This window comes from Marinactinospora rubrisoli, assembly GCF_042664915.1.
GTDB lineage: Bacteria > Actinomycetota > Actinomycetes > Streptosporangiales > Streptosporangiaceae > Marinitenerispora > Marinitenerispora rubrisoli.
The window spans coordinates 112,543-339,187 of the sequence record NZ_JBHTBH010000004.1; the positions used below are offsets into that span (position 1 = coordinate 112,543).

The 226,645-nt window shown below is 72.3% G+C and carries 207 protein-coding genes, 2 tRNA genes, 2 pseudogenes and 2 riboswitches (1 of these 213 cut by a window edge); of the genes and pseudogenes, 109 read left to right on the top strand and 102 right to left on the bottom strand.

What is annotated here, in order from left to right:
* From ACFQRF_RS09590 to ACFQRF_RS09620, 7 genes are all read left to right on the top strand, one after another.
* Positions 1-1,505, top strand: partial view of a DNA polymerase III subunit gamma and tau gene (locus ACFQRF_RS09590; RefSeq protein WP_379870587.1) — the 3' portion only. 541 nt of this gene lie to the left of the window's left edge; only the last 1,505 of its 2,046 coding nucleotides appear in the window; its start codon lies beyond the left edge, outside the window; its stop codon occupies positions 1,503-1,505.
* A 155-nt stretch (positions 1,506-1,660) separates the two neighbouring features.
* Positions 1,661-2,002, top strand: coding sequence for a YbaB/EbfC family nucleoid-associated protein (locus tag ACFQRF_RS09595; protein ID WP_379870994.1), 342 nt, complete (start codon positions 1,661-1,663; stop codon positions 2,000-2,002).
* Between the two features lie 141 nt (positions 2,003-2,143).
* Positions 2,144-2,743: a recombination mediator RecR gene (gene recR / locus ACFQRF_RS09600; protein ID WP_379870589.1), complete on the top strand. Its 600-nt coding sequence runs from the start codon at positions 2,144-2,146 to the stop codon at positions 2,741-2,743.
* A gap of 269 nt (positions 2,744-3,012) precedes the next feature.
* Positions 3,013-4,284, top strand: coding sequence for an aspartate kinase (locus tag ACFQRF_RS09605; protein WP_379870590.1), 1,272 nt, complete (start codon positions 3,013-3,015; stop codon positions 4,282-4,284).
* Positions 4,281-5,342, top strand: coding sequence for an aspartate-semialdehyde dehydrogenase (locus ACFQRF_RS09610; RefSeq protein ID WP_379870592.1), 1,062 nt, complete (start codon positions 4,281-4,283; stop codon positions 5,340-5,342). Before ACFQRF_RS09605 ends, ACFQRF_RS09610 begins: the two co-directional genes overlap by 4 nt.
* Positions 5,343-5,761: 419 nt before the next feature.
* The gene (locus tag ACFQRF_RS09615; RefSeq protein ID WP_379870594.1) at positions 5,762-6,520 is read left to right on the top strand and encodes a TetR/AcrR family transcriptional regulator; all 759 of its coding nucleotides are present in this window, start codon (positions 5,762-5,764) and stop codon (positions 6,518-6,520) included.
* A gap of 115 nt (positions 6,521-6,635) precedes the next feature.
* On the top strand, positions 6,636-7,301 hold the full coding sequence (locus ACFQRF_RS09620) for a PadR family transcriptional regulator (RefSeq protein WP_379870596.1): 666 nt from the start codon (positions 6,636-6,638) through the stop codon (positions 7,299-7,301).
* Here ACFQRF_RS09620 and ACFQRF_RS09625 read toward each other — a convergent pair.
* Together ACFQRF_RS09625 and ACFQRF_RS09630 are read right to left on the bottom strand one after the other, a co-directional pair.
* The gene (locus ACFQRF_RS09625; protein ID WP_379870598.1) at positions 7,276-7,998 is read right to left on the bottom strand and encodes a GntR family transcriptional regulator; all 723 of its coding nucleotides are present in this window, start codon (positions 7,996-7,998) and stop codon (positions 7,276-7,278) included. The two genes, ACFQRF_RS09620 and ACFQRF_RS09625, sit on opposite strands and share 26 nt — an antisense overlap.
* A 2-nt stretch (positions 7,999-8,000) precedes the next feature.
* Positions 8,001-9,803 carry a S9 family peptidase gene (locus ACFQRF_RS09630; RefSeq protein WP_379870600.1) on the bottom strand — a complete coding sequence of 601 codons (1,803 nt, stop codon included), beginning with the start codon at positions 9,801-9,803 and terminating at the stop codon, positions 8,001-8,003.
* 144 nt (positions 9,804-9,947) lie between these two features.
* On the opposite strand from ACFQRF_RS09630, the gene ACFQRF_RS09635 reads away from it, so the two are divergent.
* On the top strand, positions 9,948-10,511 hold the full coding sequence (locus ACFQRF_RS09635; RefSeq protein ID WP_379870602.1) for an NADAR family protein: 564 nt from the start codon (positions 9,948-9,950) through the stop codon (positions 10,509-10,511).
* Positions 10,508-11,155, top strand: a complete 648-nt coding sequence (locus ACFQRF_RS09640; RefSeq protein ID WP_379870603.1) for a hypothetical protein — start codon at positions 10,508-10,510, stop codon at positions 11,153-11,155. Before ACFQRF_RS09635 ends, ACFQRF_RS09640 begins: the two co-directional genes overlap by 4 nt.
* Positions 11,156-11,890: 735 nt before the next feature.
* On the opposite strand, the gene ACFQRF_RS09645 is transcribed toward ACFQRF_RS09640, so the two are convergent.
* From ACFQRF_RS09645 to ACFQRF_RS09680, 8 genes and pseudogenes are all read right to left on the bottom strand, one after another.
* Positions 11,891-12,406, bottom strand: coding sequence for an NUDIX hydrolase (locus ACFQRF_RS09645; RefSeq protein WP_379870604.1), 516 nt, complete (start codon positions 12,404-12,406; stop codon positions 11,891-11,893).
* 131 nt (positions 12,407-12,537) lie between these two features.
* A pseudogene (locus ACFQRF_RS09650) lies at positions 12,538-12,804 on the bottom strand (ABC transporter ATP-binding protein); the annotation flags it as partial.
* A gap of 152 nt (positions 12,805-12,956) precedes the next feature.
* On the bottom strand, positions 12,957-14,120 hold the full coding sequence (locus tag ACFQRF_RS09655; RefSeq protein ID WP_379870605.1) for a phosphotransferase: 1,164 nt from the start codon (positions 14,118-14,120) through the stop codon (positions 12,957-12,959).
* A gap of 390 nt (positions 14,121-14,510) precedes the next feature.
* On the bottom strand, positions 14,511-15,128 hold the full coding sequence (locus ACFQRF_RS09660) for a GNAT family N-acetyltransferase (protein ID WP_379870606.1): 618 nt from the start codon (positions 15,126-15,128) through the stop codon (positions 14,511-14,513).
* A 197-nt stretch (positions 15,129-15,325) separates the two neighbouring features.
* The gene (locus tag ACFQRF_RS09665) at positions 15,326-16,597 is read right to left on the bottom strand and encodes a dihydrolipoamide acetyltransferase family protein (protein ID WP_379870607.1); all 1,272 of its coding nucleotides are present in this window, start codon (positions 16,595-16,597) and stop codon (positions 15,326-15,328) included.
* A 17-nt stretch (positions 16,598-16,614) separates the two neighbouring features.
* Positions 16,615-17,613, bottom strand: coding sequence for an alpha-ketoacid dehydrogenase subunit beta (locus ACFQRF_RS09670; RefSeq protein ID WP_379870609.1), 999 nt, complete (start codon positions 17,611-17,613; stop codon positions 16,615-16,617).
* A gap of 16 nt (positions 17,614-17,629) precedes the next feature.
* Positions 17,630-18,733 (bottom strand): pyruvate dehydrogenase (acetyl-transferring) E1 component subunit alpha, encoded by a 1,104-nt coding sequence (pdhA, locus tag ACFQRF_RS09675; RefSeq protein ID WP_379870610.1) that lies wholly within the window; start codon positions 18,731-18,733, stop codon positions 17,630-17,632.
* 275 nt (positions 18,734-19,008) lie between these two features.
* Positions 19,009-19,686 carry a GntR family transcriptional regulator gene (locus ACFQRF_RS09680; protein ID WP_379870612.1) on the bottom strand — a complete coding sequence of 226 codons (678 nt, stop codon included), beginning with the start codon at positions 19,684-19,686 and terminating at the stop codon, positions 19,009-19,011.
* 658 nt (positions 19,687-20,344) lie between these two features.
* Between ACFQRF_RS09680 and ACFQRF_RS09685 the strand changes: the two genes are divergently transcribed.
* Entirely contained in the window at positions 20,345-21,082 is a 738-nt protein-coding gene (locus ACFQRF_RS09685) for a phosphatase PAP2 family protein (protein ID WP_379870613.1), read from the top strand.
* 229 nt (positions 21,083-21,311) lie between these two features.
* Here ACFQRF_RS09685 and polX read toward each other — a convergent pair whose 3' ends face one another.
* Entirely contained in the window at positions 21,312-23,045 is a 1,734-nt protein-coding gene (polX, locus tag ACFQRF_RS09690; RefSeq protein ID WP_379870615.1) for a DNA polymerase/3'-5' exonuclease PolX, read from the bottom strand.
* 12 nt (positions 23,046-23,057) lie between these two features.
* On the bottom strand, positions 23,058-23,297 hold the full coding sequence (locus tag ACFQRF_RS09695; protein WP_379870616.1) for a hypothetical protein: 240 nt from the start codon (positions 23,295-23,297) through the stop codon (positions 23,058-23,060).
* Between the two features lie 378 nt (positions 23,298-23,675).
* Between ACFQRF_RS09695 and ACFQRF_RS09700 the strand changes: the two genes are divergently transcribed.
* On the top strand, positions 23,676-23,918 hold the full coding sequence (locus ACFQRF_RS09700) for a hypothetical protein (RefSeq protein WP_379870618.1): 243 nt from the start codon (positions 23,676-23,678) through the stop codon (positions 23,916-23,918).
* Positions 23,919-24,246: 328 nt separating this feature from the next.
* On the opposite strand, the gene ACFQRF_RS09705 is transcribed toward ACFQRF_RS09700, so the two are convergent.
* Complete coding sequence (locus tag ACFQRF_RS09705) at positions 24,247-24,633, bottom strand: hypothetical protein (protein ID WP_379870619.1); 387 nt, start codon at positions 24,631-24,633, stop codon at positions 24,247-24,249.
* Between ACFQRF_RS09705 and ACFQRF_RS09710 the strand changes: the two genes are divergently transcribed.
* The 8 genes from ACFQRF_RS09710 to ACFQRF_RS09745 all read left to right on the top strand — a co-directional run bounded on the left by ACFQRF_RS09710 (position 24,632) and on the right by ACFQRF_RS09745 (position 43,149).
* A complete protein-coding gene (locus ACFQRF_RS09710; RefSeq protein ID WP_379870621.1) occupies positions 24,632-33,307 on the top strand; it encodes a non-ribosomal peptide synthetase in 8,676 nt (2,891 codons plus the stop codon). The two genes, ACFQRF_RS09705 and ACFQRF_RS09710, sit on opposite strands and share 2 nt — an antisense overlap.
* A gap of 5 nt (positions 33,308-33,312) precedes the next feature.
* Positions 33,313-34,785, top strand: coding sequence for a cytochrome P450 (locus ACFQRF_RS09715; protein ID WP_379870622.1), 1,473 nt, complete (start codon positions 33,313-33,315; stop codon positions 34,783-34,785).
* A 98-nt stretch (positions 34,786-34,883) separates the two neighbouring features.
* Complete coding sequence (locus ACFQRF_RS09720; RefSeq protein ID WP_379870624.1) at positions 34,884-36,008, top strand: tryptophan dimethylallyltransferase family protein; 1,125 nt, start codon at positions 34,884-34,886, stop codon at positions 36,006-36,008.
* Between the two features lie 414 nt (positions 36,009-36,422).
* Positions 36,423-37,172 (top strand): MBL fold metallo-hydrolase, encoded by a 750-nt coding sequence (locus ACFQRF_RS09725; RefSeq protein WP_379870626.1) that lies wholly within the window; start codon positions 36,423-36,425, stop codon positions 37,170-37,172.
* 343 nt (positions 37,173-37,515) lie between these two features.
* A complete protein-coding gene (locus ACFQRF_RS09730) occupies positions 37,516-37,827 on the top strand; it encodes a hypothetical protein (RefSeq protein ID WP_379870627.1) in 312 nt (103 codons plus the stop codon).
* A 2-nt stretch (positions 37,828-37,829) separates the two neighbouring features.
* Positions 37,830-39,206 (top strand): zeta toxin family protein, encoded by a 1,377-nt coding sequence (locus ACFQRF_RS09735; RefSeq protein ID WP_379870629.1) that lies wholly within the window; start codon positions 37,830-37,832, stop codon positions 39,204-39,206.
* A 59-nt stretch (positions 39,207-39,265) separates the two neighbouring features.
* Positions 39,266-40,267, top strand: a complete 1,002-nt coding sequence (locus tag ACFQRF_RS09740; protein WP_379870630.1) for a zinc-binding dehydrogenase — start codon at positions 39,266-39,268, stop codon at positions 40,265-40,267.
* Positions 40,264-43,149, top strand: coding sequence for an FAD-binding and (Fe-S)-binding domain-containing protein (locus tag ACFQRF_RS09745; protein WP_379870631.1), 2,886 nt, complete (start codon positions 40,264-40,266; stop codon positions 43,147-43,149). Before ACFQRF_RS09740 ends, ACFQRF_RS09745 begins: the two co-directional genes overlap by 4 nt.
* 36 nt (positions 43,150-43,185) lie before the next feature.
* On the opposite strand, the gene ACFQRF_RS09750 is transcribed toward ACFQRF_RS09745, so the two are convergent.
* Entirely contained in the window at positions 43,186-43,785 is a 600-nt protein-coding gene (locus ACFQRF_RS09750) for a DUF7691 family protein (protein WP_379870632.1), read from the bottom strand.
* A gap of 173 nt (positions 43,786-43,958) precedes the next feature.
* On the opposite strand from ACFQRF_RS09750, the gene ACFQRF_RS09755 reads away from it, so the two are divergent.
* Both ACFQRF_RS09755 and ACFQRF_RS09760 read left to right on the top strand, forming a co-directional pair.
* Positions 43,959-45,275 carry an erythromycin esterase family protein gene (locus tag ACFQRF_RS09755; protein WP_379870634.1) on the top strand — a complete coding sequence of 439 codons (1,317 nt, stop codon included), beginning with the start codon at positions 43,959-43,961 and terminating at the stop codon, positions 45,273-45,275.
* A 138-nt stretch (positions 45,276-45,413) separates the two neighbouring features.
* On the top strand, positions 45,414-45,593 hold the full coding sequence (locus ACFQRF_RS09760; RefSeq protein WP_379870635.1) for a hypothetical protein: 180 nt from the start codon (positions 45,414-45,416) through the stop codon (positions 45,591-45,593).
* A gap of 109 nt (positions 45,594-45,702) precedes the next feature.
* Here ACFQRF_RS09760 and ilvA read toward each other — a convergent pair whose 3' ends face one another.
* Complete coding sequence (gene ilvA, locus ACFQRF_RS09765; RefSeq protein ID WP_379870637.1) at positions 45,703-46,983, bottom strand: threonine ammonia-lyase IlvA; 1,281 nt, start codon at positions 46,981-46,983, stop codon at positions 45,703-45,705.
* 80 nt (positions 46,984-47,063) lie between these two features.
* Between ilvA and ACFQRF_RS09770 the strand changes: the two genes are divergently transcribed.
* A complete protein-coding gene (locus ACFQRF_RS09770) occupies positions 47,064-47,873 on the top strand; it encodes an IclR family transcriptional regulator (protein WP_379870638.1) in 810 nt (269 codons plus the stop codon).
* A gap of 20 nt (positions 47,874-47,893) precedes the next feature.
* On the opposite strand, the gene ACFQRF_RS09775 is transcribed toward ACFQRF_RS09770, so the two are convergent.
* From ACFQRF_RS09775 to ACFQRF_RS09790, 4 genes are all read right to left on the bottom strand, one after another.
* Positions 47,894-48,856 carry a beta/alpha barrel domain-containing protein gene (locus tag ACFQRF_RS09775; protein WP_379870640.1) on the bottom strand — a complete coding sequence of 321 codons (963 nt, stop codon included), beginning with the start codon at positions 48,854-48,856 and terminating at the stop codon, positions 47,894-47,896.
* On the bottom strand, positions 48,853-50,103 hold the full coding sequence (locus tag ACFQRF_RS09780) for a CaiB/BaiF CoA transferase family protein (protein ID WP_379870641.1): 1,251 nt from the start codon (positions 50,101-50,103) through the stop codon (positions 48,853-48,855). Before ACFQRF_RS09780 ends, ACFQRF_RS09775 begins: the two co-directional genes overlap by 4 nt.
* Before the next feature lie 41 nt (positions 50,104-50,144).
* A complete protein-coding gene (locus ACFQRF_RS09785; RefSeq protein ID WP_379870643.1) occupies positions 50,145-51,623 on the bottom strand; it encodes a GntP family permease in 1,479 nt (492 codons plus the stop codon).
* 308 nt (positions 51,624-51,931) lie between these two features.
* Entirely contained in the window at positions 51,932-52,549 is a 618-nt protein-coding gene (locus tag ACFQRF_RS09790) for a TetR/AcrR family transcriptional regulator (protein ID WP_379870644.1), read from the bottom strand.
* Positions 52,550-52,715: 166 nt separating this feature from the next.
* Here ACFQRF_RS09790 and ACFQRF_RS09795 point away from each other — a divergent pair, with 166 nt between their 5' ends.
* Positions 52,716-53,900: a cytochrome P450 gene (locus ACFQRF_RS09795; RefSeq protein ID WP_379870646.1), complete on the top strand. Its 1,185-nt coding sequence runs from the start codon at positions 52,716-52,718 to the stop codon at positions 53,898-53,900.
* Positions 53,897-54,097, top strand: coding sequence for a ferredoxin (locus ACFQRF_RS09800; RefSeq protein WP_379870648.1), 201 nt, complete (start codon positions 53,897-53,899; stop codon positions 54,095-54,097). Before ACFQRF_RS09795 ends, ACFQRF_RS09800 begins: the two co-directional genes overlap by 4 nt.
* 157 nt (positions 54,098-54,254) lie before the next feature.
* On the opposite strand, the gene ACFQRF_RS09805 is transcribed toward ACFQRF_RS09800, so the two are convergent.
* Genes ACFQRF_RS09805 through ACFQRF_RS09815 form a run of 3 tightly spaced genes read right to left on the bottom strand, consistent with a single transcriptional unit; the run spans position 54,255 to position 55,746 of the window.
* Positions 54,255-54,728, bottom strand: coding sequence for a nuclear transport factor 2 family protein (locus tag ACFQRF_RS09805; protein ID WP_379870649.1), 474 nt, complete (start codon positions 54,726-54,728; stop codon positions 54,255-54,257).
* A 20-nt stretch (positions 54,729-54,748) separates the two neighbouring features.
* Positions 54,749-55,483 carry an SDR family oxidoreductase gene (locus ACFQRF_RS09810; RefSeq protein WP_379870650.1) on the bottom strand — a complete coding sequence of 245 codons (735 nt, stop codon included), beginning with the start codon at positions 55,481-55,483 and terminating at the stop codon, positions 54,749-54,751.
* Entirely contained in the window at positions 55,480-55,746 is a 267-nt protein-coding gene (locus ACFQRF_RS09815; RefSeq protein WP_379870651.1) for an Atu4866 domain-containing protein, read from the bottom strand. Before ACFQRF_RS09815 ends, ACFQRF_RS09810 begins: the two co-directional genes overlap by 4 nt.
* A gap of 148 nt (positions 55,747-55,894) precedes the next feature.
* Here ACFQRF_RS09815 and ACFQRF_RS09820 point away from each other — a divergent pair, with 148 nt between their 5' ends.
* Both ACFQRF_RS09820 and ACFQRF_RS09825 read left to right on the top strand, forming a co-directional pair.
* Positions 55,895-56,728 (top strand): helix-turn-helix transcriptional regulator, encoded by an 834-nt coding sequence (locus ACFQRF_RS09820; protein WP_379870652.1) that lies wholly within the window; start codon positions 55,895-55,897, stop codon positions 56,726-56,728.
* A gap of 234 nt (positions 56,729-56,962) precedes the next feature.
* Complete coding sequence (locus ACFQRF_RS09825; protein ID WP_379870654.1) at positions 56,963-57,649, top strand: cupin domain-containing protein; 687 nt, start codon at positions 56,963-56,965, stop codon at positions 57,647-57,649.
* Between the two features lie 217 nt (positions 57,650-57,866).
* Here the strand turns inward: ACFQRF_RS09825 and ACFQRF_RS09830 are convergent, their stop codons facing one another.
* The gene (locus ACFQRF_RS09830; protein WP_379870656.1) at positions 57,867-60,020 is read right to left on the bottom strand and encodes an MMPL family transporter; all 2,154 of its coding nucleotides are present in this window, start codon (positions 60,018-60,020) and stop codon (positions 57,867-57,869) included.
* An 85-nt stretch (positions 60,021-60,105) separates the two neighbouring features.
* Here ACFQRF_RS09830 and ACFQRF_RS09835 point away from each other — a divergent pair, with 85 nt between their 5' ends.
* Entirely contained in the window at positions 60,106-60,741 is a 636-nt protein-coding gene (locus ACFQRF_RS09835; RefSeq protein WP_379870657.1) for a TetR/AcrR family transcriptional regulator, read from the top strand.
* Positions 60,742-61,625: 884 nt separating this feature from the next.
* On the opposite strand, the gene ACFQRF_RS09840 is transcribed toward ACFQRF_RS09835, so the two are convergent.
* On the bottom strand, positions 61,626-62,045 hold the full coding sequence (locus ACFQRF_RS09840; protein WP_379870995.1) for a hypothetical protein: 420 nt from the start codon (positions 62,043-62,045) through the stop codon (positions 61,626-61,628).
* 598 nt (positions 62,046-62,643) lie between these two features.
* On the opposite strand from ACFQRF_RS09840, the gene ACFQRF_RS09845 reads away from it, so the two are divergent.
* The 4 genes from ACFQRF_RS09845 to ACFQRF_RS09860 all read left to right on the top strand — a co-directional run bounded on the left by ACFQRF_RS09845 (position 62,644) and on the right by ACFQRF_RS09860 (position 64,089).
* On the top strand, positions 62,644-62,781 hold the full coding sequence (locus ACFQRF_RS09845) for a hypothetical protein (protein WP_379870658.1): 138 nt from the start codon (positions 62,644-62,646) through the stop codon (positions 62,779-62,781).
* Complete coding sequence (locus ACFQRF_RS09850; RefSeq protein ID WP_379870660.1) at positions 62,778-63,065, top strand: hypothetical protein; 288 nt, start codon at positions 62,778-62,780, stop codon at positions 63,063-63,065. Before ACFQRF_RS09845 ends, ACFQRF_RS09850 begins: the two co-directional genes overlap by 4 nt.
* A 157-nt stretch (positions 63,066-63,222) precedes the next feature.
* Positions 63,223-63,690 (top strand): GntR family transcriptional regulator, encoded by a 468-nt coding sequence (locus ACFQRF_RS09855; protein WP_379870661.1) that lies wholly within the window; start codon positions 63,223-63,225, stop codon positions 63,688-63,690.
* A gap of 96 nt (positions 63,691-63,786) precedes the next feature.
* Positions 63,787-64,089, top strand: coding sequence for an HD domain-containing protein (locus ACFQRF_RS09860; protein ID WP_379870663.1), 303 nt, complete (start codon positions 63,787-63,789; stop codon positions 64,087-64,089).
* Positions 64,090-64,263: 174 nt separating this feature from the next.
* Here the strand turns inward: ACFQRF_RS09860 and ACFQRF_RS09865 are convergent, their stop codons facing one another.
* Positions 64,264-64,737, bottom strand: a complete 474-nt coding sequence (locus ACFQRF_RS09865) for an NUDIX hydrolase (RefSeq protein WP_379870664.1) — start codon at positions 64,735-64,737, stop codon at positions 64,264-64,266.
* A 10-nt stretch (positions 64,738-64,747) separates the two neighbouring features.
* Positions 64,748-65,485 (bottom strand): XRE family transcriptional regulator, encoded by a 738-nt coding sequence (locus ACFQRF_RS09870; protein ID WP_379870666.1) that lies wholly within the window; start codon positions 65,483-65,485, stop codon positions 64,748-64,750.
* A gap of 279 nt (positions 65,486-65,764) precedes the next feature.
* Here ACFQRF_RS09870 and ACFQRF_RS09875 point away from each other — a divergent pair, with 279 nt between their 5' ends.
* The 7 genes and pseudogenes from ACFQRF_RS09875 to ACFQRF_RS09905 all read left to right on the top strand — a co-directional run bounded on the left by ACFQRF_RS09875 (position 65,765) and on the right by ACFQRF_RS09905 (position 71,032).
* Positions 65,765-66,172, top strand: coding sequence for a plasmid replication, integration and excision activator (locus ACFQRF_RS09875; protein WP_379870667.1), 408 nt, complete (start codon positions 65,765-65,767; stop codon positions 66,170-66,172).
* Between the two features lie 132 nt (positions 66,173-66,304).
* The gene (locus ACFQRF_RS09880; protein ID WP_379870669.1) at positions 66,305-66,553 is read left to right on the top strand and encodes a hypothetical protein; all 249 of its coding nucleotides are present in this window, start codon (positions 66,305-66,307) and stop codon (positions 66,551-66,553) included.
* Positions 66,553-67,965 carry a cell division protein FtsK gene (locus ACFQRF_RS09885; protein WP_379870670.1) on the top strand — a complete coding sequence of 471 codons (1,413 nt, stop codon included), beginning with the start codon at positions 66,553-66,555 and terminating at the stop codon, positions 67,963-67,965. The genes ACFQRF_RS09880 and ACFQRF_RS09885 overlap by 1 nt, the downstream gene beginning before the upstream one ends.
* Complete coding sequence (locus ACFQRF_RS09890) at positions 67,965-69,635, top strand: replication initiator (RefSeq protein ID WP_379870672.1); 1,671 nt, start codon at positions 67,965-67,967, stop codon at positions 69,633-69,635. The genes ACFQRF_RS09885 and ACFQRF_RS09890 overlap by 1 nt, the downstream gene beginning before the upstream one ends.
* A gap of 63 nt (positions 69,636-69,698) precedes the next feature.
* Positions 69,699-69,836 (top strand): annotated as a pseudogene (locus ACFQRF_RS09895) (helix-turn-helix transcriptional regulator); the annotation flags it as partial.
* A gap of 96 nt (positions 69,837-69,932) precedes the next feature.
* Positions 69,933-70,700 (top strand): tyrosine-type recombinase/integrase, encoded by a 768-nt coding sequence (locus ACFQRF_RS09900; protein ID WP_379870674.1) that lies wholly within the window; start codon positions 69,933-69,935, stop codon positions 70,698-70,700.
* A complete protein-coding gene (locus ACFQRF_RS09905) occupies positions 70,697-71,032 on the top strand; it encodes a tyrosine-type recombinase/integrase (RefSeq protein ID WP_379870675.1) in 336 nt (111 codons plus the stop codon). The genes ACFQRF_RS09900 and ACFQRF_RS09905 overlap by 4 nt, the downstream gene beginning before the upstream one ends.
* A 135-nt stretch (positions 71,033-71,167) precedes the next feature.
* Here the strand turns inward: ACFQRF_RS09905 and ACFQRF_RS09910 are convergent.
* The 4 genes from ACFQRF_RS09910 to ACFQRF_RS09925 all read right to left on the bottom strand — a co-directional run bounded on the left by ACFQRF_RS09910 (position 71,168) and on the right by ACFQRF_RS09925 (position 76,248).
* A tRNA-Arg gene (locus ACFQRF_RS09910) sits at positions 71,168-71,243 on the bottom strand.
* The gene (locus ACFQRF_RS09915; RefSeq protein ID WP_379870677.1) at positions 71,234-73,681 is read right to left on the bottom strand and encodes a glycoside hydrolase family 95 protein; all 2,448 of its coding nucleotides are present in this window, start codon (positions 73,679-73,681) and stop codon (positions 71,234-71,236) included. The genes ACFQRF_RS09910 and ACFQRF_RS09915 overlap by 10 nt, the downstream gene beginning before the upstream one ends.
* A 37-nt stretch (positions 73,682-73,718) precedes the next feature.
* The gene (locus tag ACFQRF_RS09920; protein ID WP_379870678.1) at positions 73,719-74,615 is read right to left on the bottom strand and encodes an amidohydrolase family protein; all 897 of its coding nucleotides are present in this window, start codon (positions 74,613-74,615) and stop codon (positions 73,719-73,721) included.
* 1,375 nt (positions 74,616-75,990) lie between these two features.
* Positions 75,991-76,248, bottom strand: a complete 258-nt coding sequence (locus ACFQRF_RS09925) for a hypothetical protein (RefSeq protein WP_379870680.1) — start codon at positions 76,246-76,248, stop codon at positions 75,991-75,993.
* 623 nt (positions 76,249-76,871) lie between these two features.
* On the opposite strand from ACFQRF_RS09925, the gene ACFQRF_RS09930 reads away from it, so the two are divergent.
* Positions 76,872-78,212 (top strand): enolase C-terminal domain-like protein, encoded by a 1,341-nt coding sequence (locus ACFQRF_RS09930; RefSeq protein WP_379870681.1) that lies wholly within the window; start codon positions 76,872-76,874, stop codon positions 78,210-78,212.
* Positions 78,213-78,994: 782 nt separating this feature from the next.
* Here ACFQRF_RS09930 and ACFQRF_RS09935 read toward each other — a convergent pair.
* Complete coding sequence (locus ACFQRF_RS09935; RefSeq protein WP_379870683.1) at positions 78,995-79,315, bottom strand: hypothetical protein; 321 nt, start codon at positions 79,313-79,315, stop codon at positions 78,995-78,997.
* A 354-nt stretch (positions 79,316-79,669) separates the two neighbouring features.
* Here ACFQRF_RS09935 and ACFQRF_RS09940 point away from each other — a divergent pair, with 354 nt between their 5' ends.
* The 3 genes from ACFQRF_RS09940 to ACFQRF_RS09950 all read left to right on the top strand — a co-directional run bounded on the left by ACFQRF_RS09940 (position 79,670) and on the right by ACFQRF_RS09950 (position 82,631).
* Positions 79,670-80,467, top strand: coding sequence for an SDR family NAD(P)-dependent oxidoreductase (locus ACFQRF_RS09940; RefSeq protein ID WP_379870684.1), 798 nt, complete (start codon positions 79,670-79,672; stop codon positions 80,465-80,467).
* Complete coding sequence (locus tag ACFQRF_RS09945; protein ID WP_379870686.1) at positions 80,464-81,486, top strand: aldo/keto reductase; 1,023 nt, start codon at positions 80,464-80,466, stop codon at positions 81,484-81,486. The genes ACFQRF_RS09940 and ACFQRF_RS09945 overlap by 4 nt, the downstream gene beginning before the upstream one ends.
* A 305-nt stretch (positions 81,487-81,791) precedes the next feature.
* Positions 81,792-82,631 carry a PhzF family phenazine biosynthesis isomerase gene (locus tag ACFQRF_RS09950; RefSeq protein WP_379870688.1) on the top strand — a complete coding sequence of 280 codons (840 nt, stop codon included), beginning with the start codon at positions 81,792-81,794 and terminating at the stop codon, positions 82,629-82,631.
* 74 nt (positions 82,632-82,705) lie between these two features.
* Here ACFQRF_RS09950 and ACFQRF_RS09955 read toward each other — a convergent pair whose 3' ends face one another.
* A complete protein-coding gene (locus tag ACFQRF_RS09955) occupies positions 82,706-83,689 on the bottom strand; it encodes an LLM class flavin-dependent oxidoreductase (protein WP_379870690.1) in 984 nt (327 codons plus the stop codon).
* Positions 83,690-83,835: 146 nt separating this feature from the next.
* Here ACFQRF_RS09955 and ACFQRF_RS09960 point away from each other — a divergent pair, with 146 nt between their 5' ends.
* Entirely contained in the window at positions 83,836-84,408 is a 573-nt protein-coding gene (locus ACFQRF_RS09960) for a TetR/AcrR family transcriptional regulator (protein ID WP_379870691.1), read from the top strand.
* Positions 84,409-84,504: 96 nt separating this feature from the next.
* Here ACFQRF_RS09960 and ACFQRF_RS09965 read toward each other — a convergent pair whose 3' ends face one another.
* Positions 84,505-85,770, bottom strand: coding sequence for an aspartate aminotransferase family protein (locus ACFQRF_RS09965; protein WP_379870693.1), 1,266 nt, complete (start codon positions 85,768-85,770; stop codon positions 84,505-84,507).
* Positions 85,771-86,019: 249 nt separating this feature from the next.
* Between ACFQRF_RS09965 and ACFQRF_RS09970 the strand changes: the two genes are divergently transcribed.
* Entirely contained in the window at positions 86,020-87,489 is a 1,470-nt protein-coding gene (locus ACFQRF_RS09970; RefSeq protein ID WP_379870695.1) for an NAD-dependent succinate-semialdehyde dehydrogenase, read from the top strand.
* A 254-nt stretch (positions 87,490-87,743) separates the two neighbouring features.
* On the opposite strand, the gene ACFQRF_RS09975 is transcribed toward ACFQRF_RS09970, so the two are convergent.
* Positions 87,744-88,232, bottom strand: coding sequence for an SMI1/KNR4 family protein (locus tag ACFQRF_RS09975; RefSeq protein ID WP_379870697.1), 489 nt, complete (start codon positions 88,230-88,232; stop codon positions 87,744-87,746).
* Positions 88,229-90,577, bottom strand: a complete 2,349-nt coding sequence (locus tag ACFQRF_RS09980; protein ID WP_379870698.1) for a deaminase domain-containing protein — start codon at positions 90,575-90,577, stop codon at positions 88,229-88,231. Before ACFQRF_RS09980 ends, ACFQRF_RS09975 begins: the two co-directional genes overlap by 4 nt.
* Positions 90,578-90,794: 217 nt before the next feature.
* Here ACFQRF_RS09980 and ACFQRF_RS09985 point away from each other — a divergent pair, with 217 nt between their 5' ends.
* Positions 90,795-91,643: a MerR family transcriptional regulator gene (locus ACFQRF_RS09985; protein WP_379870699.1), complete on the top strand. Its 849-nt coding sequence runs from the start codon at positions 90,795-90,797 to the stop codon at positions 91,641-91,643.
* 18 nt (positions 91,644-91,661) lie between these two features.
* Here ACFQRF_RS09985 and ACFQRF_RS09990 read toward each other — a convergent pair whose 3' ends face one another.
* Positions 91,662-91,781, bottom strand: coding sequence for a DUF397 domain-containing protein (locus ACFQRF_RS09990; RefSeq protein ID WP_379870701.1), 120 nt, complete (start codon positions 91,779-91,781; stop codon positions 91,662-91,664).
* A gap of 286 nt (positions 91,782-92,067) precedes the next feature.
* Positions 92,068-92,994: a nitroreductase/quinone reductase family protein gene (locus ACFQRF_RS09995; protein WP_379870702.1), complete on the bottom strand. Its 927-nt coding sequence runs from the start codon at positions 92,992-92,994 to the stop codon at positions 92,068-92,070.
* Positions 92,995-93,523: 529 nt separating this feature from the next.
* On the opposite strand from ACFQRF_RS09995, the gene ACFQRF_RS10000 reads away from it, so the two are divergent.
* Complete coding sequence (locus tag ACFQRF_RS10000; protein ID WP_379870704.1) at positions 93,524-94,438, top strand: SDR family oxidoreductase; 915 nt, start codon at positions 93,524-93,526, stop codon at positions 94,436-94,438.
* Between the two features lie 19 nt (positions 94,439-94,457).
* Here the strand turns inward: ACFQRF_RS10000 and ACFQRF_RS10005 are convergent, their stop codons facing one another.
* Entirely contained in the window at positions 94,458-95,132 is a 675-nt protein-coding gene (locus tag ACFQRF_RS10005; RefSeq protein ID WP_379870705.1) for a FadR/GntR family transcriptional regulator, read from the bottom strand.
* Between the two features lie 22 nt (positions 95,133-95,154).
* On the opposite strand from ACFQRF_RS10005, the gene ACFQRF_RS10010 reads away from it, so the two are divergent.
* The 3 genes from ACFQRF_RS10010 (at position 95,155) to ACFQRF_RS10020 (ending at position 100,130) form a co-directional block, all read left to right on the top strand.
* Positions 95,155-96,405, top strand: a complete 1,251-nt coding sequence (locus tag ACFQRF_RS10010) for an MFS transporter (protein WP_379870707.1) — start codon at positions 95,155-95,157, stop codon at positions 96,403-96,405.
* Positions 96,406-97,075: 670 nt separating this feature from the next.
* Complete coding sequence (locus ACFQRF_RS10015; RefSeq protein ID WP_379870708.1) at positions 97,076-97,585, top strand: hypothetical protein; 510 nt, start codon at positions 97,076-97,078, stop codon at positions 97,583-97,585.
* Entirely contained in the window at positions 97,566-100,130 is a 2,565-nt protein-coding gene (locus ACFQRF_RS10020) for a M48 family metalloprotease (protein WP_379870710.1), read from the top strand. The genes ACFQRF_RS10015 and ACFQRF_RS10020 overlap by 20 nt, the downstream gene beginning before the upstream one ends.
* A gap of 37 nt (positions 100,131-100,167) precedes the next feature.
* On the opposite strand, the gene ACFQRF_RS10025 is transcribed toward ACFQRF_RS10020, so the two are convergent.
* From ACFQRF_RS10025 to ACFQRF_RS10050, 6 genes are all read right to left on the bottom strand, one after another.
* Positions 100,168-100,875 carry a GntR family transcriptional regulator gene (locus ACFQRF_RS10025; protein ID WP_379870712.1) on the bottom strand — a complete coding sequence of 236 codons (708 nt, stop codon included), beginning with the start codon at positions 100,873-100,875 and terminating at the stop codon, positions 100,168-100,170.
* A gap of 114 nt (positions 100,876-100,989) precedes the next feature.
* Positions 100,990-101,724: a maleate cis-trans isomerase family protein gene (locus tag ACFQRF_RS10030; protein WP_379870713.1), complete on the bottom strand. Its 735-nt coding sequence runs from the start codon at positions 101,722-101,724 to the stop codon at positions 100,990-100,992.
* A gap of 41 nt (positions 101,725-101,765) precedes the next feature.
* Entirely contained in the window at positions 101,766-102,566 is an 801-nt protein-coding gene (locus ACFQRF_RS10035) for a maleate cis-trans isomerase family protein (protein WP_379870996.1), read from the bottom strand.
* Between the two features lie 379 nt (positions 102,567-102,945).
* The gene (locus tag ACFQRF_RS10040; protein WP_379870715.1) at positions 102,946-103,440 is read right to left on the bottom strand and encodes a DUF3830 family protein; all 495 of its coding nucleotides are present in this window, start codon (positions 103,438-103,440) and stop codon (positions 102,946-102,948) included.
* 377 nt (positions 103,441-103,817) lie between these two features.
* Positions 103,818-104,231 carry a hypothetical protein gene (locus tag ACFQRF_RS10045; RefSeq protein WP_379870716.1) on the bottom strand — a complete coding sequence of 138 codons (414 nt, stop codon included), beginning with the start codon at positions 104,229-104,231 and terminating at the stop codon, positions 103,818-103,820.
* A gap of 22 nt (positions 104,232-104,253) precedes the next feature.
* Positions 104,254-104,649 carry a hypothetical protein gene (locus ACFQRF_RS10050; protein ID WP_379870717.1) on the bottom strand — a complete coding sequence of 132 codons (396 nt, stop codon included), beginning with the start codon at positions 104,647-104,649 and terminating at the stop codon, positions 104,254-104,256.
* Between the two features lie 269 nt (positions 104,650-104,918).
* Between ACFQRF_RS10050 and ACFQRF_RS10055 the strand changes: the two genes are divergently transcribed.
* Positions 104,919-105,938 carry a D-2-hydroxyacid dehydrogenase gene (locus ACFQRF_RS10055; RefSeq protein ID WP_379870719.1) on the top strand — a complete coding sequence of 340 codons (1,020 nt, stop codon included), beginning with the start codon at positions 104,919-104,921 and terminating at the stop codon, positions 105,936-105,938.
* A gap of 30 nt (positions 105,939-105,968) precedes the next feature.
* Positions 105,969-107,438: an amidase gene (locus tag ACFQRF_RS10060; protein ID WP_379870720.1), complete on the top strand. Its 1,470-nt coding sequence runs from the start codon at positions 105,969-105,971 to the stop codon at positions 107,436-107,438.
* A gap of 61 nt (positions 107,439-107,499) precedes the next feature.
* Here ACFQRF_RS10060 and ACFQRF_RS10065 read toward each other — a convergent pair whose 3' ends face one another.
* Positions 107,500-108,180, bottom strand: coding sequence for a DJ-1/PfpI family protein (locus tag ACFQRF_RS10065; RefSeq protein ID WP_379870722.1), 681 nt, complete (start codon positions 108,178-108,180; stop codon positions 107,500-107,502).
* Positions 108,181-108,251: 71 nt separating this feature from the next.
* Between ACFQRF_RS10065 and ACFQRF_RS10070 the strand changes: the two genes are divergently transcribed.
* The 3 genes from ACFQRF_RS10070 (at position 108,252) to ACFQRF_RS10080 (ending at position 109,881) form a co-directional block, all read left to right on the top strand.
* Entirely contained in the window at positions 108,252-108,482 is a 231-nt protein-coding gene (locus tag ACFQRF_RS10070; RefSeq protein ID WP_379870723.1) for a hypothetical protein, read from the top strand.
* A 256-nt stretch (positions 108,483-108,738) separates the two neighbouring features.
* Positions 108,739-109,401 (top strand): response regulator, encoded by a 663-nt coding sequence (locus tag ACFQRF_RS10075; protein ID WP_379870724.1) that lies wholly within the window; start codon positions 108,739-108,741, stop codon positions 109,399-109,401.
* A 72-nt stretch (positions 109,402-109,473) separates the two neighbouring features.
* Entirely contained in the window at positions 109,474-109,881 is a 408-nt protein-coding gene (locus tag ACFQRF_RS10080) for a pyridoxamine 5'-phosphate oxidase family protein (RefSeq protein WP_379870726.1), read from the top strand.
* Between the two features lie 91 nt (positions 109,882-109,972).
* On the opposite strand, the gene ACFQRF_RS10085 is transcribed toward ACFQRF_RS10080, so the two are convergent.
* Entirely contained in the window at positions 109,973-111,664 is a 1,692-nt protein-coding gene (locus tag ACFQRF_RS10085) for a sensor histidine kinase (protein ID WP_379870728.1), read from the bottom strand.
* Positions 111,665-112,350: 686 nt separating this feature from the next.
* Here ACFQRF_RS10085 and ACFQRF_RS10090 point away from each other — a divergent pair.
* Together ACFQRF_RS10090 and ACFQRF_RS10095 are read left to right on the top strand one after the other, a co-directional pair.
* The gene (locus ACFQRF_RS10090) at positions 112,351-113,169 is read left to right on the top strand and encodes a hypothetical protein (RefSeq protein WP_379870730.1); all 819 of its coding nucleotides are present in this window, start codon (positions 112,351-112,353) and stop codon (positions 113,167-113,169) included.
* A gap of 456 nt (positions 113,170-113,625) precedes the next feature.
* Positions 113,626-114,333 (top strand): hypothetical protein, encoded by a 708-nt coding sequence (locus ACFQRF_RS10095; protein ID WP_379870731.1) that lies wholly within the window; start codon positions 113,626-113,628, stop codon positions 114,331-114,333.
* 110 nt (positions 114,334-114,443) lie between these two features.
* Here ACFQRF_RS10095 and ACFQRF_RS10100 read toward each other — a convergent pair whose 3' ends face one another.
* From ACFQRF_RS10100 to ACFQRF_RS10110, 3 genes are all read right to left on the bottom strand, one after another.
* Positions 114,444-115,385 carry an ACT domain-containing protein gene (locus tag ACFQRF_RS10100; RefSeq protein WP_379870733.1) on the bottom strand — a complete coding sequence of 314 codons (942 nt, stop codon included), beginning with the start codon at positions 115,383-115,385 and terminating at the stop codon, positions 114,444-114,446.
* Between the two features lie 189 nt (positions 115,386-115,574).
* Complete coding sequence (locus ACFQRF_RS10105; protein WP_379870735.1) at positions 115,575-116,279, bottom strand: TenA family protein; 705 nt, start codon at positions 116,277-116,279, stop codon at positions 115,575-115,577.
* Positions 116,264-116,383: riboswitch (TPP riboswitch) on the bottom strand. Its footprint overlaps the gene before it by 16 nt.
* Positions 116,384-116,516: 133 nt before the next feature.
* The gene (locus ACFQRF_RS10110; RefSeq protein WP_379870736.1) at positions 116,517-117,659 is read right to left on the bottom strand and encodes an LCP family protein; all 1,143 of its coding nucleotides are present in this window, start codon (positions 117,657-117,659) and stop codon (positions 116,517-116,519) included.
* A 685-nt stretch (positions 117,660-118,344) separates the two neighbouring features.
* On the opposite strand from ACFQRF_RS10110, the gene ACFQRF_RS10115 reads away from it, so the two are divergent.
* Positions 118,345-118,626 carry a hypothetical protein gene (locus ACFQRF_RS10115; RefSeq protein WP_379870738.1) on the top strand — a complete coding sequence of 94 codons (282 nt, stop codon included), beginning with the start codon at positions 118,345-118,347 and terminating at the stop codon, positions 118,624-118,626.
* A gap of 304 nt (positions 118,627-118,930) precedes the next feature.
* Entirely contained in the window at positions 118,931-119,215 is a 285-nt protein-coding gene (locus ACFQRF_RS10120) for a hypothetical protein (RefSeq protein WP_379870740.1), read from the top strand.
* A gap of 16 nt (positions 119,216-119,231) precedes the next feature.
* Here the strand turns inward: ACFQRF_RS10120 and ACFQRF_RS10125 are convergent, their stop codons facing one another.
* Positions 119,232-119,486 (bottom strand): GlsB/YeaQ/YmgE family stress response membrane protein, encoded by a 255-nt coding sequence (locus ACFQRF_RS10125; RefSeq protein ID WP_379870741.1) that lies wholly within the window; start codon positions 119,484-119,486, stop codon positions 119,232-119,234.
* 325 nt (positions 119,487-119,811) lie between these two features.
* On the opposite strand from ACFQRF_RS10125, the gene ACFQRF_RS10130 reads away from it, so the two are divergent.
* From ACFQRF_RS10130 to ACFQRF_RS10175, 10 genes are all read left to right on the top strand, one after another.
* On the top strand, positions 119,812-121,092 hold the full coding sequence (locus ACFQRF_RS10130) for a ricin-type beta-trefoil lectin domain protein (RefSeq protein WP_379870743.1): 1,281 nt from the start codon (positions 119,812-119,814) through the stop codon (positions 121,090-121,092).
* A 242-nt stretch (positions 121,093-121,334) separates the two neighbouring features.
* On the top strand, positions 121,335-122,318 hold the full coding sequence (locus ACFQRF_RS10135; RefSeq protein ID WP_379870745.1) for a substrate-binding domain-containing protein: 984 nt from the start codon (positions 121,335-121,337) through the stop codon (positions 122,316-122,318).
* Positions 122,319-122,368: 50 nt separating this feature from the next.
* Positions 122,369-123,424 (top strand): galactitol-1-phosphate 5-dehydrogenase, encoded by a 1,056-nt coding sequence (locus tag ACFQRF_RS10140; protein WP_379870746.1) that lies wholly within the window; start codon positions 122,369-122,371, stop codon positions 123,422-123,424.
* 2 nt (positions 123,425-123,426) lie between these two features.
* Positions 123,427-124,941: an FGGY-family carbohydrate kinase gene (locus ACFQRF_RS10145; RefSeq protein ID WP_379870748.1), complete on the top strand. Its 1,515-nt coding sequence runs from the start codon at positions 123,427-123,429 to the stop codon at positions 124,939-124,941.
* Complete coding sequence (locus tag ACFQRF_RS10150; protein ID WP_379870749.1) at positions 124,938-125,912, top strand: sugar-binding transcriptional regulator; 975 nt, start codon at positions 124,938-124,940, stop codon at positions 125,910-125,912. Before ACFQRF_RS10145 ends, ACFQRF_RS10150 begins: the two co-directional genes overlap by 4 nt.
* On the top strand, positions 125,909-127,456 hold the full coding sequence (locus tag ACFQRF_RS10155) for a sugar ABC transporter ATP-binding protein (protein WP_379870751.1): 1,548 nt from the start codon (positions 125,909-125,911) through the stop codon (positions 127,454-127,456). Before ACFQRF_RS10150 ends, ACFQRF_RS10155 begins: the two co-directional genes overlap by 4 nt.
* Entirely contained in the window at positions 127,453-128,466 is a 1,014-nt protein-coding gene (locus ACFQRF_RS10160) for an ABC transporter permease (RefSeq protein ID WP_379870752.1), read from the top strand. The genes ACFQRF_RS10155 and ACFQRF_RS10160 overlap by 4 nt, the downstream gene beginning before the upstream one ends.
* Positions 128,459-129,412: a deoxyribose-phosphate aldolase gene (gene deoC, locus ACFQRF_RS10165; RefSeq protein WP_379870754.1), complete on the top strand. Its 954-nt coding sequence runs from the start codon at positions 128,459-128,461 to the stop codon at positions 129,410-129,412. Before ACFQRF_RS10160 ends, deoC begins: the two co-directional genes overlap by 8 nt.
* An 11-nt stretch (positions 129,413-129,423) precedes the next feature.
* Positions 129,424-130,866, top strand: coding sequence for an aldehyde dehydrogenase family protein (locus tag ACFQRF_RS10170; protein WP_379870756.1), 1,443 nt, complete (start codon positions 129,424-129,426; stop codon positions 130,864-130,866).
* On the top strand, positions 130,859-131,758 hold the full coding sequence (locus ACFQRF_RS10175) for an aldehyde dehydrogenase family protein (RefSeq protein WP_379870757.1): 900 nt from the start codon (positions 130,859-130,861) through the stop codon (positions 131,756-131,758). Before ACFQRF_RS10170 ends, ACFQRF_RS10175 begins: the two co-directional genes overlap by 8 nt.
* A 141-nt stretch (positions 131,759-131,899) precedes the next feature.
* On the opposite strand, the gene ACFQRF_RS10180 is transcribed toward ACFQRF_RS10175, so the two are convergent.
* Entirely contained in the window at positions 131,900-132,799 is a 900-nt protein-coding gene (locus tag ACFQRF_RS10180) for a helix-turn-helix domain-containing protein (RefSeq protein ID WP_379870759.1), read from the bottom strand.
* Positions 132,800-132,965: 166 nt separating this feature from the next.
* Here ACFQRF_RS10180 and ACFQRF_RS10185 point away from each other — a divergent pair, with 166 nt between their 5' ends.
* Complete coding sequence (locus tag ACFQRF_RS10185) at positions 132,966-133,562, top strand: short chain dehydrogenase (RefSeq protein ID WP_379870760.1); 597 nt, start codon at positions 132,966-132,968, stop codon at positions 133,560-133,562.
* A gap of 177 nt (positions 133,563-133,739) precedes the next feature.
* Here ACFQRF_RS10185 and ACFQRF_RS10190 read toward each other — a convergent pair whose 3' ends face one another.
* A complete protein-coding gene (locus ACFQRF_RS10190) occupies positions 133,740-134,360 on the bottom strand; it encodes a TetR/AcrR family transcriptional regulator (protein ID WP_379870761.1) in 621 nt (206 codons plus the stop codon).
* A 129-nt stretch (positions 134,361-134,489) separates the two neighbouring features.
* Between ACFQRF_RS10190 and ACFQRF_RS10195 the strand changes: the two genes are divergently transcribed.
* Positions 134,490-135,359, top strand: a complete 870-nt coding sequence (locus ACFQRF_RS10195; protein WP_379870762.1) for an SDR family NAD(P)-dependent oxidoreductase — start codon at positions 134,490-134,492, stop codon at positions 135,357-135,359.
* Between the two features lie 87 nt (positions 135,360-135,446).
* Here ACFQRF_RS10195 and ACFQRF_RS10200 read toward each other — a convergent pair whose 3' ends face one another.
* The 7 genes from ACFQRF_RS10200 to ACFQRF_RS10230 form a co-directional block, all read right to left on the bottom strand.
* Positions 135,447-136,103 (bottom strand): TetR/AcrR family transcriptional regulator, encoded by a 657-nt coding sequence (locus ACFQRF_RS10200; protein WP_379870763.1) that lies wholly within the window; start codon positions 136,101-136,103, stop codon positions 135,447-135,449.
* Between the two features lie 191 nt (positions 136,104-136,294).
* Positions 136,295-136,675, bottom strand: coding sequence for a hypothetical protein (locus ACFQRF_RS10205; protein ID WP_379870764.1), 381 nt, complete (start codon positions 136,673-136,675; stop codon positions 136,295-136,297).
* Entirely contained in the window at positions 136,672-137,076 is a 405-nt protein-coding gene (locus tag ACFQRF_RS10210) for a hypothetical protein (RefSeq protein ID WP_379870765.1), read from the bottom strand. The genes ACFQRF_RS10205 and ACFQRF_RS10210 overlap by 4 nt, the downstream gene beginning before the upstream one ends.
* 11 nt (positions 137,077-137,087) lie before the next feature.
* Positions 137,088-138,899: a polymorphic toxin-type HINT domain-containing protein gene (locus tag ACFQRF_RS10215; RefSeq protein ID WP_379870766.1), complete on the bottom strand. Its 1,812-nt coding sequence runs from the start codon at positions 138,897-138,899 to the stop codon at positions 137,088-137,090.
* An 87-nt stretch (positions 138,900-138,986) separates the two neighbouring features.
* Positions 138,987-139,364, bottom strand: coding sequence for a hypothetical protein (locus tag ACFQRF_RS10220; protein ID WP_379870767.1), 378 nt, complete (start codon positions 139,362-139,364; stop codon positions 138,987-138,989).
* A gap of 326 nt (positions 139,365-139,690) precedes the next feature.
* Positions 139,691-139,951 carry a GlsB/YeaQ/YmgE family stress response membrane protein gene (locus ACFQRF_RS10225; protein ID WP_379870768.1) on the bottom strand — a complete coding sequence of 87 codons (261 nt, stop codon included), beginning with the start codon at positions 139,949-139,951 and terminating at the stop codon, positions 139,691-139,693.
* 1,126 nt (positions 139,952-141,077) lie between these two features.
* A complete protein-coding gene (locus tag ACFQRF_RS10230) occupies positions 141,078-142,085 on the bottom strand; it encodes an ArsR/SmtB family transcription factor (protein WP_379870769.1) in 1,008 nt (335 codons plus the stop codon).
* Positions 142,086-142,459: 374 nt separating this feature from the next.
* Between ACFQRF_RS10230 and ACFQRF_RS10235 the strand changes: the two genes are divergently transcribed.
* The 4 genes from ACFQRF_RS10235 (at position 142,460) to ACFQRF_RS10250 (ending at position 146,044) form a co-directional block, all read left to right on the top strand.
* A complete protein-coding gene (locus ACFQRF_RS10235; protein ID WP_379870770.1) occupies positions 142,460-143,431 on the top strand; it encodes an ATP-binding cassette domain-containing protein in 972 nt (323 codons plus the stop codon).
* A gap of 91 nt (positions 143,432-143,522) precedes the next feature.
* Positions 143,523-144,287: an ABC transporter permease gene (locus ACFQRF_RS10240; RefSeq protein WP_379870771.1), complete on the top strand. Its 765-nt coding sequence runs from the start codon at positions 143,523-143,525 to the stop codon at positions 144,285-144,287.
* Between the two features lie 434 nt (positions 144,288-144,721).
* A complete protein-coding gene (locus ACFQRF_RS10245) occupies positions 144,722-145,612 on the top strand; it encodes an NAD(P)-dependent oxidoreductase (RefSeq protein WP_379870772.1) in 891 nt (296 codons plus the stop codon).
* A 42-nt stretch (positions 145,613-145,654) separates the two neighbouring features.
* Positions 145,655-146,044, top strand: coding sequence for a VOC family protein (locus tag ACFQRF_RS10250; protein ID WP_379870773.1), 390 nt, complete (start codon positions 145,655-145,657; stop codon positions 146,042-146,044).
* A gap of 78 nt (positions 146,045-146,122) precedes the next feature.
* On the opposite strand, the gene ACFQRF_RS10255 is transcribed toward ACFQRF_RS10250, so the two are convergent.
* A complete protein-coding gene (locus ACFQRF_RS10255) occupies positions 146,123-146,326 on the bottom strand; it encodes a DUF397 domain-containing protein (protein ID WP_379870774.1) in 204 nt (67 codons plus the stop codon).
* A 657-nt stretch (positions 146,327-146,983) separates the two neighbouring features.
* Between ACFQRF_RS10255 and ACFQRF_RS10260 the strand changes: the two genes are divergently transcribed.
* From ACFQRF_RS10260 to ACFQRF_RS10280, 5 genes are all read left to right on the top strand, one after another.
* Positions 146,984-147,970 carry a CPBP family intramembrane glutamic endopeptidase gene (locus tag ACFQRF_RS10260; RefSeq protein ID WP_379870775.1) on the top strand — a complete coding sequence of 329 codons (987 nt, stop codon included), beginning with the start codon at positions 146,984-146,986 and terminating at the stop codon, positions 147,968-147,970.
* A gap of 737 nt (positions 147,971-148,707) precedes the next feature.
* The gene (locus tag ACFQRF_RS10265) at positions 148,708-149,934 is read left to right on the top strand and encodes a styrene monooxygenase/indole monooxygenase family protein (protein ID WP_379870776.1); all 1,227 of its coding nucleotides are present in this window, start codon (positions 148,708-148,710) and stop codon (positions 149,932-149,934) included.
* A gap of 63 nt (positions 149,935-149,997) precedes the next feature.
* Complete coding sequence (locus ACFQRF_RS10270) at positions 149,998-150,987, top strand: hypothetical protein (protein WP_379870777.1); 990 nt, start codon at positions 149,998-150,000, stop codon at positions 150,985-150,987.
* Positions 150,988-151,179: 192 nt separating this feature from the next.
* Entirely contained in the window at positions 151,180-151,407 is a 228-nt protein-coding gene (locus ACFQRF_RS10275; RefSeq protein ID WP_379870778.1) for an SbtR family transcriptional regulator, read from the top strand.
* 117 nt (positions 151,408-151,524) lie between these two features.
* Positions 151,525-152,715 (top strand): esterase-like activity of phytase family protein, encoded by a 1,191-nt coding sequence (locus tag ACFQRF_RS10280; protein ID WP_379870779.1) that lies wholly within the window; start codon positions 151,525-151,527, stop codon positions 152,713-152,715.
* A 42-nt stretch (positions 152,716-152,757) separates the two neighbouring features.
* On the opposite strand, the gene ACFQRF_RS10285 is transcribed toward ACFQRF_RS10280, so the two are convergent.
* Positions 152,758-153,789 carry a helix-turn-helix transcriptional regulator gene (locus ACFQRF_RS10285; protein ID WP_379870780.1) on the bottom strand — a complete coding sequence of 344 codons (1,032 nt, stop codon included), beginning with the start codon at positions 153,787-153,789 and terminating at the stop codon, positions 152,758-152,760.
* A gap of 65 nt (positions 153,790-153,854) precedes the next feature.
* Between ACFQRF_RS10285 and ACFQRF_RS10290 the strand changes: the two genes are divergently transcribed.
* The 4 genes from ACFQRF_RS10290 to ACFQRF_RS10305 all read left to right on the top strand — a co-directional run bounded on the left by ACFQRF_RS10290 (position 153,855) and on the right by ACFQRF_RS10305 (position 157,557).
* Positions 153,855-155,006: an epoxide hydrolase family protein gene (locus tag ACFQRF_RS10290; protein ID WP_379870781.1), complete on the top strand. Its 1,152-nt coding sequence runs from the start codon at positions 153,855-153,857 to the stop codon at positions 155,004-155,006.
* Positions 155,007-155,083: 77 nt separating this feature from the next.
* The gene (locus ACFQRF_RS10295; protein WP_379870782.1) at positions 155,084-155,908 is read left to right on the top strand and encodes an NmrA family NAD(P)-binding protein; all 825 of its coding nucleotides are present in this window, start codon (positions 155,084-155,086) and stop codon (positions 155,906-155,908) included.
* Between the two features lie 196 nt (positions 155,909-156,104).
* A complete protein-coding gene (locus ACFQRF_RS10300; protein ID WP_379870783.1) occupies positions 156,105-156,641 on the top strand; it encodes a hypothetical protein in 537 nt (178 codons plus the stop codon).
* 79 nt (positions 156,642-156,720) lie between these two features.
* Entirely contained in the window at positions 156,721-157,557 is an 837-nt protein-coding gene (locus ACFQRF_RS10305) for a DUF4097 family beta strand repeat-containing protein (RefSeq protein WP_379870784.1), read from the top strand.
* Positions 157,558-157,735: 178 nt separating this feature from the next.
* Here ACFQRF_RS10305 and ACFQRF_RS10310 read toward each other — a convergent pair whose 3' ends face one another.
* Positions 157,736-157,957 (bottom strand): hypothetical protein, encoded by a 222-nt coding sequence (locus ACFQRF_RS10310; RefSeq protein WP_379870785.1) that lies wholly within the window; start codon positions 157,955-157,957, stop codon positions 157,736-157,738.
* A 67-nt stretch (positions 157,958-158,024) separates the two neighbouring features.
* Positions 158,025-159,218: a lycopene cyclase family protein gene (locus tag ACFQRF_RS10315; protein ID WP_379870786.1), complete on the bottom strand. Its 1,194-nt coding sequence runs from the start codon at positions 159,216-159,218 to the stop codon at positions 158,025-158,027.
* 53 nt (positions 159,219-159,271) lie between these two features.
* Between ACFQRF_RS10315 and ACFQRF_RS10320 the strand changes: the two genes are divergently transcribed.
* Together ACFQRF_RS10320 and ACFQRF_RS10325 are read left to right on the top strand one after the other, a co-directional pair.
* Entirely contained in the window at positions 159,272-160,021 is a 750-nt protein-coding gene (locus ACFQRF_RS10320; protein WP_379870997.1) for a class I SAM-dependent methyltransferase, read from the top strand.
* Complete coding sequence (locus ACFQRF_RS10325; RefSeq protein WP_379870787.1) at positions 160,018-161,592, top strand: FAD-dependent oxidoreductase; 1,575 nt, start codon at positions 160,018-160,020, stop codon at positions 161,590-161,592. Before ACFQRF_RS10320 ends, ACFQRF_RS10325 begins: the two co-directional genes overlap by 4 nt.
* Here ACFQRF_RS10325 and ACFQRF_RS10330 read toward each other — a convergent pair.
* The 7 genes from ACFQRF_RS10330 to ACFQRF_RS10360 form a co-directional block, all read right to left on the bottom strand.
* Positions 161,556-162,560 (bottom strand): DUF5914 domain-containing protein, encoded by a 1,005-nt coding sequence (locus ACFQRF_RS10330; RefSeq protein ID WP_379870788.1) that lies wholly within the window; start codon positions 162,558-162,560, stop codon positions 161,556-161,558. The two genes, ACFQRF_RS10325 and ACFQRF_RS10330, sit on opposite strands and share 37 nt — an antisense overlap.
* A 55-nt stretch (positions 162,561-162,615) precedes the next feature.
* Entirely contained in the window at positions 162,616-163,557 is a 942-nt protein-coding gene (locus ACFQRF_RS10335) for a phytoene/squalene synthase family protein (RefSeq protein WP_379870789.1), read from the bottom strand.
* Positions 163,554-165,074: a phytoene desaturase family protein gene (gene crtI, locus ACFQRF_RS10340; RefSeq protein ID WP_379870790.1), complete on the bottom strand. Its 1,521-nt coding sequence runs from the start codon at positions 165,072-165,074 to the stop codon at positions 163,554-163,556. Before crtI ends, ACFQRF_RS10335 begins: the two co-directional genes overlap by 4 nt.
* Positions 165,075-165,145: 71 nt before the next feature.
* On the bottom strand, positions 165,146-166,246 hold the full coding sequence (locus tag ACFQRF_RS10345) for a polyprenyl synthetase family protein (protein ID WP_379870791.1): 1,101 nt from the start codon (positions 166,244-166,246) through the stop codon (positions 165,146-165,148).
* Between the two features lie 486 nt (positions 166,247-166,732).
* Entirely contained in the window at positions 166,733-166,987 is a 255-nt protein-coding gene (locus ACFQRF_RS10350) for a PLDc N-terminal domain-containing protein (protein ID WP_379870792.1), read from the bottom strand.
* Positions 166,988-167,757: 770 nt separating this feature from the next.
* Positions 167,758-168,345 carry an HD domain-containing protein gene (locus tag ACFQRF_RS10355; RefSeq protein ID WP_379870793.1) on the bottom strand — a complete coding sequence of 196 codons (588 nt, stop codon included), beginning with the start codon at positions 168,343-168,345 and terminating at the stop codon, positions 167,758-167,760.
* A gap of 11 nt (positions 168,346-168,356) precedes the next feature.
* On the bottom strand, positions 168,357-169,403 hold the full coding sequence (locus ACFQRF_RS10360) for a helix-turn-helix domain-containing protein (RefSeq protein WP_379870794.1): 1,047 nt from the start codon (positions 169,401-169,403) through the stop codon (positions 168,357-168,359).
* Between the two features lie 244 nt (positions 169,404-169,647).
* On the opposite strand from ACFQRF_RS10360, the gene ACFQRF_RS10365 reads away from it, so the two are divergent.
* The 4 genes from ACFQRF_RS10365 (at position 169,648) to ACFQRF_RS10380 (ending at position 172,970) form a co-directional block, all read left to right on the top strand.
* Complete coding sequence (locus tag ACFQRF_RS10365) at positions 169,648-170,046, top strand: hypothetical protein (protein WP_379870795.1); 399 nt, start codon at positions 169,648-169,650, stop codon at positions 170,044-170,046.
* Positions 170,047-170,656: 610 nt separating this feature from the next.
* Entirely contained in the window at positions 170,657-170,815 is a 159-nt protein-coding gene (locus ACFQRF_RS10370) for a hypothetical protein (protein WP_379870796.1), read from the top strand.
* A 50-nt stretch (positions 170,816-170,865) separates the two neighbouring features.
* Positions 170,866-172,434 (top strand): asparagine synthase-related protein, encoded by a 1,569-nt coding sequence (locus ACFQRF_RS10375; RefSeq protein ID WP_379870797.1) that lies wholly within the window; start codon positions 170,866-170,868, stop codon positions 172,432-172,434.
* An 11-nt stretch (positions 172,435-172,445) separates the two neighbouring features.
* Positions 172,446-172,970, top strand: a complete 525-nt coding sequence (locus ACFQRF_RS10380; RefSeq protein ID WP_379870798.1) for a GNAT family N-acetyltransferase — start codon at positions 172,446-172,448, stop codon at positions 172,968-172,970.
* Positions 172,971-173,349: 379 nt separating this feature from the next.
* On the opposite strand, the gene ACFQRF_RS10385 is transcribed toward ACFQRF_RS10380, so the two are convergent.
* The 5 genes from ACFQRF_RS10385 to ACFQRF_RS10405 form a co-directional block, all read right to left on the bottom strand.
* Positions 173,350-173,757 carry a hypothetical protein gene (locus tag ACFQRF_RS10385; RefSeq protein WP_379870799.1) on the bottom strand — a complete coding sequence of 136 codons (408 nt, stop codon included), beginning with the start codon at positions 173,755-173,757 and terminating at the stop codon, positions 173,350-173,352.
* A 57-nt stretch (positions 173,758-173,814) separates the two neighbouring features.
* Positions 173,815-174,204 carry a hypothetical protein gene (locus tag ACFQRF_RS10390; RefSeq protein ID WP_379870800.1) on the bottom strand — a complete coding sequence of 130 codons (390 nt, stop codon included), beginning with the start codon at positions 174,202-174,204 and terminating at the stop codon, positions 173,815-173,817.
* A gap of 6 nt (positions 174,205-174,210) precedes the next feature.
* Complete coding sequence (locus ACFQRF_RS10395) at positions 174,211-174,591, bottom strand: hypothetical protein (protein WP_379870801.1); 381 nt, start codon at positions 174,589-174,591, stop codon at positions 174,211-174,213.
* 147 nt (positions 174,592-174,738) lie between these two features.
* Positions 174,739-174,996: a hypothetical protein gene (locus ACFQRF_RS10400; RefSeq protein ID WP_379870802.1), complete on the bottom strand. Its 258-nt coding sequence runs from the start codon at positions 174,994-174,996 to the stop codon at positions 174,739-174,741.
* Positions 174,997-175,063: 67 nt separating this feature from the next.
* Complete coding sequence (locus ACFQRF_RS10405; RefSeq protein ID WP_379870803.1) at positions 175,064-175,735, bottom strand: peptidoglycan recognition protein family protein; 672 nt, start codon at positions 175,733-175,735, stop codon at positions 175,064-175,066.
* A gap of 172 nt (positions 175,736-175,907) precedes the next feature.
* Here ACFQRF_RS10405 and ACFQRF_RS10410 point away from each other — a divergent pair, with 172 nt between their 5' ends.
* Positions 175,908-176,381 (top strand): hypothetical protein, encoded by a 474-nt coding sequence (locus ACFQRF_RS10410; protein ID WP_379870804.1) that lies wholly within the window; start codon positions 175,908-175,910, stop codon positions 176,379-176,381.
* Between the two features lie 129 nt (positions 176,382-176,510).
* On the opposite strand, the gene ACFQRF_RS10415 is transcribed toward ACFQRF_RS10410, so the two are convergent.
* The 6 genes from ACFQRF_RS10415 to ACFQRF_RS10440 all read right to left on the bottom strand — a co-directional run bounded on the left by ACFQRF_RS10415 (position 176,511) and on the right by ACFQRF_RS10440 (position 178,840).
* Positions 176,511-176,852: a hypothetical protein gene (locus ACFQRF_RS10415; RefSeq protein ID WP_379870805.1), complete on the bottom strand. Its 342-nt coding sequence runs from the start codon at positions 176,850-176,852 to the stop codon at positions 176,511-176,513.
* A gap of 9 nt (positions 176,853-176,861) precedes the next feature.
* Positions 176,862-176,990, bottom strand: a complete 129-nt coding sequence (locus ACFQRF_RS10420) for a hypothetical protein (protein WP_379870806.1) — start codon at positions 176,988-176,990, stop codon at positions 176,862-176,864.
* Positions 176,991-177,004: 14 nt separating this feature from the next.
* Positions 177,005-177,265, bottom strand: coding sequence for a hypothetical protein (locus ACFQRF_RS10425; protein ID WP_379870807.1), 261 nt, complete (start codon positions 177,263-177,265; stop codon positions 177,005-177,007).
* A gap of 357 nt (positions 177,266-177,622) precedes the next feature.
* The gene (locus ACFQRF_RS10430) at positions 177,623-178,030 is read right to left on the bottom strand and encodes a peptidoglycan-binding domain-containing protein (RefSeq protein WP_379870808.1); all 408 of its coding nucleotides are present in this window, start codon (positions 178,028-178,030) and stop codon (positions 177,623-177,625) included.
* 139 nt (positions 178,031-178,169) lie between these two features.
* Positions 178,170-178,258, bottom strand: a tRNA-Ser gene (locus tag ACFQRF_RS10435).
* A 63-nt stretch (positions 178,259-178,321) separates the two neighbouring features.
* On the bottom strand, positions 178,322-178,840 hold the full coding sequence (locus ACFQRF_RS10440; RefSeq protein ID WP_379870809.1) for a SigE family RNA polymerase sigma factor: 519 nt from the start codon (positions 178,838-178,840) through the stop codon (positions 178,322-178,324).
* 345 nt (positions 178,841-179,185) lie between these two features.
* Here ACFQRF_RS10440 and ACFQRF_RS10445 point away from each other — a divergent pair, with 345 nt between their 5' ends.
* Positions 179,186-180,142 carry a hypothetical protein gene (locus ACFQRF_RS10445; protein ID WP_379870810.1) on the top strand — a complete coding sequence of 319 codons (957 nt, stop codon included), beginning with the start codon at positions 179,186-179,188 and terminating at the stop codon, positions 180,140-180,142.
* Positions 180,143-180,145: 3 nt separating this feature from the next.
* Positions 180,146-181,030: a MauE/DoxX family redox-associated membrane protein gene (locus tag ACFQRF_RS10450; protein WP_379870811.1), complete on the top strand. Its 885-nt coding sequence runs from the start codon at positions 180,146-180,148 to the stop codon at positions 181,028-181,030.
* A 66-nt stretch (positions 181,031-181,096) separates the two neighbouring features.
* Here the strand turns inward: ACFQRF_RS10450 and ACFQRF_RS10455 are convergent, their stop codons facing one another.
* Positions 181,097-181,327 carry a hypothetical protein gene (locus ACFQRF_RS10455; RefSeq protein WP_379870812.1) on the bottom strand — a complete coding sequence of 77 codons (231 nt, stop codon included), beginning with the start codon at positions 181,325-181,327 and terminating at the stop codon, positions 181,097-181,099.
* A 109-nt stretch (positions 181,328-181,436) separates the two neighbouring features.
* Positions 181,437-182,156 (bottom strand): hypothetical protein, encoded by a 720-nt coding sequence (locus tag ACFQRF_RS10460; RefSeq protein WP_379870813.1) that lies wholly within the window; start codon positions 182,154-182,156, stop codon positions 181,437-181,439.
* A gap of 115 nt (positions 182,157-182,271) precedes the next feature.
* On the opposite strand from ACFQRF_RS10460, the gene hisC reads away from it, so the two are divergent.
* Positions 182,272-183,360 carry a histidinol-phosphate transaminase gene (hisC, locus tag ACFQRF_RS10465; protein ID WP_379870814.1) on the top strand — a complete coding sequence of 363 codons (1,089 nt, stop codon included), beginning with the start codon at positions 182,272-182,274 and terminating at the stop codon, positions 183,358-183,360.
* 93 nt (positions 183,361-183,453) lie between these two features.
* Here hisC and ACFQRF_RS10470 read toward each other — a convergent pair whose 3' ends face one another.
* The 13 genes from ACFQRF_RS10470 to pyrE form a co-directional block, all read right to left on the bottom strand.
* Entirely contained in the window at positions 183,454-184,719 is a 1,266-nt protein-coding gene (locus ACFQRF_RS10470; protein ID WP_379870998.1) for a transcriptional regulator, read from the bottom strand.
* 249 nt (positions 184,720-184,968) lie between these two features.
* Positions 184,969-186,270: a UDP-N-acetylglucosamine 1-carboxyvinyltransferase gene (gene murA, locus ACFQRF_RS10475; protein ID WP_379870815.1), complete on the bottom strand. Its 1,302-nt coding sequence runs from the start codon at positions 186,268-186,270 to the stop codon at positions 184,969-184,971.
* A gap of 431 nt (positions 186,271-186,701) precedes the next feature.
* Positions 186,702-187,610, bottom strand: coding sequence for a phosphoribosylaminoimidazolesuccinocarboxamide synthase (locus tag ACFQRF_RS10480; protein ID WP_379870816.1), 909 nt, complete (start codon positions 187,608-187,610; stop codon positions 186,702-186,704).
* A 91-nt stretch (positions 187,611-187,701) separates the two neighbouring features.
* Entirely contained in the window at positions 187,702-189,009 is a 1,308-nt protein-coding gene (purB, locus tag ACFQRF_RS10485; RefSeq protein ID WP_379870817.1) for an adenylosuccinate lyase, read from the bottom strand.
* Between the two features lie 123 nt (positions 189,010-189,132).
* Complete coding sequence (gene purD, locus ACFQRF_RS10490) at positions 189,133-190,377, bottom strand: phosphoribosylamine--glycine ligase (protein ID WP_379870818.1); 1,245 nt, start codon at positions 190,375-190,377, stop codon at positions 189,133-189,135.
* Positions 190,378-190,456: 79 nt separating this feature from the next.
* Positions 190,457-191,740: an adenylosuccinate synthase gene (locus tag ACFQRF_RS10495; RefSeq protein WP_379870819.1), complete on the bottom strand. Its 1,284-nt coding sequence runs from the start codon at positions 191,738-191,740 to the stop codon at positions 190,457-190,459.
* Positions 191,741-191,912: 172 nt separating this feature from the next.
* Entirely contained in the window at positions 191,913-192,329 is a 417-nt protein-coding gene (locus ACFQRF_RS10500) for a DUF3151 domain-containing protein (RefSeq protein WP_379870820.1), read from the bottom strand.
* A 91-nt stretch (positions 192,330-192,420) separates the two neighbouring features.
* The gene (locus ACFQRF_RS10505) at positions 192,421-192,888 is read right to left on the bottom strand and encodes a hypothetical protein (RefSeq protein ID WP_379870821.1); all 468 of its coding nucleotides are present in this window, start codon (positions 192,886-192,888) and stop codon (positions 192,421-192,423) included.
* Position 192,889: 1 nt separating this feature from the next.
* Positions 192,890-193,648, bottom strand: coding sequence for a hypothetical protein (locus ACFQRF_RS10510; RefSeq protein ID WP_379870822.1), 759 nt, complete (start codon positions 193,646-193,648; stop codon positions 192,890-192,892).
* 112 nt (positions 193,649-193,760) lie between these two features.
* Complete coding sequence (locus tag ACFQRF_RS10515) at positions 193,761-194,237, bottom strand: hypothetical protein (RefSeq protein ID WP_379870823.1); 477 nt, start codon at positions 194,235-194,237, stop codon at positions 193,761-193,763.
* Positions 194,238-194,322: 85 nt separating this feature from the next.
* Positions 194,323-194,850 (bottom strand): hypothetical protein, encoded by a 528-nt coding sequence (locus ACFQRF_RS10520; protein ID WP_379870824.1) that lies wholly within the window; start codon positions 194,848-194,850, stop codon positions 194,323-194,325.
* Positions 194,851-195,056: 206 nt separating this feature from the next.
* Positions 195,057-196,079 carry a class II fructose-bisphosphate aldolase gene (gene fbaA, locus ACFQRF_RS10525; RefSeq protein ID WP_379870825.1) on the bottom strand — a complete coding sequence of 341 codons (1,023 nt, stop codon included), beginning with the start codon at positions 196,077-196,079 and terminating at the stop codon, positions 195,057-195,059.
* 660 nt (positions 196,080-196,739) lie between these two features.
* Positions 196,740-197,273 carry an orotate phosphoribosyltransferase gene (gene pyrE / locus ACFQRF_RS10530; protein WP_379870826.1) on the bottom strand — a complete coding sequence of 178 codons (534 nt, stop codon included), beginning with the start codon at positions 197,271-197,273 and terminating at the stop codon, positions 196,740-196,742.
* Between the two features lie 66 nt (positions 197,274-197,339).
* Between pyrE and cutA the strand changes: the two genes are divergently transcribed.
* Both cutA and ACFQRF_RS10540 read left to right on the top strand, forming a co-directional pair.
* Complete coding sequence (gene cutA, locus ACFQRF_RS10535) at positions 197,340-197,684, top strand: divalent-cation tolerance protein CutA (RefSeq protein WP_379870827.1); 345 nt, start codon at positions 197,340-197,342, stop codon at positions 197,682-197,684.
* A complete protein-coding gene (locus tag ACFQRF_RS10540) occupies positions 197,681-198,295 on the top strand; it encodes a hypothetical protein (RefSeq protein ID WP_379870828.1) in 615 nt (204 codons plus the stop codon). The genes cutA and ACFQRF_RS10540 overlap by 4 nt, the downstream gene beginning before the upstream one ends.
* A gap of 50 nt (positions 198,296-198,345) precedes the next feature.
* Here ACFQRF_RS10540 and ACFQRF_RS10545 read toward each other — a convergent pair whose 3' ends face one another.
* On the bottom strand, positions 198,346-198,624 hold the full coding sequence (locus ACFQRF_RS10545) for a VOC family protein (RefSeq protein WP_379870829.1): 279 nt from the start codon (positions 198,622-198,624) through the stop codon (positions 198,346-198,348).
* A 114-nt stretch (positions 198,625-198,738) separates the two neighbouring features.
* Between ACFQRF_RS10545 and ACFQRF_RS10550 the strand changes: the two genes are divergently transcribed.
* Positions 198,739-199,386, top strand: a complete 648-nt coding sequence (locus tag ACFQRF_RS10550) for a PepSY domain-containing protein (RefSeq protein ID WP_379870830.1) — start codon at positions 198,739-198,741, stop codon at positions 199,384-199,386.
* Between the two features lie 1,072 nt (positions 199,387-200,458).
* Here ACFQRF_RS10550 and ACFQRF_RS10555 read toward each other — a convergent pair.
* Positions 200,459-201,220, bottom strand: a complete 762-nt coding sequence (locus ACFQRF_RS10555; protein ID WP_379870831.1) for a hypothetical protein — start codon at positions 201,218-201,220, stop codon at positions 200,459-200,461.
* A gap of 299 nt (positions 201,221-201,519) precedes the next feature.
* Between ACFQRF_RS10555 and ACFQRF_RS10560 the strand changes: the two genes are divergently transcribed.
* The 5 genes from ACFQRF_RS10560 (at position 201,520) to ACFQRF_RS10580 (ending at position 210,004) form a co-directional block, all read left to right on the top strand.
* Positions 201,520-202,884, top strand: coding sequence for a sigma-70 family RNA polymerase sigma factor (locus tag ACFQRF_RS10560; protein ID WP_379870832.1), 1,365 nt, complete (start codon positions 201,520-201,522; stop codon positions 202,882-202,884).
* 281 nt (positions 202,885-203,165) lie between these two features.
* Entirely contained in the window at positions 203,166-204,827 is a 1,662-nt protein-coding gene (locus tag ACFQRF_RS10565) for an NYN domain-containing protein (protein ID WP_379870833.1), read from the top strand.
* 35 nt (positions 204,828-204,862) lie between these two features.
* Entirely contained in the window at positions 204,863-205,417 is a 555-nt protein-coding gene (locus ACFQRF_RS10570; RefSeq protein WP_379870834.1) for a hypothetical protein, read from the top strand.
* A gap of 493 nt (positions 205,418-205,910) precedes the next feature.
* A riboswitch (cobalamin riboswitch) is annotated at positions 205,911-206,136 on the top strand.
* Positions 206,137-206,276: 140 nt separating this feature from the next.
* The gene (locus ACFQRF_RS10575; protein ID WP_379870835.1) at positions 206,277-208,805 is read left to right on the top strand and encodes a ribonucleoside-diphosphate reductase subunit alpha; all 2,529 of its coding nucleotides are present in this window, start codon (positions 206,277-206,279) and stop codon (positions 208,803-208,805) included.
* Between the two features lie 125 nt (positions 208,806-208,930).
* Complete coding sequence (locus ACFQRF_RS10580) at positions 208,931-210,004, top strand: ribonucleotide-diphosphate reductase subunit beta (protein WP_379870836.1); 1,074 nt, start codon at positions 208,931-208,933, stop codon at positions 210,002-210,004.
* 126 nt (positions 210,005-210,130) lie between these two features.
* Here the strand turns inward: ACFQRF_RS10580 and ACFQRF_RS10585 are convergent, their stop codons facing one another.
* Positions 210,131-210,778 (bottom strand): ankyrin repeat domain-containing protein, encoded by a 648-nt coding sequence (locus tag ACFQRF_RS10585; RefSeq protein ID WP_379870837.1) that lies wholly within the window; start codon positions 210,776-210,778, stop codon positions 210,131-210,133.
* 405 nt (positions 210,779-211,183) lie between these two features.
* On the opposite strand from ACFQRF_RS10585, the gene ACFQRF_RS10590 reads away from it, so the two are divergent.
* Positions 211,184-213,757, top strand: coding sequence for a hypothetical protein (locus ACFQRF_RS10590; RefSeq protein WP_379870838.1), 2,574 nt, complete (start codon positions 211,184-211,186; stop codon positions 213,755-213,757).
* A 445-nt stretch (positions 213,758-214,202) separates the two neighbouring features.
* On the opposite strand, the gene ACFQRF_RS10595 is transcribed toward ACFQRF_RS10590, so the two are convergent.
* Entirely contained in the window at positions 214,203-214,349 is a 147-nt protein-coding gene (locus ACFQRF_RS10595) for a hypothetical protein (protein WP_379870839.1), read from the bottom strand.
* A gap of 301 nt (positions 214,350-214,650) precedes the next feature.
* On the opposite strand from ACFQRF_RS10595, the gene ACFQRF_RS10600 reads away from it, so the two are divergent.
* The gene (locus ACFQRF_RS10600) at positions 214,651-217,278 is read left to right on the top strand and encodes a hypothetical protein (protein WP_379870840.1); all 2,628 of its coding nucleotides are present in this window, start codon (positions 214,651-214,653) and stop codon (positions 217,276-217,278) included.
* Positions 217,279-217,553: 275 nt separating this feature from the next.
* Positions 217,554-218,372 carry an NAD(P)H-binding protein gene (locus ACFQRF_RS10605; RefSeq protein ID WP_379870841.1) on the top strand — a complete coding sequence of 273 codons (819 nt, stop codon included), beginning with the start codon at positions 217,554-217,556 and terminating at the stop codon, positions 218,370-218,372.
* Between the two features lie 24 nt (positions 218,373-218,396).
* Here the strand turns inward: ACFQRF_RS10605 and ACFQRF_RS10610 are convergent, their stop codons facing one another.
* The gene (locus ACFQRF_RS10610; RefSeq protein WP_379870842.1) at positions 218,397-218,729 is read right to left on the bottom strand and encodes a hypothetical protein; all 333 of its coding nucleotides are present in this window, start codon (positions 218,727-218,729) and stop codon (positions 218,397-218,399) included.
* 407 nt (positions 218,730-219,136) lie between these two features.
* Here ACFQRF_RS10610 and ACFQRF_RS10615 point away from each other — a divergent pair, with 407 nt between their 5' ends.
* The 4 genes from ACFQRF_RS10615 to ACFQRF_RS10630 all read left to right on the top strand — a co-directional run bounded on the left by ACFQRF_RS10615 (position 219,137) and on the right by ACFQRF_RS10630 (position 223,797).
* Entirely contained in the window at positions 219,137-219,592 is a 456-nt protein-coding gene (locus ACFQRF_RS10615) for a pyridoxamine 5'-phosphate oxidase family protein (protein WP_379870843.1), read from the top strand.
* Positions 219,593-219,832: 240 nt separating this feature from the next.
* A complete protein-coding gene (locus tag ACFQRF_RS10620; protein ID WP_379870844.1) occupies positions 219,833-221,278 on the top strand; it encodes a hypothetical protein in 1,446 nt (481 codons plus the stop codon).
* Positions 221,279-221,332: 54 nt separating this feature from the next.
* Positions 221,333-223,225, top strand: coding sequence for an AAA family ATPase (locus ACFQRF_RS10625; RefSeq protein ID WP_379870845.1), 1,893 nt, complete (start codon positions 221,333-221,335; stop codon positions 223,223-223,225).
* A gap of 329 nt (positions 223,226-223,554) precedes the next feature.
* Positions 223,555-223,797 carry a hypothetical protein gene (locus ACFQRF_RS10630; protein ID WP_379870846.1) on the top strand — a complete coding sequence of 81 codons (243 nt, stop codon included), beginning with the start codon at positions 223,555-223,557 and terminating at the stop codon, positions 223,795-223,797.
* A gap of 367 nt (positions 223,798-224,164) precedes the next feature.
* Here the strand turns inward: ACFQRF_RS10630 and ACFQRF_RS10635 are convergent, their stop codons facing one another.
* Positions 224,165-224,935, bottom strand: a complete 771-nt coding sequence (locus ACFQRF_RS10635; RefSeq protein WP_379870847.1) for a hypothetical protein — start codon at positions 224,933-224,935, stop codon at positions 224,165-224,167.
* Between the two features lie 419 nt (positions 224,936-225,354).
* On the opposite strand from ACFQRF_RS10635, the gene ACFQRF_RS10640 reads away from it, so the two are divergent.
* The gene (locus ACFQRF_RS10640) at positions 225,355-226,224 is read left to right on the top strand and encodes an NAD(P)H-binding protein (RefSeq protein WP_379870848.1); all 870 of its coding nucleotides are present in this window, start codon (positions 225,355-225,357) and stop codon (positions 226,222-226,224) included.
* Positions 226,225-226,645: the final 421 nt, after the last annotated feature.

Sequence of the window (226,645 nt, forward strand, 5' to 3'; positions counted from 1 at the left end):
CGAGCACGCTGCGCGAACTGATGGAGCAGATCCTCACCGAGGAGAAGGTGCCCTTCGACCCCGCCGCGCTGCCGCTGGTGGTGCGGGCCGGTGCCGGTTCGGCGCGGGATTCGCTGTCCATCCTCGACCAGTTGCTCGCCGGTTCCGACGAGCACGGCATCACCCGCGAGGGGGCGGTGGCCCTGCTCGGGTACACCGACTCCGGGCTGCTCAGTGAGATGATCGACGCCCTCGGGGCCCGGGACGGTGCGGCCGTGTTCGGGCTCATCGACCGGGTGGTCGAGGGAGGTCACGACCCGCGGCGGTTCACCGCCGACCTCCTGGAGCGCACCCGCGACCTCGTGGTGCTCGCCGCGGTTCCGGACGCTTTGGACAAGGGGCTGATCAACGTTCCGCCGGACGCCGTGGAGCACATGCGCGAGCAGGCGGAACGGCTCGGCCCGGCCACGCTCACCCGGGCGGCCGACATCCTGAACTCCGGACTGACCGAAATGCGTGGTGCGACCGCGCCACGGCTGCTCCTGGAGCTGCTGTGCGCCCGGGTGCTGCTGCCCGGTACCGACACCGCTGGCGAGGGCCCGGCGATGCTGGCCCGCCTGGAGCAACTGGAACGGCGGGTCGCGGCCGGCCCCGTGGCGGCTCCGCAACCGCCTGTCCCGCGGCACGCCCCCGCGGTTCCGGCGGCCGATGTGCCACCGGCGCCCGACCCCGGTCCCCCTCCGCGCCCCGCCGACCCCGCGCCGCCTCCGGTGCGGCGGCCCGACCCCGAGCCCCGGCCCGGGCCCGCCGCCGACGACTGGCCGGACGCCGCCCGCCCGGGACAGGCCGGAGCGGGATCCGCTCCACGGCCGGAGCCGCAGCCATCGGCGCCCCAGCCGGCCGCCGCGCCCGCCGGGGGCGGCAGGGCCGAGGCCGGTGCCATCCACGCAGCCTGGCCGCAGGTGCTGGAGGCGGTCAAACGCCGCCGCCGCTTCACCTGGATGATCCTCACCGGCAACGACGTCCAGGTGGTCGGGATGGACGGCGCCACCGTCCAGCTCGGCTTCGCGCGGGCCAACGACGCCAAGGGCTTCTCCAACAGCGGCAGCGACCAGGTGGTCCAGGCCGCCATCCAGCAGGTGCTCGGCGTCGAGGTCCGGGTGGCGGCCGTCGCCCGGAACGGCGCCACGCCGCCGGCGCCGCAGCGGCCCGCTTCGCCGCCTTCCGAGCCCTCGGGGTGGGCCGAGAGCCCACGCCCGGCCGATTCCCGCTCGGCGGCCACCCGCGCCGAGCCCGCGGAACCACCGCGAGACGACTCCGGACCGCAGCGCCCCGCCGCGCCGCCCCCGCCCGCCCACGGCGATTCCCGCTCCCCCCATCCTGCTCCGCCGCCGGAGCCGGAACCCGACGTCCCGGACCCCGAGAACGACCTCGACGCCGACGACGCCCCGGCGCCATCCGGTTTCTCGCTGATCGAAAGCGAACTCGGCGGCAAGATCATCGAGGAGATCGACCACAACGGGTAGCCGCCCGTCACCCGGGTCTCCCAAAGACGGCCGGGCCCGGGCGGTCCAGGCCGTGGTGGGGGAGGTGCGCCGTGACCGACTACGCTCGACAGCACGGAGTGCCGTAGTCACCGGCAACACGGGCAAGGAGAGGCGCCATGAACCCTGGCGGTGGAATGGACATGCAGGCGATCCTGCAGCAGGCGCAGCAGATGCAGCAGCAGCTGCTCGCGGCCCAGCAGGAGCTGGACGAGACGAAGGTGACCGGTACCTCGGGCGGCGGCCTGGTCTCCGCCACGGTGAGCGGGCGCGGCCAGGTGGTCGACATCTCGATCGACGTCAAGGCCGTCGACACCGACGACCTCGCCGACAGCGTGCAGACGATCGCCGACCTGGTGCTCGCGGCCATCCGCGACGCCGAGCGCGAGGTCGAGAAGCTCCAGCAGGAGAAGATGGGCCCGCTGGCCGAGGGCCTGGGCGGCGGCCCGGGCGGACTGCCCGGCCTGCCCGGCTTCTAGACCGGCCGGGCGCCGTCGCCCCACGGTCACCGGCGCCGCCCGCAAGGGCGGGCGCCCGGCGGCGGGCGCCCGCGTGGAACCGGCCGGCGAGCCGCCTCCACTACCGTGGAGGGTGACGAGAGACACCAGAGTAGGTAGGCGATGTACGAGGGTGCGGTCCAGAACCTGATCGACGAGCTCGGGCGGCTGCCCGGCGTCGGTCCGAAGAGCGCGCAACGCATCGCCTTCCACCTGCTCGCCGCCGAGACCGCCGACGTCAAACGGCTGGTGCACGCGCTCACCGAGGTCAAGGAGCGCGTGCGGTTCTGCGCCGTCTGCGGCAACGTCGCGGAGGAGGAGCGGTGTCGTATCTGCCGCGACCCCCGGCGGGACGCGGCCGTGATCTGCGTGGTCGAGGAGTCGAAGGACGTCGTGGCCATCGAGCGGACCCGCGAGTTCCGCGGCCGTTACCACGTCCTGGGCGGCGCCATCAGCCCCATTGAGGGTGTCGGCCCCGACGACCTGCGCATCCGCGAGCTGATGACGCGGCTCTCCGACGGTCAGGTCACCGAGCTGATCCTCGCCACCGACCCCAACCTGGAGGGCGAGGCGACCGCCACCTACCTGGCCCGCCTGGTCAAACCCATGGGCCTTAAGGTCACCCGCCTGGCCAGCGGGCTGCCCGTCGGCGGCGACCTGGAGTACGCCGACGAAGTCACGCTGGGCCGCGCCTTCGAGGGCCGCCGCAGCCTGGAGTTCTGACCGCCGTCCGGACCGGCCGGGCCGTCGCGGAGCCGAGGGCCGGCCGCACACCCCTGCCCGGTTCGCCGTCCCGCCGCGGTTTCGTTCGGGCCCGCCCGCGACGTTCGGCGAGCTGACGGCCCTTTTCCGGCGGTCGTGGATAGCCGTGGCCGTCCGGGGTAAGCATCCGCTCCGGTGGCCTCCGCCGCAGGTGGCACGGCTGCCGCCGAAACCGAATCGCTACACTTCTGGTTGATTGCCTTGATCCCACATCCTCAGGAGCGCCGACCGTGGCTCTAATCGTGCAGAAGTACGGTGGGTCTTCCGTTGCCGACGCGGAAGCCATCAAGCGGGTCGCCCAACGGATCGTCGCCCAGAAAAAAGCGGGATACGACGTCGTCGTGGTCGTCTCGGCGATGGGCGACACCACGGACGAACTCCTCGACCTCGCCGAGCAGGTCACGCCGCTGCCCCCCGGCCGTGAGCTCGACATGCTGCTGACCGCGGGCGAGCGGATGTCGATGGCGCTGGTCGCGATGGCCGTCGGCAACCTCGGGTACGAGGCACGCTCGTTCACCGGCTCCCAGGCCGGGGTCATCACGACCTCCCTGCACGGCAACGCCAAGATCATCGACGTCACGCCGGGCCGCATCCGGGAGGCGCTCGACGACGGCGCCATCTGCATCGTCGCCGGCTTCCAGGGCGTTTCGCAGGACAGCAAGGACATCACCACGCTGGGACGCGGCGGCTCGGACACCACGGCCGTGGCGCTCGCCGCCGCGCTGGACGCCGACGCCTGCGAGATCTACAGCGACGTCGACGGCGTGTTCACCGCCGACCCGCGGATCGTCCCCACGGCCCGCCGCATCCCCAAGATCTCCTACGAGGAGATGCTGGAGCTGGCGGCCTGCGGCAGCAAGATCCTGCACCTGCGCTGCGTGGAGTACGCGCGGCGGTACAACATCCCGCTGCACGTCCGCTCGTCGTTCAGTCAGAAGCCCGGAACCTGGGTCGTCTCGGAAGTTGAGGAAACCGAAGGCATGGAACAACCGATCATCTCCGGGGTCGCGCATGACCGGAGCGAGGCCAAGATCACCGTGGTGGGGGTGCCGGACCAGGTCGGCGAGGCCGCGACGCTCTTCACGGTCCTCGCCGAGGCCGAGATCAACATCGACATGATCGTGCAGAACGTGTCGGCGGCCTCCACCGCGCGCACCGACATCTCCTTCACGCTGCCGGCCAACTCCGGGCAGACCGCGCTGGCCGCGCTGAAGAAGGTGCAGGAGAAGGTCGGCTTCGAGTCGCTGCGCTACGACGACCAGATCGGCAAGGTCTCCCTGGTGGGCGCCGGCATGCGCTCCTACCCGGGCGTCACCGCGCGGTTCTTCGACGCCATCGCCCGCAACGGCATCAACATCGAGATGATCTCCACCTCGGAGATCCGGCTCTCGGTCATCGTCGCGCAGGACGACGTGGACACCGCGGTCGCGGCCGCGCACAGCGAGTTCGAGCTCGATGCCGACCAGGTCGAGGCGGTCGTGTACGGAGGTACCGGACGATGAGCGAGCGACTTCCCACCCTGGCCGTCGTCGGTGCGACCGGCGCCGTGGGCACCGTGATGCTGGACATCCTGTCCACCAGAAAGAACGTGTGGGGGGAGATCCGCCTGGTGGCTTCGCCGCGATCGGCCGGGCGCCGGCTCACCGTCCGCGGTGAGGAGGTGGAGGTCCAGGCGCTGGCCCCCGAGGTCTTCGACGGCGTGGACGTCGCCATGTTCGACGTGCCCGACGAGGTCTCCAAGGAGTGGGCGCCCATCGCCGCCGCTCGCGGCGCGGTCGCCGTGGACAACTCCGGCGCGTTCCGCATGGATCCCGACGTCCCGCTGGTGGTGCCCGAGGTCAACGCCGAGAAGACCCGGGACCGGCCCCGGGGCATCATCAGCAACCCGAACTGCACCACGCTGTCGATGATCGTCGCGCTGGGCGCGCTGCACCGTGCGTACGGCCTGAGCGAGCTGGTGGTCGCCTCCTACCAGGCCGCCTCCGGTGCGGGCCAGGAGGGCATCGACACGCTCCGCGACCAGATCGAGAAGGTCGGCGGCGACCGCACGCTCGGCGAGCGGGCGGGTGACGTCCGCGCCGCCGTGGGCGAGCTGGGCCCGTTCCCCGCCCCGCTGGCCATGAACGTGGTGCCGTGGGCGGGTTCCCTCAAGGACGACGGCTGGTCCTCGGAGGAGCTCAAGGTCCGCAACGAGTCCCGTAAGATCCTCGGGCTGCCGGACCTGCGGGTCTCCGCCACCTGCGTGCGAGTGCCGGTGATCACCACGCACGCGCTCGCCGTGCACGCCACGTTCGAGCGCGAGGTCGACGCCTCGGCCGCGCGGGAACTGCTCGCCGCGGCGCCGGGCGTGGTGGTCCAGGACGACCCGGCCAACGCCGAGTTCCCGACGCCGGCCGACGTGGTGGGGACCGACCCCACGTGGGTCGGCCGGATCCGCCGTTCGATCGACGACCCGCGTTCCCTCGACCTCTTCCTGTGCGGTGACAACCTGCGCAAGGGGGCGGCGCTGAACACGGCCCAGATCGCTGAGGTGGTGGCCCAGGAGTTCACCGGGGCCTGATCTCTGCGGCAGGCCGGCGACGGCCCTTCGGCATCATCGGCGCGGTGGTCCTCCCCTTCGGGAGGACCACCGCGCCGTGTTCGGGCGGCGTCCCCGGGATCCGTCCTCCCGGGGACGCCGCAGCCGCCCGACCGCCGTGGCGGACGCAGCCGTCGCGGCGACGGACGGACAACAGGCGGCGAGCCGCCGCACGGTGGGTGCCGCCGCGGTCCGTGACTCGGGCCGCCCGGCGATCACGGGGGCCGGCCCACCGTCTCGGGGCGGGCCCGAGCCGGACGTTCGTGGGGATGTGGGCGCCGGGGCGGTACCGACTGACGTGCCGAATCCGGCTCCGCGCCCGAACTTAGTATGCCGTACGGAGTATTTCTGACACTACACCGTACGCCGTACCGGATTTTCGGCCGGGCCAGAATAGCGGTATGACGACCGAGTACAGCGGCAGCGGTGACCCGGTGCGCAGCATGGAGCTGTTGTGGGGGACCCGCGAACAGCCCAGCCGGGGCCCCAAACCGCGGCTGACCGTCGAGCGGATCGTGACGGCGGCGATCCAGGTGGCCGACACGGAGGGCATCGCCGCGCTGTCGATGCGCCGCGTCGCGCGGCGGCTCGGCGTCGGCACGATGTCGCTCTACACCTACGTGCCGGGGAAGGCGGAGCTGCTCGACATCATGCTGGACGCGGTGGCGGGGGAGTCGCCGCCGCTCGGCGAGGTCCCCGGGGACTGGCGGGCCAAGGTGGAGGCGTCGGCCCGGGAGGCGTGGGCGCGCTACCACCGCCATCCGTGGGTGCTCCAGGTCGCCACCAGCCACCCCGGTTTCGGGCCCAATGACGTGGCCCGGACGGAGTCCGCGCTTTCCGCGCTCACCGGTGTCGGGCTGACCGACCGCGAGGTCGTGGCCCTGCTCAACGCGGTCGACGGGTACGTGCGGGGGGTCGCGCGCGCCTCGATCGAGGCGGCGCAGGTGGAGAGGCGCACCGGCGTCGCCGACGAACGGTGGCTCGCCGAGCGCGCCCCGCTGCTCGACAAGCTCATCGAACCCGGTCGTTACCCGACCCTCGTCCGGTTCTGGAGCTCCGGCGTCTACGAGGAACCCGGGGACGACTTCGAGTTCGGCCTGCAGCGGATGCTGGACGGCGTCGAGGCGCTGGTGCGTTCCCGCTCCTCGGGCACCGGGTGACCCGGCCGGCCGTCCGCGACCGATGAGGCGCGCTTGAGGCGGTGTCGACCGCCCGGGATCTAGGGTCGGGATGACGGGTCCCGGCGCCCGGCGCTTCTTGTGCCGCCGGGGATCCGTGGCGGTACGGGAGGGCGTGGACAGCGGAGTAGGGGAGACGATGTCGGCGACGCGGCTGCTGGTGCTGGGTGTGGTACGCGGGCAGGGGCGGGCGCACGGGTACCTGGTGGGCCGCGAGCTGCTGTCCTGGGGCGCCGAGCACTGGGCCAACGTCAAATGGGGCTCGATCTACCACGCGCTGAAGCAGCTCACCAAGGAGGGCAAGCTGCGGGCCGGCGCCGAACCGGGCGACTCCGCGCCCGGCCGGACGGTCTACGAGCTGACGGGCGAGGGCGAAGCGGAGTTCCTTCGGCTGCTGCGCGACGCCCTCAGCAGCGCGGACCACCGGCCGGACGTCCTCGGGGCCGGTCTCGCGATGCTGCCCGCGCTGCCGCGCGCCGAGGCGATCGCACTCCTTCGGCATCGGCTCGACGAGCTGGAGGCGACGCTCGGGCGGCTGTCCGCGATGCTGGACCGCTCCCGTGCCCGGGAGACGCCGCCCCACGTGCCGGAGCTGTACGGCCTGTGGGTCGACACGGCGCGGGGCGGCGCCGAGTGGACGCGTCGGCTCATCGGCCGGCTTGAGGCGGGCGCCTACGCGATGGCCGGGGAAGAGGGCGCGGCCTTCGGCGCGGGCGCGTGGTCCGGCACGGGGTGCGCTACCGCTGGCTCCGGGACAGGCTGAGGCGGTACAGCAGCCGGCAACGGTCGACCGAGGCGACCAGGTCCGAGGTCTCGACGGGACGCTGACCGGTGAAGTGCGTTCGCTCCACCACCAGCACCGTGAGGCCGGGTGTCATCTGCAGGAGCTCGGCCTCGGGTTCGCGCAGCGGGCGGACCGAGACCTCCTCGACCACCCGGTCCACGACGACGCCCGCCCCCGCCAGCCGGTCCAGCACACTGGTGTCCGGGCGGGCGTCCTGCGGGGTGCGGGTGGTGTTGTGCGTGATCAGCGTCGGCTCCCATGAGGAGTGCACCGCGACCGGGGTGCCGTCCGTCCGGCCGACGTAGCGGGTGCGATAGAGGGGCTCGCCCTCCCGGATCAGCAGGCGGCGGGCCAGCTGCTCGCACGCGGGCATGGTCACCGTGCCGATGTACTCCTCGTCCAGCGGGCGCACGCCGGAGCCGGACGAGCGGTCGGTCCGCGGGAACCGGACGGACTCCCGGGCCCCGCGCACGTAGTATCCCGAGCCCGGCCGGCTCTCGACCAGCCCCTCGGTGACCAGCAGCCGCAGGGCGTGCCGGGACACCTGCTCGCTGACGTCGTAGTGCCGGGCGAGCTGGGCCCGCGAGGGCAGCCGGCTACCGGCCGGCAGCTCCCCGCTGAGGATGGGCTTACGCAGCAGTTCCGCCACCCACAGGTAGCGTGGTTGCCCGCCCACGGTCACGTGTGCGTGGGAGGGGACTCCTTCATCTGGACGCCGGTGTTTCTGAGCGCGAAGTCGAGCTCGGCCGCCATGTGCCGGATGCGTTCCTCCACCACGTAGGAGCCGTGCCCGGCGTCGAACCGGTACACCTCGTGCGGCTTGCCGAGTTCGGCGAGCCGGGCGACGTAGTTGTCGATCTGGCGGATGGGGCAGCGCGGATCGTTCTCGCCCGCGAGGATGAGCACCGGCGCGGCGACCTGTTCCACGTAGCTGATCGGCGACGACTGCCGGTAGCGCTCGGGCACCTCGTCGGGTGATCCGCCGAACAACGAGCGGTCGAAGGCGCGCAGCGCCTCCATCTCGTCCTGATAGGCGGCCACGTAATCGGCGACCGGGACCGCCGCGATGCCGGCGGCCCAGTCGCCCGGGTACAGCCCCAGGCCGAGCAGCGTCAGATAGCCGCCCCAGGAGCCGCCCTCCAGAACCAGACGGTCGGGGTCGGCGAGGCCGGTGTGCACCGCCCAGTCGCGGACCGCCTTGATGTCCTCCAGTTCGGTGAGCCCCACCCGGCCCTCCAGCGCGTCGCGCCAGGCGCTGCCGTAACCGGTGGACCCGCGGTAGTTCACCCGCACCACGGCGAACCCGTGATCCACCCATGCGGCGACGTCCGGGGCGAAGGAGTCGAAGTCCTGGGCCTGCGGCCCGCCGTGCACCACGAAGACCGTCGGATAGGGGGCGGCGCCCCCCTCCGGGGTGCTGACCAGCGCGTGGATGTCACCGCCGCGGCCGGGGACGGTGGCGTCGGTCACCGGCACCGATGCGGGCGCCGCCGCACCCGGCGGGGTGCGGACCACGGCGCCGGCGGTGTCACGGATGACCGGTGGCCGGGCCGAACTCGACCAGGCGTACTCCACGGTGCCGTCCGGGCGGGCCGCGGCCGCCGCCACCAGGCCGCGCGGGATCTCCAGCGAAACGAGATCGCCGGTGGCGAGGTCGTAGCGGTAGAGCTGGGACCGCGCCTGGTGGTCCTGGCAGATCAGCAGTGAACGGCCGTCGGGGTACCAGCTGGCCGACAGCTCGCCGGGCAGGTCGAGCGGGATGTCGCGTTCGGTGCCGGTGACCGGATCCCAGATGAGCGGTTCGGTCCGGCCGCGGCGTTCGTGCAGCACGAGCAGCCGGTGATCGTGGGGAGCGAAGGCGACGGGGGCCAGGCCGAGCCGGGGGCCGTCCCACAGGTCGGCCACGGTGGCACCGTCGCCGCCGGGACCGAGGCGCAGCACCCGCACGGCCATGTGGCGACTGTCACCGTGCTCGCTGTGCGCGATGGCGAACAGCGACTCGTCCCGGGAGAGGGCGGCGAGCCAGCCCTCCTGGCGGTGCTGGTAGACGGTGCGCGGCGGGGTGGCGTCCGGACCGGCGGTCGCGGCGTGCACGCTGAATCCCTCGTCGGTGGACCGGCCGACCAGCGCCCTGCCCGACGCGCCGAGCGCGAGCCCGCCCTCATAAGACGGGGGGAGGCCGGGGACGGCCTCCTCGTCGTCACCACCCCCGAAGGGCTGCCGGCGCCACACGCCGAACTCGTCGCCGTCGGTGTCGTCGAACCACCAGATCCACTCGCCGGTCGGGTCGAGGACGCCGGACATCGTGCCCTGGTGCCGCTTGGTCACCTGGCGCTGCTCACCGCTCGTCCGGTCCCAGGCGTAGATCTCCCACGTGCCGCTGGCATTGCTGCGGAACAGCGAGTGATCCGGGGCTTCCCGTGCCCACGACGGGAGACTCATCCTGGCCGCACGGAACCGATCCTGCCAACGCTCGCCCATGATCTCCAGTAAAGCAGCGGGTTCGCACCGTATGGGGTCGAACGGCGGAGTCCGCTTGGCCACTAGCGGCCGACGTCGCACGTCACCGCCGTCGTACCGGAAAACCCGTGGCCGATTGTCCCCCCGGATCATCACAATGGCCCCATGGGGGATATGCCGCCGATGACGATCGAGGAGCTGCGCGAACGGTCGGCGCGCGGCGACCGGCTGAAGTACCTCTTCTTCTGGGGGCATCGGCCCACGCGCGACGGCTCCGTCGGGGCCGGATGCCTGAGCCAGTGGTGGCCGGCGCCGTTCACCGTGGCCGGGACGGTGTACCCGACCGCCGAGCACTGGATGATGGCAGAGAAGGCCCGGCTGTTCGAAGACACCGAGACGGCCGCGCGGATCATCGCGGCCCCGCACCCGAGGGCCGCCAAGGCGCTGGGACGCCGGGTCCGCGGCTTCGACGAGGCGGTGTGGCGGGCGAGCCGGTTCGGCATCGTCGTGCGCGGATCCACCGAGAAGTTCGGCCAGCACCCCGACCTGGGCGAGTACCTGATCGGCAGCGGGAACCGGGTGCTCGTCGAGGCGAGTCCGGTGGACCGGATCTGGGGCATCGGGCTGGCGGCCGACGACGAGCGTGCCGCCGACCCGCACGCCTGGCGAGGGGAGAACCTGCTCGGTTTCGCGCTCATGCGGGCGCGGGCGGAACTGGCGCGGCGGTGACCGGCGCGACGGGCGACGGCAGCGGGGGCGCCGTCGTCCTGCGGCCGGTGATCGAGGCGGTGGTCCCGGCCGAGGACGCGCCGTGGCCCACCGCGTCCCGGCCCGCCGACGGCTTTCTCCGGCCGCGCGCCGGGATGCCGGCGGCTGAGGTGGGCCTGGCGGTGTACCGGCTGGCCGAGGGGACCGGGCCGGGGGACCCGTTCACCGCCGGACCGCGCTCCGCGGTGGTGGCGCTCCTGGAAACGGACCGGCTCGCCGTGCCCGGCGGGATCGAGGTCGTCGACCGCGTGTCCGGCGTCCGGGTCCGTCCGGGTTGCTGTTGCGGCCTGGAGGACTGGCGCGAGTGGCTGACGGTGCCCGACGGCGGCGAGCCGTGGCTGGGGCACGGCCCCGGCCCGCGGGTGGAGAGGGCCGGCGATGACGTGCGCATCTGGCCGGACGCCGGCCGCGGGGAGTCTCCGGCGGGCGGGCACGTGCGGCTGCGGTCGGCCGCGGTCCGGCGGCTGCTGCGCGCGGTGCACGCCGACCTGTGCGGATTCCGCCTGGCCGTGCGCACCTGGGCCGCCGACGTGGTTCCCGACCTGGCCGACGCGCTCACGAACCGGATCGACCGGGACCTGCGGATCGGCCCGCGGCTGCTGTGACCCCCCGGGCGCGGCCACGCCCCCTGGTCACCGCCGCCGCTATCCCGTGCGCCGCTCCCAGGGTGACCGGAGGCCACACGAACTCCGGGCCTCGGGATGGCACCAGGCGCCGCCGCGCGCTCCGGCCCCACCGGACATGGTGCGCGGCTCCTCGGTGTCGTGCCCGGCCCAGGCGGCGAACAAGCCCCAGGTCACCGTGGCGGGTACGGCGGGGAGCGGACGGCGACGGGGCATGGCCGGTCCCCGGGTTCTCGTGGTCGTTGCAGCACCCCTCTTGAAGGGGTGGGATGGACGACTTCGAGATCCGGGACCGCGGGGAGCCCCAAGGCCCGAGGAAGCCGACCCGCGAGGACTTGGCGGCGGTGGCCGCCGAGCTCAACGCACGGCCGCGAAAGGCGCTCGGCCGGGATACCCCGGCCGAGCGCCTCGCTGAGCTTCTAGCAGCGCACGGCAATGAGCAGCGGTGGTGCAACGACCCCTCGAATTCGCCGTCATGGGGGCCTTCGTGGATTCGCGCCTGGGGACGAGCCTGCCCTCGCTCCGGGTTCGGTGTCCGGGCAGCGGCCCGCACGGGGGAGGCGACGTCGTCGGTGTCCCGAGCGTACGCCCGGCCGAAGCGCGCGCTCGCGGTGGACCTGGCCCCGTGCCGTCCGTGACGTCGCCGTTCGCCGCCTCGCCGCGGGCGCGCTGCCGGAGGGCGCCGCTGGCCGTGCCCGCACGGCCAGCGGCGGCGGGTCACGGCGCTGTCGAGACGCCCTGGTAGTCCATGCGCACCCCGTCGGCGGCGAGCAGCCGTTCGATCAGCTCCGGGTCATAGTCGCCGATACCGGCGTCGTTGAGGATGCGCATGTCGGTCGGGTGCGGCAGCAGCTCGTCCGGGCGCACCTGGGCGACGTCGGAGACCTCCATCGGGTCCATGACGAAGTCCGGCGCGATGGTGGCGGGCTCCAGGGCGCGGAAGACATGCAGCCGGAACCCGTACGGCTCCCCGTCGTGTTCGCCGCGGATGTCGTAGACACCGACCGGGACGAGTTCCCCGGCCACCACGCCCGCCTCCTCGGCCGCCTCGCGGCGGGCGGCGTCCTCCGCCGTCTCGCCCGGATCGATGTGCCCGCCGGGCAGCAGCCAGTGGCCCGCGTAGGCGCCGCAGTTCTGCAGCACGAACGTCACGGTGTCCTCTGGACCGGGCACGATGGCCACGGCGGTCATGATGAGGTCCGTCTCGGTCGGTTGGTTGGCGGCGATCGTCATCGAGTCGTCTCCAGATCCGTGGTGGATTGTCGGTCGCGCGGGCCCGGCCGGTGGCTGCGGGCGGGGGGCGAGGAGGAGCCCGCGAGCGGCCGCGCCCCGCGGCGCGGCGGGCCGGCCGGTGTCCGCCCTGGTCAGGGCGCCGTGCTGAGGCCGGTGGGCCGCCCGTTCCGGTAGGCGTCCGGCTGCAGCGCGTACAGACCCGCGTAGAGCCCACCCTGTCGCATGAGCTCCTCGTGCGTGCCCTGTTCCACCACATGACCGTGGTCGAGTACGTAGATCCGGTGCGCCAGCCGGACGGACGCCAGGCGGTGCGTGATGAGCACCACGGTGCGGCCGGCCGCGTCGGCATGTGCGCGGATGGACTCGAACAGCCGGTGCTCGGCGCGCGCGTCGAGGGCTATCTATAGCCGTCAAGTGTCGGTCCGAGCTGGATGGCCTGATCGTCTCTAGGCACGTAAGGCACGTTCTGAGCTGCGTTCGACCGCTGCACCGTGCCGGGATGACGCACACGGTGCAGCGGATCGGGAATCAGCGGCCCGCTGTCTCAAGTTCAGCCCAGCCCGCAGCGATCGAGTGCAGTGCGAACGTTGTTGAGCCCCGCCACTCTCCAGTGGTCCCGGTCAGGCATCTGGTCGTCTCGGCGCCAGCGCCAGGCCGAGAACATCGCCCAGTTCAGGGCGCGGCACTGGTGAATCAGGCGGTGGTCAGCTCCCTCATAGTGCTTCGCTACTTCTTCGGGGGCATGGGCGAGGTCGAACTCGATCGGCCCGCGGCAGCACGTAGCGAGGTCTACGAAGAGCGGCCCTCTTCGCGTGTTGAGGAGGTTGCCCGAATGCGGCTCGCCATGCAACAGCTGGTCTCTGGCCTGCTCGGTGCTGATTACGGCGCTCAGTCCACTGAGCGTGTCGCTGAGGAGTTCCCGGTCAGACCCGGGCAGCTCGGGGGACTTCTCCCGGTCGTTCACCTCTACGAGTGCCACGGCGACTCGATCGGTGAAATGCGGTGCGTCCAGATCGATCCGGCGCAGGGCGGCATGGTGCCGCAGGAACGCGGCTGCGTACTCGGCCGGCGTGATCTCTGATTCCGCAGGTTCGTAGTAGGTCCAGAGCGAGATGGCGAACGCATCACGTAAAAAGACTTGCGGCCCCACCCGGGGATCGAGCTCGGCCACCGGAGCGTCGACGTCGGCAAGACGGCGAGCAACCTCTACTTCGAACTCGGAATCAGCCAGGTGCCCCAAAGGTGCAACCCGCGCCAGAACATCACAAGGGATCAGGCGCAGCGCGACGCGATCCGAGTTGTGGACGACGGCCACATCGTCGACGTGAAGTCCCAGCTCAGAAGCGGTCGCCCGTCCTGCCTCAACTGCGCGGCGGAGTTCCAGTGGCTCCATGCTGTCCTCCCTCATTTTGGCCAGTGTGGTCTTGCCCGATCCGTTCTCGCCCATGAGCGCGACGATCTCGCCGCGCCGGATGACCACCGACACGTCGTCCAGCGCCGGGACCTCCTTGCCGGGGTGGCGGAAGACGACACCCTCGACCGTGATGCGCTCGAAGGCGGGCGGCGCGGCGGACAGCGCGGCCGGTGGCAGGTGGCCGGCCGTGGAGGCGCAGAACTCCAGGTAGTCCTCGAAGCACCGGCCGGACCACGGACTTGGCCTCGTCGAATCCCCGCAGGTTCGCGCGATCCGGCGCGTCGTGGAACTCGGGGTCATCGAACGCCACCAGGTCGATCTCGACGGCGAGCCGCAGCAACCGTAGTTCGGCGATCCGCTCCACCTGCGGCGACAGCCGGGACTGCGCCCAGCCCGCTCCGGCCGACAGGGCGCCGCGCAGCAGCGCCGCCCCGCCGACCACTAGCAGGGCCTGCAGCGCGGCGCGGACACGGTCGGGCGTGGCACCGCCCGCGAACAGTTCGTCCAGCACCCCGGCGGTGGCCACCAGGCCCACGGCGGTGCACCGGTGTCCCGATCGTGCGCCCGAGGAGTGACAACCCGGGGGTGGGGAGGAGCGGGTGGAATTCCAGCTGTCCGGGACCGGCCGAACCGGCACGTGGTTTCACGTGGAACATGGCCGGTGAGCACTGCGGCACGGTCCCGGCCGGGCTACCCCTCGCGGGGCTCGCGGAGCATGCACCAGGTGACGGGGGCGCCGTCGGGCAGCCGTACCTCGGCCGTGACGGTGAATCCGAGCCGTCGGTAGAAGCGCACGTTGCGCGGCTCGGAGGTCTCCAGGAACGCCGGCCGGCCGCTCTCGTCCGCGGCGCGTAGTCCAGGTGCGATGACCCGGCCGCCGAGCCCGCGTCCCTGGACGTCGCCGCGGACGCCGACGGTCGCCAGGAACCAGCACGGCTCGGCGGGGCGGTGCGGGGCGAGCAGTTCGTCCGCCCGGGCCACGGCCGCGGCGCGATCGCCGTAGAGGCCGATGAGCTCGGGAGCGGCGAAGAGATCCGCCGGCACCTCGATGTCCGGACACGTCCATACCGCCGCCGCGGAGACGTCGTCCGTCACCCAGATCCGGCCGTGCGGCAGTCCGATGCGCTCGATGAAGTACAGCTGCATCGCGCGCAGCCGCCCGTGGTAGTCGTCCTCCGGCAGCGCCCAGCGGGTCCAGCCGTAGTCGGCGAACGCGTCCGCCAGGGCGTCGGCGATCGCGGCCGCGTCCTCCGGCACGGCGGGCCGGACCTCTTCGGCCGGGTGCGCGGGCGGCTGGTGGTCGGTCATGGGATCCCTCCTCGGGGGCGGCCGGAACGGTCGGGCCGGGCGGCGGGGCTCGGCCCGTTCCGTCCAACGATGCCGGACCCCACGGCGTGCCCGCGGCGGCGCCCTCGCACACCGGTGCGGTCGGTGCACTCCCGGAACGGCCGAACGCCCGCGGTCCGGCGTGGGCCGGGACGCGGGCGTTCAGCTGGACGAGCGGACTACAGGATGATCCGCATCGGCTCCTCCAGGACCTCCGCCAGGTCCTTGAGGAAGGCGGCACCGACCGCGCCGTCGACCGCGCGGTGGTCGACGGACAGTTCCAGCGCGATGGTATGCCGGGCGACGATCTCGCCGTCACGGACCACCGGAACCTGCCGCATCGCGCCGACGGCGAGGATGGCCGCCTCCGGCGGGTTGATGACGGCCGCGAAGCTGTCGATCCCCATCATGCCCATGTTGCTGACGCTGAACGTGCCGCCGCTCATCTCCTGCGGCTTGAGCTTGCCATCACGCGCCTTGCCGGCCAGCTCGCGGGAACGCCGCGCCAGCTCCGACAGTGGGGTCTTGTCGGCGTCGTGCACGACCGGTACCACCAGGCCGGCCTCGACCGCCACGGCGATGCCGACGTTGATCCGGTTGTGCCGGAGCAGCTTGTCGCCCACCCACGAGGAGTTGACGGCGGGGTGACGGCGCAGCACGGTGGCGGCCGCCTTGACGATCAGGTCGTTGACGCTGACCTTGCCGCCGGTGCTCGCCAGCTGCTCGTTGACCTGGACCCGGAACGCCTTCAGCGCCTCGGCGTCGATGGTGCGGCGCAGGTAGAAGTGCGGCGCCTCCTGCTTGCTCTGCACCAGCCGGCGCGCGATGACCTTGCGCACATTGCTGATCGCGACCTCTTCGGAGTCGCGGCCGTCGTCGAACTCCGGCTGCGCGGCCGGCGCCGGAGCGGCGGCGGGCGCTGCGGCGGGCGCGGCGGGCTGCGCCGGGCGCTGTTTCGCCGCCGCCTCGATGTCGGCGCGCACCACGCGGCCCTTCGGGCCCGACCCCGGGATCTGGTCGATGTCGAGACCGTACTCCTTGGCCAGCCGCCGGGCGAGCGGCGAGGTGCGGGTCCGCGGCGCACCGGCCCCGGCCGGTGCGGCCTCGGCGGGAGCGGCCGTCTCGGCGGGAGCGGGCGCCTCGCCCGCGGGAGCCTCCTCGGCGGCGGGCTCCTCGGCGGGCGCCGGACCACCGGCCTCCTCGGGGGCGGCGTCGGGGGTGGCGCCCAGGATGCCGATCACGGCGCCGATGGGCACCGTCTCACCCTCCTGGACCGACTGCTTGACGAGGAAGCCCTCCTCGTAGGCCTCGTACTCCATGACGGCCTTGTCGGTCTCGATCTCGACCAGGACGTCGCCGGGGGAGACCTTGTCGCCCACCTGCTTCTGCCAGGAGCTGATGACCCCCTCCTCCATGGTGTCGGAGAGGCGCGGCATGTGGATCTCAGTCATCGTGGTGTTCTTCCCCTTCAGCCGACCCGCCGACCGACGGCGCGGAGGGTTTCGTGGACGGCGGTGATCAGCGACTCCGGCGACGGAAGGGCCGCGGTCTCCAGCGGCTTGGCGTACGGCATGGGGACCTCGGCCATGGCGACCCGGCGCACCGGGGCGTCCAGCCAGTCGAACGCGCCCTCCTGGATGGAGGCGGCGATCTCGGCGCCGATGCCGTAGGTCAGCCAGTCGTCCTCGGCGACCACGGCGCACCCGGTCTTGCGCACCGACTCCACGATCGTCTCACGGTCCAGCGGACGGAGACTGCGCAGGTCGACGACCTCGACGCTGATCCCCTCCTCGGCGAGCTTCTCCGCCACCTGGCCGGCCACCATGGCCATCCGGGAGTAGCCGATCAGCGTGATGTCGGTGCCCTCACGGGTGACGGCGGCCCGGCCGATCTCCGCCACGGTGTCGTCGTCCTCCGGCACCTCGCCCTTGGTGTTGTACAGGCCGAGGTTCTCCAGGAACAGCACCGGGTCATCGTCGCGGATGGCCGCGCGCAGCATGGACGCGGCCTCGGCGGGGGTGCTCGGAGCGAGCACCTTCAGCCCGGGAATGAAGGAGTAGAACAGCTCGATGTTCTGCGAGTGCGTGGCGCCCAGCTGCTGGCCGCCGCCGCCGGGGGTGCGGATGACCATGGGGACACTGGTCTGACCGCCGAACATGCCGTAGATCTTCGCCGCGTGGTTGATGATCTGGTCGATGGCGATCAGGGAGAAGTTGATCGTCATGACCTCGACGACCGGGCGCAGGCCGAGCATAGCGGCGCCGACCGCCGCGCCCACGAAGCCCTCCTCGGCGATGGGGGTGTCGCGGACCCGGCGTTCGCCGAACTCCTTGAGCAGCCCCTCGGTGATCTTGTAGGAGCCCTCGAAGATCCCGATCTCCTCGCCCATGAGGAAAACGTTCTCGTCGCGGTGCATCTCCGCGCGCAGGGTGTCGCGCAGCGCCTGCCGATAGGTGATCACAGACAAGATTCCGGCTCCTTATCTAGTCGGCGAACACCGGGTCGGCGGGCATGCGGCGCGACTCGTTCGCCACGGGGGTGGCGTAGGTGTAGTCGAACAGGGTCGACACCTCGGGGTGGGGGCTGTTCTCGGCGAAGTCCGCGGCGTCGGTCACCTCGTCGCGCACGGAATCGGCGATCTCCTGCTTCAGCTCGTCGGTCAGCACGCCGGCCTCGACGAGCTGGGCCTCGAACGCGGTCACCGGGTCGTTGGCCCGCGCCTCCTCGACCTGCTCGGCGGTCCGGTACTTGGCGGGGTCGACCACCGAGTGCCCCTTGAGCCGGTAGCTCAGCGTCTCCAGCAGGAAGGGACGCTGCTCGGAACGCGCGCGTTCGACCAGGTCGCTCGCCGCGTCGCGCACCGCGAGCACGTCCTGGCCGTCGACGCGGACGCCCTCGATGCGGAAGGCGGAGCCGCGCTTGTACAGCTCGGGCTCGGCGGAGGACTTCTCCACCGTGGTGCCCATGCCGGTGTAGTTGTTGATCACCACGAAGACGATCGGCAGGTTCCACAGCGACGCGATGTTCAGCGACTCGTGCCAGGCGCCGATGTTCGTGGTGCCGTCGCCCATCTGGCACATGACGACCTCGTCACCGCCCCGGTAGGAGACGGCGAGGGCCGCTCCGGTGGCCAGCGGGAGCTGCCCGCCCACGATGCCGTAGCCCCCGAGCAGCCGGGTCTCGGTGTCGAACATGTGCATGGAGCCGCCCCAGCCCTTGGACACGCCGGTGCTGCGGCCGTACAGTTCGGCCATGACACGCCGCGGGCTGATCCCCTTGCCGATCGCGTAGCCGTGCTCGCGGTAGTTGGTGAAGAGGTAGTCGCGCTCCTGGAGCGCGGTCATGAGGCCGACGATGGTGGCCTCCTCACCCAGGTTCAGGTGACAGTAGCCTCCGATCCGGGCCTGGGTGTACGCCTGCGCGGTCCGCTCCTCGAAGCGGCGGATCAGCAGCATCTGCCGGTAGTACTCCAGCAGCGTCTTCGGCTGCTCGTCGGCGACGCTCGGCGCCGACTCCTTCCGGCTCCGCCGGCGGCCGCCCGTGCTCCTGGCGGTGCCGCCGCCCTTCGGCTTGGCCGTGTCAGCCATGCTGGTGCCTTTCTACGTGCGTGGCGGCCGGCTCCGGGCCGGTGGGCTCGAAGCAGACCGGGTCCGCGACCCCGGAGTGCCGGGTGGCCACGGACCCCGCGCCGGCGCCGGGCTCAACGGCGGGCGCGCGAGAGTGGCTGTGCGGTGTGACGTTCGTCGCGCACACTCTACGTACTGATCGATGATCGATCAATACGACTTTAGGGGAGATCCGCGACTATTCGTACGTAACGGGCGAGCTGGGAGCGGGCCGATCGGCGAGCGCGCTGGTCACGCTACCCCACCGCGTCGCGCGACTTCAGCGCCGCCTCGACGTAGTTCAGGACGTGGTCGCTGAGCATCCGCCCGACCTTGGGATCCCGGCGCCGGAACGCCTCGGTGATCTGCCGGTGGTCGGCCGCCTTGGCGTGCAGCTCCATGTGCAGCCACCGGACCGAGAGCGCCGTCCACACCTCGACGCCCAGCGATTCCCAGGTGTGCAACAGCACGCTGTTGTCGGCGGCGCGGACGATCTCGCGGTGGAACTCCACGCTGTGCCGGATCTGCCCGTCGACGTCGCCGACCGCCGTGGCCCGCCGCAGCGCCTCGACCTCGCGCTCCAGGGGGCGGATGTCCTCGGTCAGGCGGTCCGCCGCCAGTTCGGCCGCGACCAGTTCCAGCCCGGCCCGCACCGGGTAGATCTCGGCCATGTCCGCGACTCCGAAGTCGCGGACCCGTGCCCCCTTGTTCGGGACGGACTCGATCAGCCGCAGGGTCGCCAGCTCCCGTAACGCCTCCCGCACCGGAGCCTGGCTCACGTTGAGCTCCGCCGCGATCCGCCGCTCGACGATGCGCTCGCCCGGCTGCCACCGGCCGGACAGCAGCCCGTCGACGAGGACGCGGCGAATCTGCTCCCGCAGCGGATTACGGGCCAAGCGGGAGGCGTCCTCCGGACTCTCAGGGAGGTCGACCATCAACGGCCTTTCTGTTGGTGCTCGAAGCGGGCCTGGGCCCCTCAGAAGGGTGCCACACGGCCGGCACGCCGAGCGGACGCGCGGTGCGGATGTGCGTGACACACGGCATCCGGATGCCACCATGGTGAACAATCCGCCCTCGCCGCCTTACCCGCAGGCAAAGTGCGAGGTAGGACGATCGTAGTCAACAGGGCTTCGCGTGGACCGGCACTGCGGCGCGCTATGCTCTCCTGTCGGAAATGTTCTGAAAACTGGTTACCGTGGCCAGAGGACTCGTTCCCAGCGGGGCTCTCGGACCCACGGTGCGGCCCTGCGGCCCCCCGCGTCGCCGCCCCCCGGCGGCGGGCCTCACGACCGGTTCGCGGAACACCGACTGCCCGGCTGAGTGGGCGTGTCATCAGGCGCGTCCGACCGGCCATGACCCGACAACCAGATCCAGCGGCGAGCCCGTCCCCCTTACGCACGACCGTGCCGCAGGCCAGCCCACACCTCGTGAGACAGCACTGAGCACATGATGCATACATTGCGGATCCGGCCGAAGCCGCTGCATCGAGCCGGGATTCCCTCCTACCTCCAGAGAACCGCCCGTGACGAGGCGTTCGCCCGCCGAAGGCCCGTGACCGGCCGGTTCGCCGATCGGCGCCGGCCGACGCCGACGGTGACATGGCCGAGTTGGGGCGAGATCCTCTGGGGCCTGGCGTCCGACAAGATCGCCATCGGCCTGGCCGTGGCGCTGATCACCATGACGGTGCTCGCGGCCGGTCCGCTCAACCCGATCGACAACCTCATCAACACCCTTCCGCGCCCCTACTGGTCCGAGGTGCGGGTCTTCCTCATCCTCTGGCCGGACACGATCGCCTCGCGAGCCGTGGCGCTGCCGGTTCTCACGCTCGTCGCCTTCCAACTCGCCTACTGGCACCGTTCATGGCGCCCGATCATCCTCGGCGCGACCGGTGTCTTCGGCATGATCTGCCTGGTCGCCGCGATGAAGCTGCTCCTGGCGCGCAACCATCCGCGAACGCTCGACCCCTCGTTCTTCTCCGACAACGGTGGAGTGTCGTTCCCGTCGGGGCACGGAGCCAACGCCATCTGCATCTACGGCCTCGTGCTGTTCCTCATCATCCGGTACCGCGCCGCGCGCCCGCACATCATCCACCGGCTCTTCTACGCCATCGTCTCGATCGCCGTCATCCAGTCAGCCGTATCGGCTTTCCTGCACTTTCACTGGTTCACCGACCTGGTGGCCGGGATGATCGCGGGTGGCCTCGCGCTGCGGCTCATGATCCGGCTGGACCGGATGATCCCCGAAGGGCGGACCGCGACATGGTGGCCATGGCGGGGCCGCGAATTGTGGTCGGGCCGAGAGCGCGAACGCTTCCTGGCCGGAAAACGATAACACGTCCGATTCCCTGTTTTCGGGTCCAAACGGCGGTCGGCGCACTGAATTTTCGGCGCGGCGGCCGCCGTTCTCATCGCGACACCGGCGCGGCCCCTGCGGCCGGCCGCGGTGGGCGGACACCCGGCCAGAAGCCCGGGGCGGCGGGCGGAGAGATCCGCCGTAGCGCTCAACTCGTCCCGCTGCGCTGAGGGCCGCACAGAGCCCGGGCGCCGCCCGAGGGCGGGGGTCAGTCCGGCGGTCCGCTCAGGAACCGCCGCACGCGTTCCAGCGGCCAGGTGTTGAGCACGTCGTCGGCGCTGAGCCAGCCGCGTTGCGCGGTGCCGACGCCGTAACGCAGGAAGTCCAGGTGCGGGGTGGCGTGCGCGTCACTGTCGATGGTGAAGACGATCCCGTGCCGCCGGGCCAGCCGGATGTGCTCCGCCGCGAGGTCGAGCCGGTCCGGGCTCGCGTCGATCTCCACCGCGGTACCGGTGCGGGCGCAGGCCTGGAACACCGCGTCGAGGTCGGCGTCGATCGGCGGGCGGCGGCCGATGAGCCGCGCGGTGGGATGCCCGAGGATGTGCACGTGCGGATTTTCACAGGCGCGGATCAACCGGCGGGTCATGGCGTCGCGCGGCTGGGTGAAGTGAGAGTGCACCGAGGCGACGCACAGGTCGAACCCGGCAAGGAAGTCACCGGGCCAGTCCACCCCGCCCTCGGGGTCGATGTTGAGTTCGGTGCCGTGCAGCAGCCGCAGGCCCCGATACGTCCCGTCCAGCTCGCGGAGCCGGGACCGCTGGGCGAGCATCTTCTCGTCCGAGGTCCGGTGCATGTACAGGTTGGGCGCGTGGTCGGTCACCGCGTAGTAGGCGTACCCGCGGTCCGCCGCCGCGGCGGCCATCTCCTCCAGGGAGGCCAGCCCGTCGCTGAGATCGGTGTGGGTGTGCAGGTCGCCGCGGATGTCGTCCTCGGTGACCAGGTCGGGGAGTTCCCCGCGCAGCGCCGCCTCGATCTCCCCGTTGTCCTCGCGCAGCTGCGGCGGGATCCACGGCAGGCCGAGCCGCGCGTAGACCTCCTCCTCGGTACGGGAGACGATCTTGGCGCCGCTCTTGCCGCCGTCGGCGACCTCGAACAGCCCGTACTCCGACAGCTTGAGCCCGGCGCGCACCGCGATCTCGCGGGTGCGGATGTTGTGGGCCTTGGAGCCGGTGAAGTACTGGAGGGCGGCTCCCCAGTCGTCGGGCGGTACCACCCGCAGATCGACCTGGATCCCCTTGGTGGTGCGGATCGACGTCTTGGTGGGACCACTGGCGATGACCTCCTCCACCATGGGCAGTCCGGAGAACGCCGCCATCAGGTCGGCCGGGCGCGCGGAGGTGGCGAGGATGTCGACGTCGCCGATGGTGTCCCGCATGCGGCGCAGTGAACCCGCGTAGCCGCATCGCTCGCAGCCGGGAACGTCCGACAGCTCGGCCACGATCGACTCCGCAAGCTCCAGGGCGTCCCCGAGCGTGCTGCGCCGGCCGGCGGTGCGGACGAGTTCGATGCCGTGCAGCAGGTTCTCCTCGGTCTTCGGTCCGAACCCGTGCAGGTCGTGCAGCGCGCCCTCTTCGATCGCCGCCGCCAGTTGCTCCACCGAGGAGATGCCGAGCTCCTCGTACAGCAGCATCGCCCTGCGTGGCCCGAGCGTCGGAATGCGGGTCAGCCGCCGCACGCCGGCCGGGATGCGGCCGCGCATCTCCTCGACCTGGTGGATGGCCCCCGTACGCAGGTACTCCTCGATCTTGAGCGCGATCGACTTTCCCACGTTCGGGATGCCGCGCAGCCCGGCCGCATCGAGGGTGCTGATGTCCTCGGGGTGACCGGCCACCGACCGGGCGGCCTTCTCGTAGACCCGGACCTTGAACGCGTCACCGCCCGTGATGGCGATCAGGTCGGCGTACTCCTCCAGTAGCTCCGCCACCTCGTCGTTCGCGCGCATTCGTCCGCTCCGTCAGCCCGGGACGTGGTCCCGCAGGCCCTTGGCTCCCTCGGACACGGCGCACGAGACGCAGCAGAAGACCTGGTCGCCGGCCTGCACGCCGTGGCCCACGACCTGGACGCGGCAGTGCCCGCAGGACGGGGCGAGCCGGTGGATCGCGCACTCGAAGCTGTCGAACGTGTAGGAGTGTCCGTCCATGCGCACCTCGAAGGTGCGGTCGTACTGGTTGCCGCAGACGTCACAGGTGCTCATCAGAACCTCCAGCGGGAGTCCCCCGCGGTCGGCGCTTCGGCTTCCAATTACCACTGTGCGTGCCGCCCCGCCCCCCGTCGACAGTGTCAAAGGTCCCGGACGGGCCGGCCGTGCCGCCACGGGGGCACGGGCGGCCCTTGACCCGCGGAACCGGTGCCCTCCGGCCAGATTCACATTCAGTGCCAAAAGTGATCTAACGCGACACTAGCCTCTTTAGACCCCCAATAGCCGCGTACTGTTTGGATTTGGGGCAAATCGGTACAACCTGGATCCATGGCTCCGGGGATTCCGCGGACAGCGAAATCGCTGACGCGGCCCCGTCTCAGTGAGCCGGGCCTGGCACGGTGCCAGGTCCTCTGCACAGGAGGAACCGACTCTATGAAGAAGACCCTGCGTCGAATCGTGGTCGCCGGTGTCGTCGCACCGGCTCTGGCCCTTGGCGCTCCGGCTATGGCGCTGGCCGACACCTCGTTCTTCAACGCTTCGAAGACCTTCGCCGGTCCGTTCGGGGCGGGGACGTCGCACATCAACTCGTTCGCCCACACGCGGCCGTTCTTCGGTGGCTTCGGCCCCTTCGGCGGCTTCGGTGGCTTCGGCGGCTTCGGCGGCTTCGGGTTCTAGCCGTCACCACGCCATAGCCAGAACGACAGGACCGACCCTTTCGGATGCGCAAGGGGCGCCCGTCACGGTTCCGACCGTGGCGGGCGTCGTTTTGTCGCTCTGTGGATCTGTCGCCCGATCGCTCTGTCGTCATGTCCAGCCGATCCGCTCGCCGGCCGGTGGGACGGCCGGTCCGCCGCCCGGTTCTCCGGGGGCTCCGGCCGCGGTGCGACCCGGTGCCGGTGTGGCTGCCGGGTGCCGAAAAAGCGACAGTCGCTGACGAATATCGACAAGATCCCCCAGAGAACGTGAACAGTGTTCTTTCTGGTGGGGTGCTCATCGTCTCGCTTCAGCCCTGAATCGCCGCGATCCGCATCATCCCCGGTTTGTCGCGAAAAACGACGTGTACGGGCAGTCCGGTGTTTTTCTGCCACGAAATGGATGTTCTGTAGTGCTGCTCCCTGAAAAATTCCTGAATTCCATGTTTGCCGGTCAAGGGCGAGGGGGATCCAGACTCCGGTGTCCAGTGCGGCACCGCGTCTCGCCAGTGGAGACGGGCTGCCTTGAGGGGAACCGGTGTGGTCGGTTCCATTCGTTCCGGCCGCCCGTCGACGGTGAACCACGCGAAATGTAAAGCGGCGACCGGCGGTCGGTTCCGGCCGTTCTCCCGCCCGATGCCGTCCCCCCGACAGTTCGTCCGGCACCCGGAGCCAGGAATCCAGAGAAAGTCGTCCATGATAAGTGAATACGTCGATATTCGCGGTCCCCTCGACCGGAATGCGTTCGACCGCGCGCTGCGCGCCGCCACCACGGAGTTCGCCGCGGCACGGCCGGACGGTCCCGGGCGGAACGGGAGCGGCCGGCCGGCACCGCCGCGCTGGATCGACGTCAGCGGCGCCCCGGATCCGGTCGCCGCGGCCGAGGGCTGGGCCGCTCGTGCGCTCGAAGCGGCGGACCGGCGCCCCCCGGCCCCCGAGACCGCGGTGCTGCGGCTCGCCCCCGAACTGCACCGCTGGATACAACTCGCACCGGCGGGCGGGCGGCCCGGCCCGGACCGGCTCCGGCGGCGGGCCGCAGAGCTCTACACCGCCTACACCACCGGGACCGCCGTTCCTCCGGCCGGCCGGCCCGGGGTGAGGGACGGCGAATCCGGGGCCGGAGCACCGGCGGACGCCGACCGCGCGTTCTGGAACGCGCACGCCGCCGACCTCACCGCGTGCGCGGTGGTGGACGAGGACGTCGCGCACCTTCCGCCGCACCGGCACGAGCTCGCGCTGCGGTCCACGACCCCCACCGCCTGCCGGCGGACCGCCGAAGCCCTGGGAGTCCGGCCGTTCGACGTCGTGCTGGCGGCCGTCGCGCTGTTCGGCCACCGGCTGGACTCCACGCGCCCGGCCGTGCTCACGGTCGACGGCGCTGAGGACGCCTCGCCGCTGCCGCCGCTCGGCCTGCCCGTCCACGCCGGAGAGACCGCCGCGGACTTCGTCCGGCGGTGCGCGCGGACGTGGGATACGGCGCGGCGGCACGGCGGGTACCGCCTGGCCGACCTGTGTCGCGACCAGGGCCTCGATGGGCGGCGCCGGACGGCACCGGTGGTGGCGCTCGCCGACCAGCCCGCCGTGCGGTTCGCCGGTCTGACGGCGGTCACCCGCACCCGGTGCCCCGGCCCCGTGGCGGCCCTGGCCGTCGGCGTGCGGCTGGCCGACCCGGAGCCCGCGATCGAGATGTTCGCCGCCCCCGGCAGCCATGACACCGGTGACCTCGCCGACCTCGCCTGCCGCTTCGCCGGCGTCCTGGACGTCCTCGCGGCGGAACCGGACCGGCCGGTCGCCTCGATCGGCCTGCTGCTCCCCGAGGAGCGGCACCGGATCATCGAGAAGTGGAACGACACCGAACGGCCGCTCCCCGAACGCACGCTCTCCGCACTGTTCGGCGAACAGGCCCGGCGGGTGCCCGACGCGGTGGCGGTCGTCCAGGGGACGGCCCGCCTCGACTACGCGGGCCTTGAGCGGCGTGCCAACCTGCTCGCACACCGCCTCGTCGCGCTCGGTGTCCGGCGGGACGAGCCCGTCGGCATCCTGCTGGACCGCAGCCCCGACGCCGTGGTGGCGGTGCTCGGCGTGATCCGGGCCGGCGGCTGCTACGTGCCGCTCGACCCGCGGCAGCCGGGCGCGCGGCTCCGGCCGGTCATCGAGGAGACCGGGACGCGGGTGGCCATCACCGGCACCGCGGCGCCGCGCTCCACCGTGCTCGACGGGCTCACCCTCGTCGACCCCGCGACCGAGCCCGACGCCGTGGATCCCGGGCCGCCGGCCGTCGCCGGCCACCCGGACGACCTCGCCTACATCATGTACACCTCCGGCACCACCGGAACGCCGAAGGGCATCGGGGTGCCGCACCGCGCCGTCGCGGCGCTCGCCGCGGACCACCGCTGGGACGGCGGCGGCCATGAGCGGGTGCTCGCGCACTCGCCGCAGGCGTTCGACGCCGCCACCTACGAACTGTGGGTGCCGCTGCTGCGCGGCGGACGGATCGTCCTGGCCCCGCCGGGCGAACTCGACCCCGGCACGCTGGAGCGCGTGCTGCGCGAGGAGCGGGTCACCGGCCTGTTCCTCACCGCCGCGCTGTTCCACCTGGTGGCCGAAGAGCGCCCGGAGTGCCTGCGCTCGGTGCGCGAGGTGTGGGTGGGCGGGGAGCGCGTCGACCCGGCCGCCGTGCGGCGCGCGCTCGGCGCCTGCCCGGGCATCGCGGTGGTCGACGTGTACGGGCCCACCGAGACCACCACGTTCGCCACCTGCCACCCGGTGCAGCGTCCGCCCGACGGCGAGATCCCGATCGGCCGGCCGATGGACGAGACCCGCGGCTACGTGCTCGACGGCCACCTGCAGCCAACCCCGCCCGGCGTCCCCGGCGAGCTGTACCTCGCCGGCCGCGGCCTGGCGCGCGGCTACCTGGGCCGTCCCGCGGCCACCGCGGAGCGCTTCGTCGCCTGCCCCTTCGGGCCGCCCGGTTCCCGGATGTACCGCACCGGCGACCTGGTGCGCTGGACGGACGACGGCGAGCTGGAGTTCCTGGGCCGGGTGGACGACCAGGTGAAGATCCGGGGGTTCCGGATCGAGCCGCGCGAGGTCGAGCACGTGCTGGCCGGCCACCCCGGGGTGGCGGCCGCGGCGGTGACGGTGCGCGAGGACCGCCCGGGCGAGCGGCAGCTGGTCGGCTACCTGGTCGCCGCCGACCGGTCCGCGGAGGGCGGCGGCACCGCCGAGACCCAGGTACGGGAGTGGAGACAGATCTACGACTCGCTCTACGCCGGATCGGCGCCCGGGAACGCCACGGACGCCCCAGAACACCCGGACGCGGACTTCTCCGGGTGGAACAGCAGCTACGACGGCCGCCCGATCCCGCTCCCCGAGATGAGCGAGTGGCGCGCCGCCACGGTTCGGCGGATCCGGGAGCTGCGGCCGCGCCGCGTCCTGGAGATCGGCGTGGGCACCGGCCTGCTGCTCTCCGCGCTCGCGCCGGACTGCGCCGAGTACTGGGGCACCGACTTCTCCGCCCCCGTCGTCGAGCGGCTGCGCCGCACGGTCGCGTCGGACCCGCGGCTGGCCGGCCGCGTCCGGCTGCGCGTCCAGCCCGCGGTGTCGGTCGACGGACTGCCCGCCGGCCACTTCGACGCCGTCGTCGTCAACTCGGTCAGCCAGTACTTTCCGAACGGCGGCTACCTGGCCGACGTCGTCGCCGCGGCGGTGTCCCGCCTGGCCCCGGGCGGTGCCGTGTTCGTCGGTGACGTCCGCGACCTGCGCCTGTCCCGGCTGTTCCAGACCGAGGTCGTACTGCGGCGCGGAACCGGCGACCCGGCCGGCCCGGGCGCCGTGCCGGTCGCGAGCGCCGCCGAGGCCCGCGCGGCGGTCGAGCGGCACCTCGTCGCAGAGCAGGAGCTCCTGGTCGCCCCGGACTTCTTCCTCGCGTTAGGTGAGCGGCTGCCGGAAATCCGGTCGGTCGACATCCGGGTCAAGCGCGGCCGGGCGCACAACGAGATGTCGCAGTACCGCTACGACGCGGTGCTGCGGACCGCGCCGGAGCGGCCGGACGCCGACGGCGTCGAGGACGTCGAGGACATCGAGACGGTCTGGGAGGACGGCCGCACCGGCCTGCACGATGTGCGGCGCCGCCTGCTGGAGGCCGGGCCGAGCGCCCGCGTCCGGGTGCGCGGCGTGCCCAACGCCCGGGTCCAGCCCGCCGTGCGCGCGGCCCGCGCCCTCGCCGAGGACGACCTCGAAACGGCGCTGTCCCGGCTTCGCGAGGCCCCGACCGCGCCGGATCCCGAGGAACTGCACGCGCTGGGCGACGAACTCGGCTTCCGGGTCGAGATCAGCTGGTGCGCCGACGGGCCCGCCGCCGCCGACGGCGCCCTGGACGTGTGCTTCCTGCGCGGCGGCGCGACCGCCAAGGGCCTGTACGACCGGCCGGTGGCGGGCGATCCGACCCGGCACACCAACAGCCCGGCGGCCTCCCGGGAGACCGGCGCGCTCCTGGACGAGGTCCGCCGCCACCTGCGCGAACGCCTGCCCGAGTACATGGTGCCGACGCACCTGGTCGTCCTGCACCGGCTGCCGCTCACCGCCAACGGCAAACTGGACCGCCGCGCGCTTCCCGCCCCGGGGGTGGGCTCGCGCGGCGGCCGGGGGCCGCGCACGTCGCTCGAAGGCGGTCTGTGCGCGATCTTCGCGGAGGTCCTCGGCGTCTCACCGGTCTCGATCGACGACGATTTCTTCGAGCTGGGCGGGCACTCCCTGTCGGCCACCCGCCTGGTCGGCCGCATCCGCGCGGCGCTCGGGCCGGAGGTGCCCGTCCGTACCGTGTTCGAGGCCCCCACGGTGGTGGAGCTGGCCCGCCGCCTCGGCGGCAGCACCGGTTCCGTGGCCGCGCCGGCGCCGCGGGAGCGGCCAGCCGAGCTCCCGCTCTCCCCGGCGCAGCGCCGGCTCTGGTTCCTGCACACCCTTGACGGCGCGGCCGCCGGATCGGTCGCGTACAACGTCGCGCTGCGGGTGCGGCTGCGCGGGCCGCTGGACCGCGACGCGCTGCGCGCGGCGCTCGCCGACGTCGTCGAGCGGCACGAGAGCCTGCGCACCGTCTTCGCCGAGCGGGACGGTTCCCCGTACCAGCGGGTGCTGGACGGCGTCGCCCCCGACTGCCCGGTGGCCCGCTGCGATGCGGCCGAGCTGGACGCCCGCCTGCGGTCGTCGGCGGTCCGCCCCTTCGACCTGACCGCCGACATTCCGCTGCGCGCCGAACTGTTCGAGACCGGCCCCGGCGACGGCACCGATCACGTACTGCTGCTCGTGCTGCACCACATCGCGTGCGACGGCTGGTCGCTGGCACCGCTGTGGCGCGACCTCGGCGCCGCCTACACGGCCCGCACGGCGGGCCGGCCGCCGGACCTGCGGCCGCTGCCGGTCCAGTACGCCGACTTCGCACTGTGGCAGCACGACCGGCTGGACCGGCTCACCGCGGACGGCGGCGCCGACGGGCCGCAACATCCGCACCTGCGCTACTGGACCGAGACGCTGGCGGGCCTGCCGGAGCTGGTCCCCCTTCCGCTGGACCGCCCGCACCCCCCGGCGGCGACGCAGCGCGGCGGCATCGTGCGGTTCGCGGTGCCGCCCGAACTGCACGCCGCGCTCGGGAGGCTGGCCCGGGAGAACGGCGCCAGCCTGTTCATGGCGCTGCACGCCGGGCTCGCCGCGCTGCTCACCCGGGTCGGCGCCGGCGAGGACATCCCCATCGGCAGCCCCATCGCCAACCGCACCGACGGGGTGCTGGAGGACCTGGTGGGGTTCTTCGTCAACACGCTGGTGCTGCGCGCGGACGTCTCCGGCGACCCCACGTTCCGGGAGCTGCTGGGGCGGGTGCGGGAGGTGGACCTCGCGGCGTACGCGCACCAGGACGTGCCGTTCGAGTGGCTGGTCGAGAAGCTTCGCCCCGCACGGTCGCTCTCCCACCACCCGCTGTTCCAGGTCATGCTGGTGCTGCAGAACTCGCCGACCGCCGGAGCGGACCTCCCCGGACTCGCCGCCGAGGCCGAGCACCTGGACATCGGGACCTCCCGGTTCGACCTCACTTTCAGCCTCACCGAGCGGCCCGCGCGGCAGGGCGGCGCGGCGCCGGGGCTGGACGGTGTGGTCGAGTACAACGCCGACGTGTTCGACCCCGAGACCGTGGAGCTGCTCGCCGCCCGGCTGGTGCGGCTGCTGACCGCCGCGACGGCCGATCCGGACCGCCCGGTCAGTGCCCTGGGCATCCTCCATCCGGATGAACGCGAGCACGCCCTCGTGACCTGGAACGCCACCGACCGCGAGGTTCCGGTGGCCCCCGTTCCGGAGCTGTTCGAGCGGTGCGCGGCCCGCGCGGGGGAGGCGCCCGCGGTGGAGTTCGAAGGCGAGACGTGGAGCTACCGGCGGCTGAACGCCGAGGCGAACCGGCTGGCCCGCCTGCTCATCCGGCTGGGAGCCGGCCCCGAGCGGCTGGTCGCGCTCGCGCTGCCGCGTTCGCCGCGGCTCGTGGTCGCCGTGCTCGCCGTGCTCAAGTCGGGCGCCGGGTACCTGGCGCTCGACCCGGAGCACCCGGCCGGGCGGCTGGCGGGCGTCCTCCGGGACGCCACGCCCGCCCTGCTGGTGTGCACGGAGTCGGCGGGATCGGCGGTTCCCGACGTCCCCGGCCTGCCGCTCCGCCGGGTGGTCCTCGACGACCCGGTCCTGTCCGCCGACCTGGACGGGCTGGCCGCTCATGATGTCACCGACGCCGAGCGGGCCGAGCCGCTTCGCCCCGAGCATCCGGCCTACGTCGTCCACACCTCCGGTTCGACCGGACGGCCGAAGGGCGTCGTGGTCACCCACACCGGTCTGCCGGGTCTCGCCGAGGTGCAACGCGAACGCTTCGGGATGGCGCCGGACGCCTGCGGCCGGCCCCGTCGCGTCGTTCAGTTCGCCGCACCGACGTTCGACGGCGCGGTCTGGGAGATCTTCGGCGCCCTGCTCACCGGCGCGACGCTGGTGATGGCTCCCGCCCACCGGCTCGCGCCGGGACCGGAACTGACCCGTTTCCTCGCCGAGTCCGAGGTCACGCACGCGGTGCTGCCGCCGGCCGCGCTCGCGGTGCTCGACCCCGCGGACCTGCCCGGGCTGGACTGGCTCATCTCCTCGGGGGAGCGGCTTCCGGGCGAGCTGGCCGGGCGCTGGAGCACCGGCCGGCGGCTGATCAACGGATACGGACCCACCGAGGCCACGGTCTGCGCGACACTGAGCCGGCCGCTCCACGGCGAGCCGGTGCCGCCGATCGGGCGGCCGAGCGTGAACACCCGGGCCTACGTGCTCGACGGCCGGCTGGAGCCGGTCGGCCCCGGCGTGCCCGGCGAGCTCTACGTCGCCGGAGCCGGACTCGCGCGCGGGTACCTCGGCCGCCCGGGAGCGACCGCCGAGCGGTTCGTGGCCTGCCCCTTCGGGCCGCCCGGTTCCCGGATGTACCGCACCGGCGACCTCGTGCGCTGGACCCGTGACGGCGACCTGGAGTTCCTCGGCCGGGCGGACGACCAGGTGAAGCTCCGTGGTTTCCGGGTGGAGCCGGGCGAGGTCGCGGCCGTCCTCGGCGCGGATCCCGACGTCGCGCACGCCGTCGTGGTGGTGCGGGCGGACCGCCCCGGCGACGAACGGCTGGTCGGCTACGTCGTCCCGGCCGCCGGCCGGCCGCGCCCCGACCCCGCCGGGCTGCGCCGCCGCGCCGCCGAGGTGCTGCCCGCCTTCCTGGTGCCGGCGGCGGTCGTGGTGCTGGACGCCCTCCCACTGCTGCCCTCGGGCAAGGTGGACCGGCGGGCGCTTCCGGCGCCCGGCCACGACCGCCCGTCCGGCCGCCCACCGCAGACCCGCGTGCAGCGGACGCTCTGCGACGTCTTCGCCGAAGTGCTCGGGGTGCCGGAGGTCGGCATCGACGACGGGTTCTTCGAGCTGGGCGGGCACTCGCTGCTGGCGCCACGGCTGCTCAGCGAGGTGCGGCGGCGGCTCGGGGCCGACGTCTCGGTCCGCGAGCTGTTCGAGCGGCCGGACGTGGCGGGGCTCGCCGCGGCCATCGAGACCGGTGCGGTGGGCGGACCGGAGCCGGAGACGGGCCCGGCCGGGCAGGCGGACGGCGGCGCGCTGGACCTCGCCGTCACCGAGCTGGACCCGCTGCCGGAGGTCACCGGAGTCGACCCCGGCACGCTCGCCCGTAACGCCGACCCGGCGGAGGTGCTGCTCACCGGCGCCACCGGCTTCCTCGGCTCGTTCCTGCTCCGCGAACTGCTGCGCACCACCCGGGCCCGGGTGCACTGCCTGGTGCGGGCCACCGACGAGGACGCCGCCGTCGGGCGGCTGCGGCGCGCCCTGGAGAGGCACGGCCTGTGGGAACCGGACACCGCCGACCGGATCGTCCCGGTCGTCGGCGACCTCGCCCGGCCGCTGCTCGGACTGGACGAACGCCGCTTCGACGAGCTCGCCGAGCGGCTGGACGCCGTCTACCACAACGGCGCGTGGGTGAGCGCGGTGGAGACCCGGCGGCGGCTGTGGGCGACCAACGTGTCCGGCACGCGGGAGGTGCTGCGCCTGGCGGCGCGGACCCGTCCCGTCCCCGTCCACCACGTGTCGACCGCGGCCGTCGCGGTCGGTACCGCCGGCAACCCCGACGTCCTCGCCGAGGACCGGCTCGCGCCCGCCGCCTCGGTGCTGCCCAGCGGCTACGTCACCGGCAAGTGGCTGGCGGAGCGGCTGGTGTGGTCCGCCGCCGAGCGCGGGCTCCCGGTCACCGTGCACCGCCCGGGCCGGATCGGCGGCGACTCCCGCACCGGCGCCGGCGGCACCGACGACGCGCTCTGGCACCTCGTCCGGGCCATGCTGCTGCTCGGCACCGCGCCGGACGCGGTGCGCGCGCCCGAGGCGGTGGTGGAACTGACCCCGGTGGATCGCGTGGCCGGGGCGGTGGTGCACATCGCGCGCCGGCCCGAGTCCCTGGGACGGGGACACCACCTCACCTGCCCGGCACCGCTGCCGTTCGGGGTACTGCTCGACGTGCTGCACGACGCCGGCCACCCGCTGCGCACCGTCCCGACTCCGGAGTGGACGGCCGCGCTGCGCTCGCGCACCGACCTCGACCTGGCGGCGGCGCAACTGCTCAGCGACAGCGTGCCGGCCCTCCTCGGGCTCGGTGCGCTGCGGTTCGACCACCGCAACACCGGGGAGGCGCTCGCCGCGTCCGGCGTGCCCCGCCCCGACCTCGACGCCGCCCTCCTGCGCAGGTACATCGACCACCTGGCGGGGGTGGGCTTCTTCCCGCCGCCCCCGCCGGCCGGCGGAGCCACCCCGAACGACCCGGAAGCGAAGTGACCCCCGTGCCCAATCCCTTCGAGGACACCGAACAGCCGTACCTCGTCCTGGTCAACGACAGCGGACAGCACTCACTGTGGCCGGCGTTCGCGCCGGTTCCCGCCGGCTGGGCCACCGCACACGGCGCGGACAGCCGCGAGGGCTGCCTCGCCTACGTCGACACCGCCTGGACCGACATGCGCCCGGCGGAACCGGCGCACCAACGGACCGGGGGGTCCTCCGGCGACGGAGCGGGCGGGCCGGCCGGAGGGCCGGACCGGGGCCGGGCCGCACCACCGGAGCCGTACCCGTTCGGCGAGTACGACGGACTCAGGGTCGACCCGCGCTACGCCGAACTGCGCGGCCGCCCCGGACTGCTGCGGGTACGGCCGCCCTACGGGGACGACGCGTGGCTGGTCACCCGCTACCACGACGTCCGCACGGTGTTCGGCGACCCCAGGTTCAGCCGGGCCGCCACCGCACGGCACGACGAGGCGCGGCTCACCCCGGAGCCCGTCCACACCAGCATTCTCGGCACCGACCCGCCGGACCACACCCGGCTGCGGCGGCTGCTCGCGCGGGCCTTCACCGCGCGCCGGATCGAGACGATGCGGCCGCGGATCCGCGCGACCGCCGACGAGCTGATCGACGCCATGGTGCGCACGGGACCGCCCGGCGACATCGTGGAGGACTACAGCCTGCCGCTGACGGGCCTGGTCATCTGCGATTTCCTGGGCGTTCCGTTCGCCGACCGGGACCGCTTCCAGGAGTGGCTGGTGGCGTTCTCCAGCACCACCGCGCTGCCGCCCGACGAGGCGCGCGAACGCACTGCGGCCATGCACGCCTACATCGGCGAACTGATCGAGGAGCGGCGCCGCCGGCCGGACGACGCCCTGATCAGCCAGCTGATCCGGGTCCGCGACGACGACACCCAGAGCTCCCGCCACGGAGGCTCCGGCGGGCTGTCCGAGACCGAACTGGTGGAGCTCGCCACCGTCCTGCTCATCGCCGGTTACGAGACCTCCGCCGCACAGCTCATGAACTCGGTGCACGCGCTGCTGGAGCGGCCGGCGGAACTGGCGCGGCTGCGTGCCGACGGAGTCACCCCCGCAGCGGTCGACGAACTCCTCCGGTTCGTCCCGGTCGACGCGCACGTGGCGTTCGCGCGGTACGCCACGGTGGACATCGAACTGGGCGGCACCCTGGTGCGGGCCGGGGAGGCGGTGCTGCCGGTCCTGCCGTCCGCCAATCGCGATCCCGAGGTGTTCGACGAGCCCGAGACGCTCGACCTCGGCCGGGAGCGCAACCCGCACCTCGGATTCGGGCACGGGATCCATCGCTGCCTGGGCGCCGCGCTGGCCCGCATCGAACTGGAGGAGGGGCTCGGCCGGCTCGTGGCCCGTCTGCCGGACCTGCACGCGGCGGTCCCGCTGGTCGAGACGCCGTGGAAGGCCGGAATGCAGGTGCGCAGCCTGTGGCGGCTGCCGGTCGGCTGGTAGCCCGGCAGGGGCGCCGGCCCACCGGCCGGCGTCCCTGCCCGGTACCGCATCACCGCATCCCCGTGATAGAGCCCGAACCCCAGGAGAACGTGACACCGATGCAGCCCGGTCCTCCCACCACCAGTCCCGCCCCGCCCGCCCGGCCGCCGCTGCGGCCGGTGTCCCGCCGCTACCGCGCGGACCTTCCCCTCACCGAGGCGGCGCTCGACACGGTGCGCCGCTGCTGGGACGCCGCGGCGCTGCCCGCGCCGGAACGCGCCGGGGCGCTCGCCCTGCTGGAGTGGATGTGCCGCTCGTGGGGGCGAACGCCGCTGGGCGGGACGGCGTTCCGCTCCACCGTGGCGATCGACGGGTCGCCGTTCGAGCCCTCGATCGCCTGGCACGGCGACGACGTCGAACTGCGGTGCTCCATCGAGTCCCTGGGCGCGGTGCCCACCGCGGCCGCGGGGCAGACGGCCGGCTGGGAACTCACCCGGCTGCTCGGCGCCGAGTTCGGCGCGCAGGCGGGGCCCTGTCTCGCCCTGGCGGAGCTGTTCACGGTCCCCGAGCCGCGCGGACTGTTCACCATCTGGCACGGGGTCGCGTGGCGGGCGGGAGCCGCGCCGCTCTTCAAGGTGTACCTGGATCCACAGGCCGGCGGCCCGGAGCGGGCCGGACCGGTGCTGGACGAGGCCATGCGCCGCCTGGGCGTCCGGACGGCGTGGCGGAGGCTGGCCGACCACGTCGGCGGAATCGGCGGCCCGGGACGGATTCCAGTGGGGCTCGCGCTCGACCTCGCGGGAGCGGCCTCCCGCGTCAAGGTCTATCTCGGCCACGCGGGCGCGGACGCCGCGGCCATCGACCGGTACGCCGCGGTGGCGCGCGGCCACGTGCCGGGCGCGTTCACGGAGGTGCTGCGCGCGACGGCCGGAGAGGGGCCCCGCTGGCCGAAGCAGCCGGTGACGGTCTACGAGATGACCGCCGGCGCCGAAGCCCCCGCGAACGCCACTCTCTACATCCCGGTGCTCCCGGCGGCGGGGAACGACGCCGTCGCCCGCGACCGCATGAGCGCCTTCATCCGGTCGGTGGGCGGCGACCCCGCGCCGTATGCGGCGTTCCTGGAGACCGTCGCGGACCGGCCGCTGGGCGAGACGGCGCTGCACAACTTCGTCTCCTACCGGCCGGCCCCGCCCGGCGGCCGTCCCCGGTTCGCCGCCTACCTCGCCCCCGGCCTGTTCGGGTGACGGCGTGACTCGGGGGGCGATCGATGGCCGACCGCGTCCACGCCGGTGAGGTCCGCGGTCGGCTCCCAGTGCCGGGCCGCCGTCTCGGGGCCGATCGCCCGCGGCTCGGCCCCACCGCCGATCGCCGGAGGCCCCCGCGCGTCGGCGGTGGAGGGGAGGGAGGCGGGTGAGCGCGCCCATGAACACGAAGCGGTGAGCCGCCGAGCGTCTGGAGCCGTCGATGCCGATCGCCGGAGGCCCCCGCGCGTCGGCGGTGGAGGGGAGGGAGGCGGGTGAGCGCGACCATGAACACGGCGCACCCCTGACGGTCACGGATCGCATACCGTGGGCCATCGCTGCGGACGATCGCCATCCGCGGTCACCGCCCGCCGCCGCGAGGCGCGGTGGCACCTCCAAGGGAAGGACCGGACGTCTGTGCGCCAGGACGGCATCACCGAGGTCGCGACGGGGATCCACCTCGTTCATGGCAGCAACACCAACTGGGTGATCATCACCGAGGGCGACACGGTCACCCTCGTGGACACCGGCTACCCCGGTGACCGCGAGCAGGTACTGGCGTCTCTGGCGTCGGTGGGCCGGCGGCCCGAGGACGTCGCGGCGGTGCTGATCACGCACGCGCACACCGACCACATCGGGGCGGCGAGCCTGCTCGGCGGCGAGTACGGCGTGCCGGTGTACATGCACGAGAAGGAGGCGCCGCACGCCCGGTGGGAGTTCCGGACCCAGGTGACCTTGGGGGAGGTGCTGCGCAACGCCTGGCGGCCCGGCGTGCTGCCGTGGGTGCGGCACGCCGTCCGATCCGGCGGGCTCACGGACGCGCGCGTTCCCATGGCCCGGCCGTTCCCGGTCGAGGGGGCACTGGACCTGCCCGGCCACCCGGTGCCGGTGCACACACCGGGGCACACCGCCGGGCACAGCTGCTACCACCTGCCGCACGCGGGGGTGCTGATCACCGGGGACACGCTCGTGAGCGGCCACCCCACCTCCAGGCTGCGCGGGCCGCAGCTGCTGCCCCGCATGTTCGACCACGACCGCGCGGGGGCGCTGGCGTCCCTGGACGTGCTGGAGCGGATCGAAGCCGACGTGCTGCTGCCCGGGCACGGCCCCGTCCACCGCGGCCCGGCGCGCGAGGCCGCCGCCCTCGCCCGCGAACGCGCGTCCTGACCGCCCGTTCGGCGAACGGCCGGCCCCTGCCCGCCAGGAAGGCCACGGGCAGGGGCCGCGGGCTGCCGCACAGGAGGAGAAGGCAGCCGGCCGCCCGGCGGCCGAGGCCGCCACGCGACGCGCCGAACGCGTAGATCCACGGTAAACGCCTGGTCAGTGCCGTGGAAGGGGGTGGCGGGTCAAGAATCCGGCCGCCCGCGCCCTCCGGGTTTTCCACAGACCGTGGTCGTGGCGTGCGGCCGGTGACGGACGCCCGGTACGGTTCCGTCGGAGAGGCGTTCTTCCGGCGTTCGCCCGGAGTCCGCCTTGTTGTCACGGCACGTTGCACGGAGAGGTCTGCGCCATGCCCGGTGATCCCATCGTGTACGACGAGCCACCCCTGTCCGCGTTCGGCCTGCCGGACCGGGTCGATCCGTACGCCGGAGTGCCCGACACCGTCGTCCACGACGTCTTCCGTGACACCGCCGGGTTCCTGATCGCCGAGTGCGCCCGCCTCGCGCTGCTGGCCACGTCCGAACCCGAGCGGGAGCGGTGGCGGGCGCGGAGCATCGAGGTGCTCGACCAGCGGCGGTACGTGGCAGCCGACGACCGGGCCGAACTCCGCCGGCACATCGAGCGCTGGCAGGCCGAGATCGACGAGCTGCGGGAGCGGTGACCATGGCCCGGCCCGCCGCGTCCACCGAATCCCTCGACGACATCGATCCCCTCGACTTCGCGCTGTCGGAACGGGAACTGAAGCACATCTTCCGGACGGAGGTCATCCCGCGGCTGTTCGAGGGAAGGCAGACGTTCGCCGGGGCCCCGGTGCTGATCCTGGGCGGAGTGCCCGGCTCGGGGAAGAGCACGCTGTTCGCCGTGCTGCAAAGGAGCCATCCCTACGACTTCGTGGTCCTCGACCGCGACTGGTTCCGCCAGTTCCAGACCCACCCGGCGGCGAAGGAATGGATCGCGCGGGATCCGCTGGCCATGCCCTACGTCACCGAGGACGTCGCCGGAAAGCTGCTCAAGATGGCGGCCGACCACGCCATCGCGCACGGCTATCCGCTGGTCGTAGAGAACTCGCTGCGGACCGACTACCCCTTAAAGCTGGTCGACAAGGCCGCGGAGGCCGGCCGCCCGGTGCATCTCGCCACCATGGCCGTGCCGCCCTGGCGGAGCCGCCTGGACGCGCTGACCCGCTTCCTGCTCCCCGGTGTCCCGGCCGCGCGATGGACCCAGCACGACTCCCATGAGAAGTGCATCCCGGAGGTGCCCAAGACGCTGGCGAAGCTGGAGCGGCACCCGAACGTCCGCCGGATCGATCTCTCCGATCGGGCCCGATTCCGGTACCGCAATACTCGCGGCCCTGACGGCGAATGGCGGGCGGACGCCCGGGCCGTCGAGGTCTACCAGGCGACCGTGGCCCGGGAGCCCACCCCGGAAGAGGCGCCCGACTGGCTGCGCCAGTACTGGGCGAACGTCGCCCTGGCCGTCGACCGTGACAAGCTCAGCGCCACCACCCGGCCGCGGTTCGCGCTGCTGCATGCGGACGCCGACCACCTCGCGCGGTACGCCTACCGGGGAGAGCAGGAGTCCCGCGACCTGCGCCGGCATCGCGCCGCGCAGCAGGTCCTCCGCCACATCCTCGACGCCAGCGAGCAGGGGGTGCCGGGCAAACTGCTGCCGGCCTCCCCACTGATGTTCCTGTGCGGCGACGCCGACCTCGCCGGCATGCTCGCCGGCCCCGCCCACGCCCCCGCGCTGCTCGACGCCGCCATCCCGTACCTCAGGCGCGAGCAGGTGCGCCGCACCCAGATCCCCCCGGAACAGGCCGAGGTGGAGCGGCGGGTCCGCGAGGAGTCCAGGTCGCACCTGCGCACCAGCGTGCGAGGCGGCCCGGGCCTCGCGCGGGTGGACTTCCCCCGTCCCGTCTCCCCGGCCGGGACGTCGCCCGCCACGAGCCAGGCGGCCAGACGAGCCCGGCGCCGGGAGCTGCTGGGGAATGTGGCCAAAGACCGCCTGACGGTTCGCGGCGGCGCCACCCGGGCAGGCTGACGTCCGTCCGGCCCGGGGCCGGGCGCCCGGTGTAGCGTGGAACCGAGCGGAGGGACCTCATGCGGGCAGCGTTCATGCCGAGACCCGGGGCGCTGGAGGTCGGCGACTTCGACGTCCCCCGCCTCGCCTCCGGCCAGGTGCTGGTGGAGATGCGGTACGCCTCGATCTGCGGATCGGACGTCCACGTGGTCTTCGACGGATTCCACAACCCCGACCGGCTCGGCCGGCCCGGGTACCCCGGGCACGAGGGGGTCGGGGTCGTGGCCGACACCCGATCCGGCCGGTTCCCCGTCGGCACCCCGGTTCTCACCGTCCCCTCGGGCCGCACGGGCGGGTGCTTCGCGGAGTTCCAGACCGTGCCCGACACCCACCTCGTCGAGCTTCCCCCGGGGTCCGGCCTGCGGAGGTTGCTGCCGGCCCAGCAGTTGGGGACCACCCTGTTCGCCATGCGCAGATTCGTCCCCGACGGTCCCCGGCCCGAGCGGCCGCCGCGGAGCGCGGTGGTCATCGGCGCGGGCTCGGCCGGGCTGTTCTTCCTGCAGTTGCTGCTGCGGCTCGGCTGCCCGGAGATCGTGGTGAGCGACCTCCACCCGCGTCGGCTCGCGGTCGCCGAGCGGCTGGGCGCCACCCAGGTGGTGCACGCACCGATGGAGTCCGTGGTCGAGGCCGTGCTCGACCGCACCGGCGGGGCCGGCGCCGACCTCGTCGTCGAAGCCGCCGGCTACGACCGGTGCCGCCAGGACGCGGTGGCCGCCGCCCGCCACCACGGCACCGTCGGGTTCTTCGGGTACCCCGAGTCCGGCGGCAACGCGCCGTTCCCGGTGCACGAGGCGTTCCGCAGATCGCTGACCACGCAGTGGGTGAGCGGTGCCCAGAGCGAGCCGGGGCTGCGCTCCTTCCGCGAGGCCGTCGACCTCATCCGGGCCGGGGAGGTGGAGGTCGGCCACTGCCTGACCCGCATGTTCCCCCTGGAGGAGACCCCTGCGGCTCTCGCGGCGGCCCGGCGGCAGGGCGACGGCGCCGTCAAGATCGGCATCGACATCTCGGACGGGCTCCGATGAGCACCACCGGCACCGGCGAACGGCTGCGGGCGGCACTCGCGGCCCGGCTCCGCGACCGTGTGCGCGGCGAGGTCGCGGCCGACGCCCGCCGCCGCGCCGAGTACTCCAGCGACGCCTCGAACTACCGGGTGGTCCCCGAGGTCGTCGTGCTGCCCAAAGACGAGGACGATGTCCTCGCGACCCTGGAGACCGCGCGGGAGGAGAACGTCCCGCTCACCTGCCGGGGAGGCGGCACCTCCATCGCCGGTAATGCCGTCGGCCCCGGGATCGTGCTCGACTTCTCCCGGCACATGAACCGCATCCTGTCCCTCGATCCGGGCACCCGCACCGCCGTCGTCCAGCCCGGCGTCATCCTGGCGGACCTGCAGCGCGCCGCCGCCCCGCACGGCCTGCGGTTCGGCCCGGACCCCTCCACCCAGGCGCGCGCCACCATCGCCGGCATGATCGGCAACAACGCCTGCGGGCCGCACGCCGTCGCCTACGGGCGCACCGCCGACAACGTCCGCGCGCTCACCGTGGCCGACGGCACCGGCCGCCGGTTCGTTGCGGGTACCGGCCTGGACCCGGTCCCCGGACTCGACGAACTGGTGCGCGCCGATCTGGCGGTGCTGCGCACCGAACTCGGCCGCTTCCCGCGCCAGGTATCGGGGTACTCCCTGGAGCACTTGCTGCCCGAGCGCGGAAGGTCGCTGGCCCGCGCGCTCGTGGGCACCGAGGGCACCGTCGCGGTCACCCTCGACGCCACGCTGCGGCTGGTCGAGATCTCGCCCGCCCGGGTGCTCGTGGTGCTCGGCTACCCCGACATGCCCACCGCGGCCGACGCCGTGCCGCGGCTGCTCGCCCACCGGCCGCTGGCCGTCGAAGGCCTCGACGCGCGGCTGGTCGACGTGGTGCGCCGCAACCACGGGACGCAGCGCGTCCCCGGCCTGCCCCGCGGCGGCGGCTGGCTCATGGTCGAGATGGGCGGAACCGACACCGACGCCGCAAGGGAGGCGGTCCGGGCCCTGACCGCCGACTCCGGCGCCCTCGACCACGCCGTCCTGCCGGCGGGGCCCGAGGCCGCCGCGATGTGGCGCATCCGAGAGGACGGCGCGGGCCTTGCCGGTCGCTCCCCGGCCGGCCGTCCGGCGTGGCCGGGCTGGGAGGACGCGGCCGTCCCGCCCGAACGGCTGGGCGGTTACCTGCGCGCGTTCGAGGCGCTCATGGCGCGGCACGGCGTCGAGGGAATGCCCTACGGCCACTTCGGCGACGGCTGTCTGCACATCCGCATCGACCTCCCGCTGGAGAAGGACGGTTCGGCGCTGCGGGCCTTCACCCGCGACGCGGCACGGCTCGTCGCCGAGCACGGCGGCTCACTCTCCGGTGAGCACGGCGACGGCCGGGCCCGTGGCGAACTGCTGCCCCACATGTACTCCGACCGCGCCATCAAGCTCTTCGCCGCTTTCAAGGCGCTGCTCGATCCCGATGATCTCCTCAACCCGGGCGTCGTCGTCCGCCCCGACCCGGTCGACGCCCACCTGCGCCGCCCGGCCGCCCGGCCGCTGCCCGCCGCCGGCGGGTTCGCCTTCGCCGATGACGCAGGTGACATCACCCGCGCCGTGCACCGGTGCGTCGGGGTCGGCAAGTGCCGGGCCGACACCAGCGCGGCCGGGGGCTTCATGTGCCCGTCCTACCTCGCGACCCGCGACGAGAAGGACACCACCCGCGGCCGCGCCCGCGTGCTCCAGGACATGGCCAACGGCTCCCTGGTGCGGGACTGGTCCTCGCCCGAGGTCCACGAGTCCCTTGACCTGTGCCTGTCCTGCAAGGCGTGCGGCAGCGACTGCCCGGCGGGAGTGGACATGGCCCGGTACAAGTCCGAGGTCCTGTACCGCGCCTACGCCGGGCGGCGCCGGCCGGCCGCCCACTACAGCCTGGGCCGGCTGCCCACCTGGCTGGAGCTGCTGCACCGGCTGCCCGGCATTGGGCCGGCGGCGGCCAACGCCGCGTTCGCGATCCCGGCGGCACGCCGGCCGCTGCTGGCGCTGGCCGGTGTCGACCCGCGCCGGCGGGCGCCGCGGTTCCCCGCCGTGCCGTTCGGCCGGTGGTGGTGGCGCCGTGGCGGGCGGCGGAACGCGGCGCCGGCCGGTCCGGAGGTCGTCCTCTGGGTCGACTCCTTCGACGAGCACCTCACCCCCGACGTGGCACGGGACGCCGTCGCGGTGCTCACGGCCGCCGGATACCGGGTGATCGTCCCCGACCGGCGCGCCTGCTGCGGCCTCACCTGGATCAGCACCGGCCAGCTCGCCACCGCCCGCGAACGGCTGCGCGAGCTGCTGGGCGTCCTCGACCGATACGCGGTGGCCGGCACGCCCGTCGTCGGCCTGGAACCGTCCTGCACCGCCACGCTCCGGTCCGACTTGGCCGACCTGCTTCCGGACGACCCGCGGTCTCGGCGGGTCGCCGACTCCGTACGCACGCTCGCCGAACTGCTCACCGAGCGCCCCACCCCCGATCCCGCCTGGCGCCCGCCGGACCTCGGCGGGGTCACCGTGGTCGCGCAGCCGCACTGCCACCAGCACTCGGTCATGGGCTACGAGCACGACCTCGCGCTGCTGCGCCGCGCCGGCGCGGCGGTCACCGCCCTGGCGGGCTGCTGCGGACTGGCCGGCAACTTCGGCATGGAACGCGGGCACTACGACGTGTCGGTGGCGGTGGCCGAGAACGCGCTGCTGCCGGCCCTGCGCGCCGCGGCCCCGGGCACCGTGTTCCTGGCGGACGGCTTCTCCTGCCGCACCCAGGCCGACCACCTCGCCGGTGTCCACGGGGTGCATCTGGCCCAGCTGCTCGCGGGCCGTCTGCCCCCGGCCGCCGCCGTGGAGAGAGACGGGGCCGGTGGGTGACCGCGGCGCGGGCAGGTGCCCGCCCCACGTTCTCCGTCAGCTCATGAAACCGGCGACACCCCGACCGGCCGCCACCGCGTCCCGCCACCATCGGGAGCACGACTCGATCGCGCGCAGCACCTCCGCGTCCAGAACGGCGCGCTGTTCGGGAGTGGTCGCCGTCCACTGGGTCAGCGCCTCGCGGCACTCCTCGGCGCTCCACTCGCCGTAGTCGGGCAGGTCTTCGGGCCGCGGCAGCCCGGGCGGCAGGCTCCCGTAGGAGAACTCGGTGACCGCCACCGCCTTGATGCCGAGTTCGGCCAGCCCCGCGTCGACGGTCTGCAGCCAGTCGTCCCGGAAGGGGGAGAAGTCGTTGTTGAAGCACGGCCGCCCGTGGAACTCGCACACCAGCTGGTAGGCGTAGGCGTACTGGAACGCGTAGCGCTCGTCGTAGGGGCCGCCATCGATGACCGCCCGCAGCGCCTCGTACCGGGTGGAAGCGCCCCGCTCGATCTCGTGGGAGAAGTACTCGTCGTCGGCCGCCAGCTGGCGTTTGAACCGGCCGCCGATCATCCGCCGCAGCTTTTCGTCGCGCGATCCGATCGCCGACCGCGCCACTTCCAGGTCGATGACGTACGTGGTCAGTGCGTAGCTCATGCCGACACCGTAGGGGGCATCGCCGACATCGGCGCCGGGCCGGGAGACGCGGATTCCCGGAGCGGGGCGGTCAGGTAGGCTCCCGGCCATGGCGATCGGCAGCCTCTTCCTCTGACGCGCTCTCCGGGAGACGCCCGCGCTCCCGCACCGCGATCCATCCCTCTCTCCAACGCATGAATCCCAACGCACTGAATCGAGCCGTCAGCATGCCCGAGCGCGCCGCTGCCCCTGACCTCTTCGCGACCTGGCTCCGGGACCACGCCACCCGACTCTCCCACCTCGGCCCCGACGCACCGCTGGACGACCTGGAGCCGTTGCGCGACGCGGTCGCCGGGGCCCGCGTCGTCGCGGTCGGGGAGAACTCGCACTTCATCGAGGAGTTCGCCCTTCTGCGCCACCGGGTGCTGCGCTTCCTGGTGGAACGCTGCGGGTTCACCCTGTTCGCCGCCGAGTACGGCTTCAGTGAGGGGTTCCGTCTCGACGAGTGGGCCCGTGGCGCGGGCCACGATGCCGACCTGCACGCGCACACCGCCGCGGCCGTGCCGCTGGGCCTGGAGGAGCCACTGCGCCGGCTGCGCCGCCACAACCGGACGGCGGCCCGGCCGGTCGAGTTCGCCGGCGTCGACATCCCCGCGGCGGGCGGCTCCCTGCTCCCCGCCCTGGAGCCGGTGGCCGCATATCTTCGGGAGGCCGACCCCGAGGCCCTGCCGTTCGTGGAGACGGCGGCCCGGATCGCCGAGCGGTTCGCCGGCCACTCCGCGGCGGTGGGCGCACCCGCATGGGCGCGTCTGGCCCCGGCCGACCAGGACGCGCTGAGCGCCGCACTGCTCCGAGCCGTCATCCGGCTCCGCGCCGTCGAGCCCACGTGCGTCGCCCGAGCCGGCCGTCGCTCCTACGACATCGCGCTGCGCCGCCTGGAGGCGGCCTGCCACGGTGACTACGGCATGCGCGCGATGTCGGACCTGTTCGCGGGCCGTGGGCTGACCGCCGACACCTCGGCCCGGGACGCCTTCATGGCCGAGTCGGTCCGCTGGCACCTGGACCGGGCCGCGCCGGGGACCCGGATGGTGCTCGTGGCGCACAACGCCCACATCCAGCGGACTCCGGTCGTCCATGCCGGCGGCGTGACGACCCTGCCCATGGGCCGGTACCTGCACGAGACCCTGGGCGAGGAGTACTTCGCGCTCGCGCTGACCAGCACGTCCGGACACGCGGCGGAGATGCCCCTGGATCCGGACGCGAAGTTCGGTTTCACCATCGGCGAGACCGAACTGGCACCCCCCGAACCGGGCAGCGTGGAGGCCGCCTTCGCCGCCGCCGGCCTCGGCCTCGCTCTCGCCGACCTCCGCCACGCGCCCCCGGTACCGCCCGGGCACGCCCCCGACCGGATCCGCCTGCAGAGCGGCTACCTGCGCACTCCGGTCCGTACGGCGTTCGACGGCGTCCTCAACGTCCCCGTCTCCACGGTGTCGCGGCACCCCGACCTCTGACCGGAGAGGGCCGCCCGGGAGCCCCTCCCCCGCCTGCTCCCGGGCACCGCCCGTTCAGCCGCCGACCCCTGCTGTTCTGCCGCTGGGACAGGGCGCGCATCATGCGCCGCCGCTTGATCTCGATGCCCAGGCGTATCCGTGCGGGGAACCGGGCGTATCGGTCACGCCTTCACCGGCGACGCGGCCGTGTTCGCCTTCCCGGCACCGCAGTACGCGGGGGTGGCGGTAATGGTCCTGGCCATCGGGCTCCTCGCGAGCACCGTCCCGGCGGCACTGGCAATGCGTGCGCGCCCGCTGGACGCGGTACGGCGGGGGTGAATCTCCGCGGAAGCGGCCCCCCCTTTTCGCCGCCTACCGCGAGCTCATGCGGGACTGAGCCGCCGTGGCGGGAGGCCCGTGACCGGTCGTGGGCGTCCCGCCACGGATTTCATACGAGGAAGGCGAACAGCGGGCTGTCCGGTGAGATGCGTTCGACGCGGTGCGGGGCGGCGTCCATCCGCTTGAGGATGGCTTCCAGGTTCTCGGGGGCGCCGAGTTCCACGCCGACCAGGGCCGGGCCGGTCTCGCGGTTGTTGCGTTTGACGTACTCGAACAGGGTGATGTCGTCGTCCGGTCCCAGCACGTCGTCCAGGAAGCGGCGCAACGCGCCCGGTTCCTGGGGGAAGTCGACGAGGAAGTAGTGCTTGCGGCCCTCGTGGACGAGCGCGCGTTCGACGATCTCGGCGTACCGGCTGACGTCGTTGTTCCCGCCGGACAGCACGCACACCACCGTCGAGCCCTCCGGCAGGTCCAGGCCCGGGCCGAGGGCGGCGGAGGCCAGGGCTCCGGCGGGCTCGCTGATCACGCCGTCGGACTGGTACAGCTCCAGCATTTCGCCGCAGATCCGGCCCTCGGGCACCGTCACCATCCGGGGCCGTCCCGCCGCGGCGATGGCGTGGGTGAGGTCGCCGACCCTGCGCACGGCGGCGCCGTCCACGAACGGGTCGATGTGGTCCAGCTCGACCGGGTGACCGGCGTCGAGGGCGGCGGCCATGCTCGGCGCGCCCAGCGGCTCCGCGCCGATCACGTGGACCTGCGGGTGGGTCTCCCGCAGCCAGGCGAGCGTGCCCGCGAGCAGGCCGCCGCCGCCGACCGGCACGACCACCGTGTCGGGCGCGCGGCCGAGCTGTTCGACGATCTCCTTGACGACGGTGCCCTGGCCGGCGATGGTGCGAGGGTCGTCGAAGGCCGGAAGCAGCGTCATGCCGAGGGCCGCGGCGTCGGCGCGGGCGGCCGTGGCGGCGTCGTCGTAGGTCTCACCGGTCACGATGACGCGCACGCTCTCCCCGCCGAGGCGGGCCACCCGGTCGCGCTTCTGCCGCGGCGTGGTGCGCGGCAGGTACACGCGCGCCTGGATGCCCAGCGACGCGCAGGCGAACGCCACCCCCTGGCCGTGGTTGCCCGCGCTCGCGCACACCACGCCCCGCTCCCGCTGCCGTGCGTCGAGCGAACGCACGAAGTTCAGCGCCCCGCGCCCCTTGTAGGAGCGGACGGTGTTGAGGTCCTCGCGTTTCAGCCAGACGTCCAGCCCGTGCTGGGCGGAGAGGCGATCGTTGCGCTGCAGCGGGGTGGGCGGGATCACCCCGGCGAACCGGGAGGCCGCCGCGGCCACGTCGGCCGCTGTCACCGTCTCGGGTGTCGTGCCCGCGTCCGAGGCGTTCTCAGTCAACGCCGTCCTTCTTTCCGTGCGGTCGAAGAGCGCCCGCGCCACGGGCGGGGCCGCCGCTCTCCTGTCGTATGTTCAACGGTATGAGGAGCCGCGAGGAGAACGGGCGTGACCCCGGCCGTACGGGCGGAGGGTCCGGGCAGGCACCGCTGCTCGTGCTCGGGAAGATCACCGAGATCCTGAACGCCTTCACGCTGCACCGGCCGTCGCTGACCCTGCGGGAGATCCAGCAGAGCACCGGCCTGCCCGCCTCGACGGTACAGCGTCTGGTGACGAACCTGGTCGCGCACGGGTTCCTGGATCGGTCCGACGACCGCATCCGCATCGGGGCCCGCATGGCTTACTGGGCCGCGGCCGGCACGAAGGATCTCGACGTCCTGGCGGTGGTCAACCCGGTGCTCAAGGATCTGCGCGATCTGACCGGGGAGACCGCCTGCTTCTTTCGCGCGGAGGGAGAGCACCGGGTGTGCATCGCCGTCGCGGAGACCCGCCACGCACTGCGGCGGGAGATGGCGGTGGGCAGGATCGCGCCGGTGACGGTGGGCTCCTCGGGCCGGGTCATCCTGGCCTGGACGCCCGACCTCGCCGAGCGGGTGCTGCAGCGCGAACTCCCGCAGCTCACCGAGAGCACCGTCACCGACCGGGACGAGCTGCGCCGCCTCATCCGGCGAACGCAGAGCGACGGGTATGCGATCACCGTGGGAGAACGCGTCGACGGCGCCTCGGGGCTCGCGGCTCCGGCCTTCGACTCCGCCGCCGACCTCGTCGGGGCGCTGACGATTCAGGGGCCGACGCTGCGGATGCCCCACGAGAAGTGCCTGGAGTGGGTCGATGTTCTCGTGGAGCACGCCGAGCGGATCACCCGGGCGCTCGGCGGCCGGTACCCCGCCTGAGCGCCCGCGGCGGCGCTCGGTCACGCCCGCTCCGGTACCCCGACGGCCGCCGCCCACGGGAACGCGGTGGCGCTGGAGTGCGCCCCCTGGACGGCGCGGGAGCGGTTGGGCTCGTCCAGGTCGGCGAGCAGGCCGTCGGTCAGCCGCACCAGCGCCGCGAACACCTCGGGGGTGAGCCAGTCCGGCCGCAGCGCGAACAGCAGGTCCTCGGTCGCGGCGTTGCCGCTCGCCCCCGGCGCGAACGGGCAGCCGCCGAGTCCGCCCAGCGAGCCGTCGACCTCGGCGGCACCGGCGGCGACCGCCGCCAGCGAGTTCGCGACGCCGAGCCCCCACGTGTCGTGCCCGTGGTAGACGATCCGCCGGGGCGGCGTGCGCGCGGCGACCTTCTCCACCAGGCTGGTGACCTGCGCGGGGACCGCCTGCCCGAGCGTGTCGCACAGCACGATGTCCTCGGCACCGTGGGCGCGCTCGTCCGCGGCGATGGCGAGGACCCGCTCCTCGGGAACCGCCCCTTCGAACGGGCAGGTGAACGAGGTGGCGATGCACAGCTGGATGCGGCCCCCGACGGCCGCCGCGTGCGCCACGGCCTCGGGCATGGCCGCCAGGCTGGCCTCGGTGGTGCGGCCGATGTTGGCCTGGTTGTGCGCGTCGGAGGCCGACAGGCAGTACTGGAAGTTCACCGCGCCCGCCGCCGCGGCCTTCTCCACGTGCCGCGGCGTCGCGACCCAGACCCAGCAACGGGCCAGTTCCTCGGGGGTGAGCCGCTCGACCACATCAAGCGTGTTCGCCATGGACGGCACCAGGTCGGGCCGGGCGAGCGAGCCGACCTCCACCGCGGGGACGCCGAGCGCGAGCAGCTTCCGCACCACCGCCACCTTGCGGTCGGTCGGCAGCGGTTTGCCGGTGAGCTGCAGGCCGTCCCGCAGCGTCACGTCCCGCAGCGTCGCCTGCGGCCGGAACGTCAGGGGCGCCGTGGCGGTCATGCGCGTACCTCCGGGTGGGTGGTGATGTCGTCGATCTCCTCGTCGGTGCGGCCGAGCACGGTCGCCAGTACCTCGCGGGTGTGCGCGCCGAGGTCCGGGCCCACCGAGCGCACCGGCAGCGAGGTGCGGCCGATGACCGGCACGATCCCGGGGAAGCCCACCTCGACGGGTGCGCCGGCGCCGGTGTCGACCGCCAGCGGCTGGATCATGTCGCGGGCGTGGTACTGCGGGTCGCCGCAGATGTCCGCGGCCGTGTAGATCGGGCCGGCCGGCACGCCCGCCTCCTCCAGCGCGGCCAGCACCTCGTCTCGGGAGAGCGCCCGGGTCCAGTCCCCGATCACCTCGTCGAGCTCGTCCCGCCGTTCCCAGCGCTGGGCGTTGCTCGCCAGTCCGGGGTCGTCGGCGAGGTCGGGCCGGCCGACGGCCGCCATGAGGCGGCGGAAGATCGAGTCGCCGTTGCCGGCGATCACCACGCTGGCCCCGTCCGCGCACTCGTAGGCGTTGGTGGGCGCGATGCCCTCCATCCGGCCGCCGACGCGCTGCCGTTCCACGCCGTAGGCGAGGTGGTCGGGCACCAGCGACTCCATCATCGAGAAGACGGCCTCGTGCAGCGCGACGTCGACGGTCCGCTCGGCGAGCGGCCGGGACCGCCCGCCCGCCGCCGGGGCCGCCCGCCGCTCGAACAGCGCGACCATGACGCCGAACGCCGCGTACAGCCCCGCGATGGAGTCCCCGATGGACACGCCCACGCGGGAGGGCGGCCGGTCGGCCTCGCCGACCAGGTGCCGCAGCCCGCCCATGGCCTCGGCGACGGCCGCGAACCCCGGGCGGTCCGCCAGCGGACCGGTCTGCCCGAACGCGGAGATGCGCGCGAGCACGATGCCGGGGTTGACCGCCTCCAGCTCGTCGGGGCCGAGCCCCCACTTCTCCAGCGTGCCCGGACGGAAGTTCTCGATGACGACGTCGCAGTGCCGGGCGAGGTCGAGCACCGTGGAGCGGCCCAGCGGGGACCGCAGGTCGAGCGCGATGGACTTCTTGTTGCGATTGACGGTCCGGAAGAGCATGGACACGTCACCGGCGTAGAGCCGCCAGTTGCGCAGCTCGTCGCCGCGGCCCGGCCGCTCCACCTTGATCACTTCGGCGCCGAAGTCGGCGAGCATCCGCCCCGCGGTGGGACCGGCGATGTAGTTGCCGAGTTCGAGGACCCGGACGCCCTCCAGTGGCAGCCGTGTCGGCTCGTCGCGCATGCGTTCTCGTTCTCCCATCGATTCGGGGGCGTGCGGCGCCGTCACAGGAAGAGACTCAGCAGAAGGATCGGTCCCAGGGCGACCACCGACGCCACGGAGACGCCCACCGAGCAGGTCTTGAGGGTGCCGCGCGTGGTCTGGCCCAGGAGCGACTGGAGCAGCCAGAAGGTGTTGCTGGTCAGGTGGACCAGGAACAGTGAACCCGCGCCGGCCGCCAGGGCGATGAGGACCGGGTCGATGCCCAGCGACGAGGCCACCGGCGCGAGCAGACCCGCGGCCGTGATGGCCGAGATCGTCACCGAGCCGACCGCGATGTGCAGCACCGCGGCGATCGCCCACACCACGAGGAGCGGTGCCCACGAGCCGGCCGAGAGGTAGCCGCCCAGGATCTCGCCGAGCCCGACGGCCTCGATGGTGGCGGCGAGGGAGCCGCCGACCCCGCTGAGCAGCAGGATCTGGCCGCTCTGCCGCACCCCGCTCTCCAGGGACTCCTCGACCTTCGGCTGTCCCATGTACCGGCGGCCGAGCAGGCAGGTGCCGACCAGGCCGATGAGCAGCGCGACCGCGGGTGTCGACAGCAGCGCCACCACGGGGTTGTGCCATTCGACGGCCTCGGTGACGGCGCCGGTGGCCACCAGCAGCAGGGCGGCGATCAGCGGGGCGAACAGCAGGATCAGCGGGGGCTCGGTGGCGGGCGGGGCCGGTTCGGGCCGGGCGCCGGCCGCGTCGCCACCGCCGGTCGCGATCGTGGCGGAGCCTCCGGCGCCGGCGTCCGTGGACCCGCCGGCCGCGGCGGAGCGGCCGCCGCTCCCGGCGACGGCACCGGCCGCACCGGCGGTGTCGGCGGTGTCGGCCGCCACCGCCGCGGTGACCGGTTCCAGCTCGTCCAGTTCCGGCTTCCACCACCCGCGGTTGAACAGGAAGGTCATGATCGTGGTCGCGATGGCCACGGTCGGGATCACGACGATGAGCCCGTACACCAGGTAGGTGCTCAGCGGTACATCGAGCAGCCCGGCGAGGGCCAGCGCGCCGACGCCGGGGACCGTGAAGACGATCCCGCACTCCAGACCGATCGCCAGGGCCGTGGCCATACGGGCGGTGCCGTACCGCCCGAGCCGCGGGGCGACCGCCCGCGCCAGCGGCGCGGAGATCACCAGCAGCACGTCGAGGAAGATCGACTGCAGGAAGGTGGCGAGCGTCAGCCCCATGGCGTGCGGGAGCCGCTGGGGGCCGACGGTGCGCAGCAGCCCCTCGACCAGGCGGCGGATCGCCCCCATGTCGCTGAGCAGCGCGCCCATGAGCACGCCGAAGGCGATGAGCAGACCGATCTCGCCGAGGATGTTGCCGAATCCGGTGGTCACGGTCGTCAGCGTCTCCTCGACGCCGAGCCCGGCCGCGAGCCCCAGGTAGCACGACCCCACCACGAGGGCGATGATCGGATTGAGCTTGAACCGGACGATCAGCACCACGATGGCGACGACCGCCACGGCCGTGTTGATCAGTACCGCTGTGTCAGACATGGGGGGTCCTGTTCGCCGAAGATCACATCGAATCGTGCCGCGAATCACACCTTTTCTGGCAGATGGCCTAGATTATGAGCACAGAACCACGATGTGAGTCAACGGGTGGTTGTGAGGCACGTCATGACCGGTGATCAAGGGCGGCGCCGGGCGCGGTCGCCGGGATGGGGGCGTCAGCGGCTGGGGCGGCTCCGGCTCTGCGGCGCGCGCCATGGCGCATCGCGGCGGAACTCGCCCGCGGGTCGGGCCTGCCGGAAAGCGCACCGGGCCGGCCGGTGGTCACCCCGATCCGGTCGGCCCGGCGCCGCTCAGCGTGCGTTCGGCCGGTTCGCCGCCAGCCCGTGGAGCGCGATGTCGATCCCGCGGCGCATCGCCGCCCAGAGCTCCTCCTCCGGGTCGCCCCGCTCCATGCTGGTGAGCGAGGCCCCCAATGCGGCGCCCCACGTGGCGCCGACGACCGCGGCGGCGCTGACCGCGTCGAGTTCGTCCGGATAGGCCGCGAGGAGCGCCGCGGCGATGTCGCGCTGCACGTCGAACGCCACGTGCAGCGCCTTGGCCTGCAGTGCGGGGGCGCTCATCACCAGCCGGACGTAGGTCTCCATGAGCGCGCGCTCGCGCCCGTTGGCGAGGTAGTCGGCCAGCATCGCGTTGTAGGTCCGGGTCAGCAGGTCCGCGACGCTCTCGCCGGGCCGCCGGTCGGCGATCACCTCCAGCGCGAGCGCGCCGCGTTCCCCGTTGGCGGCGAAAAGTACCTCGTCCTTGCTCGAAAAGTGGTTGAAGAACGTCTTCGTGGCCACGTCGGCGGCGGCCGCGATCTGGGCGACGGTGGTCTGCTCGTACCCCTGCTCGCTGAAGAGGCGGATCGCGGTCTCCGTGAGCAGCTGCCGCGTCTGCCGCTTCTTGCGCTCCCGCCGGGACTCCTGCATGCGCCGATCTTACATTCGAATGACAGATACACGCGTTGTATTTTTACACTCAATGTAATTAAATGCGGGTGCGGCCGCGCGCGGGATCCACGGCGACCGTTCCACGGAGCTTCGACAGAGAGCACGGGTGGCCCGCGCCGCGCGGACCGCCCAGAAGGGCAAGACGATGACGAGTGAACCCCTGACGGTCCCCTTCACCCGCACCAGCCTGTTCGACCCGCCCCAGGAGATCCTGGACCTGCGCGCCGAGCGCCCGATCGCGCGGGTGCGCTTCATGGACGGCCGGGAGGGCTGGCTGGTCACCAGGCGCTCCACCATCCGCGAGGTCCTGGCCGATCCCCGGTTCAGCGCCCGGCAGGAGCTGCGCAACAGCGCGTTCGCGACCACCACCGACATCCCGCCCGCGCGGCCCGGCCAGTTCATCAGCATGGACCCGCCCGATCACACCCGCTACCGGCATCTGCTCGCCGGCCAGTTCACCGTCCGGCGGATGCGCCGGCTCGCCGCACACATCGAGGAGATCGCCGAGGAGCATCTCGACCGGATGGCCGCGGCCGAGCCGCCGGTCGACCTTGTGCTGGCGTACGCCGCGCCGATCCCCGCCTTGGTGATCAGCGACCTGCTCGGCGTCCCGCGCGACTACCGTGAGCGGTTCACCCAGGAGATCGTCGGCATGTCGCGCGTCGACGCCTCGCCGGAGGAGAAGGTGCAGGCGCAGGCGAACGTGGCCGGGTACCTCGGCGAACTGGTACGGCGCAAGCGGGCCGAGCCGGCCGACGACCTGCTCGGCGGACTGCTCTCCGACAGCGACCTCACTGACGAGGAGGTCACCAACATCGGGTTCCTCCTCCTCGGTGGCGGGTTCGACACCACCGCCAACGTGCTCGGGCTCGGCGTCCTCGCGCTGCTGCTCGACCCCGCACAGATCCCCGTGATCACCGACCCGGAGACCGTGGAGAACGCCGTGGAGGAGCTCCTGCGCTACCTGCCCATCGCCCCGGGCACGGTGCGCGCCGCGCTGGAGGACGTCGAGATCGAGGGGGTCCGGGTGCGGGCCGGCGAGAGCGTCATGGTCTCGATCCCCGAGGGCAACCGCGATCCCGGGCGGTTCGCCGACCCCGACACGCTCGACCTCACCCGGTCCGCCGCCGGACACATCTCGTTCGGCCACGGGGTGCATCAGTGCATCGGGCAGCAGCTCGCCCGGGTGGAGCTGCGGGTCGGCTTCCCCGCCCTGTTCCGGCGGTTCCCCACGCTGCGGCTGGCGGTGCCACCGGAGGAGGTCCCGTTGCGCGACGACATGGTCATCTACGGAGTCCGCGAACTCCCCGTCACCTGGTCGGCCCGATGACCCGGCTGCACGTCGACCGCGAGCGGTGCGCGGGTGCGGGCATGTGCGTCCTGACCGTGCCGGAGGTCTTCGACCAGGACGACCGCGACGGCCGGGTGGTCGTGCGGCCGGACACGGCGTCGGCGGACCCCACCGCACTGCGCGACGCGGTGATGCTCTGCCCGTCACGCGCCCTCTCGCTGCGCGACGACCCGTGACGCCCACCGCCCGCCGTGTTCCCGCCGCCGGTCGCCCCGGCGGCGGGCGCGGGCGAAGTCCAGCTGGGCATGGCCGCCTTGCTCGCGACGTGCGCGGCGCCCGCGCCGGCGCCGCGGCGCCGGACCGGGCGGTGGCCGGTCCGCCCGCGACCCCGTGTTACCCGAAGGACCCCTGTGCGTCCTCGCCGCCGGTCCACCACACGCCGAGCCGCTGCCTGGTCACGAGCCAGCCGTCCGGGCCCCGGCGGAACTCCCAGTCGTAGGGACCGCCCATGGAGTAGGGGGCGTCCGTTCTCCCCGGCGCGGTGACGGCCACGAACCACATGTAGCCGACCCCGGCCGCCCGGTCGCCCATCACCTCGAAATGCAGGTTGAGGAGGTGATGCTGCATGCTCGGGTACGGAGCCTCCGCCTCCTCCACCTTCGCCCGGATCGCCGCGCTTCCCCGGATCTCTCCCCACGGCCCGAACTCCAGCACGGCGTCCTCGGCCCAGCAGCCGATCCAGGTCCGCCAGTCCTTGCGGTCCAGCGCCCGCCACCCGCGGATCATGAGGGCGCGCAGCGCCTCCTTGTCCTCCAGGAGGCGCGGCCGGCGGGCCAGGTCGTCGTGGCCGGTGGTGGTGTCCGGCATGCCGGATCGTCCCGGAGAGCTCACTGGGCGCTCGCGGCGGGACGGACGACGATCTCGTTGACGTCGACCTGCGGCGGCTGGGCGACGGCGTAGGCGATGGCGTCCGCGATGGCGGAGGCGGGGATCGCCACGGCGCGGTAGGCCCGCATGGCCTCCCTGGCGACGGGGTCGGAGATGCCGTCGGCGAGCTCGGACTCGGTCACCCCAGGGGAGACGAGGGTGACGCGGATGTCCCCGGCGGACTCCTGGCGGAGTCCTTCGGAGATCGCCCGGACGGCGAACTTGGTGGCGCAGTAGACGGCGGCGGTGGGAACGACCTCGTACGCGCCGACGGAAGCGACGTTCACGAAGTGCCCACCGCCCTGGGCGCGCATCACGGGCAGGGCGGCGGCGATGGCGTGCAGAACTCCCCGCACGTTGACGTCGATCATGCGGTCCCACTCGTCGACTCTCAGCGCTTCCAGCGGCGAGAGCGGCATCACCCCGGCGTTGCCGACCACCACGTCCACCCGGCCGTAGCGCTCGCGGGCGGCGGCCACGAAGGACCGGACGTCCGCCGCGTCCGTCACGTCCAGCCGCTGGAAGGCCGCCGTGCCGCCCGCGGCCCCGATCTCCTCGGTGAGCGCGGCGAGCCGGTCGGTGCGCCGCGCTCCGAGGAACAGCCGGTGGCCGTCGGCGGCGAGCCGGCGCGCGGTCGCCGCTCCGATCCCGCTGCTCGCTCCGGTGATCGCCACCACTCTGGTCATGTCCGTCATGCCTGCCGTCCCTCCCGGTAGAGCACGAGGTGCTCGTGGTAGAGCACACCGTCGCGAATGTCACCTGTCGCGGTGAACCCGGTGTCATCGACGTAGTCGATGTGGTCGCCGGTCACCGTGTAGCGGCCCGTGTAGGCACTGCGCCGGCCGCCACGGGCCTCGTCGTACCGGCCGTCGGCCCGTAATTCCTGGCGGATGTGACCGTCCGCGGTCACCCACATGCCGACCACGTCGGCATCGCCCTCGTCCGTGTTGCCCGTCATGCGGACTCCCTTGTTCACCTGTTCACCGGTGCGGGATCGGTTCCCGCACCACCGAGTCTGGGCAGGCCGGGCGGCACCGGCCAGGACGCGTGCTCCCTGGGTGCGGCACACCCAGGGAGCACGCCGCCCCGCGACCTAGGCTGAGGACATGACCGACAACCATCTGGGAGAGTTCCTGCGTGCCCGCAGGGCCGGGTTGCGGCCGCAGGACGTCGGCATGGCGAGCCACGGCGTGCGCCGGGTGTCCGGCCTGCGCAGAGAGGAGGTCGCGGTCCTGGCCGGGGTGAACGTGGACTACTACACCCGCCTGGAGCAGGGGCGGGAACGTCACCCCTCGACCCAGGTCCTCGACGCGCTCGGCCGTGCGCTACGGCTGGATTCCGACGCCCACGCGCACCTGCACCACCTGGCCGGAACGGCGCCGAGCCACTGGTTCGGCCACACCACGGACCGGGTGAGTCCCGCCCTTCGGCAGCTCATGGACGGCTATCCGGGCGCCCCGGCGTTCGTCATCAACCGGACCCTGGACATTCTGGCGGCCAACGCCCTGGCCGAGGCGCTGCACTCACCCTTCGATCGCGCGGATAACCTGGCCCGCATGGCCTTCCTCGACCCGGCGGGCCGCCGGTTCTACACCCGGTGGAGTGACACGGCGCAGGCCAACGTCGGCCACCTGCGCCAGGCGGCCGGGCTCGATCCGGACGACCCGCGACTGCGGGAGCTCGTCGGCGTTCTCACCGAACACAGCGCCGACTTCGCCCGGCTGTGGGACACCCACGCCGTGCGCGGCAAGACCCAGGACGCCAAGCACCTCCTCCACCCGGACGTCGGGCCGCTGACCGTCACGTACCACGCCTTCGACGTCCGCGACGCCCCGGGCCAGCAGCTCGTCATCTACCAGGCCGAACCCGGCAGCCCGAGCGCCGAGGCGCTGAGCCTGCTCGGCTCCATCCACGCCACCTCGCACCAGGCCGCCACGTAACCGCGGCTCGACGGCCGGACGCCGCCTCAGCCGGCCGTTCCGTGCGCGAAGGTCCTTCCGGCCGCCCGTACGGTGGACCCCGGTAAAGCGAGTGCACGGCCGGTGCGCGCCTCCTTGGGACGGCCGGGACGGCGTGCGAGCATGGCCTCCGCGCCGGTGACCATCGGGGCGCGGTCGGTGAGCGGTCGGCCATCCACTCCTCGACCGAACAACGACCCAGCGGAGGACACCGCAATGCCCGACGACCGCGACCGCCGCGACACCGGAGTCCAGCCCGACATGGACGCGGGCTTCCGACACCGCCCCGCACCCAATCCCGGGGACACCACGACCGGCTCCCAGCCCGGTACCGTCGTGCCGGGCCAGCGCATGGCGCCGGACGTCGTGCACAACTTCCCGCTGTCCCGTTCCGAGGCGAGGGCCTTCGATGGCGGCCGGCTCCAGGGCGCCCACGGCGAGAACTGGCCGATCCTCGTCGACCAGCAGGCCGCCGTCTACCTCATCACGCTGGAACCGGGCGGCATCCGCGAACCGCACTGGCACCCCAGCGCCTGGGAGGTCAACTACGTCATCTCCGGCACCGTCCGCTGGACCTTTGTCGGGCCCGACCAGACCCAGGAAGCCTTCGAGGCCGGCACAGGTGACGTGGTGTTCGCTCCGCAGGGCCACTTCCACTACTTCGAGAACGCCAGCGATACCGAGGACCTCCAAGTCCTCGTGGTCTTCAACTCCTCCGCGCCCGAACCCGACGACGACATCGGGATCGTGCACTCGCTCAGCGCGATGCCACGGCACGTGCTGGCCTCGGTCTTCGGCACCGCGCCGGAGGTCTTCGACGCGATCCCGAAGCGCCTCGGGCGCGTTGTCATCTCCCGGCGCACAGGGTCGGCCGACCAGGGCCCGACGCCGGAAGGCAGGTGATCCGGAACGGGCGAGCTCGCCGGGCATGGGCCGCGTGGAACCGTCGCGTGCCGGTGCCGGTGCCGGTGCCGGTGCGGAGCGGACCGCGCGCGGTTCGTCCTGTTCGTCGCCATGGTGCACCGGTCGGGCACCGTCATGGAGCGCCGGGAACGCGTTGCCGCTGCCGTCGGCGCCATTTCGGCAACGGAGACGGTCTTATTCCGGCCGTCCTGAACCCCTAGGACTCGGCCAGACCGATGCGGGCGTGCAGGGCACGGAGCGGGCGCGGCGCCCACCAGGTCAGACTCCCGGACACGCGCATGAAGAACGGCAGGAGGAGGCCGCGCACCAGCGTGGCGTCCACCAGAACGGCCACGGCCATGCCGATCCCGAGCTGCTGCAGGAACACCACGCCACCGGTGGCGTAGACGAGGAAGGAGGCGGCGAGCGTGATCGCGGCGGCGGTGACCAGCGGTCCCGACCGGGCGATGCCGCGCGGTACGGACGCGGTGACGTCGCCGGTGGCGGCGACCTCCTCCCTGATCCGCGCCAGCAGGAAGACGGCGTAGTCCATCGACAGGCCGTAGGCGATGCAGAACATGAGGATCGGGATGCTCGGCTCGATGGAACCGGTCGGCGTGAAGCCCATCAGGGGGCTCAGCCCGCCCTCCTGGAAGCCCCAGACCAGAACCGCGACCATGACGGCCATGCTCAGCAGATTGAGCACGGTCGCCTGGAGTGGGACCACGATCGAACCCGTCATCAGGAACAGGACGGCGAAGGTCACGACCACGATCAGGCCGCCGACGAGCGGGAGCCAGGCGGTGACCCCGTCCCGGTAGTCCACGAGCTCGGCCGGGTATCCGCCCACGAGAACGTCCGCGGGGGCCGGGACATCGCGGACCGCGCCGACCAGCCCCGTCACGTCCTCGGTGAGCGCCACCGACGACGGCGTCAGCGACAGCCAGGTACCGCTGTCGCTCGCCAGCCGCTCGACCGGTGCGTCCCCGGCCCGCTCGCCGGCGGCGAAGGCCCCGATCGCCGTGTCCACGCGGAGCACTCCGTCGACCAGTGACAGTTCCTCCGCGTAGGAGGCCAGGGCGGCCTCGTCGAGCTCCGCGGGCGTGACCACCAGCAGCGCGTCGGAGTCCTGGCCGGCGAACGCCGCGCGTTCGATGTCGTACGCACCGCGCACATCCGCCGACGCGGGGAGAACCCGATCGTCGGGCAGGCCGAAACGCACTCCCAGCACGGGCGCCGCCAGTGCCAGCACCACCAGGAGGCCTGCGCCGCCCAGCAGGACCGGCCGTCGCATGACGGCCGCCGGGAGCCGGAACCACACTCGCCGTTCCACGGCCGGTTCGGGCCCGCCGCGACGCAGCACCGTCCGGCCGAGAACGGCGAGGGCCGCGGGCAGGGCCACCAGCGCGAGCAGGGCGGCGACGAGCACGACGGCGACACCGGCGTAGGCGAAGGAGCGGAGGAACGGGTAGGGGAACACGAACAGCACCGATAGCGCGGCGGCCACGGTGGCCGCTGAGAACAGCACGGTCCGGCCGGCACCGCGCGTCGTCGCGGCGATGGCGGACGGGACGTCGCGGTGCCGCGCCAGTTCTTCCCGGAAACGGAACACCACGAACAGGCCGTAGTCCACCCCGAGCCCGATTCCGAGCACCAGCACCACGTTCGAGGCGAACGTCGAGACCTCGGTGAGAGCGGTGACCGGACGCAGCAGGGCGAGGCCGCCGACCACGGCACCGACACCGAGGCCCAGGGTGAGCAGAGCGGCACGGAACCGCCGGTAGACGACCCAGAGCAGGCCGAGCACGAGCGGAAGAACGATGATCTCCGCACGGAGGAAATCGGCCCGCGCCTGCTCCGACACCTGCCGGAACACCTCGTCCGCACCGGCGACCACCACCCTCGCCGTGGCGTCGGCGCCGCCGAACTCCTCCGCGAGGCCGGGAAGCACCTCGGTCCGTACCGTGTCGGCGTCTCCGGGCACGTGCGCGAAGACCCACGCCGCCGACCCGTCCCCGGCACGCATCGTCGCGGCGTCCTCGGTCCAGTACGACCAGGCCGAGGCGACCCCCGGCCACCGTTGGAGTCGCGTGGTGAGATCGCGGCCGAGAGCCGCGGCGGACTCGTCGTCGACGTTCCCCGACGCCGGGATCACCATCAGCGCGACGTTCGGGCTCCCGGTTCCGGACATTTCCGCGAGCTGGGCGGAGGCGCGGTCCGACTCCGACCCCGGCACGGCGAACCTGCTCAGCGAGAGCCGTTCCAGCGTTCCCGCCGCCGCGGGCGCGCAGGCCGCGACGATCAGGATCGTGGCCACGAGGACCCACCACCGTCGGCGCACCAGGAGATCCGGCCACCCACCGCTACGCACACGAACCTCCTATATGAGTGATTACTCGTGAAACGCAGAGTACGAGTGATTGCTCGTAAAAACAAGGCGCACTAGGGTGGCGGACGTGAGTACGACGGGGAATGACGCGGAAACACGACGCCGACCGGTGCGGCGGCGGGCGCGCGGCCTCGCCAGGATCGAGCTGATCCTCGACGCGGCGGCCACCGAATTCGCGGCGGCCGGATACGAGCGTGCGACCACGAACAGCATCGCGGCGCGTGCCGGCATCTCCCCGGGGTCGCTCTACCAGTACTTCGCCGACAAGGAGGCCATCGCGCACGCCCTCGCGAGCCGCTACGCGGAAGACGTCATCAGCAGTCAGCGCGGCGCGGCGGCCGACGACGTCGTCTCCGCTCCGCTGCCGGCGCTCGTCGACCAGATCATCGACCCGCTCGTCGAGTTCAACGTCGAGAACCCCGCCTTCCTCGCCCTGTTCGCCCGCCCCGACGTACCCGGCGTGCTGGCCAACCCGATCGAGCCCATCGAATCGACGTTCGCCGAACGCTTGGCGGCCATCCTCACCGCCCGCAACCCCGAGGTCCCCGGCGGCGACATCGCGCTGTCGACCCAGACCCTGATCCTCATGTTCCGCGGGCTGATGCTCGGCGTATCCTCCCTGGCCCCCGACCAGCGCGCGCTGCGCGTCCGCGAGACCAAGGCCGCGATCCTCGGCTACCTGCGGCACCGGGAACTCCGCTGACCCCCGCCCCACACCTCCGGCACGGCGAACCCCGGCCGGTCGTGATGCCCACGGCAGGCCATGGCCGTTGAGCACGTTTCCCGCAGGACCCCCGGTCGCGCCGCCGGCCCGCTACGGATTCCGAACGGCAGCCGACACGAAAAAGGCGCCCTCTCCGAGGAGAGAACGCCCAGTTCAGAGCCCATCCGGCTGGCGCACCCGGGAGGATTCGAACCCCCCAACCTTCTGGTCTACCGGGTGTCCTGGGTGATCACCGCAGATCCGGGATGAGCACTTGTGACCGGGTCCGTTCGTCCTCACGGCTTCCCGCCGTTTCCGGCACTCTCCCGACGCCATGTGCATCAAATGTGCATCGGCTCCGCCGAGTCGTCGCAGCTCCTAGGCCCTGAAACGCGTCCTGCTTCTCGATGCACTGACGCGGATCCAAGACGCTCAGCCACCGCTTCCGCCGCGCATTCGCAGCTACGTTGCATCCCACCCGCAGCACCACCGCTGTGAGCGACCACGGTATCGGGGCCGCGTGGGTTCCGGCGCGGGCGGTCTGCACCATGTGCACGTCCAGTGTCGCGCCGGGTTCCACGTGGCGATCGTCCGAGGGGTCCAGGGGGCGAGTAGCCCCCTGGTACTACCAGTCCGCAACCAACAGCCGCACACCTTCGTGGGCCTCGCTTCGTGAACCAGGTTCCGTAGCGACGGCGCATGCCCGAAGCGGCCAGATGCGGACAGGCGACGGCCACCATCGCGCACCCCGGCCGACGGCCGCGCGCTCGGGACCGGGCGGCAGCCCGCAGCCCGAGCGTGCAGGCCGCACGGCCGCGACGGCGCGGAAGCGCCGTCGCCCTTGATCCCATACAGCCCAATTCGGCAATTGATCGCCGTGCGGTTCACGACCCGTGCGGAGTGGCCGCCTGCCAGGTGCGTTCGAAGCTCTGAAGGTAAAGATCAGCCATGTCGTTACCGGTCTGGCTGTCGATGTACAGGACCGGCGTCATCGAAGCCGGGGCGCCATAGATGTGCTGGTTGATCAGCAACCGGTCGTCGGCCCGGTAGATCGAGTTGTACAGGACCGTGCTGTGCAGCCGGAGTTCGATGCCGGTGACGCTGAGCAGGGGCCGGTACAAGACCAGGGCGTTCCGGATCTTGGCGGGCATCGCGTCCCCGATCTCCTCCTCTTCCCCTCGCTGCCGCACCTGTGGGCTGTCCGGGTCGCCAAGCAGGATCCGCACTGACACCCCGGCACGTGCCTTCTCTTCGAAGATCCGCAGGATGCCCGGGTCGTCGGGGAGGAACAGGCCGGCGTACACCAAGACACCGATTTCCCGTTCGGCTGAGGCGAACAGTTCGCGTTACGCCTCGTGAGGCACCGCCCAGCGGTGCGGGTGTAGCCGTGCGGGGTCCTCGGGGAACGGGGCGGCTCCGGCGCCTCGGCCTCCGGCCAGAGTCGCCGCTCCGGTACCCCCAACAGGTCAGCGACCGCCCAGCGGTGGCGCGGGTAGGGCGTCTTGCCGGCCAACCAGCGGCGGACGGTTTTCGGGTCTACGCCGACCCGTGCCGCAACGTCAGCGTCGGTGAGTCGTGATGCGGCAAGCGCCTGGCGAAGAGCGTCGTTCAGTCGTCGTCCTCCGGAGCGGGGCCTCCGACGATAACAGAAGACGTCCCAAGACGTCCCTGCAAGAAGTCCGATACGAGGTACACATGTCCGGCCGGTCCGGCGAGGGTTTCCGCAGGTAGCAAGGACCCCCGCGAGTGGCGTTAACACTCCGGGGCGGGGTCCCAACCTGAAGAAGCAAGTGGAACAGGCGGAACCCTCGCGCGGTTTCGACCGAATCCCCGTACGGCACGGCCCTGGCTTCGTTCGGCGAATCCGGCGATCGCTTTCACGATGCCGCCTCGGACTATCCGGTGCCGCCGCGAGCGGCGATGGTGCGGCCCTACATCGTGCACTTGGAGCACCAGCGACAGCAGCAGCGGACCGACCGCAGTCGGCTCGGCCTCGCCGTGCTCCTGGACCTCGCGCGGCCGGTGGGAGTCGCTGCATGACCGCCGACGCAGACGACGCCATCTTGAGGCTGCTGCAACGCGTCTACCAGGGCCAGTGGCGCATCCGACGCACGACTCATCTGTGGATCGCCACCGCAGAGGCCTACTTGGCCGAGCACGCACCCACCATCGTTGAGACGGACCTCAACACCTTCGTCCGGCAGTTGGAGAATCCGCCGCCCAGCGCGGGACGGTCGCTCCTCTCGCGTCCCGCATTCCGGGATCGCCTCGACCAGGTCAGCCCCGATGGGGTGTATCGCCAGGTGAACCCGCCGACGACCTGACAGACCCCGCGCGGCCGATGGTTCCGCCGCTTCCTTCGCCCTTCATCGGCCGCGCGGCTTCACAGCCGTGGATGAGTAGCGGGAAGCGCTGCGCAGGTACGCAGCAGACCGTGCGAAGCTGTGCGAAGTCGTTGACGAAGAATCGGAGGGAATTGGCGTGAACCCGCGCCCTACCCCGTGGGGGACGTACACGCAGATCGCGGACGTGCTGCGCCGTCGCGTCACCGATGGCGAACTCCCTGCCGGCACCCCGCTGCCCTCCGAGTCGGCCTTGGGCGAAGAGTTCCACGTGGCCCGGAGCACCATCCGCCGCGCCCTGGCCGCCCTCGAAGCGGATGGACTCATCCACACGCTTCCCGGGCGGGGCCGCGTCGTCAGCGGTCCGGATGACGAACGCGACGTCACGCCCCAGTACCGCCGGATCGCTGACGAGCTGCGCGCGTCGATCGCGAGCGGTGCCCTGTCTCCTGGTGCTCCGCTCCCGAGTGAGTCGGCCATCACCCAGCGGTACGGCGTCTCCCGAGGGACGGCGCGACAGGCGCTCTCCGAACTGGAGGGCTCCGGGCTCATCGTGGCCGTTCACGGAAAAGGGCGCTTCGTCCGGGGATCTGACACTTCCGGCTAGTTAGCCTCGGACATGCGCGACATGTACCTTGGGCGCGGGATCTCGCGCAACGTCTCCTGGCCGAACCGCTGCCCCGCAGGTGGGCACACACAAGGCGTGGCCGACCAAGCCGCGACCCTGTCGACTGTCCTCAGCGCTGACGCCGACCTAGTGGTCGCCTCCGCGTGGCTGCACGATATCGGGTACTCGCCGTCACTGGTGAGCATCGGCTTTCACCCACTCGACGGTGCCCGTTACCTGCGCGATGTCGAGCACGCCGACGGACCGCTGTGCCGCCTGGTCGCGCACCACACCGGCGCCTTGGTCGAAGCCGAGGAAGCGGGTTGCGTGATGAGCTGGCCGGCGAATTCGCTCTGCCGCCCGAACCCCTGCTCGAGGCGCTCACCTACTTCGACCTGACGACCGGTCCCGACGGCAGTCGTCTCACCGTGGAAGAGCGGCTTTCCGAGATCCTCGACCGGTACGGGCCTGACGACCTGGGGCACCACGCCATTCACCCGATCTTCGCCCGCGCTGCTGGGCACTGTGCGGGCTGTCGAGAAACGGCGGTCCTCCACCACGTAGAACGGTCGGCTACCCGATGTGCGGCGCTCCGGCTGCCAGGAAGTTTTCGATGCGCAGTCGCATGGACCGGTCCATGCGCAAGTCGGCCAGCTCTGCCTTCGGCACCCAGCGGACCTGGCGTGACTCGTCGCTGGGCGTGGGCTCGCCTGACACCGGCCGCGCTATGAGCACGATCGAGAACTCCTGCCGGGCCTCACTGTCGCTCGTGTAGAAGATGACGTGCTTGGGGTCGCTGTAGATACCTGAGATACCGGTGATCTCGCAGGTGATCCCCGTCTCCTCAACGGTCTCCCGGACCGCCGCCTCCGGTACGGACTCCCCAAGGTCGATCGCGCCCCCGGGCACCGCCCAGTTGCCGTTGTCCGATCGGCGGATGAGCAAGACCTCATCGCGGTCGTTGACGGCCACGACGTTCACGGAGGGCACCAAGCTGTTCGCGGCCGGCGCATTCGGGTCGTCGTAGTAGTCGATCCGCTTGCCCACTGGCCTTCCCTCAATCGAGTGGAGTCGCCCTGTCCCAGACCTTCTCGAAGCTGTCGAGGTAGGTGTTCACCATGCTGCCACCCGGTATCTTTCGCAGGTGAAAGACCGGCGCATAGGACGTCGGAGCGCCGTAGACATGGGTGTTGACGAGCATCTGATCATCGGCACGGTAGATCGAGTTGTACAGGATCGTGCCGTGCAGCCGGAACTCGACGCCGTCGACGGCGCGCAGTGGCTTGTACAGCACGATCACGTTCCGGATCTTGGCCGCCATGGAGTCGTCAATGCCCTCGTCGGCCCCTCGCTGGGCAACGGCTTCGCTGTCGGGGGCACCCAGCAGGATGCGCACGCGGACTCCGGCACGGGCCTTCTCGGCGAGCAACCGATGCATGCTGGCATCCTCGGCGAGGAAGAACCCGCTGAACACCAGGATCGAGATCTCCCGTTCGGCGGACTCGAACAGCCGCTTCCACGCGTCGCGCGGGACCGTCCACCGGTGCGGGTGGACCTCGATGATCTCGCTGCCGGAAGCCGCGGTGCTCTGCTCAGCCGATAGGGCCTTGGGCCACAGGTACGTCTCATCAACGCCGAGTCGCGCCGCAGCGGCGTACCGATGCCGCCGGTAGGGAGTGCGGTCAAGACTGATCCAGCGCTCGACACTCTTCGTGTCGACGCCGACCGCGTCGGCCAGATCAGCGGGTGTCATTCCGCGTTCCAGCAGCGCGGCGCGCAACCTCTCGTTCGGCATCTGCCCCGTTCTCAGGACGTCCAAGGACGCGCTCACATTATCGAGACGTCCTGAACACGTCCAGCCATGTAGTGATCTCGTCCCACCGTGATCATCGATTGTGGTGATCACCCGCAAGAGGTGCGGGGGCGCCGGGAGCGGCCAGCGCAGATGACGACGGCTGACGCTGAATGGTGGCCACCAAAGTTCGATACATGCTATACATGTATCGAACTTGCCGAGGGGTCCTCCCAGCGGCGCGGACTCGCACGTACATGACCAACGAAAGGCGTATGCGACATGGCGATTCAGGGTGCTCTGCCGGTGGAGTTCGGAGTCGTGTTCCCGCACGGGGCCTACGCGCTCGGGGTGGAGGCGATCACGAACTTCGAGACGAAGCGGCCTGAGGTGGACAAGGACACGGGTCTGCCCATGTGGGCGGTGGACGTGATCGATGCCGACCCCGAGGCGCGGGGCAAGGCGAAGTCGGTGAAGGTGAAGATCGCCGCTGAGGTGTGCCCGACGCTGCCCGATGAGGCGCCCGGCCTGCCGTTTCGTCCCGTGGAGTTCGAGGGGATGGCGGTGCGGCCCTACATCGAGGAGGTGGGGCGTGGCCGGAACCGGATCGCTTACTCGCTGCGGGCGCGTGGGGTGAAGGCTCCCGGCGCCACCGGCCGTCGTGCGGCCTCCGCCAAGGACGCTGCCTGACCATACGAAGTGGGGCGGCTGGTGCGCCAACATCAGCCGCCCCCTTGGGGCCAACGGATGCTCCAACATCCCCGGCCCGCCGTCTCTCCTCGTTTCCGCCTCCCAGCGAAGAACAGAAGAGGTCTGTTGATTATGTCTGATCGCCGTTCCCGCGTCACGATCCGCGAGATCCGTGACCTGCTCCAGATGATCCGTGACCGTCACAACGCGGCCAAACCGCTGTCCCCGGCTGAGGAAGTCGCGCTCCTCCGGCGTAAGGCCGAAGTTCTGTCCCGGATCGCCGCTGACTCCGATGATCTGGCCGCGCATGAGGCCGCCCGGGAAGCCTGCGCCGAGCTCGGCGCCGCGATCAAGCGTCACCTGTCCGGGGGTGCGGCCTGATGATCCGCGACAACAAGCCCGGCCCGGCTCAGGTACAGCAACCGACCGCCCCCGTTCCCGCGCAGACGTTCCGGTTCTCCACACCCGTGGTGGAGACGCCCGCGATCTTCGTCATCGGCGGGTGGATCGCCCGCCTCCTCGGGTTCCTGGTCCGGCTGCCGTTCCGCTTCCCCGTCCTGGTCACCGCCCTCGCGAGCTCGGCCGCTGTCGCCTACTGGTTCGGGTGGCTTCCCCTGCTCGTGGTCCTGGTGCTCGCCGGTGGGGGACTGGCGGGCTGGTGGTGGCGCTGGCCTGCGTCGTTCCACCGGTTCGTGACGCTGCGGGTGCTGGCTGGGTGGCGGTGGGTGTGGGTGTACCACCGGCACTGGCAACCCGTCCTCGTGGTCGCTGGCCTGGCGGAGTCCTACCTTGAACGCCAGTACCTTCCCCGTATCCGCCGGGTGACGTGCTCGGACTGGTCCGATCGTGTCCGCGTCCGCCTGGTGGCCGGCACGTCTCCGGCCGACTTCGAGGCACGCGTTACCGAGCTGGCGCACGGCTTCGGTGCCCCGTCCTGCCGGGTCACCGTCCGGGGTCCGCGTGACATCGTCTTGGAGTTTCCGCGCCGGGACATGCTCGCCGACACGATCCCGGCATTGCCCGTCCCTGAGCAGGTGGACTTGAAGGCGCTGCCGATGGGGACCTGTGAGGACGGCTCGGCGTGGCTGCTGCGCCTGCACGGAACCCACGTCCTCACCGTGGGCGTGACCGGTGCTGGTAAGGGGTCGGTGATCTGGTCGGCGGTGCGGGCGATGACCCCGGCGATCCAGGCCGGGACGGTCCGGGTGTGGGCGGTCGACCCGAAGCGGATGGAGTTGTCCTACGGCCGGTCGATGTTCGCGCGCTACGCCGATGACGGGGAAGCCGCTGTTGAGCTGCTTGAGAGAGCGGTGGCCGCGATGCAGGACCGCGCGGCGCGCTATGCCGGCAAGCAGCGCACCCACATCCCCACCTCCGATGACCCGTTCCTCGTCATCGTCGTGGACGAGGTGGCGTTCCTCACGGCGTACCACCCGGATCGGGATGTTCGGCGGCGGGCTGAGAACGCTCTCGCGACACTGACCAGTCAGGGCCGTTCGGTCGGTGTCGCGGTGCTGGCTGCTCTTCAAGACCCGCGCAAGGAAGTCCTGAACCTGCGCAACCTCTTCCCCGACAAGATCGCGCTGCGGCTGGATGAAGCCTCCCAGGTGGACATGGTCCTTGGTGAGGGTGCCCGGGACCGGGGTGCGAACGCGCACCTGATCGACCCCGACCTTCCCGGCGTCGCCTACGTCCGCCTCGAAGGCTCCTCCATCCCCGTCCGTGTCCGGGCGGCCTATGTCTCCGATGAGGACATCACCGCCATGGCCACCGACATGGAAGAGGTGGCCTGATGCCCACCCCGACCGGAAAGACGACGCGGGCTGAGCGGATGGCACAGCCACTCGCCCGTGAGGTCGCCGAGCGGATCGCGGTCGACAAGGGCGTGTGCATCCGGCCCGTGGCCCTGCGCCGCACCGACCTGGCCACCGGCAAGACGGAGATCGTTGATGTGCCGTGCGGCTCCACCCTTGAGAGCCGCTGCCCGGCCTGCGCCCGGCGGAAGCGGTCCCTTCGCCGCACCCAGTGCGAGGAAGGATGGCACCTCACCCAAGAACCGACCGTGACGCCGAACCCGCCGACCGAGGATCAGACGCGGTGGGTCGAGTGGCGCGCCCGGGTCACCGCCGAGCGGGACGCCCTGGCCGCTTCCGGCACCGCCGATGCCGATGACCTCGCGGAGCTGGATGAGGTCATCGCGGAACTGGACGAAGAGATCACCGCGTCCGGTCTTCGCGGCAAGGTCGCCCCGGCCCCAGACCGGCAGCGGGCACGCCGTGTCCGCTCCACTCGGCGCCGTCAGGACGCCCCCGACCTCCCCCGCCGGCCGATGACCCGCCGCACCGTCGGCCAGACCTTCGAAGACCCCGCGTCGGGCAAGGTGTTCCGGCCGTCGCTGTTCATCACGCTCACCTGCGACACCTACGGGCGCGTGCGCTCCGACGGCACACCCGTGGACCCGGCCACGTATGACTACCGGCGGGCGGCGCGGGACGCGCTGCACTTCTCCAAGCTGATCGACCGGTTCGTTCAGAACCTCCGCCGCGTCGCGGGCTTCGACGTCCAGTACTTCGCCACCGTCGAACCGCAACGCCGGTTGGCGCCGCATCTGCACATGGCCACCCGGGGCACCATCCCCCGCGCGAAGCTGCGCCAGATCGCTGCCGCGACCTACCACCAGGTGTGGTGGCCCGCTGCGGACACGGTGGTGTTCCAGGGCGAGCACCTGCCGGTGTGGGATGGCGCCACGGGGAACTACGTCGACCCCCTGACGGGGGAGCTGCTGCCCACGTGGGATGAGGCGCTGGACGCGCTGGATGCCGCCCCTGATGCCGAACCTATGCACGTGGTCCGCTTCGGCCCCCAGGTCGACGCGAAAGGCGTCCTCGCGGGGTCCCCGGATGCTGAGCGGTGCGTTCGGTATCTGGCGAAGTACCTGACCAAGGACATCGCCGAATGCCACACCGTCGAAACCAATGCTCAGCAGCGGCACGTGGACCGTCTGGTTGAGGCCCTGCGGTTCGAACCCTGCTCCCCGCGCTGCTCCAACTGGCTGCGCTACGGCATCCAGCCCCAAGACGCCAAAGACGGCCTCCGGCCCGGCTTCTGCCGCTCCAAAGCGCACAAGCGTGAGCATCTGGGCTATGCCGGCCGTCGCGTCCTGGTCTCGCGGAAGTGGTCGGGCAAGACCCTCGCGGATCACAAGGCGGACCGTCTGGCCTGGGTCCTGCAACAGCTCGGCGTCGACCCGTCCCGCGACGACCAGGGCGCGAACGGCTCTGCCTGGCTGGTCCCGGTTGCTTCCAGCGATCACGCCTGGGAACTCGCCCGACCCACCGACCCAGATGTAGCACCCCGCGAACACCGGCTCTTGCGCGCGGTCGGCGAAGCGCTGAAACGCCGCGCCCGACTCGACCACGCACGACAGATCAGTCTTTCGGCAACCACGGAAAGGGCCGCATGAGTACAGCGACGGCGACCGTTTCGGAACCCCCGAGCGGAATCCTCCCTCTGGTCGGTCGAGGACGCCGCTGGCTATTTGGGTGTACCGCCCAAGACGCTCTACGAGTGGCGCTACAAGGGCGACGGTCCGCCCTCCCACCGCATCGGCCGCTACGTGCGCTACGTGCCCGCCGAAGTCCGCGCATGGGTCCGAAGCCAGTAACACCCAGAGGAGATCGCAGATGGCCCGTGCGTGGATCTACGACCGCATGAACGACAAGACGTACGTCGAAGCGGTGGCACCCCGCCCGCCCGGTGGATGGTCCGCTACTACGACCCAGCGGGGCGACTCAAGAGCGGCGGCACCTTCAAGAAGAAGCCCGACGCTGAGAAGCGGCAGACCGAGATCGAGGCCAGCCTTCACGAAGGCACATACCGCAACCCCCAGGATGCCAAGGCGACCCTCGAAGAAATGGCTGAGAAGTGGCTGAGTACGCGGACCGACATCAAGCGGTCCACCTGGTGGAAGTACCGGAGCCTCCTCGATAACCACGTACTTCCCCGCTGGGGCGATCTTCCCTTGAGCGCCATCCACGCTGAGGACATCGCCGTGTGGGTGGCCGAGCTACAGAAGCCGCGTGAAGAAGGCGGCGCCAACCTCGGGGCCTCGCAGACCCGCCGGGCACATGGGGTCCTGTCCATGGTGCTCGGCTGGTGTGTACCGCGCCGGATCCCACACAATCCCGCCAAGGGCGTGCCGCTTCCGAAACCGAGTGAGGAGGAACACGTCTACCTGGACTATGCGCAGGTGGAAGCCCTGGCGGATGCCGCCGCGTCGCTGCGCACCAAATACGGGCAGGTTGCGGCAACTGCACACGTCAACCGAGCCCTCATCGTTCTGCTCGCCTACACGGGTCTGCGGTGGAACGAAGCGGCGGCGCTGCGGGTCGGCCGGGTCGATCTGGCCGGTCGGAGGATCCGGGTCGTGACCGCGTTCGCTGAGGTGAATGGGGAGCTGATCGAGCAGACGCCGAAGAGCGGGAAGAGCCGCACGGTTCCGGTGCCACCGTCGCTGGTCGGCGAGTGAAGCCGTTGGTCGAGGGGCGTCCGGATGATGCCCTGCTGTTCACCACACAGCGGGGCGCCCGGATCCGGCTGCGCAACTGGCGCAACCGCGAGTTCGGGCGGGCGGTGAAGGCTGCCGGCCTGGGTGGGCTCGGACTGACCCCGCACAAGCTGCGGCACACGGCGGCGTCGCTGGCCATCGCGGCGGGCGCGGACGTGAAGGTGGTGCAAACCATGTTGGGCCATGCGACGGCGACCATGACCCTTGACTTGTACGGGCACCTGTTCCCGGACCGCCTGGATGAGGTCGCCGAAGCGATGGACGCCGCGCGGGTCAAGGCGATCGCCGCCTAACCGGTCAAGGCGGGCGGGCCGACGAGTGTGCACCGAATGTGCATCGGGGCCTGGTTCAGCGACTCTCCGCCAACCCTCAACACAGTGAAGCCCGGCCTGTTCTCGCAGGTCGGGCTTGGTGTTGCCTTCGTAGGCTGGCGCACCCGGGAGGATTCGAACCCCCAACCTTCTGATCCGTAGTCAGACGCTCTATCCATTGAGCTACGGGTGCCGGTCTTCGCTTGTGGCGCCCCGGAAGTGCTGTCGGCTTCCCGGGAACGAGTAGAACTCTACCACGCCGCCCGAAGGGGTTTGCGCGTGATCATTCTCCGCCCTGGTCAGCGAGTAGGTGGCTCCGGCGTGGGTCTCCAGGATGATGCTGGTCGGGGTGACGCGGCGGAATCGGGGGCTCTCGAGGGGCGCGGTGGTGACCGTGAACGGCTCCTGGAAGAGGGTGCTGCGGACGTGCACGGTGCCGTTGCGGGCCGTGTGCAGCGTGACCGTGGTGGGGTGTCCGTCGGTCCAGGAGATGTCCACGGTGATGTCGCCACGGGCGCGCAGGCCGGTGGCCGTGCCCGTGGGCCAGGTGCGGGGGAGGGCGGGGAGGACGTCGACCGCGTCCAGGTGGCTCTGCAGCAGCATCTCGGCGATGCCGGCGGTGGCGCCGAGGTTGCCGTCGAGCTGGAACGGGGGGTGGGTGTCCCACAGGTTCGGCAGCGTCGACTCGCGGAGCTGGCCGGCGAGGACGCGGTGGGCGTGGTCGCCGTCGTGGAGGCGGGCCCAGTGGTTGATCTTCCAGGCGCGGCTCCAGCCGGTGCCGCCGTCGCCGCGGGCGGTCAGGGAGACGCGCGCGGCGGCGGACTCGGGCGTGCCGGGGTGGATCCGCGAGCCCGGGTGCAGCGCGAACAGGTGGGAGACGTGGCGGTGGGTGTCGTGGGGATCGTCCAGGTCGGCCCGCCACTCCTGGAGGTGCCGCCACCCGCCGATCCGCAGGCCGGGGTCGAGGCGGGCCAGTGCGGCGCCGAGGTCGGCGCGCAGGCCGGGGTCGGTGTCGAGGGTTTCGGCCGCTCGCAGGGTGGCGTCGAGCAGTTCCCCGACGATCTGCTGTGACATCGCCGCGCCCGCCGTGACGTCCCCGTGCTCGGGGGAGTAGCTGGGGGAGACCACTAGCGTGCCGTCGCGGGGATCGGGGTGCAGGTTGGCCAGCCAGAATTCGCCCGCCTCCCGGAGTGCCGGGTAGACGGTGCGGCGCAGGTGTTCCCGGTCGAGGCCGAACCGGTAGCGGTCCCACAGCATCAGGGCCAGCCAGGCCGCGGCCTCCGGGAACCAGAAGGCGGTCGGGTAGTCGTGCACTCCGGTGAACCCGAAGGCGTTCGTCTCGTTGAACACCACCCAGCCGGGCGACCCGAAGATCCGTGCCGCGGTGCGGCGGCCGGGCACCCGCAGGGCGGTCACGAAGTCGTCCAGCGGCTCGGCGGTCTCCGGCAGGTTGGTGGTCTCGGCCGGCCAGTAGGCCATCTGCAGGTTGATGTTGGTGTGGTAGTCCGCCGACCATGGCGGCGACGTGGAGTCGTTCCACACCCCCTGCAGGTGGGCCGGCAGGGTGCCCGGCCGCGACGACGCGATCAGCAGGTAGCGGCCGTACTGGAAGTAGAGGCGCTCCAGCGCGCGCTCGGCCGGTCCGCCGGTGCCGCGGTAGCCGGCGAGCAGTTCGTCGGTCGGCCGGTCCGGGACATGGTGGTCGAGGTCCAGCCGCACGCGGTGGAACAGGCCACGGTGGTCGGCGACGTGCTCGGCGCGCAGCGCGGCGGGATCGCGCCGCACCGCGCGGTCGACGGCGTCGGTGACCGCGCGGTGCGGGTCGGCTCCGCGGTAGCCCGGGTACCGCGGCGCGTAGTCGGTGCCCGCCGCGAGGACGATGAGCACGCTGTCCGCGCCGGTGACGGTCAGCCGCGTGCCGTCATCGGTGACCGTGCCGCTCTCCGCCATCACGTGAACCTGCGCCTCGAAGACCAGGCCGTTGTCGGTGAGCGCCCCGCGCACCATGAGCCGCCCGGAATCGGCCGTGACGCGGACGCCGGGATGTGGCGTCCGAAACCCCACGGTCACCGTCACGGCGCCGGCCCGGTCGGCGGACAGCCGTCCCACGACGACGCCGGCCGGATGACTGGCGAAGTACTCGCGCCGGTGCGCGACACCCCGGTGCCGGTAGCGGATGGTGGCCACGGCGTCGTCGAGGTCGAGAGCACGCCGGTAGCCCGCGGGGATGCCGTCCGGGGCGTCGGGGAAGTCCAGCAGAAGATCGCCGAACGTCTGCTGCGCCCCGTACCCGCGCCGGGGGCGGCCGAGCCGGCGTGCGAGTTCCTCCGGGGAGACCCGCCCGCGCTGGTCGATCCGCCGCCGGAGCTCCTCGATCACGGTGGTCCTCGGCTCCGGCCAGTCGCCGTGGTCGTACCCCTCACGGGATCCGGGGCCGCCGGTCCAGAGCGTCTTCTCGGTGAACTGCAGCCGTTCGTGGCGGACGCCCCCGAAGACGCCGACCCCCAGGGCGCCGTTGCCGATGGGCAGGCATTCGCCCTCCCAGACGGTCGCCGGTCGGCGGTACCAGAGCACCAGTTCGGAGGGCGAGGTGCGGCCGTCCGGCGCGGTGGGCCGGGGGGACGGGGGCATCGGACTCCCTTCGGTCACGAACCTCGGCGGCGCGGGCTCATGGGAGCAGGCGGTCCAGCCCGTACCAGCGCACCGCGGTGCCGCCGAACACCGCCGCGCGCTCCGGTCCGGAGAGCCCGTCCGTGATCGTCTCGGCGATGTCGAGGACCTGGCGGTAATCGGCCGCCAGCGTGCACACCGGCCAGTCGGACCCGTACATCAGCCGGTGCGGGCCGAACAGGTCCAGCGCGCGCCGCCCGAACGGCATGAGCTGCTGCGGCGTCCACGTCCGCCGGTCCGCCTCGGTCACCAGGCCGGACAGCTTGGCGGTGACGTTGGGCGCGGCGGCGAGCGCGGCCAGCCCCTGGGACCACCCGTCGTCGCCGTCGGCTCCCCGGGAGGCCGAAGGCGAAATCCGCGGTTTGCCCAGGTGGTCCAGGACGAAGCGGACCTCCGGGTGCGCGTGGACCGTCGCCACCGCCGCCGCGAACTGCGGCGGGCGGACCAACAGGTCGTAACGGAGCCCGGCTCGTCCCACCGCGGCGATGCCGCGCCGTACGTCCGGCCGGAGCAGCCACCCGGGGTCGGGTTCGTCCTGCACCGGATGCCGTACACCGACGAGCCGTTCGCCGGCCGGCCCGGTCCGCAGTCCGGCGAGGACGTCGGCGACGTCGGGGGCGGTGAGGTCGACCCAGCCCACGACCGCGCGCACGACGGGGTCCACGGACGCGACCGCGAGCAGCTCGCGCGTCTCGGCGGGATCGGTCGCGGCCTGCACGACCACCGACGCCGAGATCCCCCGTTCCGCAGTGGCCTGGGCGTACCGGTGCGCGTCGAATCTTCCGTGCAGCGGATCGGCCCACGGGCCGTCCATCCACGGCAGGTTCCGTCGGGCGGTGTCCCAGAGGTGGTGATGCGCGTCGACGCGGGGCACGGTGTCCGGGGTTTCGGTCATCGGGTGCCCCGGGTTCCGGGCCTGGGGAGTGGGTCGGCCGGCCGGTGGCCGACGGCGGACGCGGTGCCTCCGGTGGACAGCGGGCGACGTGGCCGGGGTGGGCCGGAGGCCGACGGGAACGGGGGCGGCGTGCGCGTCATCCGGCTCCTCGCGGCGGATCGGTACCGAGGGGGATCGGGAGCGGACGAGACGGGGAGGTGCCGGCCACTCCGGGACGGTCGGGCGATCTGTTCGGACCTTATCCCGAGCGCCGCCCGGCCGCCAGACGCTCGTGATGGAGGCCCAGGTCGGTGACGCATTGGCCAGACCACATTGCCGGGGTGCGGCGAGGGGAGTGCGTACGTCCGCGTTGGACTTCTGCGAAGGTCGCGGTGGCAGCGGCCCGGTCCCGCCCGGCGGCGGACCCGCCGTCCGGCCGGTGTGAACGCTCGTGGGGACCGGCGCGACGGCATCGCCACGGCCCGGCCGGATCGCGATTCCGATGGCGTACTCGGCCGGGGACACGACGCGGTCCGCCGCCGCCCGGTGGCCGACGGCGTGCCCGCCGCCTTCCCGGGCGCGCCAGGAGGAGGCTCTCCGGCCACGGACATGGTCCCGCACGCGCTCGGAGGCGAGATCCGGAGCGAGCCGCTGGATTCCGTCACCGTCCGGCCCGAGCGCGGGCCGTGCCGGTCGCCCCGTGAGCCGGGCTTCGGGACGGTTCCGCAAGGCGTCCCGTGTCCGGGGCGCAGGTTATCCACAGGCTGGGGATTCCGTCTGGACGTGGGCGTCCTGGCCGGGTGATATGGGGAAGCGGGGGCGCGGACCGCCTGGTCCGGGCCCTGGCCGCGCAAGGTTCCGCAGCGCGGTCCCGCCGCTCGACGTTCGAACCGGAGGAGCCCCAATGAGGTCGTCGATCTTGCGTGGTGACCGGCGTCCAGACCACCACGGACGGCCGTGCGGCGGGCGAGGCCAGGAAGGTCCGCCCGGCGCACGGCACAGCCCACGGCGCATCCACCCTGCGCCCGGCCGGTGCGGGGCACGACCCGCACATGGCGGCCGCCCGCCGCGCGCTTGCATTCCCGGAAGGACTTCGCAGAGTAACGGCGCCGATGGCGATCCGGGCGGACATACCGAAAACCCGCGTCAGGCGGTGGCTGTGACACCGTGGCCGGTACGGGAAGCCGGTGATCCCGCCCGGCTCCCGCAGAGCCGGTACGGCCCCCGCGACACCTGCCGGCCGGTCGGTGCTGCCGAAAGCGGCCACGCCGCCGCCGGTGGCGCGGTGAACTCCGCTCCGAGCGGGTCCGATGCCATCCGTCCACGGACACCATCGGGCGCAGGTCGCGGCGCATTCGGTGTCGGCGATGACGAAGGCGTCTTCGGCGACGCTCCGCTAGGCCGAATCGATCACCCGATCGTGCCGCGCGCCCTGGTGGTCCGAGTCGTTAAGTCGATGAAGATATGCGGTGTTGGTCGGGAAGATCGCTGCGGCGGTCGTGGTCCACACGACGGGGCGAGGATTCTCGTCCCGGTTTCCGATCCCTACCTGAAGCGCGTTTTCGAGGTCATTGACCGAGGTGGAGCCGCCGACCGGCGCCGCATCGGGCGGGTCTTTCCAAGGTGGTGGTGATGACTTCTCCGGCCGTTTCATCGGTGATCTTGCGGGGCCGGCCCGGGCGATCCGTGTCGGAGAGCGCCTCCAGACCGCCGTCGATGACCCGGTTGCGCCGGATCGCCGCGTTGCGGGAACGGATGTGCTCGCGGGTGCGTGGCCAGCGCCCTTCCGGGGTGCCTCGCGTGAGACCAGGCGTTTCCGGCGGCCGACGATCTCCGGCCCGGCCTTTTCCCTCAACCGTGCCACGGAATGCGTGAGTGCCCGCCCCCGAGCGGCTCAGTCGAGGAGGCCGGCGGTCGGCGTTCAGCGGTCCGGGGCGCTTCCCCGCCCCTCGCTCGGTTGAACCGGTGACCGTTCGTCCTCCCAGAGCCGGCGGATGCGGGCGACTCACGCACGTGCGCGAAGCAGCGTCCGTGGCGCCGCGCGCGCGTCTCCCCGTGCCGGGAGCCGTTCCGCGCTCGCGCGGTGCTCGGCAGCGGGCCTTGACACCGTGGCCGCCCGGAACGTACTAGTGGTCGGACCAATTCGTGCGATGTCGGCCCCTGCCCCTCTCCTCGGCCCCCTCCGATCCCGCGTTCCCCGCACCCGAGATGACGTCCGTCCGGTCCGCCGCGTGTGACCCCCGTCGACCGTGGTGGCGAGAGATTCGGAGTGTCCAGTTGGCGACGATCACCGCGGTCGAAACCCACGACATCCGGTTCCCTACCTCGCGGGAGCTGCACGGCTCCGACGCGATGAATCCCGACCCCGACTACTCCGCCGCCTACGTCGTGCTCCGCACCGACGAGGGACCCGACGGCCACGGCTTCACGTTCACGATCGGACGCGGCAACGACCTGTGCGTGGCGGCCATCCAGGCGCACGCGCCGCTCGTCGTCGGTCTCGACGTCGACGCCATGGCCGCCGACCTCGGCGGGTTCGCCCGCCGGCTCGTCGGCGACTCCCAGCTCCGCTGGCTGGGCCCGGAGAAGGGCGTGTTGCATCTGGCGGCCGGTGCCATCGTCAACGCCGCGTTCGATCTCGTCGCGAAACGGGCCGGTCTGCCCGTGTGGCGGCTGCTCGCCGAGATGTCGCCGGAGCAGATCGTCGACCTGGTGGACTGGCGCTATCTGTCCGACGCCCTCACTCGCGAGGAGGCGCTGCGCCTCCTGCGCGACGCCGCACCCGGCCGCCGGGACCGCACCGAACGACTGCTGGCGCACGGCTACCCCGCCTACACCACGACCCCGGGCTGGCTCGGGTACTCCGACGAGCGTCTGGTCCAGCTCGCCCGGGCGGCCGTCGCCGAGGGGTTCACCCAGATCAAGCTCAAGGTGGGTGCCGACCTCGCCGACGACCTGCGCCGCCTGCGCCTGGCGCGCGAGGCCGTCGGCCCGGACGTCCGGATCGCCGTCGACGCCAACCAGCGCTGGGACGTCGCCGAGGCGGTGGCGTGGATGCGCGAGCTGGCGCCGTTCGATCCCTACTGGATCGAGGAACCCACCTCGCCCGACGACGTGCTCGGGCACGCCGCCATCCGGGCGGCCGTCCGCCCGATCCGGGTGGCCACCGGCGAGCACGCGCAGAACCGTGTCGTCGTGAAGCAGTTCCTGGCGGCCGGTGCCGTGGACGTGGTGCAGCTCGACGCCTGCCGCGTTGCCGGGGTCACCGAGAACGTCGCCATCCTGCTGCTCGCCGCCAAGTTCGGGGTGCCGGTCTGTCCGCACGCCGGGGGCGTGGGATTGTGCGAGGTCGTCCAGCACCTGGCCATGTTCGACTATGTCGCGGTGAGCGGTAGCCTGACCGGCCGCGCCATCGAGTACGTCGACCACCTGCACGAGCACTTCGCCGACCCGGTGCAGGTGCGCGCCGGCCACTATCGGGTGCCGCTGCGGGCGGGGATCGGGGCGCAACTGCGCGAGGAGACGCTCCGCGACTTCGCTTACCCGCATGGTGCGGCCTGGGTCGACCCCGATCCGCGACCGGCACCCGCCGGACCCGAGGCCGGGGCGGCGCGGTGACCCCGGTCGGCGTCGAGCCACGGTGTCCGCACGCCCGGCCGGGGCCCCGGCCCCGGCCGGGCGGCGGACTGCGCGGGCCGGAGGGTTCCCGGTCCGGGGATCCCGGGCGGCCCGGTCGTCCACAGCCTGGGGATCACGGTGGCGGGACGCGCACCCGCACGGACACCATGGGGCGCCGGGGGTTTCCCGGTTGCCGCCCGAAGTCACCACCGACCGTTGCCGCGAGAGTCGCCGCCATCGCCCCGCCCGCCTGGCCGAGGTGGGCCGGTGCCAGGCGGAGGGGCTTGCGGCACCCACACGACCGGATCGGCCGCCGAGAAGGTCGGCCTCGACGTGGTGCCGCCCGATCGCCGGACGCCGTGCGGGCCGGCCGTTCAAGCAGGCTCCCACCCGGAGCCCCTTGGGTCGGCCGGTTCGCAGGAAGGCCCCCCGATCGACCTCGCCCGTACGGCTCCCGGACATGACCGCGTCCGTACCCCCTGCGGTGGGCATGGTCGCGCGGGCGCCGATCGATCGCCGAGAAAGGAGGTCCTCTATGTGGTGCCGGCGTTCCGCTCCCTGGCCGTCTGTCCAGGGCATGGCCGAGTGCCCGGGAGCACGGGTCCGCTGTTCGGCCGCTCGCGCCGGACCCGTTGGCATGACGGCGTCCGCTCCGCCGAGGTGGGTGACGGCCGCGGTGGCGAGGCCATGGCAGCCGTGCGGCCGGATCGGGCGTCGGGCCAACGTCTTGTTCGCGATGCTCCGCGACGGAACCCGCTACGAACCGCAGCCGTCGGTCGCGGTCAGCTGACCTGAGGATCAGCGAGGAGAACGATGCGATCAGCCTCGACGTCGAAGCCGGGCACCGGATGGCCGAAGTCGCTTTCCGGGTCCATCAGCACCGGCTTGCCCAGCCGCCGCCCGAGCTCCCGAAGGAAGCCGCGGAACGCGTCAAGCCGCTCCTGGCCCTGCAACTCCCGCACGTCGATGTCGAAGTCGACTTCATCGTCGGCATGGAACCGGAAGATCGCCAACACATCGGCAGTCGGCCAGACTCGCAGCACAGGGCAGTCAGCATCCGCCGGACGGGACGGCACGGTCTTCGCACGGGGCACCGGAAGCACCGTGTCTCCCTCGGAGTACCGGCACTTCCCCCCTTCTCCGCGACGAGATCGAGGACCGCCGGCCAGTCCTCCGCCGAGGTATCCGGCACACGCACGTCCGGCAGCGACCCCATCAAGTCAGGGTCGAAGAAACAGCTCACGTCATCCCACAGCGGATCGGCCACCGCGCCACGCTGCCTGACTCACTGGCCCGACGCACCCCGTTTCCCATGACCGAAGACATAGGGGTACCCGCCCCGACGTCCCCTCCCTCCCCCGACGTTCAGGAAGGCAGGACCTCGCCATGTCATCCCACACCCGCTCCGTGACCGACCGCCGTGCCCGCGCCCTCTCGCGTGCTGTGATGTGGGCCCGATGAGCGCGGACGGCGGAGGCGCCCATGACCTGTCCGGCCTGCGGGTACTCGTCACCGGCGGTGCGTCCGGGATCGGTCTCGCCACCGCTCGGGCGTTCGCCGCCCGCGCGGCCACCGTGGTCTGCCTGGACCGCGACATCGACGCTCCGGCCGGGGCGGTGTCGGCCGGGCCGGAGGGAGACGGACGGCTCGCCGGGGTGCGAGCCGACGTCACCGACGATCCGCAGGTCCGTGCGGCCGTCGCCGCCGCGGCCGGCCACGCCGGTGGGCTCGACGTCCTGGTGAACAACGCCGGTATCGGCGCCCAGGGCACCGTGGCCGACAACGACGACGCCGAGTGGGCCAGGGTGCTCGACGTCAACGTGGTGGGTATCGCGCGGGTCAGCCGTGCCGCCCTGCCCCACCTGCGCGCCTCCTCCCGGGCGGCCATCGTCAACACCTGCTCCATCGCGGCCACGGCCGGCCTTCCGCAGCGCGCGCTGTACTCGGCGAGCAAGGGGGCGGTCCTCTCGCTCACGCTGGCCATGGCCACCGACCACGTCCGTGAGGGCATCCGCGTCAACTGCGTCAACCCGGGCACCGTCGACACCCCGTGGATCGGCCGGCTGCTCGACGCCGCTCCCGATCCGGCGGCCGAGCGCGCCGCCCTGGAGGCGCGACAGCCCACCGGCCGCCTGGTCGCCGCGTGGGAGGTCGCCGAAGCCATCGTCTACCTGGGAAGTCCGGCGTCCGGCGCCGTCACCGGCACCGCGCTCGCGGTCGACGGCGGCATGCAGGGCCTGCGGCCGCGCAGATGAGCATTCCCGCATCGGGCGGCCCGAGCCGGCCCGTGGCCCGCAACCGGCTGGGCCGCAGCGACGTGCTGGTCAGCGCGCTGGCGCTCGGCGGCGCCCCGCTGGCCGGGCTCTACCGGCCGGTGCCCGAGCCGGTGGCCACGGCCACCGTGCGCGCCGCCTGGGAGACCGGGCTGCACTACGTCGATACCGCACCGCACTACGGGCTCGGCCGCTCCGAGCAGCTGGTCGGCTCGGTCCTGCGCGAGTTGCCACGCGACTCGTTCACGCTGTCCACGAAGGTCGGCCGGCGGCTGCGCCCGCTGGCCCCGGGAGAGGCCGTCGACCCCCAGGGGTTCGCCAACGCGCCGCCGCGGCGGCGCTACTGGGACTTCACCGCCGCCGGAATCCGGTCGGCCCTGCTGGAGAGCCTCGACCGCCTCGGCCTGGACCGCGTCGACATCGTCCTCCTGCACGACCCCGACGACCACGAGGAGGAGGCGATCGGCACGGCGTTCCCGGCCCTCGCCCGGCTGCGGGACGAGGGCGTGGTCGGCGCCATCGGCGCCGGCATGAACCAGACCGCGATGCTCACCCGCTTCGTGGACCGCTTCGACCTCGACGTCGTGCTGTGCGCCGGCCGGTACACCCTGCTGGACCGGTCCGCGCTGGCCGACCTGTTCCCGGCGTGCGAACGGCGCGGGACCTCGGTGGTCATCGGCGGCGTGTACAACTCCGGCCTGCTCGCCGACCCCCGCCCGGGAGCCAGGTTCGACTACGCGCCCGCCCCCGAGCCGACGCTGCGCCTGGCCCAGGAGACCGCCCGGCTGTGCGCCGAGCACGACGTCCCGGTCCGCGCCGCCGCCCTGCGGTTCGCCGCGGCCCACCCCGTGGTGGCCGCGGTGCTGGTGGGGTGCCGAAGCCCGGCGGAAGTGGCCGACAACCGTGCGATGTGGGAGCACCCGATCCCGGCGGAACTCTGGGACCGGTTACCCCTTGAGCCGGACCCACGGCCGGTCCGGAAGCGCGCGCATCCGGGGTGACTTGTGGGGCGAGGGCGCGCGAACCCGGCCGCGTGACCGCGGTGACCAGCCGGCGCCCGCGAGCGCGCGGATCGTTCCATGACCGTCCGCCGCGACCGGCGCGGCCCATGGGTCCCGGTGCCGCACGAGCCGGACCGGAACGTCGGCCAGTCGCGGCTCCGGGACCCGGGCCGGCGGTCCCGCCGCGATGTGCGGGGCGACGGGCGACCGGCCGGGAGATCTCCCTGGTCGGTCGCTGTTCGCGATGGTCCGGATCGACGGCCATCGGTTGATCTGATGTCCGCGGCTGCGGCAGTCTCTTTCGCATGGACGTGCAACGTTTCGCCGCCTTTTCCGACGCCCCCGGGGGCGGCAACCCGGCCGGTGTCGTGCTCGACGCCGCAGGCAGGACCGATGCCGAGATGCTCGCGGTCGCCACCGAGGTGGGGTACTCCGAGACCGCCTTCATCACCGGCCGCGACGAGCACACCGGCGCGTACCGCGTGCGGTACTTCAGCCCGGCCGCCGAGGTGGCTTTCTGCGGACACGCCACGGTGGCCACGGCCGTGGCACTGGCGGAACGCGACGGCCCCGGAGGCTTGGTCTTCGACACCAACGCCGGCGCGGTGCCGGTACAGACCACGCCCACGGAGTCCGGGTTCGCGGCGACGCTGACCAGCGTCGCCACGCGATCCCGGCCCACCGACGGCGCCGAACTGGACGCCGCGCTGGCCGCGCTGCACTGGGACCACGCCGACCTTGACCCCGCGTTCCCACCGCATGTCGCCTTCGCCGGCAACGACCACCTCGTGCTGGCGGCGGCCACGCGTAGCCGGCTGGCCGATCTGGACTACGATTTCGCCGCGCTACGGACGCTGATGGAGCGCGTCGGCTGGACCACCGTCCACCTGTTCTGGCGCGAGAGCCGCGGCGTCGTCCACGCCCGCGACCCGTTCCCGATCGGCGGCGTGGTGGAGGATCCGGCCACCGGTGCCGCTGCGGCGGCCTTCGGCGGCTACCTGCGCGCCCTGGGCGTGATCGACCACCCGACGCGGATCACCGTCCACCAGGGCGCGGACATGGGACGCCCGAGCCGGTTGCTGGTGGAGGTCGACCCCGCCGACGCCCGCGTTCGAGTCACCGGAAGCGCGGTGCGCATTGACTGACGGTCCCGTCGCGGAGTCGAACCCGGAGAGCGGATATCGGTGTCCACCGCTTCCGCCGCGTGTGCGGCGAGAGGTCAGACGGCGCGGAGCGGAGTCGGGGCGCTGACCAGTTCGACGGCGCGGAGCCGGGCCTGGCGGTCGGGTGCGGCGGGGGCGAGCATGAGTTCGTCGGCGCCGGTCCGTTCGGCCAGTTCGGCGAGGTGGGCGTGCACCTGCGACGGCTCCCCGACGGCGGTGTGCGTCATCATGCCGCGGATCTGCCGGCCGGCGGGGGAGTCGAGCGCGCGGTCGAGTTCGGAGTCGGTGAGGTCCGCGCCGCCCCGCAGCATCATCCTGGCGCGGGAACGAAGGGCGGCCCGATGCTGCTCCTGCGCTTCCTCCTGCGACGCGGCCGCGATCAGGTTCGCCGCGACGATGAGGTACGGCTCCGGGTGCCGTTCGGACGGCCGGTACTCGGAACGGTAGGTCTGGGTGGCCGCGTCGAGAGCGGCCGGGGCGAAGTGCGAGGCGAAGGCGTACGGCAGTCCGAGCGTCGCGGCGAGCTGGGCGCCGAACAGGGAGGAGCCCAGGATGTACAGGGGGACGTTCGAGCCGTCGCCCGGGATCGCGCGCACGCCGGGGATCGACGACCGGCCGTTGAGGAAACCCTGCAGTTCGAGCACGTCCTGCGGAAAGGCATCGGCGGAGGCGGCCGTCAGGCGCAGGGCCCGCGCCGTGTTCTGGTCCGTGCCGGGCGCCCGGCCGAGGCCGAGGTCGATCCGTCCCGGGTGCAGGGCGGCCAGCGTGCCGAACTGTTCCGCGATCACCAGCGGGACGTGGTTGGGCAGCATCACGCCGCCGGCACCGAGCCGGATCCGCTCCGTATGGGCGGCCACGTGCGCGATGACGACGCTGGTGGCCGCCGAGGCGATCTGCGGCATGTTGTGGTGCTCGGCGTACCAGACCCGCTGGTAACCGGAGCGCTCCGCGGCCTGCGCGAGCGGGACCGCGCCGTGCAGCGCCTCGGCGGGAGTCTCGTCCGCGGCCACCTGGGCGACGTCGAGGAGTGAGTACTTCATCGGTCCTTCGTTCCGTGAGAAGGGGCGCGGAGAGTCGTGAACCCGGCGGTTCCGGCCGTCACGGGCCGCAACTGGGCTAGGGTGCCCAATTAGGGACCGTAACACGTAACCGGGCACACCTGTTCACTTCCATTCGAGATGACGGCATGACTGATCACCACGAAACGCGACGGACGCTGCGATCCGACGCGGAGCGCAACCGCGACCGCATCGTGAGCGCGGCCCGCGCCGCGTTCCGCGAGCTCGGAGCCGACGCCCCGATGAAGGCGATCGCGACGCGAGCGGGCGTGGGCACCGCCACGCTCTACCGGCGGTTCCCGACCCGCGGGGACCTGCTCGCCTACGTGTTCGCCGACCGGCTGACCGGCTGCGAGGACTCGGTACACGCCTGTCTGACCAACCCCGACCCGTGGCGGGGCCTCGTCGACCACATCACCCACCTGGTGCGCCTGCAGCTGGAGGACCGGGCGTTCACCGCGGTGTTCCTCTACGAGTTCCCCCCGGACACGCCCGTCCACCACTCCCGCCGCGAGGCACAGAGCCGGCTGGGGCAGTTGCTCGACGCGGCCAAGGCCGCCGGCGACCTACGCGAGGACGTTGACGAGAAGGACATCATGGTCCTGCTCAAAGCCAACGACGGGGTCCTGCGCTGGGCGACGGACCCCGAAGAGGAGAGCCGGCGGCTGGTCGAGCGGTTCCTCCGGGCGCTCCACACCTGATCGGTAGGACGCACCCGGCCCGGCATGCCGCGCGGCCGGCCGACCGCCGGGAGGCGGTCGGCCGGCCATCAGGACTCCGTCAGCGCCGCGGCGGCGTCAGGACGTCGCCTTGGCCACCGCCGAGCCCCAGATCTCCACGGCCGCGTCGATCTGCTCCGCCGTGACGATCAGCGGCGGGATCATCCGGACCACGTTCCCGTGCGGACCGCAGGTGAGCAGCAGCAGCCCCTGCTCGGCCGCGATCTGGTGGGCCCGGGTGGCCGCCTCGGTGGCCGGGGAGCCGTCCGGCGCGGTGAACTCGCTCGCGAGCATCAGGCCGAGCCCGCGCACGTCGCCGATCGCCGGGTGGGCGGCGGCAACCTCGGCGAGGCCGGCGCGCAGCCGCTCGCCCATGCGGGCCGCGTTCTCCACCAGCCCCTCTTCCTGGATCACCTCCAGGGTGGCGAGCGCCGCGGCGCACGAGACGGCGTTGCCGCCGTACGTGCCGCCCTGCGATCCCGGCCACGCCTTCTCCATCAGCGCGCTGGGCGCGGCGATCGCCGAGAGCGGGAAGCCGCTGGCCAGGCCCTTGGCGGTGATGACGATGTCCGGGGTGATGCCGGCGTGGTCGTGCCCCCAGAATCGTCCGGTGCGTCCGAAACCCGTCTGCACCTCGTCCAGAACCAGCAGGAAGCCGTGCCGGTCGGCGCGCTCGCGCAGCCCGGTGAGGAAGGCTGGCGGCGCCGGCACGTACCCGCCCTCGCCCAGCACCGGCTCGATGAAGACGGCGGCGGTGTCCCGCGGCGAGCTGACCGTGGCGAGCAGGTAGTCGAACTCGCGGAGCGCGAACTCCACCGCCTGGTCCTCGGTCATGCCGTACCGGTAGGCGTAGGGGAACGGGGCGATGGCCACGCCCGGCATGAGCGGGCCGATCCCGGCGCGGATCTTCACGCCCGAGGTGGTGAGCGACGCCGCCGCCATGGTGCGGCCGTGGAAGGAGCCCTGGAAGACAATGGCGTTCTGCCGCCCCGTGGCCTGCCGGGCCAGCCGGAGCGCCGCCTCCACGGCCTCGCTGCCGGAGTTGACGTAGAACAGGCGGTCGATCCCCTCGGGGAGCACCGTGCCCAGACGCTCGGTGAGCTGAAGCAGCGGCCGGTGCATCACGGTCGTGTACTGCCCGTGGATCAGGGTGCCGACCTGGCGCTGCGCGGCCTCGACCACCTTCGGATGGCAGTGGCCGGTACTGGTGACGCCGATACCGGCGGTGAAGTCCAGGTAGCGGCGATCGTCCTCGTCGTAGATGTAGACGCCTTCGCCGCGCGCGGCGAGGACCGGCGTCGCCTGCTTCAGTATCGGGGAGAGTGCGGCCGACGGCTCAGCCATTCCCTGACCTCATTTCGCTGGACGGCTTCCCAAGTTTCCGTAGGATTGTTGACAATCTACCGGGCCGCAGGGCCATGGGACCACCCCTTCGGGAGGGTGTCCAGGGTGGCCCTGCCGTGACGGATGCCCCGCGGTCGCCCGTTAACCTCCGGGGCGGCGGGGAAGGCGTGTAACCAGCGGGACGCGTTCGGGGGCAGCGGCCCCCGGAGCCCCCCGCGAGACTCGAACCCGGAAGGGGACGCAGAAACCATGACCGCGGCAGACCGCGAGGCACAGGTCATCGACCAGGTCTCCAAGCAGCTCTTCATCGGCGGCCGGTGGCGCGACGCCGCCTCCGGCGCCACGTTCAAGGTGGAGGACCCCTCCACCGGCGCGGTGCTGTGCGAGGTATCCGACGCCGGCACCGACGACGCCTTCGCCGCGCTGGACGCGGCCGCCGCCGCGCAGCCGAGCTGGGCCAAGCACCCGCCGCGCGAGCGCGGCGAGATCTTGCGCCGCGCCTATGACCTGCTCATTCAGCGGCAGGACGACCTCGCCCTGATCATGACCCTGGAGATGGGCAAGCCGCTCGCCGAGGCCAAGGGCGAGATCGGCTACGCGGCGGAGTTCTTCCGCTGGTTCGCCGAGGAGGCGGTACGGATCGAGGGCGGCTTCTCCATCTCGCCCAACGGCCAGGCCCGCTTCCTCATCATGCGCCAGCCAGTCGGGCCCAGCATGCTCATCACCCCGTGGAACTTCCCCATGGCCATGGGCACCCGCAAGATCGGCCCGGCCGTCGCCGCCGGTTGCACGATGGTGCTCAAACCGGCCCACCAGACGCCGCTGTCCGCGCTCGCCCTCGCCGACATCCTGCGCGAGGCCGGCCTGCCCGACGGTGTGCTCAGCGTCCTCCCCACCACCGACCCAGGTCCGGTCACCGAGCCGCTGCTGCGCGACGGCCGGATCCGCAAGATGTCCTTCACCGGCTCCACCGCCGTGGGACGCCTGCTGCTGGAACAGAGCGCCGGCCAGGTGCTGCGCACGTCCATGGAGCTCGGCGGCAACGCCCCGTTCGTGGTCTTCGACGACGCCGACCTGGACGCGGCGGTGGACGGCGCCATGCAGGCCAAGATGCGCAACATCGGCGAGGCGTGCACCGCCGCCAACCGGATGTACGTGCAGGCCGGCGTCGCCGAGGAGTTCGCCCGCCGGCTCAGCGAGCGCATGGGCGCGTTGCGTATCGGCCGCGGCACCGAGGACGGCGTCCAGGTGGGGCCGCTCATCGACGACAAGGCCCGCCGCAAGGTGCAGGGCCTGGTGGACGACGCCGTCGGCCGCGGCGCCAAGGTCCTGGTCGGCGGCGGGCCGGGCGACGGCGCCGGGTACTTCTACCGGCCGACGGTGCTCGCCGACGTCCCGCAGGAGAGCAGGCTGTCGCACACCGAGATCTTCGGGCCGGTCGCCCCGATCATCCCGTTCGATTCGGAGGAGGAGGCCATCGCCGAGGCCAACGACACCGAGTTCGGGCTGGTCAGCTACGTGTTCACCCAGGACCTCGGCCGGGCGTTCCGGGTCTCCGAGGCGCTGGAGACGGGCATGGTGGGGCTGAACCAGGGCATCGTCTCGAACCCGGCGGCACCGTTCGGCGGCGTGAAGCAGTCGGGGCTGGGCCGCGAGGGCGGCCGGGTCGGCATTGACGAGTTCCTGGAGACGAAGTATGTGGGGATCGGGGGCGTGTGAGCCTTCCGGTCCGTGGGCGCCTGGCCGTCCGTGGGCGGCCGGGCGCCAGTGGCCGGTGCGGCGGGCGCGCGGCGTTCTGGACCATCGCCGCCATCACGGTGCGCGCCGCCCTGGTCACTTGATCGGTGTGCCCCGCATCGAGCGCGCCGACGGCGGTGAAGTGCTCGGTGGGTGGCGGGCAGCAGCCGGACGCGGATCGGTGAGTTGCTGCGGATCAAAGGCTCAAGCCGAGATCCAGCCGGTCGAGTTCTTCCTTATGGCTTTGTGTTCTTGAACATGTTCGCAAATTCAATCGCGCCAATGTGGTCTCGTATTGAAATGTCAGTCTGCTCTTTAAGGAATTCGGTGAACGTGTCCGCTTCCTTTAGTTCTTCGACCTCGTCGAAGCAGTAAACGCCACTCTCGCCCTTTTTGAAATAATAGACCGCGTCAAATTTGTATAGCCCTATGAATAGCTTGTCTGAGAGATCGAAATTATTGTCACTGTCGATCATCTCTTCTGCGGTGTCGACGGCGAACAGGGCGGGTCTGATGCTGAGTGCGACGTTGAAGTATCTTATGGGGATTTTTCCGGCCTTCTTCATGAAGTAAATATAGTCGGAGGGTAGGGTGACGCTTGGCTGGAGCTGCTGCAGTTGTGCAACTTCGTCATCGGAGCAAGGCTCGATCAACTCTCGCTTGGCAAGCCCGGCCTCAATGATTCTGTCGATTATCTGGTCGATCTCGGGAAATTCTTCATTCATTGAGTGGTGTCCATGTCTTGGTTGTACTTGAGCCAAGTCTTCATGTCGTGCTGTTGGGTTGTCCTGGGAAGTTGGTTGATGACCCACAGCTTGTCTTGAGGGTTATCTTCAGCATCGTAGCGCGACGTGTACGGGTCCACGTATCCTCTGCGGGTGTCCAAAGCGACCACGTTGTTCTGTCCCCATGTCACCTTAATGTCAACTTGAGGAAATTGGGCTCGGAACTGAGTGATGACGCGCCGACATGAACTGCATGGTGGTCGCTCTGTGTAGAGTTCGATAGAACCTCGCGGGTTATCCGGAAGTCGTGTGGCTAGATCTTCTAGTAGCTTAGCTTCCGAATCAAACTGGCTTCTTGGGTTTGCGGAGAATATCCTGTCATCTGGTGTCTGAACAAGCCCATCGTTCTTGATGGCTCTTCCACTTGCCGCCGCAGTGGTCTGCGGCTCCATACCCTCAATCTCGAACCGCATGATGGCCGCGTTGCTCTTCGGCTTGATTCTGTTCGCCCCTCTCAGTTCTGGCGCGTCCAGGGCTTCGCGCAGAGCCTCAACCCCTAGGGAATTCGCGGGAGGCGCGGCGCCGTCGCGGATTTCAAGCGCGAGCTCCCGTACCTCGTCCTCGGAGAAGGTGACGTCCTGGTCCGCGTCCCTTTCTTGCTGTCCGGCCCCGTCTCGGTGGTGCTCCTCCGGAGAACGGCCAAGAGCGCCCGCATCGACGTCTCCCTCCGAAGAGACGTCTCGCGTCTGCACGCCCTGGGCATCCAGACGATCGCCATCGTAGTTCGGGACGCGATCTCCGACGGGCGGCTGGCCCACGCTATCCCCGTCGCCGTTCCCGGCGCCGGGACGGTCCGCCGGTGGCGTGCCGTCGCCGCCGCTGGGCAGTGGCCCGCCGTTGCCATCGAGTTGGTCGGGGCGGCTGTCCCCCTCGGTCCCTCGGTGCTGCGTGACGCCATCCGTCCCCTGTTGCGGGAGGCGACCGGATGTATCCGTTCCCATACCCGGTTGGCCATCAGTCACCGGTGCACTGTCCCGGTCACCGCCGGTGGTTCGCGGGCTGCTTGCGTCAGGGGAAGCGGAGGCGTGGATGTCGGTGGGCTGTCGCCCACCCATCACAACCGGTTGCCGGTCGCGGAGGTTCGCCGCGTCGTCCAGCGTTCGGTCCAGCCCTGCCAGTTGCTCGTTGTCGAGCTTCAGTTCGGCCAGCGCAATTTGGAGATCGCGGGTGGTCGGGAGTCCGGCCGGGTCCTCGGTAGCGTGTGACGGCCTGGACGCCATGGATGGCGTCTCGGAGCCGTCGGCGTCGAGCCCGCTGTCGTGGTGGCCGTGACTCGCGCCCCGCATGCCGTGCCACACACTCCTGGCCGCGCCGAATCCGCCCGCGAATGTCAGGCCGATGTTGATGGTCGCCTGGGTGACCACGTATCCGGGGCGGTCGTCCCACTCCCGCCACGGCACGTACGCGTGTGCGACCCCTTCCCAAGCCGTCGAGAAGTTCTCCCACCAATGGCCTGAAAGCGGGCTTTCCAGGCCACGGCTCTGGGAGTAGAGGCCGGTCAACGAGAAGGCGCCCCGGAGGGTCTCGGGCCAGTAGGCGGCGAGGTTCTCTCGCGTATGACCGGCTATGAACCACCCGCTCTCGCCGTAGACGCCCAGCGCGCCGCCGACGTCCTCGGCCGTGCCCAGAGCCCAGTCCTTGACGCCGTCCCAGGCGTCCATGAACCAGGGCAGGTCCTGCTCCTGGTAGGTCCCCCACGGCGTCTCGCCGTAGTACGCGTACGCCGACAACCCGTCGTAGCCGTACTCTTCCTGACCGTCCTTGAGCGCGGTGTTCCCGCCGGGGTCGGCGCCCACGAACGTGGTGCCGCCGAAGAGGCCCGTGATCGCGTTCGCGCAGGTGCGCTCCGCTTCCATGTACCTGTTCTGGGCGGACAACACCCAGAAGTTCAGCCTGTTGTTGCGATCAACGAAGTCCTCGTTCGCACGCCAATCCGGATCGCCGTCGACATCCGCCACCAGCTCCCGGGCCTGGATGCGGTAGCCCTTCAGCTCCTGGATGATCGGCCGGATCTCCTCGGCGAAGTCCATGAGCGCGTTGCCCACGGTCGCCGTGGCCTCGGCGAAGTCGTCGCCGGCGGTGGCCACCGGACTCACGGCCGCAAGTAGCGTCTCGGACTCGGGGGCGACATAGGCCCCCGACAGCCCCTGCCAGGTGTCGTTGATGTCGTGACCGGACTGGGCGACCGCCTCTCCGTCGGCCTTGAGACTGCGGCCCGCCTCCTCGATCGCGTCCGGGTCAACCTCCGGAACGGGGATGGCATCCGGATCGATCAGCTTGTCCAACGTGTCACCGCCAGGCACCCGCTTATCGAGATGTCGTCATGCAGGGCGGTGCTCCACGTGGAGCACCGCCCTGTGATTCGAGTATTCCACCGGGATCGAGTCGCGCCGCATCCGAACCGGACAGCGGGCGCAGGGTGACCGAAAGCGGTCATGCGGTGACGCTGGACGCGGGCGCCGCGCTTGACCTTGTGGTTACTGGAAGGGCGAACCTGGTGCCATGCTCTCCATCAGCGACTTCAGCGAAATGTGCCTCCTGTCGCCGCAGACCCTGCGCTTCTACCACTCCGAGGGGCTGCTCGTCCCGGCCGAGGTCGATGAGCAGACCGGATACCGCTCCTACACCTTCGACCAGGTCGAGCAGGCCGCGCTGATCACCGCGCTGCGCGGCGCGGGAATGAGCGTCAAGCTCGTCCGGCGCGCTCTCGATGAACCGGATACGGCCTCCGCCCTGTTGCACCAGCATGTCAGCGAGGTACAGCGGCAGCGGCAGGCCCAGGACGAGGCGATCAGCGACGCGTGCGAACTCCTCAGAGCGAGGCCGGAGCCGCGCCTGCGCCACGCACCGGAGATGACCGTGGTGTCCAGGCTCGTGCCCGGCTCGTTGGTCGGGCAGGAGCCCTACGACTGGGACGCGGCCGATGCCGTCCTCACGGCCGCCGTCCGGGAGTTGGTCGCGGCCGTGCGGTCGAGCGGAGCCACCGTGTCGGGGACTCCGTGGTGGGCCTGGGCCATGGAGACCCCGGAGCAGAAGAGAAAGGGGCTCACCGCGGGAGGGCCGGACTTGCTGGTCAACGTTCCGGTCGCGGACGCCGCAGCGCTGCCGGGCGACCTCGAAGTGCGGACCTTCGAGGCCCGGGACGAGCTGTCGATCTTCATCCCGGGCAGGACGTCGATGGCCAAGTTCGCGACCGCGATCTCGCGCCTGGCGGAGCATCCCCTCGGCGGGGCCTTCATCGACGTCGGCCGGATGCGCCACGTGCTGCATGACGACGGGGTGGAGACCGCCATGGCGGTCCGCAGACTGGATGAGGCCGACGAGAGCGACGGGACCGACGAGGTGGAGTGACCCGCGGCCTGGCGTCTGTTACAGGTGGCGGTGCTTGACGGCGGTGAGGAAGGCGGACCACTCGGTGGGGGAGGGGGCGTACTCGACGCAGTCGGATTCGCGACCGCTGTAGGAGGACAGCGCGTCGAGCGTGCTCAAAGTTTTCCGCTCCCCTTGCAGGTCCAGCAGATGACGTAGCGTCGATCGGAGTGCTCCTCGCTCTCCAGAAGCATTGCCGACCTCGCGCAGTCGGCCGGCATGTCGATGAACGTCGGCATGCTCCGCGCACTCACCCGTCTGCCTCCCCGACCTTGTACCTCCGCCCTTGATCTTGGCCCAGGAGACGCGGACACGTGGTGGATTTCCCATGGCCGCGGTCGGCCCGGCGTCACGGCCTCAGGGTGGTGACGGCCGCGAACGCCCGTCACCACCCCACCGCCATGACTCAGGACGCGGTCGCCTCCCGCGCCACCGGCGGGAACGGGATTTCCGCCAGGACCGGGAACAGCGCCTCCTCCTCGTAGTCCAAGTGGGCGGTCAGTTCCTCCGTCATCCGGTCGAGTTCCACGCGGAACCGGTCCGGGTCGGCCGTTCCGATGTCGGCAAGCAGGGCGAGAAGTTCTCCCCTGATCCGCTCGACGGTCCGGTGCTCCTCGCGGAGCCGGGCGACGGTCTCGCGCAGGTGGGGGTGCTGTTCGGCGAGGGCGGGGAACATTCCGGCGTCCTCGCTGGTGTGGTGGTACTCCAGGGACTCGCAGAACGCCAGGCAGTGCTGCCGGATCTGCAGGCCGAGGCCGGGCGGCGGTGCGTCCCCGCTCGGGTGGGCCGCCCGGGCGGTGAAGTGCGCCTCTGCCTCCGCACGGACGTGGTCGAGTTGTGAACGCAGCCAGCGGTGGATCTCCACGAGCTTCTCGGCGAGGTTCGCGGCCGGGGGCAGGTCCGCCTCCGCCTCGGGCTGGGAGCGTTCCAGGACGACCACCGGGATCACCCGGGCGGTCTTGGCCTGGTAGTCGGCGTAGCCGGGGGCCGCGCGCACGACGTGCTCGAACAGGGCGTCACGGCGCGCGCCCTCGGCGGGGACCGCCACGGCGCCGAACGTCTCGGTGCCGATCTCCACCCGCACCATCGGGTGCGCGAGCACGTTGTGGTACCAGGCGGGGTGGCGGTCGGCGCCGCCGGCGGAGCCGACGATCAGCAGGTGGTCGCCGTAGCGGACGTAGCCGAGCGGGACGGTGTGCTCGGTTCCGGATTTCGCGCCGGTGGTGGTGAGCAGCAGCAGGTCGCCGCCCTCGAACGGGCCACCGACCTTTCCGCCGTTGCGGCGGAACTCGTCGATGATCGACTGGTTGAAGGACGCGAAGGACGTGGGCATACGGTGTGAAACTCCTGGGAGAAGGCGAGGGACCGCGGCGGGCCGCGGTGATGGTGGTCAGGTGGTGCGCGCACGGCGCAACGGCGCGCGTGGACCCTCGCCCGGAGGGCGGACGCCGATCGGAGCCGCCACGGCATCCGGCCGCCGGGAATGGCAGCCGTCGATGGCCTGGCGGGATGACGTCACACGGGGGTACTCGACCGCCCGGAGGAAACGGATAGGGAACGACGCGCGGACAGGCGCTTACGTCAGGCGCGGAGTGCGGAGCGCGAGCTCATCATGGCGTCGTCCCTTCGTACATGGTGCCCGCTCGGCCACCGGCCTGCCCACTGCTCTCGGCCGGCGCCGCGCTGCACGCCGACCGTTATAACCGCCGTGCCGACGACGTGTCAACGCCGGCCGGGCGTGCGGATCTCGCCGGTTCCCGGCCGGTGACTGACAGAAGGTGTCAGGCGGTGGCTGTCAGCATCGGCCGTGCGATGTCCGGAAGGGCATCGTGATCAGCAGGAACACGGACACGAGGAGTCGGATGTCAGCACCGCTCAAGGACAAGGTCGCTCTGGTCGCGGGCGCGACGCGGGGAGCGGGACGGGGGATCGCCGTCGAACTCGGCGCGGCGGGGGCGACCGTCTACGTGACCGGCCGCAGCACCCGCGAACGGCGCTCGGAGTACGACCGCCCCGAAACGATCGAGGACACCGCCGACCTCGTCACCGCCGCGGGCGGGCACGGCGTCGCGGTGCCCACCGACCACCTGGACCCGGAGCAGGTGCGAGCGCTCGTGGATCGCATCGACGCCGAGCAGGGGCGGCTGGACGTGCTGGTCAACGACATCTGGGGCGGCGAGCTGCTGTTCGACTGGGACGCACCCGTGTGGGAGCACGACCTCGACAGCGGGCTGCGGCTGCTCCGGCTCGCGGTGGACACCCACGCGATCACCAGCCACCACGCGCTCCCGCTGCTGCTGCGCCGCCCCGGCGGGCTGGTCGTGGAAATGACCGACGGAACCGCCGAATACAACGCGCGGAACTACCGGGTGTCGTTCTTCTACGACCTCGCCAAGGCGTCCGTGCTGCGCATGGCCTTCGCCCTCGGCCACGAACTGGGTTCGCGCGGCGCCACGGCCGTGGCGCTCACGCCGGGGTGGATGCGCTCGGAGCTCATGCTGGACCACTTCGGGGTCACCGAGGAGACCTGGCGGGACGCCCTCCAGCGGGAGCCGCACTTCGCCATATCCGAGACCCCGCGCTTCGTCGGCCGCGCGGTGGCCGCGCTCGCCGCCGACCCGGAGGTCGCCCGCTGGAACGGGTCGTCGCTGTCCAGCGGTGGGCTGGCACAGGTGTACGGCTTCACCGACCTCGACGGCTCGCAGCCCGACAGCTGGCGGTACGTGGTGGAGGTGCAGGACGCCGGGAAGCCCGCCGACGTGACCGGGTACCGGTGACCAGAGCCGGGCCGGCCGGTCACCGGCCGGCCCGGCACCCCGACGTGTGGGACGCCGCCTCGGCGGCGGCCGCACCCGCGTCCCCGGCGCGGATCGCGTCGAGGAGCCGCGCGTGGTCCAGGTACTCGTCCGGCCGGAGTCCGGCGCCGAAGTGGTCGCGCAGCGAGTCCCGGACCACCTCGCCCAGGTCCGCGTACAGCTCCGCCAGCACCTCGTTGTGGGAGGCGGCGACCACCGCCAGGTGGAAGGCGGCGTCGGCGGTCACGAAGGCGTCCCGGTCGCCGGACTCCCAGGCCCGTTCGCGCCGGTCCAGCAGGTCCGTCAGCCGCCGCAGGTCCTCGGCCATGCGCCGCTCAGCGGCCAGCCCCGCGGCCGTCGCCTCCAGGGAGCCGCGCAGCTCGATGACGTCGCGCCGCTCGGCGGCGGCGAAGCGGCGCCGCATCACCCCGGCCAGTTCACTGGTCGCCACCACGTAGGTGCCCGATCCCTGGCGGATGTCCAGCAGCCCGTTGTGGGAGAGCGCCCGCACGGCCTCCCGGACGGTGTTGCGGGCCACCCGGAGCTGCTCCGCGAGTTCCGGCTCGGTGGGGATACGGGAGCCCACCGGCCACGCGCCGGAGGTGATCTGCTGACGCAGCCGCACGATGACCTGGTCGGACAGTCCGGTGCGGCGGGGGACCGCGGGAAGATTCATTCTATGATTCTATGCTTTTTCGGTGTCTTCCTTCGATGACGGATTACGCCGCGTACGACCGTCCCGCCGCCTCGACCGGTCCACGGGCGGGTACCTGCTCGCCGCGACCGCCCTCGTGCTGGCCGCCGTCAACCTGCGCCCGGCGGTCACCAGCCTCGGACCGGTGCTCGAAGAGGTGCGCGCCGGCATCGGCATGAACGCCACCTCCGCCGGGCTGCTCGCCGCCCTGCCGGCGTTGTGCTTCGCGCTCGTCGGCCCCGCCGCACCCCGGCTGGCCCGTTGGCGTGGGGCCGCCGCCGTCGTCGCCCTCGGCATGGCGGCGATCGCGGCCGGGCTGGCCCTGCGCCCGCTCACCGGCAACACCGCGCTGTTCGTCACGGTCAGCGTGCTCGCGCTCGCCGGGATCGCGGTCACCAACGTCCTGCTGCCGGTCGTCGTCAAACAGCGGTTCCCCGATCGGGTCGGCGCTATGACCGGCCTGTACACCACGTGCCTCAACCTCGGCGCCACGACCGCCGCGGCCGGTACCGTCCCGCTGACCGGCGCGCTCGGCGGCGACTGGCGAATGGGGCTGGCGGCCTGGGCGCTGCTCGCCGCCGTCGCCGTGCCCGCCTGGGCCGCCCTCGCCCGGCAGCGCCCGGCCGCCGCCCGGACGGCGGGTGCGGCCGTCCCGCCGACGAGCCCGCCGGACCGCGCGCCCGGCCGCCGCCTCGTCCGCGAACCGGTGGCCTGGGCGCTCGCCGCGTACTTCGGTCTGCAGGCCACCGCCGCCTACATCGTGATCGGGTGGCTCCCGCAGATGTTCCGCGACGCGGGGCTCGGCGCGGAGACGGCCGGCCTGCTGTTCGCGCTGACCTCACTGCTCGGCGTCCCGCTCGCGTACGTGCTGGGCGCCGTCGCCGGGCGGCTGCCGAACCAGAGCGGGATCGCCGTGGCGCTCGGGCTGTTCGGACTCGCCGGCTACGCCGGCCTGTGGGCGGCGCCGACGGCCGCGCCCTGGCTGTGGGCGGTGCTGCTCGGGGTGGCCAACTGCTCGTTCCCGCTGGCCTTGACGATGATCGGGATGCGCGGCAGGGACGGCGAGACGGTGACCCGGCTTTCGGCCTTCGCGCAGAGCACCGGCTACCTGCTGTCGATTCCGGGGCCGATCATCGTCGGCGTTCTCTACGAGCACAGCGGCGACTGGCAGGCACCGCTCGGGCTCATGGCGTTGCTCATGCTGCTGCAGCTCGCGGCGGGTTTCCTCGCCGGCCGCGACCGCCAGGTCGGGTGATCGCAGCTTGCGCCGGTGAAGGACGGGCGAGGCCCCGTACCCGCTGCGGAAGAAGAGGAGACGAAGGCGTCGCGGGTGCCGGTCTCGCCCTCGCCCCGGTAGGGGGCCGACGCGCGCTGTACGGCACGGCCGGTCAGGTAGGTCACCGGTCGGCGCGATCCAGGAGCGGGCCGGTGAGCAGGACGGCACTGCCGTGGTCGAGGTCCGTCGCCCATAGGGCGGCGGAGTTCAGGGCCGGGACGTCGCGGATCACGTCCAGGCGTGCGGTCTCGCCGTTCGCGGTCGTGGGCCGTGGTCTGCGACGACCACGCGGTGGTGGTGGGCCTTGCCGGTGTCGAGTCCGGCCCATATCAGGGGCACGGACGCCTTCGCGGGTCGGCCGCCGTGCACGTACCGCGACAAGCGGCACGTCAGCCCGCTGTCCCCCTCTGAAGCACATCCAGGTGGACGACCGGCGGGATCTGGAGGCCGCGGCATTCGTCCGGTCGGTCGCCGACCGGAACGAGATCGTGCCCACCGCCGCCAGGTCCGGAGTGCGGCCGTGCACCGGCCGGGCGCCGCATCCGGCCGTGCGGTGGCCGGTTTCCGCCAACCCCGCGAAAAGTCTGCCGAGATCGAAACACACCGCATAGCGTGAGTGCTCCGGCACCCGATCGGGAGGCGAGGTCAGATGCCCGACGCGTCGCGCCACAGCGGGTGGGCCCCCACCCTCGACTTCGTCGCGGAGCGGGTCGTGGCCCAGGTCGCGCCGGAGGAGACCGCGCACTATCCGTGGGTCCGGGACGAGTACTTCGAACGGGGGCGGGCGAACCGGGCGGAGGACAACCCGCTCGGGTTCGGCGAGATCGTCGTCGGTGCGATCACCGGCATCGTGCTGGGCGCGCTCCACGAACTGGCGGAGGGCACCCTCACCGACGTGCTGCGCCCCTGGTGGGACCGGGCGTGGCGCCGCATCGCCGTGCGCCTGCGGATCCGGCGGGCGGAGCCGGTCGCGCCCGAGACCGCGCTTCCCGTGCCGGCCCCCGACCAGCTGCCCCACATCGCCGCGGCCCTCACCGCGTACTGCGTGCGGGCCGGTCTGCCACCGGAACAGGCGGCGGAACTGACGCGCGCGGTCGTCGCCGAACTCACCGCTCCCCGCGCCGTGGACGGCGGATCCGGTGCCGAATCCGGCGGCTGAGGCGGCGACACCCGGCCGATACGACCCGTTCCTGCTGCCGTCCGCCACCAGCATCCGGTTCTTCCTGCTCATCCTGGCCGCTGCCGTCGGCGCCATGTACATCGGATTCTTCTACCTCCCGCTCGCGATCACGGCCGGAGCGGAGTTCGCGGGGCTCAGCATGGCCGATTGCGAGGAGGCGGCCCGCACCGGCGCGGCGGTTCTCTCCGACCGTGCGGTCCTCGACGGTTTCCTCGACTGCTACGCGCGCAACCGCGGCCAAACGATCGCCTGGATGATGGGCGCCGGGCCGATCTGGGCACTCCTCACCGTGGTCGGCTACCTGCTGTGGCCGATCGCCCTGGAACTCCGGCTGCGCCCCCGCAGAGCGGCGGACGATCCCGTGGTGCGGGCCGCCCGCGCGGAGGCGGAGACCGGACTGGACGGCGCGTCGGAGCGGGTCCGCGTGCTGACCACCCAGGGAAGGGCGGGCGGGGCGCGCGTCTTCGGGGCGCTGGGCAGGTACCGGCTGGCGGTCGACTCGTCGTTGCTCGCGGAGCGGGCCGACGGCGGGCTGGACGAACCGCCGCGTGCGGTGCTCCGGCATGAGATCGCCCATCTGCGCAACCGCGACGTGGACCTCACCTACCTGACCATGGCCGCGTGGTGGGCCTCCCTGCTCCTCATCGCACCGCTGCTGCCCAGTTACACGTTCCTGACGATCGTCGCGCTAGCGACCGGGCAGGCCACGGGGAACCTGGTCGTTCTCCAAGCGCCGCTGTTCATGGGGGCCATCGCGCTCCTGCTGCTCCAGGCGATCCGCGCCCGGGTGCTGCGCACCCGCGAGCACTACGCCGACGTGCGCGCCGCCTACGCCTGGCGGAGTGACCGGGCGCTGCGTGCGATCCTTTCCCGGCCCGGACCCGCATCCCGTGCCGGGCCGTGGCGGCGCTGGTGGCGCGGACTCCGCAGCTACCATCCCTCGCCCGCCTTCCGGCTCCGGATGCTCGACGACCCGCGCCGCCTCGCCACGGTGAGCCTGGCCGACCTCGCGTTCGCGGGCATATTACTGGGAGCGCTTCAGGCGCACCTGGGCACGGTCGGCCGCGTCGCGACCGACGGCGGGGCACTGAATGTGGGCGGCGCCGCGGTGGCGATGCTGCTGGGCGCGCCGGTGGGCGCGCTGGTGGCGGCGGTCGGGTGGAACGCGGTGCACGCGGACCCGGACGGTGCGCGCCGCTGGAGCGGGCCGGCCGCGGTGCTCGCCGGAGGCACCCTGCTCGGTTACTCGTTGCCGGTGGTGGGCGTTGGCAGCTGGCTCGGCCTGCTGGCCGCGTTCCCGGTCCAGGGCGTCGTTTCGTACCTGGTGCTGTGGGGTCTGTGCGTCGTGCTCCTGAGGTGGGCGGCGCTGAGCGCCCGTGTCTGGCTCGCGGCCACCGAGCGCCGGCGCGCGGCGTGCGCCGCCGGGCTGTGCTGCGCAGCGGTCGTGTTCGGGTGCGTGTTCGCGCTGTGGGTCATTTTCGACAGCGCCATCCGCGCCGGGCCCGGCGGCTGGGACTGGTACACGGTGCGCATCGCCGCCATGACCGCCGTCCTGTCCTGGGCCCTGCCCGTCGCGGTCGGGTGTGCGGCGGTGTTCACCTTCACCGGGCTGATCCTCCGGCCCGACACGCGCGGACCGGCGGTGCGTCCGCTGCTTCCCGTCATCGGGGCGGCGGCGGTCGCCGCCGCACAGGCGGCGTTGCTGGCGTGGGTGACCGTCGGCCAGGGGGTGCGGGCCACCGGCCCCGGCTTCTCCACCGTGCTGGACTATGCCCTCGCCTGCTGCGTCCTTCTTGCCATGGGCACCAGTGCCGGGCTGGGGGCGTGGGCCGGCGGGCGCGGTCGCCTGGGCGCGGCCCTGTGCGCCGGCGTCGTGTTCGCGTTCACGGTGGTCGTGCTGCTGCCCCCCGTCATCCTGGGGGCGGCCGAAAGCGTCCCCTGTCTCGCCGCGGACCCCTCCCTCTCCTGCTGGGGCGGTGTGGGGCTGGCCATGCTGACCTCCTACTCCGTGGAGCAGGTCGTCTGGGTCGCGCTCCCCCTGCTGCTCGGGCTCTGCGCCGTGTGCGCCGCCGCCGGCTCGGGTCTGCGAAGGCTGCTCGCCCGGCGGGGGACGCCGCCTCACGCCGACCGCGCTCCACGGCGCCCGGGCACGGGGCACGCCGTCAGCACCGTGCTGGCCTTCTCGGTTCCGCTCGCCGTCGTGGCGCTCAGCGCCATCGGCGCGCCTTTGGAGGACACGGCGCTGCCGGCCGAGCGGCGGGCGGAGCTGGCCGCGCGGGTGGAACCCGAGTCGGTCGGCCGCGACGCCACGTGCGAGACGGCACTGGCGACGTGGGCGGGGGTGTCGAGCACTTCCACCTTCCGGCTCGATGTGCTCGATCCGGAGGACGGAGTCGCCACCCTCGCCGCCAGCCGCGATCCGGTTCTCGCCGCCTTCGGCCGGGGCTTCCTCGACGGCGCCGATGTCGACCACCGGCAGCTCTTCTACGCGGCCGCCAGGTACTGCGAGCAGGCCAACGGGTAGCGGTCCCCCCGCGGCAGGCGGCGGCACCGGACCGGATTCACCCCGAGACGGCGCGCGCCCCTCCCGGGTCGCTGCCGGACCGGTCGTCCGCCTCGTTGATCCGTTCGACGGTGTCCATCATGTGGCCCTCGATCAGCCGCAGCAGCAGCCGCTCGTCGCCGTCGGCGATGGCGTCCACCAGCTTCTGGTGCTCGTCGACGAGTTCGGCGGGCTCGGGGTAGACGTCCTGCATCACCGTCAGGCACATCCGCGTCTCGACCAGCAGGGTCTCGGCCATCCGCTCCAGCCGGGAATTGCCGGAGCAACTGACCAGGGTCTGGTGGAAGGCGTGGTCGGCGTCGCTCATGGCCGTGCGGTCGCCGGTCTCGGCCGCGGCGACCAGGGTGGTGAGCGCGGCGGTGAGGCGGGCCAGCGCCTCACCGCGGTTGCCGCGCATGATGAGCTCGCAGGCACAGCGCTCTATGGCCAGCCGTGCCGTGTAGACGTCACGGACGTCCTCGGTCGTCAGGTCGATGACGAACAGGCCGCGATGCCGTTCGCTGCGCAGCAGGCCCTCCTGCACCAGCCGCTGCATCGCCTCGCGCAGCGGTCCCCGGCTCACGCCGAGGCGGCCGGCGAGCTCGGTCTCGCCGAGCTGGTCGCCCGGGCTGAGGGAACCGTGCATGATGGCCATTCGCAGCTGCTGGGCGATGAGGGCCGCGGTCGACTCCCGGGGAACGGGTTCGAGTTCACCTGGAGCACTCATGACGTGGACTGCGCCTCTCTTGAATTGGTCGGGGAGATTTCGGGGGTTACGACCCTAACCGCAGCGGGCCGGCCGTCGATCGGCGGCCGGCCCCGCGGTGGGTACGCCGCGGCGTCACGCCGCGACGGGGGATCCGGTACGGAAGAGCGTGCCGAGGCCGGACCGGGCCGACGTCTCGCCGGCCAGCCGCAGCCCCTCCCACACGCTCACCTGGTTGGCGGTCAGGACGGGCTTGCCGAGGCGCTCCTCCAGCGCGTCCAGGATGCCGGCGCTGTGCAGCGCGGTGTCCGGGACGAGGACGGCCTCGGCGTCGGGGTGGTCGTTGCCGGCGACGAAGCCGAGCACGTCCGCGGCCGGCAGGGTGCCCACTTCGGCGGCGGTCACGATGCCGCGGCTGGCCATCGAGGTGACCTCGACCCCGCCGTCGCGCAGGAACTCCACGAACCGCTGTGCCACATCGTCGGGGTAGGTCGCGGCGATGGCCACCCGGGCGAGCCCGAGGTGCCGGAGCGCGTTGACGAACGCGAACGACGTGCTGGAGGCCGGTACCCCCGCCACCTCGCGGACCCCGGCCACCTGCCGGGCGGCGCCCTCCCAGCCGAACACGAAGCTGCCGCTGGTGCAGGCCCAGACGATGGCGTCGATGCCCTGCTCCCGCAGGGTGCGCGCGCCTTCGGCGAGCACGTCCGGGCCGCCCACGTCCAGCAGGGCGTCGACCCGGTGCGCGTCCTCGCGCATAAGGGTGTGCACCAGGCGCAGCGTCACGTCGTCGCCGAGCAGCCGCTGGAACGCCGGGTAGTCGTCCTCGGCGCTGTACCCGGGGTACAGGAAACCGGCGGTGGCCCCCATGGACCCTCCTTCAATCTCTCGTGGTGAACCTGAGGCCGGGATCAGGCCGCGGTGCGGCTGGTCGCGGAGACCAGCCACTGGTCGGCCGCCACGGCGTTGCGGCCGATCGACTGCAGCGCCGCCCACATCGTCACCTGGTTGGCGGCCAGCACGGGCTTGCCGAGCATGCGCTCCAGCGGCGCGATGATGTCGTAGGTGAGGACGTTGGTGCAGCTGATGAACACCGCCTCGGCGTCCGGGCGGTCGACGTCGCGGACCGCCTCGACGACCTCCGAGTAGGTGACCTTCCAGATGTGGTTGAGCAGGCCCAGGCCGACACTGGACACCGTGTCGATCCCGTGCTCGCCGAGGAAGCCGAGCAACCGCTCGGTCACCGTGTCCACGTACGGAGTGACCACGGCGATCCGGCGGGCCTCCAGGGCCTCCAGGGCCCGGATCAGTGCTCCGGAGGTGGTGACCGCGGCGGGTGCGCCGGCGTCCAGCATGCTGGCCTGCAGCCGCTTCTCCCCGGCCGTGCCGTCGACGAAGCTGCCGGAGGCGCAGGCGTACCCCACGACCAGCGGCTCCGGCGCGAGCACGTCGCGGGTGGCGCGGCGGACCTTGTCGCCGTCGCTGAGCGCGGCGGCCATCTCCACCGTCACCGGGACGGGGACGTAGGGCAGCCGGGTCAGGTACAGCGAGACGTCGTCCGGGGTCCACCGCCACAGTTCGCGGTCGAGCGCGAAGTCGAAGGGAGCCACCAGGCCGATGCCGGACTGGCCGGGCGGCTGGGCGAAGGCCGAGATCTCGATGATGTTGTCCTTGGCGGTCACGTTGACCCGCTCGCCGGCGCTGCCCGGCACCTCGACGGGCACCGCCGCCGTACCGGAGGCCGCGGAGACCGGTGCCGCGGGGGGCGCCGGCGGTACCGGGCCGTCCGGGGCGGTCACGAACTCGTCCGCGTGCCACGCGGTGCCGTCGGGCACGAGCGCGGCCGTCCCCAGCAGCGCGGCAGCGGTCGGGTCGGTCCGCCGCGCGGGGCCCGGCGGCGTGCCGGCGTCCGCGCCGAACTCCGTCGGCGCCGCGTTCGTGGTCATGACCCGCTCTCCCTGGTCCATGCCGCTCAGTGACACACTGGCCGGCCGATCGGTCCGCATTGGTCACTCACCTCCTTCTCGGCTTGTTTTCGTCGACGCCCTCAGCAGGGCCTTCTCCTGGGGTCCGCACCCGCGGGTGGGACCGTTACTCTCCACGCCGCTCGTAGATGAGGCGCTCGCCGATGCTGCCGGACCGCCACACGTCGTTGCAGGCCTCCGCCATGCGGTCCAGGCCCTCGACGATCGTGGCGTAGACGTTGCCGGGCACCCAGCCGACGTCACCGTTGAGCAGCAGGTTGTTGCGTCCGTAGAAGATGGCGAGGTCGATGACGCCGGGCAGCTCGTGGATGCCCTTCTCCTCCTTGAACCGGCGGTCGAGCATGCCACCGGGGAAGGAGAAGTACACGACGTCGCCGGGAATGGGGGTCACCGTGGGGTTCTCCTGGCCCGGTTCCTCGGCGGCGAACCGGGGGACCATCGTGTACACCTCGTTGCGGGCGTACTTGGCGTGGTAGATGTCGCCGCCCTGCGGCAACGCGTTCCACACCGCGTCGCAGGTGCGGGGCGCGTCCTTGTCGAGCAGCTCCGCGACGCAGCTCACGCCGCGCTTTTCCAGGCTGATGGTCAGGTACCTGGGCATTCTTGAACCGGCCCTTTCGTTCTCGGGCATGTGAGACGGGTGTAGACACAGAGCGGCCATGACGGCCGTGAGAATCCGGCGCGCGGTTCGACGTGCCGGGACCCGCCGGTGACACCGGCCGGGGACTCGCCCAGAGAGGCGAGGTCAGGGAGAACACTGTCAACTTTGACCACGCCAGGTGGAGCCGTGGATTGTTGACAATCATACGATCGCGAATCCGCGTGTCAATGCCTGAGAAATGCGTTGCTGTTACATCTTCGTTACATAAGTCTTCCGTTCGAGGTAACCCCACCATGGCGCCCATCCCGAAGCGTCGCTGGCCGGTGCCCGCGCGCGGGCACCGGCCAGCGGCTTCCCCGGTGGGGACGCCCGTCCGGCTACCGCGTCCAAGGCCCGGGCGGCTGCGGGCCGGGCGGCTGCGGCGCAATGCCGGGTGCCGGGCGGCCGGCAGGCGCCCGGCGGCTTCCGCGCACCACCGCCACCAGCAGCAGGATGACCGCCCCGATCAGCGCCGCGTTGGAGGCGACGTTCAGGAACGGGGCCAGCAGGATGACCAGGTCGACGGACGCCTCCTGGTGCCGGCCAGGGTAGTTGGCCAGGGCGAAGAGGATCGTCCTGCCCAGGTTGACCAGCGCGTCGACGAGCAGGAGGGCGCCGGCGGACCGGACGAGCCCGCGCCCGGCCGGGGCGCGGCCGGCCCAGATCAGGGCGAACCCTCCGGCGAACAGCAAGACCAGGGTGGAAAACAGCCCGCTGACCATGCCGAGCAGGGTGCTGAGGAAGTAGCTCATCGTCGGTTCCTTGGTGGTGGGGTCAGCGGGCGGCCGGCGGCGGGGTGGTCGGTCGGCCGCCGTACGACGGCCCGGGCGCCGGGTGAGCCGGTCCCGGCGGAGGAGGGGCGACCGGCGGGTGCGGGCGCGCGGCGGCGGGCCGGCGGCACGCCGCGACGATGAGCAGCACGATGGCCGCACCCATCAGCAGACTCGCCAGGATCGAGACCGCTGTCATCGCGACATCGGTCGTTCCGGCATAACGAAGTGGGGGCGGCACCATCAACATGCCGAACCGGGCGAGAGCGAACAGCACGAATAGCACCATGGCCGTCGCCGTCAGGCCCCGGCGCTCCGGCGCGAGGCGTGGCAGGAGAACGAGTCCGGTGATGGCGAGCGGGATGAAGAGAATGTTGGCCATCAGGTCGAGAAAGGGCACGGCGACTCCGGCGCGGGACAGGGACAGCGGCCTGGGTTGGACGGTGGCCGCGCCATGCCGGTTCCCGGTCGCCGCGGCATCCCCCGCAGCCGGGTGGCCCTGAAATTGTTGACAATCCTACGACCGCTCCCTAGCGTGGCAATCGCTTCGCGACGCCGGTGGCCGGCAGCTGGCGCGGCGGCGGGACATCCGTCTCCGGCGGGAAGGATCACCGGGGAGCACGGAGCCCGGACACCGGCCGTCCACGCCGTCCCTGGGGAGCCGCACCTGTGAGCAGCCAGCCGCCGCACAACGTCGACCTGGTCGTCCTGCACGGAGCCGACCTCCCGCCGGGCCGGGAACGGTTCGAGGACGTCCCCGGTGTCGCCTCCGTCCGCTACGCCACCGCCGACGCGCTGCCGGACGTCCTGCCGGGCGCGCAGGCGCTGTTCGTGTGGGAGCTGTTCTCCGAGGCCGTCACCGCCGCCTGGGCCAAGGCCGACGCGCTGCGCTGGATCCACGCGGCCACGGCCGGGGTCGACAACCTGATGTTCCCCGGCCTCGTCGGCAGCGACGTCGTCGTGACGAACTCCCGCGGAGTCTTCGACGAACCCATCGCCGAGTACGTCCTGGGCACCGTCCTCGCCTTCGCCAAGGACCTTCCCACCACGCTGGACCTGCAGCGCCGCCGCACGTGGCGGCACCGCGAGACCGAACGCGTCGGTGGACGGCACGTGCTCGTCATCGGCACCGGGCCGATCGGCCGCGCCATCGCGCGCCGGCTCGCCGCGGTCGGGATGACCGTCGAGGGCGCCGGCCGGACCGCCCGGAGCGACGATCCCGACTTCGGCACCGTCGTGGCCACCGAACGGCCGGTCGCCGGGTCCGCAGCCGCCGGCCCGTTCGCCGCCGCCCTCGGCCGCGCCGACTACGTCGTGCTCGCCGCGCCGCTGACCCCCGGCACTCGCGGACTGGCGGACGCCGCGCTGTTCGCCCGGATGCGCCCCGGAGCACGGCTGATCAACGTGGGCCGCGGCCAGCTCGTCGTGGAGCGCGACCTCGTCGACGCGCTGCGTTCCGGCCGGCTCGCCGGGGCGGGCCTCGACGTCTTCGAGACCGAGCCGCTGCCCGCCGACTCCCCGCTGTGGGAGCTGCCCGGCGTGATCGTCTCCCCGCACATGTCCGGCGACGTCGTCGGCTGGCGGGACGAACTGGTCACCCTGTTCGCGGACAACCTGCGCCGCTTCGTCGGCGGGCGCGAACTGCGCAACGTCGTCGACAAGCGGCGCGGATACGTCTCGGGACCCTGACAACCGCGCCGAACGGAAGAGAGGCCGCCAGTGAGCAGCAAGGCGAGGACCGGCGAGCCGGCCCACGACGCCGCCCCCACCGCGGGGCGCACGTCCGAACCCGCCTCCCCGGCCGACCTGCCGGCGACCGAACTGCTCGCCCGCTACCGCGCCGGTGAACTGTCGCCGGTCGAGGCGACGGACGCGGTCCTGGACCGCATCGAGCAGTGGAACCCGACGCTCAACGCCTACTGCCTGGTCCGTCCTGAGGAGGCCCGCGCCGCCGCCCGCGAGTCCGAGCGGCGCTGGCGTGCCGGCGCGCCACAGGGGCCGCTGGACGGCGTCCCGGCGGCGGTCAAGGACATCCACCTCACCCGCGGCTGGCCCACCCTGCGCGGCTCGCGCACCGTCGACCCCGGCCAGCCGTGGCCGGAGGACTCTCCGGTGGTCGCCCGGCTGCGCGAGGCCGGGGCGGTGCTCGTCGGCAAGACGACCACGCCCGAGCTGGCCTGGAAGGGCGTCACCGACAGCCCGCTCACCGGGATCACCCGCAACCCGTGGAACCCCGCCACCACCCCGGGCGGCTCCAGCGGCGGCTCCGCGGCCGCCGTGGCGACCGGCATGGCGCCGCTCGCCACCGGCACCGACGGCGGCGGATCGGTGCGCATTCCGGCCGCGTTCACCGGAACGTTCGCGCTCAAGCCCACCTACGGCCTGGTGCCGCACTACCCGGCGAGCGCCTTCGGCACGCTGGCGCACACCGGCCCCATGACCCGCACCGTCGCCGACGCCGCGCTGATGATGGACGTCATCACCCGGCCGGACCCGCGTGACTGGTCGGCTCTGGCGCCGCCGGCGGCCGGTTTCGCCGAGGCGCTGCGGCGGCCGGTGCGCGGGCTGCGCGTCGCGTACAGCCCCACGCTCGGCTACGTCGACGTCGATCCGGAGGTGGCCGAGCTCGTCGCCGCGGCCGTGGGCGTGTTCGAGGAGCTGGGCGCGCACGTCGAGCGGGCCGACCCCGGGTTCGCCGACTGCGTCGAGGACTTCCACGTGCTCTGGTTCTCCGGCGCGGCCAAGGCGACCGAGAACGTCCCCGCCGAGCGCCGCGAGCTGTTCGACCCCGGGCTCGGCGAGGTCATCGAGGAGGGGCTGGGCCACTCCGCGCAGCGGTACCTCACCGCGATGGCCACCCGCATGGCGATGGGCGAGCGCATGGGCCGCTTCCACCAGCGGCACGACCTGCTGCTCACCCCGGCGGTGCCCATCGTTCCCTTCGAGGCCGGCCGCGAGGTGCCGTCGACCTCCCCGCACCGGCGCTGGACGAGCTGGGCCGGGTTCAGCTATCCGTTCAACATGACCCAGCAGCCGGCGGCCAGCGTGCCCTGCGGCCGGACCCGCGCCGGACTGCCGGTCGGCCTGCAGATCGTCGGTCCCCGGCACGCCGACGCGCTGGTCCTCGCCGCCGCGCACGCTTTCGAAGAGGCCCGCCCGTGGAGCGGCGACCGCCCGCCGCTGCCCTGACCCCGGGCGCCCGGCCCGTCCGGAGCCCCCGTGGCGTCCGCACGGGCCGGGCCGGGCCCGATCAGCCGGTCAGCCGCGCCAGCAGCTCGGGGTGGTCCGCCAGCCCGGCCCGCATGGCCTCCTGCATGTAGGGCTTGAAGGAGGGGATGTCCACCTCGTCCCAGTCGATGCCGCCCAGCGGCGGCAGGGGGTCGTACTCGATCAGCAGCTGGGCGAAACGGGCCACCTCCTCCCCGGCGAACTCCCGCACCAGGTGCAGGGCCATGTCGATCCCGGCGGAGACTCCGGCGGCGGTGACGATGCCGCCGTCCTGTACCCACCGCTCCGCGACCGGGATCGCGCCGAACTTCGGCAGTACGTCCCGGAAACCCCAGTGGGTGGTGGCCCGGCGGCCCTCCAGCAGCCCGGCGGCGCCCAGGATCAGGGAGCCGGTGCAGACCGAGGCCGTCACCTCCGCCGTGGCCGAGGCCGTGCGCAGCCAGTCCAGCAGCCGCTCGTCGGCGCAGGCGGCGAAGGTGCCCGCGGTACCGCCGGGAACCACGACCGCGTACGGGGCGGTGACCTCGTCGAAGGTCGCGGTCGCGCCGAGGCGGATCGGGGCGTCGGTGTCGAGCGTCTCCAGGTCGCGGGCGACGACCACGGTCTCGAAGTCGCCGTCCAGGACGGCCGTCACGGTGAGCGGGCCGACCAGGTCGAGGGCGGTGAGACCGGGATAGAGCACGTAGGCGATGGTCTTCGTCATGCGTCCACCCTTGGGGCCGGGCCGCAGCGAGGGAAGCGCGCCGGGCCGGGAGGTCCGGAATCCTGGGAGGCGTGTCGTCCGGCCACCGGCGCGCCCAGGCGCTCGGCCATGGCCGGACGCGCATGGTGGCCGTCGGATACGAGGGCGCCGAACCGCCGTTCCTGCGCGGCGAGGTGATCGAGGCGGACCCGCCCCGGCGGCTCACCTACTCCGTCGGGTTCGTGCCGGCCCCGGCGACCCCGACCGCGACAGCACTCACCCGCGCCTGGAACTGCGCGGGCAGGTCAACGAGGGCCGGGTAACGATGCTGTCCGACCTCAAGACCTTCCTGGAGACCGGTCGGCCGATGCCGTCCTGAGACCGGGCCCCCGGTCTCGGAGACCGCGTTCGGCCGAGCCCAGGGCGGAGCCGGGTGAAATGTGACACGATGTCACTGCACGTCACGGCGGATGTCTGAATCGGGACCTTTGTCGCAGCGCAAGGAGCCGTTCGGCGTCACGGTCGCCGGGCGCGCGCGTTAACGTCGTTCCGAGGCGGACGACGCGACGTGGAGGCGACATGGCGACGGCGGTCATGCCGGACCCGATCACGGTCTTCCTGGTGGACGACCACGAGGTGGTGCGGCGCGGGGTCGCCGCGCTCCTGGAAGGCGAAGGGGACATGCGGGTCGTCGGCGAGGCGAGCACCGCCGAGCAGGCCACCAGCCGCATCCCCGCGGTCCGGCCGCAGGTGGCGATCCTCGACGTCCGGCTGCCGGACGGATCGGGGGTCAGCGTCTGCCGGGAGATCCGGTCGGCGCGGCCCGAGATCGCGTGCCTGATGCTGACCTCGTTCGCCGACGACGAGGCGCTCTTCGACGCGGTCATGGCCGGCGCGGCCGGCTACGTCCTGAAGCAGATCCACGGAGCCGACCTGGTCGGTGCCGTGCGCGCGGTCGCCGCGGGCGGGTCGTTGCTGGACCCCCGCAGCACCGGCCGGATGCTGGAGCGGCTGCGCGGCGACTCCGCCCAGCCCGATCCGCTCGCCGCCCTCACCACCCAGGAGCGGCAGATCCTCGACCTGATCGGGGAGGGGCTGACCAACCGCCAGATCGGTGAACGGCTGTACCTGGCCGAGAAGACGGTCAAGAACTACGTGTCGAGCCTGCTCGCCAAGCTCGACCTGAAGCGCCGGACGCAGGCGGCGGTGCTGCTCGCCCGCCTCCGGCACAGGGGGAACTGAACCGACCCGGCAGCCGGCCAGTCCGCAGCGGCTGACCGGGGGCGGGGGGAGCGCGTACAGATGAGGGGCCAGATGACCATCGACACTGCCGGACTGGAGGTACTCGGCCGCCCGGAATGCCTGCGGCTGCTGGCCGCGGCGCCGATCGGGCGCATCGTGTTCAGTGATAGGGCGCTGCCGGCCGTGCAACCGGTGAACTTCGCGCTGCACGGCACCGACATCGTGGTGCGGACCGCACGGGAGTCACGTCTGGCCCGGGCCACCCGCGATGCCGTGGTGGCGTTCGAGGTGGACGACTTCGACGCGATCGCCCGCACGGGGTGGTCGGTCATGGTCGTGGGCATCGCCCGCGCGGTCACCGACGTCGAGGAGCTCGCCGAACTGGCGGCGCTGCCACTCGACCCGTGGGCCCCCGGGCCCAGGCCGCACCTGATCCGGATCGAGACCGACATCGTCACCGGGCGGCGGATCCCCGGCTAGCCTGCCGGTTCGGCACAGCGCCCGATGGTTCCCCGATGGAGCGCTTCGAATGGAGCGCTCCCAACCACCGGGGCGGCGGGCCGCCCGGATCTCAAGGCAGCGGCACCCGCCACACGAGCATCGTGCCGCCGCCCTCCCGGGGAAGCGTCCGGAACTCGCCGCCGAGCGCTTCGGCGCGGTCCGCCATGTTGCGCAACCCGCTGCGCCGGCCCTGCTCGGGGATGCCCACTCCGTTGTCGGCCACCTCCAGCGTGACGTGGGTGTCCACGGTGATCCGCAGCCGCACCTCGTCGGCACCGGCGTGCCGGGCGACGTTGGACAGCGCCTCGCGGAGCACCGCCAGTAACTGCTCGCCGATGTGCTCCGGTATGACGCCGTCGACCGGGCCGTCGAAGGCGAGGGTCGGCCGGCAGCCCAGCGCGTGCGTGGCGGACTCGATGGCCGCCAGGAACCTGCCCCGCAGCGAGGTGTCCTGTGGCGTCGGCGGGTTCTGCAGGGCGAACACGGTCGAGCGGATCTCCCGGATCGTCTCGTCGAGGTCGTCGATGGTGCGCTGCACGCGTTCGCCCGCCTCGGCGTTCGGGATCAGCCGTACCGTGCTCATGAGCGTCATCGCCGAGGCGAACAGCCGCTGGATGACGGTGTCGTGCAGGTCCTTGGCGATGCGGTCGCGGTCCTCCAGCACCACCAGCCGCTCGGCGTCGCGGCGCGCGTCGGCGAGCTCCAGCGCCACGGCCGCCTGCCCGGAGAACGCGTCGAGCATGCGCCGGGTGGACGGGTCGAACGGCGCGCACACGCCGTGCTTGCCGAGTAACAGCACGCCCCGGGTCCGCTCCCGGGTGCCCAGCGGAATCAGCAGCCCCGGACGGAAGCCGCGGTGGCTGAGCATCGGGCAGTTGGCGTACCGCAGGTCGGCGATGCTGGCCGCCTCGCCGCTGCGGTACACGCTGCCGCACTGGGTCTCGCTGATCACGACGGGAGTTCCGGCGATCTCCGAGGCCATAGCTCCGTCGACGATCTCGGCGACGAGGTGCTTGTCCTCGTCGTCCGGCAGCAGCACCACGGCGACGTCGGCCGCGGACATCTCCCGCGCCTGCTGGGCGAGGTACCCGAGCACCTCCGAGGTGTCGACCCCGGACAGCAGGCGGGTGGTGATCTCCGTCGAGGCGGCGAGCCACCGTTCGCGCAGCCGGGTCTCCTCGTACAGGCGCGCGTTCTCGATCGCGACGCCGGCGGCCGTGGCCAGCGCGGTCACGATCGCCTCGTCCTCTTCGTCGAACTCGCCGCCGCCGGCCTTGTCGCTCAGGTAGAGGTTGCCGAAGACCTCGTCGCGCACCTGGATGGGCACGCCGAGGAACGAGGTCATGGTGGGGTGCCCGGCGGGGAAGCCCTCGAAGTCGGGGTGCTTGTGCAGGTCGCCGAGCCGGATCGCGTGGCGGTCGCGGGACGGCGCCGCCAGGATGCCTTTGCCGTGCGGGAAGCGCGCCACCAGCTGCGCCTGGTGCTCGGGAACGCCGACGGGGATGAACTCGGTGAACCGGCCGTCCTCGTCGACCACGCCGAGTCCGGCGTAGCGGGCGTCGACCAGGTGCGTGGCGGCCTCGGTCAGGCGGCGCAGCACGGTGGCGAGGTCGAGGTCGCTGCCGATCGACACGACCGCGTCCAGCAGCGAATGGACGCGGTCACGGGTCGCGAGCGCGCCCTCCAGGCGAGCGTGCAGTTCCGCGAGCAGGTCGTCGAGCCGCATGTGGGGGAGTAGCGGGCGATCAGGGGGTTCGGGCATGTGTCCATACCTCCGGGAACACGCTATCCCGTCACTCCCAGTATTGAGGAGCCAACCGTGCATCAGGCAGCGTTCAGTGACAAATCTCTGCCCTACGGTGCTGGACACATGAGAATTCGAGGGCGAGCCGGTGGAGTCCGATCACAATCCGCGCGCCTGACCGGACTCCACCGGTCTCCGAGGAACCGTGGGACCGGGATCGCCGCACACGATGGCCGGGTCGAGCCCGCCCAACCCGTTCTCCCACGGATCCTCTGCGCCGTGCCCGGGAGGTCCCATCTCCTGGAGCGCGCTCCCAGTGCACCGCATGCCGGGCGCCGGGGGCAGTGTCCGAACGGCTCCACATGGCGAGGGCTTTGGTCCCGAACCTCCGGAGGGCGCCCGTGCCGGTGACGGACGGCGGAACGTCACCCGATCACCGTACGTGGTACCGCGACCATTACTGCGGTTCTCTCATCGCTACGAAGCTCGCAGTACTCCCTTTTCGCCCATTTTGCCGAGATGTCACTTCATGGCGCCGAGAACCGTGCGATGTGCCAGAGATACCCCGGCGAGGCCGTCGAATGTCGCGAGAACGGGTTGCTTTCGGCGCCGTCCATGCTACGGTCACGGTGAGTCGAAGCGACGGAGCATTCCGTGCTCATCGGCTTCGCCGAAATCCACCCGTGCGCCCGAAAGGTACCGCCGTGCTGTTGATTCGCCGAGGAGACCGCGCCCCGCGCGGTGCCGTCGGCGGACGTGCCGGTGGTGCCGCCCTGCGCCGGGTGCTCGTGCTCGGCGGCTTCGCCTTCGCCGCCTGGCTGGCCGGTGCCGCCCCGGCGAGCGCCGAGGCCCTGGACCAGGTGAGCCAGGTGGCCGGCACGGTGTCCGAGGTCGGCGGTGCGGTCGCCGGCGAGAACGGCGTGGGGGCCGACGCGGCCCAGGCGGCCGAAGCCGTCACCGCGACCGTGCGCACGACCGGCGCGACCACCGCACCGGAGCCGGCCCCGCCCGCTCCGGCCGACATCACCGGTGTGGTCACGCAGGCGCGTGAGCACACGGAGAACGCGGTCGCAACGGTGACCGGAACCGGCCACCTCGACCTCGGCCACGCCGAGCCGTCGCCGTCCGCGGAGTCCGCTCCGGAGGAGCCCGAAAGCCCGGACCGCGAGGCCGCCCCGGCCGGTGACCGCGATCCGGCCGCCGACCGCGAGCCGCTCCGGCGCGCCGTGCCGCCCTCGGCCGCCGCTCCGGTCCAGCTCGCGCGCACCGCACAGTGGACGTTGGCCGTGGAGCAGGTCCGTGAGTTCGCGGCCCTGCCCTCACCCGAATCCGAGCCCGCGCCGTCCACGGTGACCGCGGGCCCCGCGCAACCGCAGGCCGGCAGCCCGCTCCTGCTGTTCGCCGACCACTTCACCCGGCTCCCCGAGACCGCGCGCCTGGTCGCGCTGTCCCCGGCCGGCCGGCACGCGCTCGCCATGGTTCCGCAGAACCCCGTGGACGAGCCGTCCTTCTCACCCGACTGACACCTTCGGGACCACCCGCGTCCGGCGGATGCCGGCGGCACCGGTGACCCCACCGCCGCCCCGGCCCACCGGCCACGCGGCGGCACCCGTGCCCGCTGACGGCCGGTGCCCTGTCCCCGTCGATGGCGTTCGCACGGCTCCCTCTTCCCAGTCCCGTACTGGGGGCTGACGTGAGCCTCGTGCCTGCCGACCCGATCGGTCCACGAGGTTCACGTCAGCCGGAGGTCCGCCAGACCCCTCGGTTGATCCCGGTTCCCGCTAGCGCGCCCCCCATGCGCGTGGGCGACGGACCGGAGACCCCGCTCCCCGGAGCACCCATCAGCGCGGCCGGCGCTCCGGCCGGAGCACCGCCGCGCACCGACCGTCCGCCGCCAGCGGGCGGCCGCGATCCATCTCATCTCAGCGAGGCCGGCCATTCCCGGGCTCGCGAACCGCACCGACTGCAAAGGAATCTTCATGTTCTCCTTCGCCCGCTCGTCCGCCAAGGCCGTTCTGGTCACCGTCAGCGCCGCCGGCTTCGTCGCCTTCGGCTCCGGCATCGCCTCGGCCGACGTCCTCGGCGACGTGACCCGCACCCTGAACACCACCGTCCCGGCCACCGGCGCCGTCAACCAGGTCACGGACCAGCTCCGCGGCGCCGTGCCCGCCAACGGCGACATCCCCGAGCTGGCCACCACGCTGCCGGCGCCCGTCGCCAGCAACGTCGGCACCCCCGTCGGCGACGTCACCGAGCCCGTCACCGTGGTGGGCTCCGGGCTCACCGCGGCCGAGAAGAAGATCGACGAGGTCGTGCGCGGGCTCAAGGGCCGGGCGCCGGAGGCGCCCGGTGCCGGCGACGTGACCACCCTGCCGCAGCCCGTGGACGCGCCCGGCACCGAGACGCTGCCCAGCACCGGTGACGTGCGGACCGGCGTCGAGGACGTGCGGTCCCAGGTCGAGGGCCAGCTTCCCGAGACCTCGCTGCAGGTCGGCCCCGTCGACGTGCCGGCCGACCTGGTCACCGGTCTGGTCGAGGACACGGTGTCCGGCGCCACCGGCACCGTCGGAGAGACCGTCGACCCGGCCTCGGTCGTGAGCCAGGCCGGCGCCGTCGAGGGGACCGTCGGGGAGACCGCCGAGTCCGTCGACCTGGGCCAGGCGCTGTCCGGGGCTCCCGCCCTGTAACGCACCGGAGGCCCCTCCGGTCCGGTTCCGGATCCCCGGTCCGGCGGCCTGCCGCCGGACCGGGGCGCGGGACGCGGCCCCGCTCCGCGCCCCGTGTCCGGCGGCGGGGATCACGGTTCCCTGGCGTCGGCCGCCTCCGCGGTACCGGTCCGGCGCAGCAGCGCCGCCACGTCCACCAGGGCGCGACAGCGGGCGAACTCCACGGGGCCGAAGGGGACACCGTCGCGGTGCAGCACCAGGACGCCGCCGCCCGGCGCGGCCAGGCACATCGCCGACCCGGCCACCTCGTCGGTGGCCATGCCCTCGGGCGGACGGCTCAGCCGGGCGACCGTGTGGGCGCCGGAGAGCCGGAGCAGCGCGGCGGTGAGCGTCCGGGGATCGGTCACCAGTTCGGCGACCAGCGCCAGGGTCCGGCTGGTGGTGTCGGCGAGTTCGTGGGCGTCGGCCGGCTCGACGACCGGGTCCCGGCCGCCCGCCCGCGCGACCGCTTCCGCCAGCCGGTCCCGCGTCACGTGCCGCGGGACGCTCACCAGGAACTCGTCGACGGCGTCCACGTACCCCGGCAGCACCTGCATCAGCCGGATGTTCGCGCCGAGCAGCGCCAGGTGCGTGGTCAGCGCGGCCAGCCCGCCGGGGACGTCGGCGACGCCGACGCGGATCCGCCACAGCGTCTCCGCGCCGCCGTCCGGCCGGCGGGGCCCCGGCGGCGCCGGTATCCCGGCGGAGGAATCCTCGGCCGCAAGCGCGAGGCGTGCGGACCGGCCGGGTGCGGCGGCCACGCCCACCGGCACCGCGCGCCGGTGCGCCCGCCAGCGGTGCAGGAACCCCACCGCCATCACCACGGCTCCCACGGCGGCCAGCAGCGGCGGGCCATAGCCGTGGTGGCCGAGAGTGAGCACCAGGAGGTGCGCGGCGCCCGCCGTGAGCAGCAGCGCGCCGATCTCCAGGAGTTCCCGGCCGACGAAGTCGTGGCGCGGGCCGGGATGCGCCCCCTGGTCAGCGCGCCGCCGGTGGCCGGGGCGATCGGTGCCGTCGCGTCCGCGTAGGTCCATGACGGCTACGATCTCCCGGCGACGTTGCGTCATCTTGACGCAGCGTGACGGATTCGTAACTTCTGGGGGTGGTGCCGATCACCCCGTCACCCGGCGGACGGCACGCTCCTGGCCGCGCTCACCGCCTCGCTCCCCCGCACCGCCAACGCGAACCGGCCTCCGGCAACCGGCGTCGCCGCCTCCGTACGCTCAGCGACTCCCCGCCGACCAGTCCTCCAGCGTCCACGCCATCTGCCAGAAGCGCACCTCATGGTGGCAGCTATCGCGGAACGCCCGCCGCATCCGCTCCCGTTCCGCGGTTCCGGCGTCGGCGGCCAGACCGTCCAGCAGGCCGCGCAGCTTCGTGGTGACGGCGACGCACTCGGGATCGGCGTAGAAGCGCCACCAGCCCGCGAACGGGTGGTCCGGCCCCGGCGCCTCCTCCTCGACGAACCGCCGGGCCGCCCAGGTGTAGGTCCACGGGCACGGCAGCAGCGCGGCGAGCAGTACGCCCAGGGTGTCCCGCCCGGCGGCCATCATGTGGTCGACGTACCCCTGCGCGCTCGGCGCGAGCCGGTCCACCTGCGCGTCGGCATAGGACGTGCCGGCGTACTCGCACAGCACGTGGTGCGGGTGCGCCTCCTCGTCCAGAACGAAGGCCACGCTGTCGTGGAAGTACCGCATCCACGTCCGATCCGGCGAGAGCGCGAGCCCCAGGCCGTAGCAGCGCACGTAGGCGCTCAGGTACTGGTGGTCCTGGCCGACATAGTGCAGGACGCGCTCGCGGGCCACCGTGCCGTCCCGCAGACCGGCGACGAAGGGGTGCTGATAGAAGGCGTCGAAGAGGTCCGCGTGCCGCCGCCCCAGCTCGGCGGTGAATCCGGACTCGTGCGTGCCGACGACGGGAAGTCCCACGTTTCCTCCGCTCGTGCCAACGAGGTCAGGTTCGACGGGTTCGGGCCGACGGCCCGTCTCAGTCCCGGCCGGCTCGCGGCCCGGGGACACCCCGCGTGGTTACCCGGAACACGTTACCGGGCTGGACCGCTCCGGTCGCGCAGGGGTGGAGCCGCCGCCGGACGGCCGACGGCCCCGGACCCGTTCACCGGCCGGTGCCAGGGAGCGGGTGCGGGGCCGTCGTGGCGGCGCCGGGGGTCACTGCTGTTCGGTGCCCTCGCCGAGTCCGTTGACGCAGGGGTTGGAGGTGGCGTCCCGGCCCTCGATCGCCTCGGTGTCGGTGGAACCGGGGGCGATCGGCTCGGTGAACGGCTCGGCCGGGTAGGACGGCGACGGGTGCGCCGAGGGGGAGGCGCTCGGTGACGGCTCGGCCGGGGCTCCGGTCTCCAGCGCGGCGTCGTTGAGCGGGCGGTCGTTGTTGATGGCCTGGAAGAGCTCGGCGGCCCGCTCCTCGTCCCACACCACCCGGTTCGGGTCGCCGGGGGCCGGCCACCACGGCACCGTGTAGAAGGTGATGTCCTCCAGGTCGACGTCGGCGAGCGTGGAGCCGATGGAGATCATCCGGTCCAGGGACAGGTCCCGGTCGGTCGCGGTGTGCTCGGACACGGCCTGCAGCAGTGAGCTCATCCGGCTCGGGCTGGTCAGGACGTCGCTGCTGGTCGTCTGCTCGGCGAGCGCGCCGAGGAACATCTGCTGGCGGTCGATCCGGCCGATGTCGCCGCCGTCGCCGATCTCGTAACGCGCCCGCACGAAGGCGAGCGACTGCTCGCCGTCCAGTACCTGCTGGCCGGCCTCCAGGTCGAGCTTGGCGCGCTCGTCGTACATCGGCTCCGGGATGCACATCTCCACGCCGCCCACGGCGTCGACCATGTCGCGGAATCCGACGAAGCTCAGGTGGACGAAGTGGTCGATACGGATGCCGGACAGGCTCTCGATCGTCTTGACCGCGCACGGCGGGCCACCGTGGAACAGTGCGGCGTTGATCATGCCGTAGTAGCCGTAGGTGCCCTCGGTCCCCTCGTACGCCTGGCACTCCGGGAGCTGGACGAGCGAGTCACGCGGAAAGTTGACCACCGTCACGCCGTTGTCCGGCGAGATGTGCGCGAGCATCAACGAGTCGGACCGCTCGCCCACGAAATCCCGGCCGCCGTAGGCGGAGTTGCCGCCCTCCCGGCCGTCGGACCCGATGAAGAGGATGTTGATGTCCTCACCGATCTTCGGTGGGCGCTCCTCCTCGTTCAGTGCCGAGGCCAGGTCGTGCTGCACCATGTTGCCGCGCAGGACCCGGTAGTAGCCGTAGGCCGTGCCGACCCCGGCGATCAGCACCACCGCCAACGTCACGGAGGTCCACAGGAAGAGGCGTCTCCACCGGCGGCGCGGTGCTGGGGCGTCGGACGGGGCTGCGGGCGCGTCATCGGACATGGAGCGGCGTGCCTTCTATCGGCTGGAGGGAGAAGAGCAGGGCGAGCGGGCGTGCGTGCCGACCAGGGTCCGGATGGGGGGCAGAGCGCCACGGGGGATGAGGACCCGGCTGGTGTGAAGCCGATCTTAAAGGAGAACGCGGGCGAGTGCGCGGGCGGCATATTCCGGGAAGCCGGTCCCTGCCGGGGCTCCGCGCGATCACCCGCGGCGAGTTCGCGGGGTCGGTGCCCATCATGGGAGGCCGGGCCCGGTGCCGGTGATCGGTGGCCGCGAGGCGCATGGTCTCCGGCCGGAGCGGCGTGGCGGTCGCGCGGACGGCGGAGACGGTGGCCGCGGCGGAAGTGTGGCGTGCGCCATATTCGGTGAGGGGTATGGGGGCCTCCCGAGGTCGGTGGTCGCGGTGGGTAGCCGGAGGCGGGCGGGCCGGCACGGAGCGTCGCGAGGTCGCTACCACGACCGGTGGCTCTTACAAGGACGACGCGCGAGCGCGTGTAGGGTTTACCGATGATCGCGTTAAACGCGGATTTTCTGCCGATTCGCGCGGTCTGTGCGTCGCAACGCGGCGACGCGACCCGGCCGGCCCCATGTGAAGCGGAGCCTCTTGATGTCGATCCCGCCGAGCCCGGCAGAGAGCCCGCAGCCCGTTCGGTTGTCCTATGTCCGGCTGGGCGAGACGCAACCGGAACTCGTCGACCGGATCGCCGGTGAGCTCCGCCGCCACGAACGCGTGATCATCGGCGCCCTCACCGACCGCGACCACCAGCGCATCACGTCCGCCGCCCGGGTCGCGGGCAAACGGCTGAAGCGCACCATCAGGATCACCGACACTCCCACCGGCATCGTGGTCGAGTTCAGTGACCTCGCCGCGGAGCCGGCCGAGGGCTGACCGGAGCCGCCCGAGACTCATCCGCGCGCACACCGCTCGTCCGCGCCGGAGCAGGGGACCACGACCGCGGACGGGCTTTCGCGCCGCCACCCCGGCCTTGACGGCCGGCCGCCAAGGGACGGTACCGGCTCCTGCCGGGCGGTCACCGCGGCGTGACGCACCTCATGTTCAAGAGTGCGTAAGCCCAGGTGTGAACCGCCCGCCCCGCGTTGTTCTCCCTGGTGAGACCGCACCGCCGCCGGTGGGAAGGCCCGGAGGGCGTGCGGTCGCGAATCGCACGATCATCATGGAGGGGGGTGGATCCGTGGGTGCCGACACCGCTCTCGCCCGGGGAATCGCCGAACGTGTGCTCCGCTGCCCCGAGGTGCTGGAGATGTGCCCACTACCCGGCGACGATGGACACGCCGGCCCGACGACCGGAGTCGTCGTGACCAGCGACTCCATCGAGATCCGCGTCCGCGCCCGCCGTGACCGTCCGCTGCCCCTGGTCGCCGCGCAGATCCAGGCCGCCGTCGGCCAGCTCGTTCCCGGTCACTCGCTCCGCCTGTACATCGACGGCAGCGACAGCACCCACGACCTGCCGTTCTGACGCCGGCGCCGGCGCGTCACGCCGTCCCGCGGGTGCGCGCGCCGGCCGCCAGGCACACTCCCAGAATCGCGAACAGCGCCTGGACGACCAGCGTCAGGAACACACCCACCCCCAGGGCGGTACCCACGCCGGCTCCGACGAGCGCCGCCACCGCCCCGATGGCGATCGTCAGCCAGGCCGGTGGGCGCTGCCGGCCCGGAAGCACGAGATGCGCGACGGCCCCGATGACGAGCCCGACGACAAGTGCGGTCACGATCCAGGTGCCGGTCACGGCAGTCCCTCCCCGCCGGTCGCGTCGCAGGTTGGTTCCCTCTGCACGCAGACTGCCCCGAAACCGGCGGGGAATGCGGCGGCGCGGTGGGGCTCGTGGGGACGGTGTGACCGGTGCACCATTCGGGACCTTGGACCCTTGGAGCCGATATCGGCGCGGGGTACATTGTCGAGTCACCACGAACGGTGATCAACCGGCAGCGCTGTGTCCATGGTGCTGCGTTCCCACGATTCTCCGTCATCCCCCTGCCGCGAGTCACGATTCGGTTGGTTCGAAGGGCGCGGCGCGACGTCCTTCACTCGCGGCGTCGTGAGAAGAGGACAACATGAACAGACGCGGATCGCGTCGAACGTCCCGCTGGTGGTTCCCCGTCACCGGCACCATCGCCGCAGCGACGGCGGTACTGCTCACCACCGGCCTGCTCGGCACCGGCTCGGCCGAGCCGATCTCCGCCGAGCCGGTGTCCGCGGACGCGCCGCGGGCGGCCCAGCTCGTCTGGTCGGACGAGTTCAACGGAGCGGCCGGCACCCGGCCCGACCCCAACAAGTGGACCCACGAGACCGGCGACCACGGGTGGGGCAACAACGAACTGCAGAACTACACGACCAGCACCGCCAACTCCGCGCATGACGGCCAGGGCAACCTGGTGATCACCGCGCGGCGGGAGGCCGATGGCGGCTACACGTCCGCCCGGCTGATCACCAAGGACACCTTCACCCGGCAGTACGGCAGGTTCGAGGCGCGGATCCGGGTCCCGCGCGGCCAGGGCATCTGGCCGGCCTTCTGGATGCTCGGCTCCGACTTCGACGAGGTCGGCTGGCCGAACTCCGGCGAGATCGACATCATGGAGAACATCGGCCGGGAGCCGGGCACCGTGCACGGCAGCCTGCACGGGCCGGGCTACTCCGGCGGCAACCCGCTGACCGGCAGCTACACGTTGCCCGGCGGGCGCGCGCTGGCCGACGACTTCCACACCTTCGCCGTCGAGTGGGGCCCCGACTCCATCTCGTGGTTCATCGACGACGTCCGTTACCAGACCCGGACCCCGGCGGACGCCGGCGGCAACCCCTGGGTCTTCGACCACCCGTTCTTCATGCTGCTCAACGTCGCCGTGGGCGGAAACTGGCCCGGCTACCCCGACGGCACCACCACGTTCCCGCAGACCATGACGGTCGACTATGTGCGGGTGTACGACCTCGGCAACGGCGGCGGTACCGATGGCCCGACCGGCGCCATCACCGGCATCGGCGGGATGTGCGTGGACGTGGCCGGTGCGAACACCGCCAACGGCACCGGCATCCAGTTGCACCCCTGCACCGGGCACGCGGCGCAGACCTGGACCATGGCCGGCGACGGCACGATCCGCGCCTACGGCAAGTGCCTGGACGTGGCCGACGGCGGCACCGCCGACGGCACCCGGGTGCAGCTGTGGGACTGCAACGGCACACCCGCGCAGCAGTGGGTGTACTCCTCGGAGCGCGACCTGGTGAACCCGCAGGCGAACAAGTGCCTCGACGCCACCGGTAACAGCTCCGCCGACGGCACCCCGCTGCAGATCTGGACCTGTGCGGGAACCGCCAACCAGAAGTGGAACGTGCCCGCCTAACCGGCACGACCGCACCACCGCCGAGCGCCGGGCGGGCCACGGGCCCGCCCGGCGCTCGCTGCTGTGCGGGCTCCGATAGCCGGCGCCGACAGCGGGCGGCGCCGCGCCGAGCGGGCGTTTTCGCAGGTCGGCCCTTGTGTGACCTGGGCCATGCTCATAAGAGCAAAAATCGACTCACATGTTGCCTGCGTGTGAACTGCGGATCTATGGTCCGTTACCAGGATCACACCTGGAGGCCCCATATGAGTGGATTGCGGGTATTTGTGGTACCGGCCGTGCTGGCCCTGGCCGCCTCGGCGTGCTCGGTCTCCACCACGCCCGGCGGGGAGGGTGGCGGCGGTGGCGGCGGCGACGGTGAGCTCACCATCGGCTTCAGCCAGGCCACCCAGCAGTCGCCGTTCTACGTGCAGTTGCGCGAGGGCGCCGAGCAGGCCGCCGAGGCGGCCGGCGCCGAACTCTACTTCGCCGACGCCGGTGGCGACGTCACCCGGCAGAACGACGACATCCAGGACCTGCTCACCCGGCAGGTCGACGTCCTCCTCATCAACCCCGTCGACCCCCAAGGCGTCCAGGCCGGTCTCGCCGCCGCCGAGGCCGCCGGAGTCCCCGTCGTCACCGTCGACCGTCCGGTGCCCGAGGGCGCCGTCTCCCATGTCGGCCGGGACAACGAGGAGATGGGCCGGCTCGTCGGCGAGCGGCTCGCCGAGGAACTGGGCGAGGAGGGCGGCACCGTCATCGAGATCCAGGGCGACGCCGGCGGAGCCGTCGCCCGTGACCGCAGCGCCGGGTTCCACCAGGCGGTGGAGGGCAACTCCGCGATCGAGATCGTCGAGGGTCCCTACTGCGACTACATCCGGTCCAAGGCCGTGACCGCCATGCAGGATCTCATCCAGACCAGCCCCGACGTCCGGGCCGTCTACGCCCACAACGACGACATGGCCCTCGGCGCGCTCCAGGTGCTCCGTGAGAACGGCCGGGACGACGTGCTCGTCGCCGGCGTGGACGGGCTCATGGAGGCGGTCGACGCCGTCGCCGACGGCGGTCCCTACACCGCCACGGCGCTCAACGACCCGATCTCCCTCGGCGAGACCGCCGTCGGCACCGCCCTCGGCGCGGCCGGTGGCGAGGACGTCCCGGAGCAGGTCGACGCCGGAACCGCGCTGATCGACGGCTCCAACGCCAAGGACTACGCCGGCGACACCGTGTTCGCCGGAGCCCAGGACTAGGCGCCCACCCGCCACCCACCCTCACCGAGCGAGAAGAGAGACCGAACACCATGTCGGACACCATGCGGGCCGCCGTACTGCACGCACCCGGCGACATCCGGGTGGAAGAGGTGCCCGTCCCCGAACCCGGGCCGACCGACGCGCTCGTGCGCGTCGCCGCCTGCGGCGTCTGCGGGTCGGACATCCCGCGGATGCTGCGCCCCGGCGGCTCCTACCACCTGCCGCTGATCTGCGGCCACGAGTTCTCCGGCCACGTGGTCGCCCTCGGCGACGGCCTGGCCGCCGCCGGTACCGTCCAGATCGGCGACCTCGTGACCGTACCGCCGCTCATCCCGTGCGAAACGTGCGGCCCGTGCCAGCAGGGCAACTTCAGCCTGTGCGAGGACTACGACTACTTCGGCAGCCGCCGCCCCGGCGCCTACGCCCAGTACGTCACCGTGCCCGCACGCAACCTCATGGTGGTGCCCGCCGATCTCGACCCGCGGGCCGCCGCGATGCTGGATCCCGCCGCCATCGCGCTGCACGCCGTCTGGCGGACCAAGCTGCGCAGCGGCCACCGCGTCGCCGTCGTCGGCGCCGGCCCCATCGGGCTGTTCGCCGTGCAGTGGGCGCGCATCGCCGGCGCGAGCGAAGTCCTCGCGATCGACCTCAACGAGCAGAAGACCGCCATGGCCCGCGAGGCCGGCGCCACCCACACCGCGACCAGCCCGGAGGAGGCCCGCGAACTCGCCGGGGCCGGGTACGACGTCGTCGTCGAGTCCGCCGGGGCGCCGCCCACCATCGAGCAGGCGGTCACCCTGACCGCCCGGCAGGGCCAGGCGGTGTTCATCGGGATCCCGCACGACCCCGTCGTGCTGCCCAAGGCCGCGTTCAGCCACTTCCTGCGCCGCGAGGCCACCCTGCACGGGGCGTGGAACTCCTTCTCCGCGCCGTTCCCCGGCGACGAGTGGCGGACGGCGGCGCGCGCCATGGCGTCGGGCGACCTCGCCTGGAAGTTCATGATCACCCATGAGCTCGGCCTCGACGAACTCCCCGGCACCATGCACCGGCTCGGCGAGCGGTCGATCTTCAGCTCCAAGGTGCTCTTCCTGCCGAACGAGGGCTGAGCATGAGCGCACTGCTGGCGATCGACCTGGGCACCGAGAGCGCCCGCGTCGCCGTCTACGCCGCCGACGGGCACCGGCTCGGCCAGGGGGAGAGCGGCTACCCCACCGATTTCCCCCGGCCCGGCTGGGCGGAACAGGACCCCGAGGACTGGTGGCGGGCCGTCGTCGCCGCCACCCGCGCCGCGCTCGACGTGGCGGGCCGGCCGGACATCGACGGCGTCGCCGTCGCCACCACCGCCTCCACCGTCACCGTGCTCGACCGGGCCGGCCGCCCGCTCCGTCCCGCGCTGCTGTGGATGGACGGCCGGGCCGCCGCCGAGGCGGCGCGCACCGCGGAGGTCGACCACCCGGTGCTCCGCTACGCGGGCGGCTCCGACGCCGTCGAGTGGCTGGTTCCCAAGGCCATGTGGCTGGCCCGCCGGGAACCCGACGTCTACCGGGCGGCGGCGCACGTCACCGAGGCGGTCGACTACCTCGTGTGGCGGCTCACCGGCGAGTGGACCGGCTCCCGGATGAACGCCGTGTGCAAGTGGAACTACGACCCGCGAGGCGCCGGCTTTCCCGAGGACCTGTACGCCGAACTGGGCGTTCCGGACCTCCGCGGCAAGCTGCCGGGCCGGGTCGCTCCGGTCGGCGACCCCGTGGGGACGGTGCACGCGAACGCCCGCGCCGAACTCGGCATCACCGGGCGCGCCGTCGTCTCCTCCGGCGGCATCGACGCGCACCTGTCGCTGCTGGCGGTGGGCGGCGCCGGTGAAGGGCGGGTGTCGATCGTGTGCGGCACCTCCAACGCGTTCGTCACCGAGATGACCGAGCCGGTCTTTCCGCCGACGGTGTGGGGCCCCTACCCGGACGCCCTCAACGACGGCCGCTGGCTGGTCGAAGGCGGTCAGGTGGCGGCGGGCTCGGTGCTGAGGTGGACCGGCGAGCGGCTGCTCGGCCGCCCGCGGTCTGAACTCCCCGAACTCATCGCCGCCGCGGCCGCCGTCCCGCCGGCCGGGCACGGCCTGCTGGTCCTGGACTACTTCATGGGCAACCGGACGCCGCTGCGCGACCCGCGGCTGCGCGGCGCCGTGCTCGGCCTCACCGTGGGCAGCACGCCGGAGCAGGTGTACCGGGCGGCGGTGGAGGGGGTCGCCTACGGCACCCGCCAGGTACTCGATTCCTTCGAGGAGGGCGGCGTGCCCGTCCAGAAGGTGCTCGTGTCCGGCGGCATCCGGCACAACCCGCTGTGGCTGCAGACCACCGCCGACGTCCTCGGCCGCCCGCTCCGCCTGGTGGCAGGCGACAACCTGTCGTTGCGGGCCTGCTCGGTGATCGCCGCGGTCGGCGCCGGGCACCACCCCTCGCTCGGCGCCGCCGCCGCGGAATTCGCACCCGAGACCCGCACCGTGGCGCCCGACGCCTCGCGCCGGGACGCCTACGAGGCGGGCTACGCCGACTACCGCGCGGCCACGGCCGCCACCCGTGAGGTCTCGCACCGGCTGAGCGCCCCGGCACCGGAGCGCGCGCCATGACCGACCCCGGCTACGACGACATGCTGTACCAGGTCGCCAGCCTGTACTACGAGCACGACCGCACCCAGGAACAGATCGGCCGCGAACTGCACTTCACCCGGTGGAAGGTCGGGCGGATGCTCGTGGAGGCGCGCGAGGCCGGCATCGTCCGGATCGAGGTGGTGCACCCGCAGTCCCGGGTGCGGTCCCTGGAGCTGCGGTTGCGCGAGCGGTTCGGCCTGCGGGACGCCGTCGTGGTGTCCGCACGGTCCGCCGCCGACGACGAGGGCGTCCGCGAACTCGTCGCCACCGCGGCCGCCCAACACCTCGCCGCGCTCCGGCCGGCCCCGGCGCTACTCGGCGTCTCCTGGGGCCGGACCCTGGACCTGGTGGCGCGCGCCGTGCAGCCCGGCTGGGCGCGCGGCGCCGACGTCGTGCAGATCAACGGCGGCCTGAGCCGGTCCCGGCGCCCGACCTCCGCCCACGACATGGCGAGCCGGCTCGCCCACCACGGCGGCGGCACCGTGACCCTGCTTCCCGTGCCCGCCATCGTCGAGGAGGAGAGCACCCGGCGCGCGCTGGAACGGGACAGCGCGGTGGCCGGTGTCCTGACGCTGGCCGGCCGCGCCGACGTGCTGCTGTTCAGCCCGGGCGGCATCCAGCGCGACTCCGTGCTCGTGGAGTCGGGGCACATCGACGCCGCGGACGTGGCGCGGCTCGCCGCGGCCGGCGCGGTCGGCGACGTCGTCGGCCGGTTCATCGACGCCGAGGGGCGGATCGTGGACCCCGAGCTGGACGCCCGCACCCTCGGCCTGACCATCGACGCGCTGCGGGCCGCCGCCCGGTCGGCGACCTCCATCGCGGTCGTCTCCGGCGCGGCGAAGCACGACGTGTGCCGGGCGGTCGTCGTCGGCGGCGTCTGCAACGTGCTCGTCACGGACGACCGAACCGCGTCCGCCCTGCTGACCTCCGAGGAAGGCGATTCGGCATGACGGAACACCCGGCGAACCCGCCGCGTCCCGCGGGCGCGAGCACCGGTGGCACCGGCGTGGTGCCGCGGCTGCAGATGCGCGGCATCGTGAAACGGTTCCCCGGCACGGTGGCCAGCGACGGCGCCGACCTGACCGTGCTCCCGGGCGAGGTGCACTGCCTGCTCGGCCAGAACGGAGCCGGCAAGAGCACCCTCATGAAGATCCTCGCGGGCTCCTACCAGCCCGACGAGGGCGAGATCCTGCTCGACGGCGAACCGGTCCGGCCGGCCAGCCCGCAGGCCGGCCTGGCCGCCGGCATCGCGGTCATCTACCAGGAGCTGGACCTGGTCCCCGACCAGACGGTCGCGCAGAACCTGCTGCTCGGCCGCGCACCGGCCGCCGGGCCGTTCGTCCGCGACCGCCGCCGCCGGGAGCTGGCGCGCGCCGCGATCGAACGCGTCGGTGGCACCTTTCCGGTGACGGCGAAGGTCCGCGACCTGCCCATCGCGGCGCAGCAGCTCACCGCGGTCGCCCGGGCGCTGACCGCCGACGCCCGCGTCATTGTCATGGACGAACCGTCCGCCACCCTCGGCGCGGCCGACCTCGACGCCGTGTTCGCCGTCATCCGGTCGCTCACCGCCGAGGGACGGTCCGTCGTCTACATCTCGCACCGGATGGACGAGGTGATGGAGATCGGCGACCGCGCCACCGTCCTGCGCGACGGCCGTACCGTCGGCGTGTACGACATCGCCCGCACCCGCAAGGCGGAACTCGTCGCCGCCATGATCGGCGACTCCACCGAACTGGTGCGCCCGGCCGGCCGGCCCGCTCCCTCCGGGGAGCCGCTACTGGAGATCGAGCAGGTGCGGCTGCCCGGGCTGCTCGACGTCTCCGGTATCTCGGTGCGCCCCGGCGAGATCGTCGGCCTGGCCGGTCTCGGCGGCGCGGGCCGCACCACCCTGCTCCGGGCGCTCTTCGGCGACGCGCACGGCGACGTCACGGTCCGCCTCGACGGTCGCCGGGTGCGGCTCGGCACGCCCGCGGCGGCGGTCCGCGCCGGGTTCGCCCTGGTGCCGGAGAGCCGCAAGGAGCAGGGGCTGATGCTCGGATTGTCGGTCGGCCGCAACGCCGCCGTCACCGCCCTGGGACGACCGCCGTGGCTGTTCCCTCGCCGTGCCGGCGCCCGCCGGGCGGCCCCGGTCCTCGCCGGACTCGGTGTGCGGCACGCCTCGGCGGACCAGCCGGTCGGCGAACTGTCCGGCGGCAACCAGCAGAAGGTCGTGCTCGCCAAGTGGATCACCCGGGGCGGCCTGCGGGTCCTGCTGCTCGACGAGCCCACCCGCGGCCTCGACGTCGGCGCCAAGGCCGACCTCTTCCGCGAGGTGCGCCGGCTCGCCGACACCGGCGTGGCCGTGCTGCTGGCCAGCAGCGAGCTGACCGAGCTCACCGCCAACGCCGACACCGTCTGGGTGCTGCACGAGGGCCGCAACGTCGGCCGCTTCGACCCCCGGACCACCCCCGAGAACACCATCGCGCACACCGTCATCACAGGAGTGACGCCATGACCGCAACCACCAGCGTCGACGCGGCCGCGCCCGGTCCGGGGCCCTCGCGGCCCGGGGCGGGGCGGCGACGCGGAGCCGACCTCGTCGTCAAGTCCAACCTGCTGCTCGTCTTCCTCGCGCTGTGCGTCGTGGCGAGCCTGCTGGCGCCGGAGTTCCTCACCACCCGGAACCTGGCCAACCTGCTGCAGCAGTCGGCCCTCACCGGCATCGTCGCCATCGGCATGACCATGGTGATCCTGACCGCCGGGATCGACCTGTCCGTGGGCAGCACGGCCGCGTTCGGCGGAATGGTGGTGGCGCTGCTCATCGACCGGGACATGAACTTCGTCCTGGCCATACTCGTCAGCCTCGCGTGCGGGGCGGCGTTCGGCGCGGTGATGGGCGGGCTGTCCGCGTACCTGTCGCTGCCGGCGTTCATGACGACACTGGCCGGTCTCACCGCCATCCGCGGGCTCACCTACCTGCTCACCGACGGCGAACCGGCCGGTGGGGACATCCCCGAGGCATTCCAGCTACTGGGCGGCGGCTTCGTCGGGTACCTCCCGATCGTCGGCATCATCTTCGTCGCCGTCACGGCGCTCGCCGCCTTCGTGCTGCGGTGCACCACGTTCGGCGAGTACGTCTACGCCGTGGGCAGCAACAAGGAGGCCGCCCGGCTGTCCGGGCTGCCGGTCCGCGCGGTCATCACCACGGTGTTCGCGATCTCCGGTGCGCTGTCCGCGCTGGCCGGAGTGCTCCTCACGTCCCGGCTCACCATCGGCCAGCCCACCGCGTTCAACGGGCTGGAACTCGACGCCATCGCCGCCGTGGTGCTCGGGGGTACCAACCTGTTCGGCGGACGCGGCGGGGTTTTCGGTACCTTCGTCGCGGTGCTGCTCCTCTCCGTTCTGCGCAACCTGTGCAACCTGCTCGGACTGGGGTCGTTCTTCCAGATGGTGGTGACCGGACTGATCCTGGTCGCCGCCCTCATCCTCAACATGGCCATAGAGAAGCGAGGTGCTCGTGCCTGACACAGCAGTAGCGCCGCCCGCGCCCGACATCGCGGCGTCGAACACGTCGCTGCGGGCGTACCTGCACGGACTCCCCGGGGTCGACGAGGTCGGGGCCCGGGCACGCGCCGCCGACCTGGCGACCCGGTCGATCAAGACCACCGCCAAGCGGGCGGCCATCGACCTGGCCATTCGCATGGTGGATCTGACCACGCTCGAAGGCGCCGACACGCCCGGCAAGGTACGGGCGCTGTGCGCCAAGGCCGCCCTGCCCGACCCGCAGGACCGCTCGGTCCCGCGCGTTGCGGCGGTGTGCGTCTACTCCGACCTCGTGGCCACCGCGGTCGCCGCGCTGGAGGGCACCGGGGTGGGCGTCGCCTCGGTCGCCACCGCCTTCCCGGCCGGGCGGGCACCGCTGGAGGCCAAGCTCGCCGACACCCGCCGCGCGGTGGCCGACGGCGCGGCCGAGATCGACATGGTCATCGACCGCGGCGCCTTCCTCGCCGGTGACTACCGCAAGGTCTACGAGGAGATCACCGCGGTCAAGGAGGCGTGCGGTGCCGCGCACCTCAAGGTCATCCTGGAGACCGGCGAACTCGTCACCTACGACAACGTGCGGCGCGCCTCGTGGCTGGCCATGCACGCCGGCGCCGACTTCATCAAGACCTCCACCGGCAAGGTCGCGCCGGCGGCGACCCTGCCGGTCACCCTGGTCATGCTGGAGGCCGTGCGCGACTTCCGCGCCGCGACCGGCCGACAGGTGGGGGTGAAGCCGGCGGGCGGCATCCGCGTCACCAAGGACGCCGTGCGGTACCTGGTCCTGGTGAACGAGACGGCCGGCGCCGACTGGCTGGACCCGGCGTGGTTCCGGCTGGGCGCGTCCAGCCTGCTCAACGACCTGCTGATGCAGCGCACCAAGCTCACGACCGGCGCCTACCAGGGCCCCGACTACTACACCCTCGACTAGGAGGACGCGCTGTGGCAGACCAGATCTTCGAGTACGCGCCGGCGCCGGAGTCGCGTTCGGTCGTCTCGATCGACCCCTCCTACGAGCTGTTCATCGACGGCGCGTTCACGCCCGCCTCGGGGGACGGGCGGATCACCACGCTGAACCCGGCCGACGAGGAGCCGCTGGCCGAGGTCGCGGTGGCGACCGAGGCCGACGTGGACCGCGCGGTCGCCGCCGCCCGGCGCGCCTTCGACGAGGTGTGGGGCCCGATGTCCGGCGCCGAGCGCGGCAAATACCTGTTCCGCATCGCGCGCATCATCCAGGAGCGCTCGCGGGAGCTGGCCGTCCTGGAGTCGCTGGACAACGGAAAGCCGATCAAGGAGACCCGCGACGTCGACCTGCCGCTGGTCGCGGCGCACTTCTTCTACCACGCCGGCTGGGCGGACAAGCTGCGGCATGCCGGACTCGGGCCGGACCCGCGCCCGATCGGCGTCGCCGCGCAGGTCATCCCGTGGAACTTCCCGCTGCTCATGCTGGCGTGGAAGATCGCGCCGGCGCTCGCCACCGGCAACACGGTGGTGCTCAAGCCGGCGGAGACCACGCCGCTGACCGCCCTGGCGTTCGCGCGGATCTGCCAGGAGGCGGACCTGCCCCCGGGCGTCGTCAACATCCTCACCGGGGCCGGCGAGACCGGCCGCGCCCTCGTCGGGCACCCGGGGACCGACAAGGTCGCCTTCACCGGCTCCACCGAGGTGGGCCGGGAGATCGCCCGCGCCGTGGCAGGCACCGGCCGGCGGCTCACGCTGGAGCTGGGCGGCAAGGGCGCCAACATCGTGTTCGACGACGCCGCGATCGACCAGGCGGTCGAGGGGATCGTCACCGGCATCTTCTTCAACCAGGGGCACGTGTGCTGCGCGGGGTCCCGGCTGCTGGTGCAGGAGTCCATCGCGGACGAGCTGCTGGACCGGCTGAAGGCGCGCATCGAGCGGCTGCGGCTCGGCGACCCCCTGGACAAGAACACCGACATCGGCGCGATCAACTCCGCCGCCCAGCTCGCCCGCATCCGCGACCTGGCGCAGGCCGGCACGGACGAGCAGGCCGTCGGCTGGTCGCCCGCCTGCGAACTGCCCGAGCGCGGCTACTGGTTCCCGCCGACCGTGTTCACCGGCGTGTCGCAGGCGCACCGGATCGCCCGTGAGGAGATCTTCGGGCCGGTGCTCTCGGTGCTGACCTTCCGCACTCCGGACGAGGCCATCGCCAAGGCCAACAACACGCCGTACGGGCTGTCGGCGGGCGTGTGGACGGAGAAGGGCTCCCGGATGCTGTGGGCGGCGAACCGGCTGCGCGCCGGGGTGATCTGGTCGAACACCTTCAACAAGTTCGACCCGGCCAGCCCGTTCGGGGGGTACAAGGAGTCGGGCTACGGCCGCGAGGGCGGCCGGCACGGACTGGAGGCGTACGTCAATGCCTAGGCTGCGGAAGAGCACCGAGCGCGCCCCGGCCGCACCGGGCCGCCTCGCGGTGCGCAAGACCTACAAGCTCTACGTCAACGGCGCGTTCCCGCGTTCCGAGTCGGGGAGGAGCTACCCCGTGACCGCACCCGACGGAACGCACCTGGCCAACGCGGCCCTGGCCTCGCGCAAGGACGCCCGCGACGCCGTGGTGGCCGCGCGCAAGGCGTTCGGCGGCTGGTCGGGGCGGACCGCGTACAACCGCGGCCAGATCCTGTACCGGGTCGCCGAAATGCTGGAGGGCCGTGCCGCCCAGTTCGCCGACGAGGTGCAGGCCGCCGAGGGGGGCACGCGGGCGGACGCGGAGCGGGAGGTGGCCGCCGCGATCGACCGGTGGGTGTACTACGCGGGCTGGACCGACAAGATCGTCCAGGTGGTGGGCAACGCCAATCCGGTGTCGGGGCCGTACTTCAACCAGTCCACACCGGAGCCGACCGGCGTCGTCGCGGTGTTCGCGCCGCAGGACGCGCCGCTGCTCGGCCTGGTGTCGGTCGTCGCCCCGGTGATCGCGTCCGGCAACACGGCCGTGGTGGTGGCCGGCGAGCGCGCGCCGCTGCCCGCCGTCACGCTGGCCGAGGTGCTCGCCACCTCCGACCTGCCCGGGGGCGTGGTCAACATCCTCACCGGCCGGGTCGGCGAACTCGCCCCGCACCTCGCGGCGCACGCCGACGTCAACGCCCTGGACCTGACGGGGACCGGCGACCTGGCCCGCGAACTGGAGGAGACCGCGGCGGCCACCCTCAAGCGGGTGCTCCGGCCGCGCGACGACGAGGACTGGGCCGCGGACCCGGGGCTGGGGCGCATCACCCCGTTCCTGGAGACCAAGACCGTGTGGCACCCGGTCGGGGTCTGACCCGGTCCGGGTGCGGGCGGACATAGGGCCGCCCGCACCCGGCTTTCCGGGAGGCGGTGGCCCGAAGTCGCAGACGGCGTCCGGGCCGGGCGGCCGGTCCCAGCGGGCACGGCTTGCGGGTGTGAAGAGGCGGGGAAACGATCAGCGTGCGGGCTGTGTCGGGCGAGACGCGGGCGGGTCCGACTCGGCTGAGCCCGCCGCCAGGCCGCCGAGCAGCCGCAGTGCGGCCTCGGACGCGGATCCGGGCTCCGCGGAGAACACCACCAGCCGCTGGCCCTCGTCGTCGGGCAGCTGGAGCAGTTCGTCGGTGAGCGTCAGCCGGCCCACCACGGGATGCCGGTACGTGCGAGTGTGATGCGCGCAGCCGCGGACCGGGTGCGCGGCCCACAACGCGGCGAAGTCCGCACTGCGCGTCGTCAGCTCACCGACCAGCGCGGCCAGCCGGGTGTCGTGCGGGTGGCGTCCGGCGATCAGGCGGAGGTCCGCGACGGTGTCGCGCGCCTTGCGCTCCCAGTCGGTGAACAGGTCGCGGACGTGCGGTTCGAGGAAGAACATCCGCGCCCAGTTCGGCCGGCCGGCGGGCCGCCGCGGCGCCGTGAAGTCCAGGTGCCCGGCGAGGAGGGCGTGCGCCATCCGGTTCCACGCGAGTACGTCGGCGCGCCGGCCGAGCACCAGCGCCGGGACCGCCCCCAGGGACTCGACCAGCACCCCGACCTCGGAGCGCAGCCGCTCGGGCCGCGTCCCGCGCCGGGACGCGGCGACGGCCGGCCGCGCCAGGGCGTACAGGTGGGACCGCTCCGTGTCGTCCAGCCGCAGCACCCGCGCGATCGCGTCCAGGACGGCGTCGGAGGCGTTCGGGCTCTGCCCCTGCTCCAGGCGGGTGTAGTAGCCGACGCTGACCCCGGCCAGCCGCGCCAGCTCCTCCCGGCGCAGCCCGGGGACGCGGCGGCGCCCGCCGTAGTCGACCAGCCCGACGTCCGCCGGCCGCAGCCGCGCCCGCCGGGAACGCAGGAACTCGCCCAGGTCGGCGTGTCGGTCCATGCCGTCCAGTGTGCACGGTGCCGTGCCGCGCTGCCTGCCCCTGGCAGGGGGAGGATACGCGGACCCACCCCCGCCAGTGGGCTGGCGGCGGGCGCGGCCCGCGCGGAGGCTGGTCGGCGTTCTCGCGGAGTTTCGGGGGACACGACGAGCGTGCGGGGGAGTGGACATGCCGGCCAGCAGGGTCATCGTCATCGGCGCGACCGGGACCATCGGCGGCGCGGTCGCCGACGCGCTGCGGCGCAACGGTCACGATGTGGTCCGGGCGGCGCGGAGCGGGCCGGTGCGGGTGGATGTGGCGGACCCCGCCGCCATCGACGCGCTGTTCGCGGCCGTGCGCGACGTCGACGCGGTCGTGTGCTGCGCCGCCAGCGGCGCGCTGACGCCGCTCGACACCGCCTCGGACGCGGCCTACACCACGGGCCTGGACGGCAAACTCCTCGGTCAGATCACGCTGGTCCGCCGGGCGCTGCACCACCTGCGCGACGGAGGGTCCGTCACCATCACCAGCGGCCGGTTCGACCGGCCGCTCCCCGGCAGCTCGTTCGGAGCGCTGGTCAACGCGGGCTTGGACGCGTTCGTCCGTGCCGCGGCGCCGGAGCTGCCCCGCGGCCTTCGGCTCAACGCGGTGAGCCCCGGCTGGGTGCGGGAGACGCTGCGGCACCTGGGCATGGACGACGGGCCCGGCACACCGGCGGCGGACGTCGCTCGCGCCTACCTGACGGCGGTCGAGGGGACGGTTCAGGGGCGGGTGCTCACGCCGTGATCACCGCTGACCTGACAGGGGCGGTGCTCGTCCTTGGCCGTTCAGCGCGATGGGGCGGAGGCCGTCCGAGGGGAGGGCCCGGAGCCGGGCCGCGCGCCGGGACCGGCCGGTCTCCGTCAGGCGATCAACCCAACGGGGTCCCGGCCAGCGTGAACGGACCCGGTGCCCGTGGCCGGGTCACCCGGCCGCCGGGGGCTGCGGCCGCAGGCCGTTCAGGGCCGCCTCGACCACGGCGTCGGCGAACTCGGCGGTGAGCGGGCCTTCGCGATACAGCCAGCGATTCCGGAGTGGCCCCCAGATCAGTTCCACGGCGAGGTCGATGTCGGCGTCGGTGGCCAGCTGACCGGCGGCCTGAGCGGCGCGCAGCCGCCGGCGCTTGAGGTCCTTCACCGGCCGGTCCAGGCGTTCGGTGTAGTCGGCGGCGAGAGCCGGGTCGATCAGCATCTCGACGGCGAGCGCGCGCATCGGCTCGCTGATGCGAGGGTCGTTCAGCTCCTCGACGGTGGCGCGGAGCACCGTCTTGAGGTCGGCTTCGAGGTCGCCGGTGTCGGGCAGCTCCGCCGCCTGATCGGCGTCTCCCTCGGAGAGCATGAGCAGCGCGTCGAAGAGCACCGCGCCCTTGGACGGCCACCACCGATAGACCGTCTGCTTGCCGGCACCCGCCCGCGCGGCGATGCCCTCGATGCTCAGCTGGGCGTAACCCACCTCGGCGGCCAGTTCCAGCGCGGCGGTGAGGATGGCGCGACGGACGGCCGGGTTGCGCCGGGTGGCATCGGGGGATCTGCGCTGCGTCGCCATGGAGACAGGGTACCGAGGACTGAGACGAGACGGTCCGTCTTGCGCCGTCGTCCGGTAGGCCGTACAGTTGTCGACGTTGACGAGACGGACCGTCTCGTCTCAGTCGAGAGTCGATCAGGAGGCACCTCCATGACCGCTTCTGCCACCGGCGCCGGCCGGGTCTGGTTCGTCACCGGGGCCAGCCGCGGCCTGGGACGGGCCTTCACCGAGGCCGCGCTCGCCGCCGGCGACCGCGTGGTCGCCGCGGCCCGCACCGTCACCCCGCTGGAGGAACCGGCCGCCGAGTACGGTGAGCGGCTGTTCGCGCTCCCCCTGGACGTGACCGACCGCTCGGCGGTGCAGGCGGCCGTCGACGCGGCGGTGCGGCACTTCGGGCGCCTGGACGTCGTCGTGAACAACGCCGGGTTCCTGGCCATGGGCATGATCGAGGAGTTCACCGAGGCCCAGGCGCGCGCCCAGATGGAGACCAACTTCTTCGGTGCGCTGTGGGTCAGCCAGGCCGTCGCGCCGCACCTGCGGGCCCAGCGGAGCGGGCGCATCTTGCAGATCGCCAGCGTCGCCGGTCCGGGAGGCGCCCCGCTCACGGGCATGTATGGCGCGAGCAAGGCCGCGCTCGAAGGGATGAGCGAGGCGCTGGCCGCGGAACTGGCGCCGTTCGGCGTCAAGCTCACCATCGTCCACCCGGGTGGCTTCTGGACCGGCCTGTACACGGCCGGGCTGGCCATGACCGAACCCATGGCCGCCTACGCCGAACTGCGCGCCGAAACCGAAAAGGGGTTCTCCGAGGGCTCCGTGGACAGCATGCCCGAGGTGGCCGCCGAGGCTGTCATGAAGCTGGTCGACAGCGAGGACCCGCCGGTCAGCGTGCTGCTGGGCAGCATGGTCTACGACCTGGCCTTCGACCTGTCGCGCAAACGAATGGCGGTGTGGGAGAAGTGGGAGGAGGTCAGCAGGGCCGCCGAACAGCCGGTCCCGGCGCCGGAGGGGTACGGCGCCTGACGTGGCCCGGCGCCACGCCACGGGACGCCCCGCACCGGCTCCGAAGCCGCTCGCGACGCGCGGAGGCGGGAGCGGCCGGACAGCGGGCTAGCCGGCCGCGGGGACTCCGTACGCCCGCAGGAAGGTGTCCACGGCCGCCACCGCCACTGCGCGGGTGTCGGCGGCGGAGACCTCGCGGGTGCCCAGCCGCGACCTCGCCTCGATCGGGCCGGTGAGCAGGGAGAGGAACTGCTCGGCCGCCGTGGCCGGGTCGCACGACCGCAGCCGCCCGGCCAGCGAGAGCCGCGCTAGCCGGTCCGCCAGCGCGTCACCGATCCGGTTCGAGGTGCGGTCCTGCACGACGCCGACCAGATCGGGGAAACGGGCGACCTGCGCGTAGGTCAGCCACCGCAGCGAACGGGCGCGCTCGGAGCAGCACACCCGGAGCAGCCGGTACCCCACGTCCTCCAGGCCGGCGCGCAGGTCGGAGCCGGGGTCGCGGAGCCGTTCGACGACGGCGAGGTTCTCCATCATCACGGCGTCGGCGGCGGCCTCCATGGCATGCCGGAACAGGTTCTCCTTATCGCTGAGGTGGTTGTACACGGTCGGCTTGGCGACCCCCGCCTCCTCGGCGATCTCCTGCACGCACGCCTGTCCGTACCCATGGCGGGCGAAGACCACGAAGGCGGCGTCCAGGATGGCCTGACGCTTGTCGATCCGGCCTCGCGATCCCGCCCGGGCGGTGGAGGCTGTCGCTCCGGTCACGCTGGCATGGTAGCGCGGCGGGCGGTTTCGTTTGACCAGTGGGTTCAGTGCAGTGAACCGCTCGTCCTATGACCGGCGAGATCACTATGGTGCAGCCCCGTACCCGGAGTGGGGGCGGCTGCTCGAATCGATCCCGAGCGCGTGAGGCCCCTTCGATCCACAGTGTCTCCGCAAGGGCCTAGCTGGCCGGTTCATGGAATGCGGTAAAGGCCCCAGCTTCCGCCAGGAAGGTCTTCGGGGGAGTTTTCCTGTATCCCCCATTTATCGCGGAATAGACTGTGTCGTCGCACGGTCTCAGTGTCCATCGAGTTGGCGACGACGAACCCGCTTCCGGTGTGCCATGAGAGTTCATAACGTGAGGGGCTCGATGGGAGTGAGTTGTCCCGTATCTTGAGGTCATGGAGTTGTGGGTCGATGGCGAATTCGTGTACCTGGAAGAACGCGATGTTCACCAGTTCCTGGTAATCGTTCCAGCTAGGCGGGGCGGAGAGGAGTAGGGTGTTGTTTTTTGAGGTGTAGTAGAGGACGATGAATTTTCGGTTCGGAAAATGATGGATCGTGTCTCTTGTCACGAGAATAGCTCCTGATCGCTGTGGGTATCGTACAATTGTTCGACCGCGAGTGCCTCCTCGATGGATGATCCGTCCCTGATCTGTATCACCCTTGGTCGCTGAGCGAGCATGTAGCCGGTGTACTCGGCTGTGTGGAGCATGAGGCCCGTTTTTCTGTTCGGGTGATTTGATAGATCATCACCGAAGGTTTGCTCGATCTCCGCTACGGGCATCTCTGTTATTTCCAGGCCGGAGAATTTTGGTTGCATTCGAATGCGATCTGTGCCATGGAAGAATAGTATGTCGGAAGTCGTGTTATCGCGCGTATCGCGTCCGACGATCACGACCATGGAAAACGAGGAGCGCCAGGCGCGTATCCGGAACTCCCACTCTGCTGGGTAATGTATGAATGCCTGGGACATTTGGATACCTTTTATAGTCCGGTGAAATTAACTCGGTCCAGCAGTCCGTGCTCGCTCAGATAGTAGAGTTCCCAGCGAGTTATGCCTCCTTCCATTCTGTTGTAGGGATCGACGAATCCGTCGCTTCCGAAAGTCGCTCCTGGTGCGTAGGATGCGACCGCCTCGTAATCCGTAGTAACCTGCTTGATTTTATCTGCCAGTGTTTCGCCTGGGATGGCGCTGACGTCGAAGTTTATGGTCGTGTTCGGATTGTTGACTACTTGTCGAAACACTTCCGGGAAACGGTCCATTCCAATATTATTGAGGTGAATTCCGGCATTTTCGCGTGCGCGGCCGCGGGGATCCGTGTGGGCCGCCCCCAGGTACAGGTCATGGGGATTGGAAGGGACGTAGTCGAGCTGGTATTGGTCCCGCGCCGTTGGGCCGTCGATGCACTCGTCGTTGTGGACGAGTACGTCCGCCCCGCCGGCCCCAACGTAGTACGTGTGCAGGTCGTCGACCGTGAGGTTGTACACCGCCTGGCCGGCGACGGTCCGCGCCTCGATCGCTGACACCTGGACCCATGTCCCCGCGCTGGTGCGTAGCCATGTGCCCGGTTGCAGGTCGGCGGCGTCGACCCACGTTCCGGTGTCGGGGACCCAGAACGGATGGCCGCCGGTCGCCGTGATCGTGTCCGAGCCACCCGTGTCGTCGGTGACGGTGATCTCCACGAGGGCCTTCTCGCCCTCGCCGGTGATGACCGCGGTGACCGTACGCGCACCGGTCTCGCCCGTCAGCGGGTCGGTCGCCAGGACGTGGTCGCCCACCGCGACCTGTTCGATGGCGAGGTGGCCGCCCCCGGCCATCAATACCGGGGTGCCCGCCAGGAAGCTGTTGCGTGCGCAGCTCGCCGCAGCGGTGTCACGACGCCCGGAGTCCGGATCCCGGTTGTTCGGCGGGTCCGCGTCCGGCGGCCAGTTCTCGCCGTCCGCGAGGACCGTGCCGTCCCGCTCATCGCGGGAGCCCTGACCGTCGGGGAGCGGCTTGAAGATCCGGGACAGCGCACCGGCGGCGCCGATGCCCGGGAGGAAGTACGAGCCGAGGTTCCACGCGCCGCGACCGAGCGCCGCGCCGTAGTCGCCGCTATGCCAGGCGTCGAGGACGTTCTCATCGACCACGCTGCGTACCGCGCCGCCGATGCTCAGTGGATAGTCCCAGAGCGCCCAGGCGACGCTGGACGAAAGGCCCTCCCAAAGCGCGCCGAGCCGGTCTCCCGCGCGCCACATCTGGCCGGACCGCAGGCCGGCCACCATCGCGTCATCGCGCATCTGCTCGTAGACGCCGACGGCGGTGTCCACGGCGCCGCGCGCCGTCCGGATCGGGTGCAGGACACCGTTGACGACGCTTTCCACGAAACCGGTGACGTCGTTGATGATGCCGCCCACCACGCCCTCACCGAGGAAGGCGCCGACGTGCCCCCAGAACCCCTTGTCGTCGGCGCCGGCCGTCACCGGCGGCGGGAGGTCGTCGGCCGGCCGGGCGTCGGCGGGGTCGGTGCCCGGCTCCTCTTCTTCGGCTGCGGGGTCCTGCCGTGGCGCGTCGGTGGAGGAGACCACGCCCGGTTCGCGCTCGGGGGCGCCAACGGCGGGATCCTCGGGGGCGGCCGCCGGTCCGGTGCGGTCCGGGTTCAGCACCTCGTCCAGCGCGGTCCGCACGCCGGAAGAGATGTCGGCGGGTAGGTCGGTGGCGGCGATCGCCGCGAAGATCGCGGCCACCAGGACGATGACGGCGGCGTACTCGGCGAGGCTGGCGCCGCGTTCGGGGTCGTGGATTCTCCGCAGCACTGGTTCGCTGTCCTCGCAGTGGGGGCGGTGCGGTGGTGGAACCTGTGGAGGGCGCGTGGACGCGCCCTCCCGGGAGGAATCGGCCGATCAGGCGTGCGGGACGGCGGGTGCGCGGAAGTGGGTGCGGGAGGCGCGCTGGGTGAGGAACACCAGGGTGAGGATGGGAAGCAACAGCTGGCTGAAGCCCTGGGGGCTGCCGTTCCCCAGGTTCCCGAGCGCGATGAGCATGGTCAGGACCTGCAGGACGAGGATCGACCAGTAGAGGACGCGGCGGCCCTTGGGCAGCCGTAGGGCGAAGATGAGGGAGAGGACGCCCGGAAGGGCCGCCCACGTGAGTCTGCCCAGCATCACGGCGTTGATCTCGTACACGAACAGCGCGCCGACGACGGAGATGGCGGTGAGTCCGGCGGTGACGAACAACAGGACGCGCACCGTCTTCAGACTGCCGGGCAGGGGGCGCTTCATGGCCGGGCCTCCGGTGTGGTCGGGGGATTGCGCTTCGTAGCCTACCCGCGACCTGCGACGTTCGGCGGGGCGGAACCGCTGTGCCGCCGTCGCTTCACCCTCACGACAGCGGCGGACCGGGGGCTGCCGGACGACTCGCGGATCGCGCGGCACGGCCCGGCACGGCGCCACCGGCGCGCAGGTCGTGCCGGTCTGGGCCCGGACGACGCGTGCCTCACCGGACCCGCTGCCCCGTCCGGTCAATGATGACGCCCGTCAGGTGGGGCACTCGCGGGCGAACGACGTGGTGGTGCGCCGCGTGAGCACGCGGCGCACCACCACGGGCTTCACACCCTGCGTCCGCGGGCGGACCACATCCCGGCGACCGCGTAGACGACGATGGCGGCGAGGACCACCTGGACGATGAGGATCACGAGCCAGAAGGAGGTGAAGAAGCTCGCGATCCACGAGCCGACCAGCGCCGCGATGATGCCGATCAGCAACGTCAGCCAAATAGGTATGTGCTGCTTGCCCGGCACGACGAGGCGGCCGAGCGCGCCGATGATCAGGCCGACGACGATTGCACTGATGATTCCGGTGATCGCCATAATGCCTCCAATGCCGATACGAGTCCCGTGCCCTGAGCGGCCCGGTTCAACCGGACGGATGGGAAAGGCGTTGGCAAAAGCGGAAAAGTCGCCCGTAATAGGTCAGGTCCGGCCCGGTCCCGCCCGGTGGACTCCGGCGCGTCCGGTACGGCGCAGCGCGGTACCGCGTGCGAGCAGGACCGCGGGGCAATCGAGGGGCGCCACGCCCAGGAAGGTCGGTTCGGCGGGGACGGCGTAGCACCGCTGGATCCAGGTGGCGTCATGGCCGCCCGTCAGGAAGTCGGCCAGGGGCTGGGAAGGCCGCCGGCAGTGCCGGGGCGAGCAGCAGCACGGCCAGGCGGGGCACGGGCGTCCACCACGGCCGGACCGCACGCCGGGCGGCCCAGACCCGGGAACGCCGCACGCCGAGGGCGGCGAGCGCGGCGACCATGAGCGTGAGCACGCCGAAGGCGGCGTCGACCTTCCACAGGTCCGGCCCACCGGCCGACGTAGGAGTCCGGCCCCCGGTGAGGGCGACGATGCCGTCCGCGAACCCTCAGGCGTCCTCCTCGGTGAGCGTCATGCCGCTGTTGAGCCGGCACCGCGACGCCGTACCCGGTCTCCTCCCACCAGGATCCGGTGGGAGGAGTACGTGGACAGCGACCCGCCGTGCCGGACCTGGGTGGCGACGCTCCCGTCACCGGCCCTGGGCTCCCGGCGCATCCGGCCGGGCCCGTAGCGTCCGTCCGGGGCGAGGCGCCCATTCGTGGCTCACGAGGCCGGCCGCGTGCGCACCTGGGCGGCCGGTGGGTCCACGCGTCGGCCTCCCCGGGCCGCGCCGCGACGTGCGGTCCCGGTGGTGCGGCGGGCGGTCGCACGACCGGGAAGAACTGTCCGGTTTCAAGACCTCTCTAGGGAACCGTCGCCAATGTCGGTTTCGTCGGCCTACACCGCCGGACACCCACGCTGAGCTGCGCTTTTCGATCGGGTTTGAAGAGTGTGGCGGGCGGGAGGCCGCACCCCGGAAGATGGAACCGCGCCACGGTCCGCCAGGCATTCCGGGCAGGACCCGGTGCGAAGGAGGGGCACGGACGACTTCGTGTCCACGGTGACCGGTCGGGGGCAGGGATGGGGTGCTCCCGGCCGATCAACCCCCTCCGTTGTGGCGCAGCAGATCCGCGCCCGATGGCGTGATGGTGTGCAGCACGTGCTGGCGGTCGCGCGTGCTGATGATCAGCCCGGCGTCGCGGAGGACCCGGATGTGGTGGCTCGCTGCCGCCGGGGAGATCCCGAGCTGACTCGCGAGTTCGGTCGTGGTGACGCCCAGCGCGATCACCTCCAGCGCCGCCGCGCGGGTGTTGCCCAGCAGCGCCGCCAGCATCGATCCCCCGCCCGGCGAGCCGCGTGGATAGGCGCCGCGCCGGGCCTGGCGGGCGCCGTTGTGCAGGGGGTAGACGACCACCGGCGGCAGCTCGGGGTCGGCCAGCGCGATGGGGCGCAGCCAGCAGAAGTACGACGGCACCAGCTTGAGACCCCTGCCGTTCAGCGCGAGGTCGCGGTCGGCGGGGTAGTCGACGTGCAGCACCGGCGGCTTCCAGTGCATCATCGGCTCGAAACTGCCGAGCAGCCCCTCGATCCCGCCGTCCATGATCGCCCGGGAGCGGCGGATCCGGTCGGCGTCCACGTCGGCCTGAATGTCGTCCCAGTACGGCTCCAGGACGGCCGCGTGATACCTGCGCAGCCCGTCGAGCAGTTCCTCGCGGCCGCGCCGGTCGCCGTCGGCCAGTGCCTGTCCGGGGCTCGGTAACCGGCCGCCCTCGGCCACCCGGCCGAGCTCGTACCGCAGCCGCTCCCGGGGGGTCGCCGCGATGGCGTCCAGCCCCGCGTCCAGTCCGTGTTCCGCGGCGTCCGGGGTGAGGAAATCCGGCATGTAGAGCGCGTGCGGCGCGATCGGGATGAGGAGCGACCGGACGGTCTCCACCAGTCCGTGCCGGGGCAGCGCGAGCCGCGCGTCGTCGTACCAGCGCAGGACGGCGGCGCGCCCCCGCCGTGTCTGAAAGCGGTGCAGGCTCAGCACCGCCTCCCACAGCGGATCCGGGCCGGGCGCGACGCGTACCCGGGCCAGGTCCGCTTCGGTGAAGTGGATCCGCAGCATGTCGGTCAGCTCCGCATTCGGCCGAGGGCGGTCCGAACCATCGTGGCGGTGCTCGGGGAACGGCCGCCAGGTTACCCGTGGACAGCGGCCGTGTCCGGCCATCCCGGATGACGGCCGAGTGCCCGCGGAATCTGGCTGCTTTTATTTCCGCTCGTTCGGAAAATCGCATGTCGCCCCCGGTGCACCTTCCGGAAACCGGACAGCGGAGGTAGCGGACGGCCGGTGTTTTCGCAGGTCAGAAAAACGTGAACGTCACGTTCGCGTTTGCCAGGGCGAAATGACGTGGACAAAGATGAATCAACTTCCAGCAAGCCCCTGACCTGGGCTTCTTCTCCATGCCCTGAACCCGCCTGTCCAATCCCGAGGAGATCGACATGATTCACGCCCGAGGACTGACCCGCCGGTTCAAGGTGCGCCGAGAAACCGTGGAGGCCGTCCGCGGCCTCGACCTGGACGTGGCGGACGGCCAGCTCGATGCCGTTCTCGGTCCGAACGGCGCCGGAAAATCGACCACGCTCCGGATGCTCACCTCACTGCTCCCACCGACCTCCGGTACCGCGACCGTGGCCGGATGCGACGTGGTCGCCGATCCGGCCGGGGTCCGCGCCCGGATCGGATACGTCGGCCAGCGCAGCGGCGCCGGTGACGAGTACCGCTGCCGGGACGAACTGGTGACCCAGGGCCGCTGCTACGGCCTCACCCGCGCCGAGGCGGGACGGCGCGCCGACGAACTGCTTGAGCTTCTGGACCTGCGAGCCCTCGCCCACCGTGGGCCGGCCACGCTCTCCGGCGGGCAGCGCCGGCGGCTCGACATCGCGATCGGGCTCGTCAACCGCCCCGCGCTGCTCTTCCTGGACGAGCCCACGACGGGCCTCGACCCGCACAGCCGCGCCGAGGTCTGGCGGCACATCCTCCGGCTGCGCGCCGAGTACGGCACCACGATCCTGCTCACCACCCACTACCTGGAGGAGGCCGACAACATGGCCGAACGCGTGGTGGTCATCGACCACGGCCGGGTGATCGCCGACGGCACTTCGGAACGGCTCAAGAGCGACCTGGCCGGCGACCGGCTGACGATCACCACCGGCGACGCGGCCCACGCCGCCACGGCCGCAGCGGTCGCCGCCCGGCTGGCCGGACCGGACGAAGTGGCCCGGGACGGCCTGGACGTGCGGGTGCGGGTCCCCAACGCCGGGGCGGCGGTGCCCGGCTACCTCCGGTCGCTGGACGAGGCCGGAGTCAAGGTGACCGCGGTGGAGACGGCCCGGCCGACGCTGGACGACGTGTTCCTCGCCCTGACGGGGCGCAGCCTGCGCGAGAGCGAGTCCGCCGGAGCCGCCGCGTGACGACCGTCCGCTCTCTTGAGGCGGGGGCGCGCGCCCGCCTCTTCGGCCGCCTTCTGCCCAGACCGCCCAGACCCCAGACCGGAGCCGCCCGATGACCACGACCTTCGTCCGCGACACCGCCACCGTGTTCTCCCGGGAGTTCGCCCCCACGGTGCGCCGCCCGCTCGGACTGCTCTTCTCCATGGGGCAGCCGCTGCTGTTCCTCTTCCTGTTCGGCCCGATGCTCGGCGGAGCCACCGGAGTGGGAGGGACGGACGGCACGCCGTGGCAGTGGTTCGTCCCCGGGATCCTCATCATGATGTGCCTGTCCGGACCGATGGCGGCCGGTTACTCCCTGCTGCTGGATCTCGGCGGCGGTTCGATGGAACGGATGCTGGTCACCCCGCTGAACCGGACCGCGATGCTGGTGGGCCGGACCCTCAAGGAGTTCGTCGTCCTGCTCGCCCAGGCCGCCCTGATCATCTGCCTCGCGGTGCCGCTGGGGTTCCAGGTGCGCCCGCTGGGCGTGCTGGCCGGCCTCGCGCTGCTGCTGGTGCTCGGGCTCGGCCTCAGCTCGCTCTCGTTCGTGCTGGCGATCGCCTCGTATCCGAGCGGGCAGCTGTTCTACGCCGTGACCCAGATGGCGATGTTCCCGCTGCTGCTGCTCTCGGGAGTGCTGCTGCCGGTGGAGTCGGGGCCGGGGTGGCTGCGGACGCTGGCCCTGCTGAACCCGGTCGGCTACATCGTGGAGGCGGCGCGGGCGCTGTTCGACGGCCGCTTCACGGAGCCCGAGGTGCTGTACGGCGCGCTGGCGGCCGGCGCGGTGGCCTTGGTGGGGCTGGTGCTGGGCACCAGGGCCATGCGGCGCGGTGTCTGACCCGCCGGCGGCTGCGGCGCGGCGCCCCGGCGGCGGGGCCCCACGCCGCGGCCACTGCCTCCGGGCGCACCGATCCGGTGTGCCCGGAGGCCGGTCTCCCGGCACCGGAACCGGTGGACACCCGGCGAGCCCGGGCCGCGCCGCTCGCCTGGCCCGAGCCCGCGCGGCGCGACCCGCCGGGCACCGGGCGCCACCCCGCGCGGTGCGCGGACCGGGGTGCCGAGGGTGCGCCCGTGCGTTCGGTACCTGCATTCCGATCACCTGCCCGTTCCCGTGCGGGCTGCTCCTGCCGAGCCCGACCGTCAGCCAGTCTCGCCGCGGCGTGGCCGCCCCGGCCACCCTGATCGCACGGCTGTGGACAACCGGCCCGCACACTCCGGGAGGAGCGAGATTTCCAAGGGAGCGGTCCCGCATCCCGGGGTAGGAGCACGGCCATGGACACCGCCGTTCCTTCACGGAATCTGACCGTCGCCGTCCTGGGCACCGGCATCATGGGCCTGCCCATGGCGCGCAACATCGCCGCCGCCGGGTGCGAGGTGCGGGCCTGGAACCGCACGCGCGCCCGCGCCGAGCCGCTCGCCGAGTCCGGGGCGGCCGTCGCCGGCACTCCCGCCGAGGCGGTCGCCGGAGCCGACGTCGTTCTCACAATGCTCACGGACGGGCCCACCGTGGAGCGGGTCATGGCCGAGATCGCCGATCCGCCCCGAGGCGCGGTCTGGGTGCAGAGCTCCACGGTCGGCCCCGAATCCGCCCGCAGACTCGCCGCCATCGCCGGCCGTCGCGGACTGGCCTTCGTCGACGCGCCGGTGGTGGGGACCGCCGGCCCCGCCGAGAGCGGGACGCTCACCGTGCTGGCCGCGGGGGACCGGGCCGCCGCCGACCGGGTCGCTCCGGTGTTCGAGGCGATCGGCTCCCGCACGGTCTGGGTGGGGGAGGCCGGGACGGCGAGCGCGCTCAAGCTCGTCGTGAACAGCTGGGTGCTCGCGCTGAACACCGCCGCCGGAGAGGCGGTGGCGCTCGCGGAGGCGCTCGACGTGGATCCGCGGCGGTTCCTGGACGTGGTCGCGGGCGGCGCGCTGGACGCCGGCTACCTGCACGCCAAGGCGAACGCCGTGCTCACGGAGGACCCGGCGGTCAGCTTCTCGGTCGCCAACGCGGCGAAGGACGCGCACCTCGTCCTCGACGCGGCCCGTGCCGCCGGGGTCCGTGCGGACCTGGCCGCCGCGTCCGCCGCGCGCCTGGACCGGGCGGCCCGGCACGGCTACGCACACCGCGACATGGCGGCGGCCTACTACGCGAGTTTCGACGAGGAATCGCCCGGGTGAGGGGGACCGGCCGGGCCGGAGCCACGCCGTACAGTCGTCCGCATGGTGCACGTTCTCAGCAGCCGCATCCTGCTGCGGCCGACCGACCTCGAACGGAGCCGGGCCTTCTACCGCGACACCCTGGGGCTGGAGATCTACCGGGAGTTCGGCACCGGCGCACAGCGGGGCACGGTGTTCTTCCTCGGCGGCGGTTTCCTGGAACTCTCCTCCCACGCCGACCGCCCTCCGGAGCCCGCCGCGACCCAACTGTGGCTCCAGGTGGCGGACGTGGCCGAGGCGCACCGGGAACTGTCCGCGAAGGGCGCCGCCATCCTGCGGGAACCGCTGCGGGAGCCGTGGGGCCTGATCGAGATGTGGGTCGGTGACCCGGACGGCCTGCCGCTGTGCCTGGTCGAGGTGCCGGCCGACCATCCGCTGCGGTACTGGGAGTGAGATCGGCGCCCGGTGGACCCGGCAAAACCGACGGCCCCCGCCGGGGCGGGGGCCGTCGGAACACTCGCCTCGGTCAGGTCACAGCCGGCCCTGCTTGACCGCGCTCACGAATCCCGCCCACTCGGCGTGCGAAACGGTGAGGGGGCGGAGTTCCGGATGTTTGGAGTCGCGCACGGCGGCGCCGCCGGGAAGGTCGGCGAACTCCAGGCAGTTCTGCACACTGCTGTAGCTGCTCTTGCGGAAGACGGATGTCTGGGCGGCAGGGGCGGGAGACAGACGCACGAATGGTCCTTTGTCGCTGCTGGACTTGGTCCAGGCATGCTTACCACCGGAACACGAGCGACTGAAGGGACGAAAGGCCATTACTGGTATCGAATCTGGATCTCTCCGCATACTTCGCATGTCGCCGCGTTAAGGAATCGATCACATCGGTGTCCCGAGGGCCGTCGGCAACCGTCCAAATGTGCGGCGGACAACCGTCCACAACCTGTGCGCGCCGCAGTCGTGCCACCTCCGCGTCGGCCCGTCCCCCGAACGCGGTCGGTGAGCAGGCGGTCACAGGCCGATGTCGCGTGGCCGGGCGTGCCGGTCCGTCGTGCGCGGCGGGGACCCGCCGGCCGACGCCCGGCCGCAGGGGTGCGTCCGTCCGCCGCAATGGGACCTGCCGCGTCCTGAAATGCCGCCGGTGCGGCACGGAGCCCATTTCGGTGGGGGCGATGGCGCCGGACCGCGAAATTGCCGGCACCCGCCTCCGGCGGGACGGGGCGAAATACCCGGCCCGCTCTCATCTCGGGCGTTCTGCCCCGAACACGGCGATTTCTCGCGGGCGCTATTATCGCGCCTATGGGGAATGCTGAGGAATATCCCGGTCTGCCGGAATCATCCGACCGGCCGCCCTTCGGGCAACCGGGAAACCCGCCCCGGACGGGGGCATGGGGTGTGCCGCCCGGGACCCCGGTCCCACGGGGCGGAGTCCGGCTGGCCCGGCCGCGGCCGGGTACCCCCTACCACCGCCTTGAGCGCACGGAGCGATTCCGGTGGTGGCGCCCGCTGCTGGCGGTGGTGTTCGCGCTGTTCTGCTACCTGACGGTGCTGGTCGTCGTCATCGCCGGGGCGGTGTCGGCCGCCCTGTTCCTCGGCGGCCGGCCCGGCGGGGACAGCGTCACGGGCTCGCCACTGGCGGACCTGGTGGTCCAGCTCGTGCTGCTCGCGTGCCTGATCCCCGTCGTTCTCGGCACTGTGCGCCTGGTGCTGCGCCGGCCGGCCGGAACCCTCTCCTCGGTCGAGGGCCGGCTGCGGTGGCGATGGCTGCTGGTGTGCGCGGCGACGGCCGCGCTGTGCGTGGCCGGCTACCTCGCCGTGCTGTTCGGCGGCTATGCGGTCATCTCGCCCGGCCAACCGGTCTTCGGCGCGTTCACGGGCGGGTCCGCCTTCATCGCGGCGCTCGCGGTCGTCCTGCTGCTGGTGCCGTTCCAGGCTGCCGCCGAGGAGTACGCGCTGCGCGGCTTCCTCATGCAGCTCATCGGCGGCTACGGCGCCGAGCGGGGCGAACGCCACCGGGACACCCTGCTCAGCCGGGCGCTGCGCACCCCCGTCCCCGCCGTTCTGGCCAGCGGGGTCGTCTTCGCGCTGCTGCACGACTACAGCGCCTGGGCGATGGCCGACGTCGCCATCTTCGGCCTGGCCATGGCGTGGCTGACCTGGTACACGGGCGGCCTGGAGGCCGCCGTCGCGCTCCACGTACTGCACAACACGGTGCTGTTCTCGCTCTCGGCGTACGACGGCTCCTATGCCGACGCCGGGACGGGGTCGGGGAGCTGGTACGCGCTGGCCGGTACCGCGGTCGAGGTGGGCCTCTACGTGCTCGTCGTCGTCTGGCTGAGCCGCCGCCTCGGCGTCCGCCGGACGGTCCCCGTTCCGGCGTGACCGCGTGGCGCCCGCGATGACGGGAGGACCGCCGCGTCCGCTCCATTCGACGGCCTCCGCCGCCCGGCCGTCCCGGCGGCGGGCGCCCAGTAGCGCCGGGGAGGTGCCCGGGCGGCGCCGTCCGGGGGCTCACAGAGAGTGATCTTGCTGACGGTCCGGCTACCGGGCCTGATGTCCTCTCGGCCTGGCGGGGGCGGTCAGGTGACCGCCGTGCCAGGATCGCGCTGACCGGCGGAAACGTTCGTTCCCTGACGGGTGGGGACGACGAGATCGCGGACGTGCCGGCCGTTGCCCGTCATGGGGGAAGAAACGATTGGTCATGACATTCGTCGTTTCACAGCGTGACCATTCCCAGCGATGATCACGAAACACCCACTTAACTCGCACCCGGAAAGTAGTTGCAATGCGACATTTCATCTATAGTGGCTCGCGCGCTTGAAATACAGCGCTTAAGCGGGAGAAGGTGCTGATTACTGACACGTAAGTCACCCACCGTTTCTATCGGATCGGCGGGATAACTACTCCCCCAAACCCGGCCAGCGACCATGAAACACCCCATATGACCCTGCGAACCCCGCCGCCCGACATCACCGGACAGCACTCCTCCGGTCCTCCGTGATCGGTCCGGCCGCCCGACGCCCTCCGGCGGCGCCCGGTGGACTCGAACAGCCCTCCACGTGACGACCAGCCCTCCGAGGCCCGACCCTCAATCGTGACCGAACCCAGAAAGCGACCCCATGCGAAGAATCCTGGTTGTCGGCGCCGGACAGTCCGGTCTGTATCTCGCCCATGGTCTGCTGGAACACGGCTATGACGTCACACTGCTGACCGCGCGGACGTCCACGGAGGTCCGCTACGGCAAGGTGGCCGTGAGCCAGCTCACCTTCCCCTCCGCCCTCGCCCAGGAACGCCGGCTCAACCTGGATTTCTGGCGTGGACAGGCGCCCGCTCTCGACACGGTCCAGGTCGACCTGGGGCCCACGGCCGAGGATCGGTTCGGCTTCGCCGCGGCCATAGAGGGCGGCGGCGTGTCCATGGACCGGCGGGTCAAGATGGCGGACTGGCTGGAGGCGTTCGAGGACAGGGGCGGCAAGGTCACCATCCACGGTGTGACGGTCACCGACCTGGACTATCTGGCCGGGATGTACGACCTGACGGTGGTCGCGGCGGGGCATGGGGAGCTCGGCCAGTTGTTCGACATCGACCCCGCGCGCACCGGCGGTGGACGGCCCCGCGTCGCGGTCGACACGTTCGTGTTCGGAGCGGAGAGCCCCCGCGACAACACCCTCGACTGCGTCTTCTACGGCGGCCTGGGCTCGATGTACGTCGTTCCGTCGTACACGCCCTACGGTCCGGGCCATTCGCTGTTCATGTTCGGCGAGGTGGGCGGCCCGCTCGACGTCTCCCAGGAGCGGCTGAACCCCGTGCGGTTGCACGCGCGGGCGCTGGAGCTGAGCCGAGAGCACGCACCGCACCTGTACGAGCAGGTCAAGGACTCCGAGCTCATCGACGACAAGAGCGCGGGCGTGGAGCGCATCGAGCCGTACGTCCGTGACCCCGTCGGCGTCCTGCCGTCCGGGCGGTGCGTGCTCGGGATGGCGGACACCGTGCTGTCCATCGACCCCGTCGTGCTGCAGGGCTGGAACAACTCCACCGTGTGCGCCCAGAAGTACCTGGACCGTATCGTGGCGCACGGCGACGCCCCGTTCGACGCCGCCTTCATGCGGTCGACCTTCGACGACTACTGGGAGTACGGCCAGCAGGCCATACTGCTGGGCGAGTTGATCGGCGGCGTGCTGGAGGGCGAGTCGCCGCCGCACGTGATGGAGCTGCTCAGGATGCTGCCGAGCAACCCGGCTCTGGCGAACGGCATCGTGAGCGCGCTGGACGACCCGCGGGCATTCACCGCGATGATGGCGACCCCGGAGCAACTGGACCAGACGGTCGCCGCGACCGCGGAGTGACACCGGCGGCCGGGAACCGGCCTCGGGCGGGCCGTCCACCAACCGGAAGGGACACCACCAAGCATGGCCGGAACCGGGCAACCGAGCACCCGTGAGCAGATCTGGCAACGGATCCTGCTGGATGACAAAGTCTACCCGCCGCCGGAGGCGGTGCGCAGGCGGATCGCCGCGGCGCGGGAGTTCCTCGGCCGCGGCGACAGCGAGGACGCCGCCAAGGTGCTGGAGTACGTCTTCCGGCTCCGGGAGACGGCGTTCGGCGTCCACTCGCCCACCCACCCCGACATCCGGCTGGCGGCCGAGATGCTGACGGGCATCTACACCAACCAGGACGACCCGGAGGCCCTTCGGCGTGGCCGGGCGAGCGCGGAGCAGGTGTGGCGGGAGCTCGCCGCGAGCCAGGGCAAGGCGTACGCCGCCACCGGTACCGGGGACGTCCAGATGATGCTGTACACCCGGGTCCGGCTGATGGACCAGCTCACGCTCACCGGCCGGCCGGACGAGGTGAGCCGGATCGCGCAGCGGACGCTGCCGGAGGCCGAGCGGCGGCTCGGCAGTGAGCACGAGCTGACCGGCCGGATCCGGCTGCACCGGGCGCAGGCCGTCCTCGCCGGGATCGCCGACGGCGAGATCCCCCGGGGGCAATGGACAGTGGCGCTGGAGGTCGCCGAGCAGGAGACGCACAAGGAGATCAAACGCCGGACCAAGGTGTACGGGCGCGATCACCCGGCCACGCTGGACGCGCGGGAGATGCGTGCACGGATTCTCGTGGAACAGGGCCACCGGACAGAGGCTGCGGAGGTATACCGAGACCTGGTGCCGGCCATGAAGAACGCGTTCACCGGTGACGCCCGCTCGCGGTACCGCACGGCCCGCAACGCCCAGCTTCGGCTGGTGGCGGGAAACAAGGCGATCGACATGGGCAACCGCCTCGCCGACAAAGCGCATCAGCGGTTCGACGGCCGGCAGACCCGCCACCCGTTCCTGGCCGACCGGCGGCCCTACCGGATCCGCCTGGGGCAGCGGTCCGCCCCCGGGCGTGCGGCGACCCCCTGATCGTTCCCGTCACCGCCGGGACCGACGGGCGGCCGGGGAAGCCGCTCACCCGTTCCCGGCGGACGACGGCACGGCCGGACCCCGTGCTCGCAGGGGCGTAGCGGGCAACGAGGCGCCTCGAACGAGCAGGAGGAGGCTCGCGCGGCTCCCGGCCCCTACGGTGCCGACCGCGCGCCGACGCCCGCCGCGACCGTGAGCGCCTGCTCACCGAAGCCGACGCGTGTTCCGCGAGGAGGGCGTCGGCGCCCCTCTGGAGCACGTCGCGCGGATCGCGCCCAGGCCGCCGGCAAGGCCCACGGTGATGTGACCGGACCGGACGTGTTCGCGCCGGTGACCGCCGCGGCGTGGACCCGCGGACAGGTTCCGCAGCCCGACCGCCGGCTCGGCGTCACCTTGGACGGGTTGCGGGCGGTGGGCTGACCGGGGCGCGGCGCGCTCGGTCGCCGTCGGCGGCGACAAGGGCACGGTTGGGTGAATTTCTACGCCCGATTGGCCAATTTGTCGGGAGTGGTGGCCGTTCGTGGTCGAATATTCGCCATGTTGTTCAATGCTCGCGTACGTACCGTCGCGGCGGGCTTGCTCGCGCTCGGCGTCACCGCCACCCCCGCGCACGCCGAGGAGATCTCCGAGCCCCGGTTGCTCGGCGCCACCGTCATCCCTCCGGACCTGACCGTCGACGGCACCATGGTCGGCAGTCTCTCCGGCATCGACTACGACCCCGAGACCGGCGACTACCTCCTCGTCACCGACGACCGGTCCGAGAACGACCCCTCCCGCTTCTTCCGTGCGGAGATCGACGTCGACGGCTCCGGGGTGCACGGCGTCGACTTCACGGCCGCGCACATCCTCCGGCAGCCCAACGGGGACGCCTACCCCAACAGGGACGACTTCGTCTCCCGGCCGTGCCCCGACCCGCGGGCCGACTGCGCCCGGACCGGCTCGGTCGACCCCGAGTCCATCCGCCTCGACCCGGTCACCGGCGACGTGTGGTGGACCACCGAGGGGGAGCGGGTGGTCGACGGCGACCTCGTCGTCCTGCAGAACCCGCAGGTCCGGCTCGCCGACCCGGGCGGGACCACCGTCCGTGCGCTGCCCACCCCACGGACGCTCACCATGAGCGCTTCGGAGGTCGGGCCGCGCCGCAACCTGACGTTCGAGGGGCTCACCCTCACCCCGAACGGCCGAGTGGTCACCGCCATGGAGGGCCCGCTGTACCAGGACGGCCCGGTGCCCACCGCCGAGGAGGGCGCCGTCGTCCGGTTCACCGTCACCAACCGGCACGGCGTCCAGCTCGCCCAGTACGGCTACCCGCTGGAACCGCTGTTCGCCGCGCCGGAGCCCGCCGACGGGACCGCCGACCAGGGCGTCAGCGAGATCCTGGCGGACCCGGAGCGACCCGGCTCCTACATCGTCGTGGAGCGCGCCTTCGTCGAAGGTTCCGGCAACAAGGTGCGGCTGTACCGCGCCACCACCGCGCGCGCCACCGACATTTCGGGAGCCGCCGCGATTCCCGACATGCACCGGGAGCCGCGGCTGATGGCCAAGGAACTGCTCCTCGACCTGGACGACCTCGACCTGGCCGAAGCGGGCCTCGACCACGTCGACAACATCGAGGGGGTCACCTGGGGGCCCGAGCTGCCGTCCGGTGAGCGCACCCTGCTGCTGATCAGCGACGACAACTTCTCCGACAACCAGGAGACCCAGCTCATCGCGCTGGCCGTCGACTGACGGCTCCCGCCGCTCCGCCCGGCCCGCCGGCCGCGCCGCCGGTCAGCGGGCCGGACCGGCGGCGCGGCCGCTCCCCGCGTCGGGGGGCCGTGCCGCGCCGCCGGAACCGGGCGATCCTCCGGCCGGGCCGGCGACGGCCCGCTGGAACCGGTCAGCCAGCCGAAGCAGCTCACCGGCGAGCTCCGGCGGCTCCTCGACCTCGAAGTCGACGTCGAGTGCGCCGAGCAGGAACGCGAGCGCGTGCAGCGAGTCGGCGGTGAAGCGCAGCCGGCAGCTCCGCTCATCGATGGCCTCGATCCGGCCGTACGTGGCGGCCCGGCGCGCGCTGCCGGACTCCGCCGGGGCGTGCAGCCGCACCACGGCCTGGTACGGCCAGACCAGCGCGACCCCGCGGGTGACGAACGCGGCGGGGTCCCCGCCGGGAATCTCGCGCGGGACGAACCGTGGGCCGGTCCACGGCCGGCAGCGCATCCGGTCCAGCCGGAAGGTGCGCCAGCCGGTGCGCTCCCGATCCCACGCCACCAGGTACCAGCGGCCGTTCCAGTTCACCAGCTCGTGCGGCTCGACCACCCGGACGCTCACGTCCCCGTGGTGGCCGCGATAGTCGAAGCGCAGGCACCGGCGGTCCCGGCACGCCCCGGCCACCGTGGTGAGTTCCCCGGCGTCCACGGCCGGCGGGCCCGACATCGCGACACTGGAGACCGCGAGGGCGTCCAGCCGCCGCCGCAGCCGGTCCGGCAGCAACTGACGCAGCTTCAGCAGGGCACCGAGGGCGGTCTCGCCGATCCCGGCCACGCCACTGCCGGCGGCGGTCCGCAGGCTGACCGCGACCGCGACGGCCTCCTCGTCGTCGAGCAGTAGCGGCGGCAGCCGGCCGCTCGTGCCCAGCCGGTATCCGCCCGCCGGCCCCATGGCGGCCTCGACGGGATAGTCGAGCGCCCGGAGCCGGTCGACGTCCCGGCGCACCGTCCGCGTGCTCACCCCCAGCCGCTCGGCGAGTTCGGCCCCCGGCCACTCGGGGCGGGACGACAGCAGGGCGAGCAGCCGGAGCAGCCGGGCGGAGGATTCGGTCACGGTTCCGAAGACTGCCAGCAGTGGCGGACAGCGCGTGTCCGCCACGCTGGTTACCGTCCCGGGCCATGAACAACGCGATCACACCCTTCCGGGTCGACGTCCCGCAGGCCGACCTGGACGACCTGGAGCGGCGCCTGCGGAACACCCGCTGGCCGGAGGAGCCCGCCGACGCCGGCTGGGAGTTCGGCATCCCGGTCGGCTACCTGCGGGACCTCGCCGGGTACTGGCGCACCGAGTACGACTGGCGGGCGCAGGAGCGCCGTCTCAACGCCGTCCCGCAGTTCACCACCGAACTCGACGGCCACACCGTCCACTTCGCGCACGTGCGCTCGCCGGAACCGGACGCGCTGCCGCTGCTTCTCACCCACGGCTGGCCCGGCTCGCTGGTGGAGTACCTGGACGTCATCGGCCCGCTCACCGACCCCCGGGCGCACGGCGGCGACCCGGCCGACGCGTTCCACCTGGTGATCCCGTCCGCCCCCGGGTTCACGCTCTCCGGCCCCACCCGCGAGACCGGCTGGTCCGTTGCCCGGGTGGCGCGCGCGTGGGCGGAGCTGATGCGCCGCCTCGGCTACGACCGGTACGGCGCGCACGGCGGCGATTTCGGCGCGCTGATCTCCCGGCAGCTGGGGCTGGCCGACCCGGAGCACCTGGTGGCCGTGCACCTCACCACGCTCTTCAGCGCGAGCGCCACCCCGGACAACGCCGACCTCTCTGATGAGACGGAGCGGCGCAGCGTGGAGAAGGGCTACCGCTACGAGTACGAGCTCGGCGGCTACGCGGCCATCCAGTCCACCCGGCCGCGGCTCGTCGCCTATGCGCTCACCGACTCGCCGGTGGCCCAGCTCGCCTGGATCGCGGACGGCTTCCGCGAGTGGACCGCCGCGAAGGACGTCCCCGAGGACGCGGTCGACCGGGACACCCTGCTGACCAACGTGATGCTGTACTGGCTCACCGGCACCGCCGGCTCCTCGGCCCGCTACTACAAGGAGGGCGTCGAGACGTGGGGCGAGCCCGAGCCCCCGAGTGGCGTGCCGACCGCCGTCGCCGTGTTCCCGGACGACATCGCACTCCCGGTCCGCCGGCTCGCCGAACGCGACAACACCATCGTCCGGTGGACCGAGTTCGACCGAGGCGGCCACTTCCCGGCGCTGGAGCAGCCGGAGCTGCTGGTCGGCGACCTGCGCGCGGCGTTCCGCGACCACCGCCGGTGCTGACGCCGGCCCGCCCGGCCGGCGGCGCACGGCGCCCACGTGCCCCTGCTCTGCCCGAACCCCGGATGCGGAAGGATCCCATGACCGTTCTCGTCACCGGCGCCACCGGAACCGTCGGGCGGCACCTCGTCGCCCGGTTGCTCGCCGCCGGACACCGGGTCCGCGCCCTCACCCGCGACCCCGCCTGCGCCGAACTCCCCGCCGGCGCCGAGGTGGTCGCCGGCGACCTGACCGACGTGGCGAGCCTGGGCGCGGCGTTCGCCGGTGTCACCGCCGCGCATCTCATCACCTTCGACGGCGCGACCTTCGCTCCCCTCACCACCGGCCCGGACCTGGTGGAACTGGCGCGCGCGAGCGGCGTGCGGCGGGTGACCGTCCTCAAGGGCGACGTCGGGAAAACTCCGCTGGAGGAGGCGGTCGAGGCCGGTGGACTCGCGTGGACGTACCTTTCGCCGGGTGAGTTCATGGCCAACGCGCTGGAGTGGGCCGAGTCGGTACGGACCGAGGGCGTCGTGCGCGAGGGGTTCGCCAACGCGCGCAGCCCGATGATCCACGAGGCGGACATCGCGGCGGTCGCCGCCACCGCCCTGACCGGCGACGGGCACGCCGGGCGCGAGTACGTGCTGACGGGGCCCGAAACGCTCACCCCGCCCGAGAAGGTACTGATCCTCGGGGCGGCCCTCGGGCGGCGGGTGCGTTACGTGGCGCTCACCGAGGAGGAGTGCGTCGCCCAGTGGCGGGCGGCCGGCTACTCCGACGAGGACGTCGAGTTCTTCCGCACCATGCGCACCGACCCACCGGAAGCGGCCCGCACCGTCCGGCCCACGGTGGAGCAGGTCACCGGGCGTCCGGCCCGGACCTTCGCCCAGTGGGTGCGGGAGCACGCGGCGGCCTTCACCGCCTGACGAACGCGACGGACGCGGGCGCCGGCCTGAGCGGGGCCGCGCCAGCGTCCGTCCGGGCCGCGACCACGCGGCGTCCTGCCGCCGCTGGCTCCGAACCCTGTCGTGAGGGTGGTGCGCGGCCGGCTCCCGGATGGCGGTTCCCGCGAAGGTGTCACCGTCACTTGCTGTGACGCCATCATGGTGCCATTATGACGCCATGGATCTCACGCCGTACGTCGACAACCTCCGGCACGAGCTCGCGGTCGCCGCGGACGCGGGCGGTGCGGACGCCCGAGCCCTGGCCGAACGGCTCACCGCCCCCCTGGAGTCGGCAGCGCGGCTCACCCTGCTGAACGCGCTGTCCGCCGCCATGGCCGAGGTCACCCGTGATCTGGCGCCCGGCTCGGTCGACGTGCGGCTGCGCGGGCTCGATCCCGAGTTCGTGGTGACACCGCCGGCCCAGGACCCCTTCGAGAACGCCGCGGGGCATGAGGACGCGCCGGGCGTCCCCCGGACGTCCGTGCCGCCCGCCGTCCACCTCGACCCCGACGAGGGCGGGACGGCGCGTATCAACTTCCGGCTGCCCGCACACCTCAAGGCACGCGTCGAGGACGCCGCGAGCCGGGAGGGGCTTTCGGTCAACGCGTGGCTGGTGCGCGCCGCCGCCGCGGCCCTGGAGACCGGAGAGCCCGGACGGCCCGCCGGGGGCGGTCGCGGCCGCGCGCGGCAGGGCTACACCGGCTGGGTCCGCTAGACGGGGCCGAGCTCCACGCCACTTCCCCGCCCGCGCCACCCGCGGGAACGCCATCCACGGTCATGAGGACGGGACAGCCATGCCGACATTCGACACCCCCGAACCGATCTCCGTCTCGCTGGAGTTCGACGCCGGATCCGTGCGGATCTCCGCGGGCCCGCGCGCCGACACGGTCGTCGAGGTGCTGCCGAGCGACCCCGGCGCCGAGGCCGACGTCACGGCGGCGCGGCAGACCCGGGTCACCTGCTCGGACGGCCGGCTGCTGGTCAAGGGACCGCGCAAGCGTTCCCTGTTCGGCAGGAGCGGATCGCTCGCCATCGACATCGAACTGCCGGCCGGCTCGGACGTGCGAGCCCACTCGCCCATGGCCGACTTCACCTGCGAAGGCCGGTTCGGTGACTGTAAGCTCACCACCTCCTTCGGCGACATCGTGCTCGACGAGGCCGCGACCGCGCATCTGCGATCCGCCCACGGTGAGATCCGGCTGGGCCGCGTGCGGGGCGACGCGTCCGTCGCGGGGGCCGGCCAGATCGACGTGGGCGAGATCGCCGGTGCCGCGACGGTGCGGAACGGCAACGGGGCGACCGTGATCGGCGAGGTCACCGGCGACCTGCGGGTGAACTCCGCCAACGGCCGCATCTCCGTCGGCGTCGCACACGCCGGGGTCGAAGCCACGTCGGCGAACGGCGGCATCCGGATCGGCGAGGTCGCGCGCGGTCAGGTGTCGCTGCGGACGGCCGTCGGTGACCTGGAGGTCGGAGTCCGCGCGTCCACCGCCGCCTGGCTGGACGTCAACACCGGGCGCGGTGGCGTGCACAACGCGCTCGCCGCCGCCGACGGTCCCGGCCCGTCCGAGGAGACCGTCGAAATCCACGCCCGCACCGGAACCGGGGACATCGTCATCCGGCGTTCCTGACCGGTCACCTCGCCGCGCGCGCCGGACGACGCGCCGGGAGACGAGGCACCGGCCAGGCACGCCCGCCACCGCGCCGTCCCGGCCGGTTCGCGATCTCCTGCCGAAAGCCCCGCCAGGTCCAGGCCAGGCCGCTTCCCCGGGCGAAGCGGTTCCCGTTCCGCCGAGGCGGGTGCCGGCGTCACCCGGCAGGGGCGAAGACGGGTCCGCCGGTCGTGTCCTCCTCCAGTTCATCGTCGGGAGCGCCGGTGTTCTGGCCGGCGGTGAGGAGCCACCGTCCGTTCTCCTTCGCCATGACCCACACGTGCTCGACCGCGGCGACCACCTGCCTGATCGCCGCGATCTCCGCCTCATGGGCGCGTGCCCGGGGGCCGATGTGCTCATGGGCAGCACTCTGAAACATCGAGCACGCTTGAGATCAAGAGCGTGGACCGCCCCGCGGCGAGTCGCATACGCGAGCGCGGGACACGTCAGGGTGCCCGGGGCGGCGGACGCATGGCAAGGAGTGCCCGTTCGAGGGCCGTCACCGCCATCGGGGCGATGGGCGTGGTCACCCCCATGGCCAGTTCGCGCGTGAACGCCGAGCGCCCGTCCAGGAAGTCGAGGACGTCGCGCATGTCGTTGCGCGCGAACAGCCGGGCGAAGAAATCCGCGCCGTCCAGCCGCCCGGTGTCCAGGGCACGCAGCAGGACGGCGTCCATGGCGAGGTGCCGTCGGCGGTGCGGGATCGGCGGGACGGGAGTGCGCCCTTCTTCCAGGGCGCGCACCACCGCGGCGGCCTGGCGCTGGATGCCGCTGAAGGTGTACCCGGTCGAGGGCCGGGTCGCGCCGCCCGCCGCTCCCAGCCGGAACACCCGCCGCCCCACGCGGGTGCGGAAACGTCCGTCCGTCATGGGGATGACGCCCTGCTCGGAGGCCGTGACCGTGAACCCCTCCAGGCCGAGGACACGCCCGGTGTACCGGCGAAGAGCCGCGTCGTATCCGGCGTCGTCCAGCACCTCTCGGGTGAACTCGGTGTACTCCACCAGCGCGTCCCGGGAAGAGAGCGGAAGCAGGTAACCGAAGGAGACGCCGGCGCGCGGCTGCGGGGTGCGCAGGTCCATCAGCACCGCGGTGCCGGGATCGAACGCGTCCTCCCCGGTGCGGACGAACCATCCGCGGAAGTGCTGCAGCAGCGTCGTGCGCGCGGCGGGCGGCGCCGGCAGTGGACGCGAGTCGAAGACCCAGCGCGCCCGCAGCCGCACCTCTGAACCGTCGGGCCGGGACGCGTGCACCGTCGCATGGTCCGTACCGTCCTCGATCGCCGTCACCGTGGCGGTGCAGGGGTGCACGTTCGGGGCGAGCCCCGTGCGGACGTGTTCCGTGAAGTCCCGTGAACGGAGCATCTTGTACGACAGGGGACCGGTCGCTCGTTCCTGCCTGGCGCCCGACGGGGCGACGACCGACAGCCGGTCCCAGCGCGCGGCGAGGACGGCGTCCCACCGGCCCGCGCCGTGTTCCCAGAAGCACCAGGTGCGGTCCTTCGGGCGCGCGGCCCCCACGGGCGGATCGAGCAGGGCGATCTCCGGCGCGCCGGCACCCGGAAGGGCGGCTCCCGCACCGGTGTGCGCCAGAGTGAGGCCGGCCGCGCCCGCACCCACGATGAGCACGTCGAATACCCGCATGGCCGTTAGCATGGCACGGAAGCCGGACCCTTCCCTTTCCACTCCGGAGGATGATGGGCAGCACGGCCAGGACGGTGCGCGCGATGAAGACCGGCGCGATCACGGACGAGTTCGACCGCGCGGCGGCGTCCTACGATCGTCTCGTCGCGGCCAATCCCGGCTACCACCGCCACCTGCGCGTCTCGGCGCGTCGACTCCGGCTCCCGCGAGGTGGAGAGGGGCTCCGGGTGCTCGACCTCGGCTGCGGTACCGGGGCGTCCACGGCCGCCCTCGCCCGGACGTTCCCCCGGGCGGAGATCATCGGGGTGGACGCGTCGGAGGGCATGCTCACCCGAGCCCGCGGCAAACGCTGGGGCCCCGGTGTCCGGTTCGTGCACGCGCGGGCCGAGGAGCTGACCGCCGACACCCTCGGCGGTCCCGCGGACGCGCTCTTCGCCGGCTACCTCCTGCGCAACTGCCCCGACCCCGATGCGGCGCTGGCGGCCATGGCCGGCCTGCTCAGACCCGGCGGCCGGATGGTCCTGCACGAGTATTCCGTCGCCGACTCCGCCGTGGCGCGGGGCGTGTGGTCGCTCGTCTGCTGGAGCGTCATCATCCCCTTCGGACGGGCCGTCACCGGCCGTTCCGGCCTGTACCGCTACCTGTGGCGGAGCGTGCTCGACTTCGACGGCGCCTCCCGCCTGCGCCACCGCATGCGCGAGGCAGGGCTGGAGAACGTGCGCACCCTGGCACTGACCGGCTGGCAACGCGGCATCGTGCACACCTTCCTCGGCAGCGTCCCGGTCGAGGGCGGTCCCTCGTGACGTGGGCGCCGGCCGATCCGCTCGCCGAGCAGATCGCGCCTCCCGTCCCGCACGCGCCGAAGCCCGCCGCTCCTCCCCGGACCGCGGTGGTCGGCGGCGGGATCGCCGGGCTGGCCGCGGCCACCGCCCTGTCCGAACGCGGCGTGCACACCACCGTCTTCGAGCGCGAACCCGGTCTGGGCGGGCGCCTGCGGGGCTGGCGTACGGTGCTCGCCGACGGAAGCGAAGCCACCATGAGCCGCGGCTTCCACGCCTTCTTCCGCCAGTACTACAACCTGCGCGGGCTGCTGGCGCGCCTGGACCCCGGCCTGGGGATGCTCAGCCCGCTGCCCGACTACCCGCTCGTGCACGCCGACGGCCGCCAGGAACGTTTCGCCGGCCTTCCGGCGTCCCCGCCGCTGAACGCGTTCGGGCTGGTGGCGCGCAGCCCGAGCTTTCCCGCGCGCGAACTGGCCCGGGTCAACATCGCCGCCGCCGTCCAGCTTCTGGACGTCGACGTCCCCGGTGTCCACCAGCGGCTGGACCACCTGGACGCGCCCGCGCTCCTGGCCGCGATCCGCTTCCCGCCGCGCGCCCGGCACCTCGCCTTCGAGGTGTTCTCGCGCAGCTTCTTCGCCGACCCCGCGCAGCTCTCGGCGGCGGAACTCGCCATCATGTTCCACCTGTACTTCCTGGGCTCCAGCGAGGGGCTGCTGTTCGACGTCGCCAACGCCCCCTTCCCACGAGCCCTCTGGGAGCCCTGGTCGGCGTACCTCGCGCGGTACGGGGTGCGCCTGCGGCTCTCGACACCGGTCTCCCGGATCACGCCGGGGGAGCGGCGGCGCTTCGCCGTCCACCCGGCCGGTGAGAAGGGCGAGGAGTTCGACGCCGTCGTCCTCGCCACGGACGTCGCCGGGCTACGCGACCTCGCCGCCGGCTCGCCCGCCCTGGGCGACCGGGAGTGGCGCCGCCGGGCCGTCGCACTGCCGGGTGCGCCGCCGTTCCTGGTGAGCCGGCTGTGGCTGGACCGGCCCGTGCGCGCCGGGCGCCCGGGCTTCCTCGGCGCCGCCGGGTATCCCACACTCGACAACGTCAGCGTGCTGGAACGCTTCGAGGACGAGGCCGCGCGGTGGGCGCGGCGCACCGGCGGATCGGTCGTGGAACTGCACGCCTACGCGCTGCCCGCATCCTGCGACGAGCGCGCCGAACGGGAACGGCTCGTCGCCCAGCTGCGCCGGGTCTTCCCGGAGACCGCGGACGCGGCCATCGTGGACGAGCGTCACGAACTGCGGGCGGACTGCCCGCTCTTCCCGCCGGGCGGCCACGCGCGGCGGCTGGCCGTCGCCACCGCCGACCCCTTCCTGGTGGTGGCGGGCGACCACGTCCGGGTGGACCTCCCGGTGGCCCTGATGGAACGCGCCGCCACCAGCGGCCTGGTGGCCGCCGACCGGCTGCTGGCCCACTGGGGCCTGCCCGGGCACCGGCTGTGGACGGTGCCGCGCCGGGGGCGCTGGGCCCCGATGCGGGCGGTGGCCCGCTGGGCGCGCTCCGGCGCTCAACCGGGCCACCCGCCGGAGGTCCGCAGGGCGTAGCGCCGCTCCGCGTAGGCGAGGTCGTCCCGCCACAGGCGCCGGGCCGCCGCGCGCATGACGGGACGGAGCAGCGGGGCGAGGCGGGCGGCCAGGGCGAAACCCGCACGCTCCGACGTGGCGGTGGTCGCCTCGATGACCGCGGTCGCCGGGACGCCGTCGCGTACGCCCAGCGGAGTGGCGTGCGTCTCCACGACACTGCCCTTCCCCTCGCCCTCGATGATGTGCATGGCCACGGTCCGCGGCTCGGGGCAGCTGAAGGCCGCCTGGACGGGCACCCCCCACCGGCCGGCCACCCGGAACGCCACCTCCACGACCATCCGGTCGGGATCCGGGACGCTCCCCGCCGCGGTCTCGGTGACGCGCAGCCCCACGAAGGAGTAGGGGTGCAACCATGAGCCGTGCCACGGGTCGAGCCGGTTGGCCACCACGTCCTCGGGTTCGCAGCGGCCGGCCAGGCTCTCCACCGCGGTGAGGGTCGTGGCGGACGACGGCCGTTCGGGAAGAACCGGCCGGGGGAGCGGTTCCTCCCCGCCGGCCCGGTCCAGGCGAACCCACGCCAGCGTCCCGTCGTCGAAGGAGGGGAAGGGGTGCCAGCCGGGGAAACCCTCCGGTCCCAGCGCCAGACCGTGCCAGCGGCACACCAGCCTCCCCGCGTCGACGGCGCCCCGGCACAGCGGTGCCCCCAGGTGCGGGCAGGCCCCGGGCGCCGCGTGCAGGCGCCCTTCGGTGTCCCGCCAGGCCACGATCTCCGTACCGGCGACCACCCGCCCGAAGGCCCGGTCCCGGCGCACCTGGGAGCTGGCGGCGAGGACGTACCAGTTGCCGGAGGGGCGTGCCAGGGCCCGCTTGAGGGCCGCGCCGATCACGGCGGGAGCCGCCTCGCGCCAGGTGGGGCCCTGGCGGTTCCAGGGGGTCGCGGGAAGCCTGCGCAGGGGCGACCGTCGGGGTCCGGGGCCGGGAACGGGCATGGGGCGCCCTCCTTCGCGGGACAGGGAACCTGGTGTTCGTCGGGAACATCACCGTTCAGCGGGCGGCCATGCGCGCCACCAGGACTTTGGCGATCGCGGGGGCCGCGACGCGCGCCCGGTGGGCACGCGCGACACGGTGGCGCCGCGACCACACGTCGTAGTCGGCCTTCTCGATCTCGTCCAGGATGCCCCGGTACAGCCGCAGCGCCGTCTCGACACACGGGCGCGCCACCGGCGACAGCATCGCGCAGCCCGGCTCGGCCCGCCGGTAGACGTCCCGGTTGAGCGCCGCCAGCTCCGCCAGTGCCCGGCGTACCCGGGCGTCCTGCGCGCGGGTACGGCGGCAGTGCAGGAGGAGTTCGCGGTCGACGCCGTGCCCGGCGAGGACGTCGGCCGGCAGGTAGACCCTGCCGCGGCCGAGGTCGTCGGCGACGTCCCGCAAGAAATTGGTCAGCTGGAAGGCCGTGCCCAGCGCCGCCGCGTACGGCTCCGCCTCGGCTCGCGGCGCCACCGTGCCCAGGACGGGCAGCACCTGGAGGCCGATCACGGCGGCCGAACCGTACATGTAACCTTCGAGCTGGGGGTAGTCGGCGTAGCCGGTGACCGTGAGGTCCGCGCGCATGGCGGCCATGAACGCCGTGAAGTACTCCCCGGGAATCGCGTAGCGCCGCGCCGTGTCCGCCAGTGCCCGCACCGGAGGTCGCCGCGCCCGCCCGCCGGACAGGGCGGTGCGCAGATCCTGCTCGACGCCGTCGAGGATCGCCGCGGTCTGCTCCGGCGTCCGTCCGGGCTCCGGCTCGTCGACCATGTCGTCGACCCACCTGGCGAACCCGTACAGTGCGTGGACGGCCGGTCTCCGCGCTGCCGGGAGCACCCGCGTGGCGAGGTAGTAGGTGCGTCCATGGCAGGCGTGCAGGGCGCGGCTGCCCGCGTAGTCCCGGCGCAGCAGGGCCCCGGTGATACCGGCCGCGTCCAGCTCGGAGACCGTCCCCATCACCGTGTCCCCTTCCGCACGGCCGCCTCCCCAACGATGCGGGCGGCGGCGAGTTTCCCGGACACCAGGGCCGTGGGGAGCCCGACCCCCGGAGTGGTGCCGCATCCCGCCAGGACCGCGTTGCCGGTCCCCGCCACCAGGTTGCGCGGCCGGAACGGTCCCGTCTGGGCGAACGTGTGCGAGGCGCTGAACGGAGTGCCGAAGGCCATGCCCCTGCGCGCCCAGTCCAGCGGAGTGCTCAGGCGCTCCATCACGATCGCCGAGCCGAACCCCGCCAGCCCCCGCTTCTCCAGCGTCCGCACCAGAGCGTCGCGGTAGCCGTCCGCCGTGTGTTCCCAGTCGATCCGGCCGGTGCGCAGATTGGGGCACGGCGCCAGCACGTAGTACAGGTCGTGTCCGGGCGGTGCCAGCCCGGGGTCGGTCGCCGTGGGGCGGGTGATGAGGAGGGAAGGATCGCTCATGGGCGTGCCGGTCCGGCAGATCTCGTCGAAGGTACGTTCCCAGGCCGCACCGAAGGAGATGGTGTGGTGCGGTGTTCCGGGCCGGGCGCCGTCGACACCGGCGTGCAGGACCACGGCCGAGGGGGAGAAGCGCAACGGGACCGGGCGCCATGGTGTCCGCCCGAGCAGGCGGTAGGTCACGGGCAGGTCCGGGGTGAGGACCACGGCGTCGCAGCCGATCCGGAAGCCGTCGGCCGTGCGGACCCCGGTGATCCGTTCGCCGCGCCGCTCCAGGACGCGTACGTCCCGGCCGTAGTGCAGGGTGCCTCCCGCGTGGGTGACGGCATCGGCGAGGGCGTCGCTCAGCGCCCGCATGCCGCCCTTGGGGAAGAATACGCCCGCGACCGTGTCCATGTAGGCGATGACGGCGTAGGCGGCGAGCGCCCGCTGCGGGGCCACACCGGCGTAGAGGGCCTGGAACGAGAAGATGCGGCGCAGCCGTTCGTCGGCGACGAAGCGGCCGACGGCCGGGGCGAGGCGGCCGAAGCCGCCCATGGCGGCCAGGCGCGCGAGCTGCGGCGTGAGCAGGTGCAGCGGCGAGTCGAAGTTCGCGTCGATGAAGGAGCGCATCTGGACCCGGTAGAGCCGGGTCAGCCACGCGCGCAGCCGCAGATAGCCCGCGGCGTCCCGGCCGCCGGCCGTACGGGCGATCTCCTCGGCCATGGCATCCGCGTCGGTGTGCACGTCGATGGCCGAGCCGTCGGCGAACCGCGCCCGGTAGGCCGGGTCGAGCCGTACGAGGTCCAGCCGGTCCTCCAGGGAGTCGCCCACGGCGGCCAGCGCCTCCTCGATCAGGTCCGGCATGGTCAGCACCGTCGGCCCCGTGTCCATGCGGAACCCGTCGGCGTCGGCGCGGCCGGCCCGCCCTCCGGGGTGCTGCTCGCGTTCGAGGACGGTCACGGACCGTCCGGCGCCCAGCAGGTGCAGGGCGGCCGCGAGCCCGGACACCCCGGCACCGACCACGACCACGTGGTCGGTGCGTCCCGGAACGGTGCGGATCCGGCCCGGTGGCGACTTCATGGGTCCCCCGCCTTTCAGGAGCCTGCTCAGGAGCCCTCGCCCCCGGCGCCGGCGGCCCATCCGGCCCCGGCTCAGTACGTTCGTGTGACCGTGTCGTGGGCCAGCCGCTGGAGTTCCCGGCACGCCACCGGAGCGACCGGGGTGGCCGCCAGGCACCGCGTCGCCTCGTCCACGAGATCGCCGAGCCGCCGCTCGACGGCGTCCTTTGCCCCAAGGTCCGCGAGAATCCCGGCGATGGCGCGCACGTCCGTCTCGGTGAGCCCGGGATCCCCGACGGCCGATCTCAGCGTCCGCACCGTTTCCGCGTCGGCCCGCTCGCGCGCCGTGCGCAACCCCAGAACCAGCAGCAGTGTCCGTTTGCCCTCGCGCAGGTCACCGCCGATGGGCTTCCCGGTCCGGTCCGGATCGCCGTACAGGTCGAGCAGGTCGTCGCGCAGCTGGTAGGCGCAGCCGACCGCGGCGCCGTACCTCCGCAGGCCGGAGACGACCTCCTCGCTCGCACCCGCGATGGCCGCGCCGAGGTGCAGCGGGCGTTCCACGCTGTACGCGGCCGTCTTCAGGCGGCCGATGCGCAGCGGAAGGGATTCGGTCTCCTCGCCGCTGGCCTGGGAACGCAGGTCCATGAACTGGCCGACCACCATCTCCGTGTGCATGGCCCGCCACGGCACCCGGGCCCGCTCACGGGCGTCGGGCAGGCCATCGAGGGCGTCGGTGAACATCTCCTCGGCCCAGACCAGGGCCAGATCGGCGGCGAGGACGGCCATGCTCGCGCCGTAGCGCCCGGACTCGCCCGACCAGGCCGCCGAGCGGTGCTCGTCGGCGAACTCCATGTGCAGGGTGGGCCGCCCTCGGCGCAGCGCGGACCCGTCCATGACATCGTCCTGCACCAGCGCGAACGTCTGGACGAGTTCCAGGGCGGACGCGGCGCGCAGCGTGGCGGTCGCCGCCGGACCCTCGGGGGCGCCCCCCGCGGCGCGCCATCCCCACCAGGCGAAGGTGGGCCGCATCCGCTTTCCCCCGTCGAGGACGAACGACGTCAGGCGGTCGATGACCTCGTCGGCGAAGCGCGCGTCCAGACCGGCGGCGTCGAGGCTCCTGCGAGCGAGGAAGTCCCGCAGGTGCCGTGTCACCGCCGCGCTCAGATCCCCGGGAGAACCCGCGAAGGGGGCCACCTGAGGCCGTCCGTGAGCGTCATGCGTCCATGCCCTCGATCGGGATGCCGCCATGTCCGCCTCCCGGATGGTGAGTCAGCCACATCTCGCCGGGCGCCCGGCTCGGCCCCACGGTCTCCTCCGGCATCTGCCGCTCCCCGGAGCTCGGTAAACCGATGGCCTCCAGCGCACCACCGGAAGTCGGCCGGTCACCGTCATCGACGCCCCGAAGGCGGAGGCGGTCCAGGACCCCAGGGACGCGCCGCCCAACGCCTGACCCGCACCATCGGTCCACCGAGGATCAGCTGGAGGTTATCGCCGACCGGCCGTCTCACCTCGCCGACACCCTTGCCGGGCCCGTAATCAGCGCCAGATCCCTCACCCCGGCCGCCCGCCCCGCCGACGGCGATCCCGGTTCGACCGGGACATGGGGACACGGCCGTTCGTGCGGGTGAGCGGGGCGGCCGACCGGCGACGCGGCCACGCGACCGAGAAGCGGACGGCGTGTCAGTACCGCGCCGTGGCCTGCGCGTTGCTCCTGCCGATCAGGAACCAGCACAGGGCACCGAGAAACGGCGCGCAGATGATGAACACCGCCCACACGAGCTTCATCCCGAATTCGAGCCGGGAGGTCAGACTGCCGATGAACGCGGCGATGATGAACAAGCAGTAGGCCAGCACGGCGACCCCGGCCAGGACCAGGACGGCCACGCCACCGTACTGACCGGCGTCGGAGAGCAGGGCGGCGTCGAGGGCGAACATGGTGCGAAGTCCAATCCATTCGGTTTCAGCGTTGATCCCACGCTAGAAGCCGATACGCGTCCCCCGCCTCGGTCATGTGGCCGACTTCCCATTACGACGGAAGTCGGTCCTCCGCCGCCGACCGCATCCCATCGTCGATCGCGGCCATACCGGGTACCGCGAGTACGTGCAGGAGGGCACCCGCGGACGACGACCACGGAGCGTTACGCGCACGTAGGGACCCCGCTCGCCGGGGATGCGGCTGAGCGGACGGGCGGCGCACTGTTCGGCTGACCCTGAGACGGGGTGGGACGGCATGAGTCTCTGTGTGAATGAGACTGGAAATTGAGGCCGGGCACACGACAGGGGGTTCGACGTAAAACATCGAACCCCCTGTGACCTGCGGAGGATCGGGGATTTGAACCCCGGAAGGGCGTGAACCCTAACCGCATTAGCAGTCTTGTGAGCTGCTTGTTCGGCTGTCTTCGGCCGTTGCTGGTTCCGCCTGTTTTCCCACGATGCCCCCGGGCTGCGGGTCGTGGACACGAGCGGGGAGCGGCCCACGCGTTATGGCGAAGGCAGCCGCGTGTACGCGGTCGTGGAGGTCGACGACACCGTGTCCGCCGAGGACGCCACGGCCCCGGCTGCGTGGGCCGAGGAGGTGCCGCCCGACCGCCGCCCGCTGCCCGGCTCGCGCGCGATCGGCGACGGCCGGCCCGCCCGACGGCGCCGCCGGTGCCCCCGCCCTCCGCTGCGGGACGCCGTCCAACGCCGGACGGCGTCCCGCACGGTTACAGCGCGGGCTTCTCGTCCCGAGCGCGGTGCATCCACTCCAACGGCCCGTGGGTCAGCGCGGCGTCCGCCAAGCGTTTGGCGGACGCCGTCGCCAGCGACGCTATCGAGGTGTCGATCCACGCCTGGGTGTGGGTGTTCCCCTGCTCGCGGTACTCGACCGCCTGGAGCAGGAGTTCCAGCTTGTCGGCATCCCGAGCGCACACGGCCTCGGCGGACTCGCGCCCCCCGTACTCGGCGACCACACCGCTGATCACCTCAGCCAAGCCAGCGGGCAGACCCGCCACCTGGTCGGCAGTCACCTCGGTGTTCGGGGCGGCCTTCAGGTACCGCTTGCTCAGGTGCGGGATGTCGGTCGTCCGGGTCTCCTGCGTGTCGTGGAACAGGGCCAGGAACGCCGCGCGCTGCGGGTCCGCGCCTTCCATCGATGCGATGACCGCCGCGATGATCGCGGCCCGGTGAGAGTGATCCGCGATGCTCTCCGGATCGGCGACCCCGGCGATGACCCACCCGGTACGGGGAAGTCGCTTCAACAGCCCGATCTCGTAGAGGAAGTCCACGGTGCGAGCGTCGTGGTCGTCAGCCATGAGGTCCCTTCTCAACGCCGGTGAATGATCCGTAGAGCGTAGAGCACTTCTTCCAACTCCCGGCGGGACTGCGGCGAAACCTCGCCTTCGTCCAAGAGCCGCCGGGCCGCGGCGGAGACCGTGTCACTTCGGTCTGGGTCGAGGATGCCCGGTTTCCGGTTGATCAGCGACCACATCGTGTGGGCGACCACGTCGACATAGGGGTTTCCCGCGTGAAGCTTGGTTGCGAGGTGGTCCAGCAGGCGAGTGCCGCGCCACGCATCCAGGTCCGTCTCGGTCATGAACGTGTCACTGACCTGCGGATCCCCCAGTTCTCCCAACCAGTACGCCCAGTAGTTGAGGTTGGCGATCTCCGTCTCATCGGTTTCGATGTGCACCTGGATGAATTGGGGAAGTGCTTCACCGTCGCCCGTGCGAGCGAGCGTATGCGCTCCAGAGCGCACCACCGCCCAGGAGGGCGACCACTCGCCGGTCCGAAGGCGGCGCTGCTCGTGGCGCTGCATCACGGCCAGCCACTCCACCGTCGCACTGCTGGAGTCGAAACCCACCACGTAGTGCGCTTGGCGTCGGAGAAGGGCGCCATCGACGGTGTCCGGTGCTTGCTCGGCGACCGAGCGCAGGTGCGTGACGACATGGCGTCGTTCGTCCGAAGCGAGCCGCGGCCCGGTCGCTGAAGGGCCCCGACGAGATGCCTGGGGAACTGACGCGAAGATCCCCGGCACGGTTCCGGTGAAGACCCACCCGATCAGGTCCGTGAACGGTCGCGTAATGACCCAGGTGGCGAGCGGATGCCCGTCCAAGTCCAAGGCTCCGTCGGCGCCGAGCACATAGCCGACGAACCGGTCCGCCTCCATGGCGACGTCGAGCTGTTCCAAGAGGCGGACCGACGCCCCGAGGCGGAGCAGCGTGTGACGTAGGCGCAGAAACGTCCCGGCGGAGACAGCCATGAGGGGCCGCCGTCCGCTCTCCCACCCCTGGACGGTGGTCACGTCAACGTGGAAACGCTCGGCCAGGTCTTCCTGGGTGAGCCCGATCGAGCCGCGGATGGTCTTCAGCACGTACCCAGAGATGCGTCCTTCACGGTCCCCGTCACCTCGTGAAGAGAAACCCTGACCCACAGTCAGAGTTCCCCGGCTGCGGATGGCCATTCCGCCCCCTCCGCGCTAGTTGACCTGCTTGAACACTCGTACTGGGGGTCAGTTCAGCGCAAGCGGTCGTTTCCGTAGCGTCGGGACCACGATAAACCCCCGCGACGCAGGAACGTCCGGGGGCGCGGACACCAGCTTTCGAGGAGCTGATGACATGCCCGACCTTAACGTGCGCGGCGAGCCCGTCGCACCATCTGTGTTGTTCTTCCTGTTCGCCACGCTCGTCCTGGCGCTGGTACGGCCAGCGGCCGCACCGCCCCCGTCCCTCCCGGCGGTGCGCCTCCCCCGGCCGGAGCCCCGGACGTCGTCGGCCTACGACGTGGCCGTGGCCGGCCTGCGCCGGGTCGCCGACGCCTACCCGGGGTGGGAGATGTACCCGGTGCCCACCGGAGTGGCCGGCCAGTGGTCGTACACGGCGCGCCGAACTCGGGATGGGCTACGGACACGCGCCGGCACGCCGGAGGGGCTGGCGGCGATCATCGCCGCGGTCGAAGCCGCCCCGGAGGCGGAGCGCATCCGTCCGTTCCTGGCCATGGTGGAGGAACCGCGGTGATCTGGTACGGCCACGCCACGGGCCGGTGGTGGGGCCTCGGGCCGGTCTCCCTGATTGAGGGTGGCAGCGCCGAAGAGGTCTGGTCGGCGCTGCGTGCCGCCTACGCCCGAGTGGCCCCGAGCTCGCCCCGCCGCCGTCGACCGAGAACCGTCCGCCCAGTTGACGTCCTTCTCTAGACCCGCGCCGTTCGGCCGCACCCGCACCTAACCCCCGGGTGCGGCCGGGCCACGAACCGCCGACCCGCGTGCGACGAGGGGACCGGGGCGGCGCTCCAGGACTTCGACGTCCTGGAGCCGCCCGCGCCCCGGCCGCTCACCGTGGGCGCGGGCACCCCCGGCGGGATGGTCACCCGCCGGCCGCCCGCCCCGGCGACCTGGACGGGGCGGGCACCAGCCGCCGTCCGGCGCCCGGTGACCCCTTTCCTGGGCGCCGGACGGCAACCACATCCCAGACGAGCGGAGGCAGTCACGGACCTGATGGAGCGCTTTGTAGCCCGTCCTGGACGCGCGGGGAACCAATGTCGCCCCGACAGGGGGATGGCACTGATACCCGTCCGACGGGTTCTACTCGCCGGACAGGGACACCCGCCACCACAACCGAAGGAGACGCGTTGACCGACTTCATGCCCCCAACCACGACCGCCCCGACGATCGACCTGTTCACCTCGGCCGCTCGCTCGGTCGTGCAGAGCGCCGAGCAGAGCCACGAGTACAAGAAGAGCTCGGGGTCGTCCGACGGCGCCCAGACCTACGACACCATGAAGCGCTAATCGTCTGATCCGCTGAACTGACGCACGCCCTGGAGCTTCGCATGTTGCGCATGAGGCTGACCCCCTACAGCGAGAACCCGGCGTGGGCCTGGTCCGGGGCGTGCTACACCGCCCTCGACCAGCACAGCCGGTTGGAACCCTTCACCCATCCGATGGTCGAGCATCTGGCCGCGACCGACGGGCGCCGGACCCTGATCATGATCCGCGAGCGCGTCGCTGACCGCCCGGCCTGTTACCCCGGCGTTCGCCGTCTTACTCCCGCCGAGTACGACCAGGCACGCGCGGCCGCCATCGACTGGCCGACCGACTACGTCCTTGTGGAGACCGAGCCTGAACAGCCCGTGCGGGTGAGCGCTGGCGCCGCCCGGACGACTCCCCTCTATCTGGCGACCGACGGCACCTCCCTGGCCGGCTCCTGGGACATGGCAGACCTGCGCGAGCACATCACCGGGATCAACCCCAAAGAGGCGGCCCGCCTGCTGATCTACCGGCCCCGCTACTCCTCGGAAACGCTGTTCCGGGGAGTGCATCGGCTCACCGAACGCGCCACCGCGCACTTCGGCGGGGCCCTGTGGATCAGCTACCCCGAGCCCGCCTTGCACCGCACTCCCCGGGAGCTGGCGCCGGACGCCGATGTTCTGGGCGCGTTCGTAGCGACCATGGACGCCGCGATGGACCGGCGCCCCTGGGCGCACGAAACCACCCTGTTCCACCTCACCGGCGGGTTCGACTCAGGCACCGTGGCCACCCGCGCGGCCGAGCGCCATCCCGGGCTGTTCCCCACGGCAACCCTGCTGATCGGCGGGCCGGGTCGGGAACAGCAGATCAGGCGGCGCGCCGAGATGCGATCCCGCGTGAAGTTCGCCGAGCCCGACATCGTCATCGACGCCATGGAGTACCTGCCGTTAGCGCCCGGATGTCGCTGGGCCACTGGGGACCTGATCTCGCCGACGGAAGATCCCTTGCACCATCCGTTCTCCCGTATGGCGCGCGCGGTCGCCGAAGCCGGCGCCCGCACCGTGGTGACCGGCCTCGGCGGCGACGAGATGGTCGCCCTGACTCAAGACGAAGAACCGCACCAGGGACCCGGGGATATCAGCGACGCCCTGATCCTGCCCTGGATCGGGCCGCGGGCACGGGACGTCCTGGAGTTCGCCGACGACGGCATCGCGCCCCCGGCACGCGTGAACTCCATGACCCTGCTGTCGCTGGAGACCACCGCGCCCATCCTGTTGCGGGAAGGACTGTGGCCGGTGCATCCGTTCGCCGACCCGGCGATGGTCGAGCTCGGCGAGCAGCTGCCGTTCGCCTGGCGGGAGCTGAAGCAGTTGCAGCGTCGGCGCCTAGGCGTGCTGGGTATGAGCGAGGATGTCGTGTACCCGGTCGAGCGGGAGTCCTTCGCCGAGGTCGTCGAGCACGCTCTGAAGACCCACACGCCGACGCTCTTCGCCCGTATGCTGGCCGACGGTTCGCCGCTGTTCGACGCGGGGTTGGTCGACCCGGACGGGTTGCGCTCGGCGGTTGAGCGCTTGGGCGCGGCCGCCTATACCGAAGAGCGGGAGGCGAAGGTCCTGGAAGTCCTGAGCCTGCACATGAGTGCGACTGCCTTCCTTCGTTGAGAGGACGATCCGTGTTCACCATGCGCCCCGCCACCGAGGCCGATACCGCCGGCGTCGAGAAGATGATCTCCGCGCGCTGCGACTGGCAGGAACAGTCCGGCTTGGAATCGTGGCGCGATGACGTTGGTGATCTCGCCGGTCAGGCCGCAAGCGGCTTCATGTGGGTCCTCGAAACCGAAGGGCACATCGTCGGCTGCACGACGGTCATGGACCAGGCACCCCCGAAGGACTGGACTCCCGAAGAGGCCGAAGAACCGAGCCTGTACCTGTTCACGACCGTGACCGACCCCGCGTACCAGGAGCACAAGCCAGGAACGTTGATCGCGTTGTGGGCGGTCGACCGGGCGGCACGGCAGGAACGTATGTGGGTGCGGCGGGGTTGCTTCTTTCCTGAGCTGGTCAAGTACTACGAGACCCAGGGGTTCGCCTTGGTCAAGGAGCAGGAACGGAGCGCCGGACACTTGTACTTGCTCGCGCGCCGAGCTGAGCGTCTCGACCTCGGGGGGCTCGGGATAACGGAGTGCTCCGCACCCTGAACAGACAACGATGAATGCGGCCCCGCTCACCATCACGGCGAGCGGGGCGGTGTTGTGCTGGCCGGGTACGGACATGCTCCGCGCGACGGCGATGTGCAGCGGAGTGTGAACCCCGAGGGACGGCACGACAGGCGCTCTCCGAACTGGAGGGCTCTGAGCTCATCGTGGCCGTTCACGGCAGCGGCCGGTTCGTCTGACCGAGCCCCGCGGGACACCACGCTCCCCCTGCCCGCCCTGATCGCGGAAGTCTGGGAGACCCCGCCGACGTTGAGGCACTGCTCGACACCGCCAGGGTGCCGATTGGAGACGAGCGGGCTTCGAGCAACCGGGGCTGCACGGTGGGGCGCCCACACGAGAGGCGTCTCACCCAGTCGGACGTTCAGCCTCCTTCTGGAGGAACGATCTCCACCGAATCGGCACGCTCAACCATCTTCGCGAGCGTGATCTTCTCCGAAGCCCACGCCTCTTCTTCGGTCGTCATGGGCACAGCGAACGTCGAAGTCCCGCCACCGTAGGTGCACACGGCCCAGCCGACGATGGGCTCCCTGTCGCCGGTCGGGTGCTCGACCATCCACCCGCCGCCGGGAAGGAATGCGAACGGCACGGGGTCGCCGTCGGGCAGCATCTCAACCCCTACGTAGCCGGATATGGTCTCGGCGCGGACAAGCCCAGTGGATTGTACGACCAGCGGGTGCCCGTCATCCGCCCACGCCTCCACGCCCCTCCTGTACTGGGTTCCCGGTCGGGGTTCGAAACAGACCCGGTGTCCGGGGCTGGCTTTGATCACGGCACTCCTTCTCAGCGGGGATGGGTAAGCGATCGGTGCGCACGGCACCACCGGAGTTCAGCCCTCCATCAATGCCCTGATGTCTTCCGGGCTGGCCTTGTCGCGTACCCACTCGGCCAGCGCCCGACACAGCGACTCCGGTAGGCCCTCGGTGGTTGGGTCGGGGGTGTCGTAGAGGGGCTCGGTGATGGGGTCGATGTGCACCCAATTTTCGCCATGTTCGGCGACTGCCGCGCCGTACCCATCGATTCCACCGCCACCTTCGATGATGGTGTCACCGGTGCGGTAGTCGACGACCTCCCACGTGTCGTGGTCGACCTGGCCGCCGCTGACGATGCGGTGACCTTTGGCCTCGTAGACATCCAGCAGTGCTTCCTCGCGCGCGTCGTGTTCTTCATCGAATTTGAGGAGGCTGGCAATGTGCTGCTTCACGAGCTGATCGGACATGAAGTCTCACTTCTGGCTGGTGTCGTAGACGTCGGTGGCGACGGGATCGTCGTCAGTGGTGTTCGGGCCGCGGACGATGTAGCCAGCATCTTCCAGCTCGCGGACCCACTCGGTGAGCTCGACACGTCCCTCGCCTTGACCTCGCTTCTCGCCTTCGGCTACGAGGTCGTTGAATGAGGGGACGTCTTCCCGGGCAAGGAGATTGAGGAGCAGCCCGAGCCCACCGAGGCTTACGCGGGAGTCATCGATCATGGCGTGGGGGTAGTGCTCGTCGGTAGGGCCTGTGCGGTGTCGTCGCATCGGGGTCTCTTCTCTCTCGTCAACGGTGGCGCGTCGCTGAGCTTCCACGCGGCGAACGCCCCTCGGCACAATAAGGGCGTTCGCCACGCCGCACTCCTTAAAAGGCGAGAAAACCTAGATCCTGCCCATGCGTTTCACGACCATGGTCGCCGTCCTCAACGTTGGCGATGCGAACCAGGGAGGACCCATAAAGAATCGTCGCGTTACGGCGGACGGGACGGCGTGCTGTCGTGGCTAGCCTGAACTGTGGCCTTCGACGCGCCGCTGCACGTAAGCGGCCACTGCGGTCAGTGCCGCGGTTCCGGCGGCGGCGCCGAGCACGGGCCAGTCGATCACCGCGCCGGCGATCACGCTGTTCGTTACGGCGCCGGCAACGGCGACGAGGACGACGGCGGCGAGGCCCTGGAGGGTGGTGCGCCAGGCGCGGGACCGAGCGTCAGCGCGGACCTCCGCGCGGGACCCGGGGACTGGGGTGGGTGAGCTGTGGGTCACTTGTCCCCCTGGGTGCGTGCGACGGCGGCGATGAGCTGGGCGTAGGCGTGGCCGGTGACGCGGTCGCCTAGCCCTTCTTCGCCGCCGATCCGGCGTCCTCGCGGGCGAGGCGCAGTCCCTCGGTGGTGCCGTCGCCGTAGATGCCGTCGACTCCGGTCGGGCCGAGCGCGGCCCCGTGTCCGGCGAACTTGACGAGTTCCTGCAGGGCCTTGACCGGTTCGCCGGTGTCGCCCTTCTTCAGCCCGATCAACGGATCGCTCCCTTCGGCGGTCCCTCCGGCTGCGCGGAAGGCGGCCGACTTCCACCACTGGTAGTTGGCCGTGCCGGGGCACGAGGTGGAGTTGATGTCGCGGTGGCCGCGGCGTGCGAGGGTCCGGCTGGCCTTCGCGCACGCCATGTCGTAGAGCTCGACGACGGTCCGCTTGGCTGCGGGGGTCATCCCGTCGCGGCCGATGTAGCAGATGCCGATCCCGGCGACGTTGCGCGGCGCGGCGTGCGCTCCGACCACGGTCCAGCCGCGGCCCTCGTAGGCGGTGCCGTCGGAGTCGACGAGCAGGTTGTAGCCGATGTCGGCCCACCCGTTGCCGTCCATGTGGTGATCCTGGATCTGCCGCGGCGTCCGGGATTCGGGACCGGCGGAGTAGTGCAGCTTCACCTCGGATCGGCTGCCCCATCCGACGGTCTGCCTGCTGCGTGGCGCCCTCGTGCCCCAAGCGGAGCGCGAGACGATATCGACCATGTGATAGTCCTCCTGACATGCGAAAGCCCCGGCCGGTCAGCCGGGGCGGGTGTGGGGATGGTGTGTGAGGAGAGCGGTAGGCGTTGCTGTGCAATCGGGGAAACCACTCCCGAGATGTAGTCACTTTAAGTAGCGTTTCGATTACTTGAAGCACGTCTCTGGGAAGGCTTCCATGGCAGATCACGGCATCGTCCCCGGCAGGAGCTACCACCTTCTCTACGCCAACCGAGGCGTCGGCCTCGAAGTCGTCTCGAACTGGGACTGGGTCCGGCTGTCCCGCAAAGCGGACGGCCCCTGGCATACGGTCACCTTCCACGAGTACGAAGGCGACCGCTACGTGATCGAGCACGGCGACAGTCACTGGGACGGCCACAAGTACTGGCACATGTGCAGCGGAGGCGTCTGCCTCAACAAGTGGGGCCCCTCCACCGCCTGGACCATCTACCCGACCAAGAACGGCTTCGTGCTGGGCAAGGGGGAAGAGCTGCTGCGGGCCAAGGCCGGTGACAAGCAGTGGCTCGCGGGCCATGACGCCACCACACTCCTCGGGAAGCTGACTGGCGGCCTCGCCGACATCGGAGACTGCCTCCGGCTGGGTGACGGAGAAGGCGGGGACTTCATCGAGTTCCAGGCCACCCCGGCCTGACCACTGTCCCTCACGGCCGGACTTCCGACATGGTGGAACGGGGAGTCCGGCCGAACACGGCACCCCTCATCGGGGGTGACTCCGACATGGAGACGCCCCGACCGGTCGGCCGAGGCTGGGTGAAGTGGTTCAGGTCAGCAGCGCAGCCGAGAGCACTGCGACGGCCAGAGACAGGCCGGCGCCGAGGATCGCGGCCCAGACCATGCGCCGGTCGGCCGCGCGGCGTTCCTCGGCGGTACGGCGGTCGGTCTCCCGCCGCTGCTCGGCGCGCTCGGTCTCGGCGCGCAGGTCGGCGACGTCGGTGGCGAGTTCGCCGAGGCGCTGTTCGGTCAGTCGCTGCTCGGCCGCGTAGACGTCGACGGACACCCGGGCGGCGAGGCCGGTCTTCAGCTCGGCGAATCCGGTTCTCATCTCGTCGCGCATCAGGGTCAGCAGTTCGCCGAGGTTCCGGTATTCGGGGTCGGTGCTCACGTGTCTCCCCTACAGGTTCGGGACCTGGATCGCGACCCAGTCGACCCACGTCTGCGTCTGGGTCTGCCGGGCGACGTGGATCGTGAACCCGCCGACGCTCTTCGATTGGTAGCTGACTTCGAGGAAGACCCCGGGCACGCCGGTTCTCGCCGTCAGAGCACCTGCGGTTCGACGGTGAAGAACCCATCGGGGAAGGTGACGGCGCGCTCGCCGCGGAAGTAGTTGCCTACGGCGGTCGGGAAGTCCATGTACTCGGCCCCACTGAGAATTCGCGGGGTCAGCTCGCACGCCTCGGTGTCGGCCCGGTCGGGATCGCGCGGCCCGATCGGCTCGTCGGCGTCGGGATCGTTGACCACGCCGACGACCCACGGCCCGCCCGCTGAGGCGTTGAACTCCACCCTCCAGGTGAACACGTTCAGGGTCTCGGTGTAGCCCTGCGATGAGCAGGTCGATCGGGCCGGGTGGCAACCACGGTGGCGGGTTGAGGACCTGCAGCCAGTCCCCGGACTCCCTGCTCGCGACGTTCTCGATCAGGCCGGGGTTGCGGAGGAGGTCCACCGCCACGGTCGGGTACCGGGCGTCGTCCCAGGTGCCCAGGTGCACCCGCCACCCGGCGTGGTCGCGAAGCTGGACGTCGTAGGCGGTGTTCAGCTCCACCGAGGACTCGTAGCGGCCGACGCCGAGCGGCGGGTCCGCGATGTTGAGCGGGCCGGTGTCTGGGGTGACGCGGAACTCCGAGCCGTTCACCCGGCGTGCGACCACGTCGTTGGTCAGCGCCTGGTCGTCATCGACCGGTTCGAACGGCGCGCAGATGTGGCCGGCGGTGTAGTCCAGGGCGATCGCGGAGCGGGCGCCGCCCGCCCACGCCCCGCTGGCGGCCCGGGCGCGCGCAGCCGCGCAGGCGCGACCGTGCTCGCCCGTCCTAGCGTCGGCGGCCGCGGGCCGAGCGGACGGGTGTCCGACACCGCGACGTGGGAGATCCACAGCGACGGCGGGTAGTCATCGGCGTCGGCCTGCAGCCGTAGTGCCAGGGCGATTCCGGCCAGCGTCTCCGGCCTGGCGATGCCGTCCACGATGGTGGGGCCGTGGTCGCTTTGGAAGGCGAGAACGGCGTTGACGCTCTCCTGGCCGTAGTCGCCGTCCGCCCCGAACTGCGCCGCCGCGGCTGCCGAGGCCACGGCGGCGATCATCCCGAGGGCGACACGGGGCAGTGTGGCGTGACGCCCACCCGACCGTTTGGACTCACATTGGTCTCACACGACCATCGTCAGCAAATGAAAGAGGCCCGACGCTGTGCGTCGGACCCCTTCTGACCTGCGGAGGATCGGGGATTTGAACCCCGGAAGGGCGTGAACCCTAACCGCATTAGCAGTGCGGCGCCATAGACCGGACTAGGCGAATCCTCCTGGCTGTGCCAAGCGTACCGACGGGGTGAGGTGGGCGCAAAACGAATGTCCGGGGTGGCGGGTTCAGGAGGTGGCGCGTTCGATGGCGAGGTCGGCGTCGCGGCGGAGTTTGGCGACGGCGCGGGAGACGGTGCTCTTCACGGTGCCGATGCTGACGCCGAGGCGGGCGGCGATCTCGGGTTCGGAGAGGTCTTCGTAGTAGCGGAGCATGACGGCCATCCGCTGGCGGGCCGGGAGGCGGTTGACGGCGCGGCCGACGGCGTCGGCGAGGTCGGTCTGCCACGTGGGGTCGTCGACGCGCTGCTCGGGGATGTCGTCGGTGGGGTAGACGTCCATGTGGCGGCGGCGCCACTCCGAGATCTGGGTGTTGACCATGGCGCGCCGTACGTAGCCGTCGCGGGCGCGGGGGCTGGTGATGCGCTCCCACGCGAAGAACGTCTTGACCAGTGCGGCCTGGAGAAGGTCCTCGGCGTCGGCGTGGTTGCTGGTCAGGCCCTGGGCCATGCGCAGCAGTGCGGGTCCGCGGCTCCGCACGTACGTGGAGAACTCCTCGTACCTGGTTTGCCGTGTTGCCTCACTCACACGACCACCGACCCGATTCCGGTACACGCGTCGGCGCCCCTCGCCCTGGCACGTGCTCTGTCTCACGACCTCACCTTCCTCACTGTGGCACGGGGGCGGCAATCGGTGGCTCTGTGTGCTGTCATATTCCGACAAATCGCGCCATTATTCTCAATAAGTGCATGTCGGGCGAATCGTGCATAGCGTTCGATCGTCACGGTGGGTGACCAATACGCCGCAAGCCCGCGCCCCGGTGATCGACGGGATCTTGAGTGGAAGCTGACACGCACGTGGTCAACTTCCTCTGCTGTGCCGGGTGAGAATGGGCGGCGGACCCCCGGCCCAGGCGTGAGCGGAGGAGCGCGAATGGCGGTAGACGTGCAGGCACGCCGGCGGCTGACCGCCGCCCTGCTGGGGCCGGAGGCACCGGCGGAGGCGGACGACGCCGTCGTCGGGCGGGTGACGCGCGGGGTGCTGCTGGACGTCAGCCCGCACCTGCTCAGCGTGGCCACGCCCAAGGGCGAGGAACGGTTCGTCCTCGCCGACGGCACCACCTTCTGGCACGGACGCGAGGTCGGCCACGCCGATCTGCGGCCCGGCCAGGACGTCGTGGTGCGCAGTCATCCCGCCAACCGGTGGGTGGTAGAGCGACTGTGGGCGGACCTCGCCCGGGTCACCGGGGTCATCGTCGAACGGTCCGAGGACACGCTGCTGGTCGACACCGGCCACGACCGGCCGCGCGTCACCGCGACCATCCCGTACCGGGCCTCCGGCCGCATGCAGGTCCGGCATCCCCGGCTGGAGCCGGGCTACCTGTTCGACGCCGTCGGGGTCTGGCAGGACGGGCAGGTGCAGGCGCTCATCCCGGCGACCTCGCAGCCCGACTATCCGGTCACCCGGATCCCCGCCCGGCCGCCGGTCCAGGAGTACCGGGCGGCCGTGCCGGGGGTCGCGACCTGGTACGACCCCGCCCAGGGGCGCGCCACTCACGTCGATCCCGTGGCCACCGCGGCCGGTGTCGCCTACCCCGCCCTCGACGCGGAGACTGACTGCGGCCCGGACTGTGACCGGCACACCGGCTGCGCGCCGCTGCCACTGCTGTCGATCGGGGCGCGAGTGCGGCTGCGCAACGACTGCACCGGCGGTTCGGCCGTGCTCCCGGTCACCGCCTGCGCATCGGCCACCAGCCGGTTCTGCGACCGGTGCCGCGCCTGCCCCTCGGGGGAACGGGGGCGGATCGCCCAGCTGACCCTGCTCAGTTTCATCTCCCTCGGCGGGAGCCCCGAGGCCGGCTGCTTCAACGCGACTCTGACGGTGGGCTGAATCGTGATCGACGTCATCCGCGAGATCCAACTCCCGATCCTGGCGATCCTGCTGCTCCTCGCCGCGGTCAGCAAGATCGTGACCCGGTCGCCCGCGGACGCGGGCCCGATGACGCTCCTTCCGGTGCGGGTACAGCGGCCCGCGACGTTCGCCACCGCCGCCGTCGAGACGGTGCTCGCCGTTCTGCTGGTCACGGCCGCCGGCCGCCCCGGCGAGGTGGCGCGGGCGGGGACGGCCGTCCTGTTCGCGGTGGCGGTGGTGGCGCTGTTCCGGCTGCGCCGGCGCGACCCCGAGCAGGGATGCGGCTGCTTCGGCGGACTCAGTACCACCCCGGTGGGATGGCGGACGATCGCGCGGGCGGGACTGCTCTCCGTGGCGGCGCTCGCGGCGCTGGGCCTGCCGGTCTCCGGCTTGGAATCGGTGGCCGGTTTCACCACGGCGCACGCCGCGGTGCTGGCCGCCGAACTGGCCGTGCTCGGCCTGCTGTCGCCGGAGCTGGCCGAGATCCCGCGACGCCTGACGCACCAGGAGCCGTGCGAGCTGCGGGAGCCGCCGCTGCACCGGACGCTGCGCCGGCTGCACGACAGCGACGTCTGGCACATGAACGCCGACGTGGTGGCCGCCGGTGAGCCCGTGGACGTCTGGCGGCAGGAGTGCCTGCGGTTCGTCCGGTACGGCGGCCGCCGGGAGGGCCGGGCGGTGGACGTGGTGTTCGCGGTGCCGGTGGACGGGCGACGCCCCGTGATCCGCGCGGTGATCGTCGACGCCGAGACGGGTGCCACGGTGGCGACCTTCGGAACGGTGGCCGGCCCGCCGCGCCCCCGGAACGCCTCCGATGGCGGAACCGCCCGCCCCGGGCGTGCGCCGGCGCCGTACGAGGTGGTCTGAGCCCACGCCTTCGCGGGCACCGGCCGCCGTCCCCGGCAGATGCCGCGAAGGCGGCGCGGGGCCGGCTCAGGCGCCCGGCATGGATTCGAGCGTGTCGTGCTCGAACAACCGCTCCAGCGCGTCCTCCAGCGAGCGGTAGAACGCCGCGGAGGAGCTGGCGCCCCAGTCGATACGGTGCAGGACCCGGCGATCGTCCAGACAGGAGGCGGGCGGGGGGACGAGAGGGGAGCGGGGAACCTGTCCGACCCTGCCGGATCGCGCTGCCGAACGACCCGCTGTGGGCGCTGCCGTGGTCATGCTCCCCGTCTCCCTTCTCGCTCGAACATGTGTTCGATGATGGAGAGTCTACGGCATCCCCGCCCGGCGCGCCAGCGATCCCGGCGCTCCCGGGCCGGTGCGGCGGCCGTCACGACAGCACCTTGCGCTCCCGCTCCAGGGCCGCCTCCGTGAAGCCGACCAGGATCTCCTCGCCGTCCGCCGCCCGGTCGGCCGGGGCGAGCACCGAGGTGCTGCCCAGGTAGTCGCCGTAGCGGTAGAGCAGGGTGTGCAGCAGGACCGTGTCGCCGCCCATCCGGGTCTCGACCACGGCCGCCCGGCTGCCGTCGGCGACCGTGTCGATCTCCAGCGGCTCGATGGTGAAGGCGCTGGTCGTGCCGTCCTCGCTGGTGGCGGTGTAGCTGCCGCACTCCGGCGGGATCTCGGCCGCCAGCGCCTGGGCCGCGATCCCTTCCGGGGGTTTCAGCAGCAGATGCGAGATGGTCCCCTCGTCGTCACCGAAGACGGCGAACGACGCCGGCGCGTCGCGGATCTCGGCCATTCGCGCCCACCGGTTGACGGCGTCGAGGCAGTCGGGCCGGTCGGACTCGGTGGTCTCCCGCAACCGCTCGGTCGCCCGGACCGTGGCCAGACGCGCGTAGCTCCCCGACTCGCTCTGGTCGGCGAGCAGCTTCGCGGAGCCGTACTGCACCATCTGTGCCTGGTGGAGCAGGCCCGCGGCCTCCGCGTTGGGATCCGGCTCCTCCGGCGCCGCCGAACCGCCCCCCGCGCACCCGGACGACGCGATCAGGGTCACGGCGGCCGTCAGTGCCGCCGCCGCGGCTTTGCGTAGTCGGGGAGGGTGCGCCATGGTGCTCGTTCCTGTTCTGTGCGATATTGCGGCTGAGGAGCACCCTGTACCGCGAGACGGGAGATGCTGTCGCGCACTGTAATGGTGCTCTCGCTCAGAGTATCGAGGAAGGACAATGGTGTCGGAGCGGAATTCGCCGTATTTCCGGGCGGTGCTGGGTTCGATCCCGCCCTACCGGCCGGGCCGGGCGGTCACGGGACCGGGCGGGCGGTCGGTCAAGCTCTCCTCCAACGAGTCCCCGTACGGCCCGCTGCCCTCCGTCCTGACGGCGGTCGCCGATGCGGCCACCCAGCTCAATCGCTACCCGGACGCCGGGGCGGCCGAGCTCATCACGGCACTCGCCCGCCGGTTCGAGGTACCCGAGGACCACCTCGCCGTCGGCGCCGGCTCGGTGGGGCTGCTCCAGCAGTTGCTGGAGGCGGTCGGCGAGCCGGGCGCGGAAGTCTGCTACGCGTGGCGGTCTTTCGAGGCGTATCCGCTGCTGGCCGAGCTGTCCGGCGTCACCTCCGTCCGGGTCCCGCTGCGCGACGAGACGCACGACCTGGCGGCGCTCGCCGGGGCCATCACCGAACGCACCCGCATGGTGCTCGTGTGCAACCCGAACAACCCCACCGGGACCACGGTTCGCGAGGCGGAGCTGGTGGAGTTCCTGGACCGCGTGCCCGGCCACGTCCTCGTCGTGCTCGACGAGGCCTACCGCGAGTACGTTCGCGATCCCGCTGTGCCGGACGGCCTCTCCCTCTACCGCGACCGGCCCAACGTGGCGGTGCTGCGCACCTTCTCCAAGGCGTACGGCCTCGCGGCGCTGCGCGTGGGGTTCCTCGTCGGGCATCCGCACGTGGCCGAGGCGGTGCGCAAGACCCTGGTGCCGTTCGCGGTCAACCACGTCGCGCAGGTGGCGGCCGTGGCGTCCCTCGCGGCCGAGGACGAGCTGCTGGAGCGGGTGGCGGCCACCGTCAAGGAGCGCGATCGGGTGCGCGACGCCCTCGTGGCCGACGGCTGGGCGGTCCCGCCGACCGAGGCCAACTTCGTCTGGCTGCGCCTGGGCGCGGACACCATGGACTTCGCCGCGGCCTGCGAGTCGGCCGGTGTGGCCGTGCGGCCGTTCGCCGGTGAGGGCGCGCGGGTGAGCATCGGCACGCCGGAGGAGAACGACGCCTTCCTCACCGTCGCGGCGGCCTACCCCACCCGCGGCGAGCGGTGACGCCGTAGGACGGGCCGGCGGACGGTCTCCGGACCCGGTGAACGGCCGGCCGGTCCACCACCGTGGACCGGCCGGCCGTTCCCGTGCTCCCGGCTACTTGCCGGCCTTGTCCTTGTCCAGCTTCTCCACGATCAGCCGGTAGAGCTGCCGCGGCCGTCCGGGCTGCAGGGTCCGGTTCGGCGGGAGCGGCCACGCCAGGCCCTCCTCGACGAGCGTCCGCAGCAGCCGCCGCGCGGTGCGCGGGGTGACGCCCAGCATGCGCCCGGCGCCCTCGGCGTCGACCACCAGCGGCGCGTCCTCCTCGGCGATCTTCTCCGAGAGGCGGAGCAGGGTTTCGCGGCCCTTGGTCCGCAGCGGCTCGCCGGTCTGGCGCTGCGGCGCCCGCTGCGCCGGGACGAGGGAGCGGCCCTCCCGGTCCACGGCGAAGCTCTGCCGGGTGGCCTGCGCGCGGCTCAGCGCCGCCCGGGCGTGCGTCTCCGCGTCCTGGGTGGTGCGGCCCATACCGATGCCGACCTCGATGGCGATGCCGAGCTCGGTCTTGATCCGCTCGACGAACGGCGGCTGGCGGAAGCCCTCCGTGGCGGCCACCAGGGACCCGCGGGTGGCGGTCACCATGAAGGTGTGGTCGTCCACCGGGTGCGCGGTGGCGTTGATCCGGTGCGCCTCCTGGAGCAGCATCCGGTGCAGCGCCAGCCGCAGTTCGTCCCGCCAGTACCGCGGAGTGGACCGCCGGGTGGAGTCGCGCAGCGTGGGCACGTCCACGATGACCACGCCCAGTTGCGCCTCCTCCAGCCGGTGGTGCGCCCCGAGCAGCCCCGCCGTCTGCAGCGCGCTGCGCACGCCGGCGTTCGTCGGGCGGAGCCGTAGCGTGGGCACGCCCACCGCCTCCAGCCGCTCGGCGACCCCGCGCACGCAGGTGATGGCCATCTTGGTGGCCTTGCGCCGCCACAGGCCCTCGTGGAACGAGGTGAGCTGCGCCGTGCTGGCGAGTTCCTCGTGCACGTGGATCCCGTCGACCGGCAGGTCCACCTCGGAGTACGCCTCGACCACGTCGGTCCGGCTCAGCACGTCCAGGCTCGCCCGGGTGGGGTCGTACCGTTCGTCCAGGGTGGCCCGCAACAGGGCCTCGTGCAGGCTGGCTCCGCCGAGCGGGACGTAGGTGGCGGGCATCGTCAGCACGCCGGCCTTCCGCGCGAACTCGTAGGGGACCGGGCTCGCGAACAGATAGGCGTCGATCGCGGATCCCAGGCGCAGAACCTTGTCGGTCGCCTCTTGCTCGTCTCGATAGGCGGCGGCGATGAGTCTGGCGTTGAGCGGCCCCGTGGACCCCGGGCCCATGAGCATGACGCGTTCGACCACCTCATGCGGCCCGATGACACCAATTGTCAAATCGCCAGTACGCTGCGCACTCACCTCGGGCTGCTCCCCGCTACCATTCCACGCTCTTCACTATGTGCGCCCACTGGTTCCCGACCTGATTTCTGTCACGGCATGATTGCCGAGATCGTACCCATTGTGCGCGCCCAATGAAGATCGTTTGACATAGAACGTCAAAGGCCCGGGCGGGAGCCTCGGCCCCCACCCCGGCGTGAACTGGGGCCTTGGCGGTTACGCGCGCTCTTCGCGCGTGATCTTGGCGCCCAAAGCGGCCAGTCTGCTCGCAAACTGAGAGTGACCGCGGTCGACGAGGTACCCTGGTGCCACGCATGTCTCGCCGTCGGCCACCAGGCCGGCGAGGACGAGTGCGGCTCCGGTGCGCAGGTCGTGCGCCACCACCTCGGTACCGCGCAGTGCGGTGGGACCGTGCACGATGGCGCGGGTCCCGTCCACCTCGATCTTCGCGCCCATCTTGGTCAGTTCGTCGGCGAGCGCGAACCGGCCGTCGTAGATGGCCTCATGGATGTAGCTCTCCCCCTCGGCGAGCGTGGCCAGCGCCATCAGGGGCGACTGCAGGTCCGTCGCGAAGCCGGGGTACGGCGACGTGACGGCGTTGATCGGGCGCAGCGTGGTGCCCGGGTCGCGGTGGACGTGCAGCACGGCGCCCTGCTGGGCGAACTCCACGCCCATCTGCTCCAGCTTCCAGCGGGCGACGCCGAGGTGCTCCAGGTTGGCACCGACCAGGCTGACCTCGCCGCCGGTGGCCGCGGCCATCATCGCGAACACGCCGGCGTCGATGCGGTCCGACATGATCGTGTGCTCGACCGCGGTGAGTTCTTCCACACCCTCCACCGTGATGAAACCGGTGCCGCCGCCGCGGATCCGGGCGCCCATCCGGGTGAGGAACTCGATGACGTCGATGACCTCCGGCTCGAGGGCCGCGTGCTCGATCACCGTGGTGCCGGGGGCCAGCACGGCCGCCATGATGAGGTTCTCGGTACCGGTGTGCGAGGGGGTGTCGAGGTAGAGGTGGCCGCCTCTGAGATTGCGGGAGGTCACCTGGATGTGGTTGCGCTCGTCGTCCTCCGTGACCTCCGCGCCGAGGCGGGCGAAGCCACGGTAGTGGAAGTCCAGGTTCCGGCTGCCGAGGTTGCAGCCGCCGACACCTTCGATCCGGGCCTGCCCCATGCGGTGCATGAGCGCGGGAACGAACAGCACCGACCCGCGGAACCGGGCGGCGATGTGCGCGGGCAGCACCGCGCGCTCGGGGTCGCCGAGCTGTGAGGCGTCGATGACGATCGTGCGCTCCGCCTCGTGGAACTCGACCCGGGCCCCGACGTGCTCGGCGAGCTCCAGTGCGCGGCGGACGTCCTCGATGATCGGCACGTTGCGCAGGACGGTGCGTCCCTTGGCAGCGAGCAGGGCGGCGCCGATCATCGGCAGGACGGCGTTCTTCGCACCCTGGATGAACGCGGTCCCGTTGAGGGGACGGCCGCCGCGGACGCGGTAACGAACCTCCTGGCCCATGCTCATTAGCTCCTTTGTGAGGCAGTCGGTCTAATGGTCGAAATGAGGCGACTCATCGGATTTGTCGGCGTCTCAGACGCGGGTCCTCCGCGGAGCGTTCCGACGAGGCGGGCTCGAACGGCAGCCATCTGGCGATGACTCTATAGCAACGCACTCCGTACGCCCGCTGCTCCTGCGGCGATTCACCTGACAGCGCGGATACCGCTCGACGGCGCCAGGTGCGCGAGCACGGCCGATGCCGGCGGCGCCGGACGCGGCCGTCCGGGACCGGCCAGGGCGGGCCGGTGCGGGTGGGGGAACTGTCCGCTTGACGAGGAGGTACCCCGGGGACGCGGAGACCGGAGCGTCCGCGAACCCGAAGACCCACTGTAGGCGCTGCCGGCGGCGGCCGGAACCCGCGGGCCGGGGCACGGGCCGGCCGGGCGCCGGAAGGCCGGTCAGCCGAGGTCGGGCCGGCTCCCGGTGAGCCGCTCGAACGCCTCGACGTACTTCTCCCGGGTGCGCGCCACCACGTTCTCGGGCAGTGGCGGCGGGGCGACCTCGGCGGCGCGGTCCCAGCCGGAGGCGGGCGAGGTCAGCCAGTCGCGGATGTACTGCTTGTCGAAGGACGGCTGCGGGCGCCCCGGCCGCCACGACGCGGCCGGCCAGAACCGGGAGGAGTCCGGGGTGAACACCTCGTCGGCCAGCACCAGCCGGCCCGCGTCGTCGCGCCCGAACTCGAACTTGGTGTCGGCGAGCAGGATGCCGCGCTCCTCGGCGATCTCCCGGCCGCGGGTGTAGAGCGCCAGCGTACGGTCGCGCAGCGCCGCGGCCAGCGGCTCGCCGTGCCGGGCCGCCACCGTCGCGTAGGAGACGTTCTCGTCGTGTTCCCCGACCTCGGCCTTGGTGGCGGGCGTGAAGATCGGCCGCTCCAGGCGCGACCCGTCGGTCAGCCCCTCGGGGAGCGGCACACCGCACACCTCGCCGGAGACGCGGTATTCGGCCAGCCCCGAGCCGGTGAGGTAGCCGCGGGCCACGCACTCCACCGGGACCATGTCCAGCCGCCGGCAGACGAGCGTGCGGCCGGCCCAGTCGGCGGGCGCACCGGCGGGCGGTGTGTCGGAGACGACATGGTTGGCGGTGAGGTCGGCCAGCCGCTCGAACCACCACAACGAGAGCTGGGTGAGCAGCCGCCCCTTGTCCGGGATCTCGGTCGGCAGCACCCAGTCGAACGCCGAGACGCGGTCGCTGGCCACCATGACCAGGTGGCCGTCCGCCGTGCCGTACAGGTCGCGGACCTTGCCGGTGTGCAGGTGGGTGAGCCCGGGGACCTCGACGGGGACGGGCTTTTCGACGAAACCGCTCATGGTGTGCTCGTGCGCTCTTCGGGTTCGGTGCGGAACGGGACGGGAAGGTGTCCGGGACGGGCGCCGACGGTGGCCGCCCGGACACCCCGGGTCAGCTGAGGGCCTTCAGCCGGTCGAAGACGGCGCCCAGCCGCCGCACGAAGCGCTCCGGTCGGCAGATCTCGTCCAGCCGGGCCTCGTCCAGCGGCACGCCGCGGTCGCCGGCCTCCTCGCGGAGCGTCTCCCGGAAGGGAACGCCCGTCTCCCAGGTGCGCATGGCCGCGGTCTGCACCAGCGCGTAGACGTCCTCCCGGGACAGCCCGGTCTCGATCAGCTCCGAGACGACGGTGGAGGAGTAGATCAGGCCGTGCGTGGAGTCGAGGTTGGCCCGCATGCGGTCGGCGTCGACGACGAGACCGCGCACCAGCCGGGTGGTGAGGTGCAGCAGATAGTCGGTCGCGATGGCGGCGTCCGGCAGCGCGATCCGTTCGGTCGAGGAGTGCGAGATGTCACGCTCGTGCCAGAGCGGGATGCCCTCCATGACCGGCACGATCTGGCCGCGCACGATGCGCGCCATGCCGCAGATGCGCTCCGACATGATCGGGTTCTTCTTGTGCGGCATGGCGCTGGAGCCCTTCTGGCCCTTGCCGAAGGGCTCCCAGAGCTCCCGCACCTCCGTGCGCTGCCCGTGCCGCACCTCCAGGGCGATCGCCTCGCACACCGTCGCGATGACGGCGAGGGCGCTCACCCACTCGGAGATGCCGTCGCGGATGACGACCTGGGTGGAGACGTCGGCCGGGCGCAGGCCCAGGTTGCCGGCCACGTACCGCTCGACCTCGGGGTCGATGTTGGAATAGGTGCCGACCGGCCCCGAGATCGCCATGACGCCCACGGCCTCGCGGGCGCGGCGCAGCCGGTCGCGGGACCGCGCCATGGCGAACGCGAAGTCGGCGACCCGGTGGCCCCACACGTCGGGCTCCCCGTGGATGCCGTGCGTGCGTCCCACCCGCAGCGTGTCGCGGTGCTCCAGGGCGTGGTCGCGCAGCACCGCGACGAGTTCGTCGGCCTTGGCCAGCAGGATGTCGGTCGCCTCGACCAGTTGCGCCGCGAGCGCGGTGTCGAGCAGGTCGGAGGAGGTCATGCCGAAGTGCACCCACGCGGCGGCGCTGCGCGGCTCGGTGTTGTCGGCCCAGGCGGTGAGGAAGGCGATGACGTCGTGCTGGGTGACGGCCTCGATCTCGGCCACCCGTTCCGGCGTGGGAGGCGGCGCCTGGCGCACCGGCTCGACGGCGTCGGCCGGGACGGTGCCCGCCGCCGCGTGCGCCTCCAGCACCAGGGTCTCGACCCGGCACCACAGCTCGTACTTGTGGGCGTCGCTGAAGACGCGCCCGATCTCCGGAAGGGTGTAGCGCTCGATCACGCGTCCATTTTTGCAGGTGCCGGGGGCGGCCGGTCAGGCGGTGACGAGATCGGCGGGATCGGGCGGCGGTCCGCGGCTCACGCGGCCGCCGCCCGGCGGGATCTCCGGCCGAGGTCGCCCCGGCTATCGCGCCGCCGACAGCGCGATGTCCGTCCGGTGGTGCGAGCCCCGCAGCTCGATCTTCGCCACGGCCGCGTAGGCGCGCTCGCGGGCCGTCGCGAGGTCCGGGCCGGTGCCGACCACGTTGAGCACCCGGCCACCGGCGGCGACCAGCCGGCCCTCGGGGTCGCGGGCCGTCCCCGCGTGCAGCACGTAGGCGCCCTCGACCGCGTTGGCGGCCGGCACGCCCGAGATCACGTCGCCCTTGGCGGGCGTGCCGGGGTAGTTCTCCGCCGCGACGACGACCGTCACCGCCGCGCCGGGGTGCCAGTCCAGGCGCGCCGTTCCGCCGAGCCCACCGGTGTCGGTGGCCAGGAGCAGGGCGCCGAGCGGAGTGGCCAGCCGGTCCAGCACCACCTGGGTCTCGGGGTCGCCGAAGCGGGCGTTGAACTCGACGACGCGCGGTCCCTTGGCGGTCAGCGCCAGCCCCACGTACAGCAGGCCGCGATACGGGGTGCCGCGCCGCGCCATCTCGGCGATGGTCGGCTCCACAACGGTGCGCATGACCTCTTCGACCAGGCCGGGCGGCGCCCACGGCAGCGGGGTGTAGGCGCCCATTCCCCCGGTGTTGGGACCGGCGTCGCCGTCGCGGGCCCGCTTGAAGTCCTGGGCCGGCAGCAGCGGCACCGCGTGCGTGCCGTCGCTGAGGACGAACAGCGACACCTCGGGGCCCGCGAGGTACTCCTCGATCACCACCCGGCCGCACTCGGCCGCGTGCCGCTCGGCGGTCGCCAGATCCTCCGTGACCACCACGCCCTTGCCGGCGGCCAGGCCGTCGTCCTTGACCACGTAGGGCGGGCCGAACACCCGCAGCGCCTCGGCCGCCTCGGCCGCCGTCTCGCAGACGTAGGCACCGGCGGTGGGCACGCCCGCCGCCGCCATGACCTCCTTGGCGAACGCCTTGGAGCCTTCCAGGCGGGCGGCCGCGCGGTCGGGACCGAACACGGCGATGCCGCGAGCGCGCAGTTCGTCGGCGACGCCGGCGACCAGCGGCGCCTCCGGGCCGATCGCCACCAGGTCCACCCCGAGGCGGACCGCCAGTTCGGCCACGGCCGCGCCGTCGGTGGGGTCGAGGGAGTGGTTCACCGCCGACTCGGCCGTGCCGGGGTTGCCCGGGGCACAGTGCAGGCCGGTGACTCCGGGATCGTGGGACAGCGCTCGGACGAGCGCGTGCTCGCGGCCTCCGCCGCCGAGAACGAGGGCTTTCACAGCAGGGACCCTAGTGGTTTCGGGGATGTCGATCGTGCCGGACGGCGCGTGGCCGTCCGGCGGGGGCGGCCGGGACCGGTCACACCAGGGAGCGGAGCTCCAGCGTCTGCTCCCGGCCCGGCCCGACGCCGATGGCGGAGAACGGGGCGCCCGACATCTCCTCCAGGGCGCGCACGTACGCCTGGGCGTTCTTGGGCAGTTCCTCGAAGGAACGCGCCTGCGACAGGTCCTCGGCCCAGCCGTCCAGGTACTCGTACACCGGGGTGGCGTGGTGGAACTCCGTCTGCGTCATCGGGAACTCGTCGTGCCGCACGCCGTCGATGTCGTAGGCCACGCACACCGGCACGCGCTCCAGCCCGGAGAGCACGTCGAGCTTGGTGAGGAAGAAGTCGGTGATGCCGTTGGTCCGCGCCGAGTAGCGGGCGATCACCGCGTCGAACCAGCCGCAGCGCCGGTTGCGCCCGGTGGTGACGCCGTACTCGTGCCCCTTCTGGCGCAGCCACTCACCGGACTCGTCGTGCAGCTCGGTCGGGAACGGCCCGGCGCCGACCCGGGTGGTGTAGGCCTTGAGGATGCCGATGACCTTGGTAATGCGGGTCGGCCCGATGCCCGCGCCCACGGCGGCGCCGCCGGCGGTGGGGTTGGACGAGGTGACGAACGGATAGGTGCCGTGGTCGACGTCGAGGAGGGTGGCCTGCGAGCCCTCCAGGTACACCGTCTTGCCCTCATCGAGCGCGCGGTTGAGGACGAGCCCGGTGTCGGCGACGTAGGGCCGCAGCAGCTCGCCGTAACCGACGTACTCCTCCAGGATCTGCTCCAGCTCCAGCCCGCGGCGGTTGTACACCTTGGTCAGGATCTGGTTCTTGTCGTTGAGCGCCAGCTCCAGCTTCTTGCGCAGGATCTTGGCGTCGAACATGTCCTGGACCCGGATGCCCACCCGGGAGATCTTGTCGGCGTAGGTGGGCCCGATGCCGCGGCCGGTGGTGCCGATCCGCGACTTGCCGAGGAAGCGTTCGCTGACCTTGTCCAGCGCACGGTGGTAGGGCATGATCAGGTGCGCGTTGGCCGAGATCAGCAGCCGCTCGCAGGTGACCCCGCGCTGCTGGAGGCCGCGGATCTCCTCGAACAGCACCGCCGGGTCGATGACCACGCCGTTGCCGATGACCGGCACCACGTCCGGGGAGAGCACCCCCACGGGAAGCGAGTGCAGCGCGTACTTCTCGTCGCCGATGACCACGGTGTGGCCGGCGTTGTTGCCGCCCTGGAACCGAACGACATAGTCGACGCGGTCACCGACGAGGTCGGCGGCCTTGCCCTTGCCCTCGTCTCCCCACTGGGCGCCAATGATCGTGATGGCCGGCATCCGCGTCTACCTCTTCCCTACCTACGAGGACCGTGGGCACAGTCGTCACGCCCGGCGTGACAAAGCCCCTGGCGCAAGAAGCGACAGGGGCTCTTGCGTATTGAGGGTACATGACCGTACCTGGCCGGTTAAGGGACCTTGGACGCCGGTCACCTGCCCGTTCGGCCGCGCCTCAGCCCGCGAGCTCCTCGGCGGCGGTCGCGCTGCTGTCCCGCAGGAAGGTGGCGCAGCGCTCGTGCTCCTCGGTTTCGCCGATGGCGCCGGCGGCCTCGGCGAGCAGGTGCAACGCGCGCAGGAAGCCGCGGTTGGGCTCGTGCTCCCACGGGACCGGCCCGTGTCCCTTCCAGCCGGCCCGCCGCAGCTGGTCGAGGCCGCGGTGGTAGCCGGTCCGGGCGTAGGCGTAGGCGGCCACCGGGTCGCCGGAGTCGAGGGCGCGCTGGGCGAGGGCCGCCCACGCGGCCGAGTAGGCGGGGAAGCGGGCGGCGACCTCGGCCGGGTCGGCGGCCGCGGCAAGGGCCTCCCGCGCCTCGGGGGAGTCGGGCAGCCGCGTCTCGGGCGGCTCGCCGAGCAGGTTCTGATGCAGGCTCATGCCGCCCATCCTGCCAGCGCCGCGCCCCGGAGTGGGACGCGGTACCGGCCGGAACGCCCCGGTCAGGCCGCGCGGGCGCCGCTCGGCGACGTCAGGACGGGCCGGTGAGGAACGCCGCGGTGAGCCCGGCGGCCCCGGCCACCGCAACGGCCAGCAGGACGATCTCGGCCCGCCGGGCGGTCGCGCGGGCGCGGTCCAGCTCCGCGCGCTCCCGGGCGGTGCGGTCCTCGATCTCGGTGTCGCCGGCGGCGGCTTCCGCGGCGGCCCGCTCCATCTCCGCGTGGATCTCGGTGATCCGCGCGCGGACGGCGGACACGTCCCGCGCCGGGTCGTCACCCGCCAGCGACTCGATCAGCCGCTCCTTCTCGGCGAGGAGTTCGGTCTGGCGGCGGATCGCGGCCTCCGTCACGGCGAGTCGGTCTCCCCGGGCCCGCGCGTCCAGGAGTCCGCCCGGGACGTCCAGAGAGTCCCAGGACAGGCGTGTCGCGGCGGACACGGCGATCACCGCCGCCGCGACCAGGAAGGCGATCTCGAACAGGTAGTGGACGATCGTCGCCATGTCAGCGCCTCCCACGCCCGCCGAGCCGGAATTTCGGCCGCGCGGCGGTCGTCCGCGTCCCGGCGCTGCTCCGCGTCCCGGAGGTGCCGTGGCGCCTGGACCGGCCGGATCCGGGCGGCTTCGTCGGGTCCAGCCGGTGGGGGTGGTCGGCGATCTCGGCGAAACGCCGCACGACGTCGCGTTCGCCCGTCGTCTTCTCCATGAACTCGATCATCTCCTCCAGGGTCCGGGGAAGGGAGTCGAGGTTGCGCATCACCTTCTCCAGGGGAATCTCCGGCGGGACCTCCAGCGGCTCGACCCGCTCGCGCTCGTCCATGCCGCGCACCAGTTCGATGCCCTGGCGGAACCGTTCGGCATCGTCGGCGGTGAAACCCGGCCGGAGCCGGAAGCCGATCTCGACGCCCGGCGTCATGATCTCCGCATAGCTCTGGGTGAGCACCCCGTGCTCGCGGAGCGTCTCGACGTCCCCTCTGATCTCCCGCCGCGTCTCCTCGATGACCTGCAGGTGGCGGGCGTGCTTCTCCGCCGCGCCGGCGATGCGCTTGCGCTCGGCGCGCTCCAGCTGGGCGTAGTCCTGGGGTGCGACCGCCTCCAGCAGCCCCTGCTGGTAGATGTTCTCCACCGCCTCCAGGCGCGCGGCCCGTTCCTCGGCGACGTGGCTCTTGACCTTGTCATGCTTGATGAGGGCCTGTCTGACGGACAGCCAGCCGCCCACCGCGAGCGGCGCGGCCACGATCAGCCACGCCAGGAAGCCCATCACGCCGGCCACCTCCGGCCCCGCGCACGCTCGGCCCTGGTGCCCGACGGCCCCGGGCGGGACGCGTCCGGACTCCGCATGCCGCTCTCCTCGTTTCGGCCCGTGGCCACGCCGTTCACACCCCCACCGCGATCAGCAGCACCGCCAGCACCACGAGCAGCGCGGACCCGACCACGATCCGCCGTGTGTCGCCCGGGGTTCCCGGTGCGGCGGCGAAGTCGGGCTGCGCACCCGCGGCGGCCATGCTCTCCTCCACAACGCCGTCGAGCCGCCGCAGCTCGCTCCGGGCGGCGGCCAGGGCCTCGGCGGCCTCCCCGGCCTCCGCGGTCGCCGAGGTGGCCGTCGCGGTCCGGTGCCGCATGATGGCGAGGAACAAGGTGTCCAGGGTGGTGTTCTTGGCGGCGAGCGCGCTCTGTGCGCGTGCCGACCGCTCGTTCGCCGCGTGGAGGCGGCGCAGCGCCTCCAGGAGGGCGCGATGGCCCTCCGGATGGGACCGGTAGGTCCCCGTCCTCGTCCACCTGCGGTAGAGGACGAGCCGGACCACTCCCGCGGCGAGGATCGCGAGAGCCGAGACCGTGGCGATGGTGCTCATGGTGACAACCGTTCAGAGGCGCGCGCACGCGCGTGGTCGGGATCGGGGAGCCGCGCAGCGGGCGGCCGGGCGGAACCGAGCGGGATCACCGGCTCCGGCGGGACGCGGAACCGCCGCGCCGTCGCGTCCGTTCTGACGCCAGTGTGTTGCGCCCCGCGTCCACGGCCGCGCGCGCCGCCCCCGCCGTGTCGCGGACACGCTGCAGCATTCGGGGGAGCAGCCGTGGGTCCTGCCGCCGCTCGTCGTCGGCACGGGCCTGCTGGAGGAGCGGGGATCCGCTGGTGAGCAGCCGGGCGTTCTGGATGGCGTGGCTGCGCTCGCCGAGGGCGTCGGCGTGCATCTGGACCATGTCCGCGTACTTGCCCGCCTCCGCGCGGGCGTTCCGGTACGGCTGGGCTCGCTGCTTCAGGTCGTCCAGCGCGTTGGTCTGGTGCGCGACGAGTTCCTCTTCACGCTGGTTCTGCCGTTCCCAGAGCGCCGTGCTGATCGAGATGCGCCGGTACGTGTACGTCGCGATGGAGCCGATGACGACCGACGTCGGCACGATGAGCGGCAGGTTGGTCTGGAAGGCGCTGAGGAGCGGTCGTAAGAACTCAAGCAGAGCCGGGATCATTGGACGTTTTCTCGTGTCTTTCCGGAGCATGACGCTGAACCGCAGGTGAATCTACGGTATCGAGCGGGGAACGTGATCACGCGGTCCGGCACTTTATACTGCTATACCGACTTGTTGGGTAGGGAAACTTGCCGCTCCGGTGCGCCGGTGTCCGGGTCGACAGGGAAGCCGGCCGCCCCTCCGGGAGGGGCGGCCGGCACCGCTGACTAGCGCATCTTGTTGCCGGCCGACTTCAGCTGCTGCGCGGCCTCGGCCACCCGCGCGGCCATGCCGGCCTCGGCGGCCTTGCCGTAGGAGCGCGGGTCGTAGACCTTCTTGTTGCCGACCTCACCGTCGATCTTGAGCACGCCGTCGTAGTTCTTCATGACGTGGTCGACGATCGGCCGGGTGTAGGCGTACTGGGTGTCGGTGTCGATGTTCATCTTCACGACGCCGTACTCGATGGCCTCGTGGATCTCCTCCAGCGTGGAGCCGGACCCGCCGTGGAAGACGAGGTCGAACGGCTTCTCCTTGCCGTACTTGGCGCCGACCGCGTCCTGGATCTCCTTGAGGACCTCGGGGCGCAGCTTGACGTGGCCCGGCTTGTACACGCCGTGCACGTTGCCGAACGTCAGCGCCGCCATGTAGTAGCCCTTGTCGCCGAGCCCGAGCACCTCGGCCGTGCGCAGGCCGTCACCCGGGGTCGTGTAGAGCTTCTCGTTGATCTCGCCGACGATGCCGTCCTCCTCGCCGCCGACGACGCCGACCTCGATCTCCAGGATGGTCCGGGCGGCCTTGGACGCGGCGAGCAGTTCCTCGGCGATCTGGAGGTTCTCCTCCAGTTCGACCGCCGAACCGTCCCACATGTGCGACTGGAACAGCGGCTCCTTGCCGGCGGCCACCCGCTCCTTGGAGATCTCCAGCAGCGGACGCACGAAGCCGTCGAGCTTGTTCTTGGGGCAGTGGTCGGTGTGCAGCGCGATGTTCACCGGGTACTTGTCGGCCACGATGCGGGCGTACTCGGCGAACGCCACGGAACCGGTGACCATGTCCTTCACGGTCGCGCCCGAGAGGAACTCCGCGCCGCCGGTGGAGACCTGCACGATGCCGTCGCTCTCGGCCTCCGCGAAGCCGCGCAGCGCAGCGTGCAGCGTCTGGCTGGAGGTCACGTTGATCGCCGGGTAGGCGAAGCCCTGCGACTTCGCGCGGCCCAGCATCTCGGCGAAGACCTCTGGGGTAGCGATAGGCATGGTTAAGACTCCCTGGTTCGGCCTGGAGCGTTCACTGATCGGCCTCGTCGGTGCCGCGAGGCCAGTCTGTCACTGGATCACCCATGGGGTTACCCGGCCAGTATCGCGAACACCTGTGGTTCGCGAAAGGTCTAGACCAGAATGCCGAATCGGGGCGGAGCCGGGACGCGCGGACGGGCGACGAAGCGTGCGGGAACAACCCCGTTATGTAATTGATGTGACATTAAGTGGAGATCGACCCCCTTCGGCCATCGATTCTCCGGGTCGGGTCACGCTACATTCTGCTGCGTGGGACGACATCGCAATGATCCGCGGGGCGTTGGACAAGCACTGGCCATCGCCGGCGCGGTCGTTCTGTTGGTCGCGTTGGTGGTTCTGGGCGGGTACTTCCTCTACCGCTCACTGCCCGGGACGAGCGACAGCGCCGTGCCCACCCAATCGGGATCAGCCCTTGAGACGAGCGGCGTCACGGCCGCGGCCGGCTGACGTCGGCGCACCTTCACGCCGGACCGGCCACGGCCGACCGGCGTCGCCGTCGTGTGCGCGGCGACGGTCCGTGGTGCTGCCCGGCGTCCCTCCGCGGTGCCGCCGGTCCCGGGCCGTCCTCGGCCGGAGGAAGCGGCCGGAGACACCGCGGCGCGCGTGTCCGGCCGCGCCACGTCACACCGCCAGATCGGAGAGTTCGTACACCGCCCGATAGGGCAGCCCCGCCTCGGCGACCGCCGCGCGAGCGCCCCGGTCGACGATGACGGCCACCCCCACCACTTCCGCGCCGGCCTCGCGCAGCGCCTCCACCGCGGTCAGGACCGAGCCACCGGTGGTCGAGGTGTCTTCCACCGCGAGCACGCGCCGTCCCGCGACGTCCGGCCCCTCGATCCGGCGCTGCAGCCCGTGCGCCTTGCCGGCCTTGCGCACCACGAAGGCGTCCAGCCGGCGCCCGCCGGCGTGCGCGGCGTGCAGCATCGCGGTCGCGACCGGGTCGGCGCCCAGGGTGAGTCCGCCGACGGCGTCGTAACCGAGGTCGGCCGTCGCCTCCAGGAGTACCCGGCCGACCAGCGGCGCGCTCTCGCCGTCCAGCGTTACCCGGCGCAGGTCCACGTAGTAGTCGGCCTCCCGCCCCGAGGAGAGGGTGACTCTGCCGTGAACCACGGCCTTATCGTTGATGTGCCGAAGAAGGTCCTCGCGATCGCTCATGATCCATGAGCCTAGAGCGCGCCCGGACCCGCCCATCACCCGCCCTGAGCTGCGAAGGGGAGACACATGGCGGAACAGCCGGCCGAGGGCCGCTGCCTGCGGGTCGAGATGACCACGGACGGCCCGGCGGAGGCCGAACGGCTCGCGCGGTCGGTGATCGAGCGCCGCCTGGCGGCCTGTGCCCAGGTCGGCGGGCCGGTCACCAGTTGCTACCGGTGGGAGGGCGAGGTCCGCTTCGACAAAGAGTGGACGGTGGTCATGAAGACCGCCGCCGACCGGCTGGACGCCCTCACCGCCCACCTGGTCGAGGAACACGGGTACGACGTCCCCGAGATCATCGCGGTGCCGGTCGAAGGCGGAAACCCCGGCTACCTGCGCTGGGTGGTCGGCGAAACCCGGCCGGAGGCGTGACCCCCGCCAGCGCCGTGCTGCTGCACAGCCCGCTGGCCGACGCCCGGGCGTGGGGCGCGCTGCCGGAGCGGCTGGCCCGGCGCGGCGGGCCGCTGGCCGACGTGGTGGTGCCGAGCGTCGAGGACGACGACCGGCCGCCCTACGCCGCGCGGTACGTGGCGCGCGCCGCGCTGGAGATCGCGCGGGCCGCCCCCGCGGCCCCGGTGCTGCTGGCCGCCGCCGGCTCGGCCGGACCGCTGCTGCCCGCGATCGGCGCCGCGCAGCGGGCCGCGCACCGCCGGATCGCCGGCTACCTGCTGGTCGACGCGCTGCTCCCCGGATCCGGCCGGGCGAGCCGGGCCGACCTCGCCGCCACGCAGACCCCCGAGTGGCCGGGCCCGGCACCGGACGCCGCCGATCCCGCCGCGCGGCCCCCGGAGTTCTTCGCCGAACCGCTGCCCCTCGTTGCCGACTGGCCCGACGCCCCCTGCGGCTACCTGCTCACCGATCCCCGCTACGCCAGGTGCGCCCGGCTGGCCGGGCTGCGCGGCTGGCCCGTGGTCACCCGCGAGCCGGGCGGCGGGCCGGACGAGGTGGCCGCCGCGGTGGAGGAGCTGGTCGCGCTCCTGTAGCCGGGGCCGGAGCGCGGTCCGCCGACGGTCGGCGGACCGAGCAGGACCGATCAGTCTCTGACCAGGCAGAAGGGGTGCCCGGCCGGATCAGTGCGGACCCGCCACCTGTCGTGACCCGGCTGGTGATCCGGCTCACCCGCGCCCGGTTCCAGCAGCCGGGCCTCGGCCGCGTGCAGGTCGCCGACCGCGAAGTCCGGGTGGAACCGCCGGGGAACGGCCGAGTCAGGCCATTGCGGAGCCCGATGGTCCTCGACCCGCACTAGAGGCCGCCGCCTGCGCGCCGACCCGCGGGGCGTGGACGACGGCCGCGACCCACCTCGGAGATCCAAGACACGCCCTAGGCTGCCCTTAACGTCGCGGCAGCGCGCCGCTAGGACCCTCCGGGGGAGTCTGGGAACCGTGACCGACCGGGATCGCAGGACGACCAGGAGAGGACCCCTGATATGACCCCCACCCGTTTCGGCAGGACCCCGCTGCTGATCGCCGGCGGCGCGGCGCTCGGCGTGATCGCCCTCGGCGCGGCCGGTCTGGCCGTGGCCGCGACCGGTGGCCTCGGCACCGGCGGCGAAGCCCCCACCCACATCTCGCTGGCCTCCGACGACGGTGGCGGCGACGCTCCGGCCGTCAGCCCGGCTTCGGACAACGGCGGCAGCGGTGGTGACGGCGGCGGCACGCTCGACCTGCTGGCGGCCGCCGAGCGCGCCGCCGCCGAAGTACCGGACGGCATCCCGCACGACGTCGAGTTCGACGACGGCGTCTGGGAGGTCGACGTCGTCACCGTCGCCGACGAGCGCGACCACGAGTTCCACGTGGACCCGGACACCGGCGAGGTGACTCCGGTCCACGAGGAGCGGGCCGACGCCGAGGACCTCGCGGTGGCCGACGTCGAGACCGACCTCGCCGCCGCGGTACGCGCGGCCGAGGAGGCGATCGGCGGTCCCGTGACCGAGCTGCAGTTCGAAGCCGCCGAGCGCGACGATGACGGCGACGACCGCGAGGACGCCGTGCACCACTGGGAGGCCGAGGGGCAGAACGACCGCGAGGCCGCGCTCGACGCCACCAACGGCGAGGTCCTGGCCACGGACGACTGACCGGACCGCCGGTCCCGGCCCTTCCCGTCCGGGCCCGCCACCACGGCGGACCCGGACGGCCGGTTCGTGAGCCGTCCAGGGCGAGTGCCGTCCACGCTCCGCCGTCCGCCGAGTCGGCGCGTTTCCGGGCACGTCCCCGCTCGGCGCCCGTGCGCGGCCGCAATTTCCGGGCACGAGAACGCGCCGTTCGCCGCATGCGGGAGACGGGCGGTGGCCCGTAACCGCTGTCCCGCGGCAGGCGATGGAGGTCGGAGAGAAGCCGGCGCACCACGTACTGAAGATCGCCGAATCCGGCCGCTTCGCCATCTGGCCCGCGCCAATTGAAGACGCCCCTTTGGCACCGCACCGTGGGCCCGCCCGGCAGCGACAAGACCGAAACCGAGTCGTGCACCGCGCCGTACACCCGGCGGACCCCATGGGGGAGCAGCGTCGCGTACGACCGCTGGGCCGGTCCGGCAGCGTCCACTCCGCCGACGCCGGACCTGCTGCGCGGGGTCGCCTGCCAGCCCGCACCGTGGTTCGCACGGACAGGCGAGCCGGAACCTCCGGCTCCGATGCGAGCCGGAGATCCGCCGTTCCGGAAACGAGGGTGGCTGTGGCCGCGTGGGCGGGGCGCGATGGGCCTCACCGGTCACCTCCCGCTTCAGCGGACATCTGACGCTGAACGCCGTTGGTGGTCGCCGCACCGCGCCCGTCCTGTGGCCAGTGCGCCGTGACCGGTGGAACCGCACCACAGGGCGGGTGAACCGCTTCGTCACCGGTACTGCCGAGTCCCCGAGTTCCCGGTGCGGAACGCGCCGAGCGCCCGGGAACGGCCACGCGAAGCGTGCCGCCGGGCCTCGCGGCGAGGCCCGGGCGAGGCGCCGGTGCCCGTGGACCCGCCAGCACGGCGGACCCGGATGGCCCGCCCAAGCGAAGGGCGCCCCGGGAACGCCGCCTCTCCGCGGCGTCCCCGGGGCGCTCCAGCCGGGCCGCGTCCGCCCTCTCCGCGGGCGCGGCCCGGCCGCACCGCCGGCCTCCCGGTCGCGCCCCCTCTACGGGACCGGGCGGGGCCGGCGGCGCCGACGGGACGTCACTCGGTGGACGGCGGACGTCCCACGTCGGTCAGAAAGTCCAGCGCCTCGGCGTAGCTTGATGGCAGGTCGGCGGCCCACAGCGCCGCCTCGTGCTCACGACGCAGCCGGTCCCGCAGCGCGCCGGTGCGGTGCGGCAGGTCGGGCGTCACCCGCGTGACGATGCCGATCCGCTCCCGCGTCAGCAGCGCCAGTGACTCCCCCCGCCGGAAGAAGCGGCGCAGTTCGTGGCCGAGCACGATCATCCGGGCCGCCCGCCGCCACGGGTCGACCGCCGGGTCCAGCGCCACGACGAGGAGCCGGTGGGTGTGCGGCAGCGGCCGGTCGGGTGTCGCCGCCTGGTACAGCTCGCCCAGCCGGGTGCGCAGGTAGCCGGCCGTGGCCAGCCCGGTGAGCGGGTCCCGGCAGTCCTTCGGTGTGGTCTCGCCGCCCACCCAGCCCTCCGCGAGCGCCTTGACGAGCTCCAGCGGAGGCGCCGGCCAGTCCAGCACGTCGCAGAGCGCGGCGAGATCGTCCAGGGCGGCGCTGATCGCCACCCCCGATCGCGCCCGCGCCCGGCCGAGACGGTCGCAGCAGTCGGCCAGCCCGCCGCCGGTCACGGCGGCACGGCACACCGCGTCCACCGCCGGTGTCCACCACTCGTCGCGTGGCGGCCAGCCGGTCGCCCGGCTGCGTCTCGACCACCGTGCGCGCAGCCGGATGTCCGCGTCGACGCCGCCCGTGCCCGCCACGTCCGGGCGGTCGATCCCGGGTCCCCCCATGGCCTGCTCCTGTCGTTGCCGGTCCGCTGTGCGGCCGGGCGGCCCGCCCCCCCGGGCCCTCCCGATCGCCGTCACTGGGAACACGGACGTCGGCGGCGGTTATGACGCGGAATCCGAGAAATTTTTTCGCGGACGTATTTACATGGGAATCAGCACGCCAAGCGCCGGTAAAGCGGGATGTACCGAAAGCCGGGGTCACTGCGGCGTGGGGGTGGCCGCGGCGCGGCCGGTGGGGAGGGACGTTGCATGGCTGAGGGCGGGGCATGACGGACGCGCGGCACGACTACGCTGAGCTTCTGATGGGTGACGAAGAGTTGATCGACGCGGTCCGCGAGGGCGACTCCGGCGCCTTCGCGACCCTGTACACGCGGCACGGTGACGCGGCACGGGGACTGGCGCGCCAACTCGTCCGGGCCGACGCCGAGGTCGACGACGTCGTCTCCGAGACCTTCGCGCGGGTGCTCGGCATCCTGCAGCGCGGCGGCGGCCCCCGCGACGGATTCCGCCCGTACCTGCTCAGCACCGTGCGCAACGTCGTCTACGACCGCTACCGGGGCGAACGCCGCCAGGTCGTCACCGACGACATCGAGAGCCTCGACCACGGCGAACCGTTCGTCGATCCCGCGGTGGAGGGGCTGGAGCGGTCGTTGATCGCACAGGCCTTCCTGTCGCTTCCCGAGCGCTGGCAGTCCGTCCTGTGGCACACCGAGATCGAGGGCGCCCGGCCGGCGGAGGTGGCGCCGCTGCTCGGCATCAGCGCCAACAGCGTGGCGGCGCTCGCCTACCGGGCCCGCGAGGGGCTGCGCCAGGCGTACCTGCAGATGCACCTGGCCGGAGGCGCGGCCGAGTCCTGCCGGCCGGCCCTGGACCGGCTCGGCGCCTACGTCCGCGGTGGCCTGGCCAAGCGCGAGACCGCCGTGGTGGACCGGCACCTCGGCGGCTGCGCCGACTGCCGGGCCGTGTACGCCGAACTGATCGACGTCAACCTCGGGCTGCGCGGCACGGTCCTTCCGCTCATCGCCGGTCCTGGCGCGGCCGGGTACCTGGCGTCGCTGGCGGCCGGCCCGCTCGCCGGATGGTGGTCCAGGCTGCCCAGGCGGCAGCGGCAGGCCGCCGCGGTGGGCGCCGCGACGGCGGTCGCCGCGGCCGAGGCGGCGCTGGCGCTGGTGGGCGACGAGGAGCCGCTGCCGCCGGCTCCCACGCCGCCGGCCGCGGCGTCGCCCGTCCCGCCGCACCACCCGCCGAGCCCGCCCGCGGAGCCCGGCCCCGGCCCCGTCCCCCGGCCGACGCCGCCGGCGGCTCCCGAAGAGCCCCCGCCGGCCCCCGCGCCCGCTCCGGAGGAACCGGAGCCCCCGCGTCCACCCGGCCCGCCCGCCCCGCCGGAGCCGCCCGCGCACCCGGACCCCCCGGCGCCGCCCGTCGCGCCGCAGCCGCCGGAACCTCCGGACCGGCCCGATCCCCCGCGCACGCCCGCGCCCCCCGAACAAGGCACGGCCGCGCCACGCCAGGGCCTGGTCATCCACGTACACGGCGCCATCGCGGTCGGCGTCGCGGACCACGGCGTCCGGGTCCACGCCGACGCACGGATCCTCGTCGGTCCGTCCCCGGCGCCCGCTCCCGCCCGGCCCACCGCGCAGCACGCGGCAGCGGTGCGGGCGGGCTGACCGGCGGTCCACGGCGGCCCGGCGCCCTGTCCGGCGGCGCCGCGGACCGCCGGAACCCGGCCTCCGGGCCCCGCGACACCGCCGCCGGAAATCTCGCGGAAACCCGCCGGACCGCTGCCATTCGCCTAGCTCACAACCCTGGGTATCGGAGAGCGCACACAAACCGGCACAGACTTGGCTAGGCTGTGGCCCGGCCTGTCTTTGGCCAAGTGCCGATGCCGGAATCCAAGGACCGGGCGACCGGCCCGGGAGACCAGAACCAAGGGAAGGAGCGGTGTCGCGTGGATCGCTGCGCGCTGTTCGTTGACGCCGGCTACCTCCTGGCCGACGGCGCGATGGCTGTGCACGGAACTCGCAACCGCGACTCCGTGTCTTGGGATTACGCGGGACTCGTACAGCTCCTCAACGAGGTGGCACGTGACCGCACGGGGCTGCCGCTGCTGCGCTGCTACTGGTACGAGGCGACCCCCGAGGGACGTCGCACCCCGGAGCAGGACGGCATCGCCGACATCCCCGGCATCAAGTTCCGAGCCGCGCGTATCCGTCCGGGCAGACGAGAGGGCGTCGAAAGCTATGTGCAACGGGACCTGACCACGCTCGCGAGGACCGGCGTCCTGTGCGAGGCCGTCCTGGTCAGCGCGGACGAGGACATGGCGCAGGTCGTCGCCGACGTGCAGGACCTCGGCGTCCGGGTCACCGTCATCCACATCTCCGTGGAGGGCAACTGGACGATCTCCCGCGCGCTGCGCCGGGAGTGCGACGATCTGATCGAGATCGGAGCCGGGCACCTCCGGCCGTACGTCAACCTGCTGGCGGGCTCGGAGTCCCCTGAGGACACCACGCCCGCCGTCGCGCGCGGCCCGCTCAGCAACGGGCGAGGGCGGGCCAGCACCGGCCCGGTGACCCGCCAGCCGGTGACCGCGCACGCGGGGTCGTCCCGCGTCGAGCCGGCCCCGTCGCCGGCCTCCGGGCTGGACGCGCTGTTCGCCGGCACCGGCGCGCAGCCGGCCGCGAGCGGCAGCGCCATGGACCAGTTGCGCGCCATGCGGCAGAGCCTGGCCCAGCAGCGCGGGGGCGACCACCTCGCCCCGCAGGGGTCCGACACCATGGAGCCGCGGTCGCCCAACGCCTCCGGGCCGATCGACACCAACGGCTTCCCCACCGCGAGCGCGCCCACGCCGCCGCCGCAGGCGCCGCCCAGCGCGGCGCACGCCGGCATGGCGCCGGCCCCCAACCCGGCCGCCGACCCCGGTGGCGGTGGCCACGCCGCCCCGCCCACCGGCGCCCACCCGGGCATGCGCGGGATCGCTCAGCAGGGCGGATACGGTGGTGCTCCCCACGGCCAGCCGGCGCCGCCGGCCCAGCAGCCGCCGACCGGGGCGCACCGCAACCCGCTGATGGGCGGCGGCCAGTACGAGCGCGAGGCGCCACCCTCGCGCGGCGCGCCACCGGGTCCCGACCCCCGGTACGGGCCGAACACGGGTGAGAACCCGGGGTTTGGGGGTAACACCGGCCCAAACCCTACTTTTGGGGCCAGTACGGGAGCTGATGCCAGCTTCAGGAGCGCTGCCGAGACCCAGCCGGGTCTCGGGTCCGCTACTGGCCCCCGTCCCGACCACTCACCGGTCCAGCATGGGCCGTACACCAATCCGACGCCGCGGGTGGGCTACGTCCACCCCGGCTCCTCAACCGCGCGCACCGTCGAGGACGCCGTCGAAGTCGCCGCTCGCGAGGGCAGCGACTTCGCGGAGTCCATCGCGCGCGACGCGCCGGTGCTGTGGCTTGAGGCCGTACTCGCCCGCAAGCCACGCATGCCATCGGACCTGGAGGCCCGATTGCTCCAGGGGTCGGCGCTGCCCATCGACTTCCTGCTGCGCGACGAGGTTCGGCACGCGCTCCGGCAGGGATTCTGGGACGCTCTTGAGCGTTCCCGCGATCAGTAGGACGTGGCGTGCAGCGGCGACGAGGGAGGGTGGCAGTGACCCGCGTGACAACGTCAGACCTTGACCGGTTGGAGTTCCGAGCCGTGCAGTCCGGCGACCACGCCGCCGTCGCGCGCCAGCTGACCGACCTCGCCAACCGGGTCGACGCCGACAGCGAGATCTCCCGCGCCGAACTGTTCGTCCGCGCCGGGGAACAGTGGGAGATGGCGCAGGAGTTCGAACGCGCCTCCGCCCTCTACCAGCGCGCCATCGACGACGGAGGCGTCACCATCATCGACGCCCGCGCCCTGCAGGCCGGCGCGCTGCTCGAACTCGACCGCATCGACGAGGGGTACGCCCAACTCGACCGGCTGCGCGCAGAGGGCCCGCGCAACCTGCCCACGTTCATCCACATCGCCGAGACCCTCCAGGCCCACGACGACCTCAAGGGTGCGCACGTGTGGGCCACCCTGGGTGTGGAGCGGTTCCGGCACCAGGACGTCTCACCGTACATGCACGATCTGCTTCTGGAACTGCTGCGCATCCGGTTCCGGATCCGGATGGATCTCGGCCTCGGCGAGGACGAACTCGACAAGCTGCTGGACGAGTAGCCCTTCCGGACAGCGCCGCCCGCCCGTTCCGTGGCGCGGTGTCGGCGGGTGCTGCGGAGACGGCGTGCAGCGCACATCTCGCCGAGACGGCCGACGCCCTGCCCGGCGCCGGGGCGCCGCGCCGTCGTCGCCCCGGACGGCGGCGTCGGCCGCCGCCGTGCGCGCCTGAGCACGGAACCACTCCGCCCCTGCTCGGCGGTGAGGTCGGCCCACAGGCGGGGGAGTTCGCCGGAGAATCCGCGCGTGTCCAGCTCGCCGACCGCGAATCGGTGTTCCAGCTCGGTCGGCTCCGCGACCGTCCCGCGGACGCGGGCCACCTCCAGGCTCGCCGTACCGCCGTTGAGCAGGGTGCCGTCCATGTCGAACACGTGCGGTCGGGTCATCGCGGTCGGTATGCCAGCCGGGACAGGGTTCGGGCGCAACGGGTTTTGGAAGCGTGGTATGAGGCGACACACGCTATCTTGCGGTGGTCGCGCGCCCCGGACACTAGATGTAGTATCGCTCCGCTGGTGGTTCACCGCCGGGGGTGACGCCCCACGGTGAGGCAAGAGGGAACCCGGTGCGAGTCCGGGACTGCCCCGCAGCGGTGAGTGGGAACGAACACCGTCACCACGCACTGGGCGTCGCGCCATGGCGCCTGGGAAGCGACGGTCAGTAGGCGCGGCCACCCCGGCCCGGAGCCCACGAGTCCGAAGACCTGCCACCGGTGGCGCGTGCTGCGCGCAGAACGGGGCTTCGAGGGTGGGCCGCCGCGATACCAGGAGATCGTTGCAGCGTGGGCGGTCGTGCCCACGTCTCCTGCGTGTGCGCTCCCCCCGGCACCCCCACCGGCTTTCGCTATCTGGTTGGAGACACCACCATGACCCTCGACACCGACGTCACACCGGACCGCGCCGCGGCGGCACCCCCCGCCGACCCCATGGAACGCGTGCGGTTGGTGGTCGGTGAGGCGTGTGCGGGCCTGAACGGCGCCTCGGCGGAGACCGTGCTCGCCGAGGCCAAGCGCACGCTGTACCCGGGGATCGGGGCGGCCGAACTGGAGCTCGCGCTGATCATGGCGGCGCGCACCTTCGTCGAGGCCGACCCGGACTACTCCTACGTGAGCGCCCGCCTGCTGCTGGACAAGCTGCGCCGTGAGGCGCTCACCTTCCTCGCCGGTTCCTTTGACGAGGCCGGCCAGGCCGAGATGGCCGAGCGCTACCCCGGCTACTTCGCCGACTACGTCGCCCGCGGCGTCCAGCTGGAGCAGCTCGACCCCGAGCTGGCGACCTTCGACCTCGCCCGCCTCGGCGCCGCGCTGCGGCCGGAGCGCGACCTGGACTTCACCTTCCTGGGCATGCAGACCCTGTACGACCGCTACTTCCTGCACAGCCACGGGGTACGGTACGAGCTGCCGCAGGCGTTCTTCATGCGGGTCGCCATGGGCCTGGCGCTCCGCGAGGACGACCGGAACGTCCGCGCCATCGAGTTCTACGAGCTGCTGTCCTCGTTCGACTTCATGTGCTCCACCCCGACCCTGTTCAACTCCGGCACCCGCCGCGCCCAGCTGTCGTCGTGCTTCCTCACCACGGTCGGCGACGACCTGCACGCGATCTTCCACGGCATCAGCAACAACGCGCTGCTGTCGAAGTACTCCGGCGGCCTCGGCAACGACTGGACCCCGGTCCGGGGCATGGGCGCCCACATCAAGGGCACCAACGGGCAGAGCCAGGGAGTCGTGCCGTTCCTGAAGATCGCCAACGACACCGCAGTGGCGGTCAATCAGGGAGGAAAGCGCAAGGGCGCCGTCTGCGCGTACCTGGAGACCTGGCACATCGACATCGAGGAGTTCCTCGACCTGCGCAAGAACACCGGGGACGAGCGGCGGCGCACCCACGACATGAACACCGCGAACTGGGTGCCGGACCTGTTCCTGCAGCGGGTCGAGAGCGACGCCCAGTGGACGCTGTTCTCGCCGGACGAGGTCCCCGACCTGCACGACCTGTACGGGGCGGAGTTCGCGCGGCGCTACGCCGCCTACGAGCGGGCGGCCGACGCCGGTGAGATCAAGGTGTGGCGGCGGGTGCGCGCGGTCGACCTGTGGCGGCGGATGCTCACCATGCTGTTCGAGACCGGGCACCCGTGGATCACGTTCAAGGACCCGTGCAACCTGCGCTCGCCCCAGCAGCACACCGGCGTGGTGCACTCCTCGAACCTGTGCACGGAGATCACGCTGAACACCAGCGCCGAAGAGGTCGCGGTGTGCAACCTCGGCTCGGTCAACCTGGCGCAGCACGTCACCGAGGACGGGATCGACACCGAGCGGCTGCGGCGCACGGTGCGCACCGCCGTGCGGATGCTGGACAACGTCATCGACGTGAACTTCTACACGATCCCGGAGGCCGAGCGCGCGAACCTGCGGCACCGCCCGGTGGGGCTGGGGCTCATGGGCTTCCAGGACGCGCTGTTCCGGCTCCGGCTGCCGTTCGGATCCGAAGCGGCCGTGGACTTCGCCGACGAGAGCATGGAGCTGATCAGCTACCACGCGATCGCCGCTTCGGTGGAGCTGGCGGCCGAGCGCGGGCGCTACGCCAGCTTCGAGGGGTCGCTGTGGAGCCAGGGCGTGCTGCCCATCGACTCGCTGCGGCTGCTCGCGGAGGCGCGCGGCGGTGACCTGGACGTCGACACCACCACCCGGCTGGACTGGGATGGGCTGCGCAGGCAGGTCCGCACCGTCGGCATGCGCAACTCCAACGTGATGGCGATCGCGCCGACCGCCACCATCGCCAACATCACCGGCGTGAGCCAGTCGATCGAGCCGATCTACCGCAACCTGTACGTGAAGTCCAACATGTCCGGCGACTTCACCGTCGTCAACGCCTACCTGGTCCGCGACCTCAAGGAGCGCGGGCTGTGGGACGACGAGATGGTGGCCGCCCTCAAGCTGCACGACGGCAGCCTCGGGCGGATCGAGCGCGTCCCCGACGACCTGAAGGCGCTGTACGCGACCGCGTTCGAGGTCGAGCCGTCGTGGCTGGTCGACGCGGGATCGCGGCGGCAGAAGTGGATCGACCAGGCGCAGTCCCTGAACCTCTATATGGCGGCGCCGAGCGGGCGCAAGCTCGACGAGCTGTACCGGCGTGCGTGGCGCAAGGGGCTGAAGACCACCTACTACCTGCGTTCCCAGAGCGCCACCCACGTGGAGAAGAGCACGCTCAAGGGCACCGACGGCAAGCTGAACGCGGTCGCGGCGGTCCCGGCCGCCGCGGTGGCGGCCTCGCCCGCGCCCCGGCCGGACGCCTCCGCGCGCCCGGCCCCGGCCGCGGGAGCCGGCTCCGCGCCGGAGCTCGACCTCAACGCGGGCGCGGTGTGCTCGATCGACGACCCCGACTGCGAAGCCTGCCAGTAGCAGTCCCCACCCGTTCCGGGCCGGTCCGCCGCCGGCCCGGAGCGGCACGGCCAGGCCCGACCCGGCGGAGCGGTGGCCCGGTCTCCGGGCCCGCCGCTCCGCCCCACCACGGACGAGAAGAACTGATGACCAGCGTTTCCGAACCCGACACCACCGGCCTCGGCGAGATCCAGAGCGGCGCCGCGCGCGTCAATGTGGACGACAAGGCCATGATCAACGCCCGGGCCGACGTCAACCAGCTGCTCCCGCTGAAGTACCGGTGGGCGTGGGACAAGTACCTCGCCGCGTGCAACAACCACTGGATGCCCACCGAGGTGGCGATGCAGGCCGACATCGCGCTGTGGAAGTCCCGCGATGGGCTCACCGACGACGAGCGGCTCATGCTCCGGCGCAACCTCGGCTTCTTCGCCACCGCGGAGTCGCTGGTGGCGAACAACATCGTGCTGGCCGTCTACCGGCACCTCACCAACCCCGAGTGCCGGCAGTACCTGCTGCGCCAGGCGTTCGAGGAGGCGGTGCACACCCACACCTTCCAGTACATCTGCGAGAGCCTGGGCCTGGACGAGGGCGAGCTCTTCAACATGTACCGCGAGATCCCCTCGATCACCGAGAAGGACGCGTGGGCCCTGCGCTACACCCAGAACCTGGAGAACCCGGAGTTCGCGACCGGCACCCCCGAGGCCGACCAGGCGTTCCTGCGCGACCTCGTGGCGTTCTACGTGGTGTTCGAGGGGATGTGGTTCTACACCGGGTTCGCGCAGATCCTGTCGCTCGGCCGCCGTAACAAGATGGTGGGCATCGCCGAGCAGTACCAGTACATCCTGCGCGACGAGTCGATCCACCTGAACTTCGGCATCGACGTCATCAACCAGATCAAGATCGAGAACCCGCACCTGTGGGGCGAGGAGTTCCAGGCCGAGGTGCGCACCATGCTCACCGAGGCGTGCGAGCTGGAGGTCGCCTACGGGCGGGAGACCATGCCGCGCGGCATCCTGGGGCTCAACGCCGAGCTGTGCGAGCAGTACATGCACTTCATCACGAACCGGCGGGCGGAGCAGATCGGACTCGCGCCGATCTTCCCGGAGACGGAGAACCCGTTCCCCTGGATGTCGGAGATGATGGACCTGAAGAAGGAGAAGAACTTCTTCGAGACCCGCGTGATCGAGTACCAGACCGGCGGCGGACTCGACTGGGACTAGGCACCCCCCTCACACCGCCGTTGTGAATCGGCCCGGACTGACTGGTGCGCAGTCCGGGCCGATATTCGTATCGGGGCGGATCGGAGTGCCGACGCGGAGGGCATGGCACCGCGCCGGGCCGCCCGATCAGCCGCCGCCGCTCGGTGCCGTGCGGGCCGCGGCGGCGAGCCGGTCGGCGAGCTCGGAGTGACCGCGGTGGCGGGCCAGCTCCGCGGGGGTCCGGTCCCAGTAGGTCCGCGCCGGGTCCGCGCCCGCGGCGAGCAGCAGTTCGGCGCACTCGCGCTCGCCGTACTCCGCGGCGGCCATGAGCGCCGTATAGCCGTCGGGTTCGCAGGCGTCGACGTCGGCGCCCGCCGCGAGCAGCAGCCGGACCCCCGGTGCGTTCCCGTACTCGGCGAACCGCAGCAGCGGACGCCAGCCCGCGCGCGGTTCCCGCGCCTCGGGGTCCGCTCCGGCGGCCAGCAGGGCGGCCACGACGCCCGGGTGCGCCTCTATGGCGTTGAGCAGCGGCGTGAACCCCTTGGTGTCGCGTGCGTTGACCTCGGCGCCGGAGTCCAGCAGCAGGGTGACCGCGTCGAGTCGGCTGGAGGCGGCCGCCGCGTGCAGCGCGGTCCAGTTCCGATCATCGCCCTCCCCGATCGGGGTGCCGGCCGCCAGCAGGCGGGTCAGCTCGGCGGTGTCCCCCAGGGCGGCGGCCCGGACGAACGGCGGCAGTTCGTGCGCCCACTCGGCCAGCCGCGCCCGCATGCCGTCCAGTCCGTCGACCTCGCTCATCCCCGCATCGTCGTCCACGGCCACCGCGCGGCGCAAGGTGCCTCCTCGGTGGTCCCCGCGCGCGGGGCCGCGCGGTCGCTCTCCGGTCGTTCACAGCCTGTCGATTCCGGTGGCCGGCGCGTCCGTGCAGAGGTGAGCCTGAACGCATGGAACCGACCGTCCACACCCGGCGTCCGAACCTCCGCTTCCGGCGGCGCGGTACCGATTCGCTCGCCAGGGGCCCGTCCCGGCTGTCGGACCGCCGCGCTACGGTGCGGGGCACGCTCGTCCGTTCCCGGCCACGGAGGCGGTGTTGTCCGTTCCCGGCCACGGAGGTCGTGTTGTCCGTTCCCGGCCACGGAGGCGGCTCACCGCCAGGTCGCCGCTCCCGTCCCACTCCGGCACCGCACCAAAGGAGTTCCTCGCATGCCCACGACGGCCAACGTCCACGCGATCCGCGAGCTTCTCGGCGCGGCCGGGCCACAGGACTGGACCCGGCAGGTCGCGGGCGCCGGTGACGTGCTCGGCTCCGCACTGGAAGTGGTGCTTCGGGACCACGCCTGGCGGCTGCCCGTCGAGCTGGCCGACGCCGTGCTGGCCGCCGGGGACATCAGGCTGATCGATGGTCTGCTCCGTGCCGCCGAGGTCCCGAGGGACGGCGACCTCACGAACGCCGCCGACCGCGTGGCGCGCCGGGCGCTGCGGCGGCGGCTCGCCGCGAGCGGGCATCCGCGGGTCGCGCGGCGCATCCTGGACCGCGACTCCCCATGGCGGCTCCGCGAGCGGCGCGCGGTGCTGGCCACCGCCCGTGCCGACGACCCCGGGTGGACGTCGCAGAGCGGAGTGGTCTCCTGGCTGCTGGCGCAGGGGAGTCCGCGGGTGCTGCGCGCCGGCGTGGTCTGCGAGCTGCCGGGTGTCGCCCGGCACGTGCTGGAGCGGGTCGGCGCGGAGCTGCTCCCCGCTGAACAACTGCGCGCCCTGTGGACCGTCCACGAACACGACGGTGGGCTCCCCGCGTTGCGGACGCTCGAAGCGGGCGGACCGCCGGCCGAGACCGCCGCGCTCCTGGAGCGTGTTACCGCGACCGACGACACCGCGCCGCTGCGCGCCGCACTGGCCGAGGCCGAAGGCACGCCTGGCGCCATCTCCGAACTACGGGACACGACCCTGCACCTCCGCGGCGAATTGCTGGAGCTTCGCGACACGCTCGACTGGCCGGCGGTGACCGAGGCGGCCCGTGAGAAGCGGTTCGACGAGGAGGCCACCCGCCTCCTCGCCGGGCGGGACGACTGTCCCGAGGAGACGAGCGTCCAGCTCTTCGCGGCGCGGCCGGAGGCGGTGGCCGGGCACGCGGCCCGGATCGGCCCGCGGCTGCTCACCGCGCCTCCGGCCGGCGCCGCGGGGGCCAAGCACGTCCGCACCATGGTCCGGCGCGGCTTCGGCAACGGGGCGACCGGCACCGACCTGCTGGAGCACGCGCGCCCTGCCGGTGCCGTGCTGGAGGCCGCCCGCCAGCGCCCGGACGGCCCGCGGCGGGCCCAGGAGACCTGGGACGACTTCACCGCCGCCCTCGGCACACTGGTCGCGGACCGGCTCGGTGCCGATCCCGAACGGTGGCGGGTGCTGCGCGCCCGGCTGAAGACGTTCAAGGGCACCGTGGCCGAACTTCTCGACGAGGTCGCCGCGGGCGGCGGCCGGCCGCCCAAGCCGGGCTGGCCGGACGGCGGCGCCATGCCGGAGCCCGGCCGTGCCGCCTCGCCCAGCGGCGCGCGCGCCGCGTTCCTCACCCTGCTCAACGCGGCACCGGACGACCACCTGGACCTGCTGCGGCACGTGGACGACCGGACCGTGTACGACCTGCTCGCGCACGGCACATGGCGGCCCGGCTGGCTGGACTTCGCCGTCGCGTCCGGCAACGGCAGGTACGCCGCCGCGCTGGCCCGGCGCGGCTCGCTCGACACCGAGGGCATCGACCGCCTCATGCGGCGGGACGACCCGGCGATCAACGCCCAGCTGTTCCTGCGCGCCAACGCCACCGCACCACAGCGCGAGCGGCTGCTCTCCGGACGGCCCTTCGACCCCGCGCGCGCCACCCCGCTGCCGCTCGACCCCGCCCTGGTCGCGCACCTGCTCAAGCGCTCCGGCGGCTGGCGTCCCCGAGACCCGATGGACTGCGCCGACCCGCGCCTGCAGCGGCACATCCTGCGGCACATCCGGGTGCGCGGCGTGGGGCCACAGCTCCGCCTGCTGCTCAACACCTGGGAACGCCACGGTCCCGCCGAGGTCGCGGCGCTGATCGGGGAGGACCTGAAGCCGGTGACCTACTCCCGCAACCCGTTCCGCCGTGAGACGAAGGCGCTGGTGAAGAAGCTGCTCGCCGCCAAGGACCCCGATGCCGCCCTCGCCGACCTGCGCCGGACGGTGGCCGAGGGAGAGACCGCGGAGTGGCAGATCGCCGCCATCCGCAAGGAACAGTGGGACAACGCCGAGCTCTACCGGGAGGCACACCCCTGGCACTGGGACGAGCTGCGGAAGGAACACCGGCGCGAGCCGTTCTCCGCCATGAGCCTGGCCGGCCTGGCCAACATCCCCGAGTGCCCGGCGAGTCTGCGCCACGAGGCCGCGCGCACGAAACCCTTGCGCGAGCAGTGGCGCACGGTGGCCTACGCTCGGATGGACTCCGGCCAGCCGCTCCCCGAGCAACTGAGCGCCCCCAGCGGTGCCGCTCCAGAGGCGAGCGGCACCGCCCCCGACCGGGTCGGCGACCGGGAGCGGGCCGACTGGCGGGCGTGGCTGGCCGGCGGGATCCCCGCCGAGGTGGCGCTTGCCCAGCTCCCCGAGCACCCGGCTGCGGAGACCGGCCGCGCGGAACTCGCCGCGCTGCTGCGCGACACCCTGGACGGCCGCCCCGAGGCGTGGGCGCTGGCGCTGCGCATGCTCCCCGACTTCCCCGGCTCGGTCGCCGAACTGCTGCGCACCGCCACGACGGCGGCGTCCTGACCGTGCCCGGCTCCTCCTGGACCGGTTGTGCCGGGCACCCGCACCACGCCCGGCCGGTCCACGAACGAACCGGCCGGGTGTCCCTGCCCACGGCACCGTCATCTCTGAATTTTCGCTGGTCACTCTGCCCATCCTCGGCCTGCCGGCGCAGGCCACGCTCCGCGATCGTCCCGCCCCGCCACCTCGCGGTCCTCGCCGCGGGGGTGGCGCTCACGGGAGCGCTGGTGGGGGTGGTGGCCGGAGCGGCGGCGTGCGGCACCGGGGCCGGGAACCGGCCCCGTCAAGGTGTCCGCCGGTCCCGATTCGGCGGTGTTCGCCGACTCGCTGGTCCGGCTGCTTCGATCGCTGCGGACTGTGCGATCAGGAGGCTGGAACCATGACGGCGTACACCGGTAGTGGCTCCGTGCCGCCAGGCGTCGCCCACCCGGAGACGGCCGCCCGTGCGCTACGCGGAATCCGTGACCTTCTGGCCACCGGCTCGGCAGATCGCGAACGGTTCGAGATCCTGGTCGAGGGAGGCGGAGACCAGGCGCTCGTCCTGCCGCGTCAGGTGGTCGAACCGCTCGCTCAGGTAGTCGGAGCGATGGCGCATGGCACACCGAGTCGTCAAGAACCGCCGGCTCGCATCCTGCGGCCAAGTGTGGGCTCGCACCGCTCTGCGCGCGTCGCCCGGAGCTCGCGCGCACCACAAGCGCCGACGCGAAGCCGGAGATCGCCACGGCTCAGCCCGGCGCAACCCGTTCAACAAGCTCCCGGGCCGTTTCTACCACTGCCCGCGAACCCGCCAGACCTACAGCGGATGCCGGGCCTTCTCGCAGCCTGCACAAGCCCTCGCGGCTTGACTCGGGCACGTGAGATGTCTCCCGGGCCGCCCGACCACTCATGGAGAACCCATGGACACCGCCGCCCGCAACGCCGTCGGCCCGCTGCTTGCCGCCGCCCCGGCACAGGACTGGCAACGGCAACTCAATGGTGCCAAGGACGTCATCGCGACGGGACTGCGCGCCTGCCGGCTCCCGTCCGGGCTGATCCACGCGGTGGTGGACAGCGGTGATCCGGCGCTCATGGCCGAAGTGGCGAAGAACCCGAACCTCGCCGCGCAGCCGGAGAGCCTTGACCGGCTGATCGACGCGGTCGTCTCCGCTCCTGGCGACGGTGAGGGGCCATCCGATGTCCTGAACGCCCTACTTTTCACCAACTCGGTGGTGGAGCGGATCCCGGCGGTGCGGGAGCGGCTGGCCGCCTCCGGGCACCCCGCCATGCTGGAGAAGGCGCTGCCGGGGAACCAGGAGGAAGACGCCCCCTGGAGCCTGCGCTTGCGGCGTCAGATCCTTTCCTCGGTCCAGGTGGATCCGGCCACGTCCGGGCGTCGCCGCATGCTGGCCCACGCCCTTGCGAGGTGGAACGTGCGGTGGGCGCGGGCCGCCGTCACGTGCTCGGACCCGGCCATGGTGCGTGCGACGCTGGCCGCGTTCGGCGGCGAGCTCTCCCGTGCCGAGCAACTGCGGGCCGCGCTGTCCCTCTACGAGCACGACGGCGCCGCCGCCCTGGCGTCGCTCGGCGACGTGGCCCTGCGGCCGGAGACCGCCGACCTCGTCCGCCGGGTCGCCGCCACCGACGACGCCGAGGCGCTGCGCCGGGCGGTCGCCGAGGCGGAGGGAACCGCCGGCGTCCTGGAGGAGCTGTACGAGCCCGATCTCGCTGACCGCGCCGAACTGCTGGACCTGCGCGATTCACTGGACTGGCCGGCGGTCCTGGCCGCGGTGCGCGCCCGGCCGCTGGACGCCGCCGCCGCGGCGGCGCTGACCGCCCGGGCCGACTGCCCGGACGAGGTGCGCGACGCCTGCTACGCCACCCAGCCGCTGGCCGTCGCCGAACACACCCCGCGGCCCGATCTTCGGCTGCTCACCGCCGACTGTGTCCCGCAAGGGCGTGCCGAGGCGGTCCGGGCCGTCATCCGGCGCGCGCTGGGGCGTGACGTCACGGGGGCCGAACTGCTGGCGAACTGCCGTCCGGCCGTGGCGGCACTCGCGGAGGCCGGCCGGACACGGGAGGCGGACGGCCCTGCCGAAACGGCGTGGCGGGAGTTCACCGCCGGTCTGGCCAAGCTGGCCGAGGACCGGCTCGGGAGCGACCTCGCCCGGTGGCGGGCGGCACGGGCGCTCCTGGCGGACTTCGCCGGCAGCGTTCCGGAACTGCTGGACGCTGCGGCAGCCGCGTCCGGTGACGGGGCCGGGGCCTGGCCCGACGCGGACCCGGTGCCCGCCGACGGCGTCGGACTGCCGCCGGTCGACGTCCGTACGGCGTTCCAGACCCTTCTCGACCTCGCCTCCTTCACGACGCTCACCGCCCTGCGCCCGCTCGTCGACGGCCAGACGGCCCAGGACATGCTGGTCACCGGCAGATGGCGCCCCGAGTGGATCTCCTGGGCGCTGGAACCCGGCCGCACCGCGGAGCTACGGCTGCTCGCGGGCCGGCCCGGCCTCCACCCGGACGAGATCGAACGCCTCGCCGCCCTGGACGACCCCGAGGTCAACGCGGCGCTCTTCTTCCAGAACCACCTCACCTCTGAGCAGCGCCGCCGCATGCTGTGCGGCCGACCGTTCGGCCCGGCGCGGTGTTCTCCGGAGGAAAGGACCACACCGGTTCCGCTGCACCCGGTCTTGCTGCGGCGGCTGCTCGACGGTCCGTACCCGTGGCAGCCGCAGGACGCCCTCGACTGCGCCGACCTGCGGCTGCAGCACCACATCATGCGGACGGTGTACGTGATCGGCCGCATCCCGCAACTGCGTCTGATGCTCAACGTGTGGGAACGGCACGGCCGGCACGCGCTGGCCCGGCTGATGTCCGAGGCGCCCATCTGCTACAGCACCTACAACGAGTCCCGTACGACCGTCGAATGCCTGCTGGCACGGCCCGACACCGACGCCGCCCTCGCCGAGCTGCGGGCGGAGGTCACCCGCGGCGAGAGCGCCGAGGGGCAGATCGCGGCGTTCCGGAAGGAGCGGCGGGACCGCGCGGTGTACGTCACCGAGACTCACGTCTGGCAGTGGGAGGCGTTGCTCGCCGAGCACCGGCGTGCGCCGTTCACACCGGACGTGATCGGCATGATGCAGCGCATTCCCGGGTGCCCGGCCGAGATCAGCGCCGAAAAGGTGCTGTTCGGGCGGGAGGCCAAGCAGTACAGCAAGCTGATGAAAGGCGTGCCGGCGGCCGACGTCCTCGCCGAGTACGACGCCGGGCTCGCGGACCGCGTCGGCGAAAACTGGCTCGGCAAGGCGATCGACGCCGGCCGGGTCACCTGGGCCGAGGCGCTGGAGCACGGCCGCCCCGCCCGCGCGGTGCTCGCTCAGCTCGGAAAGCACGACCACGAGGAGCGCGGGGGGAGCGAGCTCAGCGCGCTGGTCAAGGCCACCGTCGCCGGTGATCCCGATGCCTGGACGCTGGCGCTGCGCATGCTTCCGGACTTTCCCGGCCCGGTGGCCGAGCTGCTGCGCACCGCGGCGACGGCCGTCCGGTGACGGTCCGCGGTCAGGACCCGGCCGCCACGGCCGCGCCGCGCAGTGGGTGGGCGCGCAGCCGGTCGCGGATCCCGGCGTAGCGGCCCCGCCCACCGCGGCGATCGTGGCGATCGTGGTGGAGATCGCCGGCGCGTTCGCGGCGGCGCGCAGCCGCGCGCGGTTGGCGTCGACGCGCGGCGCGATCAGGGCGGCAGCCTCCCCGCCGCCGACCGGCCGGCTAATTCTCCGCCGGTTCCTGACGCGCGCTGGCAGGAAACCCTGATTCACTGCCGATCATGAACACGGCTCCGATTCTGGTGCTCGGCGCCACGGGCAGCACCGGCCGGCGGGTGGCCGGCCTGCTCCGTGCCGCCGGCCATCCGGTGCGCGCCGCCGCGCGGCACGGCGACGTGCGTTTCGACTGGACCGACCCCACCACCTGGGAGCCCACCGTGTCCGGGGTGGCGCGGATGTACCTCATGGCGCCGCACGAGCTGCCGGTCGACCCGGCGTTCGTCCGGTGCGCCGTCGAGAGCGGCGTGCGGCGGCTGGTGCTGCTCTCCAGCCAGGGCATCGAGGTCATGGGCGACGAGCGGCTGATGGCGGCCGAACGGACCGTGCGGGAGTCCGGCGCCGACTGGACCGTGCTGCGGCCCGACTGGTTCAACCAGAACTTCGACGAGGGCGTGTTCCGCGCCGACGTCCTGGCCGGCGAGCTGACACTGCCGCTGGGCGGCCTCCGTCAGGCGTTCGTGGACGCCGCCGACATCGCCGCCGTGGCCGCCGCGGCGCTCACGGAGGATGGGCATACCGGCCGTAGCTACGACATCTCCGGCCCGGAGGCGCTCTCGTTCGCCGAGGCCCTGGCGATCGTGGGCCGTGCGGCCGGCCGGGAGATCCGGTTCCGTGGCGCCCCGGAGGATTACGTCGCGGCGCGGGTGGCCGACGGCGCGCCGGAGGCGGAAGCGCGTCAGGAGGCCGCGGCGTTCGCGGCGCTGCGAGAGTCGGGCGACGCCACCCCCAGCGACGTGGTGCGGCGGGTGACCGGACGCGGACCGAAGAGCTTCGCGGACTACGCCGCCGAGGCGGCCGCCCGGGGCGCCTGGCGGGCGTGACCGGCGCGCGGTGCCCGGCGGGCGTCATCGTCCGCCGGGTTCCCGCCGTTCGCCGCGCACGTTCCGGTCAGCGCCAGCGTCCTCCAGCAGGTCCCGCACCTCCACGGCCAGGAGCCGATGAACGCCGACGGCGGCCGGTCCCGGTCCCTTGACCGCTGGGCCGGCCATGACTCCGTCGGCGGCCCGTAGAGCGGTGCAGTCGGCCTTGCCCTGCCCGGCGGCCATGGGGGACCTGGGCGCGGCCAACGGCCGGTGGCGCCCGACCGCGCCCGGGCGCTGCCCGTCGCGCTCGCCATCGCGGATCAGGTCCTGCTGGATCCGCTCGACGTTCTCGCCGTCGGGGCGGCGGCGTGGCACGGTGTGGAGCATTCATTCGCGCGGTATCGCCGTCTCCACGCCGCAGCTCGGCACGTTGGCTCAGGGGAGGACGGCGATGAAGTACGCCACCGATTCTCCTTGCGCCCTCTGCGGAGCCCCGGCGGCATACGCCTGGCGAGATGCTCGAACGCGGCTTCGTCCGCGTCCGGAGGAAGCGCCGCGAACTCCCCGTCCGTTTCCTCGGGTTCGCTGAACAGTTCGCGAAACCCCTCGGAGGACCTCTCGCTGAGAATGGCCGAGCAGACTCATCAGCGAGGATCGCCGTCTTTCGGAACGGCCGTGGGAGATCCCAGGACGGCGACCGTACCGGCCTCCTGCCGGCGGCCGAGGTCGGAGTACCGGCGGCTACTGGGAATGGTGACGGGACCGCGGAGGTTGAGCAGACCATGACCCAACGCCCGGCCCCTCGCCCCTTATCCGACGACGCGCTTTCCGCCCTGCTAGGCGGCCAGCGGTTCGGAGTCCTCGCCACGGTCCGCCGCAGTGGCCATCCGCACCTGACCACGATGGTCTACAGCTGGGACCCAGAGGCCCGCATCGTGCGGTTCTCCACGACGGCCGACCGCAGCAAGGTCACGCACCTGCGGCGCGACCCACGCGCGGCGCTGCATGTTCAGGGCGGCGACGTGTGGTCGTACGCCGTCGCCGAGGGCGAAGCCGAGGTCTCCGAGCCCACCGCCGTTCCCGGCGACGCGGTCGGGCGGGAGCTGCTGGCGATCGTCCCGGCGGAGCGGCCGGAGGACGAGGCCGCGTTCCTGGAGGAGCTGGTCGCCGAACGCCGTGTCGTCATCCGTCTGAAGGTCGATCGGCTGTACGGGCTAGCGCTGGACTTCACCGGCTAGATCGGTGCGACGGCCCCTGAACCGGCTACGACCCCCGGCAACGATCCACGCGTGTTCGGCTGGTTCCGGGGCATCCGGGGCAGGTGACGGCGTCGGACGGCGTGCCGCCCGGGGCAGGTGACGGCCTCGGGTCGGCGGGCTCTTCGATGCCGGCGGAGCCGCGCGGGTGCACGGTCCGTTCTGTCGGTGTTGCCCGCTACTGTGCTGGCACAGGCCCACGGCAGCGAGCAATGAGACGGGGTGGACGCCGTGCAGCAGGCCGCCCACACGGCACCGCCGGGACCGGCGAGGCGGACGATCGACCTCACGGACCGCCGGGCGCTCGCGGCCGAGTGCGATGCCGGGCCCGGTGTGATCACCGAGGCGCGCCGTCTCAAAGAGGCGGCGCTGCTCGACTTCGGGATCAGGCACAGCGTGGTCGCGTCCTGGCTGTACGCCAAGTGCCACCACCAGATCGCCACAACGGCCATCCCCACCGCTGCGGTAGCGGCATCCGGCGACGGAAGCTGCGTCCTGCTGTACAACCCGCGGTTCCTGGTCGACATCGGCCTGGACGGGACGAAGTTCGTGCTGTTCCACGAGGCCCGGCACCTCGTGCAACGCCACCTCCACGTTGACGACGAGTTGCGCGGCGACCCGGTCTTCACGCTCGCCACCGAGGTGACGATCAACCACGTGGCACTGGAACGGCTGGAGCGCACCGGCCTGCCCACCGTTTCCGCGGCCGACGGTACCGGCCGGGACCCGGTCGGGGTCGACCCGCGGGCCGTCCACTCCGCCTACGTCGCGGACCTGACCGCGCAGGGCCGCGACCCGCTGCCCTACCGGGAGTTCGTCCGCACCGATCTGTCGGTCTACGGCGAACTGCGGCGGATGTCCGCGCCGCCGGTGCCCGAGGCCGGCCGGTGCGTCCACCTGGCGGGGCCGGGCGGCGTCCCGCTCGACCAGGAGACCGTGGAGCGCGTCGGCGCCGACGTCCTCGCCGAGGTCATGCGCCAGGCGCGGTGCGGCAACGGTACCGCCCGCCGCGAACTGCTCGACCTCGCCGACCGCACCGAGGGCGGCGGCGAGCGCCTGGAGCGCATGTGGGGCTCGCTCGGCCTCGCCGCGCTGCGCGGGCAGACCCCTCGCACCCGCCGCGTCGACTGGTGGAAACGCTGGCTCGTGGACACCCTCGCCTCGAAGCTCCGCGACGGCGAGCGGCTGATCTACCCCAAGAAGCTCGGCGCGGTCATGCTCTCGCTCGGCTTCGACCCGATGCTGTCCCGCCGTGGCCGGGAACGCACCAAGGTCGTCCTCGTCGCCATCGACACCTCCGGCTCCATGCCGGACCGCGTGGTGGAGTGGCTGACGACGCTGGTCGGGCAGACCGACGGTGTCGAGTCGCACTGGCTGAGTTTCGACGGCATGGTCATGCCCTTCGCCCCCGGTGAACGCGTCCGCGGCGGTGGCGGCACCAACTTCCAGAACGTCGTCGACTACGCCGAGGGCCGTATCGAGGTCGGCGGGCGGCGGTTCGAGGAGCGCCCGGACGCGGTGATCATGGTGACCGACGGCCATGCCCCGCACGTCACCCCCGCCGACCCCGACCGGTGGATCTGGCTGATCACCGAGAACGGCGACACCTGGCCGGAACGCCACCACCCCCCGATGGCCTGCCACCGGGTGACCACCGGCGACCGCTGATCCCCCCGCGATCACATCCCCACCGACCCGCGGCCCCGAGAGAGGTAACGCTCCGTGACCATCACCGATCCAGCAGCGACCCTGGCCAGCGCCACGGGACAGGCGGCGGACGAGCGACCCTGGCGCCCGACCGCCACCTACCCGGAGCCTCCCGCGGACGGCGGGCACACCCGGCTGGAGCGCTTCATCGACGCGATGATCGCCATGGGGCAGACGGGGCAGGTCTTCGGTGAGCACGGGATCGGCAAGACGTCGACGTTCCTCTCCCACATCCCGGAGCGCCACCCGGACACCGAGGTCGTCGTGGTCCCCGCCGCCAACCTCACGCCCGACGACCTGCTCGTCAACGCCCCGGTCCGCGACCCCGCCACCGGCGCGCTGGCCCTGCGCCAGCTCATCATGCGCCAGCTGCGCCCCGGCCGCCGGTTCGTGCTGCTCATCGACGACTCCCTCCAGGCCGGTGACACCATCCAGTCCCAGCTCATGCAGGTGGCGTGCAACTGGACGCTCGGCGAGCACGACCTGCGGGAACTCGGCTGTGTCGGGGTGTTCCTCACCGACAACGAGTCGCTGGCCGAGACGAGCGCCCGCCGCAGCGACCTCGCGGTGCTCGACCGGATGGTCACCCTGCGCATCACCGCCAACGACACCGCCTGGCGGTACAAGCTCGCCGAGCGCTACCCCGAGTGGGACCTCACCGAGGTGTTCCGGATCTGGGCGGGACTCGGACCGCACCTGCGGCACCTGCTGTCGCCCCGGACCTTGCAGCACGTCCTGGACTGCGCCGAGGCCGGGTTCCCCCTCCGGTGGGGGCTGCCGCTGCTGAACGGCAGCCGGATGGCGCTGTCCGAGCCCACCTCCAAGGGCGAGCCCGGACCGGACCGCACCGACGAGATCCTCGACGGCATCGCCGCCGCGGTCGGCGCCGGCAACCCCGACACCATCGCGGACCCGGTGCGCGCCATCCTGCGGGCGGCGGTCCGCAACCGCTGGGCGGTGCTGCTCCAGGGGCCGCCCGGCTGCGGCAAGACCGAGATCACCAAGCAGGTGGTACGCGACGAGACGGGCCGCCCGCCGGTGTACTTCTCGCTGCCGGTGACGAACGTGGAGGACCTGTGCGTCCCGGTGCCGGCTCCGGACGGCACGCTGGACGTGCTGCTCACCCGGTCGCTGCTCGGCCCCGAGCCGAAGGTACTGGTCTGGGACGAGTACAACCGCCCCAAGGACAAGGCGACCTTCGCCAAGCTCATGGAGGTCACCCAGGAGTGGTCGCTGGCCGGCCGCCCGATCGAGAACCTGCGCGCCCAGGTCGCCCTGCAGAACCCGCCGTACCACCTCGGCCGCAAACTCCTCGTGAGCAGCAACAACGTCGCGCAGGCCAGCCGATTCACGGTCAGCTACGAGGTGCTGCCCGAGGACATCCCCGCCAACCAGTGGCTGATCGACACGTACGGCGAGACGGCCGAGGTCGTCCTCGACTGGTGGAAGAACGACATCGACGACGAAGGGCGCGAGTGGGTCACCAAACGCACCCTGGAGCGGCTGATCAAGCTGCACCTCGCCGGCCAGCCGCTGGAGATCGGGCTCATCTACCTCGGTGACGGGGAGTACGCGCCCATCCCGCTGTCCGGCCTGGAGGCGCGGCTGGCCGGGCGGCGGAAGGTCGGCATCCGGGAACTGGCCGAGGACGTCGACGGGTGGGAGGCGCGGCTCGCCGCCGCCGCCCGGGCCGCCGACGAGGGCACCGACGACACCGACCTGGTGCACCAGGTGTTCGCCAACGCCGAGGTGTCGCAGCTGCGCGACCATCTCGACACGGTGGCCCGGCTGCTCCGCCACCTGCCGCCCAAGCTCCGCGCCACCTACCTCGTGGGGCAGGCACCGGAGAAGCAGCGGGTGTGGGTGGACGCGTTCGCCAAGGTCGCCGAACTGGCCGAGCGCGGGTAGCCCCCGGCACGGGCGTGCCCATGGATCCGCGGCGCTGGGGGGAGAGCCGGCGCCCGGAGCGGGCGGTCTCCTCGCGCGGGGCGGAGACCGCCCGCCATGCACGTCCGGGGCAAGGGGGATTCCGCTGCCGCCGGATGCGCCGTGCCCGCGGAGCGATTCGGCCGCCGCACGGTGGGGGTGCGAAAGAAGGGGGCCGGCCGTGCTCCATCCGGCGGACGTGGCGGCGGTCGCCGAGCCGCCGTCGGCGGAGTTCGCGGACGCCGTCCGCGCGCGACACCGCGCACACGGCCGCCCGTGCGGCGCTCGGCCTCCCCGGCGTCTCGGTCGCGGTGGCCCGTGACACGGCCGGGGCCGCCGAGGTGGGCGGCCTCCGGCGGGTGAAGGGCATCCCCTCCCTCCCCGATCCGCGGCTTGACGCGATCGGGATCGTGTCCGGGGCGGTCGGCGAGCGACGGTGGCCGATCGGCTGCGGCTTCACGAGCCCGCTGCCGCACCGGGACGTGCTCCGGGAGCACGATTCCGGCCGGCACGACCGGACGATCTCGGCGGAGATGGCGGCCGGTTCGTCGTGAACCGCGCCGCCATGACCGACGCGAACGCGTCCTGGCCATCCCCAGGCTGTGGACGGCGGTCGAGGACGTCGCCATGGCCCCGCGTGCGCACGGCCGCCTCGAAGCCCAGGACGTCCGCGCGGTCATGGACCGGCACGACTTCGGCACGGCGCTGCGCGACGCGGGCGTGAACGTGTGGTCGCCGCTCGGCCACCGCCCGCCGATTCCACTGTCCGGCCACGTCTGCACGGCCCTGCCGCCCGGTACCGCCACCGCCCGTCCGCCGGTCGCGGCCGACCGGGACGCCCAGCGCCCCGGTCGCGGCACTGCCTGCCAGCGCGTTGTCGGTCGGCGACCGCCGTGCCCGAACCCGGAGTGTCGGCCGGCGTCAGACCGTGCAGCCCGCCGGGCGGACCGGGGCCGTGGGATGCCGCCGCGCGGGGACCGTCGGCGCGCGGCCGGACTGGGCGGGGACGGCCGCTCCGGCCCACGGAACCGGCGCGTGGGAGCGGGGAGCGGGCGGCGTTCCGGACGAGCCGGGTGCGTGGCCGTGCGGAGCGGGCCACCGGCCGGTCCGGGCGCGGCCGGACACGACGACGCTCCGCTCCGGGGTGAGCCAGGCGCGCAGTTCGTAGGGCGCCAGGATGCGCCGGATCTCCGCCCCGCCGAGCCGGGCACCGGTCGCGGCCCGCTCCAGGGCCGCGTCGCCGACCTCGCCGAACGCCTCCCACAGCGCGGGATCGATGACGAGCCGCTCGGCGTCGGCCCAGGCGGCCGCGAGGTCGAAGGCGGCCCGTGGGTACGTCCGCCGCAGCCCGTCGATCGCGGGCCGGTGGCTCTCGGCGGCCTCCACCCGGCAGCGTTCGCGCAGCTCCGGGTGCGTGTGCTCCAGGTACCCCATGTCGCGTAGCGCCCGCGCCTCGGCGGCCTCGGCCGCCAGCAGGATCAGCAGCGCGCTCTGCGGGTGGAGGCCCGAGATGCCGCTGAGGTCGACGTGGCCGCACTTGCGGGTGGCGCCCCAGTCAGGAGTCAGCAACTGCGGGTTGATCTCCAGCGAGTGGACCGTCGCCCCCACCGCCGCGCCCACGACCGCGTGGGCGGCCTCGTGGTAGAGGACCATGTTCAGAAAGTGCGGATACACGGTGATCCGGTCTGACACGAAGGTGTCCCGTCTGAGGCGCGATGTGTGGACGACGTGCCAATTATGTCGGTCACGGACCGTGCGGACGGCAGGCGCGCGGCGCGCGTCCGGAGCCGGGAGCGCGCCGCCGGCAGGCCCGCGCGGTGGGCCGCAGAAAAATCTCGCCGTTCCCGTGGCGCGGCCGGTGAAAGCCCAGGACTCCCCGCGTGATCGCTCGTGGGATCACGGCCGACCGCCGTGACAGCGGCGGCGCGTTGTCGCAGGTCAGAGCGAACGTGAACACGCTGTTCGCGTTTGTCGGCGCGGGTGGGCGTGGGCGAGGATGAGCATCGCTTGTCCGCCGGTACCTGGATCTTTCCGGCACGCCGCGCCGTGCGTGCGGTGCGGGACGAAGACCGGGCGGGCCCGCCGCCCCGCCCCGAACACGTGGGAGTGACATGACGACTTTGGTGACCGGTGCGACCGGGAACGTGGGCCGCCTGGTGGTCCGCGGTCTCCTCGACTCCGGCGAGAAGGTGCGGGCGCTCACCCGGAACCCCCGGGCGGCCGACTTCCCCTCCGGGGTGGACGTCGTCCCCGGCGACCTCGCCGCCCCAGGGAGCCTGCCGCCCGTGCTGGACGGCGTCGACCGGATGTACCTGTTCCCCGTGCCCGAGACCGCGCGCGAGGTCGTGGCGGCGGCCAAGGACGCCGGAGTCCGCCGCATCGTGGTGCTGTCCTCCGGCGCCGTCACCGGCGGCTTCGACACCGACTTCCACCTACCGGTGGAGCAGGCCGTCGAGGCGTCCGGGCTGGAGTGGACGCACGTGCGCCCCGGCGAGTTCGCGCTCAACAAGCTCTGGCTGTGGGGGCCCGGCATCCGCGCCGAGCGGGTGGTGCGCTGGCCGTTCATGGACGCCGCCTGGTTCCCGGTGCACGAGGCGGACATCGCCGACGTCGCGGTGACCGCCCTGCTGCGGGACGGGCACGACGGCGCCGCGTACGACGTCAACGGCCCGGAACTCGTGAGCTACCGCGAACAGGTGCGGGCCATCGGGGACGCCATCGGCGAGGAGATCCGGGTCGAACGGGTCACCCCCGAGCGGGCCCGCGAGATCTGCCGCGCGCAGGGTGGTTTCGCCGCGGCGAACGCCGACTTCCTCCTCGGGTTCGCCGACTACGGCGGCGGTGAGGCCGACCCGGCCACCTGGGAGGAGCAGGTTCAGGACGCGGTCACCACCGCGCCGCCGACGGCCGAACGCGTCACCGGCCGGCCGGCGCGCACCTTCGCCGAGTGGGCGCGCGACCACGCGGCCGACTTCCGCTGACCGGCGATCCGGATGGCGCGCCTCGGTGCGCCGCCCGCCCTGCCACATCACCGATGTGGCGACGGTTGTGGTTCCAGTTGACATCGCATGGTTGCGATTGGATAACACATTGTCGTTGTAGGGCGTCCCGAACGGGACCCGTCAGGCCAGTGTGGACGGTCACCGACCGCCGTCGGCGCCCCCGGACGGACCCCGCCCGACCCAGGTGCCGCCCTTCACGCACCGCCACCTGTTTGGTACGTTACGGCACGTCGCGCAATGGCAACCGGCGGAACAGCCGGACGAGGCGCCCGCCCACGGGCGTCCGCCCCCTCGACCGCGTGACCACGGCACCGCTCCGACTCCGCGCGGCATCAGCGCCGCCGCGGCCGGATCCAGGCTCACCCGGCATCCTCGTCTCCCGGGCCGCTCCCGCCGCGGC

What these genes read in the sequence shown, in the direction of transcription:
- ACFQRF_RS10390 (WP_379870800.1), bottom strand. Translation starts at nt 174,204, where the DNA reads ATGTCCGATCAGCTCGTGAAGCAGCACATTGCCAGCCTCCTCAAATTC.
- ACFQRF_RS10080 (WP_379870726.1), top strand. Translation starts at nt 109,474, where the DNA reads ATGACCATCGACACTGCCGGACTGGAGGTACTCGGCCGCCCGGAATGC.
- ACFQRF_RS10640 (WP_379870848.1), top strand. Translation starts at nt 225,355, where the DNA reads ATGACGACTTTGGTGACCGGTGCGACCGGGAACGTGGGCCGCCTGGTG.
- ACFQRF_RS10460 (WP_379870813.1), bottom strand. Translation starts at nt 182,156, where the DNA reads ATGGCGCACCCTCCCCGACTACGCAAAGCCGCGGCGGCGGCACTGACG.
- ACFQRF_RS10365 (WP_379870795.1), top strand. Translation starts at nt 169,648, where the DNA reads ATGCCCGACCTTAACGTGCGCGGCGAGCCCGTCGCACCATCTGTGTTG.
- ACFQRF_RS09645 (WP_379870604.1), bottom strand. Translation starts at nt 12,406, where the DNA reads ATGACGATCGCCGCCAACCAACCGACCGAGACGGACCTCATCATGACC.
- ACFQRF_RS10495 (WP_379870819.1), bottom strand. Translation starts at nt 191,740, where the DNA reads ATGCCGGCCATCACGATCATTGGCGCCCAGTGGGGAGACGAGGGCAAG.
- ACFQRF_RS10560 (WP_379870832.1), top strand. Translation starts at nt 201,520, where the DNA reads ATGGGTGACGAAGAGTTGATCGACGCGGTCCGCGAGGGCGACTCCGGC.
- ACFQRF_RS10230 (WP_379870769.1), bottom strand. Translation starts at nt 142,085, where the DNA reads ATGCTGCGGATCCACTTCACCGAAGCGGACCTGGCCCGGGTACGCGTC.
- ACFQRF_RS10185 (WP_379870760.1), top strand. Translation starts at nt 132,966, where the DNA reads ATGCCGGCCAGCAGGGTCATCGTCATCGGCGCGACCGGGACCATCGGC.
- ACFQRF_RS10410 (WP_379870804.1), top strand. Translation starts at nt 175,908, where the DNA reads ATGGCAGATCACGGCATCGTCCCCGGCAGGAGCTACCACCTTCTCTAC.
- ACFQRF_RS10550 (WP_379870830.1), top strand. Translation starts at nt 198,739, where the DNA reads ATGACCCCCACCCGTTTCGGCAGGACCCCGCTGCTGATCGCCGGCGGC.
- ACFQRF_RS10130 (WP_379870743.1), top strand. Translation starts at nt 119,812, where the DNA reads ATGAACAGACGCGGATCGCGTCGAACGTCCCGCTGGTGGTTCCCCGTC.
- ACFQRF_RS10595 (WP_379870839.1), bottom strand. Translation starts at nt 214,349, where the DNA reads ATGCGCCATCGCTCCGACTACCTGAGCGAGCGGTTCGACCACCTGACG.
- ACFQRF_RS10250 (WP_379870773.1), top strand. Translation starts at nt 145,655, where the DNA reads ATGGTGCACGTTCTCAGCAGCCGCATCCTGCTGCGGCCGACCGACCTC.
- ACFQRF_RS09735 (WP_379870629.1), top strand. Translation starts at nt 37,830, where the DNA reads ATGGCCCGGCCCGCCGCGTCCACCGAATCCCTCGACGACATCGATCCC.
- ACFQRF_RS09705 (WP_379870619.1), bottom strand. Translation starts at nt 24,633, where the DNA reads ATGGACGACTTTCTCTGGATTCCTGGCTCCGGGTGCCGGACGAACTGT.
- ACFQRF_RS09785 (WP_379870643.1), bottom strand. Translation starts at nt 51,623, where the DNA reads ATGTCTGACACAGCGGTACTGATCAACACGGCCGTGGCGGTCGTCGCC.
- ACFQRF_RS10575 (WP_379870835.1), top strand. Translation starts at nt 206,277, where the DNA reads ATGACCCTCGACACCGACGTCACACCGGACCGCGCCGCGGCGGCACCC.
- fbaA (WP_379870825.1), bottom strand. Translation starts at nt 196,079, where the DNA reads ATGCCTATCGCTACCCCAGAGGTCTTCGCCGAGATGCTGGGCCGCGCG.
- ACFQRF_RS10140 (WP_379870746.1), top strand. Translation starts at nt 122,369, where the DNA reads ATGTCGGACACCATGCGGGCCGCCGTACTGCACGCACCCGGCGACATC.
- ACFQRF_RS09695 (WP_379870616.1), bottom strand. Translation starts at nt 23,297, where the DNA reads ATGAGCACCTGTGACGTCTGCGGCAACCAGTACGACCGCACCTTCGAG.
- ACFQRF_RS10515 (WP_379870823.1), bottom strand. Translation starts at nt 194,237, where the DNA reads ATGAGCACCATCGCCACGGTCTCGGCTCTCGCGATCCTCGCCGCGGGA.
- ACFQRF_RS09655 (WP_379870605.1), bottom strand. Translation starts at nt 14,120, where the DNA reads ATGACCCCGAGTTCCACGACGCGCCGGATCGCGCGAACCTGCGGGGAT.
- pdhA (WP_379870610.1), bottom strand. Translation starts at nt 18,733, where the DNA reads ATGGCTGACACGGCCAAGCCGAAGGGCGGCGGCACCGCCAGGAGCACG.
- ACFQRF_RS09820 (WP_379870652.1), top strand. Translation starts at nt 55,895, where the DNA reads ATGACCGACAACCATCTGGGAGAGTTCCTGCGTGCCCGCAGGGCCGGG.
- ACFQRF_RS09815 (WP_379870651.1), bottom strand. Translation starts at nt 55,746, where the DNA reads ATGACGGGCAACACGGACGAGGGCGATGCCGACGTGGTCGGCATGTGG.
- ACFQRF_RS09950 (WP_379870688.1), top strand. Translation starts at nt 81,792, where the DNA reads ATGGACGTGCAACGTTTCGCCGCCTTTTCCGACGCCCCCGGGGGCGGC.
- ACFQRF_RS09780 (WP_379870641.1), bottom strand. Translation starts at nt 50,103, where the DNA reads ATGCGCGACGAGCCGACACGGCTGCCACTGGAGGGCGTCCGGGTCCTC.
- ACFQRF_RS10315 (WP_379870786.1), bottom strand. Translation starts at nt 159,218, where the DNA reads ATGCGGGTATTCGACGTGCTCATCGTGGGTGCGGGCGCGGCCGGCCTC.
- ACFQRF_RS10225 (WP_379870768.1), bottom strand. Translation starts at nt 139,951, where the DNA reads ATGGCGATCACCGGAATCATCAGTGCAATCGTCGTCGGCCTGATCATC.
- ACFQRF_RS09870 (WP_379870666.1), bottom strand. Translation starts at nt 65,485, where the DNA reads ATGCCGAACGAGAGGTTGCGCGCCGCGCTGCTGGAACGCGGAATGACA.
- ACFQRF_RS09970 (WP_379870695.1), top strand. Translation starts at nt 86,020, where the DNA reads ATGACCGCGGCAGACCGCGAGGCACAGGTCATCGACCAGGTCTCCAAG.
- ACFQRF_RS09995 (WP_379870702.1), bottom strand. Translation starts at nt 92,994, where the DNA reads ATGCCCACGTCCTTCGCGTCCTTCAACCAGTCGATCATCGACGAGTTC.
- ACFQRF_RS09965 (WP_379870693.1), bottom strand. Translation starts at nt 85,770, where the DNA reads ATGGCTGAGCCGTCGGCCGCACTCTCCCCGATACTGAAGCAGGCGACG.
- ACFQRF_RS09740 (WP_379870630.1), top strand. Translation starts at nt 39,266, where the DNA reads ATGCGGGCAGCGTTCATGCCGAGACCCGGGGCGCTGGAGGTCGGCGAC.
- ACFQRF_RS10330 (WP_379870788.1), bottom strand. Translation starts at nt 162,560, where the DNA reads ATGCCCGTTCCCGGCCCCGGACCCCGACGGTCGCCCCTGCGCAGGCTT.
- ACFQRF_RS09940 (WP_379870684.1), top strand. Translation starts at nt 79,670, where the DNA reads ATGAGCGCGGACGGCGGAGGCGCCCATGACCTGTCCGGCCTGCGGGTA.
- cutA (WP_379870827.1), top strand. Translation starts at nt 197,340, where the DNA reads ATGGCGGAACAGCCGGCCGAGGGCCGCTGCCTGCGGGTCGAGATGACC.
- ACFQRF_RS09960 (WP_379870691.1), top strand. Translation starts at nt 83,836, where the DNA reads ATGACTGATCACCACGAAACGCGACGGACGCTGCGATCCGACGCGGAG.
- murA (WP_379870815.1), bottom strand. Translation starts at nt 186,270, where the DNA reads ATGAGCATGGGCCAGGAGGTTCGTTACCGCGTCCGCGGCGGCCGTCCC.
- ACFQRF_RS10520 (WP_379870824.1), bottom strand. Translation starts at nt 194,850, where the DNA reads ATGATCCCGGCTCTGCTTGAGTTCTTACGACCGCTCCTCAGCGCCTTC.
- ACFQRF_RS10220 (WP_379870767.1), bottom strand. Translation starts at nt 139,364, where the DNA reads ATGAAGCGCCCCCTGCCCGGCAGTCTGAAGACGGTGCGCGTCCTGTTG.
- ACFQRF_RS10195 (WP_379870762.1), top strand. Translation starts at nt 134,490, where the DNA reads ATGACCGCTTCTGCCACCGGCGCCGGCCGGGTCTGGTTCGTCACCGGG.
- ACFQRF_RS10295 (WP_379870782.1), top strand. Translation starts at nt 155,084, where the DNA reads ATGACCGTTCTCGTCACCGGCGCCACCGGAACCGTCGGGCGGCACCTC.
- ACFQRF_RS09850 (WP_379870660.1), top strand. Translation starts at nt 62,778, where the DNA reads ATGACCGCCGACGCAGACGACGCCATCTTGAGGCTGCTGCAACGCGTC.
- ACFQRF_RS10000 (WP_379870704.1), top strand. Translation starts at nt 93,524, where the DNA reads ATGTCAGCACCGCTCAAGGACAAGGTCGCTCTGGTCGCGGGCGCGACG.
- ACFQRF_RS09880 (WP_379870669.1), top strand. Translation starts at nt 66,305, where the DNA reads ATGTCTGATCGCCGTTCCCGCGTCACGATCCGCGAGATCCGTGACCTG.
- ACFQRF_RS09955 (WP_379870690.1), bottom strand. Translation starts at nt 83,689, where the DNA reads ATGAAGTACTCACTCCTCGACGTCGCCCAGGTGGCCGCGGACGAGACT.
- crtI (WP_379870790.1), bottom strand. Translation starts at nt 165,074, where the DNA reads ATGAAGTCGCCACCGGGCCGGATCCGCACCGTTCCGGGACGCACCGAC.
- ACFQRF_RS10190 (WP_379870761.1), bottom strand. Translation starts at nt 134,360, where the DNA reads ATGGCGACGCAGCGCAGATCCCCCGATGCCACCCGGCGCAACCCGGCC.
- ACFQRF_RS09885 (WP_379870670.1), top strand. Translation starts at nt 66,553, where the DNA reads ATGATCCGCGACAACAAGCCCGGCCCGGCTCAGGTACAGCAACCGACC.
- ACFQRF_RS09890 (WP_379870672.1), top strand. Translation starts at nt 67,965, where the DNA reads ATGCCCACCCCGACCGGAAAGACGACGCGGGCTGAGCGGATGGCACAG.
- ACFQRF_RS09825 (WP_379870654.1), top strand. Translation starts at nt 56,963, where the DNA reads ATGCCCGACGACCGCGACCGCCGCGACACCGGAGTCCAGCCCGACATG.
- ACFQRF_RS10135 (WP_379870745.1), top strand. Translation starts at nt 121,335, where the DNA reads ATGAGTGGATTGCGGGTATTTGTGGTACCGGCCGTGCTGGCCCTGGCC.
- ACFQRF_RS10115 (WP_379870738.1), top strand. Translation starts at nt 118,345, where the DNA reads ATGTCGATCCCGCCGAGCCCGGCAGAGAGCCCGCAGCCCGTTCGGTTG.
- ACFQRF_RS10235 (WP_379870770.1), top strand. Translation starts at nt 142,460, where the DNA reads ATGATTCACGCCCGAGGACTGACCCGCCGGTTCAAGGTGCGCCGAGAA.
- ACFQRF_RS10150 (WP_379870749.1), top strand. Translation starts at nt 124,938, where the DNA reads ATGACCGACCCCGGCTACGACGACATGCTGTACCAGGTCGCCAGCCTG.
- ACFQRF_RS10320 (WP_379870997.1), top strand. Translation starts at nt 159,272, where the DNA reads ATGGGCAGCACGGCCAGGACGGTGCGCGCGATGAAGACCGGCGCGATC.
- ACFQRF_RS10085 (WP_379870728.1), bottom strand. Translation starts at nt 111,664, where the DNA reads ATGCCCGAACCCCCTGATCGCCCGCTACTCCCCCACATGCGGCTCGAC.
- ACFQRF_RS10280 (WP_379870779.1), top strand. Translation starts at nt 151,525, where the DNA reads ATGTTGTTCAATGCTCGCGTACGTACCGTCGCGGCGGGCTTGCTCGCG.
- ACFQRF_RS09920 (WP_379870678.1), bottom strand. Translation starts at nt 74,615, where the DNA reads ATGACCGAAACCCCGGACACCGTGCCCCGCGTCGACGCGCATCACCAC.
- ACFQRF_RS09755 (WP_379870634.1), top strand. Translation starts at nt 43,959, where the DNA reads ATGAATCCCAACGCACTGAATCGAGCCGTCAGCATGCCCGAGCGCGCC.
- ACFQRF_RS09915 (WP_379870677.1), bottom strand. Translation starts at nt 73,681, where the DNA reads ATGCCCCCGTCCCCCCGGCCCACCGCGCCGGACGGCCGCACCTCGCCC.
- ACFQRF_RS10615 (WP_379870843.1), top strand. Translation starts at nt 219,137, where the DNA reads ATGACCCAACGCCCGGCCCCTCGCCCCTTATCCGACGACGCGCTTTCC.
- ACFQRF_RS10075 (WP_379870724.1), top strand. Translation starts at nt 108,739, where the DNA reads ATGGCGACGGCGGTCATGCCGGACCCGATCACGGTCTTCCTGGTGGAC.
- ACFQRF_RS09710 (WP_379870621.1), top strand. Translation starts at nt 24,632, where the DNA reads ATGATAAGTGAATACGTCGATATTCGCGGTCCCCTCGACCGGAATGCG.
- ACFQRF_RS09700 (WP_379870618.1), top strand. Translation starts at nt 23,676, where the DNA reads ATGAAGAAGACCCTGCGTCGAATCGTGGTCGCCGGTGTCGTCGCACCG.
- ACFQRF_RS10455 (WP_379870812.1), bottom strand. Translation starts at nt 181,327, where the DNA reads ATGACCACGGCAGCGCCCACAGCGGGTCGTTCGGCAGCGCGATCCGGC.
- ACFQRF_RS10350 (WP_379870792.1), bottom strand. Translation starts at nt 166,987, where the DNA reads ATGTTCGCCCTCGACGCCGCCCTGCTCTCCGACGCCGGTCAGTACGGT.
- ACFQRF_RS09615 (WP_379870594.1), top strand. Translation starts at nt 5,762, where the DNA reads ATGACGACCGAGTACAGCGGCAGCGGTGACCCGGTGCGCAGCATGGAG.
- pyrE (WP_379870826.1), bottom strand. Translation starts at nt 197,273, where the DNA reads ATGAGCGATCGCGAGGACCTTCTTCGGCACATCAACGATAAGGCCGTG.
- ACFQRF_RS10005 (WP_379870705.1), bottom strand. Translation starts at nt 95,132, where the DNA reads ATGAATCTTCCCGCGGTCCCCCGCCGCACCGGACTGTCCGACCAGGTC.
- ACFQRF_RS10605 (WP_379870841.1), top strand. Translation starts at nt 217,554, where the DNA reads ATGAACACGGCTCCGATTCTGGTGCTCGGCGCCACGGGCAGCACCGGC.
- ACFQRF_RS09790 (WP_379870644.1), bottom strand. Translation starts at nt 52,549, where the DNA reads ATGCAGGAGTCCCGGCGGGAGCGCAAGAAGCGGCAGACGCGGCAGCTG.
- ACFQRF_RS10590 (WP_379870838.1), top strand. Translation starts at nt 211,184, where the DNA reads ATGCCCACGACGGCCAACGTCCACGCGATCCGCGAGCTTCTCGGCGCG.
- ACFQRF_RS10030 (WP_379870713.1), bottom strand. Translation starts at nt 101,724, where the DNA reads ATGGGGGCCACCGCCGGTTTCCTGTACCCCGGGTACAGCGCCGAGGAC.
- ACFQRF_RS09665 (WP_379870607.1), bottom strand. Translation starts at nt 16,597, where the DNA reads ATGACTGAGATCCACATGCCGCGCCTCTCCGACACCATGGAGGAGGGG.
- ACFQRF_RS09720 (WP_379870624.1), top strand. Translation starts at nt 34,884, where the DNA reads ATGCAGCCCGGTCCTCCCACCACCAGTCCCGCCCCGCCCGCCCGGCCG.
- ACFQRF_RS10160 (WP_379870752.1), top strand. Translation starts at nt 127,453, where the DNA reads ATGACCGCAACCACCAGCGTCGACGCGGCCGCGCCCGGTCCGGGGCCC.
- ACFQRF_RS10145 (WP_379870748.1), top strand. Translation starts at nt 123,427, where the DNA reads ATGAGCGCACTGCTGGCGATCGACCTGGGCACCGAGAGCGCCCGCGTC.
- ACFQRF_RS09635 (WP_379870602.1), top strand. Translation starts at nt 9,948, where the DNA reads ATGGGGGATATGCCGCCGATGACGATCGAGGAGCTGCGCGAACGGTCG.
- ACFQRF_RS10555 (WP_379870831.1), bottom strand. Translation starts at nt 201,220, where the DNA reads ATGGGGGGACCCGGGATCGACCGCCCGGACGTGGCGGGCACGGGCGGC.
- ACFQRF_RS09775 (WP_379870640.1), bottom strand. Translation starts at nt 48,856, where the DNA reads ATGACCGCCACGGCGCCCCTGACGTTCCGGCCGCAGGCGACGCTGCGG.
- ACFQRF_RS10180 (WP_379870759.1), bottom strand. Translation starts at nt 132,799, where the DNA reads ATGGACCGACACGCCGACCTGGGCGAGTTCCTGCGTTCCCGGCGGGCG.
- ACFQRF_RS10270 (WP_379870777.1), top strand. Translation starts at nt 149,998, where the DNA reads ATGGCCGGAACCGGGCAACCGAGCACCCGTGAGCAGATCTGGCAACGG.
- ACFQRF_RS10405 (WP_379870803.1), bottom strand. Translation starts at nt 175,735, where the DNA reads ATGGTCGATATCGTCTCGCGCTCCGCTTGGGGCACGAGGGCGCCACGC.
- ACFQRF_RS10355 (WP_379870793.1), bottom strand. Translation starts at nt 168,345, where the DNA reads ATGGCTGACGACCACGACGCTCGCACCGTGGACTTCCTCTACGAGATC.
- ACFQRF_RS10585 (WP_379870837.1), bottom strand. Translation starts at nt 210,778, where the DNA reads ATGAGCGAGGTCGACGGACTGGACGGCATGCGGGCGCGGCTGGCCGAG.
- ACFQRF_RS10305 (WP_379870784.1), top strand. Translation starts at nt 156,721, where the DNA reads ATGCCGACATTCGACACCCCCGAACCGATCTCCGTCTCGCTGGAGTTC.
- ACFQRF_RS09795 (WP_379870646.1), top strand. Translation starts at nt 52,716, where the DNA reads ATGACGAGTGAACCCCTGACGGTCCCCTTCACCCGCACCAGCCTGTTC.
- ACFQRF_RS09750 (WP_379870632.1), bottom strand. Translation starts at nt 43,785, where the DNA reads ATGAGCTACGCACTGACCACGTACGTCATCGACCTGGAAGTGGCGCGG.
- ACFQRF_RS10100 (WP_379870733.1), bottom strand. Translation starts at nt 115,385, where the DNA reads ATGGACCTACGCGGACGCGACGGCACCGATCGCCCCGGCCACCGGCGG.
- ACFQRF_RS09875 (WP_379870667.1), top strand. Translation starts at nt 65,765, where the DNA reads ATGGCGATTCAGGGTGCTCTGCCGGTGGAGTTCGGAGTCGTGTTCCCG.
- ACFQRF_RS10505 (WP_379870821.1), bottom strand. Translation starts at nt 192,888, where the DNA reads ATGGCGACGATCGTCCACTACCTGTTCGAGATCGCCTTCCTGGTCGCG.
- ACFQRF_RS09925 (WP_379870680.1), bottom strand. Translation starts at nt 76,248, where the DNA reads ATGAAACGGCCGGAGAAGTCATCACCACCACCTTGGAAAGACCCGCCC.
- ACFQRF_RS09900 (WP_379870674.1), top strand. Translation starts at nt 69,933, where the DNA reads ATGGTCCGCTACTACGACCCAGCGGGGCGACTCAAGAGCGGCGGCACC.
- ACFQRF_RS09975 (WP_379870697.1), bottom strand. Translation starts at nt 88,232, where the DNA reads ATGAATGAAGAATTTCCCGAGATCGACCAGATAATCGACAGAATCATT.
- ACFQRF_RS09985 (WP_379870699.1), top strand. Translation starts at nt 90,795, where the DNA reads ATGCTCTCCATCAGCGACTTCAGCGAAATGTGCCTCCTGTCGCCGCAG.
- ACFQRF_RS10015 (WP_379870708.1), top strand. Translation starts at nt 97,076, where the DNA reads ATGCCCGACGCGTCGCGCCACAGCGGGTGGGCCCCCACCCTCGACTTC.
- ACFQRF_RS10040 (WP_379870715.1), bottom strand. Translation starts at nt 103,440, where the DNA reads ATGCCCAGGTACCTGACCATCAGCCTGGAAAAGCGCGGCGTGAGCTGC.
- ACFQRF_RS10045 (WP_379870716.1), bottom strand. Translation starts at nt 104,231, where the DNA reads ATGAGCTACTTCCTCAGCACCCTGCTCGGCATGGTCAGCGGGCTGTTT.
- ACFQRF_RS10210 (WP_379870765.1), bottom strand. Translation starts at nt 137,076, where the DNA reads ATGTCCCAGGCATTCATACATTACCCAGCAGAGTGGGAGTTCCGGATA.
- ACFQRF_RS10175 (WP_379870757.1), top strand. Translation starts at nt 130,859, where the DNA reads ATGCCTAGGCTGCGGAAGAGCACCGAGCGCGCCCCGGCCGCACCGGGC.
- ACFQRF_RS09945 (WP_379870686.1), top strand. Translation starts at nt 80,464, where the DNA reads ATGAGCATTCCCGCATCGGGCGGCCCGAGCCGGCCCGTGGCCCGCAAC.
- ACFQRF_RS10600 (WP_379870840.1), top strand. Translation starts at nt 214,651, where the DNA reads ATGGACACCGCCGCCCGCAACGCCGTCGGCCCGCTGCTTGCCGCCGCC.
- ACFQRF_RS10290 (WP_379870781.1), top strand. Translation starts at nt 153,855, where the DNA reads ATGAACAACGCGATCACACCCTTCCGGGTCGACGTCCCGCAGGCCGAC.
- ACFQRF_RS09770 (WP_379870638.1), top strand. Translation starts at nt 47,064, where the DNA reads ATGAGGAGCCGCGAGGAGAACGGGCGTGACCCCGGCCGTACGGGCGGA.
- ACFQRF_RS09630 (WP_379870600.1), bottom strand. Translation starts at nt 9,803, where the DNA reads ATGGGCGAGCGTTGGCAGGATCGGTTCCGTGCGGCCAGGATGAGTCTC.
- ACFQRF_RS09595 (WP_379870994.1), top strand. Translation starts at nt 1,661, where the DNA reads ATGGACATGCAGGCGATCCTGCAGCAGGCGCAGCAGATGCAGCAGCAG.
- ACFQRF_RS10025 (WP_379870712.1), bottom strand. Translation starts at nt 100,875, where the DNA reads ATGAGTGCTCCAGGTGAACTCGAACCCGTTCCCCGGGAGTCGACCGCG.
- ACFQRF_RS09800 (WP_379870648.1), top strand. Translation starts at nt 53,897, where the DNA reads ATGACCCGGCTGCACGTCGACCGCGAGCGGTGCGCGGGTGCGGGCATG.
- ACFQRF_RS10095 (WP_379870731.1), top strand. Translation starts at nt 113,626, where the DNA reads ATGTTCTCCTTCGCCCGCTCGTCCGCCAAGGCCGTTCTGGTCACCGTC.
- ACFQRF_RS09810 (WP_379870650.1), bottom strand. Translation starts at nt 55,483, where the DNA reads ATGACGGACATGACCAGAGTGGTGGCGATCACCGGAGCGAGCAGCGGG.
- ACFQRF_RS09730 (WP_379870627.1), top strand. Translation starts at nt 37,516, where the DNA reads ATGCCCGGTGATCCCATCGTGTACGACGAGCCACCCCTGTCCGCGTTC.
- ACFQRF_RS09680 (WP_379870612.1), bottom strand. Translation starts at nt 19,686, where the DNA reads ATGGTCGACCTCCCTGAGAGTCCGGAGGACGCCTCCCGCTTGGCCCGT.
- recR (WP_379870589.1), top strand. Translation starts at nt 2,144, where the DNA reads ATGTACGAGGGTGCGGTCCAGAACCTGATCGACGAGCTCGGGCGGCTG.
- ACFQRF_RS09610 (WP_379870592.1), top strand. Translation starts at nt 4,281, where the DNA reads ATGAGCGAGCGACTTCCCACCCTGGCCGTCGTCGGTGCGACCGGCGCC.
- ACFQRF_RS10240 (WP_379870771.1), top strand. Translation starts at nt 143,523, where the DNA reads ATGACCACGACCTTCGTCCGCGACACCGCCACCGTGTTCTCCCGGGAG.
- ACFQRF_RS10480 (WP_379870816.1), bottom strand. Translation starts at nt 187,610, where the DNA reads ATGAGCGGTTTCGTCGAAAAGCCCGTCCCCGTCGAGGTCCCCGGGCTC.
- ACFQRF_RS10580 (WP_379870836.1), top strand. Translation starts at nt 208,931, where the DNA reads ATGACCAGCGTTTCCGAACCCGACACCACCGGCCTCGGCGAGATCCAG.
- ACFQRF_RS09805 (WP_379870649.1), bottom strand. Translation starts at nt 54,728, where the DNA reads ATGCCGGACACCACCACCGGCCACGACGACCTGGCCCGCCGGCCGCGC.
- ACFQRF_RS10310 (WP_379870785.1), bottom strand. Translation starts at nt 157,957, where the DNA reads ATGTTTCAGAGTGCTGCCCATGAGCACATCGGCCCCCGGGCACGCGCC.
- ACFQRF_RS09745 (WP_379870631.1), top strand. Translation starts at nt 40,264, where the DNA reads ATGAGCACCACCGGCACCGGCGAACGGCTGCGGGCGGCACTCGCGGCC.
- ACFQRF_RS10445 (WP_379870810.1), top strand. Translation starts at nt 179,186, where the DNA reads ATGGCGGTAGACGTGCAGGCACGCCGGCGGCTGACCGCCGCCCTGCTG.
- hisC (WP_379870814.1), top strand. Translation starts at nt 182,272, where the DNA reads ATGGTGTCGGAGCGGAATTCGCCGTATTTCCGGGCGGTGCTGGGTTCG.
- ACFQRF_RS10065 (WP_379870722.1), bottom strand. Translation starts at nt 108,180, where the DNA reads ATGACGAAGACCATCGCCTACGTGCTCTATCCCGGTCTCACCGCCCTC.
- polX (WP_379870615.1), bottom strand. Translation starts at nt 23,045, where the DNA reads ATGCGCGCGAACGACGAGGTGGCGGAGCTACTGGAGGAGTACGCCGAC.
- ACFQRF_RS10375 (WP_379870797.1), top strand. Translation starts at nt 170,866, where the DNA reads ATGAGGCTGACCCCCTACAGCGAGAACCCGGCGTGGGCCTGGTCCGGG.
- ACFQRF_RS10300 (WP_379870783.1), top strand. Translation starts at nt 156,105, where the DNA reads ATGGATCTCACGCCGTACGTCGACAACCTCCGGCACGAGCTCGCGGTC.
- ACFQRF_RS10500 (WP_379870820.1), bottom strand. Translation starts at nt 192,329, where the DNA reads ATGAGCCTGCATCAGAACCTGCTCGGCGAGCCGCCCGAGACGCGGCTG.
- ACFQRF_RS09660 (WP_379870606.1), bottom strand. Translation starts at nt 15,128, where the DNA reads ATGACCGACCACCAGCCGCCCGCGCACCCGGCCGAAGAGGTCCGGCCC.
- ACFQRF_RS10265 (WP_379870776.1), top strand. Translation starts at nt 148,708, where the DNA reads ATGCGAAGAATCCTGGTTGTCGGCGCCGGACAGTCCGGTCTGTATCTC.
- ACFQRF_RS10245 (WP_379870772.1), top strand. Translation starts at nt 144,722, where the DNA reads ATGGACACCGCCGTTCCTTCACGGAATCTGACCGTCGCCGTCCTGGGC.
- ACFQRF_RS10155 (WP_379870751.1), top strand. Translation starts at nt 125,909, where the DNA reads ATGACGGAACACCCGGCGAACCCGCCGCGTCCCGCGGGCGCGAGCACC.